The sequence below is a fragment of the Streptomyces sp. Wb2n-11 genome (genome assembly GCF_001049855.1).
In the GTDB taxonomy this organism is placed as follows: Bacteria; Actinomycetota; Actinomycetes; order Streptomycetales; family Streptomycetaceae; genus Streptomyces; species Streptomyces altiplanensis.
In genome coordinates, this window is record NZ_CVPB01000001.1 from 2,380,779 (window position 1) to 2,607,437 (window position 226,659).

Sequence of the window (226,659 nt, forward strand, 5' to 3'; positions counted from 1 at the left end):
CCGACGCGGACGCGATCGCCTGCTCCCTTGAGAACCCCGAGTCCTGCGAGGCGTGCCAGTAATGTCGACCAACCCCGACAAGAACCTTCTCGACCCGGGCTTCGAGCTGACGCTCCGCCCCATGCGCTACCCGGACTTCTACGAGCGCTACCGGGACGCGATCAAGAACACCTGGACGGTGGAGGAGGTCGACCTCCACTCGGACGTCGCCGACCTCGCGAAGCTCTCGCCCGGTGAGCAGCACATGATCGGCCGGCTGGTCGCGTTCTTCGCGACGGGCGACTCGATCGTCTCCAACAACCTGGTGCTGACCCTCTACAAGCACATCAACTCCCCCGAGGCGCGCCTCTACCTCTCGCGCCAGCTCTTCGAGGAGGCCGTGCACGTCCAGTTCTACTTGACGCTGCTGGACACCTACCTCCCCGACCCGGACGACCGCGCGGCGGCGTTCGACGCGGTGGAGGAGATTCCCTCGATCCGCGAGAAGGCGCAGTTCTGCTTCAAGTGGATGGACTCGGTCGAGAAGATCGAGCGCCTGGAGACGAAGGCCGACCGCCGCCGCTTCCTGCTGAACCTGATCTGCTTCGCGGCGTGCATCGAGGGACTGTTCTTCTACGGCGCGTTCGCGTACGTCTACTGGTTCCGCTCGCGCGGCCTGCTGCACGGCCTGGCGACCGGCACCAACTGGGTGTTCCGCGACGAGACGATGCACATGAACTTCGCGTTCGAGGTCGTGGACACCGTCCGCAAGGAGGAGCCGGACCTCTTCGACGACGCCCTCCAGCAGCAGGTCACGGACATGCTGAAGGAGGCCGTCGAGGCGGAGCTCCAGTTCGGCCGCGACCTGTGCGGTGACGGCCTGCCCGGCATGAACACCGAGTCGATGCGCGAGTACCTCCAGTGCGTCGCCGACCAGCGCCTGGAGCGCCTCGGTTTCGCCCCGGTGTACGGCTCGCAGAACCCGTTCTCCTTCATGGAGCTCCAGGGCGTCCAGGAGCTGACGAACTTCTTCGAGCGCCGCCCGTCGGCGTACCAGGTCGCGGTCGAGGGCTCGGTCGCCTTCGACGACGACTTCTAGACCGCGAACGGGCGGTCGCCCCTGGCGTCGCGGAGGATCGTGCCCCACCAGAGAAGCTGGTCGAGCATGACCTTCGCGGCGCCGTGGGGTCCTTCCGGGTTCTTCAGGGTCCCGTCGGTGCTGAAGAGCTCGTAGTACCGGGGGAACGAGACGTAGTCGCGGACCGTGTGGGCGTGGAGCTCGTTGAAGACCTGGCGGAGCTGTTCGATGGCCAGGAGACCGCCGCTGGCCCCGCTGTAGCCGGCGAAGCCGACCGGCTTGGCCTGCCACTCGGTGCAGCACCAGTCGACGGCGGCCTTCAGCGAGGCCGGGAAGCTGCGGTTGCAGTCCGGCGTCAGCACGACCACCGCGTCGGCCGCCGCGAGCCGACGGGTGAGGGGCTCCATGCTCGCGGGGCGGGGCAGGTCCGGCTCCATCGCCGGCGGCACGGGCGGCGGCTCCAGCGGGATCGGCGCGTCCGCCAGGCCGACGAGGTCCACCTCGAACCGGCCGTGCTCCCGGGCCTGTCCGACGAACCAGTCGGCGACCACCGGGGCGAACCGGCCCTCCCTGACGCTTCCGACGATCACCGCGAGGCTGAGGGTCTCACTGGGCACGGCTGTGCTCCTTGTCCGGCGTACGAGGCGTACGAAGTGCGGAGGCGACCCGCGCTCCGGGGTCGTGTCCGTCAATCCGCCGGGCGGATCCAGGACCAGGAAGGCCGGGCCGTGACCGGTAGTGACAGGGCCACGATCCGGCCGGGGGCCGGTGTTGCGTTCACCGGGTGAGCGACAACGAGCTGGGCCTCTTCCTGCGCATCCGCCGCGAAGCCGTCACCCCCGCCGAGGTGGGCCTGCCCGCCGGCGCCCGCCGCCGCACGCCGGGTCTGCGCCGCTCGGAGCCGGCCACGCTCGCGGGCGTCAGCGTCGAGTACGTGACGCGTCCGGAGCAGGGGCGCGATCGCCACCCCTCCCCGCAGGTACTGTCCGCGCTGGCCGAAGCGCTCGGGCTGGCCGCGAGCGAGCGCATCCACATGCACCACCTCGTCAAGGGCGCCGACGCCGGTTTCGACTGCATGGGCGGCGCCTCCCCCGTCCGCACGGTGCGCCCCACCGTGCGGGCCCTGCTCGACCGCCTCGATCCCGCCCCCGCCGTGCTGGTCAACCGGCTGAGCGAAGTCCTCGCCCGGACGTCGGGGTACGAGCGGCTGGCGGGCCCGGTCGGCCTGCTGGACGGCAGTCCGCCGAACCCGGCCCGTTACGTGTTCACCGACCCCCGGGCACGCAGCACGTACCCCGGCCGGGGCCTCGTCGCCGACGAGCAGGCCGCGGCCCTCAAGCGGGTCCCCTTCCGGGCGGACGGCCATGTCACCCAGCTCGCCGACGAGTTGGCCGTCACGGGCGGCCCCGAATTCACCGGGCGCGTGGACACCCTGCCGGGGCTTCCCCGGTCCAGCGGCATCACGCGCCTGGTCCACCCCGAGGCAGGCGAGCCGAGGCGGGCGCACGAGACGCTCGAACTGCCCGCCGACGACCAGCGCCTCCTCGTGCACCTGCCCGCCGACGACAGCACGGCCGCCGCCCTGGACCGCCTCACCGGCCGCCGGCCGGGGGCACTGCGCGCGGTGCCGGGCTGACGCGGACCGCGCGGGGCCGTCAGGAGACGCCGCAGCTGGAAGCGGACCAGAAGCGGCTCGCGCGGTGGTCCAGGTGGGTGTGGTCGCCGTGGCCCGGGTAGCCGGGGCCGAGGATGCCGTTGAAGCCGTGGTTGCGGGCCTGCTTGGCCAGGGTGCACAGGGAGTGCGGGCCGGCGCCGAGGTCGGCGGCGTCGCCGTACAGGTGACGGCTGCTCGACGCCCCGCCCACCGCGTCGTTGCAGGCATGGGAGCGGAAGCCGCTGGTGACCCGGATGGACTGGTCTCCGAGGGCGTGCCGGAGCGCTTCCAGCTTCCACATGGTGCGCAGGGCGTTCGACTTGGCGGTGGCGGCGCTCACCGCTCCGCCGGACCAGGTGTCGTTGCAGTTGTTGAGCTCGGCGTACGAGAAGTGGACGGGCGTGCAGTCGTCGTCCTGGAGGGCGTAGAGCTTGCTGAAGGTGGCGGGACCCGCGACGCCGTCCGAGGAGAGCCCGTAGGCGGACTGGAAGCGCTTGACGGCGGCGGTGGTGGCGGGGCCGTAGTCGCCGTCGACGGCGAGCACCGCGCCGTAGCCCGGGTAGCCGCCGAGCCGGATCTGGAGCTGGGTGACGTCGGCTCCGGTGGCGCCCTGGGAGAGGGTGCGGGACCAGGTGTAGCAGCCGTCGGCGTGCGCGGTGCCCGCGGTGGCGACCGCACCACCCAACGCGGCAATCATGAGCATGACAAGACAGAGGACGGATCTCGCCGTACGCCGGAACATGGGACCTCCATACCGAGGAGCACAGGAGCGGGGCACGCCCGAGACTGACGTGTCCGCGCACGCACGTCAACAGGGCGACTGCCAGGGTCATTTGTCCGACCAATGGCAGTCGCCCGGCCCCACCGGCGACGGCGGGGGGAGAGAGATCAGTCGTTCGGGACGGTCTCGTAACGCGGCGTGCCCTCCGCCATCTGCTTCAGCGCGTCCTTGCGGTCGCGCTTCGACAGGCGGTCGATGTAGAGGCGGCCGTACAGATGGTCCGTCTCGTGCTGGAGGCACCGCGCGAAGTAACCGGTGCCGCGCACCTTGATCAGGTTGCCCTCGGCGTCCTGGCCGCGCACCACCGCGTAGTCGGGGCGGGCCAGTTCGGCGTACGCCGTCGGGACGGACAGGCAGCCCTCGTTGGCCTCGTCGAGGTTGCGCCCCTCCTGCGGAAGCTCCTCCAGGACCGGGTTGCAGACCACACCGACGTGGCGCACGCCGTCGTCGTCCGGGCAGTCGTACACGAAGACCTTGAGGTCGACGCCGATCTGGTTGGCGGCCAGGCCGACGCCCTCGGCGGCGCGCTGGCTGGCGAACATGTCGTCGATCAGCGCCGCGAGCTTGTCGTCGAACTCGGTGACGTCCTGGCACTCCCGGTGGAGGACCGGGTTCCCGACGACGGTGATGGGGCGGGCGGTACCGCGCTCGCGGTACGCCTGCTCGCGCTCCTCGGTGTTCTCCGTGTCCACGACGAACCCGTCGTTGATGTCCTGCTGGTCCGTCTCGTGCTGCGCCATGTCCGCCGTACGCCTTCCTCAAAACCCCGAATACCGAATCCGATGCCCGTACAGCCTACGGGCAGGCTTCGGCGGACCCTCAGCAGACTTCTTCGAGATCCCGCCACTCGCGGCTGTCGGGGTTGTCGGCGACCCACCCGTCGAGCAGCCCGCGCACCAGCCCGGCCGGCGCCGCGATGCCGCACTCGCGCTCCGGCAGCCACAGCTCACCGGCGCCGGCCGTGCGGTGTCCGAGCGGTCCCGGGTGGCCGGGCTCGCTGTGGTCGTGCGGGTCGAGGTGTTCGCCGTCGCCCTCGTCGCTGGGCATCTGCGACTCGGAGCAGGCCCGGCAGAGCAGCCGTACGGACGACGACCAGTCCTCGGCGGCGAACCCCGCGTCGGCGGCGAGGCGCTCCAGGGCGTCCCGGTCGGACTCGGTGGCGGCCTCCAGGAGGACCACCCAGGTGGGTACGGGCGAGGGCGCCCACAGCTCGATCTCGTCGAAGACGGGGAACGACGGGCCCGCGGCGGTGACGCGCTCGCCGTGCGGTACGCCGTCGTGCAGGACGACCTCGCCCCAGCGGCGCCCGGAGGACGGCAGCGGGATCGAGAGCACCTCTATCCGGGCCGGGTCGAGCCTGCGGCCCCACACCACCTCGGCCTCGCCCTCCGGCGAGAGGCGGACGGCGGCGCTGCCCAGCTCCATGCCGTGGGGCTCGCCGCTCTCGGTGGGCTCGCCGGGCACCTTCAGGCCGTACGCCTGCCAGGCGCGGCGGGCCAGCGGCCAGTCCTGGAGGGCGGTGGCCGCGATGCCGACGTTCCACCAGTCGGGAGCGCCGGTCTCCCGGTCCAGGAGCGCGACGGCGCGCAGGCCGGCGGAGCGCGCCTGCTCCCAGTCGTGCCGGAACTTGTGCAGCAGCGCGAGGTTGAACCAGGACTCCGACAGCCAGGGTTCGAGGTCCGCCGCGCGCGTCAGCAGCGCTCCCGCGTCCTCGTACCGACCGTCGCCGATCAGCGTGAACGCGCGGTCGGTGGCCTGCCGCCACGAGGCGGACGGCCTGTGCCGTACCTTCCCGAAGATCTTCACGATTCCCGCCTGTCCCGCCTGCCGGTCGTTGAAGGTCCAGTGCCCCCGGACACCCTCTTCTTCCTCTTCTTGGCATCCAACCATGCCGGGTCACAGGGCCGCTCATTACCCATGGGTTACCCCGGTGGGGACAGGGCCGGACCGCCCCGGGACAGAACACGCGCCAGGGATTCCACGACCTCGGGCTGATAGTCGCGGCAGGTGCCGAGGCGCAACTGTTCCAGGGCGCTGAGCGGCCCGCCCAGTCCCCCTCCGCTTTCCCCCGAGAAATCGTCGTATGCATTGACGGCGCGGACGATCCGGGCGGGCAGCGACTGCTCCCGGTACGGGTCGGCCTGCCGCTCGACGACCACCGCGACCTCGGCGGGGACTCCCGTCTGGCGTACGACGGCCCCGCCCAGGAGCGCGATGCGGCGCTGTTCGGCGGGCGGGAGGAAGGCGGTGGCCCCGGCCGGGACCGGGTCGAGGAGGGAGAGCTGTCCGATGTCGTGCATCAGGGCCGCGTACTCCAGGACGGTGAGGTCGGGCTCGGAAAGCCCCAGCTCACGCCCCACCGCGCGGCTGAGCAGCGCGACGCGGTGGGCATGGCCCTGCGGGGTGTGGCCGGCGATCTCGGTGGCGCGGGCGAGCGAGGCGATGGTCTGGCGGTACGTCGTGCGGACGGCGGCGTACCGGCGGAAGGACAGCTGGGTGAGCAGCAGGGGCACGCAGAAGACGGGCAGTGCCCACAGCCCGGTGACGGCGACCCCGAGCGCCATGACGGCGCCGGTGGCGCAGACCGCGGAGCCGATCCCGAGGAGCGCCCGCAGCTCGTCGCGCAGGAGCGGCCCGTACGGGTAACCGGTGCGGGCGCGGGCCATGGCGGCGGCGAGGACGGCGTCGCAGAGGGCGGTGAGGGCGAGGAGCAGCAGGAGGAGGAGCGCGTGGTACGGGCCGTGGCCGACCCACTTCCCCCACAGGCCGCAGTTGTAGAGCGGCTGGAAGCAGACGGCGGCGAACGCGACGGTGAGGACACGGCGGGCGACGTGGTCGAGAGCGTGCCCGTGGCCTGCGGCGACGTGCGGTACCGCGCCGGCGAGGGCGGCGGCGACCACGACGGCGACGACTTGGGGGACGCCGTGGACGGTGGGCTGTCCGGCGTTCTGCCCGAGCAGGGCGTAGGCGAGGGCTCCGGCGGCGCCGAGCGGGGCGGGTTCGCGCTCGGCGGGCAGGGCGGAGGGGCCGCCCCGCACGCCCCAGCGGAAGAGCTCTCCGAGGGTGACGAGCGCGCCGAAGGCGAGGGCGACGCCGGGTTCGGTGACGCCGTACCAGAGGGTGTCGCCGAGGGCGTAGACGGTGAGCGCGGCGGCGGCGCCGTACACGAGCCCGAGGGCGGGCGCCGGCCGCGCGGCCCCGCACCGCCCCCTCATGCGGCACGCTCCGCGGGACACCCCTCGGGCCCGGCGGCCGGGACGGCGCTCATGCGGGCCGGCCGGGGTCGTGGCGGGGCGCGGCGGCGACAGTGGACGCCGGATCCCCGCCCGGGGCGGGGACGGAGGACACGTCGTCCGTGAGCGGTGGCGAGACGTTTCCTCCGGGGCCGGACTGTTCGTCCGAAGTGACCCGGTGGTGCCAGCCGTGGCGGGCCAGCGCCCGGGTCAGCGCAGTCACCATCAGCGGGTCGAACTGCGTGCCCGCGCACCGGTCGAGCTCCCGCAGGGCGGTCCCCGCCGGCCGCGCCCGCCGGTACGAACGCGTCGACGTCATCGCGTCGAAGGCGTCCGCGACGGCGACGATCCGCGCGAACTCCGGGATCCGGCCGCCCGCGAGGCCGTAGGGATAGCCGCTGCCGTCGAGCCGCTCGTGATGGTGCAGGATCGCCGCCCGCGCCTCCCCGAGGAAGCCGATGCCGCGGACCATCTCGTGCCCGTACTCGGGATGCAGCTCGATGACGCGGCGTTCCTCGGGGTGAGCGGCCCGTCCTTGCGGAGCAGCCGCGTCGGGACGCCCAGCTTGCCGACGTCGTGCAGGATGCCGGCGAACCGCAGGACCTCGATGCGGTCCTCGTCCATGCCGAGCTCGCGGGCGATCATCACGGACGCGCGGCCGACGCGTTCGCTGTGCCCGCGCGTGTACCGGTCCTTGATGTCGACCGCCTGCACGAGGGCGCGGATGGTGGCCCGGTGGGCGGCGCGCTCGCGGTGGTACTGCGCGAAGACCCAGCAGGAGATGTACATCGGCAGCAGGACGAAGAGCGCGGCGAGCGGCCCGTACGAACTGCGCCAGAGCACCGCCGTCATCAGCCCGGCGAGCCCCTGCACACCGTGCGGTGCCAGGGAGCGCAGCAGCAGCCCGCGCCAGGCGGCGCGCACGGGCAGCCTCTCGGCGGTGGCGAGGATGCCGCCGTCGAGGGCGGTCAGGACCAGGCAGAAGGTGAGGACGGAGGCCCCGGCGGGCAGCAGGACGTACGGGAAATCCGGCGTCGGCCCGGCCACCCCGCCCCCGCCCAGCGACGCACCGCCGCCGAGGAACGCGCAGACATGGGCCGCGGACCACGCGGCGAGCGCGAGCTGCGCCGCCCGCCAGGCCCGCCGCACGGCGCGCGGGCGCCGCTCGACATGGCCGACGAGGGCCGCGGGCACGGCGACGAGGGCGGCGGCCGGCGGCGGCAGCAGCAGTACGGCGGCGAGCAGCACGGGGAAGAAGGCCCCCGCGCCGGCCCGCAGCGCGCTGACGAGGAACGGCCGGCGCCCGAGCAGTTCGCAGGCGGCGTGGAGCACGGCGAGCAGTGCCGCGGTGCCCCAGGGGATGCCGGCGCCGGGCCGCAGAGCGGGAAGCGCGCAACAGACGGCCGCCAGCAGCGCACACAGGATGTACGCACGCGCCGCCATCGAAAGGGCTCTCACCAGCCTCGCTCCTGTTGTCCCGGGATCCGCCCGCCACAATGCGTGCGTCACGCTAACGAGTTGAGCGGAGCCGGAGACGACGAAGCGGCTGATTAGCACCTTCGAGTGATAATCAGCCGCTTCGTGAGGCGGGAGCCCGGCCGGGGCGGGGCAGAGGCTACGCCTCGTTGGCGGCGGCCGGCAGGTCGGCGGACGTCGTGGCCGTCACGTCCTGCTCGGGCACGGCCTGCCCCGACCGGATCAGATCGATGCGCCCCATGACCTTGGCCCGCAGGTCGGCCGGTACGTCGTCACTGCCGCAGCAGCGCTTCACCAGCTTCTTCACGGCCTGCTCCAGGCCGTACTTCTCCAGGCACGGGGAGCACTCCCCGAAGTGCACCTCGAACTTGGTGCAGTCGCTGTCCGGCATCTCGTGGTCGAGGAACTCGTAGAGATGATCCAGGACCTCAGAGCAGTCAGTCTCGTGCGGCTCTCCGCAGCTCATGAGCCCGAACCTTTCCCGTCGTTCGACTCCCCGGCACCCGCCGGGACCAGCCCGCGGTCACGCGCGTAGTCCTCGAGCATGCCGCGCAGTTGACGGCGGCCCCGGTGCAGCCGGGACATCACTGTGCCGATGGGTGTTCCCATGATGTCCGCGATCTCCTTGTACGCAAAGCCCTCTACATCCGCGAGGTAGACCGCGATGCGGAATTCCTCGGGGATCGCCTGCAGCGCGGACTTGACGTCCGAGTCGGGCAGGTGGTCGAGCGCCTGCGACTCGGCGGAGCGCAGGCCCGTCGACATGTGCGACTCGGCGCGCGCGAGCTGCCAGTCCTCGATCTCCTCGGCACCGCTGCGCTGCGGTTCGCGCTGCTTCTTCCGGTACGTGTTGATGAAGGTATTCGTCAGAATGCGGTAAAGCCATGCCTTCAGATTCGTACCCTCACGGAACTGGTGGAAGGACCCGTACGCCTTGGCGTACGTCTCCTGCACCAGGTCCTCCGCGTCGGCCGGATTGCGCGTCATGCGCAGCGCGGCCGAGTACATCTGGTCGAGGAAGCCCAGCGCGTCGCGCTCGAAGCGCGCGTTGCGCTCGGCGGTGCTCTCCTCCGCCGCCTGGCCGTCGTCGGTCCCTGTGTCGGTCCCAGTGACCGGACCCACCTCCTCCAACGCCGTGGCGGGGCCGAATGCGGACCCGCTCGAAACGGAGGATAGACGACGATCCTGCCCGTCCGCCGCCCGGCGAGGGGCGGTCTTGGCCGCGGTGAGCACCGTCCACTCCAGGTCAGCGGTGTTCGAGCGGCTCGGGCAGATAGTCGATCCCATGCGACGGACTCCCTCTCCACGTACGTGCGGTGTATGTCGACGCACGGAACAACAGAGGTCTCGCGCAGATCATTCCCGGAGCCCGCCGATCCAGCTCCCGACGGCGTCCGTGATCACTTCCACGACCTGTCCGCCGGTGGTCCCGGCCTTCTTCGGCACGGCGAACCCGTGATCGGCGTACGCCACTTCCACCAGGTCGTACGCCCCGTCCGGGAACTCCCCGGGCTTCCCGAAGGGATCGTTTCCCCCCTGTACGACCAGAGTGGGGACCCCGGCGCCCAGAAGTTCCTCCGCCCGGGACTTCTCGGGGCGGCCGGGAGGGTGGAGCGGGAAGCTCAGCGCGAGTACGGCGCGCGCGCCCAGTTCGGCGGCGGTCCGGCACGCGACGCGCGCCCCGGCGCTGCGCCCGCCGGAGACGACCGGCAGTCCGGGCTTCTCCAGGGCGGGCCACAGCCCGCGCCACCCGGCGTCCAGGGTCCTGGGAGCGGGCGCGAGCTTCTTCCCGGCCACCCGCCAGGGCTGCTCCACCAGGGCGACACTGATCCCGCGCGCGGGCAGCGCGGCCGCGAGCCCCTGGAGGTCCCGCGCCTCGATGCCGCCCCCGGCGCCGTGGCTCACGGCCAGGACGATCCACGGCGCCTCGGCCTCGGCCCAGGTGATCCGGGCCTCGCCGACCGCCGTCTCCACCGTCCCGCTCCGTGTCACACGCCCCATCCTGCCCGCTTCCCACGCCGCCTCAGAACAGCGTTTCCTCCTCCGGTGCCGCCAGTTCCTCCAGCAGCTCCGGACCGTTGTTGCGCACGCTGCTCACCGCCGTGCTCACCGGATACGCCCGCATCAGCCCGCCCGGCGGCGGCGCCAGCAGCGCCCGTACGTCCTCGACGTCCCTGCGGGCCGGGTCCAGCCACGCGTCCCACCGGTCCGGCGTCAGCATCAGCGGCATCCGGGGGTGGATGTCGGCCAGCGAGCCCGGTCCGGAGGCCGGCGCGACCGCCAGCGGCGACGTCTCCGCCTCGGTGGTGATGACCGAGCACGTCGCCCACCACGCCTGCGGGTGGTCGTCCGGCAGCGTCCGGTCGCGCCAGAACTCGTACAGCCCGGCCAGCGCCATGACCGACCCGTCCGCCGGGGTCACGAAGTACGGCTGCTTCCGCGGCCGCTTCTTCCTCCCCTGCTCCTCCAGCTGCCGCTCGTCCACGCCGGTGACCCACTCGTAGTAACCGTCGGCGGGAAGGATGCAGCGCCGGGAGACGAACGGCCGCCGGAACGACGGCTTCTCGTGCACCGTCTCCGCCCGCGCGTTGATCATCCGGGCCCCGCCGTCGGGCGACTTCGCCCATGAGGGCACGAGCCCCCATTTCAGCTTCCTCAACTGCCGAACCGGACGCTCGTCGCCCGCGTCCTTCACAGGACGCTCCAGTACCGCGTGGACCTCCTTCGTCGGAGCCACGTTCCAGTCCGGGGCGAGCGTCTCCTCGGGCTCCCACTTCTGCACATCGAAGAGCCCGACGAGTTCCTCGGCACTCCGGCTCGCTGCATACCGTCCGCACATAGATGCCACACTGCCACGACTTCCCGACTTCAAGGAGCCGCCCTGACCATGGACAGCACCCCTCTCGGCGATCTGTGGGACCGCCTCTCCGGTACGCAGCCCGATCCGGGGCAGTGGCTCGTGGCGGCCGCGGCCCTCCTCGCCCTGGCCGTCGTCGCCCCGCGTCCCGTGTGGCGCCTGTCGCGCAACGCCATCACCATCGCCCACGAGGGCGGCCACGGCCTGGTCGCCCTGCTCACGGGCCGCAGCCTCGACGGCATCCGCCTCCACTCCGACACGAGCGGCCTGACCGTGAGCCGGGGCAGGCCGACCGGCATCGGCATGATCCTGACGGCCGCCGCCGGCTACACCGCGCCCTCCCTCCTGGGCCTCGGCGGCGCCTGGCTGCTCGCCGCGGACCGCATCACGCTCTTCCTCTGGATAGCGACGGCCCTGCTGCTGGCGATGCTGGTGATGATCCGCAACGCGTACGGCGCCCTGACCGTGATCGCCACCGGCGCCGCCTTCCTCCTCGTCTCCTGGCTCACGGCCCCGGAGGTCCAGGCCGCCTTCGCGTACGCCGCCGTCTGGTTCATGCTCGTCGGCGGTGTCCGTCCCGCCTTCGAGCTCCAGTCCAAGCGCCGTCACGGCGGGGCCCCCGACTCGGACGCCGACCAGCTGTCGCGGCTCACGCACGTACCGGCCGTGGTGTGGCTGCTCTTCTTCCACACGGTGTCGGTCTGCGCCCTGCTGGGCGGCGGGCGCTGGCTGCTCGGCCTGTGACCGCGGCCGGGGTGACCGCGACCACGGGCCGTCACGCACCGCCAGCACACCACACCATCGAGTTACGCCCCGGTCCCAGGGCATTTGATCAAGATCCGGGCCCGCCGCGAGCCATTAAAGTGAAGGCCATGACCGAAAGCTCCGTGCACCCCGCCCTCTGGCCCGCACCCCACACCGGCGAAGCCGTCGACGCGACCGTCACCGTGCCCGGATCGAAATCGGTCACCAACCGCGCTCTCGTCCTGGCCTCCCTCGCCGCCGAACCCGGCTGGCTGCGCCGTCCGCTGCGCTCCCGCGACACCCTGCTGATGGCCGACGCGCTGCGCGCGATGGGCGTCGGCATCGAGGAGACCGTGTCGTCCAGCTCGTCCGCCACGGGTGAGCTCGACGGCTCCGGCGAGGCCTGGCGCGTGATCCCGGCGGGGCTGCACGGCCCGGCCGCGATCGACGTCGGCAACGCGGGCACCGTGATGCGCTTCCTGCCGCCCGTCGCGGCGCTCGCCGACGGCCCCGTCCGTTTCGACGGCGACCCCCGTTCGTACGAACGCCCGCTCGGCGCCGTCATCGACGCGCTGCGCACCCTCGGCGCCCGTATCGACGACGACGGCCGCGGCGCGCTCCCGCTGACCGTGCACGGCAACGGCGCGCTGGACGGCGGCCCGGTCGAGATCGACGCGTCCTCGTCCTCGCAGTTCGTCAGCGCGCTCCTGCTGTCCGCCCCGCACTTCAACCAGGGCGTGGAGGTGCGCCACACCGGCGCCACCCTCCCCTCCATGCCGCACATCCTGATGACCGTCGACATGCTGCGCGCGGTCGGCGCCCAGGTGGACACCCCCGAGTCCGGCGGCGAGCCCAACGTGTGGCGGGTCTCCCCCGGCGCTCTGCTCGGCCGCGACCTGACCGTCGAGCCCGACCTCTCCAACGCGCAGCCGTTCCTCGCCGCCGCCCTGATCACCGGCGGGCGGGTCACCATCCCCGACTGGCCCGAGCGCACCACCCAGCCGGGCGACGCGCTGCGCGAGATCTTCACCGCGATGGGCGGCTCCTGCGAGCTCACCGAGCAGGGCCTGACCTTCACCGGTACCGGCACGGTCCACGGCATCGACGTGGACCTCGGTGACGTCGGCGAGCTCACGCCGGGCATCGCGGCGGTCGCCGCCCTGGCCGACTCCGAGTCCGTACTGCGCGGTGTCGCACATCTGCGGCTGCACGAGACCGACCGGCTGGCCGCCCTCACCCGGGAGATCAACGCGCTCGGCGGCGATGTCACCGAGACCGAGGACGGCCTGCGCATCCGGCCGCGCCGCCTGCACGGCGGGACCTTCCACACGTACCACGACCACCGCATGGCGACCGCGGGCGCGATCATCGGCCTCGCGGTCAAGGACGTGCTGATCGAGAACGTGGCGACCACCGCCAAGACACTGCCCGACTTCCCGCAGATGTGGACCGGAATGCTCGACGGAAACTGACGGGGCCTGACGACATGCGCCGCTACGGCAAGAACCCCGACGAGGACGACATCCGGATCCGCCCCAACCGCAAGGGCAACCGACCTCGCACCCACACCCGCCCCAAGCACGAGGACGCCGTCGAGGGCTTCGTCCTGACCGTCGACCGGGGCCGCATCACCTGCCTCGTCGAGGACCGCACGGTGGTCGCGATGAAGGCCCGCGAGCTGGGCCGCAAGTCCGTCGTCGTGGGCGACCGGGTCGCCATCGTCGGCGACCTGACGGGCGACAAGGACACCCTGGCCCGCATCGTCCGCGTCGAACCGCGCCGCTCGGTGCTGCGCCGTACCGCCGACGACGACGATCCGTTCGAGCGGGTGGTCGTCGCCAACGCCGACCAGCTGGCGATCGTCACGGCCCTGGCCGACCCCGAGCCGCGCCCGCGCATGATCGACCGCTGCCTGGTGGCGGCGTACGACGCCGGGCTGGACCCGCTCCTGGTGCTGACCAAGTCGGACCTGGCGCCCGCGGACCAGCTGCTGGCCTCCTACCGTCCCCTCGGTGTCCCGTACCTCGTGACCAGCCGCGAGGAGCTGGAGAGCGGGGCGGCGACCGAACTGGTCCGCAAGCACCTGGAGGACAAGGTGACGGCGTTCGTGGGCCACTCGGGCGTCGGCAAGACGACCCTGGTCAACACGCTCGTACCGGAGGAGCGGCGGCGTACGACCGGCCATGTCAACGCGGTCACGGGCCGCGGCCGGCACACCACCACCTCGGCGCTCGCCCTGCCGCTCACGGGCGTGCGCGGCTGGGTGATCGACACGCCCGGCGTCCGGTCCTTCGGGCTGAACCACGTGGATCCGTCGCGCGTCATCCTCGCCTTCCCGGACCTGGAACCGGGGACGGAGGCCTGCCCGCGCGGCTGCAGCCACGACGAACCGGAGTGCGCACTGGACCAGTGGGTGGCCGACGGCCACGCCGATCCGGCCAGGCTGGACTCGCTGCGGCGGCTGCTCGCGACGCGGGAGCGGCGCGAGGGCGACTGACCGGACGCGCCGCGTTTACCGCTGCCGGCCCCCGGTAAGGGCATACTCGCACCAAGCGCGACGAAGCGGTCACCGACGCGGGAGGAACCGGCCATGGCGTGGCTGCTGGTGGTGGTGGCGGGGCTCCTGGAGACCGGCTTCGCGGTGTGCCTGAAGCTGTCCCACGGCTTCACCCGGCTGTGGCCCACGATCGCCTTCGCCGCGTTCGCGCTGGGCAGTTTCGGGCTGCTGACGCTCGCGCTGAAGAAACTCGACGTGGGGCCCGCGTACGCGGTGTGGACCGGCATCGGAGCCGCGGGCACCGCGATCTACGGGATGGTCTTCCTCGGCGATGTGGTCTCGACGCTGAAGCTCGTCTCGATCTCGCTGGTGATCATCGGCGTCATCGGACTCCAGCTCTCGGGCTCGGCCCACTGAGACCCGGCCCGCCGGGAGCGGTCCGCAGCAGCCGCGCGAAGTCTTCCCCGGCCGCCGCGGAAGCGGCTTCCGGCGAGGCTTCTCGCGCTGCGGGCATCGCGCCGCCTCCCGGCCGGAGGCTCCGGGCCGTACGGCTGTTCCGGTCCCAGGGCGGGCGCGCCGCCGGGTCCTGTCAGCACCGTCCATGGCCCGCGCGCCGCCGTATACGGACAGGGGAGCGCGCCCGTACTCCGGGACCGTGTGGTTTGCGAAGAACGTGGTCGATACTGTTCGGTCATGCCCGACTATCACGATGATCTGCGCTTCGCCCATGTCCTCGCGGACGCCGCGGACGCCACGACGATGGAGCGCTTCAAGGCTCTGGATCTCAAGGTCGAGACCAAGCCGGACATGACTCCGGTGACGGAGGCCGACAAGGCCGCCGAGGAGCTGATCCGCAGCCACCTGCACCGCGGCAGGCCGCGCGACGCCGTCCTGGGCGAGGAGTACGGGCTGCAGGGCTCGGGCCCGCGCCGCTGGGTGGTCGATCCGATCGACGGCACCAAGAACTACGTGCGCGGCGTACCGGTCTGGGCGACGCTGATCTCGCTCATGGAGGCCGGCGAGAACGGCTTCCAGCCCGTGATGGGCGTGGTCTCCGCGCCCGCGCTGGGCCGTCGCTGGTGGGCGGCGAAGGGCGGCGGCGCGTACACCGGGCGCAGCCTCACCTCGGCGACGCGGCTCCACGTCTCCAAGGTCGACCGGATCGAGAACGCGTCCTTCGCGTACTCCTCGCTCAGCGGCTGGGAGGAGCAGGGGCGCCTCGACGGCTTCCTGGACCTGACCCGCGCCTGCTGGCGGACGCGCGGGTACGGCGATTTCTGGCCGTACATGATGGTCGCCGAGGGGGCGGTGGACATCTGCGCGGAGCCGGAGCTCTCGCTCTGGGACATGGCCGCGAACGCGATCATCGTCCAGGAGGCGGGTGGTGTCTTCACCAGCCTCGACGGTGTGACGGGGCCCCACGGCGGCAACGCGGCGGCGTCCAACGGCCTGCTCCACGAGAAGATGCTGGGCTACCTCCGCGGGTAGCGCGCCCCGCAGGGAAGTACGACATCTGGCGTACTTCGCCACAGGCCTCACGACCCTCACAGCCCTCACAGGACCGGCGCGCGAGGGCGTGTGACCGCGCGGCGCGCCCTCCCACGCCCTCTTGTCGACGCCCCGCCCGGCTGCCACTCTGAGAACCCCCCACTTGTGAACTTGTGAATCGTTTCTCACAAGGCGTGGGCCCGCTTCGCCCAGGAGGTGGCTCCTTCATGCTCGTCCGTGACGCCATGAGCACGGTGGTCCTCACCGTCGGTCCCGCCCACACACTCCGCCAGGCAGCCCGGCTGATGGCGGAGCGCCGTGTCGGGGCGGCCGTCGTCCTCGACACCGACGCCGACGGACTCGGCATCCTGACCGAACGCGACATCCTCGTCTCCGTCGGGTCGGGCCAGGACCCCGACCTCGAAACGGCCGGCACCCACACCACCACCGACGTCGTCTTCGCCGCACCCTCCTGGACGCTGGAGGAGGCCGCGCAGGCCATGGCGCACGGCGGCTTCCGGCACCTGATCGTGCTGGACGGCAACGGCCCCGTGGGCGTCGTCTCCGTGCGCGACATCATCCGCTGCTGGGCACCGGCCCGGAAACAGCCGCAACCGGCCGCGCTGGCGAGCTGAGCAGCCGAGTACGCGAGAGGGCCGGATCCCCCTCGGGGAATCCGGCCCTCCGCCTACGACAAGCGGTCCGTACTAGCCGCGCAGGGCCTGGACCGCGGCTTCCAGCCGCTTGCCGAAGTCACCGTCGGCCTGACGGAAGTTGTTGATCGCGCGCTCCGCGATGTCGTCGCGCGACACCTGGGAGATGAACTGGGCCAGGTTGTCGACCAGCCGGCCCTTCTCGTCCTCGGACATCAGGCGGTAGAGGTTGCCCGCCTGGACGAAGTCGTCGTCCTCGGCGTGGCGCGGAGCCTCGTGGTTGCCCGTGGCGCCCTCGACGGGGACGGGCTGCCACAGCGGCCTGTCCGTCTGGGACGGGCCGCCGAAGCTGTTGGGCTCGTAGTTCTTCGCGCCGTTGTGGCGGCCGTCGTACAGGTAGCCGTCACGGGAGTTCGTCCGCGCCTCGGTGGCGTGCGGGCGGTTCACCGGCAGGTGGTCGGCGTTGATGCCGACGCGGTAGCGGTGGGCGTCGCCGTACGCGAAGAGACGGCCCTGGAGCATCTTGTCGGGCGAGGGGCCTATGCCCGGCACGAAGTGCGCGGGGCTGAAGATCGACTGCTCGACCTCGGCGAAGATGTTCTGCGGGTTGCGGTTGAGCTCCAGCTTGCCGATCTCGATCGGCGGGTAGTCCGCGTGCGGCCAGACCTTGGTCAGGTCGAACGGGTTGAAGCGGTACGTCGCCGCCTCGGCCGCCGGCATGATCTGCACCTGCACGGTCCAGGACGGGAACTCACCGCGCTCGATGGCCTCGCGCAGGTCGCGCTGGTGCGAGTCGGGGTCGACGCCGGAGAGGCGGTTGGCCTCGTCGGTGGTGAGGTTCTTGATGCCCTGGTCGGTCTTGAAGTGGTACTTGACCCAGAAGACCTCGCCGGCCTCGTTGTTCCACTGGTACGTGTGCGAGCCGTACCCGTTCATGTGGCGCAGCGTCGCCGGGATGCCGCGGTCACCGAACAGCCAGGTCACCTGGTGCGTCGACTCGGGGCTCAGGCCCCAGAAGTCCCACACGTTGTCGGCTTCCTGCGAACCGGTGTACGGGTCGCGCTTCTGGGTGTGGATGAAGTCGGGGAACTTGATGGCGTCCTTGATGAAGAAGACGGGCGTGTTGTTCCCGACGAGGTCGTAGTTCCCCTCCTCCGTGTAGAACTTCAGCGCGAAGCCACGGGGGTCGCGCACGGCGTCCGCGGAGCCGAGGTTGCCCGCGACCGTCGAGAAGCGCAGGAAGGTCTCGGTCTGCTTGCCGACCTCGGAGAGGAACTTCGCACGCGTCCACTGCGAGACGTCGCGGGTCACCGTGAAGGTGCCGTACGCGCCGGCGCCGCGCGCGTGCACGACGCGCTCCGGGATGCGCTCACGGTTGAAGTGCGCGAGCTTTTCGAGCAGTGCCTGATCCTGAACCAGGACCGGCCCCCCGACGCCCGCGGTCTCACTGTTCTGGTTGTCGGCTACCGGCGCGCCGGCCTCCGTAGTGAGCGGTCCCTGCGTCACGTGCGCCTCCTGCGTCATACCTGCAAGTCCTGTCCCTTGGCGTTTGCCGTTGTCGATCCTACAATGGACTTTGTCTAAGTCAAGCAAACATCCAAAGTCACACCCGTTCGGGACCTGGGTCCCACCACTGTTAGGCTGGACCTCATGAGTGACCTGTTGGAACGACTGCGCGGACGCGGCTGGCGCATGACTGCTCAGCGGCGCGTCGTGGCCGAAGTCCTCGACGGGGACCACATGCACCTCACCGCCGACGAGGTGCACGCGCGCGCTGTGGCCAAGCTGCCGGAGATCTCCCGGGCGACCGTCTACAACACCCTGGGCGAGATGGTGTCCCTCGGTGAAGTGGTCGAGGTGTCCACGGACCGCCGGGCGAAGCGGTACGACCCGAACGCGCACCGACCGCACCAGCACCTGGTGTGCGCGCAGTGCGGCGCCATCCGCGACGTGCACCCGACGGGCAATCCGCTCACTGATCTGCCGGACTCCGAGCGCTTCGGCTTCACCGTCTCGGACGTAGAGGTCACCTACCGGGGCACCTGCCCCAACTGCGCCTCCGCCTGACACCGGCGGCCGAAGGGCCCGGCACCGGAATCCGGTGCCGGGCCCTTCGGCCGTTCACGCGTGCGCCCGCACATGCCCTGTACGCCCGTGCACGACGTACGCCGAAGGCCCGGATCTCTTTCGAGATCCGGGCCTTCGGCTACCTCTTCAGTAGCGGGGACAGGATTTGAACCTGCGACCTCTGGGTTATGAGCCCAGCGAGCTACCGAGCTGCTCCACCCCGCGTCGGTAAACACGACTGTACGTCGCCCCGCCGACCAGCGCAAATCCGTTCCCGTACGAGGCGGTCGCGCGATCCGGTCGCGCGGGCCGGTCGTGCGGGCCGGTCGTGCGGGCCGGTCGTGCGGGCCGGTCGTGCGGGCCGGTCGTGCGGGCCGGTCGTGCGAGGTGGCGAAACGATCCGCCCGCCGCCGACCGGGCCCGGCTAGGCGGTGAGTTCCTGGTGCAGCGCCTCACGCAGCCGCGCCGCGCGCTCGGCGACCTCGGCGGGCCCGAGCTCCACCGCCCGCTCGCACCACCGCTCGCCCTCGTCCAGCTCTCCGTGGCGGGCGGCGAGCAGCGCGAGGCGCAGCGCGGCGCGGCCGTGGCCGGCGTGCGCGGCGCGCGACCACCACAGGGCGGCCTCCGGCTCGCTGCCCTCGCGGGCGAGCAGCAGCCCGAGGTTGAAGGCGCCGTTGCGGCTGCCCGCCTCGGCGGCCTCCCGGTACCAGCGCGCGGCGCCCTCAAGGTCGCCGCGGCCCGCGGCGAGCATGCCGACGCGCACCTGGGCGCGGCGGTGGCCCTGCTCGGCGGCCCGCTCGTACCACTCCTCGCACTCGGACTTCTCGTTCAGCGCCTCGCCGAGGGCGGGCGGGCCCGCGGGGGGCTGCCGGCGGTCGAGCAGGGTGGCGAGGCGGAAGGCCGCTTCGGCGCTGCCGCCGCCCGCGGCGCAGCGCAGATGGCGCTCGGCCTCCTGCTCCTCACCGTCCCGCAGCAGGGCGATGCCGACCTGGAGTGCGGCCTCCGTGTGCCCGGCGGCGGCCGCGCGCTCGTACCAGACGAAGGCCGTACGGTCGTCGTCGCGACCCGCGTAGAGGATGCCGAGGTTGAAGGCGGCGTCGACGCTGCCGGCCTCGGCGGCCTTGGAGAACCACGGCTCGGCGCCGGCCGCGTCGCCGCCCTGGAGCAGCAGGATGGCCAGCGCGTTGGCGGCCTCGCGGTGGCCCGTGTAGGCGGCGCGGCGGTACCACTGGTCGGCCTGGGCGGTACGGCCCTGGGCGGCGCACAGCAGCCCGAGGTTGTACGCCCCGTTCACGTCACCGGCGTCCAGGGCCGCGCGGTACCACCGCTCGGCGGTCTGCTGCTCACCGCGGGCGGCGTGCAGGGCGCCCAGCGCGTTGGCGGCGTTGCCGTCACCGTCCTGGGCGGCGCGCAGCCACCACACGGCGGCGCTGTCCTCGTCGCCCGCGTCGCGCAGCAGGAAGCCCAGCGCGCAGGCGGCCCGGGGCTCGCCGTCCTTCGCGGAGGTCAGGTACCAGCGCCCGGCCTCCTTGAGCTCGCCGCGCTCCTCCAGGATGGCGCCGAGGTGCAGGGCGGCACGCCGGTGCCCGCGCGCGGCGGCCTGCCGGTACCACTGCTCGGCCTCCACGGCGGGGTCGAGTCCCCCGGCGCCGCTCACGGCGTGCCGGGTGCCCGTACCGGACGGCCCCGCGCCGGGGTGCCCGCGGCTGGGCCGACCGGTGCCGGTGTGGGCGGGCGCCGTACCGGTGCCGGGGAGGCGGGTGCCCGTGCCGGGGAGGCGGGTGCCCGTGCCGGGGAGGCGGGTGCCCGTGCCGGGGAGGCGGGTGCCCGTGCCGGGGAGGCGGGTGCCCGTGCCGAAGTCGAGGAAGCCGGTGGCCAGGGCGGCTCCGGTGTCGGGGCCGCCGGGCCGACGGAGGTCCGTGCGGCCGGTGGCGGGAGCCGTGCCCGTGTGCGGCCCGCCCGCGCCCGTACGCGGGTCCGTGCCGCCCGGCACCGTGCCGGAGTCGGCCGCGCCGGCGTGCGCCTCCGCGGTGGCGCGGCGGTCCAGGGTGCGGGCGAGGCGGTACGCAGCCTCGCGGTGCCCCTGCTCGGCGGCGGCGCGCAGCCAGCGCTCGGCGCCCACGTCGCTGCGGTGCTCCAGGAGGTCTGCGAGGGCGTACGCCCCCAGCGCGTGCCCCTGCTCGGCGGACTGGCGCAGCCAGTACTCCGCGGCGGGCTCGTCGCCGCGCTCGCGGTAGTGGCGGCCGAGGGCGTGCGCGGCGGCCGCGGAGCCGGCCACGGCGGCGATGCGCCACCAGCCGGCCGCCTCGTCGGCGTACCCGCGCTGATGGAGGAGGACTCCCAGGTTGTTGGCGGCGGCGCGGTCGCCCTCGGCGGTCGCGGCGCGCAGGTAGGGCTCGGCGCCGTCGAGGTCGCCGCGGCGCAGCAGCAGCGAACCGAGCACGCTCATGGCCTCGGTGTCGCCGTTCTCGGCGGCGCTCCGGTGCCGCGCCTCGTACTCGGCCTCGGCGGTGTCCACGGTGTCAACAGCGTGCTCTTGGTGTCGCTGCACAAACCGCCCTGTCTCCAACAGAGTTGTCCTGTCCCCCATAAAAACCATCGTCGCACCACCCGTAACCCGCGTACACCTGGTATACCGCAGCCAGTGAGGTCACTTCAGCGTTTTGTCGACATGCCCACAGAGAGACACTTCAAACGCCTTGCCCCCAACTCTCCCCGCCAGAACAACGGTTCGCACGGGTCCACGGAGGCCCGGACACACGACGAGGGCCCGGATCTCGAAAGAGATCCGGGCCCTCGTCTTCTTCTTCAGTAGCGGGGACAGGATTTGAACCTGCGACCTCTGGGTTATGAGCCCAGCGAGCTACCGAGCTGCTCCACCCCGCGCCGTTGTGTTCAAACAGTACCACGGCGCGGGGACGTCCCTGCTCAGCTGCCCTTCTGGTCGCCCTTCTCGTCCTTCTCCGCCTCGGTGCCGGGCTTGTCGCCGGGCTTGGCCCCGGCGCCCGGACTGGCCGGCGCCTCGGCCTCCGCCCCGGCGTCGGCGGCCCGCTGCAGCGCGTCCTGGAGCTTCTCCTGCGCCTCGCCGTATGCGGTCCAGTCCTGCTCCTTCAGCGCCTCCTCGCCCTCGTCGTACGCCTCCTGGGCGTCCTCGATGGCCTTCTGGAGCGAATCGTCGCCGTCGGACGGGGGCCTGGTGGTGTCGTCCTCACCGTCACCCGGCGGCGGAGGCGTTTCGCCCTCCTCGCCGAAGACGGCGTTCAGCGCCTCACCGAGCGTGTTCTTGAAGACGGTCTCCCTGCCGTACGAGACGGCGACCTTCTTCAGGAGCGGGTAGGCGTTGTTGCCCTGGGCGTACACCGGCTCGACGTACAGGAAGCCGTCGTTCAGCGGGATCGTCAGCAGGTTGCCGTACTCGATGTCCGAGTTGGCGCCCTTCATGTTCCTGACGAACTCGGCCACCTCGGCGTTGCTGTTGAGCCGGTTCTGCACCTGTTGCGGTCCGGGTACGTCGCCCGTGACTCTCAACAGCCTTATCGTGCCGTAGTCCTTGCTCGACGCGTCGGCGTCGACTGCCATGAACGCACCGAGGTTCGGGCGTCCGTTGGGGGTGAACGTCGTCGTCAGCGAGAACTTCCGGTCCTGCTCCTGCGGCATCTTCAGGCTCAGGTAGTACGGCGGCACCGAGCTCTTCTCGCCGGTCGTCGGGTCGTCCGGCACCTGCCACGCGTCACTGCCGCTGTAGAACTGCGACGGGCTCTCGACGTGGTAACGGGTGAGCAGCTCGCGCTGCACCTTGAAGAGGTCCTGCGGGTAGCGCAGGTGCTCCATCAGCGCCGGGGCGATCTCGCCCTTCGCCTTCACCGTGCCCGGGAACGCCTTCATCCAGGTCTTGAGGACGGGGTCCTCGGTGTCCCACTGGTACAGCTTGACCGTGCCGTCGTACGCGTCGACGGTGGCCTTCACCGAGTTGCGGATGTAGTTGACCTGGTTCTGCTGGGCGATCACCGCGCGCTGGCTGTCGGTCTGCGACAGCGAGTCGGCCGTCGTGTCCCCCAGCGTCGTGCGTGAGGCGTAGGGGTAGCCGTTGGTGGTGGTGTACGCGTCGACGATCCACTGGATGCGTCCGTTCACGACCGCCGGGTAGGCGTCGCCGTCGAGGGACAGCCAGGGCGCGACCGCCTCGACGCGCTCCTTGGGCGTGCGGTTGTACAGGATCCGCGAGCCCTCGCCGATGGCTCCCGAGTAGAGGATCTGCGGCTCGCTGAAGGCCGCGGCGTACGCGGCGCGGTTCAGCGGGTTCGACAGGTTGACCCCGCTCTTGCCCTCGTAGCTCGTGGTCTTGGTGGGCTCGCCGTTCTTCTCGTAGTCGAGCTCCTTCTGCGGGCCGCCCACGATCGAGTACTGCTCGGTCTTCTCGCCGTAGTAGATCCGCTGCTCGTACTCGCCGAGCATGCCCTGGGACGGCAGGCCGGACTCGACGAAGTCCGGGGCACCCTCGGTGTCCGGCTTGACGGCGGTGCCCCTGGCGGCGACCACGCCGTATCCGTGGGTGTACGTGAAGTGGTCGTTGATCCAGTTGCGCTTGGGGATGCCCTTGAGGTCGAGCTCGCGCAGACCGACGACCGTGTCCTGGCCCTTGTACCGGTCCACGTCCAGCGTCGTGGGGAACTGGTAGTACTTACGCTCCTGCTGGAGCTGGTCGAAGGTCGGCGGGACGACGTTCGGGTCGATCAGCCGGTAGCTGGCCGCCGTGTCGGCGTCCTTGCGCAGCTGGACGTTGTCCTTGCTGTCGCCGACGCCCTGGTAGTCGTCCACCTTCGCGTCGTCGATGTCGTACGCCTCACGCGTCGCGTCGATGTTCTTCTTGATGTACGGCGCTTCCTTGGCCTGCTCGTTCGGCTGGACCTGGAACTTCTGCACGATCGCCGGGTAGAGCCCGCCGATGAGGATCGCCGAGAGCACCATCAGACCGAAGCCGATGACGGGCAGCTGCCAGGTACGGCGCCACAGCGTCGCGAAGAACAGCAGCGCGCAGATGACGGCGATGCAGAAGAGGATCGTCTTCGCCGGCAGGTAGGCGTTCGCGTCGACGTACCGCAGGCCGGCCCAGTTGCCCGTGGCCTTGAAGTCACTGGACTTCACCGCCAGGCCGTACCGGTCGAGCCAGTACGCGACGGCCTTGAGCGCCACGAAGAGACCGAGCAGCACCGACAGGTGGCCGGTCGCCGCGGCGGTCGCCCTGGCCCCCGGGCTGGTGACGCGCAGACCGCCGTACAGGTAGTGCACCAGCGCGGCGGCGATCAGGGACAGCACGGTGGCCGCGAAGCCGAAGCCGAGCAGGAAGCGGTACCAGGGCAGGTCGAACGCGAAGAACGACACGTCCAGCTGGAACTGCGGGTCCTTCTGTCCGAAGGAGACACCGTTGACCCACATCAGCCACGTGCGCCACTGACCGGACGCGGACGCTCCGGCGATCAGCCCGACCAGGGCGGTGACCGCGAGGAGCACCCACTTCTTGTACGGGGCCACGCCCATCCGGTAGCGGTCCAGGTTCTGCTGCTCCAGCGACATCGCGCTCAGCGGCGGCCTGAGCCGGTGCGCGAGCCAGATGTTCACGCCGACGGCCAGGGCCATCAGCAGGCCGAAGACGGCAAAGAGCCCGATCTTGGTCCACAGGGTGGTGGTGAAAACGGACGAGTATCTGACCGAGCGGTACCAGAGCCAGTCCGTCCAGAACCCGGCGAACATGACGAACGCCATGGCCAGCACGGCCAGGACGCCCAAGGTCATGAGCAGGGTCCTGGAACGCCGGGAGGGCCGGCCGACTCTGATCCGTGGCCCTGTCGGGCCTCCGCCGCGGTCCGGCATCTGGAAAGCCAAGGTGCGCACCTCGAAAGTTCGCTGTCGTAGGAGCAGGCTCCGCGATCGTAGAGCCCACTCATGCAACTTACTGAAGCTTTACTCAGTTCCCGCTTTGGGGTCCGAAGGAGGCAGGATGTCAAGCATGTCCAACGTTTCCCCTTCCGGGCCCCCCATGGCCACGAGCCCGCTCACCCGCGCCGTGCTCGAAATCGACGAATACACCTCCGGCCTCGGCTGGGACCAGCCCGCCAGGCTGTTCGCCCTCGTCGACACCGCCCAGCTGCGTGCTCAGGAGCCGGGCCTCGCCGCCCAGCTCGGCCTCGCCGACGGTGAGTCGACGGCCACGCTCACACCCGTCGAGCAGGAAGAAATCCCGGCGGGCACCGCGCTCGACGAGTTCCTCGCCACGATCGCCTGGCCCGACGCCGTGGCCGGCTGCGCGCTGACGGTGGAGCGGCTGATGCTGCCGCCGTCTGCCGAGACGTCCGTACCCGAAGGGCTGAACGAGGCCCAGCTGGCGAAGTGGGTCGCGAAGCACCCGGACCGTCAGGAGGTCCGCATGACGGTGGCCGTGCTGCGCGACGGCGCGCGCGAGTCCGCGCTGCGGCTGCGGGAGAAGGACTCCCCGACCGAGGTGCTCACCGGCTCCATGCTCGTCCCCGGTCTCGCCGAGGCCCTGGCCGCGACCTTCGAGGCGTAGGCGCCGCAAGGCGTCACCGTCCTCTCCCCCGGGGGCACGGCCGTCAGCCCGTAGTGCACTGCGGCAGGCCGGCCGTGTCCCCGTCGGCGATCTTCTCCAACGACTTCTTCGCGTCGTCGATCGTCTTGACCTTCACCAGGGTGAGGCCGTCGGGGATGTCCGAGACGGCGGACGCGCAGTTCTCGCTGGGTGTCAGGAAGTACTCGGCGCCCGCGTTGCGCGCGCCGACGGTCTTCATCTCGATGCCGCCGATCGGGCCGACCTTGCCGTCCTCGTCGATCGTGCCGGTGCCCGCCACGAACTTCCCGCCGGTCAGGTCGCCGGGCGTGAGCTTGTCGACGATGCCGAGCGAGAACATCAGGCCCGCGCTGGGGCCGCCGACGTCCGCCAGCTTGATGTCGATGTCGAACGGGAAGGTGTGGTCGGGGCCCGCCTGGATGCCGACGATCGCGCGGTCGTCGTCATCGGCCTTCTCCGTGGTGATGACGACGTCCTCGCTGCCCGTCGGCTCCTTGCCCGCCTTCTCCGCCGCGACCGCCTCCTTGGCCGGGACGACCGTGAAGACGACCTTCTCCGTGGGCTTGTGCCGGGTGACGAGCTCGGCGACGTCCCCGGGGGCCTTGACGGCCGTGCCGTCCACGGCCTTGATGACGTCGCCCGCGTGCAGCTTGCTCTCGGCGGGGCTGTTCTTGAGAACGGTGGAGACCACGACCCGCGTCTTCACCGGAATGCCCAGTTCCCTCAGCGCCGCGGTCTTGGCGGTCTCCTGGGACTGGCTGAACTCCTCGGCGTTCTCCTGGGTCGACTGCTCTTCCGTCTTGCCGTCCGGGTAGAGCGTGTCGTGCGGTACCACCACACTGTCGTGCGCCAGCCAGCCGTAGACCGCCTCGACGAGGTTCATCCGGTAGTCCGCGCCGGTGACTCTGACCGTCGTCATGTTGAGATGGCCGGTCGTCGGGTATGTCTTGTGACCGGAGATCTGCAGTACCGGCTCGCCGTCCGCCTCACCGAGGGTGTTCACCGTCGGGCCGGGGGACATCTCGGAGTACGGAGGAGTGATGAGGACGCCCGCGCACAGCAGCGCGATCATGATGAGGGTGGAGGCGAGCATCGTCGCTGTGCGGCGTGGCATGGAACGACAGTACGGGACAGGCCTGTCAGTACACCGCTGGGGCCGGTCCGTACGGGGCCGCCGGGCCCGGACGTACGGGCGGGGCCGCTTCACGGGGTCTCAGGCGGCGTCGGAGCCGGGAGGGGACTTCTCCATCGCCTCACGGAACCGGGCGTAGCCGGCGAGTTCCGAGACGTCACCGGCTGTTCGACTACGCGTTGCCCAGGTTCCCCATATCGAAGCGCCAAGTGCGGCGAACAGCGGAATCAGCAACCACGCGAGTGCCGCCATCCCGACCTCCCGACCCCAGGGACCGACCGCTATCGACCGATCAGCAGATTAACCACCGGTCAGTCCAACGCTCACGGCAGGGGCCCGGTTACGCAAATCGGGGCGCATGAACGCTCCCCAGGTTTCAACGGGGATCCGTCAGCACGCTCCGACCCACTCCTCCGTTCCGTCGGAGAACGTCTGGTGCTTCCAGATCGGCACTTCGTGCTTGAGATCGTCGATCAGCCTGCGGCACGCCTCGAACGCCTCGCCCCGGTGCGGGCAGGAGACCGCCACGACGACCGCGAGGTCACCGACTTCCAGGTCACCCACACGGTGGACGGCCGCCAGTGCGCGCACGGGGAAATCCACAGCGACCTTTTCGGCCACCCGGCGTAGCTCGTCCTGGGCCGAGGGGTGACAGGAGTAGCCGAGCCGGTCGACGTCGGCGCCCCCGTCGTGGTTGCGCACGGTGCCGACGAACAGCGCCGTTCCGCCCGCGGCGTCGTCGCCCACGGCGGCGAAGACCTCGTCGACGGAGAGCGGGGTGTCGCGGATCGCCAGCAGCCGGATGGGGTCCTGCGCCGCCTGCTCGCCCGGGTGGGGGTACGTACCTGCCATGGCGCCCATCGTGCCGTACCGCACCGGCATTGCGGAATAGCGCTTTCGACCGGCTGTACGGGACCCGCGTATGGAGGGTCCTACATGCGGCCCCGCGCCCTGCGTACGCGGCGCACCAGTGCGGCCGTGCCCAGCAGTGCGACCGTGGCGCCCGCCGCGCCCGCCGCCGTGGCGTCCTTGCGGCCGAGGCGGCGGCCCACGACGGTGTGCCGGCCCTCGACCTCCTCCAGCAGCTCGGCGAGCACCTCCTCGTTGGTCCACCGGGGCCGCCAGCCCGCTTCGTGGAGCCTGCTGACGCTCACCACCCAGGGGTGCATCGTGTAGGCGAGGTCCCCGGCCGGAGAGGGCGTGAGGCCGATCCGGTGCAGCCGGGCCGCGGCGCCCAGGGCGACCGCGGAGGGCAGCTCCATGCGGCGGATGCCGCTGAGCTCCTCGACCTCCTCCTGCTCCAGCCAGCCGTCGCAGCCGACCGCGATCTCGCCGTCGACCTTCTCCAGCACGGCGTACTCCAGCGCGCTGACCAGGTCTTCGACGTGGCAGAACTGCCAGGTGGGGCGGGACCCGGCGACGACCAGGAGGCGGGGCGACTCGAAGTACCGGGTCAGCGCGGTGTCCGTACCGCCGACCAGGACGGCGGGGCGGACCACGGTGACGTTGAGGCCGGGGTGCGCACGGGGCGCCCGGCGGCCGAGGCGCTCGATCTCCAGGAGGTCGCCGACGCCGGCGGCCTCCGCGGTGGCGCGCAGTTCCGCGTCCTCGGACAGCGGGATGTCGTTGTCGGGCAGGGCGCCGTAGACCATGGCCGACGTGCAGAGCACGACGCGGTGGACACCGGCGGCCGCTGCGGCGGTGAGCACCGTCTGGGTGCCCCGTACGTTGTATGCCGTACGGGCCGCGGGGTCGGACTCCAGGTCGAGGTCGAGCGCGAGGTGCACCACGACGTCGGCGCCCCGCAGCTTCTCCGCGATGGCCGGGTCGCGCACGTCCAGGATGTGCCACTGCGCCTCGGCCACCTCGCCGCGGCGCTCGTCGATCGCGACGACCTTCTTGATCTCCTCGGACGCGGCGAGGCTCCGGGTGAGCAGCGCGCCGATGCCCGAGGCGGCGCCCGTGACCGCGACCACAAGGCCGCGGTCCGGCGGGGCCGCGTCGTTTCGCCTCTGGCGAACTTCAGCGCTCTGTGATGCGCGAACCTGCGGATCTGGGGAACTCACCAGGCGTCTCCAGCGGTTGTCTTCAGTACGTGCATGCTGTGGCGCGTACGTACCAGGTGGCGTCCATCCTGCCGCAGGCAACGAGTCGGCGGAGCACCGAGCCCATCTCCGGCTCGGGTGTCTACGCTGGGTGGTGATGTCGGGCAGCCGCCGCCGGCCGGAGCCGGCGGCCTTACGAGCCGAGGAAACCCGTGAGTGACACCCCATTCGGATTCGGCCTTCCGCCGGAGGAGCCGGAGGACGGCGACGATGGCAAGAAGAAGGGCAGCGAGGGCGGTGGCCAGGGTGGCCAGGGTCCGGCGAACCCGTTCAGCGGGTTCGGCGGTCTGCCGGGCGGCTCGGGCGGAGACAATCCGTTCGCCGCGATGTTCGGTTCGCTGAATCCGAACGACCTGGGCGCGGCCTTCCAGCAGCTCGGGCAGATGCTCAGCTACGAGGGCGGTCCCGTGAACTGGGACATGGCCAAGGACATCGCGCGCCAGACGGTCTCGCAGGGCACCGCCGACGGCACCAAGGACTCCAGCGTGAGCCCCGGTGAGCGGTCCGCGGTCGAGGAGGCGGTGCGTCTCGCCGATCTGTGGCTGGACGGCGTGACCTCGCTGCCCTCCGGCGCGAGCACCTCGGTGGCGTGGAGCCGCGCCGAGTGGGTCGAGGCGACCCTGCCCGCGTGGAAGCAGCTGGTGGACCCCGTCGCCGAGCGCGTCGGCGCGGCCATGGGCGACGTGCTGCCCGAGGAGATGCAGGCCATGGCGGGCCCGCTGCTCGGGATGATGCGCTCCATGGGCGGTGCGATGTTCGGCCAGCAGATCGGGCAGGCCGTGGGCGTGCTGGCGGGCGAGGTGGTCGGCTCGACCGACATCGGCCTGCCGTTGGGCCCGGCCGGCAAGGCCGCACTGCTGCCGCTGAACATCGAGACGTTCGGCAAGGACCTGGGCGTCGAGAAGAACGAGGTGCGGCTGTACCTGGCGCTGCGCGAGGCCGCCCACCAGCGTCTCTTCGCCCATGTGCCGTGGCTGCGCTCGCACCTGTTCGGCGCGGTCGAAGGATACGCGCGCGGCATCCAGGTCGACACCTCGAAGCTGGAGGACGTGGTCGGCCAGCTCGACCCGTCGCACCCGGAGCAGCTTCAGGAGGCGCTCCAGCAGGGCATGTTCCAGCCGGAGGACACCCCGGCGCAGAAGGCGGCGCTGGCCCGTCTGGAGACGGCGCTCGCGCTCGTCGAGGGCTGGGTGGACGCCGTGGTGCACGAGGCGGCCAAGCCGCGGCTCACGTCGGCGGACGCGCTGCGCGAGACGCTGCGCAGGCGCCGGGCCTCAGGTGGCCCCGCCGAGCAGACCTTCGCGACGCTGATCGGTCTTGAGCTGCGTCCGCGGCGGCTTCGGGACGCGGCGCGGCTGTGGGCCTCGCTCACGGACGCGCGCGGCCTGGACGGGCGTGACGCGCTGTGGGAGCACCCGGACATGCTGCCGACGGCAGAGGACCTGGACGACCCGGACGGGTTCGTGCACCGGGAGCAGATGGACTTCTCCGAGCTCGACAAGATGCTCGGCGAGGCGGCCGGCGGGGGCCCGGGGAAGCCGGACCTGAAGAAGGACGACGGCGGGGGCGGCGACGCAGAGGGCGACAGCGACAAGTGAGCCTGCACGACGACGCGGTCCTCGTACTGAAGAGCTACGAGGACCAGGACGAGCTGCGCCGGACGTACCTGGACCACCTGGCGGCGCACCCGGACGGGATGTGGAAGGCCTGCGAGGCCGGGCACGTCACGGCGAGTGCGCTGGTCGTCGATCCGGAGCGCGGCCGGGTGCTGCTCACGCTGCACAAGAAGCTGAACATGTGGCTCCAGATGGGCGGCCACTGCGAGCCGGGCGATGCGACGCTCGGGGACGCGGCGCTGCGCGAGGCCACGGAGGAGTCCGGCATCCCGGGGCTGACGCTGCTGCCGTCAGCAGGGGCAGCGCACAGCGCTTCGACGAGGGGCGGCGGCCGGGTGGCGGGTGAGCCGGTGCGACTGGACCGGCATCCGATTCCGGCGCCCTGCAACTGGCACCTGGACGTGCAGTACGCGGCGCTGGCTCCGGCTGGTGCGGTCGAGGCGATCAGCGAGGAGTCGCTGGACCTGCGCTGGTTCGCTTACGACGAGGTGGCGGACGTGGCCGACACGTCGGTCGTACGGCTGATGGAACGTACGCGCGCGGCGCTGCAGACGGGCGTACGCGCCGCGGGTGAGCGTCGCGGCTGACCGCAGGTGAGCAAGGGGCGGGCCTTCAGGAGCCCGCCCCTTGCCCGTGCCCCGGGGGCGCTCAGTTCCAGGCGTTGTTCTGGTTCTGGCTGCGGGCGCCCTGCTGGCCCACGCCGAACTGCGCGGCGGCGCCCTCCCCCAGCTGCGCGTTCTGCGGCGGCATCACCTCGCTGGGCTGCACGAGTGCGAAGCCCTGGCCGAGGAAGCTGAGTTCCCAGCCCTCGCCGGTGATGCCGCGCCGCCGGCGCACGTTCGACGAGTGCGTCTGAGCCTGCATCTGCACGCGCAGGGAGCTGGACCAGGCGACGATCGCGTCGGCGTCGGCGTTGACGTACTTCTCCGGCGTCACCTGGAGCATCAGCGGCTGGCCGGAGGTCATCAGCGCGACCTTGCCCTGCCCCGAGATGTTGAGCTGGTACTTGCCGGTGCCGGAGATGCCGTACTGGCTGTCGACGGCGATGACCTCGGTGTGGAGCGAGGAGTCCAGCGCGAGGACGTAGGCGCTGTCGACCGTCATGCCCTCGCGGTCGACGTCCACGAGGTGGACGTACTGCGCGAGGTTGGCGAGGTAGACGGTGCCCTGCCCGGAGCAGCGCATCAGGTCGAGGCCCTCACCGGTGTTGGCGCGGGAACGGCGCTGGCCGCTCGACTGGTACTCGCCGTCGAAATCGATCAGGCCCTGGTAGGCGACCATGGCGCCCCTGCGGGCCAGGACGTCGTCGTGGCCGGTCAGCGAGACCCGCAGGAGCTGCGGGTTCTGTACGGTGTACCGGTCCTGGGACTGCTGTTCGATGTGACTGAAAAGCGGGCTCTGCATGGTGTGTTCTCGCTCCCCCTCAGCCCCGGATCCGCAGGCGGTCGGTGCTGTCCTCGCTCGGCTGTACGACGACGATTCCCTCACCGGAGAAGGCCATCTGGTACGCCTCTCCGCTGCCCCGTCCGACCAGGGCGGACGCCTTGAAGCTGCGCTTGCCCTTCACCTTGAGGTTCGGGGACCAGGCGACCAGGGCGTCGGGGTCGACGTACGTCTCGTCCTCGCCGCGTCCGCATTCGACGACGATCGGCGTACCGCGCGAGGTCACGGCGACCCAGCCGGTGCCCGCGATCTTGACGTTCCACAGGCCCTGGCCGGCGAACTTCGCCATGCCCTTGACCTTCTCCACGCCCCACTGCAGGTGCGCGTCGAAGGCGAGCACGTTGCTGCCGTTGACCGAGAGCGAGTCGTTGTTGAGGTTGATGACGACGACGTCCGCGCCGTAGTCGGCGAGGTAGAGCAGGCCGTCGCCCGCGCACTTCATGACGGGCGCGCCCTCACCGGTGGCCCACTGGGACGCGATCTGGCGTACCGCGGGCGGGTTCGGCTCGTACTGGATGAAGCCTTCGTACGCCACCATCGAGCCGGTGCGCGCGTAGAGGTCCTGGCCGGTGGCCATGGCGACCTTGAGCATCGAACGCCCGTGGTTCTCCATGCGGGCCGCGATCGGGGTCGGGGCGTAGCCCGCGAGTTGCTGATTCATGACGGGCTCCCTCAGACCTCGTAGGGCTGGACGACGATGAAGTTGCCGGGCGCTCCCCGGAACTGCAGGTTGACGGTCTCTCCGCTGTGGCCCGGGTAGGCGTTGCGGCGCAGCCGCACCTGGCTGGAGAGGATCACCTGGGACGCCGAGGACCACGCGACGACAGCGTTGGCGTCGGCGAACGTGGTGGGCGTGACCGGCAGGACGACCGGGATGCCGTGGGTCTTCACGACCACGGTGCCCGTGCCCTGGAACTGCATGGTGAACAGGGCACCGCCGGGGATGCCGTGGCCCTCGATGCGGCGGACCTCGTACTGGAGCGACTCGTCGAACGCGAGAACGTTCTCGGCGGAGACGCAGATGCCGTCGCCCTGGAGCTCGATGGGGTGCAGGTTCGCGCCGTCCTCCGCGAGGAAGACCTGGCCGCGTCCGGTGCAGCGCATCAACTGCATTTCCTGGCCGGTCGCGTTGCCCACGATGCGGCCGGTGAAGCCCGCACCCTTGTGACTGAAGTCCACTTTGCCCTGGTACATCACCATGCTGCCCTGGCGGGCCAGGACCGGCGTACCGCCTATGGTGAGGTCGGCCCTCATGAGCTGCTGGTTCTGCGAGGTCCAGCGCTGGCCGGTGGCTGCCTCGCGGTACGGCTGGAGGGCGGCCTTGAGGCCGCCGCCGCCCTGCGGGGCGCCTTGGGGCACACCGCCTTGCGGCACTCCCTGGGGCTGGCCGTACGGAGCCGGCTGGCCGTAGGGGGACGGCGCACCCGGCGGCTGGGCCTGTCCGGGGGCCTGCCTCGTCATCTGGCCCGGTACCTGGCCGAACTGCGGCTGCTGGGGCGGCTGTCCGTACGGCGACGGAGGGGCCGGCGGTACGGCGCCACCCTGCGGCGGCACGGGCATCGGCACCGCCGCGGCCGGGGCGGCGTACGCCTGCGGGGCGGGCTGCGGCAGCGGGGCGAAGCCCTGCGCGGGGGGTGGCGGGGGCGGGGCGAAGCCCTGCGCGGGGGTGGCGGGGGCGGGGCGAAGCCCTGCGCGGGGGCCGGCGGAGCGGTGGGCGCGCCGAAGGACGGTGCGGGCTGGGGCGGCGGGGCGAAGGAGGGCGCTGCGGCCTGCGGCTGGGCGACCGGTTCCTCCTCGGCCACCTCACCGCCGAAGTTCCTCAGCAGGGCCTCGAGCCCGCCGTCGAACCCCTGGCCGACGGCGGCGAACCGCCACACGTCCTTGAGGTAGAAGTCGCCCAGCATCACCGCGCGCTCGGTGGTGAACTCCGAGCCGTCGAAGGCGTACCTGACGACCTCTTCACCACCCGCGACGATCCGGATGTAACCGGGCCCCACCTGCGACATCTGCCCCGCACCGTCGATGGTCGCGGTGAAGGAGAGCCGGTGGATGCTCGCCGGGACGCGGTCCAGCGTGACGCGGAACGACTCGGTGTCCCCCGATTGCGCACCGAGTTGCTGAATCGACTCCTCGGGCGACTTCGGCTGGTTGAAGAAGATGAAATACCGGTCGTCCGAGAGCTGTTCATCGGCGTCGAGCCCGAAGCAGCTGATGTCGAAGGACAGCCCGGGTCCCGCGATCTGTACGCCTACGTACAGATCCGTACCCGCTGTGAGGTCACTGATCCTGGCCTTGTGGCCGCGTTGGAATTCCCTGGCCATGCGTAACGACCGTCCCCCATCCCGAGGTGAATGCGTCGCGTCAGGCTAACCGCAAATGCCGACATCCGGCCAAGCCGGTACACAGTCGGTACACAGTCACTCGGGATCACTCGCCGCGTGTGCCCGGCAGGTGGGGCAGCCGTCCGGCGGCGACCACTCCTTCGAGATAGCCGCGGGCCCGCTCGGTGCGCGGGTACGCCTCCAGGAGCTGCCAGAAACGCGGACCGTGCCCGGGTACGAGCAGATGGGCGAGCTCGTGGACCAGCACGTAGTCGACCACGTACTCCGGCATGCCCTGGAGGCGGTGCGAAAGACGGATGCTGCCTTCGGCCGGAGTGCACGACCCCCAGCGGGTGTTCTGGTTCGTCACCCAGCGCACCGAGACCGGGCACGCCCTGCCGCCGAAGTACTGGGCGGAGAGCCGCCGGGCGCGCTCGGCGAGCTCGGCGTCGCCGAAGAGGCGCTTGCTCTCCTGGGCGGCGAGCTTGTCGAGCATCACGGTCACCCAGCGTTGCTCCTCGGCCTCCGACATCCGGTCGGGGATGAGCACGATGGTGCGGTCGCCCTCGCGGTACGCGGAGACCGTCCTGCTGCGGCGGGCGCTCCTGCGGACCTCGACGGCGTTCGGCCGTGAGCCGCGGGGCGGCGGGTTTGTCGCACTGTGCAGAGGATCGACGGCCACGCCACGACGGTACCCGTTGCCAGTGGTGGAAGTCCCGCCTCCGGGTGGTTCGGACGCGATCCGCTCCATGGCACGGCATACGAACGGCCGAGGCGATTCATATGACTGACGCGCAGCACCTGTGGACAACTTTCAGCCCTCTTCGGCCGCGCCGTGCATTCTGAGATCCGAGAGCGGATCTTGCGACAGACCGCAGACCGCCAGGCCGACGGACCGACGGGGGACGGCGAGATGCATCCGATGGTGAAGCCCGCGCTGCGGCGCGCATGGCGGGACCGGCAGACCGTGCAATTCGGCATGACGTCCGCGCACGCGGTGGCGGTGGGCCCGGTGGACACGGCGACGGGCAGTTTCCTCGGACTGCTCGACGGGACACGTGGCCTTCCGCTGTTGCGGGAGGAGGCGCGGACGATGGGACTGCCCGACGGGCGGGTGGACGACCTGGTGGCGCGGCTGACCGCGGCAGGTCTGATCGACGACGCGACGGCGGGCGGCGCGGGGGCGGACGCCCTGCGGGGACGCGCCGAGGTGTTCGACCGGCTGCGCCCCGACCTGGCGTCGCTCTCCGTGGTCCATGCCGAACCGGGCGGCGGGGCACGGCACCTGGCGGCACGGCGCGCCATACGGGTGCAGGTACGGGGCGCCGGGCGGGTCGGCGCGACGATCGCGTCGGTGCTGGCCGCCGGTGGGGTGGGACGCGTCGAAGTCCTGGACGGCGGGTGCACGGAGCTCTGGGACGTCGCGCCGGGCGGGCTGTCCGCGGAGTCGGTGGGCGGCCGGCGGGACGTGGCGGCACGGCAGCTGGTGCGGCGGGCCGCGCCCGGCCGGCCTCCGCGTGCGGCGGAGATCGCGGGCCCGGCTGGAACCGTCGGGTCCGCGGCCGGCGGTGAGCCCGGGCTGTCGCTGGTGGTCGTGGCGCCCCGGGACGGAACCGCCGCGTACGCTCCCGATCCCGTCGCCGCCGAGCCCTGGCTGCGTTCGGGGACGCCCCACCTCTACGCGGGGGTCGCCGAGGCGACGGGGGTGGTGGGGCCGCTGGTGCTGCCGGGCGGCAGTGCGTGCGCGGGCTGTATGGCGCTGGGGCGCGAGGAGCGGGACCCGGGGTGGCTGCGGATGCTGGCGCAGTGGCGCTCCGGCCGCGGCGGGCCCGTACCGGCCTGCGACATCGGTCTGGCGACCGCGGTGGCGGGGCTGGCGGCGGCACACGCCCTGTCTTTCCTGGACGGTGAGCTGCCCGCCGCCACCGGGGTCCGGTGGGAGACCTCGATGCCCCTGCTGGACTGGCGGCAGGAGCGGATGGAGCCGCACCGCGACTGCTCCTGCGGTGCCCGTGGGCAGATTGAGGGGGAGTGCGCCTCGGGCGCCGGAAAGCCACAGGACACAATGGCCGGGTGACCGTCGTAGGCGGCCACGGGTGTCTGGGATTTGGAGGGGCGCATGTCTGATCTTCCCCGGAAGGCGGTCACCCGTACCGCCAAGCTGGCAGCACTGCCACTGGGCTTCGCCGGCCGAGCCACCTGGGGCCTGGGCAAGCGGATCGGCGGCAAGTCGGCCGAGATGGTGGGCCGCGAGATTCAACAGCGCACGGCAGACCAGCTGTTCAAGGTCCTCGGTGAGCTGAAGGGGGGCGCGATGAAGCTGGGCCAGGCCCTGTCGGTCTTCGAGTCCGCGCTTCCCGAAGAAGTCGCGGGCCCCTACCGGGCGGCGCTGACGAAGCTCCAGGAAGCCGCTCCGCCGATGCCGGCCCGCACGGTGCACTCGGTGCTGGAGGAGCGGCTCGGAGAGGAATGGCGCGACCTGTTCCTGGAGTTCGAGGACAAGCCGTCGGCGGCGGCATCGATCGGCCAGGTGCACCGGGCCGTGTGGCACGACGGACGTGAAGTGGCCGTCAAGGTGCAGTACCCGGGGGCCGGGGAGGCCCTGCTCTCCGACCTGAACCAACTGAGCCGCTTCGCGCGGCTGTTCGGCCCGCTCGTCCCGGGGATGGACATCAAGCCGCTCATCACCGAGCTGCGCGACCGGGTGTCGGAGGAGCTCGACTACGAACTGGAGGCCCAGGCCCAGCGGGAGCATGCGGAGGAGTTCGCGGACGACCCGGACGTACTGGTGCCCGGTGTGGTCCACCAGAGCGATCAAGTCCTGGTGACGGAGTGGATCGACGGGATCCCGCTGGCCGACGTGATCTCGGACGGTACGGCGGAGCAGCGGGACAGGGCGGGGCAGTTGCTGGCCCGCTTCCTCTTCTCCGGACCGGCCCGCACAGGGCTGCTGCACGCGGATCCGCATCCGGGCAACTTCCGGCTGGTGCCGGTGGGGGGCGCGGACGCAGACCCCGACGGCGGGGACGACGGGAACGGGGCGGTCGCACCATGGCGGCTCGGCGTGCTGGACTTCGGCACCGTGGACCGGCTGCCCGGCGGGCTGCCCGCGACGATCGGTGAATCGCTGCGGATGACGATCGATGGCGAGGCCGAGGCGGTGTACGAGCTGCTCCGTGAGGAAGGCTTCGTGAAGGAGACCATCGACCTCGACCCGGACGCGGTGCTGGACTATCTGCTGCCGATCATCGAGCCGGCGCAGGCAGACGAGTTCACGTTCACCCGGGGCTGGATGCGCGGGCAGGCAGCGCGGATAGCCGACGTCCGCTCCCCCGCCCACCAGTTGGGCAAGCAGCTCAACCTGCCGCCGTCATACCTGCTGATACACCGGGTGACCTTGAGCACCATCGGAGTGCTCTGCCAGCTGGGTTCGACCGTACGGCTGCGGCACGAGCTGGAGGAGTGGCTGCCCGGTTTCCTCGCCGACGACCACACCGAAGCGGAGGAAGCGGCGACGGCCGGGGCGTAGCCGGCCGGCCTTCCCCTTGTGACGGTGTTCCCTCCGGGGTGCCGGATGACTCTCGGCGGCCGGCCAACGCACGGCGGGGGCCGGCCCGTTCGGGCCGCCCCCCGCGGAGAGTCTTCATGTGCCGGTCCGCCGGCGCCTGTTACTGCATGACCGCCATGGCCAGGGCGCGGCGGGCGCGCAGTGACACGCGCTCGGCGCGGCGCTGCATCCGCCGGGCGGCGGCCAGGCGCACGGCCTGGTACTCCGCCTCGGCTTCTCGCCGGCGTTCTTGCATATGGGCACGGGCCAGGGCTTCTGGGATGAGTTGCATCTCGCGGGTCCTGTTCTGGCGCGAGTCGTTCGCGCCGGTGATGGTCACGTCATGGGTCGCGGTGCCGAAGGGCTCGCTGGGGGAAGAGGACATCGGGGCCTGCTTCTTGGGATCGTGCGTATGGGGTCGGTCGATGGTTCCGATGGCGTTCATGCCGCGACCGGGTTCTTGCGCGGGCGGCCACGCGGCCGCTTGCGGGCGACCACCACGCCCTGGACGAAGAGCTCGCCACCCCAGACGCCCCAGGGCTCGCGACGCTCCTTGGCCCCTGCGAGGCAGGCCTCGACCAGCGGGCAGGTGCGGCAGAGCGACTTGGCGTACTCGACATCGGCCGGGGTCTCGGCGAAGAAGACTTCCGGGTCGTAGGAGCGGCAGGGTACGGGCGTACCGAGGTTCTCGATGGCGTCGTCGAGCGCGGTGAGCGCGGTGAGGGGGGTCAAGGCGGTCTGGGCAGTCAAGGCGGGGTCCTCCGTGAGACCGGGCGGCGAGGTGATCGTTTGGGAAGGCGGTACGGACGGGGCGTGCGTTTCGAGTTGCACGGTGGTTTGTTCCTCGTCGAGTCGTTCCGGCCGGTCGGCCGGGTGGCGGTTGCTGTCCCGAGGCCCCTTCGCTCCGTCTCTCCACTTCGGGAAAAACAGAAGGGCCGCGGATCCCTGGTGGGGTTCCGCGGCCCTGAGGCGCCTGCCTGATCCTGGATCAGGCTGGATCACTCCAGGGTTCGAGCCCACGGAAGGCCCACATCGTGTGGTGCTGCGTCGTCTGCTTCTTGGATCCGGCACCGGCTGCCGCAAAGGCATAGGCCTGTGCCGCTGCTACTGCTGCTGCTTCCGGTGCCTCGGTCGGTCGCTCATTGCGCGCCAGAACGGGAAGGCTCGCGAGAGACGCCGGACGGGCGGCGGAAATGCCGGACAGACCGGTGCCACGAAGCGAAGAGCCGAGCGGGCAGGGGGCGACGACCGAGTGATCGGTCATTTTGGTGAAGGTCATGAAGCTGGTCACTGGGCTCGCCTCCTCTCGGCGTCTCGGGGACCTGATGGCCGGGGCCGGTCCCTACGTATTCGGATAAGTACAGCACGGAGTCAGGGCTTCAGAGAAGTCGCTGTTCCCGTGGTTAAGAACCTATGGGGATTCCCAGGGCATGCGCAAACTATTTTCTCGACGAGTTTGCATCAGTCCTCCCCGTCGGCCCCACCAGGCTCCTGGCCTGCGCAAAGAGCGAGCACATCGGCTCCGAAACGCGTCAGCTTGCGCGCGCCGACCCCTGGGATCACGGCCAGTTCCCCCGCCTCGGCCGGCGCCGCCTCGGCGATCGCCATCAGCGTCTTGTCGGTGAAGACGCAGTACGCGGGCTGGCCCAGCTCCTGCGCCTGGCCGGCCCGCCAGTCGCGCAGCCGCTCGTACAGCGCCTCGTCCATGTCGGACGGGCAGTCCTCGCAGCGCATCAGCTTCACCTCGCCCGCGTCGGTGAGCGTCCTTCCGCATACCCGGCACAGGGCCGAACTGCGGCGCCTGGGCCTGGCCATGCCACCGGTGCCCCTGCTGCCGCTGCCGCCGTGCTCGACGCCACCGCCACCGCCCGCGCCACGGCTGCCAGAGGACGCGGAGCCGGGGCGCAGCCCGCCCAGGAAACGGCTCGGGCGGCGGGAGGCCCGGCCGCCCGGCGAGCGGGACAGGGCCCAGGACAGACCGAGATGCAGCCGGGCGCGCGTGACGCCGACGTACAGCAGGCGCCGCTCCTCCTCGATCTGCTCGTCGGTCTTGGCGTAGGTGATCGGCATCATGCCCTCGGTGAGACCGACCAGGAACACGGCGTCCCACTCCAGGCCCTTCGCCGAGTGCAGCGAAGCGAGGGTGACGCCCTGGACGGTGGGCGCGTGCTGGGCGGCCGCGCGCTCGTCGAGTTCCGTGACGAGATCGGGGAGCGTCGCGGCGGGCCTGGCCTTCGCGAAGTCCTCCGCGAGGCGCACCAGCGCGGCCAGCGACTCCCACTGGTCGCGTACCGCCCCGGAGCCCGCGGGGGGCTGCGTGGTCCAGCCGTTGCCGCTGAGGACGGCGCGGGTCTGGGAGGGGAGGTCCACGACGTCGTCGAGCAGGGGGTCGTTGTTGCCGAACCGGGCGGCGCTGCGCAGACCGTGGATGGCCTTCCGCACCTCCTGGCGTTCGAAGAACCGCTCCGCGCCGCGGAGCTGGTAGGGCACGCCGGCGTCGGCCAGCGCCTGCTCGTAGACCTCCGACTGGGCGTTGATGCGGTACAGCACGGCGATCTCGCCGGCCGGTACGCCCGCCGTGATGAGGTCGCGGATGCGCCGGGCGGTGCCCTCGGCCTCGGTGGGCTCGTCCGCGTACTCCGTGTAGACGGGCTCGGGGCCCGCTTCGCGCTGGGAGACCAGCTCCAGACGGTGCTCGGCGGCCCGGCCCCGCGCCTGGCTCAGCAGGCCGTTGGCCAGGTGGACGACCTGTGGCGTCGAACGGTAGTCGCGGACCAGCTTCACCACGGTGGCGTCCGGGTGCTTGGTGCGGAAGTTCAGGAGGTGGTCGGGGGTGGCGCCGGTGAAGGAGTAGATCGTCTGGCTGGCGTCGCCGACGACGCACAGGCTCTGCCGGTCGCCGAGCCACAGTTCGAGCAGCCGCTGCTGGAGCGGGCTGACGTCCTGGTACTCGTCCACCACGAAGTGCTGGTACTGGCTGCGCACGTGGTCGGCGATGTCGTCCCGGTCCTGGAGGATGCCGACGGTGAGCAGCAGCACGTCCTCGAAGTCGATCACGGCACGGTCGCGCTTGAGCTGTTCGTACATCGCGTAGATCTGGGAGATCTCCGCCGCGTCCCTGGGGACGTCACGGCCGGACTTGGCGGCCGCGGCCGGATAGTCGCCGGGGACGGTCTGCGTGACCTTCGCCCACTCGATCTCGCCCGTCACGTCCCGCAGCTCGTTGCGGTCGAGACGGACGCGGCAACGGGCGGCGGCCTCGGCGACCAGCTGGACCTTGCGCTCGACGAGGCGGGGCAGGCCGCCACCGACTGCTTTCGGCCAGAAGTACTGGAGCTGGCGCAGCGCGGCGGAGTGGAACGTCCGGGCCTGGACGCCGCCCGCGCCGAGCTGGCGGAGCCGGCCGCGCATCTCGCCGGCGGCGCGGTTGGTGAACGTGACGGCAAGCACACTGGCGGGCTGCAGGATCCCGGCGCGTACGCCGTACGCAATGCGGTGCGTGATGGCGCGCGTCTTGCCGGTGCCCGCTCCCGCCAGCACGCACACCGGACCGTGCAGGGCCGTGGCGACCGCGCGCTGCTCGGGGTCGAGCCCTTCGAGCACCGCGTCTGCCGAGTCGGGGACCTGCGGGAAAGGAGAGAGGTGCGTTGCTGCTGTCACCCCGCCATGCTGCCAGGTCGCAAGAGGTGGATGCGGTCCGTTGTCCACAGGGGACGGGCACCGGTCGTACTAATGGGGGATGCGGGAATGGCGGTCGGGCCGCGTACGTTCACACACTGGCATTTCCGACTCACCGGGGACACGCCCCGGCGAACCAGAGGAGCGCATACGACATGCAGGGCACTGTGACGATGTACAGCACCACGTGGTGCGGCTACTGCCGTCGGCTCAAGAGCCAGATGGACCGTGAGGGCATCGCGTACACCGAGATCAACATCGAGCTGGACCCTGAGTCGGCGGCCTTCGTGGAGAAGGCGAATGGCGGAAACCAGACGGTCCCGACCGTCCTCGTGGTCCCCGCTTCCGGTGAGCAGACGGTCATGACCAACCCGAGCCTCGCCCAGGTCAAGCAGGCGCTGGCGGTCTGAGGCGCGCGCACGGAGCAGCACAGAGCACTCGGACCCGGAACACGTACGGAAGGGCCCCCGGACAGCGCGGCAGCGCGGGGGCCCTTCCGTACGTCTCGGGAGGCCGCGGGGACTACGGGTTCAGCGGCTTCGGCAGGGGCTTGCCGTACCAGAGTTCCACCAGGCGGGCCGCGATGGAGATGCCCGAGGGGGACACGATCTCGCCGGACTCGATGGCGCTCCGCAGGTCGTCCCTGGAGAACCAGCGCGCCTCTTCGATCTCCTCGCCGTCCACGTTGATCTCCGACGATATGGCGCGTGCCATGAAGCCCAGCATCAGGCTGGACGGGAACGGCCACGGCTGGCTGGCGACGTACTCGACGCTGCCGACGGTGACGCCCGCCTCCTCGAAGACCTCACGGGCCACCGACTCCTCGATCGACTCGCCGGGCTCCACGAAGCCCGCGAGCGTCGAGAACCGGCCTTCCGGCCAGTGCACCTGGCGGCCGAGCAGCGCGCGGTCCTCCTCGTCCGTGACCAGCATGATCACAGCGGGGTCGGTACGCGGGTAGTGCTCGGCGCCGCACGCCTGGCAGCGGCGGATGTGCCCGGCCGCCGCGATGACGGTGCGCTCGCCGCAGCGCGAACAGAAACGGTGCAGCCGCTGCCAGTTCTCCAGGGCCACCGCGTGGACCATCAGGCCCGCGTCGCGCGGGGAGAGCAGGAGTCCGGCTTCGCGCAGGCCCGCCGGCCGCGCGGACTGGTCCATCCGGCCGGGCAGGGAGTCCTTCTGGAGCGCGAAGTAGCTGACGCCCTCCGCGTCCGTGCCGAGGAAATAGCGGTGCGTCTCGGTGACCGGGGCCTCGAAGGCCGGGGTCATGACGAGTTCGGTACGGCCGTCCGGGGTGTCGTCGATCAGGGCCTGGCCGCCGGAGACCACGAAGACGCGGGTCGTCGGGTGGCTCCATGCCGCGGCCAGCCAGGCCTCGTCGAGGCGGTGGTGCGCGGCGCGGTCGATGCCGCTCGGGGCGGTGAGCCCGATCGGCCGCTCAGTGGTCCGCGCGGTCCCCGTGGTCAGGCCCGTGTGGTCGGTCGAGGTGCTCACAGGTGCTTCCAACTCCCCCTGGTGGATTCGGACGGTGTCAGGTTCAGGAGGCGCGCCAGTGCGCCGCGAGGTCGCCCCACAGGTACGCGGCGGTCTCGACGCCCTTGAAGAGCAGGTCGAGTTCGACCTTCTCGTCGGGTGCGTGCCAGCCGTCGGACGGTACGGAGATACCCAGGAAGAGCACCGGTGCACCGAGTACGTCCTGGAGGTCGGCCGCGGGTCCCGAGCCGCCCTCGCGGGTGAAGCGGATCTCCTGGCCGAAGGCGCGGCCCATGGCCCGTACGACGGACTGGAGGGCGGGGTGGTCCAGCGGCGTCAGGCACGGGCGGGTGGCGGCGCCGAACGTGATCTCGTGGCGGATGCCGGCCGGGACACGGGATGCGGTCCAGTCGCGTACGGCCTGCTCGATCTTGTCCGGGTCCTGGCCGGCGACCAGGCGGAAGGACAGCTTCAGGTGGGCGGAGGACGGGACGATCGTCTTGCCGCCGGGGCCCTGGTAGCCGCCGCCGATGCCGTTGACCTCGGCGGTCGGGCGGGCCCAGACGCGCTCCAGGGTGGTGTGGCCCGCCTCGCCGAGAGTGGCGCGGGACTTGGCCGTACGCAGCCACTCGGCCTCGTCGAAGGGAAGCTCGGCGAACAGTTCGCGCTCGCGGTCCGTGAGTTCCACGACGCCGTCGTAGAAACCGGGGATCGCGATGCGCTCGTCCTCGTCGTGGAGAGCGGCGACCAGGCGGGCGGCGACGGTGGCGGGGTTGGGGACGGCGCCACCGAAGGATCCCGAGTGGATGTCCTGGTCGGGGCCGTACAGCTCGATCTCGCAGTCGGCCACGCCGCGCATGCCCGTGCACACGGTAGGGGTGTCCTCGGACCACATGCCGGTGTCGGAGACGATCACGGCATCGGCGGCGAGACGCTCGGCGCGCTCCTCGACGAGGGCGCGGAAGTGCGGGGAACCGGACTCCTCCTCGCCCTCGACGAGGAGCTTGAGGTTGACGGCGGGGGCGGTGCGGCCGGTGGCGGCGAGGTGGGCGCGTACCCCGAGGGTGTGGAAGAACACCTGGCCCTTGTCGTCGGCGGCGCCGCGGGCGTAGAGCCTGCCGTCGACGACCTCCGGCTCGAAGGGGTCGGTGCGCCAGCCGTCCGCGCGGACGGCGGGCTGCACGTCGTGGTGTCCGTAGACGAGGACGGTGGGGGCGGCCGGATCGCCGCTCGGCCACTCGGCGAAGACCGCCGGGGCGCCCGCCGTGGGCCAGACCTCGGTGACCGGGAAGCCGGTCTCCCCGAGCTTCGCGGAAAGCCATTCGGCGCTGCGGCGCACATCGGCCGCGTGGGCGGGCTGCGCCGACACGGACGGGATGCGCAGCCAGTCGGCGAGGTCGCTGAGGAAGGCCGCGCGATGCGTGTCGATGTACGTACGGACGACGCTGTCCGGGGTGTCGCTCATGTCCTTGAGCCTATCCGCCCGCCGGTGGGGGCTCGTCCAGCAGGATCCGTTCGAGCTCGGCGCGACCGGGGAGGCGGGCGGGGCGCGCGATTTCGCCGGTGCGTACGTAGAGGAAGGCGGCGGCCACGGAGTCGAGCGGCAGGTCGTGCTGCTCGGCCCAGGCCAGGCGGTAGAGCGCGAGCTGGAGTGGGTCGGCGGTGTGTGTACGGCCCGTCTTCCAGTCGATGATCTCGTACGCGCCGGTCTCCTCGTCGCGGTACACCGCGTCCATGCGGCCCCGGATCACCCGGCCCGCGAGGGTGAGGTGGAAGGGCACCTCGATGCGGTACGGGGTGCGGCGGGCGTACGGGGTGCGCTCGAACGCCTCCTTGAGGGCGGCCAGGTCGCGCTCGTCCGCGATCTCGGCCTCGGTCCCGTCGCCGGGCAGCTCGTCGGGGCCGAGCATGGGCAGCGGCAGCTCCTCGAAACGTGACTCCACCCACGCGTGGAACCGGGTGCCGCGGCGGGCGGCGGGCTGGGGCGGGCGCGGCATGGGGCGGGCGAGCTCGTGGGCGAAGCCGTCGGGATCGGCGGCGAGCCGCAGGAGCTGGGACGCGGTCAGGGAAGGGGGGACGTGGACATCGCGGGTGGTCGCGCGGGCGCGGCGGAGCTCACCGGCGAGGGCGTCGAGGTCGCGGTCCCAGGAGGCGATGGCGCGGGCTTCCTCGGGGGTGAGGGAGCCCGCGCTTCGGCCCGCCTCTTCCCGGGGCTGCGGAACGAACCCTGCGGGCCCTCGGGTCCCGGTGAGGCGCGTCGCGTCCGCCGGGTCTGTCGGGTCCGTCGGGTGGGGGCGTGCGGGCGTGGCGGCGTGGTCCCGGGCGCCGGAGGCGGGGTGGGCGTGCTCCGGGGCGGCGCCGGGATGCCCGGGGGCCGGGGGGGTCCGGGGCGCGGGTATGGCACCGGGGCGCAGGGTGGACCAGTTGCCCCAGTCCGCCGGGCCGGGATCGTCGTCGTCTTCGTCTTCGCCTTCGTAGAACGCGTCGGGGGGACCGGCGTCGGGGCCGGCTCCGGACCGGGCGCCGTCACCGGCCGCCGTGGGGCGTTCCGTGAGGAGGGTGTCCCAGTCCGCCGGACCGGCGGCGGAGTCTTCGTCCGCACCGGCGGCGGGCTCCTCGTCGGCCCGGTCCGCGGCCAGGTCCTCCAGGTGGGCCATGACCGTTTCCGCCGCCCGGCGGCGGCGGGCCATGGACGTCGGGTCCAGCGGCAGGGGCCAGGCCCGGTCCGCCGCCGACTCGCGCAGGGAGGGGTTCTCCTCGTCCTCCGCCGGCTCGTCCGCCCATGCCTCGATCTCTCCGAAGCCGGCCGCGCAGTGGTCGTACAGTGCCCGCAGGAAGCCGGAAGGGCCGCGCGGTTTCTTCTGGGTCGGGCCCCACCAGTGGCCCGAGCCGAGCAGCAGCGAACGCGGGCGCGTGAAGGTGACGTACCCGAGGCGGAGTTCCTCGGTGTGCTGGTGGGCCTTCATGTCGTCCTTGAACGCCTTGATGCCCTTGCTGTCCCACTCCCCCACGTCCGGCAGGGTCGCCGCGTCACCGCGCAGCGCGTGCGGCAGCACCTTGGCCTGGGACGTCCAGGAGTCGCGGGACTGCTCGCTCGGGAAGTGGCCCGTCACCAGGCCCGGCACCGCCACGACGTCCCACTCCAGGCCCTTGGACTTGTGCGCGGTGAGCACCTTGACGGTGTTCTCTCCGCCGGGCAGGGCGTTGTCCAGACCCTTCTCGTACTGGGCGGCGGTCCGCAGGAAGCCGAGGAAGGCCAGCAGGTTCGCCTCGCCGTCGAGCGCCGCGAATCCCGCCGCCGTGTCCAGGAAGTTGCTCAGCGTCTCGCGCCGGCGGGCGGCCAGGGCGTGCGGTGAGGCGGACAGTTCCACTTCGAGGCCCGTCGTGGCGAGCACCCGGTGCAGCACGTCCATGAGCGGGTCGGCGAGCGAGCGGCGCAAGTCGCGCAGCTCGGCCGCGAGGCGCGCGAAACGGATCCGGGCGTCCGCCGAGAAGGGCAGGCCGTCGTCCGTACCGCCGGACTCCAGGAAGGTGTCGAGCGCATCGGCGAGGGAGACGACCTCCGCCGGGTCCACACCCTCGACTGCCTCGGCCAGTCTTCCGTCGGGGTCGGTCTCCGGGTCGGCTCCCGGCGCGCGGTGGACGAGCAGGCGTGCCCGGCGCCCCAGCAGCGCCAGGTCGCGCGGGCCGATGCGCCAGCGCGGGCCGGTGAGGATGCGGACGAGCGAGGCGTTGGCGCCCGGGTCCTGGAGGACCTCGCAGACCGCGACGAGGTCGGCCACCTCGGGGAGGTGGAGCAGCCCGGAGAGGCCGACGACCTCGACCGGTACGTCGCGGGCCACCAGCGCGCCCTGGATCTCGGCGAAGTCCCCCGCCGTACGGCACAGGACGGCGATCTCGCCCGGCTCCTTGCCCGTACGGACGAGGTGGGCGATCGAGTTGGCCAGCCACTCGATCTCCTCCGCGTGGGTGGGCAGGAGGGCGCAGCGGACGATGCCGTCGCGCTCCGCGCCGGGGGCCGGGCGCAGTGCCTCCACGCCTTCGTGCATGGCGCGCAGGGGGACGGCCAGGCCGTTGGCGAGGTCGAGGAGGCGGCCGCCGCTGCGTCGGTTCTCGCTGAGCGAGAAGCGGGACGCGGGGCTTCCGTCGGTGTACGGGAAGTGGGCGGGGAAGTCGTCGAGGTTGGCGACGGAGGCACCACGCCAGCCGTAGATCGCCTGGCAGGGGTCGCCGACCGCCGTCACGGCGTGCCCGGTGCCGCCGCCGAACAGGCCGGAGAGGAGGAGGCGCTGCGCGACCGACGTGTCCTGGTACTCGTCGAGGAGGACCACCCGGAATTCGTCGCGCAGGATCCGGCCGGTCTCCTCGCTGGTGAGCGCGAGCTCGGCGGAGAGCGCGATCTGGTCGCCGAAGTCGAGGAGGTCGCGGCTGCGCTTGGCCTCGCGGTAGCGGGTGGTGAGGTCGAGCAGTTCGAGGCGGGCGGCGGCCGCCTCGGGGACCTTGCGCAGGTCGGCGTTGGAGAGCTTGACGGACGCGAGGGTGCTCAGCAGCCCGGTGTCGTACGCCGCGAGGCGGACCGGCTTCACGAGGTGCTCGGCCAGCTCGGCGTCCAGCGACAGCAGGTCGCTGACCAGCGACGGGAACGACCTGGTCAGTGCGGGGTACGGACCGGGGGCCTCGCGCAGCACACGGGCGGCGAGCTGGTAGCGGGTGGCGTCGGCGAGGAGGCGGGCGGTGGGTTCGAGGCCGATGCGCAGGCCGTGGTCGGCGAGGAGCTGCCCGGCGAAGGCGTGGTACGTCGAGATCCGGGGCTCGCCGGGGGGTTGTCGGGGTCGATGACGTCGGGGTCGGTCACCCCGGCGCGCACCAGCGCCTTGCGCACGCGCTCGGCGAGCTCACCGGCGGCCTTGTTGGTGAAGGTCAGACCCAGCACCTGCTCGGGGGCGACCTGCCCGGTGCCGACCAGCCACACCACGCGCGCGGCCATGACCGTCGTCTTGCCCGAACCGGCTCCGGCCACGATGACCTGCGGGGCGGGCGGTGCGGTGATGCACGCCATCTGCTCCGGTGTGAACGGGATGCCGAGGAGCTCTTTGAGCTCCTCGGGGTCGGTGATTCGAGCTGACACCCGAGAGAGGCTATCCGGCCCCGGTGACAGCGACGTTCCGTGACGGCGGCGCTACTCGACGATGTGGCGGCCCTCCGGCTGCGCGCTGCACGCGGCACGGAACGCGCAGTGCGTGCAGTGCTGGCCGGTGGCCGGGCTGAAGCGTTCGTCGAGTACGCGGCCCGCGGCGGTGGCGAGCAGATCGCCGACCCACTCCCCGGCGAGCGGCTCCTGCGCCTGGATCCTGGGGAGGGCCTCCCCGCCGTCCTTCTTGGCGGCCGGCTGCCGCAGCTGTACGAGTTCGGCGCCGCCCGGCTCGGGGCGCGTCCCGCCGAAGACGTCGTCCACCGCGCCCTCCCGTACGGCGAGCTGGTAGACGGCCAGCTGCGGGTGGTGGGCGACCTCCTCGCGCGTGGGGGCCGCTTTCCCCGTCTTGAAGTCGACGACGTACGCCCGTCCCTCGGCATCCGCCTCGACGCGGTCCATGGAACCGCGGATGCGCACCTCGTACTCGCCGCCCGCCTCCAGGGTCACGTCGAAGTCGTGCTCGGTCGCCACCGGGGTGCGACCGCCGCGGTCCATGACGTGCCACTGGAGGAAGCGTTCGAGCGCCACGCGCGCGTGCTCCTTCTCCTGCTGGGACTTCCAGGGGGCGTCGAAGGCCAGGGCGTCCCAGACGGAGTCGAGGCGTTCCATGAGTACGGCGAGATCGGCGGGTGTACGGCCGGACGCGACCTCGTCGGCCAGGACGTGCACGACGTTGCCGAAACCCTGCGCGGCGGTCGCGGGTGCGTCCGCTTTCACCTCGCGTCCCAGGAACCACTGCAGGGAGCAGGTGTTCGCGAGCTGGTCCAGTGCGCTTCCCGAGAGTGCCACGGGCTGGTCGCGGTCGCGCAGGGGGATGCTGCTGTGCGTCGGGTCGTACAGGCCCCACCAGCGGTACGGGTGCGCGGAAGGGACCAGCGGCTGGCCGTCCTCGTCGGCGAGGGCGGCGAGGCGGGCCAGCCTGCGGGCGGCGGCGTCGCGCAGGGCGGGGGTCGCCGCCGGGTCGACGGTGGTGGCGCGCAGTTCGGCGACGAGGGCGGCCACGGCGAGCGGGCGGCGGGGGCGGCCGGTGACGTCCCGGGGTTCGACGCCGAGTTCGGTGAGGAAGCGGGAGGGCTGGTCGCCGTCGTCGGCGGGGGCCTTGACTGCGGTGACGACCAGGCGCTCGCGCGCGCGGGTCGCGGCGACGTAGAAGAGGCGGCGTTCCTCGGCGAGGAGGGCGCCGGGGGTGAGGGGCTCGGCGAGGCCGTCGCGGCCGATCCGGTCCGCTTCGAGGAGCGAGCCACGGCGGCGCAGGTCCGGCCACAGGCCCTCCTGCACTCCCGCCACGACGACCAGGCGCCACTCCAGCCCTTTCGAACGGTGCGCGGTCATCAGGCGTACGGCGTCGGGGCGTACGGCGCGCTTGCTGAGGGTGTCGGCGGCGATGTCCTGGGCGTCGAGCTCTTCCAGGAAGTTCAGGGCGCCGCGGCCGCCGGAGCGCTCCTCGGCGCGGGCGGCGGTGTCGAACAGCGCGCACACGGCGTCGAGGTCGCGGTCGGCGTTGCGGCCGGCCGGTCCGCCGCGCAGGGCGGCGCGTTCGAGGCGCCCTGGCCAGGGGGTGCCGTTCCACAGCTCCCAGAGGGCCTCTTCGGCGGTGCCGCCGGCTTCGAGGAGGGTGCGGGCCTTGCGCAGGAGCGTGCCGAGGCGCTGGGCGCCACGGGCGTACGCCGGATCGTGCGCGGCCAGGCGCTCGGGTTCGGCGAGAGCGCGGGCGAGCAGTTCGTCGGAGGACGGCGGGAGCCGGTTGCCGGCGGCACGCTCCTCGTCGCGCAGGGCGCGGCCGAGACGGCGGAGGTCCGCGGTGTCCATGCCGGCGAGCGGCGAGGCGAGCAGCTCGGCGGCGGCTTCCGTGCTGAGCCAGGTGGTGGCAGCGGGCGGGGCGGGGCTTGTCCGGTCCTTCTCCTCCTCCTGCTCTTCCTCGGACTGTGGGGCGGGCTCTCCGGGCTCTCCGGGCTCTCCGGCAGCGTCGGTGTCCTCCCGCACGGCGGACGTGTCCGGTCCGCCAGGGGCGTCGGTTCCGCTGCCGTGGGCCGGCGCCGGCGCCGCGAGGGGCGGTTCTCCGGTGGCGGGGCCGGATTCCCGGGACACGGCGGGAGACGGGGTGACCGCCGCCCCGGCCACTGCCCTCAGGGCCGTCAGCAGGGGGGCCACCGCGGGCTCGTGGCGCAGGGCGAGGTCGTCGCCGTCGATCTCCAGGGGGACGCCCGCGGACGTGAGGGCCCTGCGTACGGCGGGGATCGTGCGGCCGCCGGCGCGTACCAGTACCGCCATCTCGTTCCACGGCATGCCCTCCTCCAGGTGGGCGCGGCGCAGGATGTCCGCGATGTTGTCGAGCTCCGTGCCCGCCGTCGGATACGTGAAGACCTCCACGCGGCCCCCTTCGCGTACCGGAGCCAGGTCGCGGTGGGCCCGTACCTTCTCGGCCGGCAGGCGCGTCAGCGGCATCCGGCGGGTGAGCAGGCGGGTGGCCGCCAGGAGGCCGGCTCCCGAGCGGCGCGAGGTCGTCAGCACCTCCACCGGAGAAGGGGAGCCGTCCGCTGTACGGAACCTGTCCGGGAAGTCGAGGATGCCGCCGACGTCCGCACCGCGGAACGCGTAGATCGACTGGTCCGGGTCGCCGAAGGCCACCAGGGTGCGGCCGGAGCCGGCCAGGGCGTGGAGGAGACGGACCTGCGCGGGGTCCGTGTCCTGGTACTCGTCCACGAAGACGGCGTCGTACCGCGCGCTGAGCCGCCCCGTGAACTCCGCCCGTTCGGCGAGCAGCACCGCGCGGTGGACCAGTTCCGCGTAGTCCAGGACGCCCTGCATGTCGAGTACGTCGAGGTACTCGGCCAGGAAGGCCGCCGCGGCCTTCCAGTCGGGCCGTCCCGTGCGCGCCGCGAAGGCTCCGAGGGCGTCGGGGCCGAGCCCCAGCTCCCGGCTGCGCGCCAGTACCGCGCGGACCTCGTCGGCGAAGCCGCGCGTGGTGAGACAGGCGCGCAGTTCGTCCGGCCACCGGACGGGGGACGGCAGGCCGGTGTGCTCCAGCTCGACGTGGCCGGCGAGCAGGTCGCGTACGGCGACGTCCTGCTCGGGACCGGACAGCAGGCGCAGGGGTTCGCTGAAGAGGTCGCTGTTCTGGTGGGCGCGGACCAGGGCGTAGCAGAAGGAGTGGAACGTGGTCGCCTGCGGTCCGTACGCGCCGCCGAGCCGCAGCGCCAGCCGGTCGCGCAGTTCCACCGCCGCCTTGCGGCTGAAGGTGAGCACCAGGATGCGCGCCGGGTCGGCTCCCTTGGCCACGCGCGCGGCGACGGCCTCCACCAGGGTCGTCGTCTTTCCGGTGCCCGGTCCCGCGAGGACCAGCAACGGACCGCCCGGGTGGTCAACCACAGCGCGCTGCCGTGCGTCCAGGAGAGGGGGATCCACCGGGCCCGGCGGGGTACGCACCAGTCGGTACGCGCTCGGGGTCCGCTGCCGCGCCTGACGGTGCGGAGGATTCCAGGCGGAACCTGTGGAAGGGGAGGAGCTCACGTGGATCGCCGGTCCTGGTGGGTGTACGGGTTGACTTGCCGCGCGCGGAGCGCGGTGGGTGCGGGATGAGCGCTCTGCGCGTGCCGCGTCCAGAGGACGCTACGCCAGCGGGCGGCGGGGACGCAGCGAATCCGCCTCGTACCCGGTCCGGCGCCCCGGCCCGTGTCCTTCCCGCGCCCCGCACGCTCCCGGCGCCGCCCGCCGCGCCGCCGCATGCTGGAGGCTGTCAGGTGTGAGCCGTGTGAGTTTGTCCACTTCCGTCGCCCGGGCCGCCGCCCGCGGCGCCGTCCCACCGCGCCCGCTTCATGTCCAGGCGCGGCAGATGGTCCCCGGACTGCCGGGGGGCCGTGCGCAGCGGGGTGCCTTCCGCGCGGTAGTGCCCCAGTGCGCGCAGTTCGTGGCCGGGCAGCAGCGCGCCGTCGGCACGCACCACGCGCCACCAGGGCGCGCCGCCGCCGTAGAGCGCCATCACCCGCCCCACCTGACGGGGGCCGCCCTCCTCGAGCCACTCGGCGACGTCCCCGTACGTCATCACACGTCCGGGCGGAATCATCTCCGCCACCTCCAGCACGCGCTCGGCGTACTCGGGGAGTGCGGGGGCTTCCGGCTCGTCGTTCATCCGGCCCATCCTGCACCACGGCACCGACAGTGCGCACTGCTCCATGGGGCGTGCCCAAAACACCGCACGCCCCCGCAATGCACCCTGATGCCCCCCTCTGTCATCCGGTCATGCCACCATCATCCGGGCGGTGACAGGTGATACGAGATCGAGAAGACGCGATGAAGGAGCAGGGCGTGCAGCCTCCCCCGGCGGCGAGCACCCCTGGCGCCGAGTCTCACCCTGACGCTTCCGAGAACGCTCCCGAGAGGCCCACGAAGAACATGAACAGCGGGCCCGCGGGAAGCCACATCGACCGAGTGTCCGGCGACGAACCGCTGCTCTCCGCGCGCGTGCACCGCCCCTCCGACCTGGTACGGCTGCTCGTCGGCGTACTGGGCATCGTCTGCGTACTGGCCATCGCGGCCTTCGCGCACGGCACCGCGTCCGGGCTCGAACAGGACATCAGCAAGGGCACGGGCCAGACCCCGGACGTCTTCATCAAGCTGGCCGGCCTCATCTCCAGCATCGCCGTGCTGATCCTCCCGGTCGCCTTCGCGATCGAGCGGCTGGTCAAGCGCGACGGACTGCGGATCGCGGACGGCGTTCTGGCGGCCGTGCTCGCGCACGGTGTCGCGCTCGCCACCGACCTGTGGGTCTCCGAGGCCGCCCCGGACACGATCAGGGAAGCGCTCACCCAGGCCGCGGAGAACGGCGGACTGACCGATCCCGTGCACGGATATCTCGCGCCGGTCATCGCCTACATGACAGCCGTCGGCATGGCCCGCAGGCCACGCTGGCGCGTGGCGCTGTGGGCGGTGCTGCTGCTCAACTCGTTCGCCGTGCTCGTCGGCCGCCAGACCACTCCGTTCTCGATCATCGTCACCGTGCTGATCGGCTGGACCGTCGCGTACGGGACGCTCTACGCCGTCGGGTCCCCGAACGTACGGCCCACCGGGCAGACCCTCCTCGCGGGCCTGCGGCACGTCGGCTTCCGCCCCGTGACGGCGATGCGCGCCGAGGACGTGCCCGACTCGGCCGAGCAGGGCGACCGCGGGCGGCGCTATCTCGTCACCCTGGAGGACGGGCCGCCCCTCGACGTCACCGTGGTCGACCGCGAGCAGCAGGCGCAGGGGTTCTTCTACCGGGTGTGGCGCCAGGTGACCCTGCGCGGCATCACCCAGCGCCGCTCGATCCAGTCCCTGCGCCAGGCCCTGGAGCAGGAGGCGCTGCTCGCGTACGCCGCCATCGCCGCCGGGGCCAACGCGCCGAAGCTGATCGCCACGTCCGAGCTCGGCCCCGACGCCGTGATGCTCGTGTACGAGCACCTGGGCGGCCGCTCCCTGGACTCGCTGCCCGACGAGGAGATCACCGACGAGCTGTTGCGCGGTGCCTGGCGTCAGGTGAAGGCCCTCCAGTCGCGCCGCATCGCGCACCGCAGACTCGTCGGCGACGCGATCCTGGTGGATCGTTCCGGCAAGGTCATCCTGACCGATCTGCGCGGCGGTGAGATCGCCGCGGGCGACGTCGTCCTGCGCATGGACGTCGCCCAGCTCCTGACGACGCTGGGGCTGCGCGCGGGCGCCGAGCGCGCCGTGGCCGCCGCCGTGGAGGTGCTGGGGCCCGACGCGGTCGCCGACAGCCTGCCGCTGCTCCAGCCGATCGCGCTCAGCCGCTCCACCCGCGCGACGCTGCGCAAACTGGCGCGCGAACGCTCGCAGCGCGAGCGCGAGGCGGTGCTCGAGGCGTCGCACGCCGCCAAGGCGGCCGAGGCCGGGGAGCCCGGCGCCGGCGAAGCCGCGGCGGCCGGTGGCCGCAAATCCGTACGGGCGGGGAAGAAGGCCGAGAAGGGGGCCATAGAGGAGGCCCTGGAGGAAGCGCGCGAAGAGGACCTGCTGACGCAGATCCGTCACCAGGTGCTGCTCATCCGGCCGCAGGCGCCGATCGAGCCGGCCCGCCTCGAACGCATCAGGCTCCGCACGCTCGTCAGCGTCGTCGCCGGCGCGTTCGCCGCGTACTTCCTGATCTCGACGCTGATGGCCAACGACATCACCGAGGCGATCGCGAAGGCGGACTGGCGCTGGGCCGCGGTGGCCGTGCTGTTCTCCGCGCTGAGCTACCCGGCCGCGGCGATGAGCCTGCTCGGCTTCGTTCCCGAGAAGGTCGCCTTCTGGCGGACGGTCAAAGCACAGGTGGCCGGGTCCTTCGTGAAGCTGGTCGCGCCGGCGGCGATCGGCGGTGTGGCGCTCAACGCCCGTTTCCTCCAGCGCGCCGGGGTGCGTCCCGGGCTCGCGGTGGCGAGTGTCGGCGCCTCGCAACTCTTCGGCCTCGCGAGCCACATCACGCTGCTGATGGTCTTCGGCTATATGACGGGCACCGAACACACCCCCACGCTCTCCCCGTCCCGGACGGTGATCGCGGGGCTGCTGACGGCGGCGGTGCTGGCGCTGGTGGTGACGGCCGTGCCGATCCTGCGCAGGTTCGTGGTGACGCGGGTGCGGTCGTTGTTCGCGGGTGTGGTGCCGCGCATGCTCGACGTACTGCAGCGGCCGCAGAAGCTGATCACCGGTATCGGCGGGATGCTCCTGCTGACCGCGGCGTTCGTGATGTGCCTGGACGCGTCGATCCGCGCCTTCGGCAGCGACGTCCACCTGAGCTACGCCACCGTCGCCGTCGTCTTCCTGACCGCCAACGCGCTCGGCTCCGCGGTGCCGACGCCCGGCGGTATCGGCGCGGTCGAGGGTGCGCTCATCACGGCGCTGACGTTCGCGGGCCTGCCCGCCGCGGTCGCGACCCCGGCGGTGCTGCTGTACCGGCTGTTGACCTTCTGGCTGCCGGTGCTGCCGGGATGGCTGTTCTTCAACCACCTGACGCGCAAGGAACAGCTCTAGCCACCTCCGGCCCACCTCTGGTCACTTCGTACGAGCCGTACCGCATCTGCCAGGAGCATCACCCGATCTTCCTTGCAGGTGCGGACCGAACGGCCATACATTGCCGCACATGCGGTCCTACACCACTCAACAGGCGGCGCGGCTCCTCGGCGTCAGTCCCGACACCGTCCGCCGCTGGGCCGACGCCGGCCGGATCACCACGCGCAGGGACGAGACCGGCCGGCGGCTGGTCGACGGACCCGTTCTCGCGGCGTACGCCGTCGAGCTGGCCCAGCAGGCCGACGAGCACGGCGAGGTCCCGTACACGACCGCGCGCAACGCCTTCGCCGGGATCATCACCGCGGTGAAGCTCGGCGATGTCGCCGCCCAGGTCGAGATACAGGCGGGCTCGCACCGGCTGGTCTCCCTGCTGACCCGGGAGGCCGTCGAGGAGCTCGGCCTGGAGGTCGGGATGGAGGCGGTGGCCCGCGTGAAGTCGACCAATGTCCACATCGACCGCGCGTGAACCGGCGGTGTTCCCGCCGAACGCGACCGACACTCCAGGGGTCTCCGTGCGCCGTACCGTCCTGCCCGCCGTCGCCGCCTCGCTGCTCGTCCCGCTGCTCGCCGCCTGTGGCGCCGAGGACGGCGGGGGCCCGCAGGCCGGCGAGAAGGCGGGCACCGCCGAGATCACCGTGCTGGCCGCGGCCTCGCTCACCGATGTCTTCGAGGAGGCCGGCGCGGCGTACGAGAAGGAGCACCCCGGCACGGAGGTGACCTTCTCCTTCAACGGCTCGCAGGAACTCGCCTCCCAGGTGCGCCAGGGAGTGCCCGCCGACGCGCTGGTCACCGCCGACACCACGACCATGGACGGGCTGAAGGAGGACACCGGCGACCCGGTCGTCATCGCCAGGAACCGCCTCACCATCGCCACCGCGAAGGGCAATCCGGAGAAGATCGGCGGACTGGAGGACCTCTCCAGGGGCGGTCTGAAGGTGGTTCTCGCGGCGCCCGAGGTGCCGGTCGGCCGCTACAGCCAGGAGATTCTGGACGGGGCGGGAGTGAAGGTGAAGCCCGTCTCCCAGGAGCCGAACGTGCGCGCGGTACTGAGCAAGGTGGAGCTGGGCGAGGCCGACGCCGGTCTGGTGTACGTGACGGACGCCGCGGCGGCCGGGGGCAAGGTCGCCACGGTCGCCGTGCCCGACGCGCAGAACGCGGTCGCCTCGTACCCGGCCGCGGTCCTCGACGGCTCGGAGCACAGCGAGGAGGCCTCGGACCTCGTGCGGTGGCTCACTTCCCCGAAGGCGCAGAAGCTGCTGCGCGACGCGGGGTTCCAGGCGCCGTGAGCCCGGTGAAGGGGCGTGTGCCGCTCACGCTCACGCTCCCGGCGGGGCTGGCTGTCGCCTTCCTGCTGCTCCCGCTGGCGGGGGTGCTCGCCGGCGCGCCGTGGTCGTCGCTGCCCCGGCGGCTGTCCGCGCCCGCCGTGACCGAGGCGCTCGGCCTGTCACTGGTGGTCTCCGGGTGGGCGCTGCTCCTGTCGCTCGTACTGGGCGTGCCGCTGGCGTGGCTGCTGGCGCGGGTCCCCTTCCGCGGCAAGGCTCTGGTGCGCGTTCTGGTGATGCTGCCGATGGTGCTGCCGCCGACGGTCGCAGGTGTGGCGCTCCTCCAGGGGTACGGGCGGCGCGGGCTGATCGGTGAGCAGCTGTCGGACTGGTTCGGGGTGAGCCTGCCGTTCTCGGCGGCGGGGGCGGTCGTCGCGTCCGCGTTCGTCTCGATGCCGTTCCTGGTGATCAGTCTGGAGGGGTCACTGGCCGGGCTGCACCCCCGGTACGAGGAGACGGCTGTTTCGCTCGGTGCGTCACCGCTGCGGACGTTCTTCACGGTGACCGTCCCGATGGTCGCTCCGGGACTGCTCGCGGGTGCGGCACTGTGCTGGGCGCGTGCACTGGGCGAGTTCGGGGCGACGATCACCTTCGCCGGCAACCTGCCGGGCACCACACAGACCCTGCCGCTCCAGGTCTACCTGCTGCTGCAGAACGACCCGGACGGCGCCGTGGCGGTGTCCCTGCTGCTGCTCGCGGTGGCGACAGCGGTACTGATCGCCCTGCGGGGCCGCTGGCTGGGCCCGCAGGGCGCGGACCGCGGCGCGCCGGCGACGGCGCCGGCTCCCGAGGACGACGCGCCGTCTCCGGGTGCCCTGCCTGCGGGCCCGGACGCCGTTCCCGGGAACGCGCCCTCCACCGGCGGGGCCGGTGACGCCGGTGACCGGTCCGGCGACGTTCCCCGGTGGCCGCTGGCCGCCGAGGTCGACGGGTACGCGCGCGTGGGGCTCGATGTCGCGGGCGGCCGTACGGTCGCCGTCGTCGGCCCCAACGGAGCGGGCAAGACCACCCTCCTGCGCGCTCTCCTCGGACTCACCGACCGGGCCACCGCGCGCTCCCTCCGGCTCGGTGGACAGGACGTCGCTCCCCTCCCGCCGCACCGTCGCGGCATCGCCTGGGTGCCGCAGGACGGCGCGCTGTTCCCGCACATGACCGCACTCGCCAACACGGCGTACGGGAGAACCTCCCAGGGCGCTCCCAGGACACGCGCGCGCGCGGAGGCCCAGGAGTGGCTCGACCGGCTCGGCGTCGGCCACCTCGCGCACCGCAGGCCCGGCCAGCTCTCGGGGGGCCAGGCGCAGCGCGTCGCCCTCGCCCGCGCCCTCGCCGCACGCCCCCGCCTCCTCCTCCTCGACGAGCCGCTCGCCGCACTGGACCAGACGACCAGGGCCCGCGTCCGGCACGCCCTGCGCGACCACCTCGCGGGCTTCCCCGGCGTCTGCCTGATCGTCACGCACGATCCGGTCGAAGCCGTTTCGCTGGCGGACCACGTCCTCGTACTGGAGGAGGGCGAGCCCGTGCAGTACGCCCCTCCGGCGGAGGTCGCCCGGCATCCGCGTTCCCCCTGGGTGGCCCGGATGCTCGGCCGCAACGCCTGGCCCGGCACGACGACGGCCGACGGCCTGGAGCTGCGCGGCGGCGCACACCTGGTCGCAGCGGAACCGCTGCCCGGCGGCGCCCCGGGCCTCGCCGTCGTGGGCCCCGAGGCCGTGTCCGTACACCGGAACCGGCCCACGGGAAGCCCGCGCAACAACTGGCCGGGAACGGTCCGCGAGCTGACGGCGCACGGGAGCCGCCTGCGCGTCCTGATCGACGCGGCCCCCGGGGTCGTCGCGGAGGTCACTCCGGTGGCGGCCGCGGAACTGGGGCTCGCGGAGGGGGTGCGGGTGTGGGTGAGCGTGAAGGCGACGGAGGTCACCCTGGTCGCGCTCTGAGCCGTACCCCGGTGCGCACGGCCGGCGCGGCTGCCCGTGCCGTCCCGAATGGCGCTCCCGGAGCGCACGCTCCCGCGTCCCGTCGCACGATGGATCCATGCCGACTTCCGCCGCCCTGCGTGCCGCGGCCGTTCTCACCACCGCGGCCGTTCTCGTGTCCCTCGCCGGCTGTTCCGACAGCGACGGCCGGGGCGGGGGCGGCGCCGGGAACAGGGATCTCGCCGTCCAGGAGCTGGACTGGGCGGACTGTTCCGCCCCGTCCGTCGCGGAGGGCGGCGGCGCTTCCCCGGAACCCCTCCCCGGCGGTGACGCCTGGCAGTGCGCCTTCATGGACGCCCCGCGCGACTACGCGAAGCCCGACGGCGAGACGATCGAAATCGCGCTCATCCGCGCGAAGGCCCGCGACACGGACGACCGCATCGGCTCCCTCGTCTTCAACTTCGGCGGCCCCGGCGCTTCGGGCGTGACCGGCCTGCCCTCCCTGGCCGCGAACTACGAGCGGCTGCGCTCCCGTTACGACCTCGTCAGCTTCGACCCGCGCGGCGTCGGCCGCAGTGTGGGCATCCAGTGCCAGGACGACGAGGAGCTCGACGAGTTCTACGCCCAGGACGGCACCCCGGACGACGCCGCCGAGGAGAAGGCCTTCACCGACAGCCTCGCGTCGTACGCCTCCGCCTGCGAGGAGAACTCGGGCGACGAGCTCCCGTACGTCGGCACCACCAACGCCGCTCGCGACATGGACCTGATGAGGCAGGTCCTCGGCGACGACAAGCTGCACTACTTCGGCATCTCGTACGGCACCGAACTGGGCGGCGTCTACGCGCACCTCTTCCCCGAGAACGTCGGCAGGATGGTCTTCGACGCCGCCGTCGATCCCACCCGGTCCTCCGAGCAGAGCTCGCTCGGCCAGGCCAAGGGGTTCCAGCTCGCCCTGGACAACTTCGCCGAGGACTGCGTCGAACGCGGTGACGCGTGCGCGCTGCCCGGCGGTTCCGTGGAGGAGATCGAGGACTTCGTCGTCGGCCTCCTCCGGAGGCTCGACAAGAAGCCCGTCAAGGGCATCGGCGACCGCGAGCTGACGCAGAGCCACGCCGCCAACGGGATCCTCCAGGCCCTGTACTCCAAGGAGTACTGGAAGTACCTGGAGCAGGGCCTCGACGAGGCGGACGGCGGCAGCGGCGAGCTTCTGCTCACCCTCTCCGACGCCATGAACGGCCGCAGCCCCGACGGTTCGTACAGCAATATCGGCGCCGCCAACGCCGCCATCAGCTGCGTGGACAACAAAGCGCGCCACGACATGGCGCACGCCAAGGCGAAGCTCCCCGAGTTCCGCAAGGCCTCGCCCGTCTTCGGCGACTTCCTGGGCTGGGGCCTGATGGGCTGCTCCGAGTGGCCGGTGCCCGGAGAGTCGGACACCCCCGACGTGAGCGCGCCCGGCTCGGCCCCCATCGTCGTCATCGGCAACACCGGCGACCCGGCGACACCCTACGAGGGCGCGAAGGAGATGGCCGCCGAGCTGGGTGAAGGCGTCGGCATCGAGCTGACGTACAAGGGACAGGGGCACGGCGCGTACAACAGCGGCGACCGGTGCGTGCACAGAGCGGTGGACGCGTACCTGCTGAGGGGCAGGGTCCCGGCCTCCGGGACCGTCTGCCCGTAAGCCTGCCGCCGGTTCTGCCGGTGCTCCTGGCAGTGGTCCTCTCAGTGGTCCTGTCAGTGGCTCCGCCTAGGATGACGAATCCGCTTTCGAATGCCGGTGTCCGTGGGGGTCGTGGTGGCACATCTTGTACGGGCAGTCGCCCTGACGGCCGCCGCGTTGCTCACGGCGGGAGCCGCCACCGGCTGCGGCAGCGGCAGCGGCAGCGGCTCCACGGGCGGCGGGGACACGTCCCCCGCGCCCGCGACGGCCACCTCCACGGCCCCGCGGGGCGGCCACGACGACGGCGAGCAGCCCGCCCTCCCCGCCGCGCTCACCGGCCAGCAGCTCGACTGGAAGCGGTGTGCCGCGCCCCGCAAGGCGGCCGGCGGCGCCGCCCGGGCCCCCGGCGGCGACTGGCAGTGCGCCACCCTCACCGCCCCGCTGGACTACCGCAGGCCGGGCGGCGGGACGATCGGCATCGCGCTGATCCGCTCCAAGGCCACCGACGGCGACCGGCGCGTCGGTTCGCTCCTGTTCAACTTCGGCGGGCCCGGCGGCTCCGGCGTGGCGGGGCTGCCCGGCGCGGCACCGGCGTTCGACACCCTGCATTCCCGCTACGACCTGGTCAGTTTCGACCCGCGTGGCGTCGCGGAGAGCTCCGCCGTCGTCTGCCAGGACGACAAGCAGGCCGAGGCCTCCTTCCGGCTGGACTCCACCCCCGACACCCCCGCCGAGGAGAAGGCCTACCTCGACGACTCGGCCGCCTTCGGCGCGGGCTGCGCCAGGCGTTCCGGAAAGGTCCTGCCGTATGTCGGCACGAGCAGTGCCGCCCGCGACATGGACCTGATCCGCCACGTCCTCGGCGACAAGAAGCTGAACTACTTCGGCTTCTCCTACGGTACGGAGCTGGGCGGCACCTACGCCCACCTGTTCCCGGAGAACGTCGGCCGTATGGCGCTGGACGCGGTCGTCGACCCGTCCGCGGACTTCGTCCGCCACGCGCGCAATCAGGCCCTGGGCTTCCAGCGCGCGCTGGAGAACTACTTCAGGAGCACCGGCACCACGGCGGAGGCGGGCACCGCGCGCGTCGTGCGCCTGCTCGACCGGCTCGACAAGGAGCAGCTGACCACCGGCACCGGCCGCCCGCTCACGCAGAGCCTCGCGGTCACCGGCATCATCGCCCCGCTGTACGGCGAGGACGGCTGGCCGGCACTGACCAAGGCCCTGCGCGAAGCCGAGAACGGCGACGGCACGGCGCTGCTGACGCTCGCCGAGTCGTACAACGACCGGGACTCGGACGGGCGTTACGGCACGGCGCACCACGCCCAGCGCGCCATCTCCTGCGCCGACGCCAAGGGACGTGTGAGCGGCGAGCGGGTCAGGGCGGTCCACCTGGCCGACTTCCGGAAGGTCTCCCCCGTCTTCGGCCCGTACCTCGCCTGGGACCTGGCCGGCTGGTGCGCCTCCTGGCCGGTCGACGGGGAGCACGAGACCCCGGAGGTCGGCGCGGAGGGCGCGGCTCCCGTCCTCGTCATCGGCGGCAAGGGCGACCCGGCCACGCCGTACGAGGGTTCGCTGCGGATGGTCGAGGAGCTGGGCAGGGGCGTCGGCGTGCAGATCACGTACGAGGGCGAGGGCCACGGCGCGTACCTGACGGCCAACGGATGCATAGCGCACGCCGTCGACCCGTACTTCCTGGACGGCAAGGTCCCGGCGGACGGCACCACCTGCGCCGCGTGATCAGCGGCCGCCTGGCCGGCAGCCGCGCGAAGCGCCGGCCCCGGTGCGGAACGGATGCGGCGGACGAGGCGGATGCGCGGGATCCGGCTCGCACCGACGGGCAGGAAAGGGAGGGGCCGTCCCGCACGTGACGTGCGGGACGGCCCCTCCCTGCCTGCGTACAGCGAATCGCCCGCGTACGGCGAAGGCCTAGTAGATCGGCTTCTCCGGCTCGATCTGGTTGACCCAGCCGATGACGCCGCCACCGACGTGCACCGCGTCCGCGAAGCCCGCGGACTTGAGCACCGCGAGGACCTCCGCACTGCGGACACCCGTCTTGCAGTGCAGGACGATGCGCTTGTCCTGCGGCATGTCCTGGAGGGCGGCGCCCATCAGGAACTCGTTCTTGGGGATCAGCCGCGCGCCCGGGATGGAGACGATCTCGTACTCGTTCGGCTCGCGGACGTCGATGATCTCGATCTTCTCGTCGGCGTCGATCCACTCCTTGAGCTGCTGGGGAGTGATCGTGGAGCCGAGCGCCGCCTCCTGCGCCTCCTCGGACACGACGCCGCAGAAGGCCTCGTAGTCGATGAGCTCGGTGACGGTCGGGTTCTCGCCGCAGACCGCGCAGTCCGGGTCCTTGCGGACCTTGACCTGGCGGTACTGCATCTCCAGGGCGTCGTAGATCATCAGCCGGCCGACCAGCGGGTCGCCCACGCCGGCCAGGAGCTTGATCGCCTCGGTGACCTGGATGGATCCGATGGACGCGCAGAGCACGCCCAGCACGCCGCCCTCGGCGCAGGACGGGACCATGCCCGGCGGCGGGGGCTCGGGGTAGAGGCAGCGGTAGCAGGGACCGTGCTCGGACCAGAACACGGACGCCTGGCCGTCGAAGCGGTAGATCGAGCCCCAGACGTACGGCTTGTTCAGGAGCACGCACGCGTCGTTGACCAGGTAGCGGGTCGCGAAGTTGTCGGTGCCGTCGACGATCAGGTCGTACTGGGAGAAGATCTCCATCACGTTCTCGGCTTCGAGCCGCTCTTCGTGAAGGACCACGTTCACGTAGGGGTTGATGCCGAGGACCGAGTCGCGGGCGGACTCGGCCTTCGAGCGGCCGATGTCGGCCTGGCTGTGGATGATCTGGCGCTGCAGGTTCGACTCGTCGACCTCGTCGAACTCCACGATGCCGAGCGTTCCCACGCCGGCGGCCGCGAGGTACATCAGCGCGGGCGAACCCAGGCCACCGGCGCCCACGGCGAGCACCTTGGCGTTCTTCAGCCGCTTCTGCCCGTCCATCCCGACATCCGGGATGATCAGGTGGCGGGAGTACCGGCGAACCTCGTCGACAGTGAGCTCGGCGGCGGGCTCGACCAGGGGTGGCAGCGACACGGGGACTCCGTAGGTCGGTCAATCAGTACGGTTGTTCTCCGCGTAACACTGCCACGCCCCTCCTCATTCCGAGACACCCGGTCCGATCCGCGAGACGATTTCGTCCCAGTAACCGGGCAGTGTCTCGAATGGATCGGTTTGCCCGTCGAGGCCGCTGCGGTCGGTCAGGAAGACCGTCCCCGCGCCCTGCCAGCGGGCGATCCGCACGGCCTCCTCCAGGTGCGTGCGCGGCAGGCCGTGCACCAGGTGGCAGAAGCGCTCGGGCGGATGGTCCGCGGTCCACTCCGCCACCTGTGACCAGCGGTAGTCCGCCCACGGCCCCGAGAACGTCACCAGCTGGTCGGCGGTCTCCGCATAACCCGGGTACGGGTGCGTACCGTGGCCGAGGACCAGGTGGCCGCCGTCGGCCAGTGCGGACAGCGCGGCGCCGAGGCGCCGCACCCCGGGGAGCTCTGTCCGGTCGGCGGGACAGCGGTCCAGATAGAAGCCGTCGACCCGGTACCAGTCGCGGAACCGGTGCGCGTCGGAGACGAGTTCGCCGAAAGGTCTGGCTCCGTACACCGCGTCGAGCCGGCCCAGCACCCTGACACCGGCGTTGCGGATGCGGCCCGCGGCCTCCAGGCAGTGCGGGTCGGGGCGGGCGCCCGGGCCGTTGGAGACGTTGAGCACCACCCAGTGCAAGGGGGCCCCGGGGCGGGTGAGTTCGGCCCATTCGACCGGGGCGACGAGCGGGTGGGCGTAGCCGGGGACCCCGAAACCCATGCGGTCGGCCGCGGTCGCGGCCTGTCGCAGCCGGGACGTGGTCAGATGCGACACGCGGCCTCCATCCAGATGTCGGCGAGCGACTCCTCCAGGTTGATCCGGGGACGCCAGCCGAGCCGGTCGCGCGCGGTGCGCACATCGGCCTGCTGCCAGCTGCCGCAGCCGTCCGGGTACGGGTACGGGGCTCCCAGGTGCTCCGGTGCCGTCTCGCCGCGCGGTGCGCCCACCGAGGCGAGCACTGCGCCCACTCCCCCGTTGCGCGCCGCCGCCGACGCGCTGCCCGCGGCGTAACCGGGAGGGGCGTCGAGCTCGTGCAGGGCACCGCCGTAGCCCGCGACCCTGGCCAGGACCGCGGCGGCGTCCCGCAGCCGGACCGCACGGCCGGTGCCGATGTTGATGGCGCCCTGCGCGGCGGAGAGGGAGGCGGCGTGCACGGCGCGCGCCACGTCGCGCACGTCGACGAAGTCACGCTGCACGCCGAGGCCGCCGAGCTTCAGCTCGCCGTCCCCGGACTGCATCGCGCGGCGCATCGCCTCGGCGAGCCGGCCGAGCGGCGAGCCGGCGGGCGTACCGGGCCCGACCGGCGAGAAGACCCGGAGCACGACGGCGTCGAGCCCGGAGCCGAGCACAAGCTCGGTGGCGGCGAGTTTGCTCACACCGTACGGGCCGCCGGGGCGGGGTACGGCGTCCTCGGCGGTGGACGACCCCGGTTGCGAGGGCCCGTACTCGGCGGCGCACCCCAGCTGGACGAGCCGCGCTCCGCAGCCGCTGCGGCGCAGGGCCTCACAGACGGTGGCGACGGCGACGGTGTTGTGCCGGGTCAGGTCGCGGGCGCCGCCGCGGGTGGCGCCCGCGCAGTTGATGACGACTCCGGGGTGGACGGCGTTCAGGAAGCGGGTCAGCGCACCGGGGCTGCCGGTGGCGAGGTCGAACCGTACGTCGGCGTCGTCGCCCCGCCCGAGGGCGGTGAGCTGCACGGCCGGGTCGGCGAGCAGCCGGTCGGCGACGAAGCGGCCGAGATATCCGTTGGCACCCAGCAGCAGGACCCTCATCGCGCGTCCCCTCGGTGCCGACCGGCTGATGCTGGGGGTTGGGGGGTCATGATCACGTTCTCCTTCGGGGTGTTCGGTGAGTGCTGCGGTGTACGCCCGCGACGTCGGCTCCGCGGGAGGCGGTGACGGTGGTGGCGGATCTGTGCGGTCAGTGCGGACCCTGCGGGCCGGATGCGTCGGATGCGTCGGACGTGCCGGGTCCGGGCGCGTGGGCGGAGGCGCGGGAGAGCGCCGCCGTCGCGTGGACGAGCAGGGCGAGCGCGGCCAGGGCGCAGGCGACCGCCGGGACGGCGCCCGCGCCGCCGGTCTCCACGAGCACCTCGACGGGCCGGGCGAGGAAGCCGCAACCGGGCAGGCGCGCGGCGAGTACGGCGGAAAGCGCGGCGATCTGCACGGCGGACGCGGCGGCGAGCCCGGTGGATGCGGGCCTGGAGAAGCCGTGGACGGTAAGCAGGCGGGCGAGGAAGAGGAGCGCGCCGAGGGCGACGCCGGACGCCGCAGCGGCCCACCCGCTGTCGCCGGTCACGCTTCCCGCCCCGATGCGGAGGCAGAGGAGCACGCCCGTGAACAGTCCGGTGACGCCGAGTACGAGGGGCCGGACCGCCGCCGCGAACTCCTCGGTGTCACGGCTCGCGGCGAGCCTGCGCCGCGCCCGTACGGCGATGAGGTGCGCGCACCAGGCCGCGGGGGCCGGCGCCACGGCGAGGGCCACCAGCGTCGTCGTCGCCACCGGCCAGGGCCCTTCGAGGCCAAAACCGGGACCGGAGCCGGGACCGGGACCGGGGCCGGGGCCGCCCGCGACGAGCCGGCCGAGCAGTCCGTCCCCGAAGACGCCGTATCCGAGCAGCCAGCACACCCACAGGCGCGCGGCGGGCGCCGTGCGCCCCTCGGCGCGCAGGGGCCCGTGGCGCAGGCACAGGACGAGCGTGACCGCGGCGATCAGAGCCCCGGCCGCACCGACCGCCAACTCCGCCTGCCCGTCAGTCAGTTCGATCCCCGCGGCGGTGAGGACACAGGCGGCGCCGGGCAGCAGCGCGTACGCGATCCAGCCGGCGCGCGGGAGCGTCTCGGGCGCCGGGGGCTCCCCGACGCCGTCACCGGCGCGCGGCACGCGTGCGTACAACTCCTCGGCGAGCGCGAAGACGTCCCGGTGGCGGAAGCGCGCGGCGGTCCTGTCGGTCACCCCGTGCGCTTCGAGACCGGCGGCGATCTCCAGTGGGTCGACGGCCCGTTCGCAGAGCTCCCGGTGCCGGTGCATGAGCGCCCGCACGGGGTCGGCGGGTCCGCGGCGCGGCGGGAGGCTCCCCGAGCCCCCGGTGCGACCGGGGGCAGCCGTCGTACGGGATGCGCCCATCCGCGTGCCTCCCGCTCCGACGGCCGCGGTCGCGGTCATGGCTGCGGTCGCTGCTGCGGCTGCGGTCGCGGGGGATCTCGCCGGTTCCTGCCGACTGCGCGGCTCAGACATCACGCTCTCCCGCCCCCGGCCCCGCACCCGTGCCCACCGGCCGGGCCGCACCGGCGCCCTTCGCCCAGCGCGGCCCCGGCGCCCCGCCGCCCGCACCGCCTCCCGCCCAGCGGCCCGGCACATGCGCTTCCGCCGGGTTGGCGAAGAGCAGGGGTTCCCCGTCCGTCCCGAGCGCTTCGCGCCGCACCGGGCAGCGCGAGATCAACTCCAGGTAGATACTGCGAAATGCCGCGATGTTCTGCTCGACCGTGAAGAGTTCGAGCGCGCGTGCGCGCGCCGCCGCACCCAGCCGTTCGCGCCGCCGCGGATCGCGCAGCAGTGCCACACAGGCGTCGGCCAGCGTGCGGGGATTGCGCGGCGGGACCACCAGGCCCGTACCGCCGATGACTTCGACGACCGCGCCGACGTCCGTCGAGACCGTGGCGCGTCCGCAGAACATCGCCTCGACCAGGCTGACCGGGAAGCCTTCGACGACGCTGGAGAGCACCACCACGCTTCCCGCGGCGTACGCGTCGGCCAGGTCCGCCGCCCCGGGGCCGCCGATGTCCTCGAAGGAGACGGGGTTGTCGCCGACGGCGTGCGCGTCGGCCGCCTCGTCGGGGAAGAGCTGGGCGGCGAGCGCCTCGCAGTGCGCGAGATAGGCGGTGGCCCCGGCGTCCTGCCCGTGCCGGCTGTGGACGATGCGCAACCGGGCCTGCGGCTCCTCCTTGCGCACCTCGACGAAGGCGTGCAGCAGCGAGACGAGGTCCTTGGCGGGCTCGACGCGGCCGACCCAGACCAGTGTCCGGGGGTCGCCGCCGTCGCTTCCCTCCCCCACGACCGCGAAACGGCCGGACTCCATGCCGGGGTGGACGGTACGCAGTTTGGCGCGGTCGGCGCCGCACCGCTCCTGCCACCGCCTGGCGTGCGCGTTGCCCGGTGTGACGAGGGCGGCCCGGGCGTACACCTCGGCGGCGAACCTGCCGTGGAAGGCGGCCAGGAGCGTCCGCACCGGCACGCTCCGGGACGTGCCGCCGGCGGCGAGGTAGTGCGCGCGCAGCTGTACGCCGTACTCGGTGACCAGCAGCGGGACGCCGAAGAAGCGCCCGGCGAGCAGTCCCGGCAGGGCGGCGGACCCGCCGGAAGCCGCGTGGCACAGGTCGACGGCGCCGAGGCCCTGCGCGTCGTACCAGTCCAGGGACAGGGGCCGCAGCGCCCGCTCCAGCAAGCCGACGGTCTCGAGATGGTCGGAGACCTTCGCGGTGCGCACCGCGCGGTTGGCGCCAGGGGCGCGGCAGGCGGCTTCGAGGGTGCGTACGGCGGTTTCGGAGCGCAGGGCGGTGTGGAGGCCGCCACGCTCGGCGGCCAGTTCCGCGAGCCCGTAGAGGCCGTCGGCGAAGCGGTCGCCCGCCCCTTCTCCGTCCGGCGCGCAGATCGCGTCGGCCAGTTCCCCGAAGCACCCGGCGAAGCGGCGCCGTTCACGCCGGCCGTACGCCCTGCCGTCGCCCTGCGGCGCCCACAGCGGTGCGGTGCGCACGCGCCGCACCTGGGGCGGCAGCCGGACCCGGCCCTGCGCCTCCTGGCGGGCGCTGCGGCTCAGGGCGTAGACGTCGAATTCGTGCTGCGCGAGCCCGCGCACGAGCCGGTCGCACCAGAGCCGGGACTCACCGGTGGCATACGGATAGCCACCCTCCGTAAGCAGTCCGATCCGCACGGGCGCACCTCCGATCTCCCTTGCGAGCGGCCGCCGTTGGTCCGGCGGCTCACAGCGGGACGACCGTATGCGGACATGCCGGTGACGCGACGGACGGTTGTCCGTCGCGCCACCAGAAGGGGTGAACGCGCGTAACTTTCACCCCGCAGCGGCGTTCTGTCGCGCCAAGGGGTTGCGCGGTTACGGAATGTCAGGTTGCGGCCAGTGCGCAGCATCCTCAATTGCCGGGATACACCCAGGCGTTGGGCTTGCACTTGATGCCGTCGATGTCCAGCGACTTCGTCTGCTGCTGCATGATCGGCGCGAGCGCGCCGGGTGTCTCGCAGTTCTTGTGACCGTGCCCGAGCCGGTGGCCGATCTCGTGGTTGATCAGCATCTGGCGGTACTCGAACATCTTGTCCTTGCCGAACGTCTTCGCCCCCTGCGCCCACCGGTACGCGTTGATCATGACGCGCTCGGTCGCCGCCGAATCGCACGAGACGTTGCCGGAGAGCGTGTCGAGACCCGACTTCGCACACCACACCCCCGTGGTGCCCGGGCTCGCGAGCGTGATGACGAAGTCCGGCTGACCGGAGGAGATCCGCTCGAACGTCATGGCACCGTTGTGCGCCCAGCTCCGGTCGTCGTTGAGGGTCTCCTGCACGGCGCGGGCGAAGAGAGCGCCGTCGAGTCCGAGTCCCTTCTCCACGTCCACCCGGTAGGAGAACTTCTGTCCCTTGCCGGGTGCCTTGTCGAAGCCGCCGATCGCCTCGAAGTCGCCGTCCGCCGTCAGCTTCGGGTCGATCGGGTACGTCCTGGCCATCTGCTGCTCGTACGTCGCCGGGGCGGCTTCCGCTTTCCGGGACGGCGTCGGCCGGGCGTCCGAACGGGAGGCGTCGCCCCCCTTGGCGCTCCGGCCCTCGGCGGCCGGGGTCGCGGCGGACTCCTTCTCACCCTGGGCGACCTGCCCGGCCACCACAACGGCGAGCACGGTGGTCACCGCGGCCGCGGCGATCCCGGTGAAGGTCCGCCCCTTGCCGTTCCTGGCCGGCGCGTCGCCCGTCCCGCCGAAACCACCGTCGCGCCCGTCGTGCCCGTCGTGGTCACGACGACCGCCGGCAGCGGCGGCAGCGGCTTCGTGCCCCTCTTCCCCGCGGTCCGGACCGGTCGCCGTGGCACCGGAAGGATCGCGCGGGACGGACGGGATCCGGGGCGGAGCGTCGAACGCCTTGACGAAATCCTGCCGCGGGCCCGGTATCCGGGCCCCGGCCGCGAACCGCACCTGGGGCTGAGGACCGGTCGAGTCCAGCCGAGGTCCCTGCGCCTCTTGCGGCTCATGCGACCCCTGCGTCCCACCAGGCGCTGCCTGCCAGTCGCCGTACCGCCCGCCCTGCGCGGCGCCCCAGCCACCGCCGGACTCACGCTGCTCGGGGTGCCCGCCGCGCACGTGCGGCACCCCGCGAGCCGGGGTGCCGCCGTACTGCTGTGACTGCTGTGGTCGTGGCTGCGGTGGCAGCGGTGGTTCCTGCAGGTACCCGGGCGCCGGCGGGGCGTCGTACCCGGCCTCTCCCCCGTGCCTGCGCCGTCCGCTTCCCGCGCCCCGCCCCACCACGGCTTCCTCGCCGGTGCCGGGTATGGCGGGATTCCCGGCCGCCCTCTCGGGGGCAGGGCCTCGGCGACTATGACGTCCCACGCGCCGGATCAGCTCCTACCGCAGTCATCGATCAGTTCCCGGACAGCGCTGGCGACCGCCTCCGGATATTCCATCATCGCCACGTGCCCGGCGTCGGGCAGTGTCAGCAGCCGCGCATCGCGGAAAGCCACTGCCGCCCTGCGCGCCATACGGTACGACACGAGCTGGTCCCGCCCTCCGTACACCAGCAGCGTCGGCGCGAGCACCCGCTCGGCCTGTCGCCACAGGCCGTGCTGCCCGCCCAGTGTGTACGCATCGACGATGCCCCGCGCCGAACGCGTCATCGCGTCCCAGAAGTACGGTAGTTGCAGCCGCCGCTCCATCTCCTTCACGGCATGCCGGAAGGCCTCGGGATCGACCGCCTCGGGATCGCCGTAACAGAGCGCCATCACCCCGCGCGTGCGCTGCTCCGCAGTCCAGTCCTTGCTGAGCCGGGCGAACAGCGAGGCGACACCCGGCAGCGCGAGCAGCCCGGTCGGCACCGCCGTGCGCTGCACCCGCAGTTCCGGGAGGGCGGGCGAGACGAGCGTGAGCGTACGCACCAGGTCGGGCCTGACGGCCGCGATGCGCGTGGCGACCGCGCCCCCCAGCGAGTTCCCGAAGAGGTGCACCGGTCCGCGCCCGCTCGCGTCGAGCAGCCGAATGCACGCGCGCGCCTGCCCGTTGAGCGAGTAGTTGCCGTCGTCCGGCGGCGGGGAGTCCCCGAAGCCGGGCAGGTCGACGGCCTCGCCGTCCACGTGGTCGGCGAGCAGCGGCATCAGCGCCGACCAGTTCTGCGAGGATCCGCCGAGACCGTGCACGTACAGCGCGGGCGGGAGGCCGGCGCGCGTCGCGGGCCGCGTGCGTACGTTCAGCGTCAGTCCGGGCAGGGTGACGGAGCGCAGCTTCTCGCCCTCGGCGACCCGCACGGCACTGACCCGTGGCACCGCGGTGGCGGCGGCGAGGCTGGATGCGGGCAGCTCGGTCGAGGACATGCGGCAATGTTACGAGACGATCACGTACTGAATCGTGTGTTCGCCGTCACAGATCTACCCTCGGAGCAAGGGGGTACGCGTCACCCCCTGTCTCCGTCCCGGAAGGAAGCCACGCATGACTGTTGATCCCACCGATCCGGACACCTTCGCGGAAGTGGAGGAGGAGTCCCCCGGCGAGCCGGGCGTACTGGACGACGACGTCTCCGAGGCGGACGCCGCGGAGCAGCACACGGAGTGGCAGGAGAACCACGACGCTCCGCTGAACGAACTCGACCCGGGCTCCGCGAACGAGGCGGACGCCACGGAACAGGCCCGCGTCGTGGCCCTCGACGAGGACGACTATCGCTGATCAGCTCCTGATCAGCGCCTGATCAGTCTTCCGCGGCCGTCCGGTCCGTGAAATTCTGCGCCCGCACCGCGCACAGGCGGGTTACCCAAAAGTACGATGGCGGGCGTGGCGCACACGGCGCACGGAACGGCCGTGCTGTTGAAAGGCCGCGACACCGAAAGACATGGGAGGCGGCGTGACAGCCACCGAGCAGACAGAGGCGGCACGCCCACGAGGCACGCGCCTGCCCCGCCGAGCCCGACGCAATCAACTCCTGGGCGCGGCGCAGGAGGTCTTTGTCGCACAGGGGTACCACGCGGCGGCGATGGACGACATCGCCGAGCGGGCCGGGGTGAGCAAGCCGGTCCTGTACCAGCACTTCCCGGGCAAGCTGGAGCTCTACCTGGCCCTCCTCGACCAGCACTGCGAGTCGTTGCTCCAGGCGGTACGCACCGCCCTCGCGTCGACCACGGAGAACAAGCTGCGCGTGGCCGCGACGATGGACGCCTATTTCGCGTACGTCCAGGAGGAGGGCGGCGCGTTCCGCCTGGTCTTCGAGTCGGACCTGACGAACGAGCCCGCCGTGCGCGAGCGCGTCGACCGGGTGTCGCTCCAGTGCGCCGAGGCGATCAGTGAGGTCATCGCCGAGGACACCGGCCTGTCCAAGGACGAGTCGATGCTGCTGGCCGTCGGGCTCGGCGGTGTCTCCCAGGTGGTCGCCCGTTACTGGCTCTCCAGCGGCAGCACCATCCCGCGCGACACGGCGGTGCAGCTGCTGACGTCGCTCGCCTGGCGCGGCATCGCGGGCTTCCCGCTGCACGGCACGGAGCACTGACGCGGTGCGTCCCGGAACGCCTTCCGGACCGTCCCGGGAGCGTGTTCCCGGTCCGTGTTCGCTTCCGGCGTGCGGCGTCGGAGCGTTCCGTGTCCCCTCACCGGGCTAATGTGTGCTGCGTACAGCGCGGCTGACCGCGCACCGCAGCACCGATCGTCGGAGGGACATAGCCGTGGAGGTCAAGATCGGCGTGCAGCACGCGCCCCGGGAGATCGTTCTGGAGAGCGGGCAGTCCGCCGAGGAGGTCGAGCGCGCGGTATCCGACGCGCTGGCCGGCAAGGCGCAGCTGCTCAGCCTCAAGGACGAGAAGGGCCGTACGGTCCTCGTTCCCGCGGACCGGATCGCCTACGTGGAGATCGGCGAGCCGGTGGCGCGCAGGGTGGGCTTCGGCGCGCTGTAGGCGTCGACGGCACAGCAGCACCACAGACGGAACCGGCCCGGCGGGACATCCCGCCGGGCCGGTTCCGTCTGCCTGCGCGCCGAGCCTCCCCGCCGGACCGGCGGAGGGTTGTCTTCCGCGAGACGGGGGTAGTACGGGCTACAACCCATTCGCACCCGGCTGCACGGGAGGAAACCACGTGATCCTGGAAACTCTCGGCTCCATCGCCCTCGGCTTCGCCCTCGCCTGGGCGGCCGGCCACCGGCTCGGAGACCGACTGCCCTCACGGCGCCTGGTCCTGGCCGCGGGCCCGCTCGGCGCCCTGTTCGGCGCGTACGTCACCCACTCCGCCCTCGGCCCCGGCCACGTCGTCGCGACACTGGCCGGCGCGGTGGCGGTGGGAGCGGTCCTGCTGTCGCTCCTCATCCGCCCCAGGGGCCGCGTCCGCCGTTCGGCGGCGGCGTAACGTCCCCCTGCGGCGTTACGCCGCCAGTCCCAGCGCGGCCATCCGCTTCGTGTGCGCCTCGGTGATCCGCGAGAACATCCGTCCCACCTCCGCCAGGTCGAAGCCGTCGGCGACGCCGCCCACGAGCATCGTGGAGAGCGCGTCGCGGTCCGCCACGACCCGCTGCGCCTGCGAGAGCGCCTCACCCATCAGCCTGCGCGCCCACAGCGCGAGCCGGCCGCCGCAGCGCGGGTCGGCCTCGATCGCGGCGCGCACCTTCTCCACCGCGAAGTTCCCGTGGCCGGTGTCGTCGAGCACGGCGAGCACCAGCCCCCGGGTGTCCGAGTCGAGCCGCTCCGCGACCTCGCGGTAGAAGTCGCTGGCGATCGAGTCGCCGACGTACGCCTTGACCAGGCCCTCCAGCCAGTCCGACGGCGCGGTCTGGCGGTGGAAGTCGTCCAGCGCCTTCGCGAAGGGCTCCATCGCCGCCGTCGGCTCCTCGTCGATCGCGGTCAGCCGGTCCCGCAACCGCTCGAAGTGGTGGAACTCCGCCGACGCCATCTTCGCGAGCTCCGCCTTGTCGGCGAGCGTCGGGGCGAGCTTGGCGTCCTCGGCGAGGCGCTCGAAGGCCGCCAGCTCTCCGTACGCGAGCGCGCCCAGCAGATCCACGACCGCGGCGTGGTAGTTCGGCTCGACGGACGCCGTCGCCCAGTCCTGGGCTGCGATACCGGTCCGGAGGGTCTCGTCGGGTGCAATGGCGTTGTCAGGCGTCTCCATGAACCGCACAATAGCCCGCTCCGCACGGTAGGTAAGGGCCTGGTCAGCCACTCCCGTCACACTGATCCGGGAAATCGTTCCGACACACCTGCGCGAATCCGGGGTACAGTGGTAAAGCGCCTGCAGAGTACCCAGGGTATTTCGCGGCGCAATTGAATGAGGATGCCCGGTCGGTGGCCCGATCGGCTCCGACCCGACAGCCCTCCACGCGGTGCGTACCAAGGCGTACGACCGCAAGATGAGGGGCCCCCTCAGCGGCACGAGCGCTTGAGCGACGGCACGTGGTCCCGCGCCACCCGGCCCATCAGCGGCCGGACGAGAAACAGGCACGGTACGACCCCCTTCGTTCGCGTCATGCCGCGTCTCACAGAAGAGGCAGCACCCTGACTACGTTCCGAGACCTCGGGATTCTCTCCGAGACCGCCGAAGCCCTTGAAGCCGTCGGCATTCTGTCCCCCTTTCCCATCCAGGAGATGACGCTCCCCGTCGCGCTCTCCGGCAGCGACGTCATCGGCCAGGCCAAGACCGGCACCGGCAAGACGCTCGGCTTCGGCCTTCCGCTGCTGGAGCGCGTCACCGTCCCCGCGGACGTCGAGGCGGGCCGGGCCGGACCCGCGGAGCTGACCGAGGCTCCGCAGGCGCTCGTCGTCGTCCCCACCCGTGAGCTGTGCCAGCAGGTCACCAACGACCTGCTGACGGCCGGCAAGGTCCGCAACGTCCGTGTACTCGCCATCTACGGCGGCCGGGCGTACGAGCCCCAGGTCGAGGCGCTCAAGAAGGGCGTCGACATCGTCGTGGGCACGCCCGGGCGTCTGCTCGACCTCGCGGGACAGAAGAAGCTCGACCTCTCCCACGTGCGTTCCCTCGTGCTCGACGAGGCCGACGAGATGCTCGACCTGGGCTTCCTGCCCGACGTCGAGAAGATCATGAAGATGCTGCCGCCGAAGCGCCAGACGATGCTGTTCTCGGCGACCATGCCGGGCGCCGTCATCGGTCTCGCCCGCCGGTACATGTCGCAGCCCACGCACATCAGCGCCACGTCGCCCGACGACGAGGGCGCGACCGTCGCGAACATCACGCAGCACGTCTTCCGCGCCCACAACATGGACAAGCCGGAGCTCGTCTCCCGCATCCTCCAGGCCGACGGCCGCGGGCTCGCGATGATCTTCTGCCGTACGAAGCGGACCGCCGCCGACATCGCCGAGCAGCTGGAGAAGCGCGGCTTCGCCTCCGGCGCGGTCCACGGCGACCTCGGCCAGGGCGCGCGCGAGCAGGCGCTGCGCGCGTTCCGCAACGGCAAGGTCGACGTGCTGGTCTGCACCGACGTCGCCGCCCGCGGCATCGACGTCGAGGGTGTGACGCACGTCATCAACTACCAGTCGCCCGAGGATGAGAAGACGTACCTGCACCGCGTCGGCCGCACCGGCCGCGCGGGCGCGAAGGGCATCGCCGTCACACTGGTCGACTGGGACGACATCCCGCGCTGGAAGCTCATCAACAAGGCGCTGGACCTACCGTTCGACGAGCCCGAGGAGACGTACTCCACCTCTGCTCACCTGTACGAGATCCTGAGCATCCCCGCCGGGACGAAGGGTGTGCTGCCCCGGGCCGACCGGACCCGTGCGGGTCTGGGCGCGGAGCAGGTCGAGGACCTCGGCGAGACGGGCGGCCGCGGGCGCAGGTCCGCGGCGGCCGCTGCCGCGCCGGCCGTCGTCGAGGAGCGCGCCCCGCGTACGCCGCGTCAGCGTCGCCGTACGCGCAACGGCGCGCCGGTGACGGCGGACGCGAACGAGGCGACGGCGGTCTCCGCCGAAGCCACCGCGGCGCCGGAGACGGCGTCCGAGGCCCCCGAGGCCCCTGCCGCCGAGCCGCGCGCCCCGCGCCGTCGCCGCCGCACCCGTGCGGCGAACGCGGTGGAGGCCGTGGCGGAGACGGCGGAGGCCCAGATCCCCGCTCCCGCGGAGGAGCCCGAGGCCCCGAAGAAGCCCCGTCGCCGTACGCGCGCGGCGAGGCCGGCCGAGGCAGCGGCCGAGGCTCCCGCGTCCGCCGAGGCGCCGGCTCCGGTGAAGGCGCCCCGCCGCCGCACGCGCGCCGCCGCCGCGGCGCAGCCCGAGAGCTGATCCGGCACGCCCCGGTGGCCCGGTCCCCCTTCGCGGGGGCCGGGCCATTGGCGTAGGGCGGCGGGGCACGGCCTTCCGCCGCCACGGAGAGCGCGGCCGCGCGGCCCGTGCGCCGCGTCGCGCAGCCGCTAGCCTCGTCGCATGAGCAGGCCGCCCACCTTCATCCCGCCCTCCGGTACCCGCGCCCTCCCCCTGCGCACGTCGCGCGGTGTGTTCGCCGCGCTCGAAGCGCGGCCGCGGCGCGCGGAGCCCAGGGGCACCGCGCTGCTGCTGCCCGGGTACACCGGGAGCAAGGAGGACTTCATCGCGATGCTGGTGCCGCTCGCCGAGGCCGGGTACCGAGCCGTCGCGGTCGACGGGCGCGGGCAGTACGAATCCGACGGGCCGGGCAGCGAACAGGCTTACGTGCAGAGCGAGTTGGCCCGGGACGTGCATGCGCAGGCGGTCGCCTGCGGTACGCCGGTGCACCTCGTCGGGCACTCCCTCGGGGGCCAGATCGCCCGCGCGGCCGCCCTGCTCGACGCGGCGCCGTTCGCTTCGCTGACGCTCATGTCGTCGGGCCCGGCCGAGGTCTCGCCCGCGCAGCAGCAGAGGATCGCGCTGCTGACGCAGGCCCTCGGCGCCATGACCATGGCCGAGGTGTGGGAGGCCATGCAGGCGCTCGACCCGCCGGAGGACACCGACCTCGACGGCGCGGCCCTGCGCGCGCGCTGGCTTCGGCACGACCCCGCGCAGCTCGTCGCCACCGGCAGGCAGCTGACGGGCGAGCCGGACCGCGTGGCCGAGCTCGCCGCGGCGGGGCTCGCGGTGCATGTGGTGTCAGGGACCACGGACGACACCTGGCCGGTGCCGCTGATCGACAAGATGGCCGAGCGGCTGGGCGCGTACCGGACGGTCGTCGAGGGCGCCGGGCACTCCCCGAACACCGACCGGCCCGAGGAGACCGCGAAGACGCTGGCGGGGTTCTGGGACGCCCTGTGACGCCGACCCCGGCGGCGGGGGACTAGTACTGGGCCTGGAGGTGCTGCCAGAAGCCGTCCCGCAGCGCCCTGCGCAGGTCCGCGTGGCCGCGCAGGGACCGCTGGAGCAGCCGCTCCGCCTCCACCAGGAGCTCCTGGTCCACCGAACCGGGCAGGTAGGGGTGGCCGGGCAGCAGGTCGGCCAGCGACTCCCGGCCCCGCGCCCCCAGCCACGCCGCCGCGATCTGCGCGCCGACGAAGCGGACATCCTCGCGGGACGGCCGCGGGGCGCCCTCGTTCTCGTACGTCGTGACGGGGCGCCGCGTGACGTACGGCTTGCAGAAGTCGAGGTCGAACGTGCGCTGGCTGTCGACCTCCCACAGGAGCGGTTCGGCCTGGTTGCGGCCCTCGCCCGCCTCGATGCCCCACAGGTGGACCCGTGCGCCGTAGCCCTGGGCGGCCTCGACCGCGGAGACCAGGTCCTCGTCACCGCCCACCAGCGCCGCGTCACTGATGGCACGGTGCCGGGCCAGTGATTCCAGGTCCGTGCGGATCAGGGAGTCGACGCCCTTCTGCTGGTTGTTGGCGTTGAGGTTGCCGAGGCGGACCTTGACGTCGGGCAGCTCGGCGATCGACTGCTGCTCGGTGGTGTGGATGCGGCGCCTGGCCCCGTCGTACCAGTACACCCGCAGCAGCCTGCTGTCCGCGAAGATCGTGCGGGCCTTGTCGATGAAGGCCTCGATGATGCCTTCCGCGTCGAGGTCGAAGGACCTGCGGTCCTCGGTCCCGGTCACGAGCAGCCCGGCCGCCGCGTAGACGTATCCGGCGTCGACGAAGATCGCGTGGGTGGAAGGGGTCTTCGCCACCTCGGCGAGCATGCGGTGGAGCAGCTCGTTGGTGCGCTCCAGGCGGGCGGCGATCCCGTCGAGTTCAGTGGGGCCCGAAGGCTGTGCGTCGTCCATACGGATCTCATTGTCCGTGGCGTGAGCGAGCGGGCACAACCGGTCCCGCTACCAGTGAGTATTTAGATAGTCGAAAATTTTCTTTAGCGTAGGGAATGACTGCAGTGTGCACACCGTTGTAACCCTCAGAGAACGTGCGGCGCCTAGCCTCGCGTTCCCACCCACAGTTCTCCAGCAGGAGGATCAGACGAAGGGAGAAGCCTTGCGCTTCGAAATCATGCGCCTGGACGACGTCGACGGTTCCGCCGTCGACAGCACCGTCGTGGACGCCGCCTCCGTCAACCGGATCGTGCAGCAGGCCGCCTCTGTCGGCCAGCGCATCTACATCCGCCCGGCCGAGACCTCGGCTTCGTAACGCCGTAGTGGTTTGTTGAGGTAAGCGCCCCCGTACGTCACGTACGGGGGCGCTCGTGCGTGTCAGCCGCCCCGGATCACCTGGGTGACGCCGTTGATGATCTGCTGCACCGCGATCGCGGACAGCATCATGCCCGCGAGACGCGTCACCAGGACCACGCCGCCGTCCTTGATCACCCGGATGATCAGCAGCGAGTAGCGCATGGCCAGCCACAGGACCACGTGCATCGCGGCGATCGCCGCCCAGACCGAGACCTGCGCCGTGGCGCTGTCCGCGTGCTGCACGGCGAGGATCACCGAGACGATCGCACCGGGGCCCGCCAGCAGCGGCATCCCCAGCGGTACGAGCGCGACGTTGACGTCCTTGGTCTGCGTCGGCTCGTCGGTCTTGCCGGTCAGGAGATCGAGCGCGATCAGAAGGAGCAGCAGGCCGCCCGCGATCATCAGCGCCGGCACGGACACGTGCAGGTAGTCGAGGATCTGCTGGCCGAGGAGGCCGAAGACGGCGATCACGCCGAAGGCGACGGCGACGGCCTGCCAGGCCATTCTGCGCTGCACCTTGGCGGGCCGGCCCGAGGTCAGGGCAAGGAAGATCGGGGTGATCCCAGGGGGGTCCATAATCACAAAAAGCGTGAGAAAAAGGGATCCGAAAACGGCAAAGTCGAGCACAGTGATGCCTTGCGAGAAGAGGGTCGTACGAGGGGGAAGTGCGGCGTTACGGGCGGAGGCTTCCGCCCGCGCCGGGCACCGGGAAGGCGCCGGTCGCGCGTCGCGTGATCTCGCCGTAGATCTCGGGGTCCGTCGTGTACTCACCGAGCTGTACGGTCTTGCGGCTGCCGTGGTAGTCGCTGGATCCGGTCGTCAGCAGCCCCAGGTCGGCGGCGAGGCCGCGCAGCCGCGTACGGGTGGGCCCGTCGTGGTCCATGTGGTCGACCTCGATCCCGTCGAGGCCGGCGGCGGCCAGCGCCGCGATCGCGCTCTCGGGAACGGTCTCGCCGCGCTTGACGGCGGCGGGGTGCGCGAAGACGGTGACTCCGCCGGCCGCCTTGACGAGGCGGATCGCGTCGAAGGGGTCGAGTTCGTGCTTCTCGACGTACGCCCGGCCTCCGTCGGCCAGCCAGTCGGGCGTGAAGGCGTCGGAGACGGTCTCGACGACGCCGAGCTCCATCAGCGCGGACGCGATGTGCGGACGGCCGACCGAGCCGTCTCCGGCGATACGGGCCACCTGCCCCCAGTCGATCGGCACGCCCAGCTCCTGGAGCCTGGCGACCATGCCCCGCGCGCGGGGCACCCGGTCGTCCCGCACCAGCTCGCGCTCGCGCGCCAGCTCGGGCTCGTCGGGGTCGAAGAGGTACGCCAGCATGTGCAGCCCGACGCCGTCGAGGCGGCAGGAGAGCTCGGCGCCGGTGACCAGCGTCAGCCCCGCAGGGAGCGCGGCGATCGCCTCGGCGTGGCCGCGCGTCGAGTCGTGGTCGGTGAGCGCCACGACGTCGAGTCCGGCCGCAGCGGCGCCCCGCACCAGTTCCGCGGGGGTGTCCGTGCCGTCCGATGCGGTGGAGTGGGTGTGCAGGTCGATGCGCACGACGCGTGACTCCGGGGCTCGGCGGGACGGGGGACCGGTCAAGGATAGCCGGGAATCGGACAGCCCCCTGCCCCCTCTCCCGTCAGGAGAGGGGGCCCTGCTCCCGTCAGGAGAGCAGCCGCGGCGACAGCGCCCCGCACGGCACCAGGTCCACTTCCGCGCCCGCGTCGCGCAGATCGGTCAGTATCAGTTCGTCGTACATCAGCAGGCTCGCCTGCTCCGGCCAGGTGATCGCCCACACCCACAGCCCGCACGCCTCGCCCGCGAAGACCGCGCGGTCGTCGGGGGTGCCGGAGACGTGCCACAGCGGGGTCGGCCGGCCGGCCGCGAGGACCTTGGCCTGCGGCGGTTTCTCCATGTCGATGTACGCCCCCGGATCGGGCCCGTCCACGCCCGCGTAGCGCGCGCCGAGACCGACCCCGAGCTCCTCGGCCACCAGCAGCAGCTCGCCGAGGCCGCCGAGCGGTCCGGGCCCGGAGCAGGCGACGACGGTGGCGCGGGAGCCACTGCGGTCGTCACCCGCGCAGGACACCCCGGTGAACAGCCACCCGACGGGCAGCGGCCACGGCATCCACACCGGGACCTTGGCACGCTTCACCGCGACGGTGAGGGCCTCCACGCTGGGCGGGACCACGGGCTGCTGTGGATGCACCGTCCCGTGCACATCGCACTGCCAGGAGTCGGAAAAGAGACCGGGCGCCCTGACCCGGCCACCGCACTTCGGGCAACTGGGTTCGCCCCTCATAGGGCCCAACGGTCCTCCCCGGCCGTCCCCGCGTCAAGGACGATCACCCGTCCGGAGCCGAATCCGTCCCGGGCCCCGGATCCACCATCGCCCACTCGTCCGACCGGGAGGCCCCTCGAGAGGCTCCTCGACGGGCCTCCCCGGCCGGAGACCGGGCGGCACGGCGCCGCGCGTTCCGCGACGCTCAGTCGAGCGGCACCGACGCACGCAGCGGATCGCGCAGGTCCGTGCCGTGCGTCAGCCAGCGCTCCTGGAGCTCCTGCGCGCCCTTGACCCGCTTCCACGCCGCCTCGTTCGGCGTCATGGGCAGCAGGGGCAGGAAACGCACCGGGTCCATCGGGGCGTCCAGCTCCAGGTCCTCCACCAGGCCGCCGGACTCCGCGACGAGTACGGAGCTGAACGGCGCCCCGGGCCACAGCGGCTCCCCGAGGTCCAGCGAGGCGCCCGGGGCCACGATCACACCCTCCACCTGTGGCGACGCCGCGAGGACCGCGAGCGGGCGCAGCACCTTGTCGGTGTCGGCGAGACCGGCCCGCACCGAGAGGACCAGCTCGGCGCGCGGACCCTTCACCGGGTCGGCGAGGACCGCGGTCGGGTCGGCCATCGGCTGGGCCGACATGCCGAGGGTGGCGTAGCGGACGACGTCACCGTCCACGAAACGCAGTACCTCCATACGGTCCGTACCGAGGAACGTGACGGCGGCGCGCGCGTCCGGTTCACCCAGCGCCGTACGCAACCGGGCTTCCACCAGCGCAAGAACATCTCCCATGCCCGTGAGCATAGGCGCGTACGGAAACGGTGAAGAAAGGCCTTGACACAACAGTGGGCTGATAGTCTTGGCCGCTGGTCGGGGCAGCACGCAGAAGCGTGGCTTTCGAGTCCCGACATCACGTCATCCCCCAAGGGGGACCGGCCGGAGGAGGTGGGGCTGCGGTGGATCGAAGTCGACCAGGCAGTACCAACCGCTCTTCCGCACCGTCAGTGTTCCCCGGGGCCTGAAGCCCTTCATACCCGGTTGCCAACCGGTGAAACCCACGGGGCTCACGGCATTTCGCGCGACGGAAGAGCACTTCGTTTTTGCCTGATCCGTGTCTGAGCGAACGCCGTCACCGCGTCTCCGCGGTGCCGCCCGCTTTGCCGACGTACGGTGCCCCGACGCCGCGGCCCGCACGTCTCCATTCCGGGCAGTGCCATGCCTCGCTGACGGCTTCTCCGTGAAGGAGCCCGCCATGTCGATGATCCGTGACCTGCGCGCAGCGGTCCGTCCGTCCCTGCGCAAGAGCAGCACTGTGTACAGCAGTTACGACACCACCCGCGACCCGTCCGCGAGCAGCGCGGTCGTCGACTGCGCGGTCTACCGCGACGGGCGCCGGGTGAAGGACGCGGAGTGCCTGACCCCGCACGAGGCGATGGTCCGCGTCCGGGAGGGCGGCGGTTTCGCCTGGATCGGTCTGCACGAGCCGACCGAGGCCGAATTCGCCGGTATCGCCGCCGAGTTCGGACTGCACCCGCTGGCCGTCGAGGACGCCGTGCACGCGCATCAGCGGCCCAAGCTGGAGCGGTACGACGACACCCTCTTCACGGTCTTCAAGACGATCCACTACGTCGACCACGCCGAACTCACCGCCACCAGCGAGGTCGTGGAGACCGGCGAGGTGATGTGCTTCACCGGCAAGGACTTCGTCATCACCGTGCGGCACGGCGGCAAGGGATCGCTCCGCGCGCTGCGCCACCGGCTCCAGGACGATCCGGAGCTGCTCGCCAAGGGACCGTCGGCGGTGCTGCACTCGATCGCCGACCATGTCGTCGACGGGTACATCGCGGTGGCGGGCGCCGTGCAGGACGACATCGACGAGGTCGAGATCGATGTCTTCTCCGCGCCGGCCAAAGGCAGTCCGCGCGGTTCGGACGCGGGCCGGATCTACCAGCTCAAGCGGGAGGTCCTGGAGTTCAAGCGGGCCGTCGCGCCGCTGCTGCGGCCGATGCAGCAGCTCAGCGAGCGGCCGATGCGGCTCATCGACCCGGACATCCAGAAGTACTTCCGCGACGTCGCCGACCACCTCGCGCGGGTGCACGAGGAGGTCGTCGGCTTCGACGAACTGCTCAACTCGATCCTCCAGGCCAACCTCGCGCAGGCGACCGTCGCCCAGAACGAGGACATGCGCAAGATCACGTCCTGGGCGGCGATCGTGGCCGTGCCGACGATGATCTGCGGTGTCTACGGCATGAACTTCGACCACATGCCGGAGCTGCACTGGCGGTACGGCTATCCGCTGGTGCTCGGCTCCATCGTCGTCGTCTGTGTCAGCATCCACCGCACGCTCAAGCGGAACGGCTGGCTCTGACGACGAGCGCGAGCCCGGCCAGGATCACCAGCAGGGCGGGGTAGGCGGCCACCGACGGCTGCTGCCCCAGCCACAGCGCGGCGATCAGGGCGGCACCCGGGGCCTCCAGGAGGATCGCCGTCGAGGTGACGGAGGGGCCCAGGGTGCTCACGACACGGTTGAGCAGGGAGTGGCCGAGGAGCTGGGCGGCAGCGGTGAGGGCGGCGAGCTGGAGCCAGGTGGTGGCGTCGTACCCGCCGAGTCCGGCGCCCGAGACGAGGCAGACCACCAGCAGGATCAGGGCGGTCGTCGAGTAGCAGACGTAGGTGTACGCCGTCGTGCTCACCGTCCGCCGCACCTCGGCCCCGAGCAGGACGTACCCGGCGGCGGCGATGCCGCCGCCGAGCGCGAGCGCGTCGCCCGCGAGCGCCCGGGGGGACAGTGTCATGTCGACCCCGGTCAGGATGACGACGCCCACGACGGCGAGCACCGTGCCGGCCCACACCATGCGGGGCGGCCGGTGGCCGCGCATCCGCAGCAGGATCGTGGTCCAGATCGGCGTGGTGGTGCACAGGGCGGTCGACGACGCGACCGAGGTCATCCGCAGGCTCGGCAGCCAGAGCCCGAAGTGGAGCGCGAGCAGGGCTCCCGCGGCGACGGTGAGAAGCAGCGGCCTGCGTCCCATGCGGCGCAGCCCGGTGCGGTGCCCGACGAGGACCAGCGGGGTCAGCACGCCGACCGCCATGGCGTTGCGCCAGAACGCGATGGCGAGCGCCGGGGCGGCGGTCGCCGCGATGAGCGGCGCGGAGAACGAGACGCTGGCGACGGCGACGCCGAGCAGGACGAGGTCGGCGCGGGGGGCGGCGTGGAGTCCGGGCGACTGCGGATCCGGCGCGGTGGTGGGGCCGTCGGTGCGGCGGGCTGTTGCGGGCACGGGATCACGGTAAGGGGCGTGGTGCTATTACGGAACTGTCCGGCCCCGGTCGAGCCCCGCGGCGCACGGGGCCTAGGCTTGCGCCCATGACGCAGACCTTGCTCGACCAGGCCCTCGTCGAGGAGGCCACCAAGAAGTCCGGGCTCATCTGGGTACGGGGCACCGGCCCCGCCCGCTCCCTGTGGCACGTGTGGCACGACGGCGCCGCCTACGTGGTCGGCGACGGCCCCGGCGAGCAGCCGCTGCCCGGACTGACCGGCGGCGGGAGCGCCGAAGTGACCGTACGCAGCAAGGACAAGGGCGGCCGGATCGTCGCCTGGACAGCCGCGGTCACCGAGCACCCGGCCGGATCCGAGGCGTGGGAGGCGGCGGTCGCCGAGCTCAAGGGCAAGCGCCTGAACGCGCCCGACCCCGAGCGGATGACCGAGCGCTGGGCCCGCGAGTGCCGCGTACTGCGCCTGGAGCCGCTGAGCGTGAACACCGACCTGCCGGACGGCCCGCTCTCGGCCGCCCCGCTGCCGACGGACGCGACGACGCGCCGGCCCGCACCGGCCGCGCTCCCCCGCCTCCTGCTCAAGCGCGGGAAGCGCTAGCGCCGGCTAGGAAGCGCCGTCCGAGGTCTTGGGGAGCCGGCCGCCGTAGTCGACTGTCTCGTCCTTGTCCGGCGCTTCCAGCGTGAACCCCTCGTCCCAGTCGGCGAGCCTGACCACACCCGCGCCGCCCGCCCGCTCCAGCTTCAGCGGGTACGGCGCGCCGATCAGCGACACGGCGAGGCTGCCCCCCGTGCCCTTGCCGCCGGTGACCTCGATCGTACGGACGCCGCCGACCTTGCGGCGGTCGCCCTTGGCCAGCTTGCCGTGCAGTCCGAGCAGGCCGTCGAGCAGGACGTCCTTGTCCGTGAAGCCGCGCAGCTGGTCGTACGCCGGATCGCCGTCCGGGACCTTCACGTACTTGTCCCCCAGCTTGCCCGCGGCCGCCTCGTCGGACGCCGAGGACTCGGGGGACCGCTCCGCCCCGTGGTCCCAGAAGTCGGCGCCGGCCTTCATGAAGAGCTCGTCCTCGATGCGCAGCAGCTCGAACGTGCTGTCCTCGGAGGTCACGGAGCCCGTGCCGCCGTCCTCCTTGAGCCGCATGTCGAGCTTGTACGAGCGGCCCTTGCTGACGACGGTGCCCGAGAGCCGTACCGACTCCGCGTCGCGCGCCGCGTTCCGCGCCTTGGCCTCGATGGCCGGGGCCCCGAGTCTGCCCACCCCGTTGGTCCCCTTGTCCGGGTCAGGCGGTTGTTCCTCACCGCAGGCGGTGAGCGCCGCGGTCAGCCCGACGCACACGACGCCGAGCAGGGCAGCCCGGCGGGCTCGGGCGGCCGGGGGAAATGCAGTCACAAGCGCACTGCCTCTCATACGGGTGTCCGGGGTGGCAGCAGGCAGCGTACCCGTGCCGTCTACGCTGTCCGGAAGGGAGCCGTCCGGACGTCTCTTGGGAGCGGGGCGGACCTGCACGGGCTAGCCTGAACCCGTTATCGGCCTCTATTTACCGACATAGGGAGGCGCATCGGATGGCATCAGGCGCTCCCCGGATCTTCGTCTCGCACCTCGCGGGCATCGCAGTGTTCGACCCGAACGGCGACCAGGTCGGCCGGGTGCGCGACCTGGTCGCGATGTTGCGGGTGGGCCGCAGGCCGCCGCGTCTGCTCGGCCTGGTCGTCGAGGTGGTGAGCCGGCGACGGATCTTCCTCCCCATGACGCGCGTGACGGGCGTCGAGTCGGGGCAGGTCATCACGACCGGTGTGGTGAACGTGCGCCGTTTCGAGAAGCGCCCGACCGAGCGACTGGTCCTGGGCGAACTCCTCGACCGCCGGGTGCGCCTGGTGGACACCGGCGAGGAGGCCACGGTCCTGGACGTGTCGGTCGTGCAGCTGCCCGCCCGCCGCGAATGGGAGATCGACAAGGTCTTCGTGCGCAAGGGCAAGGGCGGGGCGCTGCGGCGGCGCGGAGAGACGCTGACCGTGGAGTGGTCGGCGGTCACCGGCTTCTCGCTGGAGGAGCACGGACAGGGCGCGGAGAGCCTGCTGGCCACCTTCGAGCAACTGCGCCCCGCCGACCTCGCGAACGCCCTGCACCACCTGACGCCCAAGCGGCGCGCCGAGGTGGCCGCCGCGCTCGACGACGACCGGCTCGCCGACGTACTCGAAGAGCTGCCCGACGACGACCAGGTGGAGATCCTCGGCAAGCTCAAGGAGGAGCGGGCGGCCGACGTCCTGGAGGCGATGGACCCGGACGACGCGGCCGACCTGCTCTCCGAGCTGCCCGAGGAGGACAAGGAGCGGCTGCTGACGCTGATGCGGCCGGACGACGCGGCCGACATGCGGCGGCTGCTGGCGTACGAGGAGCGGACGGCCGGCGGTCTGATGACGACCGAACCGATCGTGCTGCGGCCCGACGCGACGGTCGCGGACGCCCTGGCGCGCGTACGGCAGCAGGACCTCTCCCCCGCGCTGGCCGCGCAGGTGTACGTCTGCCGGCCGCCGGACGAGACGCCCACGGGCAAGTACCTCGGGACGGTGCACTTCCAGCGGCTGCTGCGGGAGCCGCCGTTCGCGCTGGTCGGCTCGGTCGTGGAGTCCGACCTGCCGCCGCTGTCGCCGGACACGCCGCTGCCCGCGGTGACGAGCTACCTCGCGGCGTACAACATGGTCGCCGCCCCGGTCGTGGACGAGGGCCGTTCGCTGCTCGGCGCGGTGACCGTCGACGACGTGCTCGACCACCTGCTGCCCGAGGACTGGCGCGAGACGGAGTTCCACGAGCCGCCGGGGACCACGCTGGACGAGGAGGCCGCCCGTGGCCGGTGACAGGGGCGCCGAGCCGAGGGAGCGCGGCCGGGCCGCGACGGGCGCGAGCGCGCTGCCGCGGGCGCCCCGGGTGCGCCTGGACCAGCCGCGCGCCCCGCGCAAGCGGCTGCTGCCGGAGTACGACCCGGAGGCCTTCGGCCGGTTCTCGGAGCGGATCGCCCGCTTCCTGGGCACGGGGCGCTTCATCGTCTGGATGACGCTGATCATCATCGTGTGGGTGGCCTGGAACGTCTTCGCGCCCCCCGCCCTGCGCTGGGACGAGTACCCGTTCATCTTCCTGACGCTGATGCTTTCCCTCCAGGCGTCGTACGCCGCCCCGCTGATCCTCCTCGCGCAGAACCGCCAGGACGACCGGGACCGCGTCACCCACGAGCAGGACCGCGCGCAGAACGAGCGGTCCATCGCGGACACCGAGTACCTCACGCGGGAGATCGCGTCGCTGCGGATGGGGCTCGGCGAGGTCGCCACCCGCGACTGGATCCGCTCGGAGTTCGTGGACCTGATCAAGGAGATGGAGGGGCGGCGCTCCCTATTCCCGCCCGAGCCCGCTTCCGGGAGTGACGAAGGCGACCGCTGACAGGGCTTTCCCGGGGCGGCGGTACGCGCCGTACCATCACGGTATGGCTATGGAAGACGCGGTGCGCGAAGCACTGGCGACGGTGAACGACCCCGAGATCCATCGACCGATCACTGAACTCGGCATGGTCAAATCGGTTGAGGTCGGGGCAGACGGCGCGGTTGCTGTCGCGGTCTATCTCACCGTCTCCGGCTGCCCGATGCGCGAGACCATCACCAGCAACGTGCGCGAGGCGGTCGAGCGCGTCGAGGGTGTGACAAGCGTCTCCGTCGAGCTCGACGTGATGAGCGACGAACAGCGCAAGGAACTCGCGGGCGCGCTGCGCGGCGGCACCGCCGAGCGCGAGGTGCCCTTCGCCCAGCCCGGCTCGCTGACCCGGGTCTACGCGGTGGCGTCCGGCAAGGGCGGCGTCGGCAAGTCCTCGGTGACGGTCAACCTGGCCGCGGCGATGGCGGCGGACGGGCTGAAGGTCGGCGTCGTCGACGCGGACATCTACGGCCACAGCGTGCCGCGCATGCTGGGCGTGGACGGCAGGCCCACCCAGGTCGAGAACATGATCATGCCGCCGTCGGCGCACGGCGTGAAGGTCATCTCGATCGGCATGTTCACGCCGGGCAACGCGCCGGTGGTGTGGCGCGGCCCGATGCTGCACCGCGCGCTCCAGCAGTTCCTCGCGGACGTGTACTGGGGCGACCTGGACGTACTGCTGCTCGACCTGCCGCCGGGCACCGGCGACATCGCGATCTCGGTGGCGCAGCTCGTCCCGAACGCCGAGATCCTCGTGGTGACGACGCCTCAGCAGGCGGCGGCCGAGGTCGCCGAGCGGGCCGGCTCCATCGCCGTGCAGACCCACCAGAAGATCGTCGGCGTCGTCGAGAACATGTCGGGCCTGCCGTGCCCGCACTGCGACGAGATGGTCGACGTCTTCGGCACCGGCGGCGGCCAGAAGGTCGCCGAGGGGCTCACGAAGACGACCGGCGCGAACGTGCCGGTGCTGGGCTCCATCCCGATCGACGTGCGGCTGCGGGAGGGCGGCGACGAGGGCAAGCCCGTCGTGCTGACCGACCCGGACTCCGCGGCCGGTGCCGCGCTGCGGGCGATCGCGGGCAAGCTGGGCGGCCGCGCGCGCGGCCTGTCGGGCATGTCGCTGGGCATCACCCCCCGCAACAAGTTCTGACCCGTCCCGGGGCCCTTCCCGGGGACGACGAAGGGGGGCGCCGCCCGTGTGGGCGGCGCCCCCCTTCGTCATGCCTCCGGGCCGGCTCCGCCTAGTCGTGGGCGTACGTCGTGACGTCCTTGATCACCGAGAAGCCCAGTCCGTACGCGCTCATTCCGCGCCCGTACGCCCCCAGGATCACGCCGTCCTCGCCCGTTCCCGCCAGCACCCAGCCGAACTCCGTCTCGCGGTAGTGGAAGGGCGCCGGAACGCCGTCCACCGGCAGCGACAGCGACGACCAGACGGGCCCCGACAGATCGTCGGCCAGCGCGAAGGCCGTCTCGGTCTGCTGGTCCAGCCAGTCGTCGCGCAGCGAATGGTCGAGCTGCGCGGGCCAGGTGGCGGAGAGCAGGCCGGAACCGGCCAGCCAGGCGGCGGAGGAGACCGACGTGGCCTCCAGCACACCCGTACCGTCCTCACTGCGCCGAACGGGGCTGCTGGCGACGGTGACGACCACCACGAAGCTCTCCCTCTCCTGGGCGTCGCCGGCGGTGGGCCGTATCGACGGCTCTTCGCCGTGGCCCGTGGATCCGTACTGCACCGTGCCGTCCGCCGCCATGCCGACCTGCATCAGCCAGCGGGGCCCGGTGAACGCCTCGTCCAGCCCGTACCAGGGGAAAGGTGCGCGCAGATAGCCGTCGACCGTACGCCGGGCTGCTGGCACCCCCTCCGCTGTGGACGTGCTGGGCAACAGGGGTGCTTCCTGCGCTCCGACCCGACTCGTGGTCTCCATCTATCCGGCCGCCTCCTTGTTCCGTGGCGTCCGACGCGGCCCGCCCCCCTCGGGCGTCCTCGCATCCGGACAGATGGAGGATAGCCACCTTGACGCGGCTCGGCCGGAAGAGCGGGCCTCAGGTGGCGTCTGCGTCGAAGGGCGGGCGCTCGCCTCCGGCATGCGTTTCGCGCTTCCTGAGCAGGTCCGGAGCGCCGGCCGGCTCCTTCGACAGGTTCGCCCTGCCGGCGGAGCCGTTCGGGGAACCCGTCGACGAACCGCTGTCGCGCCCGTGCACCGCGTCCGCGACCTCGGCCATCTCGCTCTTGAGGTCGAAGCTGCTGCGGATCTCCTTGAGCCCGAGGTCGTCGTTCTCCATCAGCTGCTTGCGGACGAAGGTCTTCGGGTTCAGGTCCTCGAAGTCGAAGTCCTTGAACTCCGGACCGAGTTCGGAGCGGATGTCCTGCTTCGCGCTCTCGGAGAACTCACGGAGCTTGCGGATCATGCCCGTGACGTCCTGGATGAGTTTCGGCAGCTTCTCCGGCCCGAAGACGAGCACGGCAAGGACCACGAGCGTCACCAGCTCGAGTGCGCCTATGTCACTGAACACCTTGTTGCTCCTTGGGTTCTCCGCGCCCGCAGGTCGGGTGGGCCTCCCCGCCGCAGGCAGAGGACCGGTCCGGGCCCGGTCCACGGTACCCGCCCGATCTGTCCGGACGGTACCTTCACGCAACACTCGTATGGACGCTTGTGCCGTCGCTCACGTTCCGCCGCTCACATGCCGTCCGCCGAGCCGAGCGTCACGGTGACGGCCCGCTCCCGGCCCGCGCGCACCACGGTCAGTTCGAGGCGGTCGCCGGGGCGGTGGGCGCGGATCCTGACGATCAGCTCCTGGCCGTTGTGCACCTTCCGGCCGTCGACCTCGGTGATGACGTCGCGCGGCTCGATCCCGGCCCGGGCGCCGGGGCCGTCGGGCGTCACCGCCGGGCCTTCCGCGCCCTTGGTGCCGACGCGGGCGCCGTCACCCGTGTACTTCATGTCCAGGGTGACGCCGATCACCGGGTGCGTCGCCCGGCCCGTGTTGATCAGTTCCTCGGCGACCCGCTTGCCCTGGTTGATGGGGATCGCGAAGCCCAGGCCGATGCTGCCGCCCTGGCCGCCCTCCAGGCCCGTACCGCTGTCGGCCGCCCGTATCGCGCTGTTGATGCCGATGACGCGGGCCTGGGTGTCCACCAGCGGTCCACCCGAATTGCCCGGGTTTATCGGAGCGTCGGTCTGGAGCGCGTTGACATAGCTGATGTCGCTGCCGTCGCCCTTCTCGCCGCCCGCGGTGATGGGGCGCTCCTTGGCACTGATGATCCCGGAGGTCACGGTGTTCTGGAGGTCGAACGGCGCGCCGATGGCCACCACCGGGTCCCCCACCCGTACGTTCTCGGAGTTGCCCAGGGGCAGTGGCTTGAGCCCGTCGACCCCCAGGACGCGGACGACCGCGAGGTCGTAGCCACTGTCCTTGCCGACGATCTTCGCCTTGGCGCTCTGGCCGCCGCTGAAGGTGACGGTGATGGTGCCGCTCGCCCCGGCCGGGTCCACCACGTGGTTGTTGGTGAGGATGTGGCCCTTCGCGTCGAGCACGAAACCGGTGCCCGTGCCCTGCTCGCCGGCCCCGCTGACATGCAGGGTGACCACGCTCGGCAGGGCGCTGGCCGCGATGCCCGCGACGCTGTCGGGGGCGCGGCCCTTGCCGTCCTCCGCCCGGGCCTGGGGAAGCTCGACGCGGGTGATGCCGCCGTTGCGTTCGACGTACGACCCGACGCCGCCGCCGATGCCGCCGGCGACCAGCGCGATCAGCAGCGCCCCGGCGAGCAGCGCACCCGGGCGGCCCCTCTTCTTCCGGCCGCCGTCCGCTCCCGACGGATCACCGGGGTGGACCAGCGGCTGCCGGTGCGCGCCCCAGGGGTCGTACTGCAGCCAGTGGGAGGGCTGGAGGTGCGGCGCCGGGGGCGGCACGCCGGCGCCGGTCGCCGAAGGCGCTGCCGGCGGTACGAGGGTGCCCTGCGGTGGGGTCGGCACCGGCCGCTGCACGGGCGGCGCGGGGGCCCAGGGCCCCGGGCCTCCGTACGGCGGTGTCGCGTACGGATCGGGCGCGTGCAGGGGCTGCGGACGTGACCGGGGCTGCGTGGGCCCGGAGCCCCGCGGCGCCACGGGGACGGGCTCCGCGGCCACCGGCACCGGCTCGGCGGCTTCGGCCGCCGGAGGCCCGGCCGTCCGGTCGGCCGCCTGGGCCGGGTCCGGCTCAGGCATCCGGTGGACCGGCGCGGGACGGCTCCACCACTTCGCCTTCGGCCCGGTGGGCATGCCCTCGTCCATGTTCTCCCCGCAACCCCATGAGCACGCCCGTCGGGCCGTGCCACTTCGCTGTCCGCGCCCTCGTGGGGCACCCCTCCCAGGATTCAACCAGCCTCAGGGGTAAACGGGCAGCCCGGACGGGGACGGAGCGGCCAGCCGCAGCGGCGACGGCGCTGCGGTCAGCAACGGGCTCCGGCCGGGGACGGGCCCCAGCGACAGGGCGGAAGCCGACGGACGTATCAGCGGCAGCGGGAGCTGACCGGTGGGCGCGGGCGCCGAGAAAGGCTGCGTCAGCGAGACACCCTGGGCTCCGGCAGCCACCGGGCCGGCCGTCGTGACGGGGGCGGGCCGGGCGGTGGACGCGGCGAGGAGGCCGTTGCCCGCGGGGCGGCGGCGGGTGTTCTCCGTGGCGGCACCGCTCGGGCCCGCCGCACGCAGCGGCGTGACGTTGTTGCCCGATCCGCCGCTCCTGGCGCTGGGCTCGCCCGCGGATCCGACGGGCATGGCGCCGCCGAGCGCGAACGCGGCGAGCGAGACGGCGCTCGCCGCCGCGAAGGCCAGCCGCCTCCCGCGCCCGCCGGAGCGCTCCGCCTCGGCGCGGCCCACGTCGTGGATCCGGAAACCACGGCCGGACGCGGAGCCGGGGAGTGCGCCGCCGTGCCCGGCGGCCGGTACGTAGTGGAAGTCGAAGGTGCCGCCGGGTCTCGCTCCCGGGGCGTTGCCGCCGAAGACTCCGTGTCCGAAGCCTCCCTGCCCGAACGGTCTGGTGCCGTCGCCGTCCTCACGGTCGGGCCCGCCACCGGATCCGCCGCCGGGCAGCCCCTGGAGCCGGGCGAGCAGCCCCTCGGAGGGCGGCGGCGGAGCGGTCGTGGAGAAGACGTTCTTCAGGCGGCGCTGGGCGTCGGCCTCGGCCTTGCACTTGGCGCAGGTCGCCAGGTGCGCCAGGACACGCTCGCGGACGTCGTGGCTCAGCTCGCCGTCCACCAGGGCGGCCAGCCGGTCCCCCAGGTGCTGCTCGGCAGAGGTCGGTCGGGTGCCACTCACTCGGCTCCGCCCTCTCCGCCCACCACGGGGACACCGGGGCCCACGGTCGCGAGCGAGCGCTGCTCGGCGCGCGCTTCGGGAGACCGGTGCTTCAGAGCCTTGCGCAGGTGGGAGCGGCCGCGGTGGATGCGGCTGCGCACGGTCCCGAGCTTGACGCCCAGGGTCGCGGCGATCTCCTCGTACGACAGGCCCTCGATGTCACAGAGCACGACCGCCGCCCGGAACTCGGGCGCGAGGGTGTCCAGCGCCTGCTGCACGTCCGCGTCGAAGTGGGTGTCGTTGAAGACCTGCTGCGGGGACGGCTCGCGGCTCGGCAGCCGCTCCGCGGCGTCGTCGCCGAGCGCGTCGAAGCGGATGCGCTGCTTGCGGCGGACCATGTCCAGGAACAGGTTGGTCGTGATGCGGTGCAGCCAGCCCTCGAAGGTGCCGGGCGTGTACGTCGACAGCGAGCGGAAGACGCGGACGAAGACCTCCTGCGTGAGGTCCTCGGCGTCGTGCTGATTTCCTGTCAGACGGTAGGCGAGACGGTAGACGCGACCGCTGTGCGTGCTGACGATCTCCTCCCACGTGGGAGGCGTCCACGCCTGAGATTCCGCGTCTGAGGCGAAGGTCGCGGTCTGTGCGGAGTGCGTGGGACGTGCGCGGTCAGCAATGTCGGTCACGGATTTCGGCTCACCCGCCGACCTGAGAAAGCGCCGCAGCACTCCTCCCCGATCCACAGGCGCAGCCGCACCTCCCCTATCGGCTCTGGTGGTGTCCAGTGGAGCCCCTACCATAGCCACCTCGCCCGTTAGCTCCGGATAAGCATCTTTACGAGAATTTGGAACTCGCATGCGGTCCTGATCCATGTCTCCCCTGCCCTCTTCTAACGCCCGGTCCCATCTGCGGGTTCCCGACGCCAGCGGATACAGTCACGGTTGCGCCAACTACGGGGACAGGAGAGGGCCATTACCGCCAACCGGCAGACGAACTGGGCGTTCGCCGACGCCTATGTCGCCGAGGACGAAGCCCTGCGCTGGGCGCGTGACCGGGCCGAGGAGGCAGGACTGCGCTCGGTGTCGCCCGGCACCGGCGCCGCGCTGCGCCTTCTTGCCGCCACCGCGGACGCCAAGGCGGTGGCCGAAATCGGTACGGGCACCGGCGTTTCCGGCATCTACCTGCTGAACGGGATGCGGCCCGACGGTGTGCTCACCACCGTGGACCCGGAGCCGGAGCGGCAGCAGTTCGCCCGCGAGGCGTTCCGCGCGGCCGGCTTCGCCGGGAACCGCGCGCGCTTCATTCCCGGCCACGCCCTGGACGTGCTCCCCCGTCTCGCAGACGGCGGGTACGACCTCGTCTTCTGCGACGGCGACCTGCACGAGTGCCTGGACTACCTCGCCGAATCGTTGCGTCTGCTGCGGCCCGGCGGAATCGTCGTGTTCGAAGGCGTCTTCGCGGACGGCCGTACGGTCGACTCCACGGCGCAGGCGGTGGAGGTCCAGCGCCTGCGCGAACTGCTGCGCGAGGTGCGTGAGAGCCGCAGCCTCCTCCCGACGCTGCTCCCGGTCGGCGACGGCCTCCTCTGCGCGGTACGCCGCAGCTGACCCCGGGCCGCCCCGCGCGGCGGCCCGGGACCGGACACACCACTGCCCCGGCACGCTCGTGGCGTGCCGGGGCAGTGGAAAGTTCGGTGCTTCCGCGTTAGCCGACGACCTTCTTCAGAGCGTCGCCGAGCGCATCGGCCTCATCCGGAGTCAGCTCGACGACAAGTCGTCCGCCGCCTTCGAGCGGAACGCGCATGACGATGCCCCGCCCCTCCTTGGTCACCTCGAGCGGGCCGTCGCCCGTTCGCGGCTTCATGGCCGCCATGCTCGTTCCCCTTCCTGAAACCAGCTCATCGCAGCCGACAACCCAGGTGTCACCGGCATCGAACACATTGCTTCCAGGCCATTATCCCGCATCACAGGACCCAATGACCAACATCGTTCGGCATCGCTTGCGCAACGCGCTCTCTCAAAACCACTCAATTCGGCGTTCCGCCTGCGATACTTCGCCGCCGCTGGGCACCTGGGGGCCTCACTTTGTTAGACGCAGGTCACATGTGCAGCTCCGGTGATCTCCGCCATGCTGGGCGAGGACATGCCTGCCGAGCTGCAAAAGGGGACCCACCGATGGCCGACACCGTGCTCTACGAGGTGACCGACGGCCTCGCGACGATCACGATCAATCGTCCCGAGGCCATGAACGCCATGAACACCGAGGCCAAGGTCGCCCTGCGGGACGCGGCGGAGGCCGCGGCCGCCGATCCGGCGGTACGGGCGGTCCTGCTCACCGCCGCCGGCCGGGCGTTCTGCGTGGGCCAGGACCTCAAGGAGCACATCTCCTCGCTCGCCGCCGACCGCGAGGCGGGCACCGGCCGGACCATGAACACGGTGCGCGAGCACTACAACCCCATCGTGCGGGCCCTCACCGGGATGCCGAAGCCCGTCGTCGCCGGGGTCAACGGTGTCGCCGCCGGTGCGGGCGCGGGCTTCGCGCTCGCCGCCGACTACCGGGTCGTCGCCGACACCGCCGCCTTCAACACGTCCTTCGCGGGGGTCGCGCTGACCGCCGACTCGGGCGTCTCGTGGACCCTGCCGCGCCTGATCGGCCAGAGCCGCGCCGCCGACCTGCTGCTCTTCCCGCGCTCGATCTCCGCGCAGGAGGCCTTCGACCTGGGCATCGCCAACAAGCTGGTGCCCGCCGCCGACCTGGCCGCCGAGTCCGAGGCCGTCGCCCGCGCCCTGGCCGCGGGCCCCACCCTGGCGTACGCCGCGCTCAAGGAGTCCCTGGCGTACGGCGCGGACCACAGCCTGAGCGAGACCCTCGAGAAGGAGGACGAACTCCAGACGAGGGCGGGCGCGTCGGAGGACCACGCCATCGCGGTCCGGGCGTTCATCGCCAAGGAGAAGCCGCAGTACCTCGGCCGCTAGGTCCGTGCCGCTCCGCGCGCCACGCACTGGGCGAGGTGGTCGTCCACCAGACCGCACGCCTGCATCAGCGCGTACGCCGTCGTGGGACCGACGAACCGTATGCCGCGCTTCTTGAGCGCCTTGGAGAGCGCGACGGACTCCGGGGTGATCGCGGGGACGTCCGAGACCGCCCGGGGGGCCGGGCGCGCCCCGGGATCCGGGGCGTACGACCAGATCAGGGTGTCCAGCTCGCCGGCGCGCCAGCCGGCGAGCGTCCTGGCGTTGGCGAGGGTCGCCTCGATCTTGGCGCGGTTGCGGATGATCCCGGGATCGGCGAGCAGGCGCGCGGCGTCCTCGTCGGTGAAGGCGGCCACCGACGCGATCCTGAAACCGGCGAAGGCGGTGCGGAAGCCCTCGCGCCGGCGCAGGATCGTCAGCCAGGACAGACCGGACTGGAACGCCTCCAGGCAGAGGCGCTCGTACAGCGCGTCGTCGCCGTGGACCGGCCGGCCCCACTCCCCGTCGTGGTACGCGACGTACTCCTCGGTGGCCAGGCCCCACGGGCAGCGGAGCCTGCCGTCGGGGCCCGGCGCGGCGCCGCCGTCCGCCTCCGTCATGACCGGGGCTCGTCGTCGGAGGCGGAGGCGTCCTTGGAGGGGGCGTCCTCGGGGAAGGTGTTCTTGAAGGGGGCGTCCTCGAAGAGGCCCGCGCCGCCGATCGCGCCGGCCTGGACACCGGCCAGCGCGGCCTCCAGCTCGGCGATCCGCGCGTCCCGCTCGGCGAGCTCGGCGCCGAGGCGGCCGAGCACGTCGTCGACGTCACCCATCCGGTAGCCCCGGGGGGCCATCGGAAGGCGCAGCGCCTCGAGGTCGGCGCGGCCCACCGGGCGCGTCGCGGGCAGCGGGTCCACGAGCTGTTCGGGCGCCGCTTCGGGCAGGACCCCGCCGGCGCCGTTTCCTCCGCCGACCACGGCGAGGGTGACCGCGGCGACCACGACGACCATCGCCACCACCAAGAACAAGAACACGAGAGTCTCCCCGGGCCACGCGCACATGCCGAAACCGTCCAGTCCCGATCGTGCCATGCGGCACCGACGGTTAAGGTCGCAGGCGACCGACGCAAGGAGGAAAAACGGTGCTCAGGCTGGGACGACGCGAGTTCGCAGCGCACGAGCCGGTGATCATGGCGATCGTGAACCGGACCCCTGATTCCTTTTACGACCAGGGAGCGACGTTCCGCGACGAGCCCGCGCTCGCCCGCGTCGAGCAGGCGGTGTCGGAGGGCGCCGCCGTCATCGACATCGGCGGCGTGAAGGCCGGCCCCGGCGAAGAGGTGAGCGCGGCCGAGGAGGCGCGGCGCACGGTCGGTTTCGTGGCCGAGGTGCGCAGGCGCCACCCGGACGTGGTGATCAGCGTCGACACGTGGCGGCACGAGGTGGGCGAGGCGGTCTGCGAGGCGGGGGCGGACCTGCTGAACGACGCGTGGGGCGGCGTCGACCCCCGGCTGGCCGAGGTGGCGGCCCGTTACGACGTGGGCCTGGTGTGTACGCACGCGGGCGGCGCGGAGCCGCGGACCCGGCCGCACCGGATCGCGTACGACGACGTGATGGCGGACATCCTCGGCGTCACGCTCGGCCTGGCGGAGCGCGCGGAGAGCCTGGGCGTACGGCGTGACGCGATCCTGATCGACCCGGGGCACGACTTCGGCAAGAACACCCGGCACAGCCTGGAAGCGACCCGCAGGCTGGGCGAGATGGTGGAGACGGGGCGGCCGGTGCTGGTCTCGCTGTCCAACAAGGACTTCGTCGGTGAGACGCTCGACAAGCCGGTGAAGGAACGGATCGTCGGGACGCTGGCGACGACGGCGGTGTCGGCGTGGCTGGGGGCGCAGGTCTACCGCGTGCACGAGGTGGCGGAGACGCGGCAGGTACTGGACATGGTGGCGTCCATCGCGGGACACCGGGCGCCGGCGGTCGCCCGGCGGGGGCTGGCCTGAGCGGGGCGGGCGGGGCGCGGGACCGCGCTCCCCGGACTCCCCCGGGCTTCGTCCGGGGTCCCGAGGGGCTGGAGGCCGCCGCGCTGCCGCGGCCTCCAGCCCCTCCCGCCCTCCGGCTGCTACCGCTCCGACTCCTTCGACACCAGCGCCACCGCTTCCTCCACGCTGTCCGTCACGTGGAACAGCAGCAGGTCCCTCTCGGACGCCTTGCCCTGAGCGATCACCGTGTCGCGCAGCCAGTCGACCAGACCGCCCCAGTACGCCGTGCCGAAGAGCACGATCGGGAAGCGGGTGACCTTGCGGGTCTGCACGAGGGTGAGGGCCTCGAAGAGTTCGTCCAGGGTGCCGAGGCCGCCCGGCAGGACCACGAAACCGTGCGCGTACTTCACGAACATGATCTTGCGGACGAAGAAGTAGCGGAAGTTCACGCCGATGTCGACGTGCGGGTTGATGCCCTGCTCGAAGGGCAGCTCGATCCCGAGGCCGACCGAGATGCCCTTGGCGTCCCGCGCCCCCTTGTTCGCGGCCTCCATCGCGCCGGGGCCGCCGCCCGTGATCACCGCGAACCCCGCCTCGGCCAGGGCCCGGCCGAGCTCCACACCCGCTTCGTAGTCGGGCATGCCGGGCCGCGTGCGGGCCGAACCGAAGACGCTGATGGCGGCCGGCAGTTCGGCGAGGGCGCCGAAGCCGTCCACCAGTTCCGCCTGCATCCGCATGACCCGCCAGGGGTCGGTGTGCACCCACCCCGTGTCACCGTTGGAATCCAGCAGCCGCTGGTCGGTCGTGCCCGGCTGGATCTGGTCGCGGCGGCGTACCACAGGGCCCAGACGCTGCTCTTCCGGTACCCGCTCCTCTTCAGGAATCGTCATGCCGTACTCCCTCCGCTGCCGAACATTGTCCGGTCAGGGTAGATCCACAGTCGTGACGAACAGTGAAATTCAGGCAGTCAGCCAGGCGCGCAGTCGTTCTTCGCAGTGCGTGATGCGCTCGACGGCGACGTGCTCGTCCCGCTTGTGCGCGAAAAGCGCGTCCCCGGGCCCGTAGTTGACCGCGGGCACACCGAGCGAGCTGAAGCGCGCGACGTCGGTCCAGCCGAACTTGGGCTGCGCGCTGCCGCCCACCGCCTCCATGAACGCCGCGGCGGCCGGGTGCGAGAGGCCGGGCAGGGCCGCCCCCGAGTGGTCGTCCACGACGAACTCCGCGATGCCGCAGTCCTGGAAGACCTCCCGCACGTGCGCGAGCGCCTCCTCCTCGCTGCGGTCGGGCGCGTAGCGGAAGTTGACCGTCACCGTGCACGCGTCGGGGATGACGTTGCCCGCCACGCCGCCCTCGATCGCGACGGCGTTGAGGCCCTCGCGGTACTCCAGGCCGTCGATCACGGGCCGCCTCGGCTCGTACGCCGCGAGCCTGGCCAGGATCGGCGCGGCCGCGTGAATGGCGTTGGACCCCATCCAGCCGCGCGCCGAGTGCGCCCGCTCGCCCGCCGTGCGCAGCAGGACCCGCAGAGTGCCCTGGCAGCCGCCCTCGACCTGCGCGTCGGACGGTTCCAGGAGTACGGCGAAGTCGCCCGCGAGCCAGTCGGGGTGCGCGTCGGCGATGTGTCCCAGGCCGTTCAGGTGCGCGGCGACCTCTTCGTTGTCGTAGAAGACGAAGGTCAGGTCCCGGTTGGGTACGGGGACGGTCGCGGCGATCCGCAGCTGGACGGCGACGCCGGACTTCATGTCGCTCGTCCCGCAGCCCCACAGGACGCCGTTCTCGTCGAGCCTGGAGGGCACGTTGCCGGCGATCGGGACGGTGTCGATGTGCCCGGCCAGGATGACCCGCTCGGCGTGCCCCAGGTCCGTACGGGCCACCACGTTGTTGCCGTGCCGGTCGACGGTGAGGTGCGGCAGCGCGCGCAGCGCCTCCTCGACGGCGTCGGCGAGTGCCTTCTCGCTGCCGCTCTCCGACGGGAAGTCGACGAGCCGGGCGGTCAGCGCGGGGGCGTCCAGGGCGAGGTCAAGCATGGTTTCGGCCATGCCCCGAGCCTAACGGTCCGGGCCGGGCAGGAGGCAGGCGGACGGAAGCGCGAGGACCCCACGGGGCCCGCACCCGCCTCCAGTACCTTTGGCAGCGTGCCTGAGTCCACCTCTTCCATAACCCGCGGCCGCATCCTGCGCATCGTGGCGGGTGTCGCCGTGCTGCTGGCGCTGGCCGGATACATGGTGGCGCAGTACGTGACCGGCGGCGGAGGCGCGCCGCGCTGCGTCGTGCGTTCCGCGGAGGGCGACGGGGCGACGTACGAGATCACTCCGGAGCAGGCGGTCAACGCCGCGACGATCTCCGCCGTCGGCACGTCGCGCGGGCTGCCGGAGCGGGCGGTGACGATCGCGCTCGCGACCGCGCTCCAGGAGTCGGCGCTGCGCAACATCGAGCACGGCGACCGGGACTCGCTCGGCCTCTTCCAGCAGCGCCCCTCGCAGGGCTGGGGAACCGAGAAGCAGATCCTCGATCCCGGTTACTCGGCGGGGAAGTTCTACGAGCACCTGGAGAAGGTCCCCGGCTACTCCCGGCTGCCGCTGACCGTCGCCGCCCAGCGCGTCCAGCGCAGCGGCTTCCCGCAGGCGTACGCGAAGCACGAGCCGGACGCGGCCCTGCTGGCCGCCGCGCTCACCGGGCGCGCGCCCGCGTCGCTGACCTGCTCGGCGCCCCTGGACGCGCAGCGGGGCGAGCCGGCCGACGTACGGGCCGCGCTGGTGCGGGACTTCGGGTCCGACGTACTGCCCGGCGCCCGGGCGGCGGGATCCCCGGGCCCGGCGCGGGCCGCGGGCGCACCGGCCGGTGCGGGCGACTCCGCGGGCGCGAGCGCGAATCCCGGCGGCACCTCCGCGGCGACGGTGACCGTGCCGGTACCCGCGCGGGCGGCGGGCGGCGGCAGGGCTGGCGGGGACCGGCGCGGCTGGGAGCTCGCGCACTGGGCCGTCGCTCACTCCTCCGAGCTGCACATCGAACAGGTCTCCTATGCGGGCCGCGTGTGGACCACCGGGGACTCCGGGAAGAAATGGCAGCCGGAGAGCGCCGGGAAGGACTCCGGAGAGGTCCGGATCACCACTGCGCACTAGTGCGAACGGTCACCCGGGAGCAGTAAGTGGATCATGCGGGAGGCGGGGTGCGCACGCACCTGCGGCCCCTCACCCCTCTCCCGCCCTTTTCCCCGGGAAACAAAGGGAAGCAGCCCCACGGCACCCCGTTCCCGCGCAGATCATTTGCCGGGTTCATCCGCAGCCGATAATGCGACGCATTGCAAACTCTTTACCTTGGTGCACCGCAACCTCTCCCGCCCTGTGAGCGGTTGTCATGGCGTCTGATCGTCGGACCGACTGTCCCGACTCAACGTCCCTCCCGCCTAGAAGGAGCACCATGTCTCTCCCCCTGACCCGTCGGATCGCCCGTGCCGCACTGATCATCGCGGCCGGCGCAGCCCCCGTGGTCGGTGCTGCCGGCTCCGCGAGCGCCGCCGGCCTTCCCGCCCCGGAGCTGGGCGGCCTGACCGCCCTGGACGGCGCCGGTCTCGGCGACACCGTCGACGGAGCGGCGCAGAAGAGCACCAAGGCGGCGGGTGACACCGGCGGCAAGGCCGTCAAGAAGGCCGTCCCGGCCGCGGGCAAGACCGTCGGCAAGACCGGCAAGACGGCCACCCCGGCCGCGCAGAAGGCGGCCGGTGACGTCGCGGGCTCCGCCGGTGACGTCGTCGGCGAGACCGCGTCGACCGCGACCGACAGCGGCCTGTCCGTCGGCGGCGGCAGGCTGCCGACCGGCCAGCTGCCCACCAAGGGCCTCCCGCTCGGCTAGTCCGTACGCGAAGCAGAACGAACAGAACGAACAGAAGGGGCCCCGGGGAGCACGAACGCCCCGGGGCCCCTTCGCGCGCTGCGCGTGCGTGTGCCGTCAGCCGCCGAGGCGCTTGACCGCCGCCATGACGCGCTCGTCGGTGGCCGTGAACGCCACCCGTACGAAGCGGCCCCCCGCAGCCCCGTAGAAGTCGCCGGGAGCCACCAGGATCCCCAGCTCCGCCAGGTGGGCCACCGTCTCCCAGCACGGCTCGTCACGCGTCGCCCACAGGTACAGGCTCGCCTCGCTGTGCTCGATCCGGAAGCCGTGCGCCTCCAGCGCGGTCCGCAGCGCCGCGCGCCGGTCCGCGTACCGCTCCCGCTGCTCCGCCACGTGCGCGTCGTCGCCGAGCGCCGCGGCCGTCGCCGCCTGCACCGGCGCCGGCGTCATCATGCCGCCGTGCTTGCGGATCAGCAGCAGGTCGCCCAGGACGGCCGCGTCGCCCGCGACGAAGGCCGCGCGGTAGCCGGCCAGGTTGGAACGCTTGGAGAGCGAGTGGACGGCGACGATGCCCTCGTACGTACCGCCGCAGACGTCCGGGTGCAGTACGGAGACGGGCTCGGCCTCCCAGCCCAGCTCCAGGTAGCACTCGTCGCTGAAGACCAGCACGCCGTGCTCGCGCGCCCACGCGACGATCCGGGTCAGCTCGTCCTTGGCCAGGACGCGGCCCGTCGGGTTCGACGGCGAGTTGAGCCAGAGGAGCTTGAGACGGGTGGGGTCGAGGTCCGCCACGGGGTCGTCGTACACGACCGGCTCGGCGCCCGCCAGCCGCGCGCCCACCTCGTACGTCGGGTACGCGAGCCGGGGGTACGCCACCTGGTCGCCGGCGCCCAGCCCGAGCTGCGTCGGCAGCCAGGCCACCAGCTCCTTCGAGCCGACGACCGGCAGGACGTTGGTGTGCGCCACGCCGCGCGCGCCCAGGCGCCGCCCCACCCACCCCGTGAGCGCGTCCCGCAGCGCGGCCGTGCCCCACACCGTCGGATAGCCCGGGGAGTCCGCGGCCGCGACGAGGGCCCGCCGGATCAGTTCGGGGACCGGGTCGACGGGCGTGCCGACGGACAGGTCCACGATGCCGTCCGGATGGGCGGCCGCGGTCGCCTTGTACGGCTCCAGCTTGTCCCAGGGGAAGGTGGGCAGACGGTCAGTGACTGCGGACACGGTGATCGCTTTCTCGTGCTCGTACGGGCTCGCTCTGGCTCTGGAAACGCCCCGGTCCCGTACGGCGGGCAGGCCGTACGGGACCGGGGCGGCGCACTCGCCTCGCCGCTTACTGGTTCTGCGGCGGGAGCGCGGCGACGAAGGGATGGTCGCGCTCGATCAGGCCGAGCTTGGAAGCACCACCGGGCGAGCCGAGCTCGTCGAAGAACTCGACGTTCGCCTTGTAGTAGTCCTTCCACTCCTCCGGGGTGTCGTCCTCGTAGAAGATGGCCTCGACCGGGCAGACCGGCTCACAGGCACCACAGTCGACGCATTCGTCCGGGTGGATGTACAAGGACCGGGAGCCCTCGTAGATGCAGTCGACCGGGCACTCCTCGATGCACGCCTTGTCCTTGACGTCGACACAAGGCTGCGCGATGACGTAGGTCACGCTGTCGTTCCTCCTCGATAGGGCGCGGCGGGCCGATCTGCGGCTCCGTCCACGTGGCGCGCGGGAGCGCGGCGTCGTCGATGCCCGCCTCTAGTATCTCCGTTCCCGGGCACGATCCGAACAGGAGGGGCGACCAGAGCTGTGGAATTCACTACCGGCGGACGACTCGAGGTCCGTATTTCACCCGCCGACGTGGGCAAACGGGTATCAGTCAGGCGCCTCGACGATGCCGGGGCGCCGGGGGCGAAGTTCACCGACACGGTCGGTGTTCTCACATCCTGGGACAGCGGCGTGCTGTCGATCACACGGCGCGGGGGCGAGTCGGTCCGTATCGCCGAATCCTCCCTGGTCGCGGGCAAGGCCGTGCCTTCCGCCCCGGCCCGGCGGCGCGGCCCCGCGGCGACTTTCGAGGAGCTGTCGCGCACGTGCGCACGCGCATGGCAGCCCGTCGAGAGCGAGCCGCTCGGCGAGTGGCGGCTGCGCGCCGCCGGCGGCTTCACCCGGCGCGCCAACTCGGTGCTGCCGCTCGGGGACCCCGGAATGCCCGTCGGCGCGGCGCTGGAGCGGGTACGGGAGTGGTACGCGGCGCGGGGGCTCCCCGCGTACGTCCAGGTCTCCACCGGGGCCGAGGGCACACAGGAACGCCTCGCCGCCGAACTGGAGCGGCTCGGGTGGATCCGCGACGTCAGCGCCGAGGTGCGGATCGCCGCGCTCGCGCCGGTCGGGGACCGGGACGCGGACGTGTCGCGGGTCCGGCTGGAGCGGACGTGCGACACGGCCTGGCTCGCGCGCTACCAGCGGTTCGGGGAGCCGGGGCCGCACGTGACGAAGGTCCTGGAGAGCGGGCCTTCGGTGTGGTTCGCCTCCGTCCCCGGCGAGGGGGAGGCGCCCCTCGCGATAGGGCGGTGCGTCGTCGACGGGCGGTGGGCCGGGTTCCTGGCGGTCGAGGTCGATCCCGCGCACCGGCGGCAGGGACTCGCCGGTGCCGTGATGACGGCGCTGGCGCGGCGGGCGCTGGAGGAGGGCGCTTCGGCCGCGTGGCTCCAGGTCGAGGCCGACAACGAGGGTGCGCGGGCACTGTACGACGGCATGGGTTTCGCCACCCACCACAGCTACCACCACTTCCGGCCGGCGTAGACGGGACGAGGAACGCATGGGACGACCGACCGAACGCGAACGGCGGCAGCGGTTCGCCGAGGAGGCCCGCTCCGAGCGGCCGGACCTCGCACTGCTGTGCCTGCTGGTGGGCGCGGAGGCGGACGGATCGCTGGACGCGGCCGGGATGGACGCGGCCGAGATGGAACTCGACCGGCTGGCGGGCCTGCTGCCGTTCCGTCCCGGCGGGGCGCGGGGGTGGGCCTCGGCCGTGTCCGGCCTGCTGGGGGCGCGGCACGGGTTCCGGGGGTCGCCCGGGGACTACCGGCGGCTGGAGTCCTCACTGCTGCACGAGGTGCTGCGGCGGCGGCGCGGGCTGCCGATCCTGCTGTCCGTCGTATGGATCGAGGTCGCCCGGCGGGCGGGCGCCCCGGTGTACGGGGTCGCCCTGCCCGGGCACTTCGTCGTGGGTTTCGGGTCCGGGGAGGAGCAGGTCCTCGTGGACCCCTTCGACGGCGGGCGGCTGCTGACGGAGGCGGACGCGGAACTGCTGGTGGCGGGGGCGACGGGGGAGCCGTTCGATCCCTCGGTGCTGGCGCCGGCGGATCCGCCGGCGATCGTGGCGCGGATCCTGAACAACATCCGGGCGTGGGCGGTGGCCCGCCCCGAGCGTACGGACGTCCAGCTGTGGGCGGTGGAACTGGCCCTGCTGCTGCCGTCGCACCCCGCCCGGTTGAGGTTCGAGCGGGCGCAACTGCTGGTGCAGCGAGGCGACTTCCTGGGCGGTGCGGCGGAGATGGAGGCGTACGCGGAGGTGGTGGCGGCGGTGGACCCGGCGTCGGCGGAGGCCGTCCGCGGCCAGGCGCGGGCGGCACGGGCCCGCCTGAACTGAACACGGGTGCGTCTGAACTGAACACTCCCCCCACACCCGTGGGGTGAGCCCTCCCTGCACCCGTGGGGTGAGAGCACTGTGTCTTTCGAGGCAGTGGGGGACGGAGTCGGGGGCACGGGCTTGTAGGAGGGTCCGCGGCCTGCGTAGGGTCCCGGCAACCCCGACCAGATCCCGAAGGTGGTGAGGTGTGCCGCTTTCAGAGCTGAGCCGCCAGACAGGCGTCCCCGTCCGGGCGCTCCAGATGTACCTCGACTTGGAGCTGTTCCGCGCCGAGCCCGTGTACGACGAACGGCATGTCCACCGGATCGCGTTGATCAGGACGCTGCTGGATGTCGGGGGGGTCCCGTACGACGCGGTACGGAGGATCCTGCGCCATATGGACTCCTCCCCGCCGTCGCTGCACGAGGTGCTCGAAACCGTGCTGTACGCCCTGCCCGTACGCGGAACCACCTGCCGGGAGAAAGAGGAGCAGGAGGAGTGGGCCCGGGCCCGGCAGCACACGGCCCGGCTGGCCGAGGCGCGCAACTGGCAGGTGAACGAGGAGAACCCGGCGTGGCTCACACTCACCCAGGTGCTGGTCGCGTGCGAGTGGCTGGAACAGTGCGACCTGCTGCGGCTGCTGGACACGTACGCCGACGCGCTGGAGCGGATCGGCGAGGCGGAGGTGGCGTTGCTGAGGTCGCGGCCGGCCCCGGACAGCGCCGCGGCCGGCATGGTGACCTCCGCCGTGCTGGGCGATGTCGCGCTGTCCGCGCTGCGCAGGCTTATTCATGAACATTTCTCAAATCTCGCGGAGCGGGAAGAGCCGACGCAACGCAATTGACAGAAGGGCAGCACGCGGCAAGCCTGTTCCTGGCGTCGGCCCATTGCCCAGCACCCGCCGAAACGGGCCAAGTTGACGAATGAACAACTGTATTCAATCACTTGACAACCCGGCGGGACGCGCGGCATCATCCAACGGACCCCCGAGCCCTTTTCCCCTTGACAGCGTCGTCGAGATGTGCGAAGAGCGGCGTCGGGTGTCAACCGGCGGGGGGAAAGAGTGTGAGTAACGCGTCATGCCAGGATGCGTTGGACGACCGGACAGATCCCGAGGGTGCGAGACTTGCTGCGCAATTACTGGCGCTCGAACCCGAAATTCTCGATGCCTACAGACAGCATCTGATTGGACAGAAGAACCCTCTGGGAATGCACGCAGAGATCTGGCTGTCCTGCCGCGAGCAGGCCCGTCACATTCTCGCGGAATGCGCCCATGCACTGCGGCACGGAAACTCCGCACCGCTCAACCCCCAGTTGTCCAGGAAAACCCGCAAGCTGGGCGGGGCCCGGATATCCCAGGGGGTCACGCCGGTATATTCCGTGCGCGCGGGGTCTCTGTTCTTCAATCTCACACTGGGCTTCCTGGGGCGGCTCCTCGAAGGCAGCCCGGGCTCCGAGCACTACCTCATGAAGGCACTTCCCGCCCTCCAGACCGCCATCACCCGGCGGCTGGAGGAGGGTTCCACCGGGCAGGAGCTGTTCCTGCTGGACGTCGTACGCGACGCCGCCCAGCAGGGCCGGCACGGAATGGCCCGCGAGATCCACGACCGGATCGGCAGTTCGGCCAGCCTGGCCCTGCGCCAGCTGGAGCTCTACGAGCTCACCCAGAACTCCTCGCCGCCGACGGACGTCCGGCTCAGCAGCCTCAAGCAGGCCATCCTGGAGACGCTGTACACGACCCGGGACATCGTCACCGAGCTCCGCACCCGCAGCGACTCCACCCGGTCCCTCCAGGTCGCCCTCTCCGCCTTCGTGACCGCCATGGCGGTCGAAGAGCCCTCGGTGGAGATCCGGGTGACCGACCCCGACGACCTGCTGCCGTCCGCGCTCTGCGACGAGTTGTTCATCATGGTCCGCGAGTGCCTGCGCAACGCGCTGGCCCACGCGTCCGCCTCCCGCGTCACCATCGACGTGGAGGTCGACGCCCATCAGGCCCGCGCCGTGGTAGGGGACGACGGCATCGGCTTCTCGCCCGCGAAGCAGCGGGGGAACGGGCTGGCCTCGCTCCACGAGCGGGCGCTGCTGCTGGGCGGAGAGGTCACCATCACCAGTACACCGGGGGCCGGTACGGCCGTCATGCTTTCCGTCCCCATCACGGAGGAGAACCATGCAGACGACGGACCAGGACGCGGAACCGGCGACTGAGCCCATCCGCATCATCGCCGTGGACGATCACTCGCTCCTTCGCAGCGCGCTGTGCGAACTGATCAACACCGAGCCGGATCTCCATGTGGTGGCGGACGTGAACACCTCCAAGGGGCTCGGTGATCTGATCGAGCGGACGGGGGCGCAGGTGGTGCTGCTCGACGTGGAGATGCCCGACCACCACGCACCGAGCGTGGTGAGTGAATTGACGGAACGTTTCCCCGAGCTGCACGTTCTCATGCTGACCATGTACCACGAGGCGCAGCTCGTGCAGGAACTGATCGCCCGCGGCGCACGCGGATATCTGCACAAGAGCGTGCCGCGCGAGTCGCTGCTCTCCGCCATCCGCAACACGGCCACGTACGCCCCGAACATCACCATTGCCGTACCGCGCAGCGGAATATCAGAATCCGGTTTTGGCGAGGCGAGACAGACGCTCTCGCCCCGGGAGCGCGAAGTCATCACCCACGCGGCGGCGGCCCTGAGCAACCGCCAGATTTCCAACAAGCTGCATATTACCGAAGGCACTGTCAAGCGCCACCTCCGGAACATCTTCGAGAAACTTGGCGCCGTTTCCCGTATCGACGCCGTGAACAAAGCCATCGAAGCCCAGCTGATCAGAAGACCCTGACCACCCGCCCGCCGGTCCGGCGGAATACTGACGGGCATACATCTAAGGGAGTACGCCTGCTGTTCCCTGGTGGTCTGTGCCGCCGCCGAGGTTCGGCCTAAATTCGTCGGCATGCCGACAGCGACGTACGCGAGGCCCCAGAGTTCCAGTACCCCCATGTACTCGAGCTATTCGCGTAACACGAAATCTACGAGATTCCATCGCACACGCCTTCTGCTGTTCTGTCTGCAGGAATGCCGGCCCGCCGTCCTGACCATTTTTCTCGTTCGTTTCGTGGTGGCGGGCACGGCCGGCCTGCCCTCGGTCGCGGCGGCACCCTCCACCCTGGTGCTCGGCTCGCTGGTGTGGCTGGCCTCGGTCGCCTTCACCTACCTCTACAACGGGGTGACGGACATCGGGGAGGACCGCGCCAACGGCTCCCGCCGCCCCATCGCCCGCGGCGACCTGCCCGTCATCCAGGCTCGGCGCATCGCCTGGGCGCTGGCCGCCTTCGCCCTGGCCGGCGCCGCCTCGCTCGGACACGTCATGTTCGCCGTCACCCTCTGCATGATCGCGCTCGGGTACGCCTACTCGGCCCCCGGACTCTCCCTCAAGAGCCGGACCCCGGACACCATCGCGGTGGTCGTCGCCAGCGGCGCCCTCACCTACTTCGCGGGATGGCTCGCCGGAGCCGCTCCGCTCACGGCCCACCTGGTCGTACTCGCCGTCGCGATGACACTGTGGATGGGCCTGGTCGGTGCCGTGGCGAAGGACTTCTCCGACGCCCGGGGCGACGCCAAGCACGGCCGGCGCAACTGGACCGTGCTGTGGGGCGGCCGCGTCACCGCGGTCATCGTCTCGGTCAGCGCCGTCACCATCGGGGCCGGCCTCCTGGCCTGCGCCGTGGCTCTCGCGCTGCCCGAGCTGCTGACCCCCGCAGCCGTCGTGCTGGCCGGTGCGCTGGTCCTGGCCGGCGCGGCGCTCACCGCACGGCCCGGCGACTCGCGCTCCCGCAGGCGTCTGCCGTACCAAGTCTTCATGATCACGCAGCATGCGACGCATCTCGTCACACTCGCCCAGCCGGTCTCCTGAAACCGCCCGAGAACTCCCGGAACCGACTGGAGACGCCTGGAGCCGACTGGGCCCACACCGCAGAAGCAGAACGGGGATTCATGATGAGCGACATCAGTGGAGTCAAGGCCGGTTTCCGAATACTGGGGCCCCTGGAGGGGTTCAGTGGCTCCGCGGTCCACCGGCCCCGCGGTCCCAAGGTCCGCAACCTGCTCGCCCTGCTCGCCGTGCGCGCGCACGACATCGTCGAAGTGGACACGCTCGTCGAGGAGCTGTGGGACGGCTCGCCGCCGTCCACCGCCGTCAGCACCGTGCGTACCCACGTGTACCACCTGCGCCAGGAACTGGAGCGCGAGCTGGGCGTCGAGGCCATGCGCGGTGTCATCGCCACCGAGGCCACCGGCTACTCGCTGCGCCCGGCGCCCGGCCAGCTCGACCTCGACGCCTTCACCCGGCTGTACGGGCAGGGGCGCGCCGAGATGCGCGCCGGGAACCGCGAGACCGCCCTGGAGCGGTTCGACGCGGCGCTCGGCCTGTGGCGCGGCCGCACCCTCGCCGATGTGACGCAGGGCCGGGTGCTCGCCGGGCATGCCGCCAGGATCGAGGAACTGCGGGTGCGCGCACAGGAGTTGCGCATAGAAGCGGCGATGGGCCTGGGCCGCCACCGGGAGCTGGTGCCCGAGCTGCGCCGGCTGGTCGCCACGCATCCGCTCAACGAGTGGATGCACGCCAGGCTCATCGACGCCCTGCACCGCTCGGGGCGCCGCGGCGACGCGCTCCGCGCGTTCCACGACGTACGGGCCGTACTGGACCGGGAGCTGGGCCTGGAGCCCTCCGAGGACCTGCGGCAGCTTCAGCATCACATCCTGGCAGGTGGTTCAGCAGCATGAGCACGGCCGTCATCAGCATCTGGACGGTGCGCAGCGATCGGGGCACGGCGTCTCCGGAGGAGGAGTACGCCGTCCTCGATGCGGCGGAGCGCGAGCGGATGTCCCGGTTGCGGCGCGAGCGGGACCGGGCGCGGTACCGCACCGTCCACCACGCGTTTCGCGTGATCGTCGGGCAGCGGCTCGGGGTCGCGCCCCGGGAGGTGGGCTTCCGCCGCCACTGCGCGCACTGCGACGAGGACGGGCACGGCAAACCGGTGCCTCACGGGCCGGACGGGACGGTGCTCTCCGCGAGCCTGTCGCACTCCGGCCGGTACGCCCTGATCGCGGTCTGCGACTCCCCGCAGGTGCCGGTCGGCGTCGACATCGAGCGCATCCGGCCGCACATGGACTGGACCGCGATCCCGTGCGTGTCGGGCGGCCGCAGGACCCACGGCTTCGAGCAGTGGACCCGGGCCGAGGCCCTGGTCAAGGCGGCCGGCACGGGGCTCAGCCGCACTCCTCCCCACTACACCGGCCAGTCCTTCGGCTCCTGGCGCGCGGCGCGGGTGCCGGGCTCGGGGCGCGAGTGGTTCGTACGGAGCGTACGCAGCCCCGACGGGTACGCGGCGTCGGTGGCCGGCTCGAGCCCGGAGACGCGCGTGAGCGTGGCCGACTGGAGGGGGCCCGCCCAGGCCGGGCCGGTGAAACGCTGACCTTCGAACGCCGGCCCTCGGCGGAAGTGCGGAAGTACGGGCGGCGGCCCCGGGGTTCACCCCGGGGCCGCCGCCCGTACTTCCGCCGGTTCCCGCGCCCCGTCAGAGGAGCAGTACGCACGAGGGGCTCGCCACCTCCAGGGGCGGCCCCAGCGGGCGCAGCCGACCGCTGGACGGATCGAGGCGGAACTGGCTGACCGACTGGCCCGCCTGGTTCGCCGCGTAGACGAAGCGGTCCGAGAGGTCCAGCGCGATGTCGCGCGGCCAGCGGGTGCCGGGGCCTTGGCCGTGACCGGCTGCGATTCGAGCAGGGTGAGCGTGCGGCCGGCGCCGCCGACCCGGAAGGCCTCCACCGTGTCGAGGCCGCGGTCGGTGGTGACCAGCAGCCCGGCGTCGCGGGTGAGGTGCAGCGCGGAGGGCGCGTTGCGCGGATCGAGGCCGAGCGGGGCGACCGAGGCGTGCGAGACGGGGCGCAGCCTTCCGGTGTCCTGCTCGTAGGTCAGGACGGTGACCGAGTGGCCGAGCTCGTTGGTGACGTACGCGAGCCGCCCCGAGGGGTGGAAGACGAGGTGGCGGGGGCCGGTGCGGCGGCCGACGAGCGTCCGGTGGGCGAGCGTCAGCCGGCCGGTGCGGGCGTCGAAGTCGTAGACGTGGATGTGGTCGTCGCCCTTGTCGGGCACGAGCACCCGGCTGCCCGCCGGGTCGAAGGCGATCATGTGCGGGTGGGGGCCGCGCTGTTCCACGGGGTGCGGGCCGCTGCCCCGGTGGCGTACCACGTGGACAGCTTCGCCGAGCTCGCCGCCCGCGCCCAGCGGAAGGACCGCGAGGTGCCCGGAGTCGTAGTTGGCGGTGAGCAGGAAGCGCCCCGCCGGGTGGACGGCGAGATGGACCGGGGCCGCGCCGCGGCTGGAGCGGGGGCGGCCGAGCGGGACGAGCCGGCCGGCGTCGATCCGGTAGGCGTGGATCGCGCCGGCGGCCCCGCCGGGGAGCTGGCTGACCGCGTACAGCACACGGCGGTCCGGGGAGAGCGTGAGGAAGGAGGGGTTCTCGATCCCCCGCCGCCAGCCGGTGAGTTCCAGCCGGCCGTCCGCGCCGACGGCCGCGATCCCGATGCCGGGGAGACCGGGCAGGCCGTACTCGCCGATGGTGAACCCCCCGATGTACGCCCGCCGGGCCCTCGGTCGCGGGTCACTGCCGGCGGCGGCGCTCGCGCCGGTCCAGCCGAGGGCGGCCAGGCCTCCGGCCGCGCCCATGGAAAGGACGCGGCGTCTGCTGTACGGCGAATTCATATGGACGCTCCGAAGACGAGTCCCGGCGAGAACAGGACGGCGAGTCCGCCGGCGCCCAGCGCGAGCAGCACCTGCCACCCGCCGCGCAGCCGGCGGACGCGGTGGCTGCGCCGGGCCAGGGCCAGCACCGCGGCGCCCGCTGCCCAGGCGGGCAGCGCGAGGCGCAGCGAGAGCTCGCCGGTGAACAGCAGCCCGGCGCGCGGGCTGACGCACTCGGTGGCCGTGCACACCGCGCCGTGGACCGGCGAGGCCCCCGCGAGGCCCGCCGTCAGGGCGGTCAGGGGCACGACGGCCCCGAGGAGGGTGAGCCATACGTACGGAGCGAGTCCGGTACCGCGCCGGGGCCGCCGGCCGGTGAGGGCGAGCGCGGCGAGGGCGGGCACCCAGCCGAGCGCGACCCCGAAGAGACCGGCGTGCGCGGCCTCGGCGAGCGCGTTCCAGACCGTCTCCGGCCGGAGGGGTTCCAGCACCAGCACCAGCAGGCCGGCGGCGGCGGCGAGTCCGGCGGCCGTATGGGCCCAGGTACGGGCGAAGGAGGGGGCGCCGGCCCGCGCGATCAGGACACCGGCGATCGTGAGCAGCAGCACGGGCGGGCCCGCGGTCACCCCCCAGGGCAGCGGGAACCACGACGCGCCGGCCCCGAGGGGACTGGACCAGGCCCCCCAGTCCCCGAAGAGGGCGGCCAGTACGGCGATGACGCCGGCGGCGACGGCCCCGGCGGCTCCGGAGTCCTGCACCGCGGCGGACTCCGCCCCGTCTCCGTCTCCGGCCACGGCGGGCGCGGGGCCGGAGACGGCGGGCGCCGGCCCGGCCCCGGGCTTCCGGGGCCGGGGGCGTCCGGGGCCCGGCACGGTGGCCGTGGGCCCGGACGCCCGGGAATCGGGGCGGAGCGGGATCATCGCAGGGCTCCGGCCCTGGAGTCGGCGGACCGGTCGGCCTGCGGCGCCAGGGGGGCCGGGTCCGATTCGCGGATGCCGTACTTGGACCACCAGCGGGCCAGCGGCGCCGGGGCCCACCAGGCCCACTTGCCCATCAGCGCCATCGTGGCCGGCACCAGCAGGGCCCGTACGATCGTGGCGTCGACGATCACCGCGATCACCAGGCCCACGCCGATCATCTTCATGAAGAGGATCGACGAGGTCATGAAGCCGCCGACCACCACGACCAGCAGGAGCGCCGCGCTCGTGATGATCTTCGCGGTGCGCTGGACGCCCAGGGCGACCGACTCGACCGGGTCGCCGCTGACCTCCCATTCCTCGCGGACCCGGGAGAGCAGGAACACCTCGTAGTCCATGGCGAGGCCGAAGGCGATCGCGATGATCAGCACCGGGAAGTTGGCGTCCACCGCGCCGATGGCCTCGAAGCCGAGGAGCCCGGACAGGTTCCCGTCCTGGAAGATCCACTTGATCGCGCCGAAGGCGGCGAGCAGCGACAGCAGGTTCAGGATCACGGACTTGAGCGGCAGGAGCAGCGAGCCGAAGGCCAGGAAGAGGACCAGGAAGGAGACGACGGCCACGAACAGGGCCATCCAGGGCAGGCGTTCGCCGATCATGGCGACGATGTCGACGCGGGACGCGGGCATGCCGGTGACCTGGGCCGTGGTGGCGCCTTCGGGCGGCGCGACCGCCCGTACGTCACGGACCATGTCGTTCGACTGCGCCGACATGGGGTCGGGCGTGTAGCGCAGGGTGACGCGCGCGTCGTTGCCCTCGACCGCGGTGGTGCGCGCCTCGGAGATGCCGTCGACGGCGGCCAGCTTCTGCGCGTACGCGTCGATTCCGTCGCGCTGCGGCTGCGCGGGGCCGTCGAAGCGTACGACCGCGGTCATGATCTGGGCGGGGTTGACGTCGAAGTCCTGGCTCAGCTGCTTGCTCACCACCTTCGCGTCGGCGTTGGACGGCAGCACCCACTCCCCCGGACGCGCCCAGTTGACGCCGAGCAGCGGGGCGCCGAGGCCGACGAGGACGGCGACGATCGCGAGCGTGGACAGCAGCGGCTTGCGCATCACGGCGTGGGCGGTGCGGTACCAGCGGCCCTGCGTCTCGGCCACGGGGGCCCGGCGGCGGCCGCCGGGCAGCGGGATGCGCCACTTGTCGATGCGGTGGCCGGTGTAGCGCAGCAGGGCGGGCAGGAGGGTGAGCGAGCCGACGACCGCGAAGGCGACCACGGCCACGGCCGCGTACCCCATGGAGCTGAGGAAGCGGGACGGGAACAGCGCCAGGCCCGCGAAGGAGATGGCGACGGCGAGGCCGGAGAAGGCGACGGTGCGGCCGGCGGTGGCGGTGGCGCGGTGCACGGCGGTGTCCACGTCGGCGCCCGCGTGCAGTTCCTCGCGGTAGCGGTTGACCAGGAAGAGCGCGTAGTCGATGGCCAGGCCCAGGCCGAGGATGGTGATGACGTTGATGACGGTGCTGGAGATCTCGGTGAACATCGTCAGGACACGCAGCACGACGAAGGAGCCCAGGGCGACGAACGTACCGACGGCGAGCGGCAGCAGCGCCGCCACCGCGCTGCGGAAGATGAGGACGAGCAGCACCAGCAGGATCGGCACGGAGAGCATCTCGGCCCGTGCGATGTCCGAGCCGGTGAGGGAGTTGACCTGCTCGGTCATGGCGGCGACACCGCCGTAACGGACCGTCACGCCCGGTACTTCGAAGGACTCCTTGATCTCGGCGAGCGACTCGACCTGCTCCTGGTCCACGTCCGAGGTGAACTGCACGGTGGCGTACGTCGCGTGCCGGTCCTCGGAGACGTACGCGGCCTTGTCCTGCGAGCCGGGCTCCCAGAACGAGTTCAGCCGCTCGATGTCCTCGCGCGGCACGCCGGCGAGCGCTTTGCTCACACCGTCGGAGAAGGCGGGGTCGTCGACGGTGCGGTCCTTGTCCTCGTACAGGACGATCAGGTCGTTCGACTCCCGGCCGAGCGGTCCGTCGAGCACCTTGTCGGCGGCGACGGACTCGCTGGCCGGGTCGTCGAAGCCGGCACCGCCGGTGAAGGAACCGAACACACCGGTTCCCCATACGCCGGCGAACAGCGTGAAGACCACTGCCGCGACGACGACCCATTTACGGCGTCGCGCGGTGAACTTGCCAAGGGCGGCAAACATTTCTTTCCTCCGTTGGTACGAGACGGCTCGGCGCGCGGGGGGCGCCGCTCGTCCGGTCATTCGGCGGCCGCGAGCTCGGCGCTGCGAGACCGCGGTCCGGGGGGCGGGTCTCCCGCCGCGGGCTTCTGCCGCGGGCGGCGGATCAGCAGCGCGGCGACAGCGCCGAGCGCGACCACGAGGGCGCCGAACCACAGGGCGGGTTGCAGGCCGGCGGTGAACGCGGCCGCTCCGGCCTGCGGTCCGTCCGCCGCGTGGCCGGCCGAGCCGTGGGTGAACACCGTCGTCAGTACGGCGATGCCGAGCGCTCCGCCGAACTCCCGGACGGTGTTGTTCACACCGGACGCCGTGTTGTGCTCGCTCTCTTCCACGGAGGCGATCACGGTGGCGGGGTTGGCGGCGAAGACCAGGCCCATGCCGACGCCCGCCAGCACCATGGGGATCACCATCGCCGCGTACGGCAGCCCGGGGCTGAGGACCAGCGCGAACCAGGCCAGGCCGACGGCCTGCAGACCGCAGCCCAGCGCCTGGAGGACTCCGCCGCCGACCCGGTCCACCAGCAGGCTCGCCAGGGGCACCACCGCCATGGGCGCCGCGGTCCAGGGCAGGGTGCGCAGGCCGGCCTCGAAGGGCGAGTAGCCCATCGGGCCCTGCATGAACTGCGCGAGGAAGAAGATGGAGCCGAAGACTCCGAAGTACATGGCCAGGGAAACCGCGTTGCTGAGCAGGAAGGCGGGGAGCCGGTACATGCGCAGCGGCACGAGCGGGCGGCTCGTGCGGCGCTCCCAGGCGACGAAGCCGGCCAGCAGCGCGGCGGCGGCCACCAGGCCGAGCAGGGCGCCCGGGCGGCTCCAGCCGTGCTCCGCGGCCTGTACGACGCCCCATACGGCGGCGACCACGGCCCCGGCGACGAGCGTCATCCCGGGGACGTCGAGGTGGCGTTGGGCGCCCCGGCTCTCCTTGAGGGCCCAGAGCGCCAGCGGAACGGCGACCACACCCACCGGGACGTTGATCCAGAAGATCCAGCTCCAGTCCAGACCCTCCGTCACGAGGCCGCCGGCCAGCGGGCCGAACGCGATGCCGAGTCCGTTGACCCCGCCCCAGACCCCCACCGCCAGGTTGCGCCGTTTCTCCGTGACGGCGGCCACCGCCAGCGTCAGCGAGACCGGCAGGATCATGGCTGCGCCCGCGCCCTGCGCCACCCGCGCGGCGACCAGCGCACCGATGGAGCCCGCGAGGGCGCAGGCGGCGGAGGCGGCGGTGAACAGCACGATGCCCCAGACGAACACCCGGCGGCGGCCGATGCGGTCGCCCAGCGCGGCGCCGGCCAGCAGCAGGCCCGCGAAAGGCAGCACATAGCCGTTCACGACCCATTGGAGCTCGGGCTGGGTGGTGCGGAGATCACGGGCGATGTCCACCAGCGCGTTGGTGACGACGAGGTTGTCGAGCGACACCATGAACATGGGGACCGATGTGGCCAGGAGTGCCCACAGCACCGCTGAATTCTTGTGCGACACGTCAGCCTCAAGCTTCCTTTTCTCAGCAGAGCGACTCGGCAGAGCGGCAATGCGAGCATTTCAGGGGCGAAGAGAGAGGGATATTCACGCGAGGTGGAATCCCTCATGTCTCTTTGGAGACAGAAGCGTTCGCGGCGGCGGGCACCGCGGTACGCCGCTGGGCGAGCCAGGCGACCGCGCCCACCGCCAGCGAGAGCCCGAGCCCGAGGGCGACCGAGACGACCGGGTCGTCGCTCATCGCGCCGCCGAAGTAGCCGACGCCCACCGAGTACGCCGCCCAGACCGCCTCCGCCAGGGCCGCGCCGATCGCGAACTTGTGGGCGGGATAACCCGCGGCGCCCGCCGCGAGGCCGCCGAGCAGCCGTCCGCTCGGCAGGAAGCGCACGCCGACCACGAACGGGATGCCGCCGCGCTGTATGCGCCCGGAGGCCCAGTCGAAGAGCTCGCCCTGGCGCTTGCGGGAGGCCATGCGGCGGCGCACCGATCCCCCCGCCGACCAGCCGAAACGGTGGATCAGGAGGTCGCCGAGCAGGGCGCTGCCGGCCACCGAGAGGAGCACCAGGGTCAGTGACATCTCGCCCCGGGCGGCGAGCATCCCGCCGGTGACCAGGAGCGCGGCGTTGGGCAGCAGCGGCGGCAGCGTCGTGATCGCGAGGATCGCGTACGCCCAGCAGGCCGCTCCCGCCATGCGGGCCGTCAGTCCGGAAGTGACGTCGATCCATGCCACGAGCGATGCGAAGTCCATGGTCAGCCCCTCATGCCGCCGCTTACGGAGGCCCTCAAGTCGGGTGGCGCAATGCTCCTTTGGAAACATCTGCCGGATCGTTGGTGGGTCATGACCCCTGGTCACGGGCCCACTAGCGTCGGTGTCGCGGTCCGGAGGGCGCGGGTACCGGCAACTCCTCAACAACCATAACTTACGCTATCGATAGTTGCACTATCACTTTCGGCGCAGCACCACGGTGCCGCCGTGCGCACCGAGGGGTGCGGCCCCATGACGCAGGAGAGGCCATGACGGACGTGACGCTGTTCTTCCGGGAGTTCGCCCGGACCCGCCGGGACACCGGGGCCATCGCCCCCAGCAGCCCACTGCTCGCCAGAGCCCTGACCCGCTACGTGGTGCCCTCCGCCGCCCGGCCGCGCGCGGTACTCGAGGTGGGCCCGGGGACGGGCGCCGTGACCAAGCACATCGCCGCCTCGCTCGGCCGGCTGGACACCCTCGACCTCGTCGAGGCGAACCCGCGCTTCGCCGCCCTGCTGGCCCGCACCTACCGCCACGAGGAGCGGCTGCGGCTGCTGACCGGCCTGGTGCAGGAGCACGAGCTCGGCTCGTACGACACGATCGTGTGCGGCCTGCCGTTCGCCAACTTCGACGCGGCGACCGCGCAGGACATCTTCGACCGGCTGATCGGCGCCCTGCGCCCCGGCGGCACCCTGTCGTTCTTCGCCTACGCCGGGGTGCCGCCGCTGCGCAGGGCCTTCACCCGGGGCGCGGCGCGCGAACGGACGCTCGCGGTGCAGGCCGTGGTGGGCCGGACGCTGCGCGACCACGCCTTCCGCACCGAGACGGTGCTGGGCAACCTGCCGCCGGCCCGGGTGCACCACCTGGCGCCGCTGGGCAGCACGGCGTACATCGGCTGACTCCCGCGCCGTCCGCCGGCGGACGGCAGGCGGCGGCGGGCGGACCGGGCGGCAGGCGGGCGGACCGGCCGGGGTTCCGGCCGCGGGTCAGGCGGAGTGCGGCCGCTGCTGCACCCGCTGGGAAGCGTCCTCCTGGGCGATCCTGCGCAGGGCCGCCATCGCGGCGTCGCCCAGGACCGTACCCAGCACCGCGCTCTCCACCTTGCCGTCGGTGCTGGGCACCTGCGCCAGGACGGCCAGCTCGGCGGTGGCCAGCTCGGCGGCCGCCTCGGCGTACCCGTCGAGCAGGGTCAGCAGATCGCCCCGGTCGAGGTCCCGATACGTCAGCACGATCTGGACCAGCGCCTTCCATCCCGGGTTGTCCGGCTTCGTCGCCCAACCGTGGCGCCGTACCAGGTCGGCGACCTCACGCTCCGCCCGCTCCCACTCCTCCTCGGTGCCGCGGTCCGTCGTGATCCTGGTGACCGCGGACTGGGCGGCGCCGAGCATGCCGTGGACCGTGCGGGCCGGGGAGTCGACCTCGGCGAGCACCTCGCGGGCGGCCACGATGGACAGGCCGCCGACCTCCAGCATCGCGCGGACGAGCTTCAGCCTGCGCACGTGCGCGTCGGCGTACTGCACCTGGTTCGGGCTGGTGCGCTCACCGGCAGGCAGCAGCCCCTCCCGCAGGTAGTACTTGATGGTCGGAACCGGAATTCCGGTGCGCCGCGCCAGCTCTCCTATACGCATCCCCCGAGCATAACCGGACCCGCAACCCGCCCGGCCCCCTCGGGAATTCCCTCTCTTTTATCGCGCTTGAATTCGCGCTCGACCCCGGCTTCATCCGGCGCTGCGAGGCTCTGCGTACCGGTACCCGATTCCAAAGGAACAGGTATGACAACACAAACGGCCCCGGAGATTCCTTCGGCACCCGTCGAGCTCAGTTACGGACGCACCGTCGACCGCTCGCTGGTGCACCGGGCCGCGGTGTCCGAGGTCTTCGTCACGGACATCCTCCCGCTGGCCTTCAAGAAGGTGCGCGCAGCGGTGCAGCTACCGCTCATCCACGGCTACTACAGCGACCACCTGCAGCGGCCCGCCCTGTACGACGCCCTGCTGCTGCTGGAATCGGGACGGCAGGCGGCCATCGCCGGTTCACACACCCACATCGGCCTCTCCGAGGGCACCACGATGATCGTCGACTCCTTCCGGCTGTCCCTGTCCGGGCTCAAGGAGCTGCTGATCGGGCCCGAGCCCGGCCGGCTGCGCATCGACACCGACTACATCGGCCGGCCCACCCGGCGCGGCCGCTACCGCAAGGGCAAGGTCGCCCAGCGCTTCTACATCGGGGACGCCGAGGTGGGGGAGCACGAGATGGACGTGCTCTTCATCAACCAGCACGAGAACGAGGTGCTCCGGCACGCCCAGCGCGGCACGCCGGCCCCCCTCACCTCCGACTTCCCCGACCAGGGGCCGGGCGCCGACGGCTCCCGGCAGGTCGAACCGGCCCGGGTGGGCCGCGGCAACCCGCTCAACGTCGTGCTGTCACACGCCGAGAGCTCCCCCGCCGAAGTGGCCGCCCAGGTCACCCCGTGGTTCACCAACCGGGGGCTGTTCGACCACGTCTACGACCACCTGCCGGCCATGACCCTCGTCGAAGCCGCCCGGCAGCTGTCGTTCCTGGCGGTGGACGAGTCGCTGTCGACGTACGCCGTCGGCTTCGAGGCCCGGTTCTCCCGCTTCGCCGAACTGGACGAGACGGTACGGGCCTCCGCGCCCCGGCCGTGCCTCGACGGCGGCCGCGGCGAAGTGCCGGTCCGCTTCCTCCAGGGCGACGCCGAGATCGCCCGGGTGACCGTGACCCTCGCCTCCGGGAGTGAGCTGTGAGCACCGAACGCCTGGCCGTCTGGACCGACTTCGGCGGCGTACTGACCCCGTCCATCGCCCACACCATGGGCACCTTCTGCGCCGGCCAGGGCCTCGACCCCGCGGTGCTCCAGCAGGCGCTGGGGAAGGTGACGGCCCGGTACGGCACCACCGACATCATGGAGCCGATCGACACCCCCCTCGTGAGCGAGGAGGAGTGGCTCGGCCAGGTCTCCGACGTGCTCGCGGCCGATCACGGCGTGCACGGCGTGCGGCTGACGACCCTCGCCGACGCCTGGTTCGACGGCCGCGAGACGAACCTCGCCTGGGTCGCGGAGCTGCGCAAGGCGCGCGAGCGCGGCGCCTTCGTCGGGATGCTCTCCAACATGGTGCCGACCTGGGACGCGCACTGGCGCCGCATGGTCGACCCGGACGAGCTCTTCGACGACGTACTCCTGTCCTTCGAGGTCGGCCACCGCAAGCCGTCGCCCGGCATGTTCGCGCTCGCCGCCGAACGGGCGGGGGTGCCGGCCGAGCGCTGCGTGCTCGTCGACGACCTCGCGCACAACTGCGCGGGAGCCGAGGCGGCCGGCTGGACCGCCGTCCACTTCACCGAAACCGCGGCGGCGGCGGAGCGGCTCGACGAGCTGCTGTCGGCCGCGGACACCTCACACGCCTCAGCAGCCACAGCTGCCTCGCAAGCCGCAGAAGGGAACTGATTCCGTGAGCCGTTCCGTGCTCATCACCGGCGGGAACCGGGGCATCGGCCTCGCCACCGCCCGCGTTTTCGCCGCCCAGGGCGACAAGGTCACCGTGACCTACCGCACGGGTGAGCCGCCCGAGGGGCTGTTCGGCGTGCGCTGCGACGTGACGGACCCCGACTCCGTCCGCCGCGCCGTCGACGAGGCCCGCGGCCAGCACGGCCCCGTCCAGGTGCTGGTCTCCAACGCCGGGATCACCCGCGACCAGTTGCTGGTCGGCATGGAGGACGACGACTTCCGCAGCGTCATCGAGACCAACCTGATGTCCGCCGTCACGGTGGCCAAGGAGGCCGTCCCGGACATGCTCAAGGCCCGCTGGGGCCGCGTGGTGTTCATGACGTCGATGAGCGCGCTGGCCGGCGCCCCCGGCCAGACCAACTACGCGGCGTCCAAGGCCGGTCTGATCGGCTTCGGCCGCTCGCTCGCCCGTGAGGTGGGCAAGCGGAACGTCACGGTCAACATGGTCTCGCCCGGCCTGATCGAGACCGACATGGTCAAGGACGTCACCGACGCCCGCCGCGAGCACGTCCTCGGCCAGACCTCCCTGTTCCGGGCCGGCCGGCCCGACGAGGTCGCCCACGTCGTGCGCTTCCTCGCCAGCGAGGAGGCGTCGTACGTCACCGCCGGGATCATCCCGGTCACCGGCGGTCTCGGCGTCGGCCACTGATACCCCCGCACCACCCCTCCCAAGGAAGGAAACCCATGTCCAACGCCACCGTGCTGGAGATCGCCCAGCAGATGGGCAAGATCTTCAACGACCTGGACGAGAAGGTCGCCCACGAGCTCGTCGCCCCGGACTTCGTCGACTACGAGGCCCCGCCCGGCACCCCCGGCGGCCCCGGCGGCTACCTCGGCACCGCCCGCTGGATGAACAGCGTGTTCTCCGAGGCCGCCTGGGACCACATCGACAGCTTCGCGGACGGCGACAAGGCCGTCATCCGGGTCCGGTTCACCGGCATCCACACCGGCAACTTCCTCGGCTTCGAGGGCACCGGCAACAAGGTGGACGTCGAGCACATCCACATCTACCGCGTCGGTGACGACGGCCTCGTCCACGAGCACTGGGCCTGCCGTCAGGACCTGTTCCTGCTCGCGCAGATCGGCGCCGTCGAGCTGAAGCTGCCGCCCGCCGGCACCCAGGCCTGACCGGCCCCGCGCCACGGAGCACCACGGAGAAGACCGCCGGCCCCCTCGGGGACCGGCGGTCTTCTCCGTGCGTGTGCGCTTTCCCCGCGGGCCCTACGCGGACACCGTCCGGGCACCCGGCGCCAGTACGGCCCGGGTCCGCGCCAGCACCTTCGCCTCGCCGCAGCGCACCGTCAGGTCGACGCGCACCGAACCGTCCGCCCGGACCTCGCCGACCGCGCCCTCGACGGTGAGCTCCACCCCGTCGGCGGTGTCGGGCACCGGCACGGGACGGCTGAACCGGGTGCTGTACTCGCTGACGGCCGCGCCCTCGCCCGCCCAGTCGGTGACGGCGGTGGCCACCAGGCCCATGCTGAGCATGCCGTGCGCGATGACGCCGGGCAGTCCGACGGCCGCGGCGCGGGAGTCCGACCAGTGGATGGGGTTGTGGTCGCCGGAGGCGGCGGCGTAACGCACCAGATCAGCGCGGGTGATGCGGAAGGTGCGGGTGGGAATCCTCTCGCCGGCGACCGTCATCGCTCACCTCGCGAGACGAGTGTCGACGTCGTGACGCACACCGGCGCCCCGCCGTCCGCCTCGCGGATGTGGCCGCGCAGGGTCACGACGTCGTTGCCGTCGACGGTGTCCGCGGCGACCACCTCGACGGTGACGGTGAGCCGGTCGCCGGGCCTGACCGGGCGCACCGATTCGAACCGCTGGTCACGGTGGACCACGCGGGAGAAGTCGAAGCCGAAGCCGGGGTCGTCCACCACCTGCTTCTCGGCGTGCATCGACAGCACGATGGGGAAGGTCGGGGGCGCGGTGCGCCCGTCGCCGGGGTCGGAGCCGACCGCGAGCGCGAACTCACGGATCTTCTCGCGGCCGACTTCGTAGGGTTCGGTGGGCGGGTAACTCCGCCCGGCGTACGCCGTGTTCATGGGACAGGAGTCCTTGTCTTCAGTCGGACGGGGAAACATGCAGCGGCGCCCGTGGGGGGGAAATCACGGGCGCCGCTGCTGTCCGGTGGGGGCCGGGGCGGTCCGGGGCCGGACCGGGGTGATCCGGGGGGACCCGGGGGGATCCGGGGGAGGGACCCGGGGTGGTCAACGAAGCGGGCTGCGCACCACCATCGCGGCCGCGTTCCCGTCCCGGCCGACCGAGGTGACCAGCGCGTACTCCCGCTCGGCCGGCGGTTCGGCCTGCCACAGGCCGAGCAGGGCGGCGAGCTGCATCGCACCGCTGGCGCTGTACGTCTCACCGAGCACATCGGCGACCCGTACGGTGCGCGGCAGCTCGCCACCGCCCAGCGCGGTCCGCACACCGCGCTCCTCGATCCGCTCCAGACCACGGTGGTGGACGGCGCCGAGGGAGACGACGGCCACCTCCTCCGGGCGGACCCCACTGCGGTCCAGGGCGCGGGTGACGGCCCCGGACAGGCCGTCGGCGTAGTCCCGCGCGTCGGCCGAGAAGCGCACCTCGCAGGCGAGCAGTTCGGCCAGTACGTCCGCGTCGTCCGCCGGTGCCTCCCGCTGCACCGTGAACACCGCACAGCCCTCGCCGAGCGCCGCCCGCTCCTTCAGCACTCCGGTCCGGTGCCAGGCCCAGGCCGCGGGGGCGCCGAGCTCCTCGGCGCCGCCCACCAGCAGCCGGTCGACGCGGTCGAGCGTGAGAGCGAGACGCGCGTGCCGGAAGGCGAGCAGCGAGGCGGTCTGGCCGCCGGCCACCGTGGCGTTGAGGCCGCGCAGCCCGTTGCGGATGGCGACCTGCCCGGCGGCGCAGTTCATCACCGTGTTCGGGAACTGGCCCGGGTTGACCAGGTACGGCTTGTCCAGGGTCAGCGTGTCGTGCAGCAGGGTGCTGTGGCTGGACACGGAACCGGTGTTGGTCGCCAGTACGACGCCGGTACGGTCCCCCGCGACCTCGGCGGCGTCCATGCCCTCGATGGCCTCCTTGCAGGCCACCAGGCCGAAGGAGGTGAGCCGGTCCAGGTACTTGGTGCCCTTGCGGCCCAGGTGCGCCTTCACGTCGAAGCCGTCGACGGCCCGGACCGGGCGGGGCGGGTACGCGGCCCCGTCCTCGCCGGCCGGCTCCTCGGCCGGCGAGGCTCCGTCGCGCAGCAGCCCGGCGAGCGCGGCCAGGCCGTGGCCGGCCGAGGACACGACGCCGGCGCTGGTGACGTAGAGCGGCCGGGTGGCCGTCCGTGTCGCGGCCGCGGCCGCTGTGGCGGTCGCCGTGGTCACGAAACCCTCCCGAGGATGGTGATGACGTTGTTGCCGCCGAACGCGAACCCGTGGTTCTGCACGATGTCCAGGCGGGCCTCGCGGCCGGTGCCCGGTACGCAGTCCACGCCGTCGCCCAGCGCGGGGTCCGCCTCGGTGACGTTGGCGGTGGGCGGCAGGAAGTCCTGCTCCAGCGCCTTGCAGCAGGCGATCGCGCCGAAGCCGCTGGCCGCGCCCATGGTGTGGCCGAGCATCGACTTGATGGAGCTGATCGGCGGTATACGGCCGCCGAAGACCTCGCGGGCGGCGGCCACTTCGGTCGTGTCGTTGGTCGGGGTGCCCGTGCCGTGGGCGCAGATGTAGTCGATCTGCTCCGGCTCGACACCCGCGTTGCGGTGCGCGGCACGGATGCACGCGGCGATGCTGGCCGCGTCGGGGTGCACCATGTGCGCGGCGTCGCAGTTGGCGGCGTACCCGAGGATCTCCGCGTAGATGCGGGCCCCGCGCTCCCGTGCGTGCTCCAGTGTCTCCAGGAGCAGTACGGCGCCGCCCTCGCCGGTGAGGATGCCGGTGCGGTCGGCGGCGAAGGGGCGCGGCAGGTCCTCGGCCATGGCGCCGAGCGCGTAGAAGCCGGCGTGGGTGAGCCGGTTGACGGCGTCCGCGCCGCCCGCCAGCATCACGTCCGCCTCGCCGCTGCGCACCAGGTCGTAGGCGTAACCCAGCGCGTAGTTGCTGGCCGAACAGGCGGTCGGGATGGTCTGGGTCTCGCCGTGCAGCCGCAGTTCGGCGCTCACCGCGTTGGCGATGCGCGAGGCCGGGGTCTGCCCGGCCAGCTCGCCGTCGATGGACTCCAGGCCGTCGGCGACCCACTGCTCGCCGAGCGCCTGGACGACGGCGGACTCACCGCTGGTGGTGCCCATGATCGCCCCGGCCCGGCCCTGCTCCAGCTGCTCCTCGCCGATCCCGGCGTCCGCGACGGCGAGCCGGGCGGCCGCGGCCGCCAGCAGGCCGCTGCGGCCCCACGCCGCCGGGTCGAGGCGCTTGAGGTGGTCGGTGGGCTCGAAGTCGGTGACCTCGCCCGCCCGCCGGCGCGGGAAGCCGCTCGCGTCGAAGCTCTGGATCGGCGCGGTGCCGTCGGCGCCGGCCCGGACGGCGGACGCGAAGACGTCCGCGCCGATGCCGACCGGTGACACCGCGCCGAGCCCGGTGATGACCACCCGGCGCCGTGGCGCCGAAGGAAGTTCAGCCATGGTTGCTCTCCGCGGCGTGCTGGACAACGGCCTCGACGAGAAGGCTCAGGTTCACCAGGTCGCCGAGTTCCGTCTTGGGAATGACGACTCCCAATTCCTTCTCGATCCTGGAAACGACGGTGATGAGCGACAGCGAATCGCTGTCGTAGTCGTCGATGAAGTGGCCGCTCCCGGTGAGTTCGCCCTCCTCCAGCTCCAGCTCTTCAATGACGATCCGGCTCACCTGCTCCTGGAAGTCGGCCGCCGTTGCCACAGTCTGCTGAGTCATGCGTCTACCTCTCGTTTTCCGCCGTCGCGGGCCGTTTCCGCTGTCGCGGGGCAAGACGAGAGGAACGTAAGCGGCTCGGAGTCCGGGCAGCAAGAGGGGCCGTACCAAAGAGACATGGCATTCCCCGAAAGTGATACCCGGCCCATTCATGAACCGCCCCCGACGCTTTTATCTGCCCTTCATACACCTTTCAAATCCTGCTGCCACCATTGCCTTGCTCGAATCGGAGGAGATTCGGCTGGAGACGGGAGAAGCCACGATGAGCGGTCCACGATTGGCATTGATATTCCCCGGCCAGGGAGCACAGCAGCCCGGGATGGGACGCCCCTGGGCCGGCCGGCCCGGCTGGTTCCTGGCGGAGCGGGCCGGCGAGGTGTCCGGGCGCGATGTCGTGGAGCTGCTGCTGCGCGCGGACGAGGACACCCTGCGTCGTACGGACAACGCCCAGCTGGCCACTTTCGTCCTAGAGATGGTGATCCTCCACGAGGTGCGCCATGCGCTGCCCGCCGCCAAGCGGCCCGTCGTGTGCGCCGGTCACAGTCTCGGCGAGTACGCGGCGCTGGTGGCCGCCGGAATCATCGGTTTCGACGACGGCGTACGACTGGTCACCGCGCGCGGCGAGGCGATGCGCGCGGCGTGCGCCACGGAGCCCGGCACCATGGCCGTGGTGCTCGGCCTGTCCCCGGAGCTCGTGGAGCAGGCGGCGGCGGGGGTCCGCGAAGACGGCGGCCGGGTGTGGGTGGCCAACCTCAACTCGCCGCAGCAGAGCGTCGTCTCCGGTGAGAGCGGAGCGGTCGCCCGGTGCGCCGAGGCGGCCCAGGCCCTGGGCGCGCTCCGGATCGTGTCGATCCCGGTGGGCGGTGCCTTCCACACGCCCCTGATGCGGCCCGCGGCCCACGCGTTCGTCCGGGCGGCGCAGGCCGCCGAATTCCGGCCCGGCCACGCGCCGGTCGTGGCCAACGTGGACGCCCGCCCGCACCGGGGCACCGATGCCTGGCCACAGCGGCTCGGGCAGCAGATCACCGGGCCGGTGCGCTGGGCGGAGTCGGTGCGCACGATGGCCGACGAGCTGTACTGCGACATGTTCGTGGAGATCGGGCCCGGCCGTACGCTCACCGGCCTCGCCCGCAAGATCACCCCCCAGGTCTCCCGGCTGACGATCTCCGAACCCGGCCAGCTGGTCGCCGTGCCCGCACCGGCGCCGTCCCCCGAGGACCCCTCGGTGACGCCTTCGCTGCGCTCCTCCTCGGTACGGAGCGCCGCGTGAGCACGGAGGAGCACTGGGACGCGATCGTCGTCGGCTCGGGGATCGGCGGGCTCGTCTGCGCCGCCTACCTCGCGGTCGCCGGCAAGCGGGTCCTCGTCGCCGAGCAGGGCGGTGTCGCGGGCGGCAACAGCCATGTCTTCCGCAGGCGCCGCGCGTACGAGTTCGACGTCGGCGTGCACTACCTCGGCGACTGCGGCTCCGACGGCCTGCTCCCCGCCATCCTGAACGGTCTCGGTCTGCGCGACCGGCTGCGCTACCGGGAGATGGACCCGGGCGGTTTCGACCGCATCGTGATTCCGGGGGCCACCCTGGACATGCCGGCCGACTGGGAGACGTACCGCAAGCGGCTGCACGAGGCGTGCCCCGCGGACGCGCCCGGCATCGACACCTTCCTGGGCATCGTGTCCGCTCTGGGCGCGGAGCGGCGGGACGCGATCGTCGCCCCCGGTGACGTGCCGGTGTCCGAGCTGCCGCAGCACGCACCGCAGTCGGTGGCCTGGGGGCGGCGTACGCTCACCGAGCTCTTCGTCCACTGCGGGCTGTCCACCCGCGCCCGGACGCTGCTCGCCGCCCAGTCCCCCAACTACGGCATGGCGCCCGACGAGGCGACTGTCGCCCTGCACGCCACGATCACCGACCACTACGTGCGCGGCGCCTACTACCCGGAGGGCGGCGGCCAGACCCTGGCCGCCGGACTGCTGGAGGTCATCCGTGCGCACGGCAGCGCCCTGCGCACGTACAGCAGGGTCAGCCGGATCACGGTCGGCGGCGGGCGGACCCGGGGCGTCGAACTCGCCGACGGCAGCCGGGCGCTGGCGCCGGTCGTGGTGTCCAACGCCGACTACCGGCGGACGATGCTCGGGCTGGTCGGCGAGGAGCGGCTGCCGCGCAGGCTCGCCGCCAAGACGCGGGACGCCCGGATGGCGCTGCCCTGGGCAGCCGTCTACGTCGCGCTCGACACCGACATCGAGCAGCACGCCAATCTGTGGTGGTACCGGAGCGACGACATCGAGGGCTTCTACGCCGGCCTGCTCGCCGGCGCGGACACCGCTTCCGGGGGCACGGGCACGGCCGGCTTCCTCTTCGCCTCGTTCGCCTCCGGCAAGGACCCCGTCACCCCGCGGATCTGCCCGCCGGGCCACTCCAACTTCCAGCTGATGACGCTGTGTCCCCCCGGCTTCGAGCGCTGGGGTGTGACGGCGGGCCCGGCCGACGGCGAGAAGTACCGCCGCAATCCGGTGTACCGGGCGGAGAAGGCCCGGCTCACCGAGGCCGTGCTGGACGCGGCCGAGGAGGCGCTCGGACCGTTCCGGAGCCGCATCACCCATCTGGAGACCGCGACGCCGCTCACCCACGAGCGGTACACGCACTCCACCGGCGGCACCCCGTTCGGGATGGCGCACTGGGGCGCCGCCGGCGCCCGGCCCGACACGGCGACCTTCGTCGAAGGCCTGTACGTCGCCGGCGCCAACACCCGCTACGGAAACGGCATCACCGGTTCGGCGGTCAGCGGCATCGCCTGCGCCGGCCAGATCCTGGGCCGCCGCCTGATGCACGAAGTGCACAGCGGCGCCGTCCTGGGCGACCCGGCGGCGCTGCCCGAGCGCCGCGCGGACTGGGACCCGCTGGAGGTCTCCCGCGGCGACGAGGACCGGCTCGTCCGCACGGGACCGGCACTCGGTCCCGCCCTGGAGAAGAGCCGATGAGCCTGACTCCGAAAGTGGCCGTCGTCACCGGCGCCACCAGTGGCATCGGCCTGGCGGTCACCCGTGCGCTCGCCGCCCGCGGCCACCAGGTCTTCCTGTGCGCGCGCACCGCCCGCACCGTCGCGGCCACGGTCAGGGAGCTCCAGGCCGAGGCTCTGGACGTGGACGGGACGGCGGGCGACGTCCGCGACCGCGACGACATCCGGCGCGTGGTGCGGCACGCCGTCGACCGCTTCGGCCCGGTCGACGTCCTGGTGAACAACGCGGGCCGCTCCGGCGGCGGCAGCACAGCGGAGCTCACGGACGAGCTGTGGTTCGACGTGATCGACACCAATCTCAACAGCGTCTTCCTGATGACCCGCGAGGTGCTCACCGCCGGAGGCATGCGCGACAAGAAGCGCGGCCGGATCATCAACATCGCCTCCACCGCCGGCCGGCGGGGCGACGTCCTCGACGCCCCCTGCTCGGCCTCCAAGCACGGCGTCATCGGCTTCACCAAGGCGCTCGGCGACGAACTGGCGCCCACAGGCATCACGGTCAACGCCGTCTGCCCGGGGCACGTCGAGACACCCACGGGCCGGCGGATCCGGCAGGAGTACGCGGCGGCGTACGGCATCGGCGAAGAAGTGGCCCTGAAGACGTTCCAGTCGAAGATCCCGCTCGGCCGCTACTCCACCCCCGCGGAGGTCGCGGGCCTGGTCGGCTATCTGACCACCGACACGGCCGCGTCCATCACCGCCCAGGCACTCAACGTCCGCGGCGGCCTCGGCACCTCCTGACCACCGCTAGCTCGGGTTGAGGCTGATCTCCTGGACACGCTGCGCCGGGGTCTTGCCCACGAGCGCCGTGCGCATGGCGTAGGCCACGTCGTCCGCGGTGACCGGGTGCTTCTTGCCGTCGCCCTTGGTGATCTGCACGCCGTCGAAGACGCCCTCCAGAAGCTGCTCGATCGCCTGCTTGTCGTAGACCTCCACCAGCCGGCCGTCGATCGGCTTCATGGAGAGGATCTTCGGCAGGGACCTCGCCGGGCCGAACTGGATCTGCTTGCCGCCCGCCTTGATCGTGATCAGGCCGGACATCGCCGGCTGGGCGAACTCCCGCATGGCCCGGTCCAGCTCGGCCCGGCCGATCTTCGGGGACCTGGTGACGAGGGGCAGCTCCACCGTGTTCGGCCTGCCGGTCTCCACCTGGGCGCGGTAGGCGTCCTTGACCCGGGTCATCGAGCGGACCACGTCGAGCTGCTTGCCCGCCTTGCCCGGTACGGCGACCGCCTTGCCGGGCACGAACTTGATCGTGCCCTCGCTGGCCGTGCCCGAGGTGCCCGCCAGATCGGCCAGCGCGACGCTCAGCTTCTCCTCGTCGACCGGGATCACCGGCTCGGCGACGCGCTCGCCGCCGAAGAGGGAGCCGATCACGGAGACGGGGTTGTAGTCGCTGCCCGCGGCGCCGCGCACGGTCTCCTGGCTGTCCAGGGCGAGACCGGCCTTGGACGGCTTCAGCTTCGCCTGCTTGCCGTCGACGGTGAGGACGAGCGGCATGGCGGCGCGCTTGCCGAGGGCGGTGTCGAGCTTGCCGACCGCCTCCTCCTTCGTGCCGCCGCCGATGTCGACGCCGAGGACGGTGGTGCCCTTCGGCACGTCGGAGTGGTTCATGAGGAGCCCCGCGCCGTACGCCACACCGGCCAGCCCCACGACGCCCACGGCCAGCAGGACCAGCTTGGAGCGGCCCTTCTTCGCGGGAGCGGCAGGGGCGGAGGAGGCGGGCGGCGGTGTGGTCCGGGCGGGGGCGGCCGGGCCGTCCGTGCGGGGGGAGACCGGGTCCGGGGCGAAGCGGGCGCCGGCCTGCGGCGGGGCGAACGGCGAGTGCCGCTCCGCCGCCGGGATCACGGGCATGCCGCTGGTCAGCGTGTCACCGGAGACGTTCTCGCCCGCGGAGGGGACCGGGGCCGGGTTCTGCGGGGTCAGTACCGCCGTGTCGTCGGTCATGGAGGGCTGGGCCGGGCCTGCGACGCCCGGCGAGTGCACGCCGGAACCGGGGCGCGGGCCGGAGCCCAGGAAGGGCGAGCTGCCGGTCACCGGGCCGGTGGTCGGACCCACCGGACCCACCGGACCGACGGCCGGACTCACCGGGCCGACCATCGGGCCCAAGGGGCCCAAGGGGCCCAAGGGGCCCGTGGGGCCGGACGGGCCCGTGCCGGCGGCGCGGCTGCCTCCGTTCGCGGCCGCGTCACCGGGCGTACGGCGCGGCAGCGGGGCGGCGCTCTGGCGCTGCGGCTCTTCCGGCGTGGAGTACGGGAACTCGGGGCGCTGCCCGCCGCCCTGCGGCGCGGCCGGTGCGGCAGCGGCCGGCGACGGAGCGGGCGCGGCCGACGGCTTGCGCGGCGCGAACCAGTCGCTGGCCGGCGGCTGCTTGTCCCCGCCGGGACCGGTCCCCTCCCGCGGCTCCGCGGCCGCGCTGTCCCGCGACGGCTCGGGCGGGCGGGGCGTGGCGCCCGTGCGCTCGGCCTTCACGGGCGAGGAGGGCGGCTCCGCGTCGCCCACGGGCGTACGCATGACGACCGGGGGGATCGGCCGCGATCCGGGGATGTTGATCCGGATGCGGGTGGTCAGCGTGGTCTCGGTCCTGGGCCCGTCCGACTCCGCCCCCGCGGCGTCCCCGGCAGTCTCCTCCGGAGCGTCCTGCCCGGGGTGCGGCGACGGATACTGGCGGGATCCGTACGGCGGCGTCCCCGAGGGGTACGCGGCTCCGCCACGCCCCTGGGGGCCGGAGGACGAACTGTCAGTTTCACGACTCAAGGCAGGTTCTCCCGGTTAGCTCCGCTCGCCCGCTCTTACCCTGTACTGCGGGAGGCCCGGCGGCGCGCACCACCATACTGGCCGCCGCCGACAGACGCCCCGCGCCCAGGGTGGCAAAGGGCCCGACGGCCGCGCGGGCGCGGTCGGTTCACGGACCCAACTAGTACGTCATTTACCAAGTCGGGCGCGGCCCGCGGCCGGCCGCGGCGGTTCCGTCATCGTGGCGCAGATCACAGCGACGGCCATCCCGCCCAGCAGGTAGGCGTACGAGACCGCGGAGCCGCCGACGAGCAGATCGCCCTCGGGACGGCTGACGGTCAGCAGGACTACGGCCACGAGCCATCCGGCGGCGGACGCGCCGACACCGGCCTTCGCGCCCGTGGCGTACAGGGAGCCGTAGAAGACGCCCGCCGCCGCGAGCAGCGCCAGCAGCAGGCCGCCGGGGAACCAGGCCGCGTGGACGAGTACGCCCGCCGCGCCCGTGAGCGCGCCCAGGACGACGAGGAGGAGGTGGGCGGCGGTACGGCCCGGGGTCACGAGTCCACTCCCGCGAAGAGATCCGTCTCACGTCCGCCGGTGGCGCGTTCACCGCGTACCAGCTCGTAGAACTCCGTGACGAGGACGGGCTGGCCCAGGTGGTTGGAGAGCGCGAAGAAACCGTCCTCCACCGCGATCTGGGTGGCGTGCGCGCGCATCGCGGCGGTCTTGGCCCCGGCGTACGGGGCGCCGTCGATCTCCGTGGTGATCCGCGCGTCGTCGACGACTCCGGGGATGTCGTCCACGGCGGCGGTGCCCGAAAAGCTCACCGCTGCCGCGCGCAGACGGGCGAAGCCGTCCTCCGCGTAGGTGCGCGGCACGCGGTTCCAGTAGATCTTGGCGATGGTGTGCGGCACCCCGAGGTCCGGGCGGAAGTCCGGGTCGGCCGCGAGGTCGGCCGCGCGCATCGCGACGCGGTGGGCCTGGATGTGGTCCGGGTGTCCGTAGCCGCCGTCCGGGTCGTAGGTGACGAGGACCTGCGGGCGTACGGAACGGACCACCTCGACGAGGTACGCCGCCGCCTCGTCCACCGGCGCGGCCCAGAAGGCGCCCTCGCGGTGGTTCTGCGGGACGCCCATCATCCCGGAGTCGCGGAAGCGGCCGGGACCGCCGAGGAAGCGGTGGTCGGTGACCCCCAGTTCCTTCATCGCGGCGGCCAGTTCGGCGATGCGGTGGGCGCCGAGGGTGTCGTCGCGGTCGGCGGCCAGGTGCGCGAGGGCGGGCGGGATGACCTCGCCCTCCTCGCCGAGGGTGCAGGTCACCAGGGTGACCCGGGCGCCCTCGGCGGCGTACTTGGCCATGGTGGCGCCGTTGTTGATCGACTCGTCGTCCGGGTGCGCGTGCACCAGAAGCAGACGACGGGCTGGGTGGTCCTGGTCCGTCATGGGACCACCCTACGAGCCCCGCTCAGAACTTGATGCCCCCGATCATCCCTGCCACGTTCGTGGTCAGTTCGTTGATGGTGGGAGCGATGGAGGAACTGGCGAGATAGAAGCCGAGCAATACGCAAACCGCCGCATGTCCGGCCTTCAGTCCCGATTTCCGGACCATCAGGATGACGATGATCGCCAACAGCACTACCGCCGAAATCGAGAGTGCCACGGCGGTTCACCTCCACTTACTCGGGCCGAAACGGGCATGCGGACAGCTCCCGGCAAGTTCATACCCACCAGGCGCTACGGATCATAACTATCCGTGTGTACGCATTGTTCGGTGCACGGCAGCACGAGGGGCGCATGAAGTGACGTCGCGAGCGGTAGCTTCGGGCATATGACGACGAATCAGCTCTCCTTCCCCCGGCAGCACGCCAGGACTCAGCGCTTCTCCCTCGGGGCGCCCCGCGCGTTCACGGTGTCGCCCGACGGGGCCCGCGTGGTGTTCCTCCGTTCTTCGTCCGGCACCGACCGCGCCAACCGGCTCTGGGTGCTCGGTCTGGAGGGGGGCGCGCAGGAGCGCATCGCCGCGGATCCCGGGCAGCTCCTCGGCGGCGCCGCCGAGGAGCTGTCGGCGCAGGAGAGGGCGCGGCGCGAGCGCAGCCGGGAGGGGGCCGCGGGCATCGTGTCGTACGCCGTGGACACGGCGGTCGAGCTGGCGGCGTTCGCGCTGTCGGGGCGGCTCTTCGCGGCCGAGCTGCGGGCCGGCACCGCCCGCGAGCTGCCCGCCGCGGGGCCGGTTCTCGACCCCCGGCCGTCACCGGACGGACTGCGTGTCGCGTACGTCGCCCAGGGCGCCCTGCGGGTGATCGGCGCGGAGGGCGACGGCGACCGGGCGCTCGCGGAGCCGGAGGACGAGAACACGGCGTACGGCCTGGCGGAGTTCGTGGCGGCCGAGGAGATGGGCCGTTCACGCGGCTTCTGGTGGTCGCCGGAGTCGGACCGGCTGCTGGTCGCCCGCGCCGACGACGCGGCCGTGGCGCGCTGGTGGATCCCGGACCCGGCGCACCCGGAGCGCGAGCCCGCGCGGGTCGCCTACCCGGCGGCGGGGACGCCCAACGCCGAGGTGCGGCTCTTCCTGTACGGGGTGGACGGCCAGGAGCGCACGGAGGTGGTGTGGGACCGTGCGAGGTATCCGTACCTGGCACGGGTCCACTGGTCGGACGCGGGCGCGCCGTTGCTGCTGGTGCAGGCGCGGGACCAGCGCAGCCAGGTGTACCTGGCGGTGGACACCGCGACCGGTGCGACGCGGACCGTGCACGTGGACGAGGACCCGGTGTGGCTGGATCTTTTCGACGGGGTGCCGGTCTGGGCCCCGGACGGAAGGCTCGTACGGATCGCGGACGAGGGCGGGGCGCGGGTGCTGGCCGTCGGCGACCGGACGCTGACCGGGCCGCGGTTGCAGGTGCGGGCGGTGCTGGACGTGTCGGACGGTGATGTGCTCGTGTCGGCCTCGGCGGGCCCGGAGGCCGCTGCCGCGGAGACCGGCGAGGTGCATGTCTACCGGGTCGACGAGCTGGGCGTGGAGCGCCTCTCGGAGGGGCCGGGCGTGCATTCCGCGGTGCGGTCGGGCGGGGTGACGGTGCTGGCTTCGGCGTGCGTGGAGAGCAGCGGCACGGTGGTGCGGGTGGTGCGCGACGGCAAGCAGGAGGCCGTGGTCGCGTCGTACGCCGAGGAACCCGTGCTGCGCGCCCGCGTGCGGCTCGTCGAGGGGGGCGCGCGGCGGATTCCGTGCGCCGTCCTGCTCCCGGCGGGCTACACGGAGGAGGACGGCCCGCTTCCGGTGCTGATGGATCCGTACGGAGGACCGCACGCCCGGCGCGCCGTCGCCGTCCACAACGCCCACCTCACCTCGCAGTGGTTCGCCGACCAGGGCTTCGCGGTGGTCGTGGCCGACGGGCGGGGGACCCCCGGCCGCTCCCCCGGCTGGGAGAAGGCCGTCAGGGACGACTTCACGCTCACGCTCGACGACCAGATCGAGGCGCTGCACGCACTGGCCGCGGACTTCCCGCTGGACCTCGGACGGGTCGCGATCCGCGGCTGGTCGTACGGCGGCTACCTGGCGGCCCTCGCGGTGCTGCGCAGGCCCGACGTCTTCCACGCGGGCATCGCGGGCGCGCCCGTGACCGACTGGCGGCTGTACGACACGCACTACACGGAGCGCTACCTCGGGGCCCCGGACGCGCAGCCGGAGGTGTACGCCGCCAACTCGCTCGTCACCGACGACGGGCTGTCCCGTCCGGCCGGCACGCACCGGCCCCTGATGATCATCCACGGCCTGGCGGACGACAACGTGGTGATGGCGCACACGCTGCGGCTGTCGTCGGCGCTGCTCGCCGCGGGGCGGCCGCACGAGGTGCTGCCGCTGTCGGGGGTGACGCACATGACGCCGCAGGAGCAGGTCGCGGAGAATCTGCTCCTGCTCCAGGTGGACTTCCTGCGGCGATCGCTGGGGCCGAGGTGATCCCTGCCGGCCCTCACCCGGTCGCCGGACGGACCTGGCCCTCCGGAGTCCGGGGCGTGGGTACCCGGCCGGGGGCGACATGGCGGCGCCCCCGGCCGGGCAACGGCACCCGCACGGCCGCACGATGTTCAGTGTCGTCCGTCCACATATCGGTGTGGGGTCGGCCGAGTTGCGCGGCTGTTAACCCGGCCGGCCGTCATCCGACGGGCGCGCCCGGCCCGTCCTCCGCCGGGACGACGTGCTTCTCCTCCGCGAAGTGGCACGCCGAGTCGTGCGCCGCCGGGGAGTCCTCGCCCCGGAAGGCCGCCGGCACCGCCAGCGCCGGAACCTCCTCGGCGCACGTGTCCCGCGCCTTCCAGCAGCGCGTGCGGAACCGGCAGCCCGACGGGATGTTCGCCGGCGACGGCACGTCGCCGGTCAGGAGGATCCGCTCGCGGTGGCCGCGGGCCTCCGGGTCGGGCACGGGCACGGCGGACAGCAGCGCCTGGGTGTAGGGATGGGTCGGGTGGTCGTAGATCTCGGCGTCCCGGCCGGTCTCGACGATCCGCCCGAGGTACATGACGCCGACCCGGTCGGAGATGTGCCGCACGATCGACAGGTCGTGCGCGATGAAGACGTAACTGAGGCCGAACTCGCTCTGGAGCTTCTCCAGCAGGTTGACGACCTGCGCCTGGACCGAGACGTCGAGGGCCGACACCGGCTCGTCGGCCACGATGATTTCCGGCCGGAGCGCGAGCCCCCGCGCGATGCCGATGCGCTGGCGCTGCCCGCCGCTGAACTGGTGCGGATAGCGGTGGATGTACTCCGGGTTCAGGCCCACGACGTCCAGGAGCTCCTGGACCTTGCGGCGCCGGTCGCCCTTGGGCGCGACCTCGGGGTGGATCTCGTACGGCTCACCGACGATGTCGCCCACCGTCATGCGGGGGTTGAGCGACGTGTACGGGTCCTGGAACACCATCTGGATGTTGCGGCGCACCGCCTTCAGGGCCCGTCCCGACAGCCTGGTGACGTCCTCGCCCCTGTAGAGGATCGTCCCGGACGTGGGCCGCTCCAGATGGACCAGCAGCCTGGCCAGCGTGGACTTGCCGCATCCCGACTCCCCCACGATGCCGAGCGTCTCCCCCGCCGCCAGGCCGAGGTCGACGCCGTCGACCGCCCTGACCGCGCCGACCTGCTTCCTGAGGAGGACGCCCCGTGTGAGCGGGTAGTGCTTGTGCAGGTCCCGTACCTCCAGGACCGGCTCGGCGCCCCGTCCGGCCGGCTCAGCCATGGAGGGTCTCCTGCCAGAAGTGGCACGCGCTCCCCCGGCCGTCCTCCACCTCGTACAGCGGCGGCACATCGGTGCGGCACACGTCGCGGACCAGCGGGCAGCGGGGGTGGAAGGGGCAGCCGGACGGGATGCGGGTGAGGTTCGGCGGCAGGCCCCTGATCGCGTACAGCTCCCGGCCCTTGCGGTCCAGGCGCGGGATCGAGTCCAGCAGGCCGCGGGTGTACGGGTGGGCCGGCGCCTTGTAGATGTCGTGGACCGGCGCCGTCTCCACGATCCGGCCCGCGTACATGACGGCGATCCTGTCGGCGACGTCCGCGACGACGCCCAGGTCGTGCGTGATGAGGACGAGCCCCATGCCGAGTTCGCGCTGGAGCTCCGCGAGCAGGTCCATCACCTGCGCCTGGACGGTCACGTCGAGAGCCGTGGTGGGCTCGTCGGCGATGATCAGACCGGGCTCCAGGGCCAGCGCCATCGCGATCATGATGCGCTGGCGCATGCCGCCGGAGAACTGGTGCGGGTAGTCGTCGACCCGCTCCTTCGCCGCCGGGATGCGCACCCGGTCCATCAGCTCGACGGCCTTCGCCTTCGCGTCCTTCCTGGACATCCCCCGGTGGACGGTGAACATCTCGCCGAGCTGGCCGCCCACGCTGAGCACGGGGTTGAGGGAGGACAGCGCGTCCTGGAAGATCATGGCCATCTCCCGGCCCCTGACCCCGCGCCGTTCGTCCTCCCTGAGCTTCAGCAGGTCGCGGCCCCGGAAGACGATCTCGCCGCCCGTGATCCTCCCGGGCGGCATGTCGAGGATGCCCATGACCGCCTGCGCGGTGACGGACTTCCCGGAGCCGGACTCGCCGAGCACGGCGAGCGTCTCGCCTTCCGCCACCGCGCAGTCGACGCCGTTGACGGCCTTGGCGACCCCGTCGCGCAGGCGGAACTCCACGTGCAGGTCGCGCACTTCGAGCAATGGACCGGGCATGACGGGGCTCCTCAGCGCAGCTTGGGATCGAGGGCGTCGCGCACCGCGTCACCGAGCATGATGAACGCGAGCACCGTGACCGCGAGCGCGCCCGCCGGCCAGAGCAGCATGTGCGGGGCGTTGCGGACGTAACTGGAGGCGGCGGAGATGTCGATGCCCCAGGACACGGCGGGCGGGCGCAGGCCGACGCCGAGGAAGGAGAGGGTCGCCTCCAGGGAGATGTACGTACCGAGGGCGATGGTCGCCACGACGATGACCGGCGCGACGGCGTTGGGCGCGACGTGCCGCAGCAGCATCCGTGAGTTGCTCGCGCCGAGCGCCCGCGCCGCCTGCACGTAGTCGTTCTGCTGGACGGTGATGACCGAGCCGCGTGCGATACGGGCGATCTGCGGCCAGCCGAGCAGCACGATGAAGCCGATCACCGGCCAGACGGTGGTGCTGGTGACGACGGAGAGGAAGACGAGGCCGCCGAGGACGACGGGGATGCCGAAGAAGACGTCGGTGATGCGGGACAGCAGCGCGTCCCAGCCGCCGCCGAAGAAGCCCGCGAGACCGCCCAGGGCGCTGCCGAGGAGGGCCACTCCGAGGGTGGAGCAGACGCCGACCGTCACCGACGTCCTGGCGCCGTACACGGTGCGTGTGTAGACGTCGCAGCCCTGGCCGTCGAAGCCGAAGGGGTGGCCGGGCCGGGAGCCCTCCTGGGCCCTGCCGAGGTCGCAGTGGAGCGGGTTGCCGCTCGCGATCAGGGACGGCCAGAGCGAGATGGCGACGAGGAAGGCGATGACGAGCCCGGAGACGACGAAGACCGGGTTGCGGCGCAGGTCCCGCCAGGCGTCGGACCACAGGCTCCGCGGCCTGCCGGCGGGGTCCGGGTCCGGAGCGGCGCCGCCGGGCCCCTCCTCCAGCGCCTGGCCCTCGTCCGGGGCGAGGTCCGTCGCGCCGCCGGCTCCGGCCTCCGAGACCGCCGCGTCGGGACCGTAGGGGGGCTCAGGCATAGCGGATCCTCGGGTCGAGTACGGCGTACAGGAGGTCGACGATCAGGTTCGCCAGCAGGAAGACCAGCACCAGGACGGTCACGAAGCCGACGACGGTCTGGGAGCTCTGCCGGACGATGCCCTGGTAGAGCTGGTAGCCGACGCCGTGGATGTTGAAGATCCGCTCGGTGACGATGGCGCCGCCCATGAGGGCGCCCACGTCCGTACCGATGAAGGTGACGACGGGGATCAGCGAGTTGCGCAGGAGGTGGCGCGAGACCACGCGGCGCCTGGGCAGGCCCTTGGCGACGGCCGTGCGGACGTAGTCGGCGCGGGCGTTCTCGGCGACGGAGGTCCTGGTGAGGCGGGTGACGTACGCCAGGGAGACCGAGGCCAGGACCAGGCCGGGGACCAGCAGCTCGTCGACCGTGGCCATGGACGAGACGGCCGGCTCGATGACCCCCCACTTCACGCCGAGCAGCAGCTGGAGCAGCAGGCCGGTGACGAACGTCGGGACCGAGATGACCACGAGCGCCACGAGCAGGACACCGGTGTCGGCGGGGCGGCCGCGGCGCAGGCCGGTGAGCACGCCGAGGCTGATGCCGATCACCACCTCGAACACGACGGCGACCGCGGCCAGCCGGACGGTCACGGGGAAGGCCGCCCCCATCAGCTCGGTGACCTTCTGGCCGTTGAAGGCGGTGCCGAAGTCGCCGGTGAAGACGTTGCCCATGTACGTCGCGTACTGCTGCCACACGGGCTGGTCGAGGCCGAACTCCGCGCGGAGCCGGGCGGCGGTCGCGGGGTCGCACTGCCGGTCGCCGCAGAGTCCCGCGACGGGGTCGCCCATGACGTTCACCATCAGGAAGATCAGCAGTGTGGTGCCGAAGAAGACCGGGATCATCTGCAGCAGACGCCGGATCACATAACGTCCCATGGAGGGCTCCTCGGAAGGGGGGCGCCTACGTCCGGCCCGGTGTCAGCCCACCGTGATCTCGTCGTAGACGGGGACGCTGAAGGGGTTCAGGGCCACGTTCGAGATCCGGTCGGAGTAGCCGGCGCTGCCGTTCTGGTACCAGAGCGGGATGGCGGCCATCTCGTCGCGTACGACCTTCTCGGCGTCCTTGAACTTCTCGGCCGCCCGGGCCGGTTCGGCCTCGGCGTTGGCCTCGTCGACGAGCCGGTCGAACTTCTCGTTGGACCACTTGCCGTCGTTGGACGAGGCGTTCGTGTAGTAGAGCGGCTGGAGGAAGTTCTGGATCAGCGGGTAGTCCATCTGCCAGCCGGCCCGGAAGGGGCCCGTCATCTTGTGGCCGGTGATCTCGTTGCGGAAGTCGGCGAAGGTGCCGACGGGGTGGCCCGTGCACGCCCTGTCGTTCCCCAGCGCGTTGTTGATGCTGTTGCAGACGGCGTCGACCCACTCCCGGTGGGAGCCGGTGTCCGCGTTGAACGTGAGCCGCAGCGTGCCGCCGGGGATGCCGCCGCCCTCGTCGACCAGCCTCTTCGCCTCGGCCGCGTCGAACTCGCACGCGTCGCCGCACAGCCCGTCGTCGAAACCGCCCTCCTCCTTGAGGACCGGGGAGGTCCAGTCCTTGGCGGGGGTGCGGGTCTTCTGGAAGATCGTGTCGGTGATCTGCTGCCGGTCGATCGCCATGGACAGGCCCTTGCGGACCTTCTCCATGCCGTCGGCGTTCCACCGCTTGTCGTAATAGGGGAAGGCGAGGGTCTGGATGATGCCGGCCGGGGTGTTGAGGTAGCGGTCGCCTAGGTCGGCCCGGACGTTCCTGAGCTGGGAGGCCGGTACGTCGTCGAGGAGGTCGAGGTTGCCCGCGGTGAGGTCGGTGTACGCGATGGTGTTGTCGGTGTAGACCTTGAGGTCCACGCCGTCGTTGCGCGCCTTGTCCTCACCGGGGTACTGGTCCCACTTGCGCAGGCTCATCATCGAGCCCCTGGTGTACGACTCGACGGTGTACGGGCCGTTGCCGACGGGCTTGGCCAGCCAGGCGTCGTGGTCGTCGAAGAACGCCCTGGGCAGCGGCGCGAAGGCGTTGTAGCCGAGGGTCTCGGGCCAGGTGGAGAACTTCTGGGTGAGCCTGACGGTGAAGGTCCTGTCGTCCTTCACCGTCAGGCCGGAGAGGGTGTCGGCGGTGGCCTCGCCCTTCTCCGGGTGGACCTTGTCGTAGCCCTCGATGTAGGTGAAGAAGTAGGCGTTGCGCTGGTTGTTCCTCAGGTGCGCGCCGTAGTTCCAGGCGTCGACGAAGGACTTGGCGGTGACCTTCTCGCCGTTGCTGAACGTCCAGCCGTCCTTGACGGTGACGGTGAAGTTCCGCGAGTCGGCGGTGTCGATCCTCTCGGCCAGCCAGTCCTGGGCCTCGCCGGTCTTCGGGTCGTACCGCTTGAGGCCGCGGAAGAGCATGTCGAGGACCTTGCCGCCCTGCACCTCGTTGGTGTTCGCGGGCTCCAGCGGGTTCGGCGGGTCGCCCCAGGAGGAGCTGACCACTCCTGACGCGCCGCCACCGCCGCCGTTGCCACCGCCGCCGCAGGCCGTCGCCGCGAGGGCGGCGGCCAGGGCACATGCCGCCCACTTGGCGTGCGTGGCTCCGCGCATGGAGTCCCTCCTGAGGTCCTTGGGTCTCACGTAGCACCCATGTCACCCCAGAGCCGCCCGTACCGCACTTCAGCCGCGCCCGTTCGCGCGGCGGACGCGGGCACGCGCCGAAAAGCGGAGGCGCCCCGGGCCGTGACGGCCCGGGGCGCCCCGTGTGCGTACAGCGAGCGGCGTCACGCCGCGTGGACGACGTCCTTCTCCTCCGCGAAGTGACACGCCGACTCGTGCGCCGCCGGGGTGTCCGAGGACTTGAAGCGCTCGGGGACCGCCAGCAGCGGCACCTCCTCGGCGCACTTGTCCTGCGCCTTCCAGCAGCGCGTACGGAACCGGCAGCCGGACGGCGGGTTCGCCGGGGACGGGACGTCGCCGGTGAGGATGATCCGCTCGCGGCCCTCCCGGGCGTCCGGGTCGGGGACCGGGACCGCCGACAGCAGCGCCTGGGTGTAGGGGTGCGTCGGGTGGTCGTAGATCTGCACGTCCGTACCGATCTCGGCCATCTTGCCGAGGTACATGACGCCGACCCGGTCCGAGATGTGCCGGACGATCGACAGGTCGTGCGCGATGAAGAGGTAGGACAGGTTGAACTCGTCCTGGAGCTTCTCCATCAGGTTGATGACCTGCGCCTGGACGGAAACGTCCAGCGCCGACACCGGCTCGTCGCAGATGATGATCTCCGGCTGGAGCGCCAGGCCGCGGGCGATGCCGATGCGCTGGCGCTGCCCGCCGGAGAACTGGTGCGGGTACCGGTTGATGTACTCCGGGTTCAGGCCCACGACGTCCAGGAGCTCCTGGACCTTGCGGCGCCGGTCGCCCTTGGGCGCGACCTCCGGGTGGATGTCGTACGGCTCACCGATGATGTCGCCCACCGTCATGCGGGGGTTGAGCGACGTGTACGGGTCCTGGAACACCATCTGGATGTTGCGGCGGACCGCCTTCAGCGCGCGCCCGGACAGCTTGGTGATGTCCTGGCCCTTGTAGAAGACCTCGCCGGCGGTCGCCTTCTCCAGCGTCATGAGGAGCTTCGCGACGGTGGACTTGCCGCAGCCGGACTCCCCCACGATGCCGAGCGTCTCGCCCTGGTAGAGGTCGAAGGAGATCCCATCGACCGCCTTGACCGCACCGACCTGCTTCTTGAACAGGATCCCCTGCGTCAGCGGGAAGTGCTTGACCAGGTTGCGCACCTGGAGGATCGGCTCCCCGCGCTCGACCGGGGCCTCGATCGCCGCCACCGCCTCCTCGGTGCTGGCGGCGCCGACGGTCTCGACCGCGGTGACGTTGGGGGTCGCGTCCACGGCAGCCTCGTCGTTCTTCTTCAGCTCAGCCATGGATCTGCTCCTTCCAGAAATGGCACGCACTGTGGCGCCCCGGCAGCTCGCCGCCGTCCCGCTCGGTGACGGACAGCAGGGCCGGGACGTCCGTACGGCAGACGTCCTGCGCCTTCGGGCAGCGCGGGTTGAAGGCGCAGCCGGACGGGATCTTCAGCAGGTTGGGCGGCAGGCCCTTGATCGCGTAGAGCTCCTGGCCCTTCTGGTCCAGGCGCGGGATCGAGTCCAGCAGACCACGGGTGTACGGGTGCGCGGGGCGCTTGTACAGCTCGTGGACCGGGGCGGTCTCGACGATCCGGCCCGCGTACATGACCGCGATCTTGTCCGCGACGTCGGCGACGACGCCGAGGTCGTGGGTGATCAGGATCAGGCCCATGTTGTACTCGCGCTGGAGCTCCGCGAGCAGGTCCATCACCTGCGCCTGGACGGTCACGTCGAGAGCCGTGGTGGGCTCGTCGGCGATGATCAGGTCGGGCTCCAGGGCCAGCGCCATCGCGATCATGATGCGCTGGCGCATGCCGCCGGAGAACTGGTGCGGGTAGTCGTCGACCCGCTCCTTCGCCGCCGGGATGCGCACCCGGTCCATCAGCTCGACGGCCTTCGCCTTCGCGTCCTTCCTGGACAGGCCCTGGTGGACACGGAACATCTCGCCGAGCTGGTAGCCGACGGACAGCACCGGGTTGAGGGAGGAGAGCGCGTCCTGGAAGATCATCGCGATCTTCTGACCGCGGATCTTGCGCCGCTCCTCGTAGCCCATGGTCAGCATGTCCTCGCCGCGGAAGAGGATCTCTCCCTGCGGGATGCGGCCGGGCGGCATGTCGAGGATGCCCATGATGGCCTGCGCCGTCACGGACTTGCCGGAACCGGACTCGCCGAGCACGGCGAGGGTCTCGCCGGCGGAGACGCTGTAGTTGACGCCGTTGACGGCCTTGACGACTCCGTCGCGGGTCTTGAACTCCACGTGCAGGTCACGGACGTCGAGCAGCGGTCCGCTGCCGTCCGTCGAACCTCGGGACGCGGGAACGTCCGCCGTCTTGTCGATGATGGTCATGTACGTACGCCTCCCTCAGCGCAGCTTGGGGTCGAGGGCGTTGCGTACCGCATCGCCGAGCATGATGAAGGCCAGGACGGTGATCGACACCATGATCGACGGGATGATCAGGACGTAGGCCGCGTTGCGCAGCTGCTCCTGGCCCGACGAGATGTCGACGCCCCACGAGACGGTCGGCTCCGCGAGACCGATGCCCAGGAAGGACAGCGTGGCCTCGGCCGAGATGTAGCCGCCGAGCGCGATGGTGGCGACCACGATCACCGGGGCGATCGCGTTGGGCAGGATGTGCCGGAGCAGGATGCGGGAGGTGGAGGCGCCGAGCGCCTTCGCCGCCATCACGTAGTCGGCCTGCTTGATGGTGATGACCGAGCCCCGGGCGACACGGGCGATCTGGGTCCAGCCCAGGAACGCGAGCGCCAGGATCACGACCCAGACGTGCCGCTGCTCGAAGGAGGTCAGCACCACCATCGCGCCGAGGATGAAGGGGATGCCGAAGAAGATGTCCGTGACGCGGGACAGCAGCGTGTCGATCCAGCCGCCGAAGTAACCGGCGAGCATGCCCGTCACCGTACCGATGACGGTGACGAGGAGGGTGACGAAGACACCGACGGCGATCGACGCCCGGGCGCCGTAGATGACGCGGGCGTAGATGGAGCGGCCCTGGACGTCGTAACCGAACCAGTCCTCGGCGAAGAGGTTCCCCCAGTTCGGCTTCTGGAGGTAGTGCTTGGCGAGGTCCGCGTGCCGGGGGTCGGCGCTGGTGAACAGGCCCGGGAAGGCGGACATGGTCAGCAGGAACACGATCAGGACCGCCGAGACCACGAACAGCGGGTTGCGCCGCAGGTCGTGCCAGGCGTCGGACCACAGACTGCGCGGCTTCTCGGCCTTGGCCGCGTCGGCCGCCTTGACCTGCGCGTCGGGTGCGACCGGCGTCCCGTTCTTGACGGTGGCTTCGAGCGCCTCAGGCATAACGGATCCTCGGGTCCAGGACCGCGTAGAGCAGGTCGACGAGCAGGCTGGCGACGAGATACACGACCACGATGAGGGTGACGATGCCCACCACGGTGGAGCCCTCACGCGACTTCAGCGCGCCGAAGACGGCGTAACCGACGCCCTGGACGTTGAAGATGCCCTCGGTGACGACCGCGCCGCCCATCAGGGTGCCGATGTCGGTGCCGAGGAAGGTGACCACGGGGATCATGGAGTTGCGCATCAGGTGGACGCCCACGATGCGCCGGCGGGGCAGGCCCTTCGCCACGGCGGTGCGCATGTAGTCGGAGCGCAGGTTCTCCGCGACCGAGGTGCGGGTGAGCCGGGCGACGTACGCGAGGGAGAGCGAACCCAGGACCACGGCGGGCAGGATCAGCTCGTGCGACTCCGCCAACGCGCTCACGTTCGGTTCGACCCAGCCCAGCTGGTGGGCGAAGAAGTACTGGGCGAGGAAGCCGAGCACGAAGGACGGAACGGAGATCAGCAGGAGCGTCACCACCAGCAGTCCCCGGTCCCGGAAGGTGTCGGCCTTCAGGCCGGCCAGGACACCCATGGCGATGCCGACGATCGCCGTGAAGGCGAAGGCGAACAGGGCCAGCCGGACCGTGATCGGGAACGCGTCCCCGATCACCTCGGCGACGGGGCGCTGGGTGGCGATCTGGGTACCGAAGTCGCCCTGGAACAGGCCGGTCAGGTAGTTCCAGTACTGCTGCCAGATCGGCAGATCGAGCCCGAGGTCCTTCTTCATCTGGGCGATCTGTGCCTGGTCCACGGCCTGCTCGCCGGCGAGCGCGCGCACGGGGTCACCGGGCAGGGCGTACATCATCAAAAAGACCAGCAAGGTTGACCCGATGAAGACCGGGATCATCTGGAGCAGTCGCCGCGCGACATAACGCCCCATGTTTGCCTCCGTGTGGATAACTGTGGCCGGGGGCCGCTTCCTGATCGAGGAAGCGGCCCCCGGGCCTACCGCCGGTGCGGTGGCGGGTACTGACCGGATGAGGGGTGGTCAGCGAGCGGACTACTTCTTGACGGTGACGCCGGTAACTTCGAGGTCACCGTGGAAGTCGACCTCGACGTTGTCGACGGCCTCCGAGTGCCCGCCGTTGATGCGGTACTGCCACAGCGGGATGGCCGGCATCTTCTCCAGCACCAGCTTCTCGGCCTCCTGGTAGAGCTTGATCGACTCTTCCAGGGACTTGGCGTTGTCGCCCTTCTTGAACGCGGCGTCGACCTCCTTGTCGGAGAACTTGCCGTTGTTCGCCTCGGCGGTGGTGCCGTACAGCTCGCGCATGAAGTTGGCGTTCACCGGGTAGTCGGCGACCCAGCCACCGCGGTAGAAGGACTTCACCTGGTCGTTGTCACGGGCCTCCAGGTCGGTCTGGAAGTCCGGCTTCGCGTCCGGGAGGCACTCGACCCCGGTGGAGTTGCGGATGGACTCGCAGACCGCGGTCACCCACTCCTTGTGGCCGCCGTCGGCGTTGTACTGGATCCAGATCTTGTTGCCCGGAACGCCGCCGCCCTCGGTGACGAGCTTCTTCGCCTTGGCCGCGTCGAACGTGAAGACGTCCGTGTCGAGCTTCTGGTTGCCCTGGACACCGAGGGGCGTGAAGCTCGTGGCCGGCGTGCGCGTGCCGTTGAGCACCGTCTTGGTGATCGTCTCGCGGTCGATGCCCATCGACAGACCCTGCAGGACCTTCGGGTCGATGTCCTTGAAGGTCTTGCTGTAGAAGGTCGGGACGAGCGACTGGATCGCCGCGTACTCCTGGTCGATCGCGCGGTCGCCCAGGTCCTGCTTGTACTTCGGCAGGTCCTTCGGGCCGATCTGGCGGATCATGTCCAGGTTGCCGGAGAGCAGGTCCTGGTACGCGGCCTCGACGGTCGCGTAGTTCTTGAAGAGGACACCCTTGTTCTGGGCCTTGTTCGGACCCTGGTAGTCCGGGTTGGCCTTGACCTGGATGACCTTCTTGCGGTCCCACTTCTCGAAGATGTAGGGGCCGTTGCCGACGGGCTTCAGGCCGAACGCCTTCGGGTCGGCGTAGAACGTCTTGGGCAGCGGGGCCCAGGTCGTGTAGCCGAGCTTGTACTCGAAGTACGGAACCGGCTTCGACAGCTCGATGGTGAACGTGGTGTCGTCCACGGCCTTGAGACCGGACATCTTGTCGGCCTTCGGCTCGCCCTTGGCGGGGTGGACGTCCTCGTAGCCCTTGATGTCCTCGAACCAGAAGGCGTTCTGCTGCTTGTTCTTGACGTTGGCGTACCAGTTCCAGGCGTTGATGTAGGACTCGGAAGTGACAGCCTCGCCGTTGTGGAACTTCCAGCCCTTCTTGAGCTTGACCGTCCACGTCTTCGAGTCGGTCGTCTCGATCGACTCGGCGTTCGTGTAGACGATCTGGCCCTTGGCGTCGAAGTCCAGGAGCTGGGTGAACAGCGACTGGATGACGTAGCTGCCGAGCGTCTCGTTCGTGTCGGCCGGGATCAGCGGCTTCTGCGGCTCGCCGACGTCGATGGAGACGTAGCCGGCGGGCTTGCCCTTCTCCTTGGCATCCGTGTCGCCGCTGTCCGAGCCACCGCACGCCGTTGCCGACAGAGCCACGACTATCGCACCTGCGACCCACTTGGCGCTCTTGGCACCACGCATGGGTTCCTCCTCATGAGTCCACTGATCACTACAAGAGGGGTAAGCAGACGGTCGCCGACACCCCTGACGGCGATGAGTCGCATGTACCCCGAGTGTGCTCGTGAGTCGGCACTCCCCACAGTGCGTGACCCATTGACCCGAGCTCAATGGAGCCAACTATTAAGTAACACCGACCCGTAAACCACACCTAAAGGGTCTCGTTTTGACAACATCGACTGGGCCCACCTGCCCGAAATCCGGACAAAATGATCTCAGACAGACACCCCCGAAACGGACTGTTAACGCAGCTTCCGGAGAGCAACGACCGATAACCGGACGCACCCGCCCCTAAATCCGCTTGACGGCGAAGATCATAAGTGCGTGCCGGTTCCAGGGCCCCGACGCACCGAGGGCCGGTTGCCGTCCTTCCCCGCGGGGAGTGACGGCAACCGGCCCTCGGCGTGTCAGTACGTCAGTACGTCAGCGCTTGGCGCGCGAAGCCGTGCGGCCGCGCTCCTTCTGGTCCAGGACGACCTTGCGGATACGCACGGTCTCCGGGGTCACCTCGATGCACTCGTCCTCGCGGCAGAACTCCAGGGACTGCTCCAGGGAGAGCTTGCGGGCCGGGACCACGTTCTCGGTGGTGTCCGCGGAAGCCGCACGCATGTTGGTGAGCTTCTTCTCCTTGGTGATGTTCACGTCCATGTCGTCGGCGCGCGAGTTCTCGCCGATGATCATGCCCTCGTAGACCTCGGTGCCGGCCTCGGTGAAGATGACACCGCGCTCCTGGAGGTTGACCATCGCGAACGGCGTCACCGTGCCCGCGCGGTCGGCGACCAGCGAGCCGTTGTGGCGGGTGCGCAGCTCGCCGAACCACGGCTCGTGGCCCTCGAAGATGGAGTGCGCGATGCCGGTGCCGCGGGTCTGCGTCAGGAACTCCGTACGGAAGCCGATGAGGCCGCGGGACGGGACGATCCACTCCATGCGGACCCAGCCCGAACCGTGGTTCGTCATCGTCTCCATGCGGCCCTTGCGGGTCGCCATGAGCTGCGTGATCGCGCCCAGGTGCTCCTCCGGCGAGTCGATCGTCATGCGCTCGATCGGCTCGTGCTTCTTGCCGTCGATCTCCTTGGTGACCACCTCGGGCTTGCCGACGGTCAGCTCGAAGCCCTCACGGCGCATCTGCTCGACCAGGATGGCCAGCGCCAGCTCACCGCGGCCCTGCACCTCCCAGGCGTCGGGGCGCTCGGTGTCCAGGACGCGCAGCGAGACGTTGCCGACCAGTTCGCGGTCGAGGCGGTCCTTGATCTGACGGGCGGTGACCTTGTGGCCCTTGCCGCCCTTGCCGACCAGCGGGGAGGTGTTGGCGCCGATGGTCATCGAGATGGCGGGCTCGTCGACCGTGATCAGCGGCAGCGCGATCGGGTTCTCGGGGTCGGCCAGGGTCTCGCCGATCATGATGTCCGGGATACCGGCGATGGCGCAGATGTCGCCCGGGCCCGCCTTCTCGGCGGGCTTGCGGGTGAGGGCCTCGGTCATCATCAGCTCGGTGATGCGGACGTTGGACATCGTGCCGTCACGCTTGATCCAGGCGACGGTCTGGCCCTTGCGCAGCTCGCCCTGCTCCACGCGGCACAGCGCGATGCGGCCGAGGAAGTTGTCGGCGTCGAGGTTGGTGACGTGCGCCTGAAGGGGGGCGGTCTCGTCGTACTCGGGGGCCGGGACGTGCTGGAGGATCGTGGAGAAGAACGGCTCCAGGTTCTCGCTGTCGGCCGGGACGGTGCCGTCCTCCGGCTTGGTCAGCGAGGCGACGCCGTCACGCGCGCAGGCGTAGACGATCGGGAACTCGATCTGGTCCTCGTCCGCGTCCAGGTCCAGGAACAGGTCGTACGTCTCGTCGACGACCTCGGCGATCCGGGAGTCCGGGCGGTCGGTCTTGTTGATGCAAAGGATCACCGGCATCTTCGCGGCGAGCGCCTTGCGGAGCACGAAGCGGGTCTGCGGCAGCGGGCCCTCGGAGGCGTCGACCAGCAGGACGACCGCGTCGACCATCGACAGGCCGCGCTCGACCTCACCACCGAAGTCGGCGTGGCCGGGGGTGTCGATGATGTTGATCGTGATGGCGTCGCCGCCGTCCTTCGGGTGGTACTTGACCGCCGTGTTCTTGGCCAGGATCGTGATGCCCTTCTCACGCTCCAGGTCGTTCGAGTCCATCATGCGGTCGTCGAGCGACTCCGCGGCGTGTGCGGCGAAGGCACCGGCCTGCTTGAGCATGGCGTCGACCAGGGTGGTCTTGCCGTGGTCGACGTGGGCGACGATGGCTACGTTACGGATGTCGTGGCGCGTGGGCATGGGTGACTTGCGCTTCTCTCGATCGTGGGATCGGGCGTCGTATTCGGTTCGTTTCCTCATACGCCCGCCGGGCGGTCGCGCCACGGCTACCCCCCATGGTACGGGGAGCGAACCGCGCGGGCTTCCCGGGCGATCGGTACCGGCCCCGCGCGAGAGCTCCGGGCGGTCCGGTGAAGCTGTGTCGGAGGGGGTGTTCGAGCCCTGCGTGCAGGTGGGGGTGCGGGACGGTCCCGGGTCAAGGGGCATCTGCCACTCTGCCCGCCGACAAGGCCGGCGGGCAAGTGACTTGAGCCAATCCTGAGGGTCCTGACCTGCGAGTTCTCCTGTTCCTTCGGTTTTCTTCGCTCTTTCTTCTTCGCTACTTCTTCGACCGGTCGTCGGTTTCGGCCTTCTTGAAGCCGATGTCCTGGTAGCGCGGGGTGGCGAAGCCGAAGGCGCCCGCGTTGGCGAGGTTGGACCTGACGGCGACGACCTCGGGGCGCTGGAAGAGCGGGATGGATCCGGCCGCGGCCCAGATCCGGGCGTCGGTCCGCTTCAGCAGGTCACGGGCGGCTTCCTCGTCCAGCTCCGCCATGGCCTGGTCGAAGAGCTGGTCGATGTGGTCCGTGCCGACGCGTGTGTAGTTCTGCTCGACCAGCAGCGACCCGTCGGCGGCCGGCTCCGGTTTGGCGAAGATCGGGCGGGCGTCGGTGGCCGGGTAGGGGGTGGCGGGCCAGGAGTAGAGGGCGAGGTCGTAGTCGCCCGAGGCGATGTGGTCCTTGAAGTAGCTCGCGTCGGAGACCTTGCTGATCTCCGTGCGTACGCCGATGCGCTCCAGCATCTGCGAGATCTTGCCGCCGACGGCGCGCAGCGTCTCCGAGCCGGGGCCCGCCGGGAGGACGAAACGCAGGGTCAGCGTCTTGCCGTCCTTGGCGAGCGGGCCCGGGGCGGCGCCGGCGGGGGCCGCGGTGCCGAGCGGGGCGTAGGCCCCGGCGATGCCGCCCTTCCGCCGGCCGTCGGCGCTGTCCCCGGTGCCCGCGTCGGCCTTCGGCCGGTCCACGAAGCGCGCCTGCGTGCGCAGCGCCCGGTTCTGGAGGACCGCGTCCGGCGCCGGGGTTAGGGCGTACGTACCGGATTCCGAGCCGTGGGCGCGGCCGCCCGGCTTGGAATCGCTCACGTCCGCGTTCTTCTTGTCGCTGTTCTTCTCGTCACTCTTCTTGTCGCTCCTCTTGCCGCTCTCGTCGTCTCCGACGATGTACATGCCCTCGTCGGCTCCGCTTCCCTTGTTCTTCTCCTTCTTTTCCGCCTTCCTTTCCGCCTCGCTGCCCGCCTTCGCACCGTCCGGCGTCTGCCGCGCCGCGCCGCCGGGCGTCCAGCCCGCGTCCGCGAGCAGCGCCTGTGCGGCCTGGGTGTCCTGGTTGCCGAGGGCGCCGCTGCTGTCGGTGTACCCCTCCTGGCCGGCCAGCGCGAGATGGCTGCCGAGCGGGTGGGCGGGCAGGCCGAGCGGCTTCAGTACGACCTCGGCGAGCGCGCGGCGGTCGAGCGCACGGGCCACGGCGCGGCGTACGCGGTCGTCGGTGAGCGGACCCGACGTGCCGTTCAGCGCGAGCTGCGTGTAGGCGGGTTCGAGGGACTTGCGGAGGGAGAAGCCGCGCAGCTCGGCCTGCTCGTCGGCGTACTTCCTGATCGCCTCGCGGGACTTCTTGCGGGCCTTCTGCTCCGCCTCGGCCGCCTCCTCTGCGGAGCCGTGGGCGATCGCCCAGGACCTGAGGGCGGAGGCGGGGGTGACGGCGGCTCCGGGGCCGTGGTCCGGCTGCCGCCCCTTGGCGGCGGTACCCGCCTGCCTGGCGGCCAGGGCCATCCGGTCCGCGGTGCTGCGGCCGACGTCGGCGATGTCGAGCTCACCGGCGGTGAGCGCGGCGGTGCGCTTGTCGCGCGCCACCGCCTGGAAGACGAGCGTGTCGAGCTTCGCGGTCTTCCCCCACCAACGGGGATCGCGGACGAGCGTCACCTTGCCGGCCGCGCGGTCCTGGCTCTTGAACCTGAAGGGGCCCGCCGTCGACTTGAGCTTGGCCCGGGCACCGTCGTTGAAGGAGTCGGGGCTGCCCGTCACGCTCTTCGGGTAGAGCGGCGTGAAGAGCGAGCGCCAGTCCGCGTAGGGCTTGCCGAAGGTGACCCTGACCTCCAGGTCACTGGCGCCGCGCTCGATCTTCTCGATGCGCTCGTAGCCGGCGTTGCGGGCGGTCCAGTACGCGGTGTCCCTGCCGTTCAGCGCACGCCACTGGGCCACGAAGTCCGGCGCCCCGATCTCCCGGCCGTCGCTCCACACCGCCCGCTGGTTGATCTTGTAGAGCACAACCTGCTTGGGCTCGCGCTCGACGACCTCGGCGGACTCCAGGTAGTCGGCGTTGCGCTGCGGTCGGCCGCGCTCGTCGAGGGTGAAGAGCGAGGGGAGCACGGCGCCGGTGATGCGTGTGGTGGAGGCGTCCGCGTCGGCCTGGAAGGCGTTGAGGGTGGCCGGCTTCGTGTCGAGGGCCCAGCGCACCGTGCCGCCGTCGGCCACCTGGTCGCGTCCGGCCGGGGCGATGTCCTGGGGGACCGCCGTCGCCTGCGCCGGGTCGTCGCCCGAGGAGCAGCCGGCCAGTGCGGGGAGCGTGAGCACACCGGCGGTGACGAACGCGAGGCAGTGGACGGCCCGGGACCGCCGGGGCGTGCGGAGGGGTGCCTTCCTGCGGGGTGCCTCCCCGTGGGGGACCTTCCCGCGGGGGACGCCGACGTGGGACATGGCTGGTACCTCCAGGGCCGGCCCGGCCCACTCCCTGTCGGAATGGGCCCGGTTTTTCACATTTGGCGGCATATGATGGTGATCACATCTACTGCCCTTCAACTGAAAAGGACCCCGCGCGTGAGCCGTCGGCGACACGGCGGCACGCCTCCCGAACCCCACCCGTGCGGCCCAACCGAGGGGGCGCGCGGGTCGGCGCGCGCCGAGAATCGCTGCACATCCCTTCACAAGGAGGGATGTGACGCGCGACACTCTCAGGCGCATGAGCGTTACCACGCGCCACCGTGGAAATGAGGGCATCCCATGTCCCTGCAGGACGATCTGGCAGCGGTTCAGCGCTGCCTCGACACCCTGGTCCAGTCGGTCGAACGGCTGGAGAAGCAGGTCGGCGGCGGCAGCCTGGAGATCAGGCGCGTACGCACCGACGCGAGCCACCTCCGCGAGAGCCTCGTCCTGCTGGCCGAGGCCGCCCCCACCCTGCGCCCTCCCCAGTCGCGCCCCGATCTGGTCGCCATCTCGGACGACCCGTACAACAGCTCGCTGTGGACGGACTCGGACGACGAGGGTCTCGGCGCCCGAGACCGGCGCGCGCCCTAGGGGCACGGCCCCGCGGCGGCACGCGCCGCAGCGGTACGCACCGGCCCGTCGCCCACCCCTGCCCTGTCCCGACTGCCCGCTCCATACGGAGTCCTCGTTGGCCACTGGTACAGAACCCCAGCCCCGCACGGACGTCCCCGGCGCCCATGGCGTCCATGACGCCTCGCGCGCCACGATCGCCGCCCGCCATCTGCGTACGGACCGCTGGTGGCTGGCGCCCGCCGCGACCGCCGCCGGGCTGCTCGCCTTCGTCGTGTACTCGACCTGGCGGGCCTTCGCGAACGCCGACTACTACGCGGCGCCCTACGTCTCGCCGTTCTACTCGCCCTGCCTGGCGGAGAACTGCGTACCGATGAAGGGCGGCCCCAACTGGGAGATCTTCGGCAGCTGGTGGGGCCTGTCCCCCGCCCTGCTGATCCTGGTCTTCCCCCTCGGCTTCCGGCTGACCTGCTACTACTACCGCAAGGCCTACTACCGGGGCTTCTGGGCCTCGCCCCCCGCCTGCGCCGTCGCCGAGCCGCACAAGAGGTACACCGGCGAGACCCGCTTCCCGCTGGTCCTCCAGAACATCCACCGGTACTTCTTCTACGCCGCCGTCCCCGTCGCCGGGATCCTCACCTACGACACCGTGCTGGCCTTCCGCGACGAGACGTACGCATGGGGCCACATGGGCCTGGGCACCCTCGTCTTCCTGGTCAACATCGCGCTGATCTGGGCGTACACCTTCTCCTGCCACTCCTGCCGGCACATCGTCGGCGGCAGGCTCAAGCACTTCTCCAAGCACCCGGTGCGCTACCGGCTGTGGGGCTGGGTCAGCAGGCTCAACGCCCATCACATGGCGCTCGCCTGGGCCTCGCTGGTCAGCGTCGCGCTCGCCGACTTCTACGTGTACCTGCTGGCGTCCGGCGCCTTCGACGACCCGCGGCTGTTCTAGACGACTGGACGACCAGATGAAAGGTGCCCGATGACGCAGCTCGAACGGCAGCAGTGGGACGTCGTCGTGGTCGGCGCGGGCGGCGCCGGACTGCGCGCCGCCATCGAGGCGCGGGAGCGGGGGGCCCGTACCGCGGTCATCTGCAAGTCGCTCTTCGGCAAGGCGCACACGGTGATGGCCGAGGGCGGCATCGCCGCGTCCATGGGCAACGTGAACTCCGGCGACAACTGGCAGGTCCACTTCCGCGACACCATGCGCGGCGGCAAGTTCCTCAACCAGTGGCGGATGGCGGAGCTGCACGCGCGCGAGGCGCCCGACCGGGTGTGGGAGCTGGAGACCTGGGGAGCGCTGTTCGACCGCACGCCGGACGGGAGGATCTCGCAGCGCAACTTCGGCGGGCACGAGTACCCGCGTCTCGCGCACGTCGGCGACCGGACCGGCCTGGAGCTGATCCGCACCCTCCAGCAGAAGATCGTCGCGCTCCAGCAGGAGGACTTCCGCGAGTCCGGCGACTACGAGGCCCGGCTGAAGGTCTTCCAGGAGTGCACCGTCACCCGGGTCCTGAAAGAGCGCGGCCCGAAGGACGACGGGGGGCGGGTCGCGGGCGCCTTCTGCTACGAGCGCGAGTCCGGCCGCTTCTTCGTACTGGAGGCGCCGGCCGTGGTGCTGGCCACCGGCGGCATCGGCAAGTCCTTCAAGGTGACGTCGAACTCCTGGGAGTACACGGGCGACGGACACGCGCTGGCGCTGCTCGCGGGTGCCCCGCTGCTCAACATGGAGTTCGTCCAGTTCCATCCGACGGGGATGGTCTGGCCGCCTTCGGTGAAGGGCATCCTCGTCACCGAGTCGGTGCGCGGCGACGGCGGCGTCCTGCGCAACTCCGAGGGCGCGCGGTTCATGTTCGACTACATCCCCGACGTCTTCAAGGAGAAGTACGCGGAGTCCGAGGAGGAGGGCGACCGCTGGTACGAGGATCCGGACAACAACCGGCGTCCCCCCGAGCTGCTCCCCCGCGACGAGGTCGCGCGCGCCATCAACTCCGAGGTGAAGGCGGGCCGCGGCTCCCCGCACGGCGGTGTCTTCCTCGACGTGTCGACGCGCATGCCGGCCGAGACGATCCGGCGCCGGCTGCCGTCGATGTACCACCAGTTCAAGGAGCTGGCGGACGTCGACATCACCGCCGAGGCGATGGAGGTCGGGCCGACCTGCCACTACGTGATGGGCGGCGTCGCCGTCGACTCCGACACCGCCGCGACCCGCACCGTCCCGGGGCTGTACGCCGCGGGCGAGGTGGCGGGCGGTATGCACGGCTCCAACCGGCTCGGCGGCAACTCGCTCTCGGACCTGCTGGTCTTCGGCCGCAGGGCCGGTCTGTACGCCGCGCGGTACGCGACCGGGTTCGAGGCCGGGACCGCACGGCCGCGGCCGGACACCGCCCAGGTGGACGCGGCGGCGGCCGAGGCGCTGCGCCCGTTCAGCGCGCCGGAGCCGGAGCCGGGCGAGGCGGACGGGCATCCGCCGGAGAACCCGTACACCCTCCACCAGGAGCTCCAGCAGGTGATGCACGACCTGGTCGGCATCATCAGGCGGGCGCCGGAGATGGAGCAGGCCCTGGAGAAGCTGTCCGAGCTGCGGGTACGGGCGCGCCGGGCCGGGGTCGAGGGGCACCGTCAGTTCAACCCGGGCTGGCACCTGGCCCTGGACCTGCGGAACATGCTGCTGGTCAGCGAGTGCGTCGCGCGGGCGGCGCTGGAGCGCACCGAAAGCCGCGGCGGTCACACCCGCGAGGACTGCCCGGCCATGGAGCGGGAGTGGCGCCGGGTCAACCTGCTCTGCCGTGTGGCGGACCCCGACGGCGGCCCGGCGCCGGCCGGTCCGCCGGCGGGCCGGATCTCGCTCGTACGGGAGACCACCGAGCCCGTCCGTCCCGATCTGCTCGGCCTCTTCGAGAAGGAAGAGCTGATCAAGTATCTCACCGAAGAGGAGCTCCTGCCTTGACATCCTCCCCTCGTGAACGAGGGGGATTCCTCACTTCGCAGTGAGGGTTTCCTGCTTCGCAGCAGGTTGCCCCGTCCGGGAGGGCTCCCGTTGAGGTCTTACACCCGCTCCACAGGCTGTGACCGCCGGCCCGGCGGCCGGGATGTCGCGTGCCGCGTTGATGTCGCGGTCATGCGTGGTGCCGCACTCGCACGTCCACGCGCGGATGTTCAGCGGCGGTTTCTCCCGGATGGTGCCGCATACGGGGCACAGTTTGGTGGAGGGGAACCAGCGGTCGATGGTGACCAGGTTTCTTCCGTACCAGGTGCAGTTGTACTCCAGCATGGAGCGCAGATCGGTCCGGGCCGCGTCCGAGACGGCGCGGGCCGGGGTCTTGTTCCTGAGCATGTTGCGGACGGTCAGGTCCTCGATCACGATCGTTTGGTTCTCACGAACGGGCCGAGTGGTCTGCTGGTGCAGGAAGTCCCGGCGCCGGTCGGCGATCCGGGCATGGATCTTCGCAACTTCGATACGGGCCTTGTCCCGGTTGCGGGAGCCCTTCCCCTTCCTGGCCAGGGCCCGCTGGGCCCTGGCCAGGCATGCACGGTCGCGCCGTTCATGCCGGGGGTTGGTGACCTTCTCCCCGGTGGAGAGCGTCACCGGACTGGTGATCCCCGCGTCGACCCCTACGGCGGTGTCCGAGGTGGGCAGCGGCTTGACGGACGCGTCTTCGCACAGCATGGACACGAACCAGCGGCCCGCACTGTCCTGGGACACGGTCACCGTGGACGGCTGGGCTCCCTGTGGAAGGGGCCGGGACCACACGATCGCGAGCGGATCCTTCGTCTTCGCCAGCGTCAGGGCGCCGTCACGGTAGGGGAAAGCCGACCTGGTGTACTCGGCAGATCGGCGGGTCTTCTTCTCGGACTTGAACCGGGGGTGCTCCGCCCGGCCCTCGAAGAAGTCCGAGAACGCCCCTTGCAGATGCCGCAGCGTCTGCTGCAACGGCACCGACGACACCTCGGACAGGAAGGCCAGCTCTTCGGTCCTCTTCCACTGGGTGAGCATCGCCGGGGTGGTGTTGTGGTTCGCCCGCTCCTGGCGCTGGAACCACGCCACGGTGCGGGCCTCCAGCGCCAGGTTGTAGACCTTGCGGACACACCCGAACACGCGGAGCAGCTCGACTGCCTGCTCGCTCGTGGGGTGGAAGCAGTACTTGAACGCCCGCTCCACCAGCTCGGTCTTCACATCCCACCAATTACCAGACCGCTCATAAGACACGGACAGTCGGAACGGATACGCACTGAAGCCCCCGCTTCGCGGCTCCAGGCCAAGGGTGCGCTTCCTCCCCGAGCTAAAGCACGAGGTATCCACGCAAGGAGATTGGGATGAGCGGCTACACAGCGGGCTTCAGGGTCTGGCGCGGGGACGTGGACGGCGGGGCGCTGGAGGACTTCGAGGTCGAGGTGAACGAGGGCGAGGTCGTCCTCGACATCATCCACCGCCTCCAGGCCACCCGGGTGCCGGACCTGGCGGTGCGCTGGAACTGCAAGGCGGGCAAGTGCGGTTCGTGCAGCGCGGAGATCAACGGGCGGCCGCGGCTGATGTGCATGACGCGCATGTCGGTCTTCTCGCGCGAGGAGACGGTCACCGTCACACCGCTGCGGGCCTTTCCCGTCGTGCGCGACCTGGTGACGGATGTGTCCTTCAACTACGCCAAGGCGCGGGAGGTGCCCGCCTTCGTACCGCCTCCGGGGGTCGCGGCGGGCGACTACCGGATGCAGCAGATCGACGTGGAGCGTTCGCAGGAGTTCCGCAAGTGCATCGAGTGCTTCCTGTGCCAGAACACCTGCCATGTGGTGCGCGACCACGAGGAGAACAAGGAGTCCTTCGCCGGTCCGAGGTTCCTGATGCGGATCGCCGAGCTGGACATGCACCCGCTGGACGCGGCGGCCGAGGCCGGCGTCGACCGCAGGAAGACCGCGCAGGACGAGCACGGGCTCGGCTACTGCAACATCACCAAGTGCTGCACGGAGGTCTGCCCCGAGAACATCCAGATCACGGACAACGCCCTGATCCCCCTGAAGGAGCGGGCCGCCGACCGCAAGTACGATCCGCTGGTCCGGCTGGGCAGCAAGATCTTCCGGCGCCCGGAATAGAGGCGGTACGCCCCCGCGCTGCACCTGTCGCAACGAGCCGACGAGACGACGGGGAACGTACGCATGTGGAACGGTGACGCACTCGACCTGGACGCCTACCTGGCCCATCTGGGGTACGAGGGAGACCGCTCCCCCACCCTGGAGACCCTGCGCGAGCTGCACCGCGCGCACGTGCTGAACGTGCGCTGGGAGAACCTGGACGCGGTTCTGCGGGGGGACGTCCCGCTCGATCCGGCCACGCTCCGGAGCAAGATGATCGGCAACCCGCGCGGCGGCTACTGCTTCGAGCACGTCTCGCTGTACGCCGCGGCCCTGGAGCGGCTCGGTTTCACGTTCTTCGCGGTCCTGGGCCGGATCCGGATGGGCGCGCCCAAGATGCTGCCCACCACGCACGCCATGCTGATCGTGGAGATCGACGGCCGGCGCCTGCTGAGCGACATCGGCTTCGGGGCGGGCCCGCTGGAGCCGGTCGAGCTGACGGACGGCACCGAAACCACGGACGGCGTGTGGGCGTACCGGCTGCGGCGCGGGGAGGTCACGCCGGGCGCGGACGGGTGGACGCTCTACCAGCCGGCCCGTGAGGGCGAGAGCGACGACACCGGTGACGGGTGGACGGCGCGGCACACCTTCACCCTCGACCCGCAGTACCCGGTCGACTTCCGGATGGCGAACCACTTCATCGCGACGAGCCCGCACTCCCCCTTCAGCTACCGCCCCTTCGTCCAGCGGGTGCACCCCGACCGGCTGCACGTCCTGGACAACCGCACGCTGATCACCGTCAGGCCGGGCGTCGCCGGGCCGCCGGAGGTGCGGGAGCTGGAGGCGGAGGAGGTACCGAAGGTCCTGGCGGACGTGTTCGGCATCGAGCTCACCCCGGACGACGCGGACCTGCTCCTGACGAAGCTGGTCTGACCCCGGCGGCGCGGCTCGGAGCCCGTCCTCCGCTCGCGAGCCGCGCGGCACGGACATAACCTCACAGACGTGATGCGAACCGCCACCGCCCGGATCCTCCTCGGCACACTGCTCGCGGCGTGGTGCCTCGCAGTGCCCGCGGCCCCCGCATCCGCCGAAGACCCCGTCCGCCTCTCCCGCGACGGCCAGATCACCGACAGGGTGGGCGCGCTCGGCCACCGTACGAACGACGTCGAGGCCGCGCTGGGCCGCCTCTACGACACCCGCCGCGTCCAGCTCTTCGTCGTGTACGTCCGCGACTTCTCCGGGAGGCCCGGGCAGAGCTGGGCCGACGCCACCGCCGGACAGAACGGTCTCGGCAGCGACGACGTGCTGCTCGCGGTCGCCACCCACGACCGGCAGTACGCCTACTCCGTCGACCAGGGCTCGCGCCTCACCGACGCCCAGCTCGGCGACGTCGCCAGGACCGCGATCGAACCCGCCCTGCGGGGGAACGACTGGGCGGGCGCGGCGATCGGCGCCGCGAACGGCTACGCCGCGGTGCTCGCCGGGCAGCCCGTCCCGGTCCCCACGCTCACCCCGGGCGAGGCCGACCCCGGCGGCGGGGCGGGTGACGGCGTGAGCGGCGCCGGGGATCTGATGCTCCCCGTGGTCGTGGTCGGCGCGGCCGGTGCGCTGGCGGCGTACACGTACACCCGGCGCAGGAGGCGCACGAGCACCCGGACCACACCCGCCCAGGGGGCCCGGGAGGCCCAGGAGCGGGAGGTCCCGCTGCCCGAACTCGACTCCAGGGCCAGACGGGAGCTCGTCGGGGCGGACGACGCGATCCACACCAGCGAGGAGGAACTGGGCTTCGCGACCGCCCAGTTCGGCGAGGAGGCGGCCCGCCCCTTCGGCGAGGCGCTCGCGCACGCCAGGAGCGAGCTGGCCGCCGCCTTCCGGCTGCGCCAGCAGCTCGACGACGCCTGGCCGGAGGACGACGCCACCCGCCGCCGCATGCTCGAGGAGATCGTCGCCCGCTGCGCCGAGGCCAACCGCCGGCTCGACGCCGAGGCCGAGTCGTTCGACCGGCTGCGCGCCCTGGAGAAGAACGCCTCTCGGGCGCTGGCCGACGCCGAGGCGGCGTTCCGCGATCTCGCCGGGCGCACGGGCACGGCGGAGGCGGTGCTGACCGCGATGCGCGGGCGGTACGCCGACTCCGCGTCCGCGCCGGTCGCCGGCCACGCCGAGCAGGCCAAGGACCGGCTCGCCTTCGCGACCGGCAGCCTCTCCGAGGCCCGGCAGGCGGTGGACGCGGGCGACACGGGCAGGGCTGCCGTGTTCGTACGGGCCGCCGAGGGCGCCGTCGGCCAGGCGGCCACGCTCATCGACGCCGTCGACCGCCGGGCGCGCGAACTCGCCGAGGCCGCGGGCAGGCTGCCCGGCGCGCTGACCGAGACCGAGACCGACCTGGCCGACGCCCGCGGCCTTCTGGAGGGTCTCAGGTCCGCGGCGGAAGGCGGCGGGATCTCGGCCGCCGATCTCCAGGGGCGCATCGCCCGCGCGGAGGCGGTGGTCACCGGCGTACGGCAGGAGGAGCGGTCGGGGCGGTACGACCCGATCGACGCCCTGCGCCGCGTCGAGGAGGCCGACTCGGTGCTCGACGAGGCCCTGGCGGGGGCGCGCGAGCGCGAGACGGCGGCCCAGCGGGCGCGCGCCCTGCTGGGCCAGGCCACGCTCGCCGCCCGTGCCACGGTCGGGGCGGCCGCCGACTACATCACCACGCACCGGGGCGCGGTCGGCAGCCAGGCCCGCACCCGGCTCGCGGAGGCGCGGCGCCACCTCGAACGGTCCGCGGCCGCCGCACCGTCCGACGCGCCCGGCGCGCTCGCCGAGGCCCAGCGGGCGGACGCCCTGGCCCGGCAGGCGCAGAGCCTGGCCGAACAGGACGTACGCGGGTACGACGACCGGTTCGGCGGCGGCTTCGCGGGCGCGGGCGGCACGGCCGGGGGCGGCCTGGACGGGGCCGTGCTCGGCGGCATCCTCCTCGGCGGCCTCCTCGGCGGCGGCCGGGGCGCGGGCGGCTTCGGCGGGGGCGGGGGCTTCGGCAGCGGGGGCTTCGGCGGGGGCGGGGGCTTCGGCGGCGGTCCCGGCAGCTTCGGCGGCGGAGGCACACGGGGCCGCAGGGGCGGCGGCGGCCGGTTCTGACCCGTACACCGCTCGTACACCACTCAAGACCCAAGGAGACGCGCATGACGAAGCAGACGGTCCTCGGCCGCGTGACCCAGCTCGCGAGGGCCAACATCCACTCCCTCATCGACCAGGCCGAGGATCCGCAGAAGATGCTGGACCAGCTGATCCGCGACTACACCGACAACATCAGGGAGGCCGAGGAGGCCGTCGCGGCCACCATCGGCAATCTGCGGCTCCTGGAACTGGACCACGAGGAGGACGTCGAGGCGGCCCGGGAGTGGGGCGTCAAGGCGCTCGCCGCCAGCAGGAAGGCGGACGAGATGCGCGGTACCGGGCCGGCCGCGCAGGCGGACGCCTTCGACCACCTCGCCAAGGTGGCGCTCCAGCGGCAGCTCCAGTCCGAGAAGGAGGCCAAGGCCGCCGAGCCGGTCATCGCCACGCAGACGGAGGTGGTCGACAAGCTCAAGGCCGGTCTGGTGCGGATGAAGACCAAGCTGACCGAACTGACCTCCAAGCGCGACGAACTGGTGGCCCGTGCCACGTCCGCGCAGGCACAGAACCGGATGACGGACGCCGTGAAGGACATCGACGTCCTGGACCCGACGAGCGAGCTGAGCCGCTTCGAGGACAAGGTGCGCCGCGAGGAGGCGAAGGCGATGGGCAGGCAGGAGCTGGCCGCGTCGTCCCTGGACGCCCAGTTCGAGCAGTTGGACAGCCTGGGCGACGACGCCGAGATCGAGGCCAGGCTGGCCGCCATGAAAGCCCGGTGACCGGCGGCACCGGCCCCCGTACCGGCTCCGGCGCCACAGTCGGAGTCGGAGTCGGAGTCGGAGTCGGAGTCAGAAGAGGCTCAGCAGCTCGTCGACACTGAGCTCGCCCTTCCCCTTCTCCCCCGTCGGCAGGGCGAGTTCGAACCAGACCGTCTTCCCCCGCGGTGTGCGCCGCGAGCCCCACGCGGCGCTGAGCAGGTCCACCAGCTGAAGCCCGCGCCCGCCCTCGTCGGTGTCGCGGGCCCGGCGCCGCCGCGGCTGGACGAGGCCCGCGTCCCACACCTCGCACACGAGCGTACGGTCGAGGAGCAGCCGGACCCTGATCTCGCCCTCGCCGTATCGCAGAGCGTTGGTGACCAGCTCGCTGACCAGCAGTTCCGTGGTGTCCACCAGGTCTTCGAGGCCCCAGGACACCAGCTGCGCCCGCGCCAGCTCCCGCGCCCGGCCCACCGAGCGCGGCCCGCGCGACAGCCGCCAGTCGCCGACGGAACCGGCGGGCAGCCCCTGGATGCGGGCCATCAGCAGGGCGATGTCGTCCTCGCCGTGCCGGGTGTCGAGGGTGCTCAGCACGTGGTCGCAGACGTCCTCCAGGGGACGTACGGGATCGGCGAGCGCCCTGCGGAACTCGCGCAGCCCCTCGTCGAGCGGTTGGTCCCTCGACTCGACGAGCCCGTCCGTGTAGAGGGCGAGCAGCGCACCCTCGGCCATCTCGACCTCGACCTCCTCGAAGGGCTCGCCGCCGACGCCGAGCGGCATGCCCGGCGGTACGTCGAGCAGCAGCGCCTCCTCGCCCGGTTCGACGAGGACGGGCGGCAGGTGGCCGGCGTTGGCGAACGTACAGCGGCGGGTGACCGGGTCGTAGACGGCGTACACGCAGGTCGCGAGGTAGACCTCGGAGAGGTCGGCCTCGCGTGCCTTGTGGGCGGCGCGCGACGCGTGCTGCGCGCCGCTGGGCGAGCCGAGACCGCGCGCGATCTCGTCGAGGGCGGAGAGGACTTCGGCCGGCTCCAGGTCGAGGAGCGCCAGGGTCCGTACCGCCGTGCGCAGTTCGCCCATGGCGACGGCGGCGCGCAGGCCGCGGCCCATCACGTCACCGACGACCAGGGCCGTGCGGTGGCCGGGCAGTTCGATGACGTCGAACCAGTCGCCGCCCACCTCGGTCGCCGTGTTGCCGGGCAGGTAGCGGCAGGCGATGTCGAGTCCGGCGGCCTCGGGGTCGCCGGGGGGCAGCAGGCTGCGCTGGAGGATCAGGGCGCGCTCGTGCTCACGCCGGTAGAGGCGGGCGTTGTCCATGCAGACGGCGGCGCGCGCGGCGAGCTCGGTGGCGAGCGCGAGATCGCGCTCGCCGAAGGGCTCGCTCCCCTTCGCACGGGAGAACTGGGCGAGGCCGACGACGGTGTCGTGGGCGACCATCGGCACGGCGAGCGTGGTGTGGACGAGGCTGCCTTCCTCGCCGGGCACGACCCGGGCGCGGGCGGTGCGCAGGGCGCTCGCGCAGGGCGAGTGGAACGGGTAGCGGTGGACGTCGCCGACTTCGGCCGGCACCGGTTCGTCATCGCCGGCGAGGCGTGCGGGGGCGGCCGGTGGGCCGTCCGAGACCGCGCTGGCGAAGGCGACACGGCGCAGTTCGGCGCTGCCGTCGGCCCGGCCCGGCGGGGTCTCGTCACCGGCCAGGAGTCCCTGGTAGAGGTCGACGGACGCGAGGTCGCAGAAGCCGGGGACGACGACGCCGAGGAGTTCGCGGGCGGTGGTCTCCAGGTCCAGGGAGTTGCCGATGCGGGCGCCGGCCTCGTTCAGCAGGGCGAGGTTGCGGCGGGCGTCGGCAGCCTCGCGGGCGGCGACGTGGCGCCGGGTCATGTCGGTGGCGAGCCCGGCGACTCCGATGGTGCGGCCGGATCCGCTGTGCACCCGGTAGAGGTTGACCGACCAGTGCCTGCGCTCCGTCTCGCCGGGGACGGTGCCGACGATCTGCAGGTCGGTGACGGCCTCGCCGGTCTCCAGGACCCGTTCCAGGGCCGCGGTCATCCGGTCGGCCTCGGCGCGGGAGAGGTAGTCGTGGACGGTGCGGCCGCGGTGGTCGGTCGTGCTGCCGCCGAAGACGGTGGCGAAGCGCTGGTTGGCGCGCTGCACGGTGAGGTCCGTACCGAAAAGCAGGAATCCGAAAGGAGATTGACCGAAAATGGCCTGCGAGGCAGCGAGATCAGTCTCGATCCGGCGTACGGCACGGATGTCGACGACGACGCAGAGCGCGGCCCGTTCGCCGCCGGTCGCCGCGCTGGGCATCACATAGATCTCCGCGACGCCCTGCGCGCCCTCGCGGCCGGGCGCCCGGAACGGGACGAGGCCCGTCCATTCCTTGCCGTCGAGGATCCCGGCGAGCCGGTGCTGCCCGCGTCCCCGCAGCTCGGGGGGCATGAAGGTCTCGACCGGGTCCTTGCCCACGACCTCGTCGGCGGTCAGGCCGAACAGCTCTTCGGCCCGCCTGCTCCACTGCTCGACCAGCCCGTCGGGGCCCACCGAGAAGGAGGCGACGCCGATGTAGTCGTAGATCGAGCCGGGCGGGCTGTTCTGCCACATCACATCGCCAGCTGCCGCTGGTATCTCGTTCACGCGACCGTCCCCTCCAGCTCAGCGCACCGGACCGGTCCTTCCCGCAGTATTCAGCACTACGGTCCCAACCTGCACGGCGTTCACGATCACAGCACGGTCTCGTTCCTTTTCGGCCAGGAAGATTCCCCCGAGGTGATCCTTGTCCCTTCACTCTTCTAACCAGGGAGAACCAGCTCGAACCACACCGTCTTGCCCGTTCTGCCGCGGCGGGTGCCCCACCGCCGGGCAGAACAGGCCACCAGCTGCAGACCGCGTCCTCCCTCGTCATCGGGGGCCGCTGCCCGCTCCAGGGGCGGATCCGGAAGCGGGTCCGAGACCTCGACCACCAGTACGGGCCGGGTGCCCGGCGGGTGGCCGTCGGCGGCGGGGCGCAGGAGACGGACCCCGATCGGCCCGGACGCGTACCGCAAGGAATTGGTCACCAGTTCACTGACCAGCAGTACCGTCACGTCGCCGACGGTGTCCGGCAGGTCCCAGGCGCGCAGCGCGTCCCGGACGGCGTGGCGGGCGGTGCGGACGGCACCGGGTTCAGCAGGGAACGACCACTCGGCGCAGGCGCCGTCGGTGTCGATCACGCCGATCACATCCCCGATCCCAGACCTGCAGCAGACCCGCGCCCCTTTCAGGGGGGTTGGTCAGCACATACCCGATATGGAAGTCGAGCTATCGCGGTCCCTGGTGCACAGTGGCACGAACGGCGTACGGGTCCCCACCGCCCTGCCCGCCCCGGGGACCGGGCCGGGCAGGGGCCCGCAGGGGTCCGCGCGACCGGCGCGGACCGGCGCGGACCGGCGCGGGAGCCGTCCGTGCGGCGGGGCGCGGGAGCCGTCCGTGCGGCGGGGCGCGGGAGCCGTCCGCGCGGCGGGGCGCGGGAGCCGTCCGTGCGGCGGGGCGCGGCGTCACGTCTGCGCGGCGGCCCCCGGCAGAGCGCTCAGGCGGCGTACCGCCTCGGTGACGGCGGGGCGGTCCTGGACGAGCCAGTCCACGGCGTCCGCCTCGTGCGGAAGGAGCCAGCGCAGGGCGTCGTGGTCCTGGAGCGGGCGAGGGGTGCCGGACAGCAGCCGGACGGTCCACACCTGAAGGACATAACCGGGCTTCAGGGGCCACTCGCCGGGGATGCGTTCCCTCACGTCCGCCTCGACGCCCAACTCTTCACGCAGCTCGCGCACGAGCGCCTGCTCCGGACTCTCGCCGGGCTCGACCTTGCCGCCGGGCAGCTCCCAGCCGCCGGCCAGTTCGGGCGGGGCGCTGCGGCGCGCGGCCAGCAGCCGCCCCTCGTGGAACACCGCTGCGCCCACCACGACACGATCAGTCACGCCCGTCATGCCCGGAAGCCTACGGCGTACGGGGAAAGCGGCGGGACGCGGCCGCGCGGCCCGTACGGCCGGTTACTGGACGCTCTGGCCGATCCGCTCGACCCAGTACAGCTGCTTGTGGCCGCGGTTGTCGAAGCTGTCGACGATCCTCTGCGCCTCGGCCCTGGTCGCGTACCGGCCGACGCGGTACCGGTTGCCGTTGTCGTCCTGCCGTATGACCAGCCACGGGAGCACAGCGCCGCTGTCGCTCATCGTGCGCCTCCGTCCGCCGGTGTGCCCGTCTCTAAGGATCCCCAGGAAACCGCAATCCGCATATGCCCGACCCTACGCCTGACCTTTACTCAGCGGATACGCTTTTACACAAAGAGGTACGCATCAAGCCATGGGGAAGGGGGCGCACTCGACGGAGTGCGCCCCCTTCCCCGCGGCCGTTCAGCCCTCGCGCGGCGGCAGTGGCAGTGCCGGCACCGGCATCATCACGGGGCCCACCGCCTCCCCCTTGCGGCACATGTCACCGCACTCCGAGTCGAGCGAGCAGCACAGCGAGCAGACGGGCCCCGACCGGGCCGGGCAGTCGGCGACGTCCGGCAGCTCGTACGCCGTGTCGCAGTCGGCGCAGGTGTGGGTGGCGGTGATGTCGTCGACGTCGACGTGCGGGCCGTTCACCGGGTTCGGACGGGCCAGGTAGTACTTGCCCCGGGTGAGCCAGGCGATCAGAGGGCACGAGGCGAGCGCGAGACCGGCCGCGATGAAGGTGGAGAAGGCTTGGGCGTACTCGCCGAAGAGCCCGAAGAAGGCCAGGATCGAGACGGCCGAGGCGATGACCATGGCCCCGAATCCGGCCGGGTTCACCGCGTACAGATAGGCCCGCTTGAACTCGATGTACGGCGGACTCAGCCCGATCCGCTTGTTGATCACCAGGTCGGCGGCGACGGCCACGATCCACGCGATGCCGACGTTCGAGTAGAAGCCCAGCAGCTTGTTGAGGGCCGCGAACATGTTCAGTTCCATCAGCGTCAGCGCGATGGCGAGGTTGAGGAAGATGTACCAGACGCGGCCGGGGTGCCGGTGCGTGACGCGGGAGAAGAAGTTCGACCAGGACAACGAGCCGCTGTAGGCGTTGGTCACGTTGATCTTGATCTGGGAGACGACCACGAAGAGCGCGGCGGCGGGCAGGGCGACGGACCCCAGCCACGGTTTGAGCGCCTCGACCTGCGGCGCGATCGGTTCCAGCGCGTGCGTCTTGCCGACCGCCTCCAGCGCCACGAAGGCGAGGAAGGCGCCGCCGAGCTGCTTCGCCGCGCCGATGACGACCCAGCCGGGCCCCGCCGCCAGCACGGCGAGGTTCCAGCGGCGCCTGTTCGCCTCGGTCTTGGCGGGCATGAAGCGCAGGTAGTCGGCCTGCTCGCCGATCTGGGCGATGAGGGAGAGCGCGACGCCCGTACCGAGCCCGAAGGCGACCCACGAGAAGCCGGAGCCGGCCCCCTCGGTGCCGCCGAACGACGTGAACTCGCCCCAGGCGTCCGGCGCCTCGAAGGCCATCACGACGAAGGGCAGGACGAGACCGATCAGCCAGACCGGCTGCGTCCACGCCTGGACCTTCGCGAGCGCGCCCATCCCCCGGAAGACGATGGGGATGACGATCAGCGTGGTGACCAAGTACCCGATCTCGACCGGGAGGCCGACGGCCTGGTGCATGGCCTGCGCCATGATCGAGCCTTCGAGCGCGAAGAAGATGAAGGTGAAGGACGCGTAGATGAGCGAGGTCAGCGTCGAGCCGAAGTAGCCGAAGCCGGCGCCGCGCGTGATCAGGTCCATGTCGAGGCCGTACTTGGCGCAGGCACGGGCGATCGGTATGCCGGTGAGAAAGATGACGGCGGCCGCGCACAGGATCGAGGCGAAGCCGCTCGTGAAGCCGTACGTGAAGACGATCGACGCACCGATCGCGAAGTCCGCCAGATACGCGATGCCGCCGAGTGCGGTGCCCGCGACCATCGACGGCGACCAGCGGCGGAAGGAGTGCGGCGCGTACCGGAGCGAGTAGTCCTCGCGGCTCTCGTCGGCGGCGAGCCGGGCGTAACTCCGCTTGGGCGGTCGGCCGGGCTGCCTGTCAGGGGCTCTGGTCGCGGGTGTGGCGGTGTCCGTCATCGGTGGCTTCCCGTCCGTCCGGTGTGCGGGTACGAACGGGAAATTAGGACCGGGACATGACAGCCCGTCGCGGCCGTCGGTTACCCGGCCGTTACGGGGTCCGGCGGCGCGTTAACTCGGGATCACGGCGGGCGGACGGGGTGTCCGGCCATCAGCCGTCCGCCGCTTCGCGCCGGTCACTTCACGGGCAGGTGGTATGCGATCCGGTAGCGGTCGGCCGGGACCACCACGTCGGCCGTCTCGACCGCCTTCCCCGACGCGTAGTACGTCCGCTCGATGACCAGCACCGCATGGCCCGGTACGCCGCCGAGCCTGAGCAGTTCCTCCGCGAGGCCGGGCCGGGTGCCGACCTCCTCCACCACGTTGTCCACGACGATGTCGATGGCGGCCATCCGCTCGACGACGCCGCATCCGGCCAGCGGACCCTCCTCGGGCAGCATCACGGGCGTGCGCCCCGTGACGGCGAGGGGCTCCCAGGAGGTGGAGAGCATCATCGCCTCGCCGGCGTCCCTGAAGACGTACCGCGTGCGCATCACGCGGTCGCCCTCCTGGATGCCGAGCCGCTTGGCGATGGAAGCGGTCGCCCCCTCCTGCTCGCTGCCGGACTCCCAGGTGCCGCGCGCACCGGCCTCCGCCTGCTCCTGCCGGAACGGGGTCGAGGGCGTCGCCCCCCGGTAGCCGGCGCGGGAGATGCGGCGCGGGACGGGCTGCTCGCGCACGTACGTACCGGAACCGGAGCGGCCTTCCACCAGGCCCTCCGCCATCAGGACCTTGCGGGCCTCCAGGGCGACGGTGTCGGAGACGCCGTACTCCGCGCGGATGCGGGCCTGGGAGGGGAGCCGGGTGTGGGGCGGCAGGGAACCGTCGGCGATCTTCTGCCGTAGATCGCCCGCGACGCGCAGGTAGGCCGGCTGCTCACCGAATGTCACTGGCCACTCCCATCAGGTTGACAGACAGCAACAGCGTGGCAACCGTGGGTTGTCGACCGCAAGCACAGGCCAAAGTTTCACCCGAAGTGATGATTTGCTTTTACGCAGGGCCTTACCGTGGGTATGGATGTCAGGCCCTCCACCCCGGAACCGGCTTGCCTCGATTCCGCTTCCGGCCCCCGCACCCCCGTCCGGCGACTCACCGTCAGGAATGCCGCGGGCAGCGCACGCGGGGGCGGTGGGATCCGGCGCGGTGTGTGCGGGTGCGGGTGCGGGGCGAGCGGGGTTCAGGTGATCAGGCGCAGGGCGAAGCCCAGCGAGTGGGCGAAGATGTCCTCCACCTCCTCGTCGGGCAGTCCGTACCAGCCGTGGTCGGCGCCCGGCACCGTACGCAACTCGACCGGCGCGCCGGCGTCCTTGAGACCGGCGGCCAGGACTTCGCTGTGCGCGCACGACACCATGGTGTCGCGCGCGCCGTGGACGAGCAGGAAGGGCGGCGCGTCGGAGCGGACGTGCGCGACGGGGCTCGCGGCGCGGGCGCGGTCGGGGGCGGCGGCCGGGGCGGCCCCGATCAGCAGGGCCTCCGGGGTGGCCGGATCCGCGGGGTCGTAGCCGTCCCGGGGAGTGGTCAGGTCGCTCGGGCCGTACCAGACGACGGCGCCGGCCAGGGGCGGGTCGGTGTGGGTGAGGGCGAGGTGGGAGGCGAGGTGTCCACCGGCGGACTCCCCCCACACCACCGTCCGCCCGGTGTCGATGCCGAGCTCCGACGACCGCAGCGTGAGCCAGCGCAGCGCGGTGCGGAGGTCGTCCAGGGGGGCGGGGAAGGCGGCCTCGCCGCTGAGCCGGTAGTCGGCGCAGGCGACCGCGGCCCCCGCCGCCGCGATGCGGGCGAAGGGTCCCGGGGCCCAGTCGCGCGTACGCAGGCCCATGTCGTCGCGCCGTCCGCGGCGCCAGGCGCCGCCGTGCACGAACAGCACCAGCGGGGCGGGGCCGGCCGGGGCGGCCCGGGGCAGCCACAGGTCCAGTTCCAGCGGGCGGCTGCCCTCGACGGCGCCGCAGGGGACGCCGCGCAGCACGCGTACACCGGACTCGTACGCGACAGAGGGCGGCAGGGGGGCGACGTCCGGGTGAGGCCCGGCGATCAGCTCCCGCAGCGAGGGACGGCCGGGCCTCACCGCGTCCGCCACTGATGGTCGGGCAGGAAGCGCACGTCGTACTCCTGGGGGACGGTGCCGAACTTGTGGGGTTCGGGTACGACGGGCTCCCTCGGCAGGCCCAGCCCCTCGGCGGGCGCGCCGAGGTTCTCGAAGAACCGCTCGAAGGTGCCTCCGGGGCCGGCGGCGACGCCGACGACCTGGCTGTGGTGGCGCTCCATGCGGTAGGCGTGCCGGCAGTTCTTCGGCACGAAGCCGAAGTCGCCGGGGGTGAGGAGCTTTTCCTGCTGGTTGCCCTCGGTGTCCTCGACGAACAGCCGGACCGCGCCCTGGGTGATGTAGAAGACCTCGTGGGTGTCGGTGTGCAGGTGGGCCGGGATGAGGTCGCCCTTGGGGCCTTCGACGGTGAAGAAGTTGAAGGTGTTCTCGGTCTGCTCGCCGCCCGCGTAGATGGTGATCAGGTCGCCGAACAGGTGGGCGCGGTCCCCCTCGCCCTTCTCGATGAAATAGGGCTTCCCCGGTTCGGCGGGGATGCGCGAGGCACGCCGGTGGCGGGTGGCGTACTCGATCGTCATGGGTTCTCCCAGGGTCGGCTTCGCACAAGGAATGTCAGGTAGCCTGACATAAATGTAGGCCGACGGGCAAGCCACCGGCAATAAACTCGTCCCCGTCAGCCCGCCGCCCCGTCCGCCCGGCCGCCCGCTGCCCACCCCCCGCCGCGAGGAACACGTGAGGAACAGATGAACGCCACCGGCCGCGACCTTCCCCGGTTGCTCGGCGACGCCCGGCGCTGGTTCGAGGACGCGCTGCTGGCGACCCTGGAAGAGGCCGGCGCGGTGCCGGTGTCCCCGACCCAGGTCCGGCTCTTCGCCGTACTGGACGAGCAGGGCACCACGGTCTCCGAGCTCGCCCGGCGGATGGGCGTCACCCGGCAGACCGCGCACCAGGCCGTGCACGGCCTGGTCGCCGACGGGCTGCTGGAACAGGTCCCCGACCCCGCCTCCGCCCGGCAGCGGCTGATCCGGCGCACCCCGGAGGGCGAACGCGCGCACCACCGGGCCGGCGTCATCCTCGGAAGGCTGGAGGAGGAGCTGGCCGCGCGGATCGGCCGCGAGGCGGTCGACGCCCTGCGGGCGGCACTGGAGGCACCGTGGGGCCGGCCGTCCCCCCTGGACCCGGCCTGACTGACGGCCACCGAGGTGCACGGCGGCCCGGGGAAAGCGGGGCGCGGACACACGACAGGGGGCGGCCGCCGAAGCGACCGCCCCCCCTTCATCCGTTCAGCGCGCCGGAGCGCGTGGGAACGTGCCGGAACGCGTCAGAACTGGAGCGCCCAGGAGTCGATCTTCCCGATGTCGTTCGCCGCGTTGTCACTGACCCGCAGCTTCCACGTGCCGTTGGCCACCTCCGAAGAGGCGTTGACCGTGTACGTGGTGATCAGGTTGTCGCTGCTGCCGCCCGTGCCGTAGCCCTTGAGGGTGTAGGCGGTGCCGTCGGGGGCGATCAGATCGACCTTGAGGTCACCGATGTACGTGTGCTTGATGTCGACCGGCACGCTCAGCGCCGCGGGCGCGTTGCCGGTGACGCCGCTGACGGTGACCGGCGACTCCACGGTGGCGTTGTCGCGGATCGTGTAGTCGGTGAGGTTCTCGAACCGCTTGCCGGGCGGCGGGGTGGTGCCGCCCGTGCCGACGTACAGCAGGCGGTTCGGCGAGCCGGTTCCGGGGCTGGTCACGACGCCCGTCGTGGCGGCCGAGGTCAGCGCGGTGGAGACCTGGGACGGGGTGGCCGTCTGGTTGGCCGCCAGGTAGAGCGCGGCCGCGCCCGCGACGTGCGGGGAGGCCATCGACGTACCGGAGATGGTGTTCGTCGCCGTGTCGCCGGTGCTCCAGGACGAGGTGATGGACGAGCCCGGCGCGAAGATGTCGAGGACGCTGCCGTAGTTGGAGTAACTCGCCCTGGCGTCGGTGCTGGTGGTGGCGCCGACCGTGATCGCCTCGGCCACCCGGGCGGGCGACTTGGTGGAGGCGTCGGTGGACTCGTTGCCCGCGGCGACGGCGTAGGTGATGCCGGCGGCTACGGAGTTGCGTACGGCCGTGTCGAGGGCGGCGTCGGCGCCGCCGCCGAGGCTCATGTTCGCGACGGCCGGCTTGACGGCGTTCTTCGTCACCCAGTCGATGCCCGCGACGACCTGCGCGGTGGTGCCCGACCCCTGGTTGTTGAGGACGCGGACGCCGACGACCTTGGCCTTCTTGGCGACGCCGTACGCGCCGCCCGCGACCGTGCCGGCGACGTGCGTGCCGTGGCCGTGGCCGTCCTGCGCGGTGTTGTCGTTGTCGATGGCGTCGTAGCCGTAGGAGGCACGGCCGCCGAAGTCGCTGTGGGTGATGCGCACGCCGGTGTCGATGACGTACGCCGTGACGCCCTCGCCGGCGGTGTCCGGGTAGGTGTAGCTCTGGTTCAGCGGCAGTGCCTTCTGGTCGATGCGGTCCAGGCCCCAGGACGGCGGGCTGGGCTGGGTCGCGCTGACGGTGAAGGTGCGGTTCTGCACGACGGAATCGACGGCCGGGTCGGCGGCGAACTTCTTCGCCTGTGCCTCGGACAGCTCGACGGCGTACCCGTTGAGGGCCGCGGTGTACGTCTTCTTGATCTTGGCGCCGTACTCCTTGGCCAGCGCCTTGCCCTCCGCCGAGCCGGCGTCCGCCGCCGCCTCGTCAAGGGTCACGATGTAACTGCCCGCGATGGTTCCGGGGGCTCCGGCGTTCTGGATCCGGCCCTCGGCGGCGGTGGCCGCGGTGGCGGGGAGGGCGGAGGCCGCGCCGAGCGCGAGGGCTACGACGGCGGTGGCACTGGCTGCGGCAATTCTTCGCCGGGAACTACGCATCACGGACATGTGAGGGGTCCTCCTCATTGGCGGTGCGCTGGTGGGGGGTGGTGCGGCGGTGCGACAGCTCGACAGGGGCATGACAAAATGACGCTTCGGGGTCCGCGTCGTTTCCCGCGTCTTGCCGCCAGGCGAAAGATTGGCGCATCCATAGGAATCCCACAAGAGTCAATTCGGACCCGCAATACGCCTGCCACACACCCGACATGAACGATCACCGCGCGGAGGGCTTCCCCGCGCTTCCCGCATGACGACTCCGGCCACCCCGGACACTCCAACCACTCCGGTCACCCCGGCAACTCCACCGAATCCGGCGGCGGCGCCGACCTGCCACCGCCCCGCCGACGGCTCCCGCCCCCGCTCCCCCTCCCGCTCCCGCTCCCGCTCCCGCTCCCGCCGAGGGCATCGCCGTCCCGCGTCCGCCGCGCGCCCGTCAGATCCTCTGCGCCGTACGGGAGTCGGGCGGCACGTTCCCGACCGCGCCCGTTCCCGTGCCCGCGACCGTCAGCCGATCGACGTGTCGCCGAAGGTCTCCAGCAGCTTGCGCAGGGAGTCGCCGAGGCGGTCGCTCTCCTCACGACCCAGCGCGCGCAACATGCGGGCCTCGTTGGCGAGGTGGGCGGCCATGTACTCGCGGGTGACCTCGTGACCGTGGTCGGTGAGCCGGATACGCACCGTGCGCCGGTCTCCGCCGCTCTCTTCACGCACGCGCTCGACCAGCCCTTTGGCCTCCATGCGGTCGATGCGGTTGGTGATCGCGCCGGAGGTCACCATGGCGGCCTTGAGGAGCGCGCCGGCCGGCAGGGCGTACGGCGGACCGGAGCGCTGGAGGGTGGTGAGGACGTCGACCTCGCCCAGTTCGAGGCCGCGTTGGGCCGCGAACGTCCTGAACTCCTTGTCCAGTACGCGCCCGAGACGCTGAAGCCGGCCGAGAACGTGCACGGGCCAGAGGTCCTCCTCCAGGTCCGGGCGCTCCGCGACCCACTGGCCGATGATCGCGTCCACCGCGTCGCTCATCCTGATTCCCTTCAACGCAAGCTATCTCAACGTTAAGACACTTGACGTTGAGATAGTGGGGCTATTTTATCTCAACGTTGAGATTATCAAGCCTGAACAACAGGAGCTCGGTCCACCGCCACCATCGGCACGGGCCAGCTGGCCGCCCTCCTCGCCGGCTCCCTCCTCTCCCCGGTCCTCGCCGCGCTCTCCGCCCGGTTGGGCAGGCGCAGGGTCCTCACGGTCCTGGTCGCCCTGGGCGCGCTGGCGCCGGTGACGGCCGCAGTGACCTCCTGGGCGCCGCTGCTCCTCCTCGTGGCCGCGGTCGCGGTCCTCACGACCACGGCGGGAAACGCCACCCTCGCGGTGTACGCGACCCAGGCCGCCCCCGGCTTCCAACGCCCCACGGTGATCGGGCTGTTCAGCCTCTGCTACCAGCTCGGCGGCGCGTTCGGCCCGGCGATCGCCGCCCTGATCGCCCTGGCCTGATCACCCCGACCCGATCACCCGGCCCGGCCGGCGATGCCACCGGCACAGATGCCGCATTCGTACCGCCCTGTGGGAAAATGGGACGGACATGCCACCACGCACACCGGAGGTGGATCGTGGGACAGGCACGCGAGGTCATGGACCGGCTCACCGAGGCGCTCACCACGGGAACGGACCTCAAGGCCGTCATGGAGTGTTTCGCGGAGGACGCGGTCGCCGTCACGCCGGACGGAGAGATCCGGGGCCGGGAGAACATCGGTGAGTACTGGCGTCAGATGACGGACGCGATCCCGGACAGCACGTACGAGACGGCGTACACGCACGAATCCGGCAACACGGCGATCGACGAGGGCTACTTCACCGGCAGGAACACCGGCCCACTGGTGCTGCCGTCCGGCGAGAGCCTGGAACCGACGAACAAGGAAGTGAGGGTACGGGGCTGCGACATCGCGACGGTCGAGGACGGCAGGATCGTCAGCTACCGGCTGTACTTCGACCAGCTGGACTTCCTGGGCCAGCTCGGCCTCCTGCCGAACGCACCGGTCTGATCCGGGAGGTGGCGGCGGAAGTGGCGGCGCCGGTCACCGGCTGCGCTTGCGGGCCACGTAGTACACGTTGAGGACGTCGCCCTCCACCTCACGCACCTCGACGTCGTCGAACCCCGCCTCCCCGAGCATCCGCAACGCCCGCTGCGTACCCCACACCGTGCCGAGACCGGCGCCGCCCTCCCCGAGCGAGACGGTCATGCAGTAGAAGACCGAGAAGGCGTAGAGGGTGGGGCCGAGCGGGTGGCCGATGTTCTCCTCCAGCTTGCTGGAGGCGGCGATGTCGCCCATCAGGAACACCCCGTCGTCCCGCAGCGCACCCGCGACGGCCGACAGGGCGCGCTCCGGCCGCGCCAGGTCGTGGATCACGTCGAAGGCCGTGATCAGGTCGTACGTCCCGGACAGTTCGGCGGTGTCGGACACGACGAACCTGGCGTTGTCCAGCCCGAACCGCTCCGCCTCCTCCCACGCCGCCGCGATGCCCGTGTCGGAGATGTCCACGCCGAGGAACCGGCTGGCGGGGAAGGCCCGGGCCAGCAGATTCACCGCGTGGCCCTGCCCGGTGCCGATGTCCAGCGCGTCGATGCCCTCGTTCAGCCGCTCGGTGAGCCCGGGCGCCAGCGGGATGATCGCGTCGACCAGCGCGGCGTCGTACACCCGCGCCGTCTCCTCGGCCTGGAGCTCCTGGAATCGCGGATACGCCGAGTACGGGACGCCGCCGCCCCGGCGGAACGCGTCGAGCACCTTGTCCTCGACAGAGCCCAGCAGTGCCAAATCCTGCATGAAGGAGGCGAGGTTGCCGGGGCCTGCGGCCCGGACGAGCGAGGCGGCGTGCTCGGGCGGCAGCCGGTACGTACCGCCGGCCGGGTCGTACTCGACGAAGCCGCCCACCGTCATGCCGCCGAGCCACTCCCGCACGTACCGCTCGTCGAGGCGGGCGGCCTCGGCGATCTGCGCGCTGGTCGACGGCGGCAGGCCGGACATGACGTCGAACAGTCCCGTCCGGTGGCCGAGACTGCACAGATACCCCAGGCAGGAATCGTTGAGCACCTGCCCCATCCGCTCCGCGAACCGCTCCTGCCGCACCGGGTCCAGCGTCTGCTCAGACATCACAGTCTCCCTCCGGAGGCCGGAGAATTCTGACCGTTTTTCCCGATATTACGCCGGGCCCCACCGGCACCACGACGGCGAAGAAGGCCGCCCGCCCGCTCCTTCGCAGGTCGGACGGCCTTTCCCCACTCCCTGACCGGAGGATCCCACCGCCGGCGCGAAGGTCCTGGCCCGCCGTCCGCCGCCCGCCGTCCGCCGCCCGCCGCCCGCCGCCCGCCGTCCCCGCCTACGGCCGGACGAGCCGACCCGCACTACCTGCGCACTCGCAGGCATCCTTCGAAGCCCGCTCCGCCCCGAGGCAACCGAAAGTGGACACGACAACGCGGAAGGGGCCGGACTCCCCGGAGTCCGGCCCCTTCCGGTCTGTGCTTTCGGCGAATCACCCAGCAGCAGACAGCGAGTCGATCAGACGTTGAAGCGGAACTCCACCACGTCGCCGTCCTGCATGACGTAGTCCTTGCCCTCCATGCGGGCCTTGCCCTTCGCGCGGGCCTCGGCGACCGAGCCGGTCTCGACCAGGTCGGCGAAGGAGATGACCTCGGCCTTGATGAAGCCCTTCTGGAAGTCGGTGTGGATCACACCGGCCGCCTCGGGGGCCGTCGCGCCCTTCTTGATCGTCCAGGCGCGGGTCTCCTTGGGGCCTGCCGTCAGGTAGGTCTGGAGGCCCAGGGTGTCGAAGCCGACGCGGCCCAGGGTGGCGAGGCCGGGCTCCTCCTGGCCCATGGACTGGAGGAGTTCCAGGGCCTCCTCGTCGTCGAGCTCGATCAGCTCGGACTCGATCTTCGCGTTGAGGAAGATCGCCTCGGCGGGGGCGACGAGCGCGCGCTGCTCGTTCTTGAAGTCCTCGTCGACCAGCTCGTCCTCGTCGACGTTGAAGACGTAGAGGAACGGCTTGGTGGTGAGGAGGTGGAGCTCGTGGAGGAGCTGCCCCTTCTCCGTGCCGGCGGTGATGCCGGCGGCGAAGAGGGTGGTGCCCGCTTCGAGGATCTTCTGGGCTTCCTCGACCGCGGCCAGGACCGCGACCTTCTCCTTCTGGAGGCGGGACTCCTTCGTCAGGCGCGGCACCGCCTTCTCGACGGACTGGAGGTCCGCCAGGATCAGCTCGGTGTTGATCGTCTCGATGTCGTCCTTGGGCGAGACCTTGCCGTCGACGTGTACGACGTTCTCGTCCTTGAAGGCCCGGATGACCTGGCAGATCGCGTCGGACTCGCGGATGTTCGCCAGGAACTTGTTGCCCAGGCCCTCACCCTCCGAGGCGCCGCGGACGATGCCGGCGATGTCGACGAAGTCGACCGTGGCGGGGAGGATCTTCTGGGAGTTGAAGATCTCGGCGAGCTTCGCCAGGCGGGGGTCGGGGACGCCGACGACACCGACGTTGGGCTCGATGGTGGCGAACGGGTAGTTGGCCGCCAGCACGTCGTTCTTGGTCAGGGCGTTGAAAAGGGTCGACTTGCCGACATTCGGCAGGCCGACGATTCCGATCGTGAGCGACACGTTGGCGACTTCCTGGAGTGAGGACTGGCCCGGGAGTGGACCGATTCCCCAGTTTACGGGCGTGCCCCGTCGGACCCACGACCGGAAGGGTGAGTGGCCGCGTGACTTCGAACGCAAGGCCAAGGTCACCCAAAGGGCGTGTCCTGCGCCTGATTCGTCCCTCCCCGCGTCCTACGTTGTCCAGGTGGAGCAACACAGGGCACGTCCCCCTCGTCCCCAGCAGCGGTCGCAGTCCCCCCTGCTCCCGCCGGGCGGGCCCACCGAGGCCGCCGGCGCCCGCCGGGTGCCGGTGAGACCGGCACGGGGCGTGCCGCCCGTCCTGCCGGCGCTGCGGCGACTGCCCAATCCGCGGCTGACCGGGCTCGGCAGCTGGCTGTTCGCCTCGGCCGTGATGCTGGTGGCCGGCGGACTGGACCGGCTGCTGTTCGACGGTTCGTCGCTCGTGTACGGACTGCTGTTCCTGCCCCTCAGCGCCCTCGTCGCACTGTGGGTGCGCCCCGCCGACCTGGTCACCGCGCCGATCGTCGTACCGATCGCCTTCGCCGTCGGTCTGGTGCCGATCGCCGGGGGGTCGAGCGGGTTCGGCGGCCGTGTCATGGCCGTGGTCACGGCGCTCGCCGTACACGCGGGTTGGCTGTACGGCGGCACGCTCGTGGCCGGGCTGATCGCGACCGTGCGCAAGGTGCGGCTGATGACGCGGCGGCGGACCACCACGCGGGCGGCCGCCCGAACCGCCGCCCGGTCCGCCGCGCGTGTCACCGCCAAGGCAGCCGCCCCCAAGGCCGCCACCCGGCGCGCGGCCCGGAAGCCCGCGAAGTAGCGGGAGGGGGCGGCGGAACGGAAGCGGCGGGAGGGGAGCGGCGGGGCAGGAGCCGCTACACGCCGGCGCGGGCCGCCATGGCCGCGCCCACGATCCCCGCGTTGTTCTGGAGCTGCGCGGGAACGATCTCGGCGCGGATGCCCTCGATCAGGTGGAGGAACTTCTCGGTCTTGCGGCTGACCCCGCCGCCGATGATGAAGAGCTCCGGCGAGAACAGCATCTCGACGTGCGCCAGGTACTTCCGCACCCGGTGCGCCCACTGCTCCCAGGACAGGTCCTCGTCCTCCTTGGCCTTCGTGGAGGCGCGCTTCTCCGCGTCGTGGCCGTCCAGCTCGAGATGGCCCAGCTCGGTGTTGGGCACCAGGACGCCGTCGCGGAAGAGCGCGCTGCCGATGCCCGTACCGAACGTCAGCAGGAAGACCGTGCCCTTGCGGCCGACGCCCGCACCGAACGTCATCTCGGCGACACCGGCCGCGTCGGCGTCGTTGAGGACGGTGACGGGCAGGCCCAGGCGGTCACCGAGCATGGCCCGCGCGTCGACGTCGATCCAGCCCTTGTCGACGTTCGCGGCGGTACGGGTGACCCCGCCCGTGACCACGCCGGGAAAGGTGACGCCGACCCTGCCGCTCCAGCCGAAATGGCCGACGACCTCCTGGACGCACTCGACCACGCGCTCGGGCGTGGCCGGGTGCGGGGTCAGTACCTTGTGCCGCGGCTCCGCCAGGTCTCCGCGCTCCAGGTTCACGGGAGCGCCCTTGATGCCGGATCCGCCGATGTCCACTCCGAACACGTTCATGGACTCAACGTTACGGGGTGGAGCTGACCGTCACGTGCCGGAGGCGTCACTTGCCGGAGAGGCGGGCCGCTTCGGCGCGCAGGTCGCGGCGGAGCTCCTTGGGCAGCGAGAAGGTGATCGACTCGTCGGCGGTCTTCACGGTCTCCACGTCGCCGTAGCCGCGCTCGGCCAACCACTCCAGTACGCCGTCGACCAGGACGTCGGGCACCGAGGCACCGGAGGTCAGGCCGACCGTGGTGACGCCTTCCAGCCACGCCTCGTCGATCTCGTCGGCGAAGTCCACCAAGTGCGCGGCGGGGGCGCCGGCGTCGAGGGCGACCTCGACCATGCGGATCGAGTTCGAGGAGTTCTTGGAGCCCACGACGATGACGAGCTGGGCGTCCTCGGCCAGCTTCTTCACCGCGATCTGGCGGTTCTGCGTGGCGTAGCAGATGTCGTCGCTGGGAGGGGAGAGGAGGTTCGGGAACTTCTGCTTCAGGGCGTCGACCGTCTCCATGGTCTCGTCGACCGAGAGCGTGGTCTGGGAGAGCCAGACGACCTTCGACTCGTCGCGCACGGAGACGTTCGCGACGTCCTCGGGGCCGTCGACCAGGGTGATGTGGTCGGGGGCCTCGCCGGAGGTGCCGATGACTTCCTCGTGGCCCTCGTGGCCGATCAGGAGGATGTCGTAGTCCTCCTTGGCGAAGCGGACGGCTTCCTTGTGGACCTTGGTGACCAGCGGGCAGGTCGCGTCGATCGTCGCGAGCTTCCGCTCGGCGGCCTCCTGGTGGACGGTCGGCGCGACGCCATGGGCGGAGAACATGACGATCGAGCCCTCGGGGACCTCGGCGGTCACGTCGACGAAGATCGCGCCCTTCTTCTCCAGGGTCTGGACGACGTACTTGTTGTGGACGATCTCGTGGCGGACGTAGATCGGCGCCCCGTACTGCTCCAGGGCCTTCTCCACGGCGATCACGGCACGGTCCACGCCCGCGCAGTAGCCACGGGGGGCGGCGAGAAGGACACGGCGGGCGGCGGGTGCAGTCGTCATGTTTCCCATCGTACGGGCGTGCCCGGGGCCCGGAGATCGGGCCGGTGGTCAAGACTGGACGCCTGACCGCGTGGTTCTGCGTACGGAGGCGTGATGACCGGGACGAGGGAAGAGGCGGCCGGGCTCCGGCGCAGTCTGGGATTCCGGGACCTGGTCGTCTACGGGCTGCTCTTCATCGCTCCCATGGCCCCGGTCGGCGTGTTCGGGACGCTCGACGCCAAGTCGCACGGCGCGGTGGCCCTCGTCTACGTCGTCGCGACGGTCGCGATGGCGTTCACCGCGTTCAGTTACGCCCAGATGGTGCGGGTGGTCCCCCAGGCGGGCTCGGTCTTCGCGTACGCCCGCAAGGCGCTCGGCGAGGGGCCCGGGTTCGTCGCCGGGTGGATGGCGATGCTGGATTACGTGCTGATCCCGGCGGTCGCGTACCTCTTCTCCGGGATCGCGATGCACACGCTCGTGCCGTCCGTCTCGCAATGGGTGTGGACGGCAATCGCGGTGGTGGTGACCACGGGGCTCAACATGTGGGGCGTACGGGCGGCCGCGCGCGTGGGCTTCGCGGTGCTGGCCATGGAGATCGTGGTGCTGCTGGTGTTCGTGGTGGCCGCGGTCGTGGTGCTCGTACAGGACGGGGCGCGGCGCGGCTGGCTCTCGCCGCTGTCCGGCGACGGTTCCCTGGGCGGCTTCTCGCTCGCCGCGGCGCTGGGCGCGGTGTCGGTGGCGGTGCTGTCGTACCTCGGGTTCGACGCGATCGCGTCGTTCGCGGAGGAGGTGACGGGCGGCTCGGCGAAGGTGGCGCGGGCGGTGCTGTTCTGCCTGGCACTGGCGGGCGTGCTGTTCGTGGCGCAGACGTATCTGGCGGCGCTGCTCCAGCCGGGCCCGGCGGCGGAGCTCGCCGCGGAACCGGGGAAGCAGGGGACCGCCTTCTACGACGCGGTGGACGCCTCGGTCGGGACCTGGCTGGGCGATCTGGTGGCGGTGAGCAAGGCGGTCGGAGCGGCGTTCGCGGCGCTGGCGGGGCAGGCGGCGGCCGGACGGCTGCTGTTCGCGATGGCGCGGGAGCGGCGGCTGCCGGGCGCCTTGGCGAAGGTCGATCCCGCCTCGGGCGTGCCGCGGCTCGCGCTGGGGGTCGCCGCCGTGGTGACGCTGGTGGCGGCGGTGTGGGCGGCCCGGCGCGACGACGGTCTCGACCATCTGGTGTCGGTGGTCGACATCGGGGCGCTGACGGCGTTCGTGCTGCTGCACGTGTCGGTGGTGAGCTGGTTCGCCGTACGGCGGATGGCGGGGCCGCCGGTGTGGTGGCGGCACGTGCTGATGCCGGCGCTGGGCGCGGCGGTGGCGGTCGCGGTGATCGTGGAGGCGTCGCGCACGGCGCAGGTGGTGGGCGCGGTGTGGCTGGCCGTGGGGCTGGTCGTGGTGGTCGCGCAACGGGGGCGCCGGACCGGGCCCGGTGTCGGTGCCGGCGGCTAGCCTTCGTACATGGCTCTGAATACGTCCGCTGACGCCCCGCTGCCGGTCGGTGAGGTCTCGCGCCTCATCGGTGGGTGGATCGACCGGCTGGGGGCGGTGTGGGTCGAGGGGCAGATCACGCAGCTGTCGCGCAGGCCCGGCGCCGGGGTCGTCTTCCTGACCCTGCGCGACCCCTCGCAGGACATCTCGGTGGGCGTGACCTGCTTCCGGCAGGTCTTCGACCCGGTCGCGGACGTGATCACGGAGGGCGCGCGGGTCGTGGTGCGCGCGAAGCCCGAGTGGTACGCGCCGCGCGGGCAGCTGTCACTGCGGGCGGCGGAGATCAAGCCGGTGGGGATCGGTGAGCTGCTCGCCCGGCTGGAGCTGCTGAAGAAGTCGCTGGCGGCCGAGGGGCTCTTCGCGCCGGACCGCAAGCGGCCCCTGCCGTTCCTGCCGCAGTGCGTCGGTCTGGTGACGGGCCGGGCGTCGGCGGCGGAGCGCGACGTCCTGGAGAACGCCCGCCGGCGCTGGCCCGCCGTCCGCTTCGAGGTGCGCAACGTGGCGGTGCAGGGGGTGAGCGCGGTGGCGCAGGTCGTCCAGGCCGTCAAGGAGCTGGACGAGCTGGCGGAGGTCGACGTCATCATCGTGGCGCGCGGCGGGGGCAGCGTCGAGGACCTGCTGCCGTTCTCGGACGAGCAGCTCGTCCGGACGGTGTCCGGGTGCCGTACGCCGGTGGTGTCGGCGATCGGGCACGAGCCGGACTCGCCGCTGCTCGACCTGGTGGCGGACCTGAGGGCGTCGACGCCGACGGACGCGGCGAAGAAGGTCGTGCCGGACGTCGGTGAGGAGCTGGACCGCGTCCAGCTTCTGCGCGACCGGGCGCTGCGGACCGTGCAGGGCCTGCTGGACCGCGAGGAGCGCGGGCTCGCGCACACGCTGGCCCGGCCCGCGATGGAACGGCCGCACCGGATGGTGGAGGACCGCGAGGCGGAGGTCGACGCGCTGGTGGCGCGCAGCCGGCGCACGCTGGGGCACCTGCTGGACCGGGCGGACTCGGAGCTGTCGCACACCAGGGCCAGGGTGGTGGCGCTGTCCCCGGCGGCCACACTGGAGCGCGGTTACGCGGTGCTCCAGCGGAGCGACGGTGCGGTGGTCCGCTCTCCGGAGGAGGTCACGCCGGGCGACGAGCTGCGGGCCCGGGTCTCGGAGGGCGAGTTCGCCGTGCGGGTCGTGGAGTGAACGCGCCGCGGAGCCTGCCGCGCCGGGGTGGAGCGCGCGGCCGGTGACCGGTGCCGTCGGGAGAAGCCTTCGGGAAGGGGTGGGGCGCGGTGCAGAAACAGACTTGTTCGTACGCACACATAGGGTGGAACGCATGGCCAAAACGGATGAGTCCGCGACGACGCTCGGGTACGAGCAGGCCCGGGACGAGCTGATCGAGGTCGTACGGCGCCTGGAAGCGGGCGGTACGACGCTGGAGGAGTCGCTCGCGCTCTGGGAGCGCGGCGAGGAGCTGGCGAAGGTCTGCCGGCGCTGGCTGGACGGGGCCAGGGCCCGCCTGGACGCCGTGCTCGCGGACGAGAGCTGAAGGCCGGGCGGGGAAAGAGGCCGGGCGGGGTCCGGACGGGCACTGTGAGGCCGATCACGACACCCTCGCTTTAGTTGAAAGTTAACCTACTTTGACCTACGGTGAAGTCACTGCTCGACCCCTTTGCCCCACCCCCCTCGTACGCCCGGAAGGCAAGCCGCATGTCTCTCGTTCTCGACGCCGCCGCCCAGGACCTCCTCTTCCGCGAGGCCCGCACCGCGAACACCTTCACCGACGAGCCGGTGACCGAGGAGCAGGTCCAGGCGATCTACGACCTGGTCAAGTTCGGTCCGACCGCGTTCAACCAGTCGCCGCTGCGTGTCGTCCTGGTCCGCTCCCCCGAGGCCCGCGAGCGCCTCGTCCCGCTCATGGCCGAGGGCAACCAGCCGAAGACCGCCTCCGCCCCGCTGGTCGCGATCCTGGCCGCCGACAACGAGTTCCACGAGGAGCTCCCGGCCCTGTTCCCGCACTTCCCGCAGGCCAAGGACATGTTCTTCTCGGAGCGCCCGGCCCGCGAGGCGGCCGCCGGCCTCAACGCCGCCCTCCAGGCCGCGTACTTCATCGTGGGCGTCCGCGCCGCCGGCCTGGCCGCGGGCCCGATGACCGGCTTCGACTTCGCCGCCGTCCAGAAGGAGTTCCTGGACGGCGACCACACCCCGCTGATGATCGTCAACATCGGCAAGCCCGGCGACGACGCGTGGTTCCCGCGCTCCCCGCGCCTGGCCTACGACGAGGTCGTCACCACCGTCTGACGCCGGTCCGTCCGGACGAAGGACGACGGGACACGAGAAAGCCGCCGTAACCCAGGGGTTACGGCGGCTTCGTCATGTCCAGCGCTCCGGCGGAGCCTCGGAGCGGCCCGGCGGCTCAGCCCTTCCCGGCTTCCAGCGCCTCGGCCATCTCGGTCAGCCGCTCCTGCGACGCCGTCCCCGTGACCACCGTCGTCACGCCCTTCTCCTCGCGCACCAGCGCGTCGTACTTCGGGCCTTCCCAGCGCTGCCAGCCCTCCCCGCCGACCCGCAGGGTCTTCCCGGTCCTCGTCGCCTGCCGACTGACCTCGCGGACGAACTTCTCCGCGGGCCCGGACGACTGCTCGACCGCGACGTACTCCTGCTCGGGGTCGAGGAAGCCCAGGTGCCAGGCGTCGCCGGCCTGCCGGTCGTAGGAGACGGACGTCGGCTTCCAGGCCTCCGGGAGCCCCACCGGGGCCGCCACCGGATACGGCGCGGCCCGCCGCGCCGTGACGAGCTCGACGCGGTAGTCGACCGGCTTCAGCGGGTCCACCGAGTCGTCGTGCGGGATGAACATGTACATGCTCGCGGCGGCGATGCCGATCACCGACATCGACAGCACCATGCCCCGGACCGTCTGCTTGCCTTTCATACCTGCCACTCCCCCATCGTCCCCCATACCCGGACGCCGCCCGCGCGGGGGGCGGCTCATCCCGATATGCCGCTCATACGTGCCCCCCTCTGCTCATTTTGTCGACGTACCGATAGAGTCGGCGACACCCTCTTTATCCGGCCGTCGCCGTACAGAAAGGTGCGCTCCGATGACCGAGCACCATCTTCCGTCTCAGCTCGAGGTCTCGCCCGAGGCCCCCGACCGCAACCTGGCCCTGGAGCTCGTCCGGGTCACCGAGGCCGCTGCCATGGCCGCCGGGCGGTGGGTCGGCCGCGGTGACAAGATCGGCGCGGACGGCGCAGCGGTGAAGGCCATGCGGACCCTCGTCTCGACCGTCTCGATGAACGGCATCGTCGTCATCGGCGAGGGCGAGAAGGACGAAGCCCCGATGCTGTTCAACGGGGAACGCGTCGGCGACGGCACCGGCGCCGAGGTCGACATCGCCGTCGACCCGATCGACGGCACCACGCTCAACGCCAAGGGCATGCCGAACGCCATCGCCGTGCTCGCGGCGGCCGACCGCGGCACCATGTTCGACCCGTCCGCGGTCTTCTACATGGAGAAGCTGGTCACCGGCCCCGAGGCCGCCGACTTCGTCGACATCAACGCCCCTGTCTCGGTCAACATCCGCCGGGTCGCGAAGGCCAAGCACTCGACCCCCGAAGACGTCACCGTGATGATCCTCGACCGCCCCCGCCACGAGGGCATCGTCAAGGAGATCCGCGAGACGGGCGCGCGGATCAAGTTCATCTCGGACGGCGACGTCGCGGGCTCGGTCATGGCGGTGCGCGAAGGCACCGGCGTCGACCTGCTCATGGGCATCGGCGGTACGCCCGAGGGCATCATCTCGGCCTGCGCGATCAAGTGCCTCGGCGGCACCATCCAGGGCAAGCTGTGGCCCAAGGACGAGGCCGAGCGCCAGAAGGCCATCGACGCGGGACACGACCTCGACCGCGTGCTGCACACGAACGACCTGGTCAGCGGCGAGAACGTGTTCTTCGTCGCCACCGGCATCACCGACGGCGAGCTGCTGCGCGGCGTCCGCTACCGCGCCGAGACCGCCACCACCCAGTCCCTGGTGATGCGCTCCAAGTCGGGCACGATCCGCCAGATCGACTCGACGCACCGCCTCTCGAAGCTGCGCGCCTACAGCGCCATCGACTTCGACCGCGCGAAGTAGGGGCCCCGGCCGCGTGACGGCGCCCCGCTCGTCCGGGGGGGGCGCCGTTCCCTACACCCGTACGGCGAGCAGGTACAGACGCGTGATCTGCACGTCGTTGAGGTTGTCGTCGGAGACGAGATAGAGCGGCCGCCACCCCTTCCGCTTGCCCCCGGTCCACGGCTCACCGAGCGCCATCCCCTCCGCGTTCTGGAGCAGCGGGTTCGCCTGCGGGCCCTCCACGGCCACCTGCCCGGGGTCTCCGCCCGGGCAGTCGGCGAGGTCGAAGAGCTTGTCGCTGCGTACGAACTCGTCGGCCGGCCTGCGGTACAGCGCCCGCTCCCCCGTCACGTCCTGCGCGCCCCCGAGCGACAGCCGCTGGACGCGGACCGCGTTGCCGACCCCGGCGGCGTACTGGCGCTCCAGGGCCAGCAGCTCGTTCTCGCCGACCGCCACCAGTTCGGTCAGATAGAGCCCGTCCGCGGCCCGGTAGGCATACTGCCGGTCCGGTACGTACGAGCCGCCCGGCGTGCCCTTGTAGCGCTGGATGCGCAGCAGGTTGCGGCCGCGCTCGTCGCCGTCCTGGGACAGCGACGCCTCCATTCCGGCGTACAGGTGGCGGCCGTCGGGGCTGAGGGCGAGCGCCTCGATGGTGCGGCCGGTCTGGGCACCGCCGGCCGGCCAGGGCTTGAACTCCTTCGGCACGGGCAGGTCCGCGCCGACCTGGCGGCCGGTCGCCAGGTCGAACCTGCGAATGGCGGGGCCCGTCTCCGCGGCGACCAGGATCGTCCGGCCGCCCTTCTCCACGACCAGCGCCTCCGCGTCGATCCAGTCGGGCAGTCTGCCGCCCGGCGCGGGGCGCAGCGTGGTGGCGGTCCCCGCCGAGGGCTCCAGGGCCTCGGGACCGCCGAGCCGCAGCGGGAAGACCCGGTTGAAGTCGTTGTCGGCGAGCGCGAGCGCCTCGCCGTTCCCGCCGGGGAGGAGCGCGAGGCCCGACAGGCCCGACACCTTCTCGCCGTCGGCCTCCTTCTTGTCGAGCGCGTCGGAGTGGTCGAGCAGGACGGCGCCCTCGGCGCACTCTCCCACCGCCAAGACCGGCTCGCGGACGCTCTCCTGCCACCAGTGGACGGCCGGCATCGTGGCGAACCCGATCCCCAGCCCCAGCACGCCGGCCGCGGTGGCCCACGGCCAGCGCCGCCTGCGCGTCGCGGGGACCACGGGGTCGGGTGCAAGCAGCGGCGGGAGTACGGCGAGGTTGCGGACGAACTCCAGGTCGCCGACGCCGTTCTGGCTCTCGTCCTGGGGCTCCTGGGGCGTGGGCAGGTCCTCCCTCCCGGCGACCCGGTCCCTGACCTCCTGGAAGACGGCGTGCAGCCCGAGCATCTCCGGCCCGTCCGGAACACCCTTGCGCAGTACGTCGACGAGCTCCCCGGTGAAGACGCTGCAGTCGTCCGGGTCCGGCGCGTGGGACGGGCGGTCGTGCGTGGCGGAGGTCATCACGTACGAGCCCTTGATGTTCCGCAGGGTCTTGACCGCCGCCCGCACCCCGAGATCCGCGGCCACGGCCCCGGCCGTGGCCGGCGACATCTGGAGCACCTTGCCGCTGAAGCAGCAGTCGAGGATCAGCACCCGGCGCATCGCGGCGCCGTTGTCCTTCATCGCACGGCGCACGTAGCCCGCGTCCACGCAGGTCTCCGGCTTGTCCTCGCTGGAGCCGGGGACGGTGAGGCAGAGCCTGCTGTCGTCCCGGTCGAGCAGGCCGTGACCCGCGTAGTAGACCAGCAGGGTGTCCAGTGCCAGCTCGGCCGCGGCCCTGATCGGGTCGCAGATCTCGGCGGAGGTCTTCGGGTTCGAGACGGTCACGATCCGGTCGTCGGGAATGCCCCAGACCGACCTGTCGGTCAGCACTCCGCGCAGTTCGGTGAGGTTGTGCCGGACACTGCGCAGTGGTGCGAGGCCCTTGCCGCCGGGGTACTTGTCGACCCCGATCAGCACGCACGCGGAGCGGTCCGGGTCGATCCGCCGCGCCCCGCCCTCCGGCGGCAGCGGGGCCCCCGAGGGGCGGACGGCGGCCGTCACGGGGTGTGTCCGCCGAGGCTCGGCGGAGCGCCGTCCGGGGAGCCGGGGCCCGCTGCCGGGGTCTCCGGATCCGTCGCCGCCGAAGGGTGCGGGTCCGGGTCCGCCGCCGGGGGCTCCTGCCCGTGCGCGCGCAGGATCTCCGCGATCTGCTCGGGGTCCGCGCCGAAGACATTGACCGTCACCGGGCTGCGCGGCCTGCGCGCCTTCCGCCACGCGTCGAACGAGATCGGCAGCTGGGCCACCGCGGCGGCCATGGACACCAGCGCGGCCACGGCCTCCGCGTCGAACCCCATCCGGCCCTGCGCCGCGGTGTCCTGCGCGACCTTGTCGATGCGCGCGTGACCGCGCAGCGACAGGTCGTCGGAAAGCCACTTGTGGAGGGACCGCAGATCCGCGTCACGATCCGGGCCCGCGGCCACCTCGAACCTGACTTCCGTGCCGTGCCTGCGGTCCATGCGACTCCCCGTGCACCTCGGTCCGCCTCAGGTGGCGCGCGCCACACGCACCCCGTCCGATGCTCGCACAACTGACATGAAAAGGCAGGTCAGTTGAGACGCACGGAAGGGGGAAGCGGAGCCGGAGGGAGCGAGAAGGGGGAGTGGGCGGCGCGGGTCAGCCCGCGGCGGCGATCCGGTTTCCGGGCGAGGCGGCCTTCAGCTCCATCTCGCGCCGCCTGCGCCTGGCCAGCACCACCCGGCGCTCGGCCGCCGTCAGGCCGCCCCAGACGCCGTACGGCTCGGGCTGGAGCAGTGCGTGCTCCCGGCACTCGATCATCACGGGACACCGCGCGCAGACGCCCTTCGCGGCTTCCTCCCGGGCCAGTCTCGCGGCCGTCGGCTCCTTCGAAGGGGCAAAGAACAGCCCGGCCTCGTCCCGGCGGCACACCGCCTCCGTGTGCCATGGGCCGGCCTGGTCCCGGGCCGGCGCACGCTGCGACGGAACGGCGGCGACCTGCAGGGACTGATGCGGCGGATGCAGCACGGTCTACTCCTGACGACGTCTTCGGGAGCGAGCAGCGATGCAGCACTCCCTACCCGCTGTGCGCGCGCCTATGCACAGGGTTTCGAACCGCGTCAGTGTCCGAGGTGTTTGCGCATGCGACCGTGCAGGTCCGCGATGCGCTTTCCGCGCTTGGGCTTCGCCTCGATGCTGCCGAAGACCGAGTAGCCGTTGACCACCACGACCGGCGCCTCGGGATTGCGGGCTTCGAGGGTGTCGACCTCGAAGTCGCCGAAGATCCCGGTGCCGCTGCCGCGCAGCGTGATGTTCTCGGGGACGCGGACTTCGACGTGGCCGAAGATCGAGGTCGCGTTGATCACCGTCAACCGCTGCCCGAAGAGCGCCTCGGTGAGGTCGATCTCCACGCTGCCGAAGAGCGCGAAGGCGTTGGTCCTGCGGCCGATCCGCCACCGCCCCTTGCGCGTCGAGCCGCTGAAGACCGCGACCAGGTTCTCCGCCAGGGCCGGCGCCGAGGGATCGTCCGGCCCGTACGCCGCCGCGGCCTGCCCGCCGCGGGCGCCGCCGGGGACGGGCAGGTCCTGGACCAGCGGCTCCAGTTCGGCGACGGTCTTGGCGCGGTAGGCCGCGTCGATGCGGTCGGAGTGCTCCTCGGCGGTCAGCCTGCCCTCGGCCATGGCGTCGCGCAGGATGTCCGCGATCCGGTCGCGGTCCGCGTCGGACGCGCGGAGGGCGGGCTCTCGGGGGGTGGGCGCTGGATGGTTCTTGTCGAGGTCCACCGTCCCAGCGTACCCAAACGCGATAGATCGCGACTAGTGCGGAGGCCCGCCGACTGAGCCTTACCTCACAGACCCCGCCCTCCACCGGAGTCTTACGCTGGTGGACGCGCTGCGCCAACGGAGGCCAGTTGCCGTCTGCCGAGTGAGGAATGGCCGTAATGCCAGAGTTTGCGTACTCCGATCTGCTCCCCCTGGGAGAGGACACCACGCCGTATCGCCTGGTGACCGCCGAGGGTGTCTCCACCTTCGAGGCCGACGGCCGTACGTTCCTCAAGGTCGCACCCGAGGCGCTGCGCACCCTCGCCGCCGAGGCGATGCACGACATCTCGCACTACCTGCGGCCGGCGCACCTCGCCCAGCTGCGCCGGATCGTCGACGACCCGGAGGCGTCCTCGAACGACAAGTTCGTGGCCCTGGACCTGCTGAAGAACGCGAACATCGCGGCGGCGGGCGTCCTGCCGATGTGCCAGGACACCGGCACGGCGATCGTCATGGGCAAGCGCGGCCAGAACGTCCTGACCGAGGGCGGCGACGAGGAGGCCCTCTCGCACGGCGTCTTCGACGCGTACACCAAGCTCAACCTGCGCTACTCGCAGATGGCCCCGCTGACCATGTGGGAGGAGAAGAACACCGGCTCGAACCTGCCCGCGCAGATCGAGCTGTACGCGACCGACGGCGGCGCGTACAAGTTCCTCTTCATGGCGAAGGGCGGCGGCTCCGCCAACAAGTCCTTCCTCTACCAGGAGACGAAGGCGGTCCTCAACGAGGCCTCCATGATGAAGTTCCTGGAGGAGAAGATCCGCTCGCTGGGCACGGCCGCCTGCCCGCCGTACCACCTGGCGATCGTCGTCGGCGGCACGTCGGCCGAGTTCGCGCTCAAGACCGCGAAGTACGCCTCCGCGCACTACCTGGACGAGCTGCCCTCCGAGGGCTCGCCGACCGGCCACGGCTTCCGCGACAGGGAGCTGGAGGAGAAGGTCTTCGAGCTGACGCAGAAGATCGGCATCGGCGCGCAGTTCGGCGGCAAGTACTTCTGCCACGACGTGCGCGTGGTGCGGCTGCCGCGCCACGGCGCCTCGCTGCCCGTCGCGATCGCCGTGTCCTGCTCGGCGGACCGCCAGGCGGTCGCGAAGATCACGGCCGAGGGCGTCTTCCTGGAGCAGCTGGAGAAGGACCCGGCGCGGTTCCTTCCGGACACGACGGACGAGCAGCTGGACGAGGCCGGTGACGTCGTCAGGATCGACCTCAACCGGCCGATGGGCGAGATCCTCGCCGAGCTCACCAAGTACCCCGTCAAGACGCGGCTCTCGCTGACCGGCCCGCTCGTCGTCGCCCGCGACATCGCGCACGCCAAGATCAAGGAGCGGCTGGACGCGGGCGAGGAGATGCCGCAGTACCTGAAGGACCACCCGGTGTACTACGCCGGCCCCGCCAAGACCCCCGAGGGGTACGCGTCCGGTTCCTTCGGTCCGACGACGGCCGGCCGGATGGACTCCTACGTCGAGCAGTTCCAGGCGGCGGGCGGCTCGAAGGTCATGCTCGCCAAGGGCAACAGGAGCAAGCAGGTCACGGACGCCTGCGGCGCGCACGGCGGCTTCTACCTCGGGTCGATCGGCGGGCCGGCCGCCCGGCTCGCGCAGGACTGCATCAAGAAGGTCGAGGTCGTCGAGTACGAGGAGCTCGGCATGGAGGCGGTCTGGCGGATCGAGGTGGAGGACTTCCCGGCGTTCATCGTGGTGGACGACAAGGGCAACGACTTCTTCACCGAGCCCGCCCCTGCCCCGACGTTCACCTCGATCCCGGTACGGGGTCCCGGCCTGGCCTAGGCGTCGCCGCCCGCGGACGTAGCCCCCGGCCGCCGGACGGGCCGGGGAGAGCGGGCCCGTCCGGCGACCGGGGTCCGGGGCGGTCCCCGGTTACGCGAAGCGCTGGTCCGCCGCGCCCGTGCAGGGCTGGAGCCGCAGCGGGTCCTTGGCCGCCGCGAGCGTCACGCACAGGCCCGTCGACGCCGCCGGGCGGATCGTGGAGCCGTCACGCACGAACTGCTGGTTCGCCGCGCCCGAGCAGTCCCAGAGGACCAGGCCCGTGCCCGCCTCGTACTTCGCTCCCGGCACGTCGAGGCACCGGTCGTGGCTCAGTTCCGTGCGGAGCGACTTCCGGTCGGCGTCGTACCACCAGCCCTGGTTCCGGCCGCCGTGGCAGTCCCAGCCGCCGACCGCCGTCCCCTTGCGCGTCGTCGATCCGGGTATGTCGGCGCAGGTGCCCGTTTCCGCGTTCCTCAGCGGCCCGTACGCGTCGTCCCACGCCCCCGCGAAGAGCACCGGCTTTCCCGTACTCGCCGGGTCCGCGCAGCTCGCCTCGCGCAGCCCGGAGCCGTACATCTGGGTGAGGCAGGACGCGAAGGCCTCGTGGCCGCGGATGTTCGGGTGGAAGGACTGGCGGACCGAGTTCTCGTCCGGGAGGCCCGGCTTGGACAGGTCGATGTAGAGGCCGCGCGCCCAGGGGTCCTCCATGCACACCTCGTGGCCGTGGAAGAGGCGGGAGTTGTCGAGGTAGACGGAGCCGGTACTGGCCGCCGCCCTGCGCATGCCGCGCTCGAAGGCCGGTACCGCGCTGTTGCGGCCCCAGGCCGCGTCCGAGTCGTACCCGGCGCACCCCCCGGGGATCTTGCCGGGGAAGTTCGGGTTGTCCTTGATGTCGGGGCCGATGGGGCTGGGGTAGCCCATCACGACCATCTTGTAGTCGCCGTCGGCGTACCCGGCGTCGCGCATGACGCTGCGCAGGTCCCGGACCGTCTGCTCCACCTTGGGGACGAGGCCGTCGACGCGCGCCTGCCAGCCCGGGGCGTACTTGGGTCCGCAAGGGCCCTGGAGGGTCAGCCAGCGCGTGACGCAGTCCGTCATCACCGGGCCGAACTGGAGGTCGTCGTTGGCGCCGGCGACCAGCAGGACCATCTTGATGCGGGTGTTGCGGGCCTTGACGGCCAGGTTGTCGCTCTGGACCAGCTCGTCGGCGTACTGCTTGGTCCCGCCGATCCTGATGTTGCCGGTGTGCGCGCCCGAGCAGGAGACGTTGTACGTGACGTCGGCCGGGATGCCGGTGCGGTGGATCGCGGCGTCCGGCGAGCGGTGGCACCAGTTGCCGGGGCGGTTGGTGCCGGGTTCGTACGTGCCGACGCCCTCGCCGGATATCTCGCTGTCACCCAGGGAGATCAGCCCGGTCTTGCGCCGGTCCATGGGCCGCTCGGCCGGGTCGCCGTAGAGCTTGGTGGCCTCGGCCGCGCGGACGGCCTCCAGCTCGGCCGGAAGGGGGGTGGACGCCGATGACATCCTGTCGGCGGCGGTGGCGGGGGTTGTTGCCGCGAGGCCGCCGACGGCCGCCGCGAGTGCGGCGGCCGCGACGACCGTGGAGCGAAGGGCCGTAGTGCGGAGTCTGAGCCGTGTGCGCTGCATTGCGCCTCCCCGGTTTGTTGTTACCCCCGGTATTTACTGGCGGGTAGGCGACTTGGGAATACGCAGAACAAGACAAGTGCTCAACTTTTCCGAACTTTCCACAGGAGGTACGCGACCATGACGACCGACGACCACCAGGACGGCTACCGCGTCGAGCACGACTCGATGGGCGAGGTGCGCGTGCCGGCGCACGCCAAGTGGCGGGCCCAGACCCAGCGGGCCGTGGAGAACTTCCCCGTCTCCGGGCAGCGCCTGGAGCGCGCCCACATCGAGGCCCTGGCCCGCATCAAGGCGGCCGCCGCCCAGGTCAACGCCGAACTCGGCGTACTCGACAAGGACATCGCGCGGGCGGTCCAGGAGGCGGCCGGGGAGGTGGCCCAGGGGCACTGGGACGAGCACTTCCCGGTGGACGTCTTCCAGACCGGCTCCGGCACGTCCTCCAACATGAACATGAACGAGGTCGTCGCCACGCTCGCCACCGAGCGCCTCGGCAGCCCCGTCCACCCCAACGACCACGTGAACGCCTCGCAGTCGTCCAACGACGTGTTCCCGTCGTCCATCCACATCGCGGCGACCGCCGCCGTGACGGGTGATCTGATCCCGGCCCTCGACCACCTCGCGGCCTCCCTGGAGCGCAAGGCGGCCCAGTTCGCGGACGTCGTCAAGTCCGGCCGTACCCACCTGATGGACGCCACGCCCGTCACCCTCGGCCAGGAGTTCGGCGGCTACGCGGCGGCCGTCAGGTACGGCGTCGAGCGGCTGCGGGCCTCCCTGCCCCGCCTGGCCGAACTCCCCCTCGGAGGAACGGCGGTGGGCACCGGCATCAACACCCCGCCCGGCTTCTCCGCCGCCGTCATCGCCGAGATCACCCGCGCCACCGGTCTGCCGCTCACCGAGGCCCGCGACCACTTCGAGGCGCAGGGCGCGCGGGACGGACTCGTCGAGACGTCCGGCCAGCTCCGTACGGTCGCGGTCTCCCTCACCAAGATCTGCAACGACCTGCGCTGGATGGCCTCGGGACCGCGCGCCGGATTGGCCGAGATCAGCCTTCCGGATCTCCAGCCGGGCTCCTCGATCATGCCCGGCAAGGTCAATCCGGTCATTCCCGAGGCCGTTCTGATGGTCGCGGCCCAGGTGACGGGCAACGACGCGACGGTCGCGGCGGCCGGCGCCGCGGGCAACTTCGAACTCAACGTCATGCTCCCGGTGATGGGGAAGAACCTCCTGGAGTCGGTGCGGCTGCTCGCCAACGCGTCCCGGCTGCTGGCCGACCGTACGGTCGACGGCATCACGGCCAACGCCGAACGGGCCCGCACGTACGCGGAGTCGTCGCCGTCCGTCGTCACCCCGCTCAACAAGTACATCGGCTACGAAGAGGCCGCGAAGGTCGCCAAGAAGTCCCTCGCCGAGCAGAAGACCATCCGCGAGGTCGTCCTGGAGTCCGGGTACGTCGAGCGGGGCGACCTCACCGTGGCCCAGCTCGACGAGGCACTGGACGTGCTGCGCATGACGCATCCGTGACGTACCTCTGACCCACCTCCGACGCAGCCGTGACCTCGGTCGCAGCGCCCCGCCACCCGTACTCCTAAGATCTGCTCATGACAGATACGGCGACTGAGGCAGGCGGGGCGCGCTGGGCGCCGGGGGACCACATCCTCTGGCGCTACCGCGGCAACGCCTCCGACAGGATCCACATCTGCCGCCCCGTCACGGTCGTCCGCGACACCGAGGAACTCCTCGCGGTGTGGATGGCACCGGGCACCCCGTGCGTGCGGCCGGTGCTGGCGGACGGCACGCCCGTGCACGAGGAGCCGCTCGCCACCCGCTACACGGCGCCGCGCACCACGACCACCTCGCGATGGCGGGGCACCGGCGTGCTGAAGCTGGCGCGGCCCGGCGAGCCCTGGTCGGTGTGGCTGTTCTGGGACCAGGGCTGGCGGTTCAAGAACTGGTACGTGAACCTGGAGGAGCCACGCACCCGCTGGGCGGGCGGGGTCGACTCCGAGGACCACTTCCTCGACATCTCCGTGCACCCGGACCGCGCCTGGTACTGGCTCGACGAGGACGAGTTCGCGCAGGCCCGCCGGGTGGGGCTGCTGAGCGCCGCCCAGGCGCGGCGGGTCCGGGAGGCGGGGCGGGCCGCGGTCGACGTGATCAGCGCGTGGGGGTCCCCGTTCCGCGACGGCTGGGAGCACTGGCGGCCCGATCCGAGGTGGGCCGTTCCCCGGTTGCCCGATGACTGGGACCGCACTCCTGTTCACATGGCACCGTGAGACCCTTGATACGCCCCCATGGGTCAAACGTAGGATCGTCTTCCGCAACACCGAGCGCACTGGACGCACCGGGCCCGTCGGCAACCGGCGGCCTCGGAAAAGGAATTGACCGTATGTCACCACAGGGGGGTGGAGCCGTGCTCGCGAGCAAGTCCGCGGAGTTCCAGGACCGCCACCCTGTCGAGGCCGCCCGCAGAGCGGGTATACCGCCCCACAGAGCGATTGCCTCGCACAAGCTCCCCGGACGGACGGAACCCCACGCGTGACGGAGCACCAGTCCACCTCGCACGAAGGCCGGCAGCCTCTGGTCGCCCGGCCGCACGAGCGCGCCCGGCCACGGCAGGAGGAGGTGCCCGCGATGGTGCCAGGTCCCGCGGCGGCTCCCCCGCCGGCCGCCGACGGATCCCCGGAGCCCGCCGGGGTGACCAGGGGAGAGGGGGACCGGCTGCGGTTCGTGGGGGCGGCGACGCGGCGGATCGCGCGTGGCATCGACCTCGACGAGATCGTGCTCGGCCTGTGCCGGGCGTCCGTGCCGACCTTCACCGACGCGATCCTCGTGTACCTGCGCGACCCGCTCCCGGTCGGCGACGAGCGTCCCGCCGTGCCGTTCATGCTGCGCCTGCGCCGTACCGACCGGCTGCGTTTAACCGACGACGGAGCCGAGGAGTTCGACCTCCAGGTCGAGCCGATGCCCGCGCCGCAGCTGTGCGAAGTGCGCAGCGGCGGGGCCCTCGCCGAGGTGCTCAGGGGCGTACGCCCGGTGTTCGGCGACTCCGCGTCCGCCCGGGCGGCCCTGCCCGAGCTGCTCGGGGACTCCATGGGACTGCCGGGCGGACACCGTGCGATCCTCGCGCCGCTGCGCGGCCGGCGCCGGGTGATCGGCGCCGCCGTGTTCCTGCGCCGCCCGGAGCGGCCCGCCTTCGAGGCGAACGACCTGCTGGTCGCCGCCCAGCTGGCGACGCACACGGCGCTCGGCATCGACAAGGCGGTGCTGTACGGACGCGAGGCGTACATCGCCGACGAGCTCCAGCGCACCATGCTGCCCGACTCGCTCCCGCAGCCGACCGGCGTCAAGCTGGCCTCGCGCTACCTGCCGGCCGCCGAGACGGCCCGCGTCGGCGGCGACTGGTACGACGCGATCCCGCTGCCGGGCAGCCGCGTCGCGCTCGTCGTCGGCGACGTCATGGGGCACTCCATGACGTCCGCCGCGATCATGGGCCAGCTGCGGACGACGGCGCAGACCCTCGCCGGTCTCGACCTGCCGCCGCAGGAGGTCCTGCACCACCTCGACGAGCAGGCGCAGCGGCTGGGCTCGGACCGCATGGCGACCTGCCTGTACGCCGTGTACGACCCGGTCTCGCACCGGATCACCATCGCCAACGCGGGGCACCCGCCGCCCGTACTGCTGCACCTGGGCGGCCGGGCCGAGGTGCTGCGGGTGCCGCCGGGCGCCCCCATCGGCGTCGGCGGGGTCGACTTCGAGGCCGTCGAGCTGGACGCCCCGGCGGGTGCCACGCTGCTGCTGTACACCGACGGCCTGGTCGAGTCGCGGCTGCGGGACGTTTGGACGGGCATCGAGCAGCTGCGGGAGAGGCTCGCCGCCACCGCACAGCTGACGGGACCCGACCACTCCCCGCCGCTGGAAGCGCTGTGCGACGACGTACTCGACATGCTCGGGCCCGGCGACCGCGACGACGACATCGCGCTGCTCGCCGCCCGTTTCGACGGGATCGCGCCGAGCGATGTGGCGTACTGGTTCCTGGAGCCGGAGGAGCAGGCGCCCGGCCGGGCCCGCAGGCTGGCGCGGCGCGCGCTGGTCCGCTGGGGCCTGGAGGAGCTGAGCGACTCGGTGGAGCTGTTGGTCAGCGAGGTGGTGACGAACGCGGTGCGGTACGCCGAGCGGCCCGTGACGCTGCGGTTGCTGCGTACGGATGTCCTGCGCTGCGAGGTCGGCGACGACTCGCCGCAGCTGCCGAGGCAGCGGCGGGCGCGGGAGACGGACGAGGGCGGGCGCGGGCTCTTCCTGGTGAACCGGCTGGCGAGACGGTGGGGCGCGACGCGGCTGTCGTCCGGCAAGGTCGTCTGGTTCGAGCTGGCCACCCGCCCGTGACCGCTCGGTGCGTACGGCTGCGGCGGGCACCCCGGGTGCCCGCCGCAGCCATGTGCGGCGCGGTCCGTCAGGGGCGCGGCGGCCGGGCGTCGTCGCGGCCGCCGATGTCCGTGCCGCCCTCGGTGATGCCGCCGCCGGTGTCGCCACCGCCGGTGTCACCGCCCGTGTCGCCGCCGCCGGTGTCGCCGCCGTCCGTGGCGCCGCCGTCGTCCGCACCGCCGTCCGTGGCGCCGCCGTCGTCCGCACCGCCGTCGGTGCCCCCGGTGTCACCGCCGCCGGTGGCGGGCGGGGTGACCGTCTCGGTCGGGTCCGGGGACTCGCTCGTCGGCGTACGGCTCGGGGGCGTGCTGGACGGCGTATCGGCCGGCGGCGTGGTCGGGGTCGCCGGGGGCGTGGTCGGCGTACGGGTCGGTTCGGGGGTGTCGGCCGGCGGGGGCGAGTAGGTGTCGTCCGGGCCGATCTCCAGGTCGAAGTCGGCGTCGGATCCGCCGCCCAGGGCGCCGCGGGTGTAGTCCGCCCAGATCTTGGCGGGGAAACCGCCACCGCTGGCGCGGCCGGCGTTGGCGGTACCGGTCAGGGAGACCTGCCCGCCGCCCGGCTTCGTTGACTCGCCGAAGATGGCCACGGCGGTGGAGAGTTCGGGGGTGTAGCCGACGAACCAGGCGGACCGGTTCTTCTCCGACGTGCCGGTCTTGCCCGCCGCGTTGTAGGCCGGGCTGTAGACCTGGCGCCCCGTACCGTTCTTCACGACTCCGGTCAGCACCTTGGTCACGCTGTCCGCCGTCGACCGGTCGACGACCTGCTCGGCGGCCGGCTCGGGGAGATCCACCCTGCCGCCCTCGCGGTCCTTGTGCTCCGCGGACTTCACGATGGTCGGCGTGACCTTCTCGCCGTGGTTGTCGAGCGTCGCGTAGACGCCCGCCATGTCCATCGTGCTGGCGCCCATCACACCGAGGGACATGGCGGGGCGCTCGTCGAAGCCGCCCTTGTCCTCCATGCCCAGGTCGAGGGCGGTCTCCTTGACGCGCGCGGGGCCGACGTCCACGGCCATCTGCGCGAAGACGGAGTTGACCGAATTGGCCATGGCCTGCTCGACGGGGATGGGTCCGAAGCTCCTGCCCAGGTCGTTCTGCGGGGCGAAGGGGGTGGGGCTGCCCTCGACGGGGCGCTTGCTGGTGCCGTCGTAGACCGTGTGGGGCGTGATCGGCTCGCCGTCCTGCGTCTTGGAGTCGTTCTCCAGGGCGGCGGCGAGGACGACGGGCTTGAAGGTCGAGGCCGGCTGGTAGTCGGAGCGCGTGGCGTTGGAGAGGTAGTGCTTGGTGGCGTCCACGCCCCCGTACATCGCGACGACCTCGCCGGTCTTCGGGTCCACCGAGGTCGCGCCGGCCTGGAGGGTCGCGTCGACCTTGTTGTTCCTGCGGTCGAGCTGGGACTCCAGCTGCTGCTCGACCGCCCGCTCCAGCGCCTTCTGGCGCTTCTCGTCGATGTTGAGCGTGATCGTCCAGCCGCCCGCGTCGAACTCGGCCTCGCTGACACCCTGCTTCTTCAGCTCGGCCTTCGCGGCGTCGACCATGTAGCCGGTCTGGCCCTCCATGCCGGCGGCACCCTTGGGGTTCCGCGGTATGTCGAACTCCATGGCGTCGCGCTCGGCCCGGTCGAGCGCCCTCATCTCGATCATGTTGTCGAGTACGTAGTTCCAGCGCTCCTTGACCAGTTTCCGGCCGGTCGGGCTGGCCGCCGCCCAGTCGTACTGGCTGGGGGCCTGGAGGAGCGCCGCGAGGTACGCGCCCTGTTCGACGGACAGCTTCTCGGCGTCGACGCCGTAGTACGCCTGGGCCGCGGCCTGGATGCCGTACGCGCCGCGTCCGAAGTAGCTGGTGTTGAGATAACCGGCCAGGATGTACGACTTGTCCTTCTTCCGGTCCACCTTGATGGAGATCACAAGCTCCCTGAGCTTGCGGGTGACCGTCTGGTCCTGGGTCAGGTAGTAGTTCTTGACGTACTGCTGGGTGATGGTCGAGCCACCCTGCTTGCCCTTGCCCGTGACGGTGTTGAGCAGGCCGCGGGCGGTGCCCCTGAAGTCGACGCCGGAGTCCTTGTAGAAGTTCTGGTTCTCGGCGGCGACGAAGGCGGTCTGGACGTCCTTGGGGATGCGGGAGAGCGGGACTATCTCACGGTTGACCTTGCCGGTCCGGGCCATGATCTTGCCGTCGCTGTACTTGTAGACGTTGCTCTGGAGCTCGGCCTCGGCATTGGCCGCCGGCACGGGCACCCATATGTACAGCGCCACGAAGACGCCCATCATGAGCAGGCAGAGCCCGAAGAAGGTGCCCAGCAGTTTCCTCCAGGTGAAGAAGCGGCGTATGCCTCCCTCCTTCCTCGCCCGGCGCGCACCGCGCTTCCGGTCCTGTCTCGCTTCTGCTCGGCCCATTGGTCCGTAACTCCGCTCATCGAGCCCCCGGATGTCAGCTCAGAAAACTAACACCACCCATGCGGACAAAGGGCTGTCGATCCACTCTTTTCCGTACGTGACAATCAGCACCCGCCTCACCGGAACCGACTCATGAAGGGGCTCCAGGGTTGCGAAAACCCCCGCCCGGGTTTACGGACCCCGAAAAAGTGATATCAATTTGCTAGGTAAGCCGAACCACCGCCAGCACACGAAACCGGGGGACGATCATGTCCGTGACCAGCACGCCCGTACCGACCGACCTGCCCGAGATGCCCGCGCCACGCGTCCGCGAGAGGGCCGCGCACAGCATCGGCGGCGGCCTCGCCCTGCTGCTGGGCCTGCTGGGACTGCTCGCCGGGGCGGCGCTCGCCGTCTTCGGCGCCACCCTCACTTCGGCCGGCCCGAAGGCCGCGCTCATCGCCGTCGGCGTCCTGGTCGCCCTCGCCGCGTTCTTCGCGATGTGCGGCCTCAACATGGTCGCGCCGGGCGAGGCCCGCGTCGTCCAGCTCTTCGGGCGCTACCGCGGCACCATCCGCACCGACGGACTGCGCTGGGTCAACCCGCTGACCACCCGCTCGAAGATCTCGACCCGGATCAGGAACCACGAGACCGCCGTCCTCAAGGTCAACGACGCCTACGGCAACCCGATCGAGCTGGCCGCGGTCGTGGTCTGGAAGGTGGAGGACACCGCGCAGGCCACGTTCGAGGTCGACGACTTCCTGGAGTTCGTCGCCACCCAGACCGAGGCCGCCGTACGCCACATCGCCATCGAGTACCCCTACGACGCCCACGACGAGGACGGCCTGTCCCTGCGCGGCAACGCCGAGGAGATCACCGAGAAGCTCGCGGTCGAGCTGCACGCGCGCGTCGAGGCGGCCGGGGTCCACATCATCGAGTCCCGCTTCACCCACCTCGCGTACGCGCCCGAGATCGCGTCGGCGATGCTCCAGCGCCAGCAGGCCGGCGCGGTCGTCGCGGCGCGCAAGCAGATCGTCGAGGGCGCGGTCGGGATGGTCGAGATGGCCCTCACCCGGATCGCCGAACAGGACATCGTCGAGCTCGACCCCGACCGCAAGGCGGCGATGGTCAGCAACCTGATGGTGGTGCTGTGCGGCGACCGGTCCGCCCAGCCCGTCCTCAACACCGGCACTCTTTACCAGTGACGGACGAGACCCCTCAGCGGAAGCAGCGGCAGCGCAAGCAGGTGCTGCTGCGGCTGGATCCCGTCGTGTACGACGCCCTGGTCCGCTGGGCGTCCGACGACCTGCGCAGCGCCAACGCGCAGATCGAGTTCCTGCTGCGGCGGGCCCTGTCGGAGAACGGCAGGCTCCCCGGCGGGGCGGCGCCGATCCGCCGCCGGGGGCGGCCTCCGAAGGCACCGGACGCGGACACGGACACGGACACGGAGCCCCCAGCCCCGTAGGAGCCCCGGCCCCGTAGGAGCCCCGGCCCTGCGGGCCGCTCCCCGCCCGCCCCTTGCCGGGCCGGAGCTCCGCCCCGGACCCCGCACCTCACCCCGCGCCGGCCACCACCCGCACCGGCAGCCGCCGCATCGCCTCCCGCAGCGCCTGCGCGAACGTCTCGAACTCGCCCTGGCGCGCCGCCCCCGTCCGCATCGCCAGCGCGACCCGGCGCGACGGCGCCGGGTCGGCGAAGTGCCCCGTCACCAGCCGGTCGTTGCGGTCCGTCTCCACCTTCACCGCCGTGCGCGGCAGCAGCGTCACCCCGAGTCCGCCCGCGACCAGCTGCACCAGCGTGGAGAGGCCGGCGGCGGTCGTCGTGACCGGTGCGCCCTGGGTACGGCCCGCCTCCCGGCAGATGTCGAGCGCCTGGTCGCGCAGGCAGTGCCCCTCGTCGAGCAGCAGCAGAGGCAGCTCCCTGAGCGCCTCGCGCGGTATGTCGCCGCGCCCGCCCAGCCCGTGGCCCCGCGGCGTGACCAGCACGAAGTCCTCGTCGAACAGCGGCAGTTCGGCCACCCCCGGCACCCCGAGCGGCACCGCGAGCAGCAGCAGGTCGAGCCGCCCCGCCGCCAGCCCCTCCAGCAGCGAGGACGTCTGCTCCTCGTGCACCTGGAGGTCCAGTTCCGGGTACCGCTCGTGTACGAGCGTGAGCACCGTCGGCAGCAGGTACGGCGCCACCGTCGGGATCACCCCGAGCCTGAGCACCCCGGTGAAGGGCGCCCGTACCGCCTCCGCCTCCTCCATCAGCTCGCCCACCGCGTCGAGCACGGCCCTGGCCCGCACCGCGAGCCGCTCCCCCGCCGGAGACAGCAGCACCTTGCGCGTCGTACGCTCGACAAGCTGCACGCCGAGGGTCTCCTCCAGCGCCGAGACCGCCCCGGACAGCGCCGGCTGGCTCATGCCGATCGCGGCGGCGGCGTCCCTGAAGTGCAGGTACTCGGCGACGGCGGCGAACGCGCGCAGCTGCGCGAGGCTGGGCTGCTTGCCCTTGACGCCGTTCCCGCCGCTTCCGGTACTACTGGCCACTGATAACCACCTCCGATCGGATCAAGCAAGTCTAGCTATTTCCGTGATCAATGCTTCCTGTGTCACTGTGGGGATCCGTCCAACCCCCAGGAAACTCCCGTAACGGAATTTCCTTCTCTGCAAGGAGCGCGTGTGCTCACTGTTGGTGACCAGTTCCCCACGTACGACCTCACCGCCTGTGTCTCCCTGGAGGCCGGCAAGGAGTTCGAGCAGATCAACCACAAGTCCTACGAGGGCAAGTGGCGCGTCGTCTTCGCGTGGCCCAAGGACTTCACCTTCGTCTGCCCGACCGAGATCGCCGCTTTCGGCAAGCTGAACGACGAGTTCGCCGACCGCGACGCGCAGGTCCTCGGCTTCTCCGGTGACTCCGAGTTCGTGCACCACGCCTGGCGCAAGGACCACCCGGACCTGACCGACCTGCCGTTCCCGATGCTGGCCGACTCGAAGCACGAGCTCATGCGTGACCTCGGCATCGAGGGCGAGGACGGCTTCGCGCAGCGCGCCGTCTTCATCGTCGACCCGAACAACGAGATCCAGTTCACGATGGTGACCGCCGGTTCCGTGGGCCGTAACCCCAAGGAGGTCCTCCGGGTCCTCGACGCGCTCCAGACCGACGAGCTGTGCCCGTGCAACTGGACCAAGGGCGAGAACACCCTCGACCCCGTCGCCCTGCTGTCGGGTGAGTGACTGACATGGCACTCGACGAACTGAAGGCCGCCGTACCGGACTACGCCAAGGACCTGCGCCTGAACCTCGGCTCGGTCATCGGCAACAGCGACCTCCCGCAGCAGCAGCTGTGGGGCACGGTCCTGGCCTGCGCGATCGCCTCGCGCTCGCCCAGGGTGCTGCGTGAGCTGGAGCCGGAGGCGAAGGCCAACCTCAAGCCCGAGGCGTACCAGGCCGCCAAGTCCGCCGCCGCGGTCATGGCGATGAACAACGTCTTCTACCGCACGCGCCACCTGCTCTCCGACCCGGAGTACGGGACGCTGCGCGCCGGTCTGCGGATGAACGTCATCGGCAACCCGGGCGTGGAGAAGGTCGACTTCGAGCTGTGGTCGCTCGCGGTCTCCGCGATCAACGGCTGCGGCCAGTGCCTGGACTCGCACGAGCAGGTCCTGCGCAAGGCCGGTGTCGAGCGCGACACCATCCAGGAGGCGTTCAAGATCGCCGCGGTGATCCAGGCCGTCGGCGTGACCCTCGACTCCGAGGCCGTCCTGGCCGAATAGCCGGCAGTACGCATGTGAGGGGCCCCGCGGACATCGCGTCCGCGGGGCCCCTCACGCGTGCGCGTCGGCCCTTGAGCCACGCGTGCGCGTCAGTCCCTGAGCGCGGCCATGAGGTCCCGCATGTCCTCGATCATGAGGGGCGGGAGCGCGGACAGGTCCGGCTCGTGCCCGCCGCCGGGCGGGTCCCCGTCCCCCTGGTAGTCGACGCCGGGAGTGACCAGGATTTCCGGCACCGCGCCCCCCTCCAGGACCTTCAGCCGCGGGCCGTCGTACTCACCGGGCTGCGGTATCAGATACGCCTTCTCGCCGAGCCCGGGGACTTCCTGCAGCTCGGGCGGCGTCGCCTCCCCCCGGACGGGCTGGCCGGGAACGGCCTCGAACTCCGGTTCCGGGTCGGTCTTCTTGTGCAGCTCGGCCACGATCTCGACCTGGTGGTTCACGGTGAACCCGTCCTTGTCCGGCCTTCCCGCCGGTGCGAAGTACATGCTGCAGGTGGCCTTGTCCAGGACGCCGTGCTCGCTCACCATTTCGATCGGGTCGGCCGGCTTCTTCCCCGGACTCAGCCCCAGGGCGGCCAGCTCGGCCTTCTCGCACAGCCCCTCGCCCACCCGGTAGCCCCGCGTGTCGACCTCCTCCTGCGCTCCGTACGCGGAGAACCCGCCCGCACCGCCGAAGCGGCCACCGCGCCGCCCACGGCCCACCGCCACGGCCGGCGGCCGCGCGGCGCCCCGGGGCGTTCCCCGCCCGCGCTCGTCACGGTCCCGGGCTCCGGCGCGGCCGGGAAGTCCCCCACCATCTCCGGCTCGGAGATCATTCCGGGCCCACCGCGCCCTCTCCCTGTGCCGGGACCGGCGCGGACGCGGGTGGGGGTGCCGTCGCGGGTGGGGGTGCCGTCGCCGGACCGAGCGCGGTCGCGCCCCGCGGCTCCGGCGCCGTGCGCAGCGCCGTCTCCATGCTGTACGTCCGCAGGTAGCCGACCACCGTGTTGGTCACCGCCACCAGCGGCACCGCCACCACCGCGCCGCCGATCCCGGCGACCAGGCCGCCCGCCGCGACCGCGAGGACGACGGCCAGCGGATGCACCCGGACCGCGCGGCCGAGGATGAACGGCTGGAGCACATGGCCCTCGATCTGCTGTACGGCCAGTACGACGACCAGCACCATCAGCGCCGTGAACACGCCCTGCGTGACGAGCGCGACGACCACCGCCAGCGCGCCCGACATGACCGCGCCGACCAGCGGGATGAAGGCGAACAGGAAGATGAAGACGGCGAGCGGTACGGCCATCGGCACGTCCAGGAACCAGATCCCCAGACCGATGAAGATCGCGTCGATCAGGGCCACTATCACCGTGCCCCGCACGTACGCGGTGAGCGTGCGCCACGCGCGCGGCCCCGCGCCCGCGACACCGGGCCTGGCCTGCGCGGGCACCAGCTTGAGCGTCCACTGCCAGATGCGCTTGCCGTCGTACAGCAGGAAGAGCGTCGAGAACATCGCGAGCAGCATGCCGGTGAGGAACTCGACGATCACGGTGACGCCCTGGAGGCCCGCCGAGGTGATCTCCTCGGTGTTGGTGGCGACCGCGTCGGTGAGGTTCTCCGCGATGTCGTTGATCTGCTTCTCGGTCACGTGGAACGGGCTGTTGAGCAGCCAGCGCTTGAGCTCCTCGATGCCGTCCTTGAGGCGGTCGGAGAGGTTGTCGATGTTCTCCATGACCTGCCACACCACGAACCAGCCGACCAGGCCCATGACGACGAAGCCCAGGACGGCGGTGACGGCGGTGGCGAGGCCGCGCGGCAGCCCGGTCCTCCGCAGCCGGGCGACCGTGGGCTGGAGCATCGCGGTGACCAGCAGGGCTGCGGCGAAGGCGAGGACCACCAGCTGCACGGCACTGATGATCTTCATCAGTACCCAGAGCGTGCCCGCCAGTACGAGCAGCCGCCAGCTCGCCTCGGCCGCCACGCGCATCCCCCACGGGACGGCGGCGACCGGGTCGGGCCTGGCGGCGACGGCGGGGGCGTAGTCGGGCGGCGCGGGGACGCGCTCGACACCGGCGGTGTCCGCGGAGCCGTACAACGGCGCGCCGCCGGGGCCCGTGGCGTCGTCGTCGGACGCGGCGGCCTCGGCGCGGCGCTCGTTCAGCCGCTCTCCGATGCGGGTCAGTCCCGCCCCCAGCCTGCCGAGCCATCCCGGCTGTGGCTGTGGCTCTGGCTGTGTTGACATGTCGCTCTCTCTTCTTCCCCGTCGCGTGCTCCCCGGGGGAGACACCGGACCGACCGTACACGCGCAGAGCCCCTCACCGTAGACGGTGAGGGGCTCTGCGCGGTTGAGCTGCCGCTGGTACTAGTACCAGTGGTTGGCCTGCCAGAACGACCAGGCGCCGCAGGGGCTGCCGTAGCGCTCGTCCATGTAGTTCAGGCCCCACTTGATCTGGGTGGCGGGGTTGGTCTGCCAGTCGGCGCCCGCGGAGGACATCTTGGAGGCGGGCAGCGCCTGCACGAGGCCGTAGGCACCGGACGAGGGGTTGCTCGCCTGGTAGTTCCACGTCGACTCGTGGTTCACGATGTTGCTGAAGCACTGGAACTGGTCGCCCGGCACCATCTGCCGCGCCATCGCCTGGACCTCGGCGACGGTGTAGGAGCTCTTCGCGGAGAAGCTGCTGGCGTCACGCGTGGCGGAGCGGCTGGCGACCTGCTCCTCCTCCTCGCGCTCCTTGGCTTCCTCGGCGGCCTTCGCCTTCTTGGCTTCCTCGGCCGCCTTCCGGTCCGCTTCGGCCTTCGCCTCGGCGGCTTCCTTCTTGGACTTGGCGTCCTTGGCCGCCTGGAGGCGGGCGGATTCCTCTGCGGACTTCTTCGCGTCCACATCGGCGGCATAGGCCTGTGCGTCGGCCTGCTGCGTCAGGGACGCGGTCTGCACCTGGGCCTGCTGGCCGGCAGGGATGTCTGCGAGGAGCGTCATGTCGGCTGCGGTCGCCTCGAAGTTCTCGTTCGAGGGCTGAGTGTCGCCCGAGGCGACGCCCACGACGGCGCCGACAGTGGTGACCGCGGTAGCCGAAGCCACGGCGAATCCCCGGACCGAAATCCGGCTCACACGGTTTCCTTCCAGCAGTGCCCGCTCGGGTGACCTCGCGGACGCAATCGTGCCCCTGGCGCTGGCCTTCCCTCGCGTTGGGTTCGGGAAGGCGCGGACCCGGTGGGCAACTCCTCTGCGGGAGCGCCGCGTAGTGACTCGGGCGGCATACGGCGACGGCTGTTGAGTTGTGTGGTGCCGCGTCCTCGTGAGGAAGCGGCGTACGGGTGTGCCGTATGCGGGGCCTGACGGAAGCAAGACTCTGCCGGAACCGGACGCCGGGAAGCAATTATTCGTTGCGTGTGAAAGCTCACACGCCGTTTACACCACTCGTTTCACTGAAACTTCCCCGCAGCACGACGCCGCCCGGCTAGGATCCTGCGCCCGGCCGGACGGCGCCAACTACCTTTTCCCTCTTATGGGGTTCAGAGGGGCCAGAGGGCTCAGAGGTGCACGTCCTCCAGCATTTCGGTCACCAGTGCGGCAATCTGCGAGCGCTCCGAACGGGTGAGGGTGACGTGCGCGAAGAGCGGGTGGCCCTTCAACTTTTCGACGACGGCGACCACTCCGTCGTACCGGCCGACCCTCAGGTTGTCGCGCTGGGCGACATCGTGGGTCAGCACCACCCGTGAATTCGCCCCGATCCGGGACAGAACGGTCAACAGGACGTTCCGTTCCAGCGACTGGGCCTCGTCCACGATCACGAACGCGTCGTGCAGCGAGCGGCCCCGGATGTGCGTGAGCGGCAGCACTTCGAGCATGCCGCGCCCCAGCACTTCCTCGATCACCTCGCGGCCCGCCACGGCCGACAGCGTGTCGAAGACCGCCTGCGCCCAGGGGCTCATCTTCTCGGACTCGGAGCCGGGCAGGTAGCCGAGCTCCTGCCCGCCCACCGCGTACAGCGGCCGGAAGACCATCACCTTCTTGTGCTGCCGGCGCTCCAGCACCGCCTCGAGCCCCGCACAGAGCGCCAGCGCCGACTTTCCGGTGCCCGCGCGCCCGCCCATCGAGACGATGCCGACGTCCGGGTCGAGGAGCAGGTCCAGCGCCACCCGCTGCTCGGCGCTGCGCCCGTGGATGCCGAACGCCTCCCGGTCGCCGCGTACGAGCCGGACCGTGCCCTCGGCGGTGACCCGGCCCAGCGCCTTGCCGCGCTCGGACTGGATGACCAGGCCCGTGTGTACGGGAAGGTCCGCGGCGGCCGGCTCGTACACCGTCTCCTCGGTGTAGAGCAGGTCCACCTGCTCGGCGGAGAGGGAGAGTTCCGCCATCCCGGTCCAGCCGGAGTCGGTGATGGCCAGCTCCGCCCGGTACTCCTCGGCGAGCAGTCCGACCGAGGACGCCTTGATCCTCAGCGGCAGGTCTTTCGATACGACGGTCACGTCGAACCCCTCGGCCTGGAGGTTGCGTGCCACCGCCAGGATCCGTGAGTCGTTGTCCCCCAATCGATAGCCGGCCGGGAGCACGCCGGGATCGGAGTGGTTGAGCTCGACACGGAGCGTTCCGCCCAGGTCGCCCATCGGGATGGGGGCGTCGAGGCGTCCGTACCTGATCCGGCAGTCGTCGAGCAGGCGCAGGGCCTGCCGGGCGAAGTAGCCGAGCTCCGGATGGTGCCTCTTGGCCTCCAACTCCGTGACCACGACGATCGGGAGCACCACCTCGTGCTCGTCGAACCGGGACACGGCGTTCGGGTCGGCCAGCAGGACGCTGGTGTCGAGAACGTAAGTGCGCCTGTCGGGCATGCGGCGCTTTGTGCTGGTCACCACGGAAGGACGTACCCCCTCTGAAGACGAGCCTGAGGTCGGGGTGCGACGGCGTCGCGAGCGGTGGGACCGGGCTCGGGCCACGATGCGCGGGCCGAGCTCCGGCCCTCCGCTCCGTCCACGCTCAGCACGTGGTCGTCCTGGTGCAAGGGGCCTCCCGGGCGAGCGGACCGGCCGCTCGCTGAGATACGGCGCCCGTGGACCGGGCGCCGACCTGGAAGGGGTATTCCCTTTCTCACCCGCTGTCATGCCATGGCATATGACACCCCATGAGCCGGGAACCTTCCCGCGTCTCCCGGCGTACGCACGAGCGCCGCGGATCAGGTCCCGTAACGCCGGTGGCGGGCCGCGTAGTCGCGCAGGGCGCGCAGGAAGTCGACCTTGCGGAAGGCCGGCCAGTGGACCTCGCAGAAGTAGTACTCCGAGTGGGCGCTCTGCCAGAGCATGAAGCCCGAGAGCCGCTGCTCGCCGCTGGTACGGATGACCAGGTCCGGGTCCGGCTGGCCGCGCGTGTAGAGGTGCTCGGAGATGTGCTCGACGTCGACGATCTCGGCGACCTCCTCCAGGGAGGTGCCCTTCTCCGCGTGCTCCAGCAGGAGCGAGCGGACCGCGGCGGCGATCTCCTGCCGGCCGCCGTAGCCCACGGCGACGTTGACGAGTATCCCGTCGTTGTCGTGGGTGGCCTGCTCGGCCTCCTTCAGCACGGACTGGGTACGGGCGGGCAGCAGGTCCAGCGTGCCCACGTGGTGCACCCGCCAGCGGCCGTCGGCGGCGAGAGCGCGGACGGCGTCCTCGATGATCCCGAGCAGCGGGACCAGCTGCTCCTCGGGGCGGTTCAGGTTGTCGGTGGAGAGCATCCAGAGGGTCACGACCTCGACGTCGGTCTCGGCACACCAGCCGAGCAGCTCCTGGATCTTGCTGGCGCCCGCCTTGTGTCCCTGCTCGGGGGTCCCGCCGGAGGCCTTCGCCCAGCGTCGGTTGCCGTCGAGGATGACACCGATGTGCTTGGGCACCTGGTCGTGATCGAGGCGGCCTTCCACCCGGCGTGCGTACAGCCTGTACACCAGGTCGCGCAGGTTCACTGGGTCTCACCTCATGGCGTCGTACGTGTCGGTCGTCCCGCGGGACCATCAGGCACGCGCGGCTGTTGCCCGCCGCACACGTGCGGTCCCGAAGCGGCCACACTACTGCGCGGCCGTCCCGGCGGCCCAACCCGGCCTGTCACAAGTCCGTGATAGGGAGGGGAATGTGACTGATTCCCCTTCGTACCTCGCCGCCGGTGACCGTTACGACTCCATGGAGTACCGGCGCACCGGCCGCAGCGGTCTCAAGCTGCCCGCCGTCTCGCTCGGCCTCTGGCACAACTTCGGCGACGACCGCGCGCTGGACTCGCAGCGCGCGATCCTGCGCCGCGCGTTCGACCTCGGCGTGACGCACTTCGACCTCGCGAACAACTACGGTCCGCCGGCCGGCTCCGCCGAGCTGAACTTCGGGAAGATCTTCGCCCAGGACTTCGCCCCGTACCGGGACGAGCTGGTCATCTCCACCAAGGCCGGCTACCTGATGCACCCCGGCCCGTACGGAGAGTGGGGTTCGCGCAAGTACCTGCTGTCCTCGCTGGACGCCTCGCTGTCCCGGATGGGCCTCGATTACGTCGACATCTTCTACTCCCACCGCTTCGACCCGGAGACCCCGCTCGAGGAGACGATGGGCGCGCTGGCGTCCGCGGTGAAGCAGGGCAAGGCCCTCTACGCGGGCGTGTCGTCGTACAACGCCGAGCAGACCGCCGAGGCGGCCGGGCTGCTGCGGGAGATGGGCGTACCGGCCCTGATCCACCAGCCCTCGTACTCGATGATCAACCGCTGGACCGAGGAGGACGGCCTGCTCGACACCCTGGAGGAGGCCGGCATGGGGTGCATCTCGTTCGTGCCGCTCGCGCAGGGGCTGCTCACCGGGAAGTACCTGAAGGGCATCCCGGAGGGCTCGCGCGCCACGCAGGGCAAGTCGCTCGACCCGCAGCTGCTGTCGGACGAGGTCGTGCGCCGTCTGAACGGGCTGAACGACATCGCGGCGCGTCGCGGCCAGTCCCTCGCCCAGCTGGCGCTGTCGTGGGTGCTGCGCGACCCGCGCATGACGTCGGCACTGATCGGCGCGTCGAGCGTGCGGCAGCTGGAGGAGAACGTCGCGGCGCTGGGCGGGCCCGCCCTGTCCGAGGAGGAACTGAAGGAGATCGACACCTTCGCGGTCGACACCGAGGGCACCAACATCTGGGCCGGGCGGGGCTGACGGCACAAAAAACGGGCCGGTCCGTGGGGGGATACGGACCGGCCCGAGGGGGGGTTTCCACCATAACCCTTCGTGAGGGGTGCTCGGGGCCGCGCCCCGCCAAAAGTCAGCCCTGACTTTTTCGCGCAGGCTGATGGACGGTCGTGAGGCCAGTCGGCCCTAGGGGAAATACGCTTCTGCAGGACGCCGCCCGTAACCCCCAAGAGCTAATCCGGCGGAGGGATCCGACTTGACGCTCCGCTTACGGGCGGGGCGTTTCCCGCTCCGCGGCCCGTCGGCGGCCCGGCCTGCGCGCCCGGCCTACGCCACGTCCCGGTGCTTGACGGCGAGGATCTGGTCCATGTGCCGGTTGGCCCAGGCGCCGAGCGGGCCGAGAGCCTCGTTGAGGCCCTCCCCCATCTCCGTGAGCGAGTACTCGACGCGCGGCGGGACCTCCCGGTACACCTCGCGGTGGACGATGCCGTCCGCCTCCAGCTCGCGCAGCTGCTGGATCAGCATCTTCTCGCTGACACCGGGCACCTGGCGCTTGAGCTGCCCGAAGCGGAGGGTGCCGTCGTGGTCCAGCGCCCAGAGGATCAATGCCTTCCACTTGCCGCCCACCACGTCCATCGCCGCGTCGATGCCGCAGACGTAAGGTCCGGTGCCGTTGCTCACTGCCAACTCCTCTGTCCGTACCAGCTGTTGCCGACTGTACGGGAGCGGGTGGTGGCGCGGCAGGGCCGCTCGTCACGGGGGACGGGGCGGCACGGAGCGGACGGGAGCGGCGCCGGGCCGGGGGCGGCCCGGGGTCAGTAGCGGAGGGCCGCCGCCATGCCCTGCGCGTCCGCCAGGGACTCGTCGGGGACGAAGACGACCTCGCCGTCCGCGGTCAGCACCGTCTCCACCAGGGAGTCGACGATGTCCTCCTCCGCACCCTCGGTGTCCGCCTCCTCCTCGTCCAGCAGAGTGAGTGTCGCGCGCTCCGCGCCCTCGACGGTCTCGGGACGGGCCGTGACGCGCAGCCCCTCCTCGACGACGAGCACCGCGACCCGGCCCTCGCCCGCCGCCTGCCACACGTCCTGCACGCCCGCCGCGTAGCGCTTGCCGCTGCGGGCCTCGTCGAGCGCGTGCCGCGCGCGCGCCGTGTCGCCGTCGGCGAGGGCCTGGCGGGCCGGGGCCAGCTGGGCGGAGAGCTCCGCCGGCGTCGTGTGCGTCAGCCCGCCCACCTCCAGGTCGACGACGATCGCCTGCCCGTGGCTGGTGACCTCGCGGTAGATCGAGAGGTGCTTGCTCAGCCCGACCAGCACGACCGGCAGCGGAGTCGCCCGGAGCACGCCCGTGAGCTTCCTGTCGGCGTCCATGAGCATGTTCCGGAAATCCTGGGTGGTCCACTGTCCGCCGTCACGGCTGGGCGCCTTCTCGCGCTCCGCGCCCGACGAGATCACCGGGAAGCCCCACTCGTGGTCCTCGGCCACCTGGTCGCCGCGCCCGCGCCACAGCCGCACCTCCCCCGTGCTGAGCACGAGGACCAGGTACGGCCGCTCCCGCGCCTCCAGGGCGACCAGGTTCCGGGTGAGGTACGTCGTGTTGACCACGATGCGCTCGGGCACGGAACCGCCGACGAGGAAGCTCCGGTGCTCCTCGGGCGAGGCGTAGACGATGAGGCCGTCGCCGAAGTACTCCGGGTCGATCTCGTCGGCGGCGGCGGCCAGGTGCTGGGTGACCGCGGCCGCCTGGGCCTTGGTGACCTCGGGATCGTCGGCGAGGCGCTTCTCGGCCTCACCGAGGAGGTTGCGCAGGCGGATGTGGTCCTGCTGGCTCTCCGGCCAGTGCCGGTGCGTGGGCAGTGTGACCGACACCGCCGGGTACGGGCGGGGCTTGCGCAGTTCGGCGAGCAGTTCCGGGGTGGGGCGGGTCGGCTGCGTCATTCGGGCACTCCTGGCTGCGGCTGCGGCTGCGGCGGTGGATCGCGGGCAGGCGGCTTCCCGTGCCGCCCGTCCGTCCATACGTGCGTCTCATGGCAACTTCTCATGATTGTCCGGTTGGCGCGCGCGGTCAGCCGCCCAGTGTGCCCAGTCCGCCCAGCAGCAGACCTGCCAGTGCCCCGGCGATCATGAAGGGGCCGAACGGGATCGCGGTCCTGCGCCCGGCGCGCCGCAGGATCATCAGCCCGACGCCGTACACCGCGCCGAGCAGGAACCCGGTGAACGTCCCGGCGAAGAGGACCGGCCATCCGTACCAGCCGAGCGCGACGCCCAGGGCGACGGCCAGTTTGACGTCGCCGAAGCCCATGCCGTTCGGGTTGACCAGGAAGAGGAGGAGGTAGCCGCCTCCGAGGGCCACGCCGCCGAGCAGCGCGGCCGGCCACGACCCGCCGTCGCCGGGCAGCAGCGCGGCCAGGCCCAGCAGTGCCGCGGCCGCGGCGGCGAGCGGCAGGGTCAGTACGTCGGGCAGCCGGTGCACGCGGCGGTCCACGACCGCGAGGAGCACCGCGAACGGCGCCAGCAGCAGCCACACCGCGAGCTCGGGCCGGGCGCCGGTCGCGGCGGCGAGCAGCGCGCACACGAGGGCGGTGAGGAGGGCGTGGCGGGCGGTGTGCGGATACGGCGCGGGAGCGGGCCTCCGGTGCGGTGCGCCGGCCGGGGTACGCACCGGCGCGGCGGCGCCCGCACGCACCGCCGCCGCGCACTCCGCGCAGCGCGCGGTGCCGAGCCAGCCGCGTGCGGGGCCGGTGAAGGGGTGCCCGGCGGGGCAGGCCGCACGCCACGGCTCCTGCGGTTCGACGGCGAGCCGGTAGGCGGCGCGGGGCACGAGCGGTCCGGTGGCGGCGCCCCAGAGGGCGGCGGCCGCGATCAGCGTTGCGTACACGGCACGGAGCCTAGGCGGGGGCCGGGGGCCGGGTCATGGGCCCGTGGGCCCAGGGGGACCCACGGCGGTGGGGAAGGGCGCTACCGTCGGCCTCATGGGGCAGTGGCGGGACGGGCCGGGGATGCTGACGGTGGGGCACGGCCTGCGGGGCGGGCCCGCGGTGCCGCTGGAGATCGCGGTGTCCGCGCGGGCGCGCACGCGGGGGCTGCTGGGCCGGGACGGGATCGCGGGCGCGATGCTGCTGAGTCCGGCGAGCAGTGTGCACACCTTCGGGATGCGTTTCGCGATCGATGTGGCGTACCTCGACCGGGAGTTGAGGGTCGTCGCCGTACGGACGACGGCGCCGGGGCGGCTCGGCCTGCCCCGGCTGCGGGCGCGCCATGTGCTGGAGGCGGAGGCGGGCGCGATGGAGGTGTGGGGCGTGCGGCCCGGCGTGCGCGTAGGGGTGTGGGCGGCACCGGGTCCGTCCGGCGATTGAGGAGCGGGGGCCGCCCCGGCCGGTGAGACCGGTGCGGCCGAGCTGCCGGTGCGGCCGGTGCGGCCGGTGTTGTCGGTACCGCCGGTGCGGCCGGTGTTTTCGGCGCTGCTTGTGTCAGAGGCGCGCGGGACTCTTCTCGTCACGGTCCAGCAACCGTGCGAGTTCGATGCGTGAACGCACCCCCAGGACGGCGAAGACGTTCCGCAGATGGTGGTCGACGGTCCGCGGGCTCACCGAGAGCCGGACCGCCACTTCGCGATTGGTCGCGCCCTGCGCGACGCACCGCGCGATGCGCTGCTGCTGAGGGGTCAGCAGGGCCAGCGGGCCGGTGCCGGCGTCCCCCGCCACCGCCTCCCCGGCGGCGCGCAGCTCCCCGGCGGCGCGCTCGGCCCAGACCCGCGCACCGCAGCGCTCGAAGGCGACCAGCGCGTCACGCAGGGGCCCGCGCGCCTCCCGGGTCCTGCGCTGTCTGCGCAGCCACTGCCCGTACAGCAACTGGGTGCGGGCCCCTTCGAAGCCGCCGCCTGCCCGCGCGTGGTGAGCGAGCGCCTCCTGGTACCGGGCGGCGGCCTCGTGGGGAGGGGCCAGCAGTGCCCGGCAGCGGGCCAGTTGGGCGGGGGCCTGCGGGTCGGCCGTCCCGGCCGTCCACACCGCGAACTCCTCGACCGCCGCGGCGGCCTCGGCCGCGCGGCCCGCGAGCACCGCCGCCTCCACGAGGCACGGCACCGCGGGCATCCGGACCGCGAAGTGACCGCGCAGCGGTCCGGGGCGGACCAGGGGGAAGAGGCGTGCGGCCGCCTCGGCGGGTCTGCCTTCGGCCAGGCCGGCGCGGGCGACCGCCCAGGTGGCGAGGGTGGCGGCCTGGGCGAGGCCGTGCGGGCCCGCGTCCGCCGCGGCGGCCTCGGCGTGCTCGGCTGCGGCAGCCGCGCCGCCTTCGACGGAGGCGACGAGCGCGAGCACGGCCCGCAGGTGGGCCGCCTTGTTGCGCTGGCCCAGCCGGTGGGCGGCGCGCAGCCCCTCGCTCGCGTGGGCGCGGGCGCGGGCGTGCCGGCCGGCCCGCAGTTCTCCGTACGCGAGGTGCTCCAGGGCCTGCGGCAGCAGGGACTCCGGGCCGTGGGCGCGGACGGCGGCGAGCGCCCTGGCCCCGGCCCGGCAGGCCGCGTCGATCTCGCCGAGGACGAGCGCGGCGACTCCGGTGCGCAGCAGCGCGGCCGGGTCGTCGCCGCCGGCCGGGACGTCGCCGCCGGCCGGGACGTCGTTGCCGCCCGGGGTGCCACTGCCGGCAGCGGGGGCCAGGCAGCCGCGCAGCAGGTCGCGCCCCTGCCTCCCCCGCCCGTCGAGCACCGCGCACATGCCCGCCCGGTACGCCTCCAGCGCCGGGTCGGACTGGGGTGCCGGGATGCGGCGCATCGCGTCGAGGTAGGCGGCCGCGTCCCCCATGGCCCAGGCGGCGTCGGCCGCGCCGAGCAGGGCGTCCACGGCCCGGCCGGCGTCGTGCGGGGCGAGCAGCGCCGCCGCGGTGAGCAGGACCTCCCGGGCGTCGGCCACCGGCCCGTCGCGCAGGGCGAGCAGCCCGCGTACGTAATGGACGTGTCCGGGCGCCGGTACGACGCGCACCTGGGCCAGGAGTTCGCGGGCCCGCCCGGGGTCGCCGCCGAGCCAGGCGTGCTCCGCCGCCGCGGCGAACCGGGCGCCGCGAAGGGCGTCGTCGCAGGAGAGGAGGGCGGACCGGGCGAGCGCCACGGCGCGGTCGGCGTGCGGCCGGGGAGCGGTGGCAGCCCGTGCCAGCGCCTCCGCCAGTGCCGGGTCGTACCGGTGCGCCGCGCAGGCCCGCTGGACCAGCCTCGGCAGCGTACGGTGCGGGCCGTCGAGCAGGCCGGCCAGCAGGTGGTGCACGGCGCGGCGGCGGGCGAGCGGGGTCCGGCGCAGCAGGGCCGTGCGCAGCAGCGGATGGGTGAAGCGGACCCGTACACCGTCGTCGTGGACCGCGCCCGCCCGCTCGGCCGGTTCCAGGCAGCCGGGGTCGAGTCCGGCCAGCTGCCCGGCGTGGAGGAGCAGGGCCGCGTCCGCGCCGGTCCCGTGGGGCTCGTGCTCCTGCGCGGCCGCGGCGAACAGCAGGAGCAGACGGGTGTCGTCGGGCAGCGCTTCGAGGAGGGCGGCGTAGGCCTCCAGAATGCTCTCGGCGCCCGGCAGCGGACGGGGCAGGGGAGCGCGGCCGGCCAGTTGGTCGGGGGTGAGCCGCTCGGCCGCTCCGGTGAGGATCCGCGGGTTTCCGGCGGCCTCGCGGCACAGCTCCTCCCGTACGGCGGGATCGGTCCGGCCGTCCGTCAGCCGGTCGAGCAGGGCGGCGGACGCGTGGTCGTCGAGCGGGCCGAGCCCGAGGGCGGGCAGGCCGCCGAACGCGTCCTGGCCGTCGGCCGGGTGGTGGGCCACGGGGGCGAGGGCGGTGACGAGGACGGCGACTTTCAGGCCGGGCCCGAGCCGGCGGGCCGCGAAGCCGAGCGCGGCGCGTGAGTCGCGGTCCCAGGCGTGGACGTCGTCGACGCAGACGAGGAGTGGACCGCGGGTACCGAGGGTGCGCAGCAGGTCGAGCAGGGCCGTGGGCGCGAGGCCGGGCCGCAGGACGTCGGCGGACGCGGCGGGCAGCAGTGGGGCCGGGGCCGAGCTGAGCAGCTGGTGCAGTCCGCTGTGGGGCAGGAGCTGTTCCGCGGGAGCGGCTGCGGCGTACAGGACCGGTCCGTCGCGGTAACCGTCCATGGTGTGGCGCAGGAGGGCGCTGCGGCCGAGGCCGGGGGGCGCGGTGAGCACGAGCGCACCGCCGCGACCGGCTCTCAGGCGGGCCAGCAGGGTGTCCAGGAGGGCCAGTTCTCCGCCTCGGCCGTACAGCCGGAGGGGACTGTGCACGGTCGTCGATGGGGTCACGGCCGCTACGTTACTTCCGCGTAAACAAGCCCGGAAGGCTCGCGTCCGCCCGTACCCGCGCGGACGGGGAACTCTGGGCGGGCCCCCAACCGGGCCCGTCGGCCGCTGTGCACCGGCACAGCGGCCGACGCGTGCGCAGGCGTCGGCCGGAGCGGGGAGTTGCCGGTGGCGTCGCTTCCGCCACCGGCAACCCGTCTGCTTCCGTCAGGAGTTGTGCGGGCAGTTGCCGCGGTACTCCTCGATGGTCGCGCTCGGCCTCGGCAGCGGGCAGAGGAACTGCTCGTAGCGGGTGTCGTTGTCGATGAACCTCTTCAGCCAGGAGAGGCTGTACTTCCCGATGGTCGTGTTGGAGGTGTTCGGCGTGAAGTGGCTGGCGTTGTTGAGCTCCAGGTACGCCTTGTCGAGGGTGCTGGGCAGCGACGTGTAGAACGGCTCGGAGTGGGAGGAGACGGAAGCGACACTGTCCCCGTCGGCCCCCACCACCAGGGTGGGCGTGCGCAGCTCGGGCCAGGTCTTGTCGAGGTTCCAGCCGGTCAGTGGAATCGCCGCCTGCAGCGACGTACGGCTCTTGGCCGCCTCCAGGGCGCCGCCTCCGCCCATCGAATGCCCCATGACGCCGAGCCGCGTGCTGTCGATCCGGGTGCGGACCGCACTGCGCTCCGTCAGGTAGTCGAGCGCGGCGAGGAGCTGCCGGCCCCGGCTGTCGGGCTGGTCGAGCGTGGTGTTGGTGTCGATGGTGAAGACGACGAAGCCCTGGGAGGCCAGCCGGGGACCGAGCCAGGCGATGCTGGACTGGGAGGCGGTGTAACCGGGCGAGATCGCCACCGCCCCGAAGGTGCCGTCGGCGGTGGACGTCGGGTAGTAGATGGTGCCGCCGCCGAAGCCGGTGACGCCCAGCGAGGAGACCGAGGTCTGCGAGACGGCGTAGGAACCGCGGGAGGCTTCGATGCTCGACACGGTCGGCGCCGGACCACGCTCGTACGGGTTGGCCGCCGCGGCCTGGGCGCCCGGAACCAGCGTGGCGCACAGACTGGTGGCCGCCGCGGCTGCCGCCAGCCCCAGGCGGACCGTGCGGGAGCGGCTCTTCGTGGGGGTACGGCGGCCTCGGGAGGCGTCGCCGGAGGGGAGGAGGTGTCGCACGAGGGGGGGTCCTCTCGGTCGTGGCGGAGCCGCACCGGGGGAACAGGGCCCGTCGTCCCGGGGCCCTCGGGTGCACCGACGGCTGCCGCCGTGCTGATTGGCGGTAGCTACGTTCGCGGCACCCCCGGTGGGGACACATCGGCAAGTTCACCGGTCTTCCGGGCGCGGCCGCGGAGCGAACGGCTCCGAATCGATGGACCGAGTCCGGCCCCGACGCGTGCGCCGACGTACGGGCGGACCCCTGCTCGCGTTCACCGCGGGGGCACGAGCGGGTCCGGCGGCCGCCCCGCAGAGGCTTGCGCACGGGGACGCGCCTTGTGCAAGGGGTGTACGGGAGCCCGTGTACGGGGTGCACGGGAACGCGCGGGACAGCCGGCCCGCAGGCGTACAGGGATCCCGGGAACGCCGGCATCGTCGTCACGTCGCGTACTCTCCCGCTCCCGGCCACCTGCGTGTGGCCGGGACGGCACGAGCGCCGGGCCCGTCTTCCCTCGCGTTCCCCCGCGCCGTCCGCGACCCGGAAGAAGAGGCGAGGACCCATGACCGAAGAAGGCGTGGTCGTCTACTGGCGGCCCCTGTGCACGTACTGCCTGAAGCTCTTCCTGTGGCTGCCGTTCACGCGGCTCAGGCACACCAGGGTGAACATCTGGAAGAACCCGGACGCGGCGGCGTTCGTCCGCTCCGTGGCCGACGGGAACGAGACCGTGCCGACCGTGACCGTGGCGGGCAGGCCGATGGTGAACCCGTCCAGGAAACAGCTCCTGGAGGCGGTCGCGGCCTACGCGCCGCACGCGGTGTCCCGGGCCGAGTGACCCTCCCCCGGGGATGTTCCCTACGGCGCCGGGCGCACCGGCAGCAGCTGCGGTCGTTTCGCCGTGCGGCCGTCGCCGGAGGACCGGCCGCGCAGACGCCGGCCCAGCCAGGGGCCGAGGAACGCGGCGGCCCAGCGGAGTTCGGCGTTCGCGGCCTGCCACCCGGTGGGCGCGGGAAGCGGGGGCAGCGGGCGGGTCCACGCGTCGTCGGCGCCGGGGAGCAGGAGTGCGTGGGCCACGGCCGCCGCGATCCGTTCGTGGCCGAGGGGGCTGGCGTGGAGCCGGTCCTCGCTCCAGACGCGCGTGTCCGTGGCGAAGGCGTGCCGCGCGGCTTCGGCGACCGCGACGCCGTGGCGGGCGGCTGCCGCGCGGATGCGCGCGTTGAGGTCGTGCACGCGGGGCGCCAGCGGCCGGGCGAGGGGCACGATCCTCCCGATGTCGGGGAAGGTGACCGTGGCCACGCGGGCCCCTGCGGCGGTGAGGGCGGCGAACACCGCCTCCAGGTGACCGGCCACCTCGGCGGCGTCGAACGTGGGCCGCATCAGGTCGTTGACCCCGGCGACGACCGTCGCGAGATCGGGGCGCAGGGCCAGGGCGGGTGCCAGCTGCTCGGCGCGGACCTGGCCGGCCAGGCGTCCCCGTACGGCCAGATTGGCGTACTGGAGCTCGGGGTTGGCGGCCGCGAGGTGCTCGGCGAGGCGGTCCGCCCAGCCGCGCAGGCCGGTGGTTTCGTCGCCGTCGCCGAGCCCTTCGGTCTGGCTGTCGCCCAGGGCGACGTACCGCGCGTACGGCACGTGCGGTGCGCACGGCGGCTCGTACGGCACACACTCATCGCTCGGCACGGACCGGCCCCCTCGCGCGCAGGACGGCCGCGACGCGCAGGCCCCACTCCCGGTTCTCCCGCTCCAGGGCCAGGCCGCGCAGACAGGTGAGGTACGGGCCGATCCGGTCGCCCCGGCGCAGGAACTCCTCCTCGTCCAGCTCGCCGCGCATCTTGCGGAGCAGCTTGCCGAAGAGTTCGGTCCTGGCCTCGGCGACGGACGCCCGCTCCTCCAGCTGCTCGATCAGCGGACCGGTGTCGACGGAGTCGGCCGCCTGGACCTTCACCATCAGGTCGTCGCGGACGAAGGAGGGTTTCGAGGGAGCGGCCGTGAAGGCCGCGAGTTCGGCGAGGCCGGCTTCGGTGACGCGGAACAGCCGCTTGTTGGGCCGGGTCTCCTGGACCACCCGCCTCCCCGCGACCAGCCCTTCCTTCTCCAGCTTGGCCAGCTCGGCGTAGAGCTGCTGGGGCAGGGCGTGCCAGAAGTTCGCCACGCCGATGTCGAACGCCTTGGCCAGCTGATAACCGCTGCACCCACTGTTGCCGCCACTGTCGCCGCCGTCACCGACCAGCAGCGCCGCCAGTACGGCATGTCTCAAGGCCATCGACGCAGCCCCCTTCCCTTCCGCCGTCCGCTCCCCCATCATCATAATCAAGAAAGTGACTAGTCAGGTTCTTGAGTATGAGGTGAGTTCATGGAGAGCGCCGCTGCCGGACGCTTCCGCGCCGCCGTCGAGAAGGGCGACCTCGGCGCACTGGACGAGCTGTTCACCGAAGACGTCCGCCTCTACAGCCCGGTGAAGTTCCGGCCGTTCGAGGGCAAGCCGATGGTCATGGGGCTCTTCGGCGTCCTGCTGCGTACGTTCGAGGACTTCCGTTACGTCGGCGGGTTCGACGGCACGGCGGAGACGAACACGAACGGCGCCGAGACCCCGTCGGCCGTCCTGGTCTTCCGCGCCGTGGTGAACGGGAAGGAAGTCCACGGCATCGACCTGCTGCACTTCGACGAGGCGGGCCGGATCGAGGAATTCACGGTGATGGTGCGCCCGCAGTCGGCGTCACACGCCCTGAGCGAGGCGGTACTGGCCGGCCTGGTGGCCGACGGCCTCGTACCGGCGCCTGCGTCGGCGTCGGCCGAGGGCGCCTGACCGACGGCGATCCGCGCCGCGGACGTACGCACCTGGGACGAGGTGGTTTCGAACAGGGCCCGGCGTTCCCGGAGGGGGCGAGGCGTCCGGATTCATCGCATCCCGGGTTTTCCACGGGGGTGCGGGAGGCGGGGAGGGTGCGGGATCGTCTGGGGACGGGGATGGGTGAAGTGGGAGGGCCGGCGCGGGGTGGAGTGCTGCTGACGGCGCAGGCCCGGACGGCGGAATGGCCGGCGCGGCGGCCGAACCGGCGGCTGCGGACCGGGGGTGGACCCGGACCGTCAACGGTGCGTGGTGCGCGCCGGGCAGGGCGGCCCAGGACTTGGTTCCCCGGTGCGGCGGGGCCTGGACCTCGGCGGAGCCCCAGGTGCCGCCGCGGTCGTCGACGAGCGCCGCGAGCAGCCACAGCGAACACGTACGGCGCTCTTCGCAGAGCGAGGTCGCGGCCGGGTCCCTGCGCCGGGGATACCGGCCCCACAGCCCGCCCTCGACGCGATCATCCGCGAGGCCGCGCTACGGATGGAGTTCGGCGGACCGGTCACAGCCAAGCGGCAGCCGACGTACACCCTCGACGCGTCCGAACGCGACGACGTGACGGTACGCGTCATCCCGTTCAGGGCCGGCGGCTTCCCGGGAGCCGGTCAGTCGGTCGTCTACGCCGGGGACGTGGTGCCCGGGCTCGACGTCGTGGAACTCGACAGCACCCACGGGCCCGAGTTCATCGACTCGGAGATGCAGCTCCACAAGTACCGCGCCCAGCTCGACGCGGTGCAAGCCGCGGCGCTTTCGCCTGCCGCGTCACGCGCCTTCACCCGTGACATCGCCGCTCGGCCTCTGGGGGACGTCACCGTGCCGGCCATTCACTGGGAGCAGCCCTTCCGCGGAGAGGGCGCCAACTGCTTCCGGCTCGGAACCGACAGCGAAGGCAACGCCCACATCGCCGTCCTCGGCGAGGAGGACCGTCACCTCACCGACAGCGAGGACGCCCTGCGGAACCTGCTCCGGGACATCAAGGCGGGGCAGGCCGACCACCTGCTCTGACGCCCACGGTCCCGGCCGTACCGGCCGGACTGGCCGGACCGGACTGACAGCCGGGCCCCCGGACCGGCGGCCGGGCCGCAGAGGGGCGGCGCCCCAAGGCCCGGCCGGTGGCGGCCGTCAGCTCTGGCTGCCTGAGCCGGCGTCGGCGCCCGGCACCTCACCGCGCGGGAACGAGACCTCGACACGGCGGTTCTTCTTTCGGCCTTCTTCCGAGCCGTTGTCCGCGATGGGGTAATCCTCGCTGTACCCGCGGATCTCGAACGTGATGGTGGAGTCGAGCGACTTGTTCAACTCCTGCTGCACGGCGTCCGCGCGCTTCTTGGACAGGACCTTGCCGTGCTCGTACGAGCCGAGGTCGTCGGTGAAGCCGAAGACGCGGATCTTGGTCGCCTTCTGAGCGATGATCTCGTCGGCGATGGCCTTGATGCGGGACGCGGCCTCCGCGTTGAGCTTCGCGCTGTCCTTGCCGAAGAGCACTTCGGCCTGAAGCGCGAACTTCACGTCGGAGTTGGTGTCCTCGCGCCGCTCCTCGCCACCGAGGTCTTCGACGACGGACTTGATGTCGATGACGCGCGCGGGGGCGAGCGTGCCTCCGTCCGCCAGCTTGAGGCCGGGCGAGTTGCCGTCCACCTCCGGGGGTGGCGATGAAGTGGTACTGCCGGGCGGTGCGCTGGGCGCGGGCTCGGCGTGAGCGCTCGTCACGGACAGGCCCGTGAGCAGCGCTGTCGTCGCCAGAGTGATCATGGCGAAATGCGCTGGGCGACTTCGGGAGAAGGTGAAGGACATGGGGTCACTCACCGTCGGAAATCTCGATGGTGGCCGGAGGCATGTCGGCGATCTGGAAGTCGACCTTGGTGGTGCTCGCAGGCGGCGCGGGGAACTGGGCATACCAAGTCTTCTCGTCACCGTTCCTGAACCCACCGGAAAATTGAGTGCACAGGCAGCGCCCATCGGTGTCCCGGAGAACGAGGTACTTCTTCTTCCCAGCCTTGTCCACCAGGGATGCTCCGGCCATGGATCCAGAATTTCCTGCCAGCTCCCGCTCACCCCCTTGCCATCCCGGCGCCGACCACCGGCTTCCGCTACCGTTCTGAACCTTTCCTTCCACAGTCACAAACCCCCCCTCGTCCCGTACGGCAGAGTTGACGGTAAGAGTGACATTTTCCCCTCCCTTCACTTCTGCCAGCACAGGCCCCTCTGTCGGCGCTTCGGATTCTCTCTCCTTCGGTTTTTCATCACCCTCTTTGCCCTTGTCAGTGGGAGACGAAGCTGAACTTGATTTGGATTTTTCGTCATCACCCCCGCCACAACTGGCCACCGTGAGTACCAATCCAGTCGTAATCGCCATTGCGACCATTACCTTTCGAGCCCTCATGGCGTACCGCATACTCATCAGCAACTCTTCCTTGTCTTCACGTTCGCTCATCACTCGGCCAGGTGCACAGAAAAAAGATCATTCGCCTCGGGCGGATCGACCATCTCCTCGATTGGGGTCTTCGGGTCTATTCTCCAGATGCCGCTGCCCACGCAGTCGATCTCGATGAGCTCCGAGGAGTCGCTGTCTCCCACGATTTCACAGCGGGGCTCGATCACTGCGGTGGCGTCGGCCTTGGCGCGTGTGCTCTCCGTACCAGGGATTACCGAGTCGCCCACGGTGAAGCGAGTTTCGATCTTCGCCCTGAAAGCCGGGTAGCCATTGACTTCGGTCACCTCTACGCCACCATCAAGATTCGAGTCGTTCTCATCGGCGAGCTGGGCCGCAGCAGCCTGATACCCGTCACCGGGGAAGTCCCCCTCAGCCATCAGCCACTCGACCCATGCTTCTGGATCATCCAAGTAGTCAAAGAAGCCGTCGGTCAGCTCCTCCCGTACGTCTTGGGCAGCCGCAAGGGCAGCCGCATCAGCAGCCGACTGGCCACCATTTCGGGCGACAGCCGCCTGCGCAAAGGCGAAATACGCGAACGCAAGAAAGAGCAGACCCCCCACCACCACGACGTACATGGGGAGAGTCTGCCCTCGGTCCTGCCGAAATCCGGCAATCATCAGCCGCCGGTGATGTCGTTCACCGCGTCGCCAATGGCCCCTGAAATCGTGTCGTCCAGGTTCAATTCTCGGACCGCCACCACGATCAGCGCGATCACGACGACCAGGCCGGCGTACTCCACCACGCTTGCGCCCTCGTCCGCTCGCTGCTGCATGCGCGTCACGACCGTGTTCCGCCAGTTGTCGATCGCGAGCCGGGTCTTCGTGGCGGTCTTGAGCGTGATGTTCTTCGACATGGGGGACCCCTCCGGGTTCGGCCGGCCGACAGCCGGCCGTCGTGTGCGCCTCTTCGTCTGCGGTGCCGCTTTCGACATGGGGAACATACGCCGGAACAGAGGGAACGTCAGAGGGCCCGTGGGCCCAAGTCCGGGCCCAAAGCCGGATCCGGATCCGGGTCCGGGTCCGGTTCGGTGCTGTCGTCGTCCGTTCAGCCATGGTTCGTCGTCCCCCTCGCCGACCCCAGCCACAGCGCGATCGCTTCGCTCCTGCTCGCGCTGTGAAGCTTCGCGAAGATGCGGTTGATGTGGTTCTTGACGGTCTTCTCGCTGATGAAGCAGGTGGCGGCGATCTGCTGGTTGCTCATCCCTGACGCGATCAGGTCCATGACCTCCACCTCCCTCGAACTCAGCCCGAAGCCAGACCTGTTGCCGGGCTTCTGTGCCCGCTGGAGCCGCTGCCGGTCCGCTGTTGGATACTGTGCCACGACTGGTTGCACCTGCGAAGCACTTTCTCCGAGTCGCCCCGAATCCGAGACATCTGGCTCCCCATTGGCCTCGTACGAGGCGTGTGCAGTCGCATCGCGGGTCGCGGCGTGGCCAGGAATCCGGCCCGCACCCGTGTACGGCGTGCCCGTGGCGTACGCCGTGCCGAGGCCTTCGGGGAGCTCTCCCGCCCCGGCCGGGGGAACGCCGCCTCCGGCCCGCATATGGGCCAGCAGCGCGTCCTGGGCCGAGGCCGTGAAGTGGGCGCGGCCCTCCTTGATGTCGCGTACGGCGCCCACCAGCTGTTCCGCGGTGAACTCGCCGTGCACCAGGTAGCCGCCCGCGCCCAGCCGCAACGCCTCGCGCACGATCTCGCTCTCGCGGCTGTACGTCAGCATCATCACCGGCGCCAGCTGGACCAGGTACGGCAACGCGGAGATGCCGTCGACGCCCGGCATCCGGACGTCCAGCAGCACCACGTCCGGCCGGTGGTGCCGGACTGCCGTCAGGGCCTGGCGGCCGTCGGCCGCCTCCGCGACGACCTCGATGTCGTCGCGGCCGCCGAGCAGGACGGCGAGACCGGCCCGTACGACCGGATTGTCGTCGGCGACGACGACACGCAGGAGGGATGGCGGGCCGAAGGGGTCGGGGGGAGGGGCGGAGAGAGGGGCGGGGGCGGGTAATGCCGCTGCCGGCGGCGGAACGCGGACCCGGGCGGGGGTGTGTTCCGAGCGGGGTTCCCTCGTGTGCGAGGAGGTGTGCTGGGACACGTGCGACGGCGACGACACGGGCTGGCGGGGCCCGGAGCCGTACGAGCTTTCGTCCGGCATGGTGCGGCCTCCTCTCGGTAGAGGGGTTCGGGTGGGTTCGGGTGGGTTCGGGTGAAGGCAGGGGTCACGTGGGGGCGGGGTGGGCCGGTCCCGGTGGCGGCGAGGCGGCCGGGGTGCCCCCGGAGGCGAGGGATCCGGCCGGCAGCTCCAGGCGTACTTCGGTGCCTCCCGCGCTGCGGCCCCGCCCGATGCAGATGCGAGCGCCGATGCCGGCCGCCCGCTCGACCATCCCCACCAGGCCGAAGTGGCCGGCCTTGCGGAGGTCGTCGAGGCTGATGCCCGCGGGCAGGCCCCGGCCGTCGTCCAGCACGCTGACGCGCAGCGCACCGCCGACGAGGCCGAACTCCACCGTGACCCGGGACGCGTGGGCGTGGCGGTGGCTGTTCTCCATGGCTTCCGCGGCGATCGTCAGGAGGTGACGTGCGACCGTGTGCGGAACGGTCACAGCCGGCGCGGGTACGCCGCCCACCGGGCGGAACGCCGTCTCGGTGCGCGTACGGCGCCCGAAGTCGGCCAGGCGCGCGGCGAGTTCGTCGGCGATCATCACTCCCCCGGTGTCGTAGTCCGCCTGCCTGCGCAGGTCGGAGAGGAGCTCGCGGGATTCCGCCGCCGCCCGCCGCGCCGCACGCGCGACCATGCCCGCCTGGTGTTTGACGGTCAGCGGGTCCATGCGGTCGGCGGACCGCTCCAGCCCCTCCGCCGCCAGGGCGACGCCGTGCAGGGTCTTGGCGACCGAGTCGTGCATCTCCCGGGCCAGGCGCGCGCGCTCGCCCTCCACCGCGTCCGTGACCGCGAGCCGGGCATTGGCCTCGGACAGGGCCTGGGTGGCTGCCCCGAAGCGGAACATCAAGTTGCGCAACGTCACGCCGATGATTCCGGCCGCCACACAGAAGCCGCTGATCAGGAGCGTGCTGGCCGGGCTCGCCATCCGCTGGGCCCAGGCCGTGTAGGCCGCCGCCAGCAGAAGGATCTGGACGGCGGTGAAGATCCCCGCGCCCCGCCACCCGTACAGCAGGCCGGCGAGGAGCGGCGTACACACGGTGGCGTAGCCGAGGGCCGAGTCGGGTGAGGCCGTCAGCAGCAGGACGGAGCCGAAGACCAGGTCCACGCCCATCAGCGTGCGGTACTTGATGAGGAGGGGGCCGATCACCTCCCAGTCGCGGAGCACCGCGTACGAGCCGACGAAGCTGAAGACCACGGCTCCCCCGACCAGCCAGCCGCCGAACTGCCCGCCCGCCCTGGCCAGCGCGAAGGGCGCGCCGAGGGCGATCATGGCGAGGCGGAAGCCGAAGACCTGGCGGCACAGCGCCTGGAGGGCGTTGATCTGGATCGGGATGCTCGGTGCGGGTACGTCGTCGGCGAGGGCGGACGCGACCGGCACGTCGAGCGGCACGTCGAACGGGGCCGTCGCGCCGCCCTCGACCGTCCCGCCTCTGCCCCTGCCTCCGCTTCCGCTTCCGGCTCCGTTTCCGACTCCGCCTCTGCGCCGGATCGTGGGGAGTGCCATGGCCCGTCAGCCGCCGAAGACCGAACCGAAGTCGGTCTCCGACCCCAGGAACATGTTGGTCACGATGAGGAGCAGCGTGGCCGGGACCATGAAGGCGAGCGTGACGACCGTCGTCTTGGGGATCGCCTTCGCGGCACGGCGCCGGGAGTTCTGGGCATCGGTGCGCCGCATGTCGTTGGCGATCTGGATCAGGGTGTCGGCGATCGGCGCGCCGAGCTCCTCACCCTGCTGGAGCGCCGTCACGAACTGGGAGACCTGCTCGGACTCGTTGCGTCTGCGCAGTTCGTCGAAGGCCTGGCGCCGGCTCACGCCCATGTCCATCTGGCGCAGGGTGATGCGGAGTTCGTCGGCCCACGGGCCTTCGTACTTCTCCGCGACGCGGTCGAGCGCCTGCCGGAAGCCGAGGCCCGCGCTGACGACGACGGCGAGGACGTCGAGGAAGTCGGGCAGGGTCCGCTCGATGACGTCCTTGCGTTCCCGGATGGCCTGCCAGATGGTGACGTCCGCGGCGAACCAGCCGTACGCGACGCAGAACACGCTGAACAGCGGCAGGTCCTGCAGCAGGAGGACGAGGGCGGAGAGACCGCCGAACAGGCCGTACACGGCGCGGCGCGCGGCGTACCGGTCGACGGTGAGGCCGCCGGGGTTGCCCGCCGTGTCGATCTTGCGGCGCTTCCTGTCGACCGCCTTCGGCCCCATGAGGCGGAGCACGCCCGGGGCGAACCGCATGCCGAGGCGGTCTACGGCCGATTCGGTCCCCGAGACACGCGAGGCGCCGATCTCCAGGGCGA

The 226,659-nt window shown here is 71.7% G+C and carries 207 protein-coding genes, 2 tRNA genes and 4 pseudogenes (2 of these 213 running past the window's edge); 85 read left to right on the forward strand and 128 right to left on the reverse strand.

Annotated features, from left to right (window positions below):
- Together BN1555_RS10490 and BN1555_RS10495 are read left to right on the forward strand one after the other, a co-directional pair.
- Positions 1-62 carry the 3' end of a ribonucleoside-diphosphate reductase subunit alpha gene (locus BN1555_RS10490; RefSeq protein WP_093799127.1) on the forward strand. 2,350 nt of this gene lie to the left of the window's left edge, so 62 of the gene's 2,412 nt are visible here — the last part of the coding sequence; its start codon lies off the left edge, out of view; its stop codon occupies positions 60-62.
- The gene (locus BN1555_RS10495; protein WP_176710014.1) at positions 62-1,078 is read left to right on the forward strand and encodes a ribonucleotide-diphosphate reductase subunit beta; all 1,017 of its coding nucleotides are present in this window, start codon (positions 62-64) and stop codon (positions 1,076-1,078) included. The genes BN1555_RS10490 and BN1555_RS10495 overlap by 1 nt, the downstream gene beginning before the upstream one ends.
- Here BN1555_RS10495 and BN1555_RS10500 read toward each other — a convergent pair.
- Positions 1,075-1,674, reverse strand: coding sequence for an NADPH-dependent FMN reductase (locus BN1555_RS10500; RefSeq protein WP_093799129.1), 600 nt, complete (start codon positions 1,672-1,674; stop codon positions 1,075-1,077). The two genes, BN1555_RS10495 and BN1555_RS10500, sit on opposite strands and share 4 nt — an antisense overlap.
- A 167-nt stretch (positions 1,675-1,841) precedes the next feature.
- Here BN1555_RS10500 and BN1555_RS10505 point away from each other — a divergent pair, with 167 nt between their 5' ends.
- Positions 1,842-2,693: an MmyB family transcriptional regulator gene (locus BN1555_RS10505; RefSeq protein WP_093799130.1), complete on the forward strand. Its 852-nt coding sequence runs from the start codon at positions 1,842-1,844 to the stop codon at positions 2,691-2,693.
- A 19-nt stretch (positions 2,694-2,712) separates the two neighbouring features.
- Here the strand turns inward: BN1555_RS10505 and BN1555_RS10510 are convergent, their stop codons facing one another.
- From BN1555_RS10510 to BN1555_RS10550, 9 genes and pseudogenes are all read right to left on the reverse strand, one after another.
- Positions 2,713-3,453: a D-Ala-D-Ala carboxypeptidase family metallohydrolase gene (locus tag BN1555_RS10510; RefSeq protein WP_093799131.1), complete on the reverse strand. Its 741-nt coding sequence runs from the start codon at positions 3,451-3,453 to the stop codon at positions 2,713-2,715.
- 146 nt (positions 3,454-3,599) lie between these two features.
- Positions 3,600-4,232, reverse strand: a complete 633-nt coding sequence (gene def, locus BN1555_RS10515) for a peptide deformylase (protein ID WP_093799132.1) — start codon at positions 4,230-4,232, stop codon at positions 3,600-3,602.
- 79 nt (positions 4,233-4,311) lie between these two features.
- Positions 4,312-5,298, reverse strand: coding sequence for a tetratricopeptide repeat protein (locus BN1555_RS10520; protein WP_093803323.1), 987 nt, complete (start codon positions 5,296-5,298; stop codon positions 4,312-4,314).
- 116 nt (positions 5,299-5,414) lie between these two features.
- On the reverse strand, positions 5,415-6,707 hold the full coding sequence (locus tag BN1555_RS10525) for an HD domain-containing protein (protein WP_093799133.1): 1,293 nt from the start codon (positions 6,705-6,707) through the stop codon (positions 5,415-5,417).
- Between the two features lie 49 nt (positions 6,708-6,756).
- Positions 6,757-8,168, reverse strand: a pseudogene (locus BN1555_RS10530) (HD-GYP domain-containing protein).
- 172 nt (positions 8,169-8,340) lie between these two features.
- Complete coding sequence (gene rsrA / locus BN1555_RS10535) at positions 8,341-8,667, reverse strand: mycothiol system anti-sigma-R factor (RefSeq protein ID WP_093799134.1); 327 nt, start codon at positions 8,665-8,667, stop codon at positions 8,341-8,343.
- Complete coding sequence (locus BN1555_RS10540) at positions 8,664-9,323, reverse strand: sigma-70 family RNA polymerase sigma factor (protein WP_167518243.1); 660 nt, start codon at positions 9,321-9,323, stop codon at positions 8,664-8,666. The genes rsrA and BN1555_RS10540 overlap by 4 nt, the downstream gene beginning before the upstream one ends.
- Positions 9,324-9,557: 234 nt before the next feature.
- The gene (locus BN1555_RS10545) at positions 9,558-10,193 is read right to left on the reverse strand and encodes an alpha/beta hydrolase family protein (protein ID WP_255305978.1); all 636 of its coding nucleotides are present in this window, start codon (positions 10,191-10,193) and stop codon (positions 9,558-9,560) included.
- A 31-nt stretch (positions 10,194-10,224) separates the two neighbouring features.
- Positions 10,225-11,040 (reverse strand): SOS response-associated peptidase, encoded by an 816-nt coding sequence (locus BN1555_RS10550; RefSeq protein ID WP_093799137.1) that lies wholly within the window; start codon positions 11,038-11,040, stop codon positions 10,225-10,227.
- Positions 11,041-11,088: 48 nt separating this feature from the next.
- On the opposite strand from BN1555_RS10550, the gene BN1555_RS10555 reads away from it, so the two are divergent.
- From BN1555_RS10555 to BN1555_RS10580, 6 genes are all read left to right on the forward strand, one after another.
- On the forward strand, positions 11,089-11,802 hold the full coding sequence (locus BN1555_RS10555) for a M50 family metallopeptidase (protein ID WP_093799138.1): 714 nt from the start codon (positions 11,089-11,091) through the stop codon (positions 11,800-11,802).
- Between the two features lie 128 nt (positions 11,803-11,930).
- Positions 11,931-13,274 carry a 3-phosphoshikimate 1-carboxyvinyltransferase gene (gene aroA / locus BN1555_RS10560; RefSeq protein WP_093799139.1) on the forward strand — a complete coding sequence of 448 codons (1,344 nt, stop codon included), beginning with the start codon at positions 11,931-11,933 and terminating at the stop codon, positions 13,272-13,274.
- Between the two features lie 14 nt (positions 13,275-13,288).
- Positions 13,289-14,299 carry a ribosome small subunit-dependent GTPase A gene (gene rsgA, locus BN1555_RS10565; protein WP_093799140.1) on the forward strand — a complete coding sequence of 337 codons (1,011 nt, stop codon included), beginning with the start codon at positions 13,289-13,291 and terminating at the stop codon, positions 14,297-14,299.
- A 93-nt stretch (positions 14,300-14,392) separates the two neighbouring features.
- The gene (locus BN1555_RS10570) at positions 14,393-14,716 is read left to right on the forward strand and encodes a DMT family transporter (protein ID WP_069737525.1); all 324 of its coding nucleotides are present in this window, start codon (positions 14,393-14,395) and stop codon (positions 14,714-14,716) included.
- 276 nt (positions 14,717-14,992) lie between these two features.
- A complete protein-coding gene (hisN, locus tag BN1555_RS10575) occupies positions 14,993-15,787 on the forward strand; it encodes a histidinol-phosphatase (RefSeq protein WP_093799141.1) in 795 nt (264 codons plus the stop codon).
- Positions 15,788-16,014: 227 nt separating this feature from the next.
- On the forward strand, positions 16,015-16,422 hold the full coding sequence (locus tag BN1555_RS10580) for a CBS domain-containing protein (RefSeq protein WP_093799142.1): 408 nt from the start codon (positions 16,015-16,017) through the stop codon (positions 16,420-16,422).
- Positions 16,423-16,494: 72 nt separating this feature from the next.
- Here BN1555_RS10580 and BN1555_RS10585 read toward each other — a convergent pair whose 3' ends face one another.
- Positions 16,495-17,964, reverse strand: a complete 1,470-nt coding sequence (locus BN1555_RS10585; protein WP_093799143.1) for a catalase — start codon at positions 17,962-17,964, stop codon at positions 16,495-16,497.
- A gap of 126 nt (positions 17,965-18,090) precedes the next feature.
- Here BN1555_RS10585 and BN1555_RS10590 point away from each other — a divergent pair, with 126 nt between their 5' ends.
- The gene (locus BN1555_RS10590; RefSeq protein ID WP_093799144.1) at positions 18,091-18,507 is read left to right on the forward strand and encodes a Fur family transcriptional regulator; all 417 of its coding nucleotides are present in this window, start codon (positions 18,091-18,093) and stop codon (positions 18,505-18,507) included.
- Positions 18,508-18,658: 151 nt separating this feature from the next.
- Here BN1555_RS10590 and BN1555_RS10595 read toward each other — a convergent pair.
- From BN1555_RS10595 to BN1555_RS10610, 4 genes are all read right to left on the reverse strand, one after another.
- Positions 18,659-18,732: transfer RNA gene (locus BN1555_RS10595), tRNA-Met, on the reverse strand.
- A gap of 199 nt (positions 18,733-18,931) precedes the next feature.
- A complete protein-coding gene (locus tag BN1555_RS10600; RefSeq protein WP_093799145.1) occupies positions 18,932-21,106 on the reverse strand; it encodes a tetratricopeptide repeat protein in 2,175 nt (724 codons plus the stop codon).
- 213 nt (positions 21,107-21,319) lie between these two features.
- A tRNA-Met gene (locus BN1555_RS10605) sits at positions 21,320-21,393 on the reverse strand.
- A 42-nt stretch (positions 21,394-21,435) separates the two neighbouring features.
- On the reverse strand, positions 21,436-24,378 hold the full coding sequence (locus BN1555_RS10610) for a UPF0182 family membrane protein (protein ID WP_093799146.1): 2,943 nt from the start codon (positions 24,376-24,378) through the stop codon (positions 21,436-21,438).
- Positions 24,379-24,505: 127 nt separating this feature from the next.
- Here BN1555_RS10610 and BN1555_RS10615 point away from each other — a divergent pair, with 127 nt between their 5' ends.
- Positions 24,506-25,072: a PPA1309 family protein gene (locus tag BN1555_RS10615; RefSeq protein WP_255305981.1), complete on the forward strand. Its 567-nt coding sequence runs from the start codon at positions 24,506-24,508 to the stop codon at positions 25,070-25,072.
- A gap of 43 nt (positions 25,073-25,115) precedes the next feature.
- On the opposite strand, the gene BN1555_RS10620 is transcribed toward BN1555_RS10615, so the two are convergent.
- The 3 genes from BN1555_RS10620 to BN1555_RS10630 form a co-directional block, all read right to left on the reverse strand.
- A complete protein-coding gene (locus BN1555_RS10620; RefSeq protein WP_093799148.1) occupies positions 25,116-26,204 on the reverse strand; it encodes a YlbL family protein in 1,089 nt (362 codons plus the stop codon).
- Between the two features lie 408 nt (positions 26,205-26,612).
- Positions 26,613-27,074 carry a molybdenum cofactor biosynthesis protein MoaE gene (locus BN1555_RS10625; RefSeq protein WP_093803325.1) on the reverse strand — a complete coding sequence of 154 codons (462 nt, stop codon included), beginning with the start codon at positions 27,072-27,074 and terminating at the stop codon, positions 26,613-26,615.
- 80 nt (positions 27,075-27,154) lie between these two features.
- Positions 27,155-28,288, reverse strand: a complete 1,134-nt coding sequence (locus tag BN1555_RS10630; RefSeq protein WP_093799149.1) for an SDR family oxidoreductase — start codon at positions 28,286-28,288, stop codon at positions 27,155-27,157.
- A 191-nt stretch (positions 28,289-28,479) separates the two neighbouring features.
- Here BN1555_RS10630 and BN1555_RS10635 point away from each other — a divergent pair, with 191 nt between their 5' ends.
- On the forward strand, positions 28,480-29,925 hold the full coding sequence (locus BN1555_RS10635) for a zinc-dependent metalloprotease (protein WP_093799150.1): 1,446 nt from the start codon (positions 28,480-28,482) through the stop codon (positions 29,923-29,925).
- Positions 29,922-30,530, forward strand: a complete 609-nt coding sequence (locus BN1555_RS10640) for an NUDIX hydrolase (protein ID WP_093799151.1) — start codon at positions 29,922-29,924, stop codon at positions 30,528-30,530. Before BN1555_RS10635 ends, BN1555_RS10640 begins: the two co-directional genes overlap by 4 nt.
- Positions 30,531-30,591: 61 nt before the next feature.
- Here BN1555_RS10640 and BN1555_RS10645 read toward each other — a convergent pair whose 3' ends face one another.
- From BN1555_RS10645 to BN1555_RS10660, 4 genes and pseudogenes are all read right to left on the reverse strand, one after another.
- Complete coding sequence (locus BN1555_RS10645) at positions 30,592-31,347, reverse strand: AIM24 family protein (protein ID WP_093799152.1); 756 nt, start codon at positions 31,345-31,347, stop codon at positions 30,592-30,594.
- Positions 31,348-31,366: 19 nt separating this feature from the next.
- Positions 31,367-32,047 carry an AIM24 family protein gene (locus BN1555_RS10650; protein WP_093799153.1) on the reverse strand — a complete coding sequence of 227 codons (681 nt, stop codon included), beginning with the start codon at positions 32,045-32,047 and terminating at the stop codon, positions 31,367-31,369.
- Between the two features lie 11 nt (positions 32,048-32,058).
- Positions 32,059-33,707: pseudogene (locus BN1555_RS10655) on the reverse strand (TerD family protein).
- Positions 33,708-33,813: 106 nt separating this feature from the next.
- Positions 33,814-34,389, reverse strand: coding sequence for a M48 metallopeptidase family protein (locus BN1555_RS10660; protein ID WP_093799154.1), 576 nt, complete (start codon positions 34,387-34,389; stop codon positions 33,814-33,816).
- Positions 34,390-34,620: 231 nt separating this feature from the next.
- Between BN1555_RS10660 and BN1555_RS10665 the strand changes: the two genes are divergently transcribed.
- Both BN1555_RS10665 and BN1555_RS10670 read left to right on the forward strand, forming a co-directional pair.
- Positions 34,621-35,784, forward strand: a complete 1,164-nt coding sequence (locus tag BN1555_RS10665) for a ThiF family adenylyltransferase (protein WP_093799155.1) — start codon at positions 34,621-34,623, stop codon at positions 35,782-35,784.
- Between the two features lie 42 nt (positions 35,785-35,826).
- Positions 35,827-37,236, forward strand: coding sequence for an ABC1 kinase family protein (locus BN1555_RS10670; protein ID WP_093799156.1), 1,410 nt, complete (start codon positions 35,827-35,829; stop codon positions 37,234-37,236).
- A 139-nt stretch (positions 37,237-37,375) separates the two neighbouring features.
- On the opposite strand, the gene BN1555_RS10675 is transcribed toward BN1555_RS10670, so the two are convergent.
- The 4 genes from BN1555_RS10675 to BN1555_RS10690 all read right to left on the reverse strand — a co-directional run bounded on the left by BN1555_RS10675 (position 37,376) and on the right by BN1555_RS10690 (position 40,914).
- Positions 37,376-37,699, reverse strand: a complete 324-nt coding sequence (locus BN1555_RS10675) for a hypothetical protein (RefSeq protein WP_093799157.1) — start codon at positions 37,697-37,699, stop codon at positions 37,376-37,378.
- Complete coding sequence (locus BN1555_RS10680) at positions 37,696-38,085, reverse strand: WhiB family transcriptional regulator (RefSeq protein ID WP_093799158.1); 390 nt, start codon at positions 38,083-38,085, stop codon at positions 37,696-37,698. Before BN1555_RS10680 ends, BN1555_RS10675 begins: the two co-directional genes overlap by 4 nt.
- A 157-nt stretch (positions 38,086-38,242) precedes the next feature.
- Complete coding sequence (locus tag BN1555_RS10685) at positions 38,243-38,533, reverse strand: hypothetical protein (protein WP_093803326.1); 291 nt, start codon at positions 38,531-38,533, stop codon at positions 38,243-38,245.
- Positions 38,534-38,715: 182 nt separating this feature from the next.
- On the reverse strand, positions 38,716-40,914 hold the full coding sequence (locus BN1555_RS10690) for an ATP-dependent DNA helicase UvrD2 (RefSeq protein ID WP_093799159.1): 2,199 nt from the start codon (positions 40,912-40,914) through the stop codon (positions 38,716-38,718).
- 173 nt (positions 40,915-41,087) lie between these two features.
- On the opposite strand from BN1555_RS10690, the gene BN1555_RS10695 reads away from it, so the two are divergent.
- The gene (locus tag BN1555_RS10695) at positions 41,088-41,342 is read left to right on the forward strand and encodes a glutaredoxin family protein (protein WP_093799160.1); all 255 of its coding nucleotides are present in this window, start codon (positions 41,088-41,090) and stop codon (positions 41,340-41,342) included.
- A 112-nt stretch (positions 41,343-41,454) separates the two neighbouring features.
- On the opposite strand, the gene nudC is transcribed toward BN1555_RS10695, so the two are convergent.
- The 5 genes and pseudogenes from nudC to BN1555_RS10720 all read right to left on the reverse strand — a co-directional run bounded on the left by nudC (position 41,455) and on the right by BN1555_RS10720 (position 51,728).
- Positions 41,455-42,399: an NAD(+) diphosphatase gene (nudC, locus tag BN1555_RS10700; protein WP_093803327.1), complete on the reverse strand. Its 945-nt coding sequence runs from the start codon at positions 42,397-42,399 to the stop codon at positions 41,455-41,457.
- A gap of 70 nt (positions 42,400-42,469) precedes the next feature.
- Entirely contained in the window at positions 42,470-43,870 is a 1,401-nt protein-coding gene (locus BN1555_RS10705; protein ID WP_093799161.1) for a dipeptidase, read from the reverse strand.
- A 10-nt stretch (positions 43,871-43,880) separates the two neighbouring features.
- Positions 43,881-47,533: pseudogene (locus BN1555_RS10710) on the reverse strand (UvrD-helicase domain-containing protein).
- A 51-nt stretch (positions 47,534-47,584) separates the two neighbouring features.
- Positions 47,585-51,109, reverse strand: a complete 3,525-nt coding sequence (locus BN1555_RS10715) for an ATP-dependent helicase (RefSeq protein WP_093799162.1) — start codon at positions 51,107-51,109, stop codon at positions 47,585-47,587.
- A gap of 226 nt (positions 51,110-51,335) precedes the next feature.
- Positions 51,336-51,728: an MGMT family protein gene (locus BN1555_RS10720; RefSeq protein WP_304364347.1), complete on the reverse strand. Its 393-nt coding sequence runs from the start codon at positions 51,726-51,728 to the stop codon at positions 51,336-51,338.
- Between the two features lie 263 nt (positions 51,729-51,991).
- On the opposite strand from BN1555_RS10720, the gene BN1555_RS10725 reads away from it, so the two are divergent.
- The 6 genes from BN1555_RS10725 to BN1555_RS10750 all read left to right on the forward strand — a co-directional run bounded on the left by BN1555_RS10725 (position 51,992) and on the right by BN1555_RS10750 (position 61,272).
- Entirely contained in the window at positions 51,992-54,598 is a 2,607-nt protein-coding gene (locus tag BN1555_RS10725) for a lysylphosphatidylglycerol synthase transmembrane domain-containing protein (protein ID WP_255305982.1), read from the forward strand.
- 109 nt (positions 54,599-54,707) lie between these two features.
- Positions 54,708-55,103: a TOBE domain-containing protein gene (locus tag BN1555_RS10730; RefSeq protein ID WP_093799165.1), complete on the forward strand. Its 396-nt coding sequence runs from the start codon at positions 54,708-54,710 to the stop codon at positions 55,101-55,103.
- A complete protein-coding gene (gene modA / locus BN1555_RS39645; protein ID WP_093799166.1) occupies positions 55,081-55,923 on the forward strand; it encodes a molybdate ABC transporter substrate-binding protein in 843 nt (280 codons plus the stop codon). The genes BN1555_RS10730 and modA overlap by 23 nt, the downstream gene beginning before the upstream one ends.
- Positions 55,924-55,940: 17 nt before the next feature.
- On the forward strand, positions 55,941-57,893 hold the full coding sequence (locus tag BN1555_RS10740) for an ABC transporter permease (protein WP_255305983.1): 1,953 nt from the start codon (positions 55,941-55,943) through the stop codon (positions 57,891-57,893).
- A gap of 97 nt (positions 57,894-57,990) precedes the next feature.
- Entirely contained in the window at positions 57,991-59,553 is a 1,563-nt protein-coding gene (locus BN1555_RS10745; protein ID WP_093799168.1) for an alpha/beta hydrolase, read from the forward strand.
- A gap of 111 nt (positions 59,554-59,664) precedes the next feature.
- The gene (locus BN1555_RS10750) at positions 59,665-61,272 is read left to right on the forward strand and encodes an alpha/beta hydrolase (protein WP_093803328.1); all 1,608 of its coding nucleotides are present in this window, start codon (positions 59,665-59,667) and stop codon (positions 61,270-61,272) included.
- A 189-nt stretch (positions 61,273-61,461) separates the two neighbouring features.
- On the opposite strand, the gene moeZ is transcribed toward BN1555_RS10750, so the two are convergent.
- The 7 genes from moeZ to BN1555_RS10785 form a co-directional block, all read right to left on the reverse strand.
- A complete protein-coding gene (gene moeZ, locus BN1555_RS10755) occupies positions 61,462-62,640 on the reverse strand; it encodes an adenylyltransferase/sulfurtransferase MoeZ (RefSeq protein WP_093799169.1) in 1,179 nt (392 codons plus the stop codon).
- Between the two features lie 63 nt (positions 62,641-62,703).
- Positions 62,704-63,456, reverse strand: a complete 753-nt coding sequence (locus BN1555_RS10760) for a spherulation-specific family 4 protein (RefSeq protein ID WP_176710016.1) — start codon at positions 63,454-63,456, stop codon at positions 62,704-62,706.
- On the reverse strand, positions 63,444-64,454 hold the full coding sequence (locus BN1555_RS10765) for an SDR family oxidoreductase (RefSeq protein WP_093799170.1): 1,011 nt from the start codon (positions 64,452-64,454) through the stop codon (positions 63,444-63,446). Before BN1555_RS10765 ends, BN1555_RS10760 begins: the two co-directional genes overlap by 13 nt.
- 148 nt (positions 64,455-64,602) lie before the next feature.
- Positions 64,603-65,808, reverse strand: coding sequence for a hypothetical protein (locus tag BN1555_RS10770; RefSeq protein WP_141662836.1), 1,206 nt, complete (start codon positions 65,806-65,808; stop codon positions 64,603-64,605).
- Between the two features lie 103 nt (positions 65,809-65,911).
- Entirely contained in the window at positions 65,912-67,612 is a 1,701-nt protein-coding gene (locus BN1555_RS10775) for a DUF3492 domain-containing protein (RefSeq protein WP_093799172.1), read from the reverse strand.
- Between the two features lie 217 nt (positions 67,613-67,829).
- The gene (locus tag BN1555_RS10780; RefSeq protein WP_255306393.1) at positions 67,830-69,122 is read right to left on the reverse strand and encodes a DUF3152 domain-containing protein; all 1,293 of its coding nucleotides are present in this window, start codon (positions 69,120-69,122) and stop codon (positions 67,830-67,832) included.
- A 170-nt stretch (positions 69,123-69,292) separates the two neighbouring features.
- Positions 69,293-70,258, reverse strand: a complete 966-nt coding sequence (locus BN1555_RS10785; RefSeq protein ID WP_093799174.1) for an alpha/beta fold hydrolase — start codon at positions 70,256-70,258, stop codon at positions 69,293-69,295.
- 115 nt (positions 70,259-70,373) lie between these two features.
- On the opposite strand from BN1555_RS10785, the gene BN1555_RS10790 reads away from it, so the two are divergent.
- The 4 genes from BN1555_RS10790 (at position 70,374) to BN1555_RS10805 (ending at position 72,266) form a co-directional block, all read left to right on the forward strand.
- The gene (locus BN1555_RS10790; protein WP_093799175.1) at positions 70,374-70,607 is read left to right on the forward strand and encodes a hypothetical protein; all 234 of its coding nucleotides are present in this window, start codon (positions 70,374-70,376) and stop codon (positions 70,605-70,607) included.
- Positions 70,608-70,782: 175 nt separating this feature from the next.
- A complete protein-coding gene (locus BN1555_RS10795) occupies positions 70,783-71,421 on the forward strand; it encodes a TetR/AcrR family transcriptional regulator (RefSeq protein ID WP_093803330.1) in 639 nt (212 codons plus the stop codon).
- A gap of 172 nt (positions 71,422-71,593) precedes the next feature.
- Positions 71,594-71,821, forward strand: a complete 228-nt coding sequence (locus tag BN1555_RS10800; RefSeq protein WP_218058186.1) for a DUF3107 domain-containing protein — start codon at positions 71,594-71,596, stop codon at positions 71,819-71,821.
- Positions 71,822-71,999: 178 nt separating this feature from the next.
- On the forward strand, positions 72,000-72,266 hold the full coding sequence (locus BN1555_RS10805) for a hypothetical protein (RefSeq protein WP_093799177.1): 267 nt from the start codon (positions 72,000-72,002) through the stop codon (positions 72,264-72,266).
- 15 nt (positions 72,267-72,281) lie between these two features.
- On the opposite strand, the gene BN1555_RS10810 is transcribed toward BN1555_RS10805, so the two are convergent.
- Entirely contained in the window at positions 72,282-73,022 is a 741-nt protein-coding gene (locus BN1555_RS10810) for a ferritin-like fold-containing protein (RefSeq protein WP_093803332.1), read from the reverse strand.
- A gap of 473 nt (positions 73,023-73,495) precedes the next feature.
- On the opposite strand from BN1555_RS10810, the gene BN1555_RS10815 reads away from it, so the two are divergent.
- Complete coding sequence (locus BN1555_RS10815; protein ID WP_255305985.1) at positions 73,496-75,142, forward strand: DEAD/DEAH box helicase; 1,647 nt, start codon at positions 73,496-73,498, stop codon at positions 75,140-75,142.
- A 141-nt stretch (positions 75,143-75,283) separates the two neighbouring features.
- Positions 75,284-76,123: an alpha/beta fold hydrolase gene (locus BN1555_RS10820; RefSeq protein WP_093799178.1), complete on the forward strand. Its 840-nt coding sequence runs from the start codon at positions 75,284-75,286 to the stop codon at positions 76,121-76,123.
- Between the two features lie 22 nt (positions 76,124-76,145).
- Here the strand turns inward: BN1555_RS10820 and BN1555_RS10825 are convergent, their stop codons facing one another.
- The gene (locus tag BN1555_RS10825; protein ID WP_093799179.1) at positions 76,146-77,063 is read right to left on the reverse strand and encodes an NYN domain-containing protein; all 918 of its coding nucleotides are present in this window, start codon (positions 77,061-77,063) and stop codon (positions 76,146-76,148) included.
- A 202-nt stretch (positions 77,064-77,265) separates the two neighbouring features.
- Here BN1555_RS10825 and BN1555_RS38920 point away from each other — a divergent pair, with 202 nt between their 5' ends.
- Complete coding sequence (locus BN1555_RS38920; RefSeq protein WP_093799180.1) at positions 77,266-77,418, forward strand: hypothetical protein; 153 nt, start codon at positions 77,266-77,268, stop codon at positions 77,416-77,418.
- Positions 77,419-77,480: 62 nt separating this feature from the next.
- Here the strand turns inward: BN1555_RS38920 and BN1555_RS10835 are convergent, their stop codons facing one another.
- The 4 genes from BN1555_RS10835 to BN1555_RS10850 form a co-directional block, all read right to left on the reverse strand.
- On the reverse strand, positions 77,481-78,086 hold the full coding sequence (locus tag BN1555_RS10835) for a MarC family protein (protein ID WP_093799181.1): 606 nt from the start codon (positions 78,084-78,086) through the stop codon (positions 77,481-77,483).
- 46 nt (positions 78,087-78,132) lie between these two features.
- Complete coding sequence (locus BN1555_RS10840; protein ID WP_093799182.1) at positions 78,133-78,999, reverse strand: PHP domain-containing protein; 867 nt, start codon at positions 78,997-78,999, stop codon at positions 78,133-78,135.
- 106 nt (positions 79,000-79,105) lie between these two features.
- A complete protein-coding gene (locus BN1555_RS10845) occupies positions 79,106-79,744 on the reverse strand; it encodes a DUF6758 family protein (RefSeq protein ID WP_093799183.1) in 639 nt (212 codons plus the stop codon).
- Between the two features lie 184 nt (positions 79,745-79,928).
- Positions 79,929-80,513, reverse strand: coding sequence for a suppressor of fused domain protein (locus tag BN1555_RS10850; RefSeq protein WP_093803333.1), 585 nt, complete (start codon positions 80,511-80,513; stop codon positions 79,929-79,931).
- 460 nt (positions 80,514-80,973) lie between these two features.
- Here BN1555_RS10850 and BN1555_RS10855 point away from each other — a divergent pair, with 460 nt between their 5' ends.
- Positions 80,974-82,089 (forward strand): magnesium and cobalt transport protein CorA, encoded by a 1,116-nt coding sequence (locus tag BN1555_RS10855; protein WP_093799184.1) that lies wholly within the window; start codon positions 80,974-80,976, stop codon positions 82,087-82,089.
- Here BN1555_RS10855 and BN1555_RS10860 read toward each other — a convergent pair.
- Positions 82,067-82,909, reverse strand: a complete 843-nt coding sequence (locus tag BN1555_RS10860) for a DMT family transporter (protein ID WP_255306394.1) — start codon at positions 82,907-82,909, stop codon at positions 82,067-82,069. The genes BN1555_RS10855 and BN1555_RS10860 overlap by 23 nt on opposite strands.
- Positions 82,910-83,088: 179 nt before the next feature.
- Between BN1555_RS10860 and BN1555_RS10865 the strand changes: the two genes are divergently transcribed.
- Entirely contained in the window at positions 83,089-83,595 is a 507-nt protein-coding gene (locus BN1555_RS10865) for a hypothetical protein (RefSeq protein ID WP_093799186.1), read from the forward strand.
- Between the two features lie 6 nt (positions 83,596-83,601).
- Here BN1555_RS10865 and BN1555_RS10870 read toward each other — a convergent pair whose 3' ends face one another.
- Positions 83,602-84,384 carry a hypothetical protein gene (locus tag BN1555_RS10870; protein WP_093799187.1) on the reverse strand — a complete coding sequence of 261 codons (783 nt, stop codon included), beginning with the start codon at positions 84,382-84,384 and terminating at the stop codon, positions 83,602-83,604.
- A gap of 173 nt (positions 84,385-84,557) precedes the next feature.
- Between BN1555_RS10870 and BN1555_RS10875 the strand changes: the two genes are divergently transcribed.
- The 3 genes from BN1555_RS10875 to BN1555_RS10885 are packed head-to-tail and all read left to right on the forward strand — an operon-like array spanning position 84,558 to position 87,604.
- A complete protein-coding gene (locus BN1555_RS10875; RefSeq protein WP_093799188.1) occupies positions 84,558-85,850 on the forward strand; it encodes a magnesium transporter MgtE N-terminal domain-containing protein in 1,293 nt (430 codons plus the stop codon).
- Positions 85,840-86,427 carry a DUF1003 domain-containing protein gene (locus tag BN1555_RS10880; RefSeq protein WP_093799189.1) on the forward strand — a complete coding sequence of 196 codons (588 nt, stop codon included), beginning with the start codon at positions 85,840-85,842 and terminating at the stop codon, positions 86,425-86,427. Before BN1555_RS10875 ends, BN1555_RS10880 begins: the two co-directional genes overlap by 11 nt.
- 43 nt (positions 86,428-86,470) lie before the next feature.
- Positions 86,471-87,604 carry an Mrp/NBP35 family ATP-binding protein gene (locus BN1555_RS10885; RefSeq protein ID WP_093799190.1) on the forward strand — a complete coding sequence of 378 codons (1,134 nt, stop codon included), beginning with the start codon at positions 86,471-86,473 and terminating at the stop codon, positions 87,602-87,604.
- Between the two features lie 91 nt (positions 87,605-87,695).
- Here the strand turns inward: BN1555_RS10885 and BN1555_RS10890 are convergent, their stop codons facing one another.
- The 5 genes from BN1555_RS10890 to sigE form a co-directional block, all read right to left on the reverse strand.
- Positions 87,696-88,376, reverse strand: coding sequence for a hypothetical protein (locus tag BN1555_RS10890; protein ID WP_093799191.1), 681 nt, complete (start codon positions 88,374-88,376; stop codon positions 87,696-87,698).
- 118 nt (positions 88,377-88,494) lie between these two features.
- Positions 88,495-88,965 (reverse strand): sec-independent translocase, encoded by a 471-nt coding sequence (locus tag BN1555_RS10895; protein WP_093799192.1) that lies wholly within the window; start codon positions 88,963-88,965, stop codon positions 88,495-88,497.
- A 164-nt stretch (positions 88,966-89,129) separates the two neighbouring features.
- Positions 89,130-90,722, reverse strand: coding sequence for a S1C family serine protease (locus tag BN1555_RS10900; protein WP_093799193.1), 1,593 nt, complete (start codon positions 90,720-90,722; stop codon positions 89,130-89,132).
- 93 nt (positions 90,723-90,815) lie between these two features.
- Entirely contained in the window at positions 90,816-91,745 is a 930-nt protein-coding gene (locus tag BN1555_RS10905) for an anti-sigma factor family protein (RefSeq protein ID WP_093799194.1), read from the reverse strand.
- A complete protein-coding gene (sigE, locus tag BN1555_RS10910; protein WP_176710017.1) occupies positions 91,742-92,521 on the reverse strand; it encodes an RNA polymerase sigma factor SigE in 780 nt (259 codons plus the stop codon). The genes BN1555_RS10905 and sigE overlap by 4 nt, the downstream gene beginning before the upstream one ends.
- Positions 92,522-92,662: 141 nt before the next feature.
- Between sigE and BN1555_RS10915 the strand changes: the two genes are divergently transcribed.
- Positions 92,663-93,328: an O-methyltransferase gene (locus BN1555_RS10915; protein ID WP_093799196.1), complete on the forward strand. Its 666-nt coding sequence runs from the start codon at positions 92,663-92,665 to the stop codon at positions 93,326-93,328.
- A gap of 97 nt (positions 93,329-93,425) precedes the next feature.
- Here the strand turns inward: BN1555_RS10915 and BN1555_RS10920 are convergent, their stop codons facing one another.
- Positions 93,426-93,593: a DUF3117 domain-containing protein gene (locus BN1555_RS10920; RefSeq protein WP_003966491.1), complete on the reverse strand. Its 168-nt coding sequence runs from the start codon at positions 93,591-93,593 to the stop codon at positions 93,426-93,428.
- A 302-nt stretch (positions 93,594-93,895) separates the two neighbouring features.
- Between BN1555_RS10920 and BN1555_RS10925 the strand changes: the two genes are divergently transcribed.
- Positions 93,896-94,696: a 2-cyclohexenylcarbonyl CoA isomerase gene (locus BN1555_RS10925; protein WP_093799197.1), complete on the forward strand. Its 801-nt coding sequence runs from the start codon at positions 93,896-93,898 to the stop codon at positions 94,694-94,696.
- On the opposite strand, the gene BN1555_RS10930 is transcribed toward BN1555_RS10925, so the two are convergent.
- Both BN1555_RS10930 and BN1555_RS10935 read right to left on the reverse strand, forming a co-directional pair.
- Positions 94,693-95,292, reverse strand: coding sequence for a DNA-3-methyladenine glycosylase I (locus BN1555_RS10930; protein ID WP_093799198.1), 600 nt, complete (start codon positions 95,290-95,292; stop codon positions 94,693-94,695). The two genes, BN1555_RS10925 and BN1555_RS10930, sit on opposite strands and share 4 nt — an antisense overlap.
- A complete protein-coding gene (locus BN1555_RS10935; protein ID WP_093799199.1) occupies positions 95,289-95,702 on the reverse strand; it encodes a hypothetical protein in 414 nt (137 codons plus the stop codon). The genes BN1555_RS10930 and BN1555_RS10935 overlap by 4 nt, the downstream gene beginning before the upstream one ends.
- 107 nt (positions 95,703-95,809) lie before the next feature.
- Between BN1555_RS10935 and folP the strand changes: the two genes are divergently transcribed.
- Entirely contained in the window at positions 95,810-96,670 is an 861-nt protein-coding gene (folP, locus tag BN1555_RS10940) for a dihydropteroate synthase (protein WP_093799200.1), read from the forward strand.
- A 119-nt stretch (positions 96,671-96,789) separates the two neighbouring features.
- On the opposite strand, the gene BN1555_RS10945 is transcribed toward folP, so the two are convergent.
- Together BN1555_RS10945 and dapE are read right to left on the reverse strand one after the other, a co-directional pair.
- On the reverse strand, positions 96,790-97,539 hold the full coding sequence (locus tag BN1555_RS10945; protein ID WP_093799201.1) for an LOG family protein: 750 nt from the start codon (positions 97,537-97,539) through the stop codon (positions 96,790-96,792).
- Between the two features lie 69 nt (positions 97,540-97,608).
- Positions 97,609-98,688, reverse strand: a complete 1,080-nt coding sequence (gene dapE, locus BN1555_RS10950; protein WP_093799202.1) for a succinyl-diaminopimelate desuccinylase — start codon at positions 98,686-98,688, stop codon at positions 97,609-97,611.
- Positions 98,689-98,784: 96 nt separating this feature from the next.
- On the opposite strand from dapE, the gene BN1555_RS10955 reads away from it, so the two are divergent.
- The gene (locus BN1555_RS10955) at positions 98,785-99,771 is read left to right on the forward strand and encodes a VldE C-terminal domain-containing protein (RefSeq protein ID WP_093799203.1); all 987 of its coding nucleotides are present in this window, start codon (positions 98,785-98,787) and stop codon (positions 99,769-99,771) included.
- A 298-nt stretch (positions 99,772-100,069) separates the two neighbouring features.
- Positions 100,070-100,501 (forward strand): ATP-binding protein, encoded by a 432-nt coding sequence (locus BN1555_RS10960; protein WP_093799204.1) that lies wholly within the window; start codon positions 100,070-100,072, stop codon positions 100,499-100,501.
- A gap of 96 nt (positions 100,502-100,597) precedes the next feature.
- Here BN1555_RS10960 and BN1555_RS10965 read toward each other — a convergent pair whose 3' ends face one another.
- Together BN1555_RS10965 and fdxA are read right to left on the reverse strand one after the other, a co-directional pair.
- Complete coding sequence (locus tag BN1555_RS10965) at positions 100,598-101,698, reverse strand: bifunctional succinyldiaminopimelate transaminase/glutamate-prephenate aminotransferase (RefSeq protein ID WP_093799205.1); 1,101 nt, start codon at positions 101,696-101,698, stop codon at positions 100,598-100,600.
- 109 nt (positions 101,699-101,807) lie between these two features.
- The gene (gene fdxA, locus BN1555_RS10970) at positions 101,808-102,128 is read right to left on the reverse strand and encodes a ferredoxin (protein ID WP_019058397.1); all 321 of its coding nucleotides are present in this window, start codon (positions 102,126-102,128) and stop codon (positions 101,808-101,810) included.
- 141 nt (positions 102,129-102,269) lie between these two features.
- On the opposite strand from fdxA, the gene BN1555_RS10975 reads away from it, so the two are divergent.
- The 8 genes from BN1555_RS10975 to BN1555_RS11010 all read left to right on the forward strand — a co-directional run bounded on the left by BN1555_RS10975 (position 102,270) and on the right by BN1555_RS11010 (position 109,562).
- On the forward strand, positions 102,270-103,265 hold the full coding sequence (locus BN1555_RS10975) for a GNAT family N-acetyltransferase (protein WP_093799206.1): 996 nt from the start codon (positions 102,270-102,272) through the stop codon (positions 103,263-103,265).
- A 16-nt stretch (positions 103,266-103,281) separates the two neighbouring features.
- The gene (locus BN1555_RS10980; RefSeq protein WP_093799207.1) at positions 103,282-104,115 is read left to right on the forward strand and encodes a transglutaminase family protein; all 834 of its coding nucleotides are present in this window, start codon (positions 103,282-103,284) and stop codon (positions 104,113-104,115) included.
- Between the two features lie 187 nt (positions 104,116-104,302).
- Complete coding sequence (locus BN1555_RS10985) at positions 104,303-104,938, forward strand: MerR family transcriptional regulator (RefSeq protein WP_093799208.1); 636 nt, start codon at positions 104,303-104,305, stop codon at positions 104,936-104,938.
- A gap of 365 nt (positions 104,939-105,303) precedes the next feature.
- The gene (locus BN1555_RS10990) at positions 105,304-106,299 is read left to right on the forward strand and encodes a sensor histidine kinase (RefSeq protein WP_093799209.1); all 996 of its coding nucleotides are present in this window, start codon (positions 105,304-105,306) and stop codon (positions 106,297-106,299) included.
- Positions 106,262-106,930, forward strand: a complete 669-nt coding sequence (locus BN1555_RS10995) for a response regulator (protein ID WP_093799210.1) — start codon at positions 106,262-106,264, stop codon at positions 106,928-106,930. Before BN1555_RS10990 ends, BN1555_RS10995 begins: the two co-directional genes overlap by 38 nt.
- A gap of 273 nt (positions 106,931-107,203) precedes the next feature.
- Complete coding sequence (locus BN1555_RS11000) at positions 107,204-108,001, forward strand: UbiA family prenyltransferase (RefSeq protein WP_176710018.1); 798 nt, start codon at positions 107,204-107,206, stop codon at positions 107,999-108,001.
- Between the two features lie 83 nt (positions 108,002-108,084).
- The gene (locus tag BN1555_RS11005; RefSeq protein WP_176710019.1) at positions 108,085-108,870 is read left to right on the forward strand and encodes an AfsR/SARP family transcriptional regulator; all 786 of its coding nucleotides are present in this window, start codon (positions 108,085-108,087) and stop codon (positions 108,868-108,870) included.
- Positions 108,867-109,562 (forward strand): 4'-phosphopantetheinyl transferase family protein, encoded by a 696-nt coding sequence (locus BN1555_RS11010; RefSeq protein WP_093799213.1) that lies wholly within the window; start codon positions 108,867-108,869, stop codon positions 109,560-109,562. The genes BN1555_RS11005 and BN1555_RS11010 overlap by 4 nt, the downstream gene beginning before the upstream one ends.
- Before the next feature lie 102 nt (positions 109,563-109,664).
- Here BN1555_RS11010 and BN1555_RS41600 read toward each other — a convergent pair whose 3' ends face one another.
- From BN1555_RS41600 to BN1555_RS11030, 6 genes and pseudogenes are all read right to left on the reverse strand, one after another.
- Complete coding sequence (locus tag BN1555_RS41600; RefSeq protein WP_369689030.1) at positions 109,665-109,865, reverse strand: beta-propeller fold lactonase family protein; 201 nt, start codon at positions 109,863-109,865, stop codon at positions 109,665-109,667.
- Positions 109,850-110,851: pseudogene (locus BN1555_RS38475) on the reverse strand (lactonase family protein); the annotation flags it as partial. The gene BN1555_RS41600 and the pseudogene BN1555_RS38475, both read right to left, overlap by 16 nt.
- Entirely contained in the window at positions 110,848-111,624 is a 777-nt protein-coding gene (locus BN1555_RS38480) for a hypothetical protein (RefSeq protein ID WP_141662837.1), read from the reverse strand. The pseudogene BN1555_RS38475 and the gene BN1555_RS38480, both read right to left, overlap by 4 nt.
- A 122-nt stretch (positions 111,625-111,746) precedes the next feature.
- Positions 111,747-113,957: an MMPL family transporter gene (locus BN1555_RS11020; protein ID WP_093799215.1), complete on the reverse strand. Its 2,211-nt coding sequence runs from the start codon at positions 113,955-113,957 to the stop codon at positions 111,747-111,749.
- Between the two features lie 56 nt (positions 113,958-114,013).
- Positions 114,014-115,450, reverse strand: coding sequence for an MFS transporter (locus BN1555_RS11025; RefSeq protein WP_255305987.1), 1,437 nt, complete (start codon positions 115,448-115,450; stop codon positions 114,014-114,016).
- Positions 115,451-115,574: 124 nt separating this feature from the next.
- Positions 115,575-116,216: a DedA family protein gene (locus tag BN1555_RS11030; protein WP_093799217.1), complete on the reverse strand. Its 642-nt coding sequence runs from the start codon at positions 116,214-116,216 to the stop codon at positions 115,575-115,577.
- 266 nt (positions 116,217-116,482) lie between these two features.
- On the opposite strand from BN1555_RS11030, the gene BN1555_RS11035 reads away from it, so the two are divergent.
- Entirely contained in the window at positions 116,483-117,112 is a 630-nt protein-coding gene (locus BN1555_RS11035) for a class I SAM-dependent methyltransferase (RefSeq protein ID WP_093799218.1), read from the forward strand.
- Positions 117,113-117,199: 87 nt separating this feature from the next.
- Here the strand turns inward: BN1555_RS11035 and BN1555_RS11040 are convergent, their stop codons facing one another.
- Complete coding sequence (locus tag BN1555_RS11040; RefSeq protein WP_093799219.1) at positions 117,200-117,841, reverse strand: MerR family transcriptional regulator; 642 nt, start codon at positions 117,839-117,841, stop codon at positions 117,200-117,202.
- A gap of 144 nt (positions 117,842-117,985) precedes the next feature.
- On the opposite strand from BN1555_RS11040, the gene BN1555_RS11045 reads away from it, so the two are divergent.
- Genes BN1555_RS11045 through BN1555_RS11060 form a run of 4 tightly spaced genes read left to right on the forward strand, consistent with a single transcriptional unit; the run spans position 117,986 to position 120,864 of the window.
- A complete protein-coding gene (locus BN1555_RS11045; protein ID WP_093799220.1) occupies positions 117,986-118,978 on the forward strand; it encodes an AfsA-related hotdog domain-containing protein in 993 nt (330 codons plus the stop codon).
- A complete protein-coding gene (locus tag BN1555_RS11050; protein ID WP_255305988.1) occupies positions 118,975-119,676 on the forward strand; it encodes an HAD-IA family hydrolase in 702 nt (233 codons plus the stop codon). The genes BN1555_RS11045 and BN1555_RS11050 overlap by 4 nt, the downstream gene beginning before the upstream one ends.
- Before the next feature lie 4 nt (positions 119,677-119,680).
- A complete protein-coding gene (gene fabG / locus BN1555_RS11055) occupies positions 119,681-120,385 on the forward strand; it encodes a 3-oxoacyl-ACP reductase FabG (protein WP_093799221.1) in 705 nt (234 codons plus the stop codon).
- A 35-nt stretch (positions 120,386-120,420) separates the two neighbouring features.
- Positions 120,421-120,864 carry an ester cyclase gene (locus tag BN1555_RS11060; RefSeq protein ID WP_093799222.1) on the forward strand — a complete coding sequence of 148 codons (444 nt, stop codon included), beginning with the start codon at positions 120,421-120,423 and terminating at the stop codon, positions 120,862-120,864.
- Between the two features lie 93 nt (positions 120,865-120,957).
- Here BN1555_RS11060 and BN1555_RS11065 read toward each other — a convergent pair whose 3' ends face one another.
- The 5 genes from BN1555_RS11065 to BN1555_RS11085 form a co-directional block, all read right to left on the reverse strand.
- Positions 120,958-121,380 carry a MaoC/PaaZ C-terminal domain-containing protein gene (locus tag BN1555_RS11065; RefSeq protein WP_093799223.1) on the reverse strand — a complete coding sequence of 141 codons (423 nt, stop codon included), beginning with the start codon at positions 121,378-121,380 and terminating at the stop codon, positions 120,958-120,960.
- Entirely contained in the window at positions 121,377-121,781 is a 405-nt protein-coding gene (locus tag BN1555_RS11070; RefSeq protein WP_255305990.1) for an FAS1-like dehydratase domain-containing protein, read from the reverse strand. Before BN1555_RS11070 ends, BN1555_RS11065 begins: the two co-directional genes overlap by 4 nt.
- 165 nt (positions 121,782-121,946) lie before the next feature.
- A complete protein-coding gene (locus BN1555_RS11075; RefSeq protein ID WP_093799225.1) occupies positions 121,947-123,083 on the reverse strand; it encodes a beta-ketoacyl synthase N-terminal-like domain-containing protein in 1,137 nt (378 codons plus the stop codon).
- Positions 123,080-124,312, reverse strand: a complete 1,233-nt coding sequence (locus tag BN1555_RS11080; RefSeq protein ID WP_093799226.1) for a beta-ketoacyl-[acyl-carrier-protein] synthase family protein — start codon at positions 124,310-124,312, stop codon at positions 123,080-123,082. The genes BN1555_RS11075 and BN1555_RS11080 overlap by 4 nt, the downstream gene beginning before the upstream one ends.
- Positions 124,305-124,580, reverse strand: coding sequence for an acyl carrier protein (locus BN1555_RS11085; protein ID WP_093799227.1), 276 nt, complete (start codon positions 124,578-124,580; stop codon positions 124,305-124,307). The genes BN1555_RS11080 and BN1555_RS11085 overlap by 8 nt, the downstream gene beginning before the upstream one ends.
- Before the next feature lie 259 nt (positions 124,581-124,839).
- On the opposite strand from BN1555_RS11085, the gene BN1555_RS11090 reads away from it, so the two are divergent.
- Genes BN1555_RS11090 through BN1555_RS11100 form a run of 3 tightly spaced genes read left to right on the forward strand, consistent with a single transcriptional unit; the run spans position 124,840 to position 128,332 of the window.
- Positions 124,840-125,847, forward strand: a complete 1,008-nt coding sequence (locus tag BN1555_RS11090) for an ACP S-malonyltransferase (RefSeq protein ID WP_255305992.1) — start codon at positions 124,840-124,842, stop codon at positions 125,845-125,847.
- Positions 125,844-127,553, forward strand: coding sequence for a phytoene desaturase family protein (locus BN1555_RS11095; RefSeq protein ID WP_093799229.1), 1,710 nt, complete (start codon positions 125,844-125,846; stop codon positions 127,551-127,553). The genes BN1555_RS11090 and BN1555_RS11095 overlap by 4 nt, the downstream gene beginning before the upstream one ends.
- Complete coding sequence (locus BN1555_RS11100) at positions 127,550-128,332, forward strand: SDR family NAD(P)-dependent oxidoreductase (RefSeq protein ID WP_093799230.1); 783 nt, start codon at positions 127,550-127,552, stop codon at positions 128,330-128,332. The genes BN1555_RS11095 and BN1555_RS11100 overlap by 4 nt, the downstream gene beginning before the upstream one ends.
- A 6-nt stretch (positions 128,333-128,338) precedes the next feature.
- On the opposite strand, the gene BN1555_RS38925 is transcribed toward BN1555_RS11100, so the two are convergent.
- The 4 genes from BN1555_RS38925 to BN1555_RS11125 form a co-directional block, all read right to left on the reverse strand.
- Positions 128,339-130,348, reverse strand: a complete 2,010-nt coding sequence (locus BN1555_RS38925; protein ID WP_176709880.1) for a peptidoglycan binding domain-containing protein — start codon at positions 130,346-130,348, stop codon at positions 128,339-128,341.
- A gap of 168 nt (positions 130,349-130,516) precedes the next feature.
- Positions 130,517-130,885, reverse strand: a complete 369-nt coding sequence (locus tag BN1555_RS11115; protein ID WP_093799231.1) for a DUF6113 family protein — start codon at positions 130,883-130,885, stop codon at positions 130,517-130,519.
- On the reverse strand, positions 130,882-131,769 hold the full coding sequence (mshB, locus tag BN1555_RS11120; protein WP_093799232.1) for an N-acetyl-1-D-myo-inositol-2-amino-2-deoxy-alpha-D-glucopyranoside deacetylase: 888 nt from the start codon (positions 131,767-131,769) through the stop codon (positions 130,882-130,884). Before mshB ends, BN1555_RS11115 begins: the two co-directional genes overlap by 4 nt.
- A 22-nt stretch (positions 131,770-131,791) precedes the next feature.
- Positions 131,792-131,986, reverse strand: coding sequence for a hypothetical protein (locus tag BN1555_RS11125; RefSeq protein WP_028811826.1), 195 nt, complete (start codon positions 131,984-131,986; stop codon positions 131,792-131,794).
- Between the two features lie 168 nt (positions 131,987-132,154).
- On the opposite strand from BN1555_RS11125, the gene BN1555_RS11130 reads away from it, so the two are divergent.
- Positions 132,155-134,281 carry a S9 family peptidase gene (locus BN1555_RS11130; RefSeq protein WP_093799233.1) on the forward strand — a complete coding sequence of 709 codons (2,127 nt, stop codon included), beginning with the start codon at positions 132,155-132,157 and terminating at the stop codon, positions 134,279-134,281.
- 196 nt (positions 134,282-134,477) lie between these two features.
- On the opposite strand, the gene BN1555_RS11135 is transcribed toward BN1555_RS11130, so the two are convergent.
- The 12 genes from BN1555_RS11135 to BN1555_RS11190 form a co-directional block, all read right to left on the reverse strand.
- Positions 134,478-135,551, reverse strand: a complete 1,074-nt coding sequence (locus BN1555_RS11135; RefSeq protein WP_176710022.1) for an ABC transporter ATP-binding protein — start codon at positions 135,549-135,551, stop codon at positions 134,478-134,480.
- Entirely contained in the window at positions 135,544-136,527 is a 984-nt protein-coding gene (locus BN1555_RS11140; protein ID WP_093799235.1) for an ABC transporter ATP-binding protein, read from the reverse strand. Before BN1555_RS11140 ends, BN1555_RS11135 begins: the two co-directional genes overlap by 8 nt.
- A gap of 11 nt (positions 136,528-136,538) precedes the next feature.
- A complete protein-coding gene (locus tag BN1555_RS11145) occupies positions 136,539-137,522 on the reverse strand; it encodes an ABC transporter permease (RefSeq protein ID WP_093799236.1) in 984 nt (327 codons plus the stop codon).
- Positions 137,515-138,438 (reverse strand): ABC transporter permease, encoded by a 924-nt coding sequence (locus tag BN1555_RS11150; protein ID WP_093799237.1) that lies wholly within the window; start codon positions 138,436-138,438, stop codon positions 137,515-137,517. The genes BN1555_RS11145 and BN1555_RS11150 overlap by 8 nt, the downstream gene beginning before the upstream one ends.
- 42 nt (positions 138,439-138,480) lie before the next feature.
- Complete coding sequence (locus tag BN1555_RS11155; RefSeq protein WP_093799238.1) at positions 138,481-140,109, reverse strand: peptide ABC transporter substrate-binding protein; 1,629 nt, start codon at positions 140,107-140,109, stop codon at positions 138,481-138,483.
- Positions 140,110-140,282: 173 nt separating this feature from the next.
- Positions 140,283-141,434, reverse strand: a complete 1,152-nt coding sequence (locus BN1555_RS11160) for an ABC transporter ATP-binding protein (RefSeq protein WP_093799239.1) — start codon at positions 141,432-141,434, stop codon at positions 140,283-140,285.
- The gene (locus tag BN1555_RS11165; protein ID WP_093799240.1) at positions 141,427-142,485 is read right to left on the reverse strand and encodes an ABC transporter ATP-binding protein; all 1,059 of its coding nucleotides are present in this window, start codon (positions 142,483-142,485) and stop codon (positions 141,427-141,429) included. The genes BN1555_RS11160 and BN1555_RS11165 overlap by 8 nt, the downstream gene beginning before the upstream one ends.
- A 15-nt stretch (positions 142,486-142,500) precedes the next feature.
- Positions 142,501-143,454 (reverse strand): ABC transporter permease, encoded by a 954-nt coding sequence (locus BN1555_RS11170; protein WP_093799241.1) that lies wholly within the window; start codon positions 143,452-143,454, stop codon positions 142,501-142,503.
- On the reverse strand, positions 143,447-144,376 hold the full coding sequence (locus tag BN1555_RS11175; protein WP_093799242.1) for an ABC transporter permease: 930 nt from the start codon (positions 144,374-144,376) through the stop codon (positions 143,447-143,449). Before BN1555_RS11175 ends, BN1555_RS11170 begins: the two co-directional genes overlap by 8 nt.
- Before the next feature lie 120 nt (positions 144,377-144,496).
- A complete protein-coding gene (locus tag BN1555_RS11180; RefSeq protein WP_093799243.1) occupies positions 144,497-146,116 on the reverse strand; it encodes a peptide ABC transporter substrate-binding protein in 1,620 nt (539 codons plus the stop codon).
- Positions 146,117-146,575: 459 nt separating this feature from the next.
- A complete protein-coding gene (gene typA / locus BN1555_RS11185; protein ID WP_093799244.1) occupies positions 146,576-148,447 on the reverse strand; it encodes a translational GTPase TypA in 1,872 nt (623 codons plus the stop codon).
- A 358-nt stretch (positions 148,448-148,805) separates the two neighbouring features.
- Complete coding sequence (locus tag BN1555_RS11190; protein ID WP_093799245.1) at positions 148,806-151,211, reverse strand: ABC transporter family substrate-binding protein; 2,406 nt, start codon at positions 151,209-151,211, stop codon at positions 148,806-148,808.
- Between the two features lie 303 nt (positions 151,212-151,514).
- Between BN1555_RS11190 and BN1555_RS11195 the strand changes: the two genes are divergently transcribed.
- The 3 genes from BN1555_RS11195 to BN1555_RS11205 all read left to right on the forward strand — a co-directional run bounded on the left by BN1555_RS11195 (position 151,515) and on the right by BN1555_RS11205 (position 154,740).
- On the forward strand, positions 151,515-151,808 hold the full coding sequence (locus BN1555_RS11195; protein ID WP_093799246.1) for a hypothetical protein: 294 nt from the start codon (positions 151,515-151,517) through the stop codon (positions 151,806-151,808).
- 97 nt (positions 151,809-151,905) lie between these two features.
- Positions 151,906-152,742: a hypothetical protein gene (locus BN1555_RS11200; protein ID WP_093799247.1), complete on the forward strand. Its 837-nt coding sequence runs from the start codon at positions 151,906-151,908 to the stop codon at positions 152,740-152,742.
- 30 nt (positions 152,743-152,772) lie between these two features.
- Positions 152,773-154,740 carry a fumarate reductase/succinate dehydrogenase flavoprotein subunit gene (locus tag BN1555_RS11205; protein ID WP_093799248.1) on the forward strand — a complete coding sequence of 656 codons (1,968 nt, stop codon included), beginning with the start codon at positions 152,773-152,775 and terminating at the stop codon, positions 154,738-154,740.
- Between the two features lie 30 nt (positions 154,741-154,770).
- Here the strand turns inward: BN1555_RS11205 and BN1555_RS11210 are convergent, their stop codons facing one another.
- Positions 154,771-155,967, reverse strand: coding sequence for an RNA-guided endonuclease InsQ/TnpB family protein (locus BN1555_RS11210; RefSeq protein ID WP_093799249.1), 1,197 nt, complete (start codon positions 155,965-155,967; stop codon positions 154,771-154,773).
- Between the two features lie 140 nt (positions 155,968-156,107).
- Here BN1555_RS11210 and BN1555_RS11215 point away from each other — a divergent pair, with 140 nt between their 5' ends.
- From BN1555_RS11215 to BN1555_RS11230, 4 genes are all read left to right on the forward strand, one after another.
- Positions 156,108-156,878 carry a succinate dehydrogenase/fumarate reductase iron-sulfur subunit gene (locus BN1555_RS11215; protein WP_093799250.1) on the forward strand — a complete coding sequence of 257 codons (771 nt, stop codon included), beginning with the start codon at positions 156,108-156,110 and terminating at the stop codon, positions 156,876-156,878.
- Positions 156,879-156,941: 63 nt separating this feature from the next.
- Positions 156,942-157,790: an arylamine N-acetyltransferase family protein gene (locus tag BN1555_RS11220; protein ID WP_093799251.1), complete on the forward strand. Its 849-nt coding sequence runs from the start codon at positions 156,942-156,944 to the stop codon at positions 157,788-157,790.
- 72 nt (positions 157,791-157,862) lie between these two features.
- A complete protein-coding gene (locus BN1555_RS11225; RefSeq protein ID WP_176710267.1) occupies positions 157,863-159,977 on the forward strand; it encodes a TPM domain-containing protein in 2,115 nt (704 codons plus the stop codon).
- 44 nt (positions 159,978-160,021) lie between these two features.
- Positions 160,022-160,732: a PspA/IM30 family protein gene (locus BN1555_RS11230; protein WP_093799253.1), complete on the forward strand. Its 711-nt coding sequence runs from the start codon at positions 160,022-160,024 to the stop codon at positions 160,730-160,732.
- Between the two features lie 69 nt (positions 160,733-160,801).
- On the opposite strand, the gene BN1555_RS11235 is transcribed toward BN1555_RS11230, so the two are convergent.
- From BN1555_RS11235 to BN1555_RS11270, 8 genes are all read right to left on the reverse strand, one after another.
- A complete protein-coding gene (locus tag BN1555_RS11235) occupies positions 160,802-163,309 on the reverse strand; it encodes a SpoIIE family protein phosphatase (RefSeq protein WP_093799254.1) in 2,508 nt (835 codons plus the stop codon).
- A gap of 188 nt (positions 163,310-163,497) precedes the next feature.
- The gene (locus tag BN1555_RS11240; RefSeq protein ID WP_093799255.1) at positions 163,498-163,926 is read right to left on the reverse strand and encodes an ATP-binding protein; all 429 of its coding nucleotides are present in this window, start codon (positions 163,924-163,926) and stop codon (positions 163,498-163,500) included.
- Positions 163,927-164,241: 315 nt separating this feature from the next.
- On the reverse strand, positions 164,242-164,667 hold the full coding sequence (locus BN1555_RS11245; RefSeq protein ID WP_093799256.1) for a (deoxy)nucleoside triphosphate pyrophosphohydrolase: 426 nt from the start codon (positions 164,665-164,667) through the stop codon (positions 164,242-164,244).
- 63 nt (positions 164,668-164,730) lie between these two features.
- Positions 164,731-164,910 (reverse strand): hypothetical protein, encoded by a 180-nt coding sequence (locus BN1555_RS11250; RefSeq protein ID WP_093799257.1) that lies wholly within the window; start codon positions 164,908-164,910, stop codon positions 164,731-164,733.
- Between the two features lie 180 nt (positions 164,911-165,090).
- Entirely contained in the window at positions 165,091-166,806 is a 1,716-nt protein-coding gene (locus BN1555_RS11255) for a purine-cytosine permease family protein (protein ID WP_093799258.1), read from the reverse strand.
- 176 nt (positions 166,807-166,982) lie between these two features.
- Positions 166,983-167,735: a GntR family transcriptional regulator gene (locus tag BN1555_RS11260; RefSeq protein WP_093799259.1), complete on the reverse strand. Its 753-nt coding sequence runs from the start codon at positions 167,733-167,735 to the stop codon at positions 166,983-166,985.
- 287 nt (positions 167,736-168,022) lie between these two features.
- Positions 168,023-168,910 (reverse strand): alpha/beta hydrolase, encoded by an 888-nt coding sequence (locus tag BN1555_RS11265; protein ID WP_255305994.1) that lies wholly within the window; start codon positions 168,908-168,910, stop codon positions 168,023-168,025.
- Positions 168,907-169,464, reverse strand: a complete 558-nt coding sequence (locus BN1555_RS11270; protein ID WP_093799261.1) for a quercetin 2,3-dioxygenase — start codon at positions 169,462-169,464, stop codon at positions 168,907-168,909. Before BN1555_RS11270 ends, BN1555_RS11265 begins: the two co-directional genes overlap by 4 nt.
- 165 nt (positions 169,465-169,629) lie before the next feature.
- Between BN1555_RS11270 and BN1555_RS11275 the strand changes: the two genes are divergently transcribed.
- Positions 169,630-170,073 carry a MarR family winged helix-turn-helix transcriptional regulator gene (locus tag BN1555_RS11275; protein ID WP_093799262.1) on the forward strand — a complete coding sequence of 148 codons (444 nt, stop codon included), beginning with the start codon at positions 169,630-169,632 and terminating at the stop codon, positions 170,071-170,073.
- A gap of 134 nt (positions 170,074-170,207) precedes the next feature.
- Here the strand turns inward: BN1555_RS11275 and BN1555_RS11280 are convergent, their stop codons facing one another.
- Together BN1555_RS11280 and BN1555_RS11285 are read right to left on the reverse strand one after the other, a co-directional pair.
- Positions 170,208-171,782 carry a S8 family peptidase gene (locus BN1555_RS11280; protein ID WP_093799263.1) on the reverse strand — a complete coding sequence of 525 codons (1,575 nt, stop codon included), beginning with the start codon at positions 171,780-171,782 and terminating at the stop codon, positions 170,208-170,210.
- Between the two features lie 495 nt (positions 171,783-172,277).
- Entirely contained in the window at positions 172,278-172,790 is a 513-nt protein-coding gene (locus tag BN1555_RS11285) for a MarR family winged helix-turn-helix transcriptional regulator (protein ID WP_093799264.1), read from the reverse strand.
- A gap of 138 nt (positions 172,791-172,928) precedes the next feature.
- On the opposite strand from BN1555_RS11285, the gene BN1555_RS11290 reads away from it, so the two are divergent.
- Both BN1555_RS11290 and BN1555_RS11295 read left to right on the forward strand, forming a co-directional pair.
- Positions 172,929-173,258, forward strand: a complete 330-nt coding sequence (locus tag BN1555_RS11290) for an MFS transporter (RefSeq protein ID WP_255306395.1) — start codon at positions 172,929-172,931, stop codon at positions 173,256-173,258.
- 116 nt (positions 173,259-173,374) lie between these two features.
- Positions 173,375-173,806, forward strand: a complete 432-nt coding sequence (locus tag BN1555_RS11295) for a nuclear transport factor 2 family protein (RefSeq protein ID WP_093799265.1) — start codon at positions 173,375-173,377, stop codon at positions 173,804-173,806.
- 33 nt (positions 173,807-173,839) lie between these two features.
- On the opposite strand, the gene BN1555_RS11300 is transcribed toward BN1555_RS11295, so the two are convergent.
- Both BN1555_RS11300 and ychF read right to left on the reverse strand, forming a co-directional pair.
- On the reverse strand, positions 173,840-174,913 hold the full coding sequence (locus BN1555_RS11300; protein ID WP_093799266.1) for a class I SAM-dependent methyltransferase: 1,074 nt from the start codon (positions 174,911-174,913) through the stop codon (positions 173,840-173,842).
- 405 nt (positions 174,914-175,318) lie between these two features.
- Entirely contained in the window at positions 175,319-176,407 is a 1,089-nt protein-coding gene (ychF, locus tag BN1555_RS11305) for a redox-regulated ATPase YchF (RefSeq protein WP_093799267.1), read from the reverse strand.
- 283 nt (positions 176,408-176,690) lie between these two features.
- On the opposite strand from ychF, the gene BN1555_RS11310 reads away from it, so the two are divergent.
- The gene (locus BN1555_RS11310; protein ID WP_093799268.1) at positions 176,691-177,227 is read left to right on the forward strand and encodes a DUF6542 domain-containing protein; all 537 of its coding nucleotides are present in this window, start codon (positions 176,691-176,693) and stop codon (positions 177,225-177,227) included.
- Between the two features lie 55 nt (positions 177,228-177,282).
- On the opposite strand, the gene ppgK is transcribed toward BN1555_RS11310, so the two are convergent.
- Positions 177,283-178,023 (reverse strand): polyphosphate--glucose phosphotransferase, encoded by a 741-nt coding sequence (gene ppgK / locus BN1555_RS11315; RefSeq protein ID WP_093799269.1) that lies wholly within the window; start codon positions 178,021-178,023, stop codon positions 177,283-177,285.
- A 46-nt stretch (positions 178,024-178,069) separates the two neighbouring features.
- The gene (locus BN1555_RS11320; protein WP_093799270.1) at positions 178,070-179,062 is read right to left on the reverse strand and encodes a 4-hydroxy-3-methylbut-2-enyl diphosphate reductase; all 993 of its coding nucleotides are present in this window, start codon (positions 179,060-179,062) and stop codon (positions 178,070-178,072) included.
- Positions 179,063-179,146: 84 nt separating this feature from the next.
- Between BN1555_RS11320 and BN1555_RS11325 the strand changes: the two genes are divergently transcribed.
- The 4 genes from BN1555_RS11325 to BN1555_RS11340 all read left to right on the forward strand — a co-directional run bounded on the left by BN1555_RS11325 (position 179,147) and on the right by BN1555_RS11340 (position 182,836).
- Positions 179,147-180,520 (forward strand): APC family permease, encoded by a 1,374-nt coding sequence (locus tag BN1555_RS11325; RefSeq protein ID WP_093799271.1) that lies wholly within the window; start codon positions 179,147-179,149, stop codon positions 180,518-180,520.
- 9 nt (positions 180,521-180,529) lie between these two features.
- On the forward strand, positions 180,530-181,738 hold the full coding sequence (gene xseA, locus BN1555_RS11330) for an exodeoxyribonuclease VII large subunit (RefSeq protein ID WP_093799272.1): 1,209 nt from the start codon (positions 180,530-180,532) through the stop codon (positions 181,736-181,738).
- 133 nt (positions 181,739-181,871) lie between these two features.
- On the forward strand, positions 181,872-182,084 hold the full coding sequence (locus BN1555_RS11335) for an exodeoxyribonuclease VII small subunit (RefSeq protein ID WP_093799273.1): 213 nt from the start codon (positions 181,872-181,874) through the stop codon (positions 182,082-182,084).
- Between the two features lie 161 nt (positions 182,085-182,245).
- Positions 182,246-182,836, forward strand: coding sequence for a malonic semialdehyde reductase (locus tag BN1555_RS11340; protein ID WP_093799274.1), 591 nt, complete (start codon positions 182,246-182,248; stop codon positions 182,834-182,836).
- Positions 182,837-182,951: 115 nt separating this feature from the next.
- Here BN1555_RS11340 and BN1555_RS11345 read toward each other — a convergent pair whose 3' ends face one another.
- A complete protein-coding gene (locus tag BN1555_RS11345; RefSeq protein ID WP_255305995.1) occupies positions 182,952-183,467 on the reverse strand; it encodes a DUF4245 domain-containing protein in 516 nt (171 codons plus the stop codon).
- Positions 183,468-183,636: 169 nt separating this feature from the next.
- On the opposite strand from BN1555_RS11345, the gene glpX reads away from it, so the two are divergent.
- The gene (gene glpX, locus BN1555_RS11350) at positions 183,637-184,668 is read left to right on the forward strand and encodes a class II fructose-bisphosphatase (protein WP_093799276.1); all 1,032 of its coding nucleotides are present in this window, start codon (positions 183,637-183,639) and stop codon (positions 184,666-184,668) included.
- 51 nt (positions 184,669-184,719) lie between these two features.
- Here glpX and BN1555_RS11355 read toward each other — a convergent pair whose 3' ends face one another.
- The 4 genes from BN1555_RS11355 to BN1555_RS11370 form a co-directional block, all read right to left on the reverse strand.
- Complete coding sequence (locus BN1555_RS11355; RefSeq protein WP_255305996.1) at positions 184,720-186,726, reverse strand: caspase, EACC1-associated type; 2,007 nt, start codon at positions 186,724-186,726, stop codon at positions 184,720-184,722.
- Positions 186,723-187,181 (reverse strand): effector-associated constant component EACC1, encoded by a 459-nt coding sequence (locus BN1555_RS11360; RefSeq protein ID WP_093799277.1) that lies wholly within the window; start codon positions 187,179-187,181, stop codon positions 186,723-186,725. Before BN1555_RS11360 ends, BN1555_RS11355 begins: the two co-directional genes overlap by 4 nt.
- A 157-nt stretch (positions 187,182-187,338) precedes the next feature.
- Positions 187,339-187,707: a WhiB family transcriptional regulator gene (locus BN1555_RS11365; protein ID WP_093799278.1), complete on the reverse strand. Its 369-nt coding sequence runs from the start codon at positions 187,705-187,707 to the stop codon at positions 187,339-187,341.
- 92 nt (positions 187,708-187,799) lie between these two features.
- Complete coding sequence (locus BN1555_RS11370) at positions 187,800-188,462, reverse strand: DUF1707 SHOCT-like domain-containing protein (RefSeq protein ID WP_093799279.1); 663 nt, start codon at positions 188,460-188,462, stop codon at positions 187,800-187,802.
- A 149-nt stretch (positions 188,463-188,611) separates the two neighbouring features.
- Between BN1555_RS11370 and BN1555_RS11375 the strand changes: the two genes are divergently transcribed.
- Positions 188,612-190,288: a fumarate hydratase gene (locus tag BN1555_RS11375; protein ID WP_093799280.1), complete on the forward strand. Its 1,677-nt coding sequence runs from the start codon at positions 188,612-188,614 to the stop codon at positions 190,286-190,288.
- Positions 190,289-190,378: 90 nt separating this feature from the next.
- Here the strand turns inward: BN1555_RS11375 and BN1555_RS11380 are convergent, their stop codons facing one another.
- The gene (locus tag BN1555_RS11380; RefSeq protein WP_093799281.1) at positions 190,379-191,914 is read right to left on the reverse strand and encodes a ricin-type beta-trefoil lectin domain protein; all 1,536 of its coding nucleotides are present in this window, start codon (positions 191,912-191,914) and stop codon (positions 190,379-190,381) included.
- 117 nt (positions 191,915-192,031) lie between these two features.
- Between BN1555_RS11380 and BN1555_RS11385 the strand changes: the two genes are divergently transcribed.
- The 3 genes from BN1555_RS11385 (at position 192,032) to BN1555_RS11395 (ending at position 196,297) form a co-directional block, all read left to right on the forward strand.
- The gene (locus BN1555_RS11385; RefSeq protein WP_093799282.1) at positions 192,032-193,435 is read left to right on the forward strand and encodes a class II fumarate hydratase; all 1,404 of its coding nucleotides are present in this window, start codon (positions 192,032-192,034) and stop codon (positions 193,433-193,435) included.
- 77 nt (positions 193,436-193,512) lie between these two features.
- On the forward strand, positions 193,513-194,187 hold the full coding sequence (locus BN1555_RS11390; protein WP_093799283.1) for a cytidylyl-2-hydroxypropylphosphonate hydrolase: 675 nt from the start codon (positions 193,513-193,515) through the stop codon (positions 194,185-194,187).
- 262 nt (positions 194,188-194,449) lie between these two features.
- Complete coding sequence (locus BN1555_RS11395; RefSeq protein ID WP_093799284.1) at positions 194,450-196,297, forward strand: SpoIIE family protein phosphatase; 1,848 nt, start codon at positions 194,450-194,452, stop codon at positions 196,295-196,297.
- A gap of 67 nt (positions 196,298-196,364) precedes the next feature.
- On the opposite strand, the gene BN1555_RS11400 is transcribed toward BN1555_RS11395, so the two are convergent.
- Entirely contained in the window at positions 196,365-198,728 is a 2,364-nt protein-coding gene (locus tag BN1555_RS11400; protein ID WP_093799285.1) for a transglycosylase domain-containing protein, read from the reverse strand.
- 290 nt (positions 198,729-199,018) lie between these two features.
- Between BN1555_RS11400 and BN1555_RS11405 the strand changes: the two genes are divergently transcribed.
- Entirely contained in the window at positions 199,019-199,912 is an 894-nt protein-coding gene (locus BN1555_RS11405; RefSeq protein ID WP_255306397.1) for an SPFH domain-containing protein, read from the forward strand.
- Positions 199,909-200,172, forward strand: a complete 264-nt coding sequence (locus BN1555_RS11410) for a type II toxin-antitoxin system antitoxin (protein WP_093799287.1) — start codon at positions 199,909-199,911, stop codon at positions 200,170-200,172. Before BN1555_RS11405 ends, BN1555_RS11410 begins: the two co-directional genes overlap by 4 nt.
- 88 nt (positions 200,173-200,260) lie before the next feature.
- Here BN1555_RS11410 and BN1555_RS11415 read toward each other — a convergent pair whose 3' ends face one another.
- Complete coding sequence (locus tag BN1555_RS11415; RefSeq protein ID WP_093799288.1) at positions 200,261-201,235, reverse strand: hydrogen peroxide-inducible genes activator; 975 nt, start codon at positions 201,233-201,235, stop codon at positions 200,261-200,263.
- 132 nt (positions 201,236-201,367) lie between these two features.
- Between BN1555_RS11415 and BN1555_RS11420 the strand changes: the two genes are divergently transcribed.
- Together BN1555_RS11420 and BN1555_RS11425 are read left to right on the forward strand one after the other, a co-directional pair.
- Entirely contained in the window at positions 201,368-201,922 is a 555-nt protein-coding gene (locus BN1555_RS11420; protein ID WP_093799289.1) for a peroxiredoxin, read from the forward strand.
- A gap of 5 nt (positions 201,923-201,927) precedes the next feature.
- Complete coding sequence (locus tag BN1555_RS11425) at positions 201,928-202,461, forward strand: alkyl hydroperoxide reductase (RefSeq protein ID WP_093799290.1); 534 nt, start codon at positions 201,928-201,930, stop codon at positions 202,459-202,461.
- 89 nt (positions 202,462-202,550) lie between these two features.
- Here the strand turns inward: BN1555_RS11425 and BN1555_RS11430 are convergent, their stop codons facing one another.
- The 5 genes from BN1555_RS11430 to BN1555_RS11450 form a co-directional block, all read right to left on the reverse strand.
- Positions 202,551-203,168, reverse strand: coding sequence for a hypothetical protein (locus BN1555_RS11430; RefSeq protein WP_093799291.1), 618 nt, complete (start codon positions 203,166-203,168; stop codon positions 202,551-202,553).
- 103 nt (positions 203,169-203,271) lie between these two features.
- Positions 203,272-204,684, reverse strand: a complete 1,413-nt coding sequence (locus tag BN1555_RS11435; protein ID WP_093799292.1) for an AI-2E family transporter — start codon at positions 204,682-204,684, stop codon at positions 203,272-203,274.
- A gap of 120 nt (positions 204,685-204,804) precedes the next feature.
- Positions 204,805-205,551 carry an aggregation-promoting factor C-terminal-like domain-containing protein gene (locus BN1555_RS11440; RefSeq protein WP_093799293.1) on the reverse strand — a complete coding sequence of 249 codons (747 nt, stop codon included), beginning with the start codon at positions 205,549-205,551 and terminating at the stop codon, positions 204,805-204,807.
- 422 nt (positions 205,552-205,973) lie between these two features.
- The gene (locus BN1555_RS11445; protein WP_093799294.1) at positions 205,974-207,296 is read right to left on the reverse strand and encodes an RNA 5'-3' helicase PhoH2; all 1,323 of its coding nucleotides are present in this window, start codon (positions 207,294-207,296) and stop codon (positions 205,974-205,976) included.
- A 317-nt stretch (positions 207,297-207,613) separates the two neighbouring features.
- Entirely contained in the window at positions 207,614-208,375 is a 762-nt protein-coding gene (locus BN1555_RS11450; RefSeq protein WP_093799295.1) for an isoprenyl transferase, read from the reverse strand.
- 166 nt (positions 208,376-208,541) lie between these two features.
- Here BN1555_RS11450 and mgrA point away from each other — a divergent pair, with 166 nt between their 5' ends.
- Positions 208,542-209,579 carry an L-glyceraldehyde 3-phosphate reductase gene (gene mgrA / locus BN1555_RS11455; RefSeq protein WP_093799296.1) on the forward strand — a complete coding sequence of 346 codons (1,038 nt, stop codon included), beginning with the start codon at positions 208,542-208,544 and terminating at the stop codon, positions 209,577-209,579.
- Between the two features lie 300 nt (positions 209,580-209,879).
- Here mgrA and BN1555_RS11460 read toward each other — a convergent pair whose 3' ends face one another.
- The 3 genes from BN1555_RS11460 to BN1555_RS11470 all read right to left on the reverse strand — a co-directional run bounded on the left by BN1555_RS11460 (position 209,880) and on the right by BN1555_RS11470 (position 212,426).
- Positions 209,880-210,188 carry a winged helix-turn-helix transcriptional regulator gene (locus BN1555_RS11460; protein ID WP_093803338.1) on the reverse strand — a complete coding sequence of 103 codons (309 nt, stop codon included), beginning with the start codon at positions 210,186-210,188 and terminating at the stop codon, positions 209,880-209,882.
- Between the two features lie 179 nt (positions 210,189-210,367).
- Complete coding sequence (locus BN1555_RS11465; protein ID WP_093799297.1) at positions 210,368-211,486, reverse strand: baeRF3 domain-containing protein; 1,119 nt, start codon at positions 211,484-211,486, stop codon at positions 210,368-210,370.
- Between the two features lie 127 nt (positions 211,487-211,613).
- Entirely contained in the window at positions 211,614-212,426 is an 813-nt protein-coding gene (locus BN1555_RS11470) for a prepilin peptidase (protein WP_093799298.1), read from the reverse strand.
- A 94-nt stretch (positions 212,427-212,520) separates the two neighbouring features.
- Between BN1555_RS11470 and BN1555_RS11475 the strand changes: the two genes are divergently transcribed.
- Positions 212,521-212,904: a DUF192 domain-containing protein gene (locus BN1555_RS11475; protein WP_093803339.1), complete on the forward strand. Its 384-nt coding sequence runs from the start codon at positions 212,521-212,523 to the stop codon at positions 212,902-212,904.
- 114 nt (positions 212,905-213,018) lie between these two features.
- Here BN1555_RS11475 and BN1555_RS11480 read toward each other — a convergent pair whose 3' ends face one another.
- Both BN1555_RS11480 and BN1555_RS11485 read right to left on the reverse strand, forming a co-directional pair.
- Positions 213,019-215,826 carry a helix-turn-helix transcriptional regulator gene (locus tag BN1555_RS11480; protein WP_255305998.1) on the reverse strand — a complete coding sequence of 936 codons (2,808 nt, stop codon included), beginning with the start codon at positions 215,824-215,826 and terminating at the stop codon, positions 213,019-213,021.
- 204 nt (positions 215,827-216,030) lie between these two features.
- Positions 216,031-216,966 carry a bis(hydroxyethyl) terephthalate hydrolase gene (locus tag BN1555_RS11485; RefSeq protein WP_093799300.1) on the reverse strand — a complete coding sequence of 312 codons (936 nt, stop codon included), beginning with the start codon at positions 216,964-216,966 and terminating at the stop codon, positions 216,031-216,033.
- Positions 216,967-217,505: 539 nt separating this feature from the next.
- On the opposite strand from BN1555_RS11485, the gene BN1555_RS11490 reads away from it, so the two are divergent.
- Complete coding sequence (locus tag BN1555_RS11490) at positions 217,506-217,778, forward strand: glutaredoxin domain-containing protein (RefSeq protein WP_093799301.1); 273 nt, start codon at positions 217,506-217,508, stop codon at positions 217,776-217,778.
- Positions 217,779-217,798: 20 nt separating this feature from the next.
- Here the strand turns inward: BN1555_RS11490 and BN1555_RS11495 are convergent, their stop codons facing one another.
- The gene (locus tag BN1555_RS11495; protein WP_255305999.1) at positions 217,799-218,620 is read right to left on the reverse strand and encodes an SGNH/GDSL hydrolase family protein; all 822 of its coding nucleotides are present in this window, start codon (positions 218,618-218,620) and stop codon (positions 217,799-217,801) included.
- Positions 218,607-219,203, reverse strand: coding sequence for a PadR family transcriptional regulator (locus tag BN1555_RS11500; RefSeq protein ID WP_093799302.1), 597 nt, complete (start codon positions 219,201-219,203; stop codon positions 218,607-218,609). The genes BN1555_RS11495 and BN1555_RS11500 overlap by 14 nt, the downstream gene beginning before the upstream one ends.
- A 90-nt stretch (positions 219,204-219,293) precedes the next feature.
- Between BN1555_RS11500 and BN1555_RS11505 the strand changes: the two genes are divergently transcribed.
- Positions 219,294-219,746, forward strand: coding sequence for a nuclear transport factor 2 family protein (locus BN1555_RS11505; RefSeq protein ID WP_093799303.1), 453 nt, complete (start codon positions 219,294-219,296; stop codon positions 219,744-219,746).
- Positions 219,747-220,079: 333 nt separating this feature from the next.
- Positions 220,080-220,787, forward strand: coding sequence for a Scr1 family TA system antitoxin-like transcriptional regulator (locus BN1555_RS39650; protein WP_141662839.1), 708 nt, complete (start codon positions 220,080-220,082; stop codon positions 220,785-220,787).
- Positions 220,788-220,904: 117 nt separating this feature from the next.
- Here BN1555_RS39650 and BN1555_RS11515 read toward each other — a convergent pair whose 3' ends face one another.
- The 7 genes from BN1555_RS11515 to BN1555_RS11545 all read right to left on the reverse strand — a co-directional run.
- Entirely contained in the window at positions 220,905-221,531 is a 627-nt protein-coding gene (locus BN1555_RS11515) for an OmpA family protein (RefSeq protein WP_255306000.1), read from the reverse strand.
- A gap of 46 nt (positions 221,532-221,577) precedes the next feature.
- Positions 221,578-222,213 carry a hypothetical protein gene (locus BN1555_RS11520; protein WP_369688967.1) on the reverse strand — a complete coding sequence of 212 codons (636 nt, stop codon included), beginning with the start codon at positions 222,211-222,213 and terminating at the stop codon, positions 221,578-221,580.
- Entirely contained in the window at positions 222,213-222,830 is a 618-nt protein-coding gene (locus tag BN1555_RS11525) for a pilus assembly protein TadG-related protein (protein WP_093799306.1), read from the reverse strand. Before BN1555_RS11525 ends, BN1555_RS11520 begins: the two co-directional genes overlap by 1 nt.
- Positions 222,830-223,066 carry a hypothetical protein gene (locus BN1555_RS11530; protein WP_093799307.1) on the reverse strand — a complete coding sequence of 79 codons (237 nt, stop codon included), beginning with the start codon at positions 223,064-223,066 and terminating at the stop codon, positions 222,830-222,832. Before BN1555_RS11530 ends, BN1555_RS11525 begins: the two co-directional genes overlap by 1 nt.
- 191 nt (positions 223,067-223,257) lie before the next feature.
- Positions 223,258-224,361 carry a response regulator transcription factor gene (locus tag BN1555_RS11535; protein ID WP_093799308.1) on the reverse strand — a complete coding sequence of 368 codons (1,104 nt, stop codon included), beginning with the start codon at positions 224,359-224,361 and terminating at the stop codon, positions 223,258-223,260.
- Between the two features lie 64 nt (positions 224,362-224,425).
- Complete coding sequence (locus tag BN1555_RS11540) at positions 224,426-225,868, reverse strand: sensor histidine kinase (RefSeq protein ID WP_093799309.1); 1,443 nt, start codon at positions 225,866-225,868, stop codon at positions 224,426-224,428.
- A gap of 6 nt (positions 225,869-225,874) precedes the next feature.
- Positions 225,875-226,659, reverse strand: the 3' portion of a protein-coding gene (locus tag BN1555_RS11545; RefSeq protein WP_093799310.1) for a DUF5936 domain-containing protein. The gene runs 106 nt beyond the window's last position; only the last 785 of its 891 coding nucleotides appear in the window; its start codon lies off the right edge, out of view; its stop codon occupies positions 225,875-225,877.

Excerpts from the sequence above, each read along its gene's own strand:
- BN1555_RS10495 (WP_176710014.1), top strand. The coding sequence starts at position 62 with ATGTCGACCAACCCCGACAAGAACCTTCTCGACCCGGGCTTCGAGCTG.
- BN1555_RS10510 (WP_093799131.1), bottom strand. The coding sequence starts at position 3,453 with ATGTTCCGGCGTACGGCGAGATCCGTCCTCTGTCTTGTCATGCTCATG.
- def (WP_093799132.1), bottom strand. The coding sequence starts at position 4,232 with ATGGCGCAGCACGAGACGGACCAGCAGGACATCAACGACGGGTTCGTC.
- BN1555_RS10525 (WP_093799133.1), bottom strand. The coding sequence starts at position 6,707 with ATGAGGGGGCGGTGCGGGGCCGCGCGGCCGGCGCCCGCCCTCGGGCTC.
- rsrA (WP_093799134.1), bottom strand. The coding sequence starts at position 8,667 with ATGAGCTGCGGAGAGCCGCACGAGACTGACTGCTCTGAGGTCCTGGAT.
- BN1555_RS10550 (WP_093799137.1), bottom strand. The coding sequence starts at position 11,040 with ATGTGCGGACGGTATGCAGCGAGCCGGAGTGCCGAGGAACTCGTCGGG.
- BN1555_RS10555 (WP_093799138.1), top strand. The coding sequence starts at position 11,089 with ATGGACAGCACCCCTCTCGGCGATCTGTGGGACCGCCTCTCCGGTACG.
- aroA (WP_093799139.1), top strand. The coding sequence starts at position 11,931 with ATGACCGAAAGCTCCGTGCACCCCGCCCTCTGGCCCGCACCCCACACC.
- rsgA (WP_093799140.1), top strand. The coding sequence starts at position 13,289 with ATGCGCCGCTACGGCAAGAACCCCGACGAGGACGACATCCGGATCCGC.
- BN1555_RS10570 (WP_069737525.1), top strand. The coding sequence starts at position 14,393 with ATGGCGTGGCTGCTGGTGGTGGTGGCGGGGCTCCTGGAGACCGGCTTC.
- hisN (WP_093799141.1), top strand. The coding sequence starts at position 14,993 with ATGCCCGACTATCACGATGATCTGCGCTTCGCCCATGTCCTCGCGGAC.
- BN1555_RS10580 (WP_093799142.1), top strand. The coding sequence starts at position 16,015 with ATGCTCGTCCGTGACGCCATGAGCACGGTGGTCCTCACCGTCGGTCCC.
- BN1555_RS10585 (WP_093799143.1), bottom strand. The coding sequence starts at position 17,964 with ATGACGCAGGAGGCGCACGTGACGCAGGGACCGCTCACTACGGAGGCC.
- BN1555_RS10590 (WP_093799144.1), top strand. The coding sequence starts at position 18,091 with ATGAGTGACCTGTTGGAACGACTGCGCGGACGCGGCTGGCGCATGACT.
- BN1555_RS10600 (WP_093799145.1), bottom strand. The coding sequence starts at position 21,106 with ATGGTTTTTATGGGGGACAGGACAACTCTGTTGGAGACAGGGCGGTTT.
- BN1555_RS10610 (WP_093799146.1), bottom strand. The coding sequence starts at position 24,378 with ATGCCGGACCGCGGCGGAGGCCCGACAGGGCCACGGATCAGAGTCGGC.
- BN1555_RS10615 (WP_255305981.1), top strand. The coding sequence starts at position 24,506 with ATGTCAAGCATGTCCAACGTTTCCCCTTCCGGGCCCCCCATGGCCACG.
- BN1555_RS10620 (WP_093799148.1), bottom strand. The coding sequence starts at position 26,204 with ATGCCACGCCGCACAGCGACGATGCTCGCCTCCACCCTCATCATGATC.
- BN1555_RS10625 (WP_093803325.1), bottom strand. The coding sequence starts at position 27,074 with ATGGCAGGTACGTACCCCCACCCGGGCGAGCAGGCGGCGCAGGACCCC.
- BN1555_RS10645 (WP_093799152.1), bottom strand. The coding sequence starts at position 31,347 with ATGCAGAGCCCGCTTTTCAGTCACATCGAACAGCAGTCCCAGGACCGG.
- BN1555_RS10650 (WP_093799153.1), bottom strand. The coding sequence starts at position 32,047 with ATGAATCAGCAACTCGCGGGCTACGCCCCGACCCCGATCGCGGCCCGC.
- BN1555_RS10665 (WP_093799155.1), top strand. The coding sequence starts at position 34,621 with ATGCATCCGATGGTGAAGCCCGCGCTGCGGCGCGCATGGCGGGACCGG.
- BN1555_RS10670 (WP_093799156.1), top strand. The coding sequence starts at position 35,827 with ATGTCTGATCTTCCCCGGAAGGCGGTCACCCGTACCGCCAAGCTGGCA.
- BN1555_RS10675 (WP_093799157.1), bottom strand. The coding sequence starts at position 37,699 with ATGAACGCCATCGGAACCATCGACCGACCCCATACGCACGATCCCAAG.
- BN1555_RS10685 (WP_093803326.1), bottom strand. The coding sequence starts at position 38,533 with ATGACCTTCACCAAAATGACCGATCACTCGGTCGTCGCCCCCTGCCCG.
- BN1555_RS10695 (WP_093799160.1), top strand. The coding sequence starts at position 41,088 with ATGCAGGGCACTGTGACGATGTACAGCACCACGTGGTGCGGCTACTGC.
- BN1555_RS10705 (WP_093799161.1), bottom strand. The coding sequence starts at position 43,870 with ATGAGCGACACCCCGGACAGCGTCGTCCGTACGTACATCGACACGCAT.
- BN1555_RS10720 (WP_304364347.1), bottom strand. The coding sequence starts at position 51,728 with ATGAACGACGAGCCGGAAGCCCCCGCACTCCCCGAGTACGCCGAGCGC.
- BN1555_RS10725 (WP_255305982.1), top strand. The coding sequence starts at position 51,992 with ATGAACAGCGGGCCCGCGGGAAGCCACATCGACCGAGTGTCCGGCGAC.
- BN1555_RS10730 (WP_093799165.1), top strand. The coding sequence starts at position 54,708 with ATGCGGTCCTACACCACTCAACAGGCGGCGCGGCTCCTCGGCGTCAGT.
- modA (WP_093799166.1), top strand. The coding sequence starts at position 55,081 with ATGTCCACATCGACCGCGCGTGAACCGGCGGTGTTCCCGCCGAACGCG.
- BN1555_RS10745 (WP_093799168.1), top strand. The coding sequence starts at position 57,991 with ATGCCGACTTCCGCCGCCCTGCGTGCCGCGGCCGTTCTCACCACCGCG.
- BN1555_RS10765 (WP_093799170.1), bottom strand. The coding sequence starts at position 64,454 with ATGAGGGTCCTGCTGCTGGGTGCCAACGGATATCTCGGCCGCTTCGTC.
- BN1555_RS10770 (WP_141662836.1), bottom strand. The coding sequence starts at position 65,808 with ATGGGCGCATCCCGTACGACGGCTGCCCCCGGTCGCACCGGGGGCTCG.
- BN1555_RS10785 (WP_093799174.1), bottom strand. The coding sequence starts at position 70,258 with ATGTCCTCGACCGAGCTGCCCGCATCCAGCCTCGCCGCCGCCACCGCG.
- BN1555_RS10790 (WP_093799175.1), top strand. The coding sequence starts at position 70,374 with ATGACTGTTGATCCCACCGATCCGGACACCTTCGCGGAAGTGGAGGAG.
- BN1555_RS10810 (WP_093803332.1), bottom strand. The coding sequence starts at position 73,022 with ATGGAGACGCCTGACAACGCCATTGCACCCGACGAGACCCTCCGGACC.
- BN1555_RS10815 (WP_255305985.1), top strand. The coding sequence starts at position 73,496 with ATGACGCTCCCCGTCGCGCTCTCCGGCAGCGACGTCATCGGCCAGGCC.
- BN1555_RS10820 (WP_093799178.1), top strand. The coding sequence starts at position 75,284 with ATGAGCAGGCCGCCCACCTTCATCCCGCCCTCCGGTACCCGCGCCCTC.
- BN1555_RS10825 (WP_093799179.1), bottom strand. The coding sequence starts at position 77,063 with ATGGACGACGCACAGCCTTCGGGCCCCACTGAACTCGACGGGATCGCC.
- BN1555_RS10845 (WP_093799183.1), bottom strand. The coding sequence starts at position 79,744 with ATGAGGGGCGAACCCAGTTGCCCGAAGTGCGGTGGCCGGGTCAGGGCG.
- BN1555_RS10850 (WP_093803333.1), bottom strand. The coding sequence starts at position 80,513 with ATGGGAGATGTTCTTGCGCTGGTGGAAGCCCGGTTGCGTACGGCGCTG.
- BN1555_RS10855 (WP_093799184.1), top strand. The coding sequence starts at position 80,974 with ATGTCGATGATCCGTGACCTGCGCGCAGCGGTCCGTCCGTCCCTGCGC.
- BN1555_RS10865 (WP_093799186.1), top strand. The coding sequence starts at position 83,089 with ATGACGCAGACCTTGCTCGACCAGGCCCTCGTCGAGGAGGCCACCAAG.
- BN1555_RS10875 (WP_093799188.1), top strand. The coding sequence starts at position 84,558 with ATGGCATCAGGCGCTCCCCGGATCTTCGTCTCGCACCTCGCGGGCATC.
- BN1555_RS10885 (WP_093799190.1), top strand. The coding sequence starts at position 86,471 with ATGGCTATGGAAGACGCGGTGCGCGAAGCACTGGCGACGGTGAACGAC.
- BN1555_RS10890 (WP_093799191.1), bottom strand. The coding sequence starts at position 88,376 with ATGGAGACCACGAGTCGGGTCGGAGCGCAGGAAGCACCCCTGTTGCCC.
- BN1555_RS10900 (WP_093799193.1), bottom strand. The coding sequence starts at position 90,722 with ATGGACGAGGGCATGCCCACCGGGCCGAAGGCGAAGTGGTGGAGCCGT.
- sigE (WP_176710017.1), bottom strand. The coding sequence starts at position 92,521 with ATGGTAGGGGCTCCACTGGACACCACCAGAGCCGATAGGGGAGGTGCG.
- BN1555_RS10920 (WP_003966491.1), bottom strand. The coding sequence starts at position 93,593 with ATGGCGGCCATGAAGCCGCGAACGGGCGACGGCCCGCTCGAGGTGACC.
- BN1555_RS10925 (WP_093799197.1), top strand. The coding sequence starts at position 93,896 with ATGGCCGACACCGTGCTCTACGAGGTGACCGACGGCCTCGCGACGATC.
- BN1555_RS10930 (WP_093799198.1), bottom strand. The coding sequence starts at position 95,292 with ATGACGGAGGCGGACGGCGGCGCCGCGCCGGGCCCCGACGGCAGGCTC.
- BN1555_RS10945 (WP_093799201.1), bottom strand. The coding sequence starts at position 97,539 with ATGACGATTCCTGAAGAGGAGCGGGTACCGGAAGAGCAGCGTCTGGGC.
- dapE (WP_093799202.1), bottom strand. The coding sequence starts at position 98,688 with ATGGCCGAAACCATGCTTGACCTCGCCCTGGACGCCCCCGCGCTGACC.
- BN1555_RS10960 (WP_093799204.1), top strand. The coding sequence starts at position 100,070 with ATGTCTCTCCCCCTGACCCGTCGGATCGCCCGTGCCGCACTGATCATC.
- BN1555_RS10980 (WP_093799207.1), top strand. The coding sequence starts at position 103,282 with ATGGGACGACCGACCGAACGCGAACGGCGGCAGCGGTTCGCCGAGGAG.
- BN1555_RS10990 (WP_093799209.1), top strand. The coding sequence starts at position 105,304 with ATGCACGCAGAGATCTGGCTGTCCTGCCGCGAGCAGGCCCGTCACATT.
- BN1555_RS10995 (WP_093799210.1), top strand. The coding sequence starts at position 106,262 with ATGCAGACGACGGACCAGGACGCGGAACCGGCGACTGAGCCCATCCGC.
- BN1555_RS11005 (WP_176710019.1), top strand. The coding sequence starts at position 108,085 with ATGAGCGACATCAGTGGAGTCAAGGCCGGTTTCCGAATACTGGGGCCC.
- BN1555_RS11010 (WP_093799213.1), top strand. The coding sequence starts at position 108,867 with ATGAGCACGGCCGTCATCAGCATCTGGACGGTGCGCAGCGATCGGGGC.
- BN1555_RS11020 (WP_093799215.1), bottom strand. The coding sequence starts at position 113,957 with ATGTTTGCCGCCCTTGGCAAGTTCACCGCGCGACGCCGTAAATGGGTC.
- BN1555_RS11030 (WP_093799217.1), bottom strand. The coding sequence starts at position 116,216 with ATGGACTTCGCATCGCTCGTGGCATGGATCGACGTCACTTCCGGACTG.
- BN1555_RS11035 (WP_093799218.1), top strand. The coding sequence starts at position 116,483 with ATGACGGACGTGACGCTGTTCTTCCGGGAGTTCGCCCGGACCCGCCGG.
- BN1555_RS11040 (WP_093799219.1), bottom strand. The coding sequence starts at position 117,841 with ATGCGTATAGGAGAGCTGGCGCGGCGCACCGGAATTCCGGTTCCGACC.
- BN1555_RS11045 (WP_093799220.1), top strand. The coding sequence starts at position 117,986 with ATGACAACACAAACGGCCCCGGAGATTCCTTCGGCACCCGTCGAGCTC.
- BN1555_RS11060 (WP_093799222.1), top strand. The coding sequence starts at position 120,421 with ATGTCCAACGCCACCGTGCTGGAGATCGCCCAGCAGATGGGCAAGATC.
- BN1555_RS11065 (WP_093799223.1), bottom strand. The coding sequence starts at position 121,380 with ATGACGGTCGCCGGCGAGAGGATTCCCACCCGCACCTTCCGCATCACC.
- BN1555_RS11070 (WP_255305990.1), bottom strand. The coding sequence starts at position 121,781 with ATGAACACGGCGTACGCCGGGCGGAGTTACCCGCCCACCGAACCCTAC.
- BN1555_RS11080 (WP_093799226.1), bottom strand. The coding sequence starts at position 124,312 with ATGGCTGAACTTCCTTCGGCGCCACGGCGCCGGGTGGTCATCACCGGG.
- BN1555_RS11085 (WP_093799227.1), bottom strand. The coding sequence starts at position 124,580 with ATGACTCAGCAGACTGTGGCAACGGCGGCCGACTTCCAGGAGCAGGTG.
- BN1555_RS11090 (WP_255305992.1), top strand. The coding sequence starts at position 124,840 with ATGAGCGGTCCACGATTGGCATTGATATTCCCCGGCCAGGGAGCACAG.
- BN1555_RS11100 (WP_093799230.1), top strand. The coding sequence starts at position 127,550 with ATGAGCCTGACTCCGAAAGTGGCCGTCGTCACCGGCGCCACCAGTGGC.
- mshB (WP_093799232.1), bottom strand. The coding sequence starts at position 131,769 with ATGACGGACCAGGACCACCCAGCCCGTCGTCTGCTTCTGGTGCACGCG.
- BN1555_RS11130 (WP_093799233.1), top strand. The coding sequence starts at position 132,155 with ATGACGACGAATCAGCTCTCCTTCCCCCGGCAGCACGCCAGGACTCAG.
- BN1555_RS11135 (WP_176710022.1), bottom strand. The coding sequence starts at position 135,551 with ATGGCTGAGCCGGCCGGACGGGGCGCCGAGCCGGTCCTGGAGGTACGG.
- BN1555_RS11140 (WP_093799235.1), bottom strand. The coding sequence starts at position 136,527 with ATGCCCGGTCCATTGCTCGAAGTGCGCGACCTGCACGTGGAGTTCCGC.
- BN1555_RS11145 (WP_093799236.1), bottom strand. The coding sequence starts at position 137,522 with ATGCCTGAGCCCCCCTACGGTCCCGACGCGGCGGTCTCGGAGGCCGGA.
- BN1555_RS11150 (WP_093799237.1), bottom strand. The coding sequence starts at position 138,438 with ATGGGACGTTATGTGATCCGGCGTCTGCTGCAGATGATCCCGGTCTTC.
- BN1555_RS11155 (WP_093799238.1), bottom strand. The coding sequence starts at position 140,109 with ATGCGCGGAGCCACGCACGCCAAGTGGGCGGCATGTGCCCTGGCCGCC.
- BN1555_RS11160 (WP_093799239.1), bottom strand. The coding sequence starts at position 141,434 with ATGGCTGAGCTGAAGAAGAACGACGAGGCTGCCGTGGACGCGACCCCC.
- BN1555_RS11165 (WP_093799240.1), bottom strand. The coding sequence starts at position 142,485 with ATGACCATCATCGACAAGACGGCGGACGTTCCCGCGTCCCGAGGTTCG.
- BN1555_RS11170 (WP_093799241.1), bottom strand. The coding sequence starts at position 143,454 with ATGCCTGAGGCGCTCGAAGCCACCGTCAAGAACGGGACGCCGGTCGCA.
- BN1555_RS11175 (WP_093799242.1), bottom strand. The coding sequence starts at position 144,376 with ATGGGGCGTTATGTCGCGCGGCGACTGCTCCAGATGATCCCGGTCTTC.
- BN1555_RS11180 (WP_093799243.1), bottom strand. The coding sequence starts at position 146,116 with ATGCGTGGTGCCAAGAGCGCCAAGTGGGTCGCAGGTGCGATAGTCGTG.
- typA (WP_093799244.1), bottom strand. The coding sequence starts at position 148,447 with ATGCCCACGCGCCACGACATCCGTAACGTAGCCATCGTCGCCCACGTC.
- BN1555_RS11190 (WP_093799245.1), bottom strand. The coding sequence starts at position 151,211 with ATGTCCCACGTCGGCGTCCCCCGCGGGAAGGTCCCCCACGGGGAGGCA.
- BN1555_RS11195 (WP_093799246.1), top strand. The coding sequence starts at position 151,515 with ATGTCCCTGCAGGACGATCTGGCAGCGGTTCAGCGCTGCCTCGACACC.
- BN1555_RS11205 (WP_093799248.1), top strand. The coding sequence starts at position 152,773 with ATGACGCAGCTCGAACGGCAGCAGTGGGACGTCGTCGTGGTCGGCGCG.
- BN1555_RS11215 (WP_093799250.1), top strand. The coding sequence starts at position 156,108 with ATGAGCGGCTACACAGCGGGCTTCAGGGTCTGGCGCGGGGACGTGGAC.
- BN1555_RS11220 (WP_093799251.1), top strand. The coding sequence starts at position 156,942 with ATGTGGAACGGTGACGCACTCGACCTGGACGCCTACCTGGCCCATCTG.
- BN1555_RS11225 (WP_176710267.1), top strand. The coding sequence starts at position 157,863 with ATGCGAACCGCCACCGCCCGGATCCTCCTCGGCACACTGCTCGCGGCG.
- BN1555_RS11230 (WP_093799253.1), top strand. The coding sequence starts at position 160,022 with ATGACGAAGCAGACGGTCCTCGGCCGCGTGACCCAGCTCGCGAGGGCC.
- BN1555_RS11235 (WP_093799254.1), bottom strand. The coding sequence starts at position 163,309 with ATGTGGCAGAACAGCCCGCCCGGCTCGATCTACGACTACATCGGCGTC.
- BN1555_RS11245 (WP_093799256.1), bottom strand. The coding sequence starts at position 164,667 with ATGACGGGCGTGACTGATCGTGTCGTGGTGGGCGCAGCGGTGTTCCAC.
- BN1555_RS11250 (WP_093799257.1), bottom strand. The coding sequence starts at position 164,910 with ATGAGCGACAGCGGCGCTGTGCTCCCGTGGCTGGTCATACGGCAGGAC.
- BN1555_RS11255 (WP_093799258.1), bottom strand. The coding sequence starts at position 166,806 with ATGACGGACACCGCCACACCCGCGACCAGAGCCCCTGACAGGCAGCCC.
- BN1555_RS11270 (WP_093799261.1), bottom strand. The coding sequence starts at position 169,464 with ATGACGATCGAGTACGCCACCCGCCACCGGCGTGCCTCGCGCATCCCC.
- BN1555_RS11275 (WP_093799262.1), top strand. The coding sequence starts at position 169,630 with ATGAACGCCACCGGCCGCGACCTTCCCCGGTTGCTCGGCGACGCCCGG.
- BN1555_RS11280 (WP_093799263.1), bottom strand. The coding sequence starts at position 171,782 with ATGTCCGTGATGCGTAGTTCCCGGCGAAGAATTGCCGCAGCCAGTGCC.
- BN1555_RS11285 (WP_093799264.1), bottom strand. The coding sequence starts at position 172,790 with ATGAGCGACGCGGTGGACGCGATCATCGGCCAGTGGGTCGCGGAGCGC.
- BN1555_RS11300 (WP_093799266.1), bottom strand. The coding sequence starts at position 174,913 with ATGTCTGAGCAGACGCTGGACCCGGTGCGGCAGGAGCGGTTCGCGGAG.
- ppgK (WP_093799269.1), bottom strand. The coding sequence starts at position 178,023 with ATGAACGTGTTCGGAGTGGACATCGGCGGATCCGGCATCAAGGGCGCT.
- BN1555_RS11320 (WP_093799270.1), bottom strand. The coding sequence starts at position 179,062 with ATGGGAAACATGACGACTGCACCCGCCGCCCGCCGTGTCCTTCTCGCC.
- BN1555_RS11325 (WP_093799271.1), top strand. The coding sequence starts at position 179,147 with ATGACCGGGACGAGGGAAGAGGCGGCCGGGCTCCGGCGCAGTCTGGGA.
- xseA (WP_093799272.1), top strand. The coding sequence starts at position 180,530 with ATGGCTCTGAATACGTCCGCTGACGCCCCGCTGCCGGTCGGTGAGGTC.
- BN1555_RS11335 (WP_093799273.1), top strand. The coding sequence starts at position 181,872 with ATGGCCAAAACGGATGAGTCCGCGACGACGCTCGGGTACGAGCAGGCC.
- BN1555_RS11340 (WP_093799274.1), top strand. The coding sequence starts at position 182,246 with ATGTCTCTCGTTCTCGACGCCGCCGCCCAGGACCTCCTCTTCCGCGAG.
- BN1555_RS11345 (WP_255305995.1), bottom strand. The coding sequence starts at position 183,467 with ATGAAAGGCAAGCAGACGGTCCGGGGCATGGTGCTGTCGATGTCGGTG.
- glpX (WP_093799276.1), top strand. The coding sequence starts at position 183,637 with ATGACCGAGCACCATCTTCCGTCTCAGCTCGAGGTCTCGCCCGAGGCC.
- BN1555_RS11360 (WP_093799277.1), bottom strand. The coding sequence starts at position 187,181 with ATGGACCGCAGGCACGGCACGGAAGTCAGGTTCGAGGTGGCCGCGGGC.
- BN1555_RS11375 (WP_093799280.1), top strand. The coding sequence starts at position 188,612 with ATGGCCGTAATGCCAGAGTTTGCGTACTCCGATCTGCTCCCCCTGGGA.
- BN1555_RS11380 (WP_093799281.1), bottom strand. The coding sequence starts at position 191,914 with ATGCAGCGCACACGGCTCAGACTCCGCACTACGGCCCTTCGCTCCACG.
- BN1555_RS11385 (WP_093799282.1), top strand. The coding sequence starts at position 192,032 with ATGACGACCGACGACCACCAGGACGGCTACCGCGTCGAGCACGACTCG.
- BN1555_RS11390 (WP_093799283.1), top strand. The coding sequence starts at position 193,513 with ATGACAGATACGGCGACTGAGGCAGGCGGGGCGCGCTGGGCGCCGGGG.
- BN1555_RS11400 (WP_093799285.1), bottom strand. The coding sequence starts at position 198,728 with ATGGGCCGAGCAGAAGCGAGACAGGACCGGAAGCGCGGTGCGCGCCGG.
- BN1555_RS11405 (WP_255306397.1), top strand. The coding sequence starts at position 199,019 with ATGCCCGCGCCACGCGTCCGCGAGAGGGCCGCGCACAGCATCGGCGGC.
- BN1555_RS11425 (WP_093799290.1), top strand. The coding sequence starts at position 201,928 with ATGGCACTCGACGAACTGAAGGCCGCCGTACCGGACTACGCCAAGGAC.
- BN1555_RS11435 (WP_093799292.1), bottom strand. The coding sequence starts at position 204,684 with ATGTCAACACAGCCAGAGCCACAGCCACAGCCGGGATGGCTCGGCAGG.
- BN1555_RS11460 (WP_093803338.1), bottom strand. The coding sequence starts at position 210,188 with ATGGACGTGGTGGGCGGCAAGTGGAAGGCATTGATCCTCTGGGCGCTG.
- BN1555_RS11465 (WP_093799297.1), bottom strand. The coding sequence starts at position 211,486 with ATGACGCAGCCGACCCGCCCCACCCCGGAACTGCTCGCCGAACTGCGC.
- BN1555_RS11475 (WP_093803339.1), top strand. The coding sequence starts at position 212,521 with ATGGGGCAGTGGCGGGACGGGCCGGGGATGCTGACGGTGGGGCACGGC.
- BN1555_RS11490 (WP_093799301.1), top strand. The coding sequence starts at position 217,506 with ATGACCGAAGAAGGCGTGGTCGTCTACTGGCGGCCCCTGTGCACGTAC.
- BN1555_RS11500 (WP_093799302.1), bottom strand. The coding sequence starts at position 219,203 with ATGGCCTTGAGACATGCCGTACTGGCGGCGCTGCTGGTCGGTGACGGC.
- BN1555_RS11505 (WP_093799303.1), top strand. The coding sequence starts at position 219,294 with ATGGAGAGCGCCGCTGCCGGACGCTTCCGCGCCGCCGTCGAGAAGGGC.
- BN1555_RS11515 (WP_255306000.1), bottom strand. The coding sequence starts at position 221,531 with ATGATCACTCTGGCGACGACAGCGCTGCTCACGGGCCTGTCCGTGACG.
- BN1555_RS11520 (WP_369688967.1), bottom strand. The coding sequence starts at position 222,213 with ATGAGCGAACGTGAAGACAAGGAAGAGTTGCTGATGAGTATGCGGTAC.
- BN1555_RS11525 (WP_093799306.1), bottom strand. The coding sequence starts at position 222,830 with ATGATTGCCGGATTTCGGCAGGACCGAGGGCAGACTCTCCCCATGTAC.
- BN1555_RS11530 (WP_093799307.1), bottom strand. The coding sequence starts at position 223,066 with ATGTCGAAGAACATCACGCTCAAGACCGCCACGAAGACCCGGCTCGCG.
- BN1555_RS11535 (WP_093799308.1), bottom strand. The coding sequence starts at position 224,361 with ATGCCGGACGAAAGCTCGTACGGCTCCGGGCCCCGCCAGCCCGTGTCG.
- BN1555_RS11540 (WP_093799309.1), bottom strand. The coding sequence starts at position 225,868 with ATGGCACTCCCCACGATCCGGCGCAGAGGCGGAGTCGGAAACGGAGCC.